This window comes from Burkholderia sp. 22088 (genome assembly GCF_052045915.1).
Classification (GTDB): Bacteria; Pseudomonadota; Gammaproteobacteria; order Burkholderiales; family Burkholderiaceae; genus Burkholderia; species Burkholderia cepacia.
This window is the reverse complement of record NZ_JBQEPY010000008.1, coordinates 171654-363893: the sequence shown is the minus strand read 5'-3', so window position 1 is coordinate 363893 and position 192240 is coordinate 171654. Positions and strand designations below refer to the sequence as shown.

Genomic DNA, 192240 nt, shown 5'->3' with positions numbered 1-192240 from the left:
CGCCACCAGGTGCAAGCACCCGTGCTGCCGTTCGACTTGCATGTGTAAGGCATGCCGCCAGCGTTCAATCTGAGCCAGGATCAAACTCTTCAGTTTAAACCTGTTACTGTTTTCGGTTCGGTTAAGAACCGGTCGCTCACTCAAAGCTGACAGGTAAATGAATTACTTCATAAACCTGACTTACTTTAGTGTGAGACTCTTGATACTTTTGCTATCTGATCCGAGGATCAGCTCGCTTCCATCAAGCGCCCACACTTATCGGCTGTTAATTTTTAAAGAGCAATCTGCGAGGAACTTCGTGTTTCTCAGCAGCGCTGCGTTTTCAGCAGCAGAGAAGCGAGATTATGAACCGTGTTTCGCAGCTCGTCAACAACTTTTTACACTACATCGTTGCGACTGCGGGGTCCAACTTCCAGGCCAGTCGCGCGCCCGACACTGCAGCACACCACCAGCTTCGCTTCCCTCTCCCGCGCTGCGTTTCCGTTAGCGCGAAAGAGGCGTGATTCTAAGCACCCTCTTCGAACTGCGCAAGGGGTTTCTCAAAAAATATAAGACCCCGCACGCTGTCGCGTGCGGGGTCTTATATAGAAGCAACTCAACCGGTCAGCCTGTGCGCACCTGGCGCGCGACGATCGCCATATAGTGATCGAGATCAGGCGTCACCTTGCCCTCTTCCTTTGCCGTATCGTCCCAGCGGCGCAGACGCAGCGCATCCTCCGCGAACGGACGCAGCAGGAACGCCGCCGTCTCCTCTTCGCTGAAGATGCCGCCCTGCAGCGCGAGACTGCGCACCGAGTCCGGCGACAGGCTCTCGAAGTAGCCGGCGTCCGTGCGGCACAGGCAGCGCTTTGCGTCGACGTGCAGCCGGATCGGCTCCAGCACCGCGTCGGAAAACAGCGGACGCAGGAACGGCAGCACGTAATACTGGTGCAGATCGTCGATCCCGCGCGCACTCGGCGTCTCGCCCTGACGATTCAGCAAATGCCCGAGATCGTGCAGGAACGCCGCCGCGACCAGCGCCTCATCAGCCCCCGCCTCTTCCGCCAGCAATCCACTCTGCAATGCATGCTCGAGCTGCGTGACCGGTTCACCGCTATAGGCCACATGGCCATGCTCGCGATACAGCCCGTGGACATCTTCCACCGTCAACGCCATTCATTCACTCCCAAGGCAGCGAAAACGTCTTCAGGTTCGTGAAGCTCTTCATCGCCTCTTGAACGCCTTCCTTGTATCCGAGCCCCGAGTCCTTGATCCCGCCGAACGGCGACAGCTCGATCCTGTATCCGGGCACTTCCCATACATTCACCGTGCCGACGTTCAGCTCGTTCACGAACCGCACCACCGCCGCCGTGCTGTCCGTACAGATACCCGACGACAGCCCGAACGCCGTCCCGTTGCTGATCCGGATCGCGTCGTCGATCGTGTCGAACGCAATCACCGGCGATACCGGGCCGAAGGTCTCCTCGCGCACGATCGTCATCGACGGATCGACATTGTCGAGCACGGTCGGCGCATACAGCGCGCCGCGCCGCACGTTGCCCGTCAACAGCCGCGCGCCCTGCGCGACCGCCTCCCCGACCCGCGCCTCGAACAGCCGGGCCGCCTCCTCGTCGATCACCGTGCCCATTTCGTTCGCGGGATCGAACGGATCGCCGTACTTCCATGCGCGCGTCTTCTCGACGAGCAATTCGGTGAAGGCGGGCGCGATCGAGCGCTGCACCAGCAGCCGCTTGACGGCCGTGCAACGCTGGCCCGAATTCCGGTACGACCCGAGCACCGCCAGCGACGCCGCGCGTTCGAGATCGGCATCGTCGAGGACGATCAGCGGATCGTTGCCGCCCAGCTCCAGCACGATGCGGCGGTAGCCGGCCCGCGCGGCAATCGCCTTGCCGATCGCCACGCCGCCCGTGAAGGTGATCAGCGACGCATGCGGGTGCGTGACGAGCTCGTCCGCGATCTCGCGCGGATCGCCCGTCAGCACCTGCAGCATCGGCTCCGGCAGACCGGCCTCAACCAGCAGGTCGGCCAGATAGAGCGCCGACAGCGGCACCTTCTCCGACGGCTTCACGATCACGCGGTTGTTGGTCGCGATCGCCGGCGCGATCTTGTGCGCCACCTGGTTCATCGGATGATTGAACGGCGTGATCGCGACGATCACGCCGTCGAGCGGCTGCCGCTGCGAAAACACGCGGCGCGCCTTGCCATGGGGCGTCAGGTCGCACGAGAAACTCTGCGCGTCGTCGCGCAGCGCCTCGACCGCCGCGAACTTCAACACGTCGGCCACACGGCCGATCTCGTAGCGGGAGTCCTGTTTCGACAACCCCGACTCGAGCGTGATCAGGTCGGACGCTTCCTCGGTACGCTCGCGCAACAGCGCAGCCGCGCGTTCGAGGATCTCCGAACGCGCGTAACGCGTGAGCGTCGGCCGGTACGCCATCGCGTAATCGAATGCCGCGCGCACGTCGTCGACGCTCGCGAGCGGCACCGTACCGACGCGCGTGCCCGTGTAAGGGTCCATGACGTCGAGCGTGCGTTCGCGCGTCGCGCGCGTGCCGCACCAGCGCAGCGCCTCCGCGCGAAACGCCGGGTGATCGTGTCGGGGATGAGCCATCATGTCGCGACCCGGTTCAGCACGTAATCGAACACGTCGAAATTGCGCGGGCGACGCGCAGGATCGACCGGCTCGATACGGCGATTGAACAGCAGCGGTACTTCCTGCTCCGACACGCCGCCATGCGAACGCAGCGGCACCGTGAGGCCCGACAGATCGTGTTCGCGCTCGCGCGTGCCGAGTGTCATGTCGCGGCGGCCGATCACGACGAGATCGCCGATCCGGTCGGCCGGCAGCTCGAAACGTGCCGCGGCTTCCGCGTTGTCGAGCACGAGCTCGACGCCGTCGAGGCCGCCGACGCGCCACATCGCCTCGGCCCGGTCGACGCCCGGCGCCAGATAGACCGTGGCAAACGAGCCGAGCGCGCCGTGGTGCACGACATAAGGATCCGTGATCGGCAGGATCACGCGCGCAGCCTGCGCGCCATACCACCCGTCGAAGGCATCCTGCAGATAGATGACGTTCGGCCGGCCCGTCGCAGGATCGTGCTTCGCGTTCATCCCGTGGTCGGCCGTCAGCCCGATCGCCCAGCCGAGCGCGTCGAGCTGCGCGAGATAACCGTCCATCATCGCGTAGAACGCGTTCGCGCCGGCACTGCCCGGCGCGCACTTGTGCTGCACGTAATCGGTGGTCGACAGGTACATCAGGTCGACCTGGCGCGTCTGCGCAAGCCGCACGCCGGCCGCGAACACGAATTCGGACAGCGCCGCGCTGTAGACGTCCGGCGACGGCAGGCCCACCCAGTCGAGCACGTCGACGATCCCGTTTTCGGCGAGATTCGCCTGCGCGGCCTTCTCGGCCGAAAAGCAGATGCCGTTCATCTGCCAGCCGAGCAGCCGGCGCAGCTTGTCCTTCGCCGTCACGACGGCCACCCGCGCACCGGCGTCGGACGCCGCCGCGAGCAGCGTGCCGGCCCGCAGGTAGGCCGGGTCGTTCATCATGACTTCGGCGCCACGCCCGCCGTCGGCGGCCGGGTCCCAGAAATAGTTGCCGCAGATTCCGTGGACCGACGGCGGCACGCCGCAGACGATCGACAGGTTGTTCGGGTTGGTGAAGGTCGGCACGACGCAATCGGCGCGCCAGGCCGTGCCTTCCGCGATCATCCGGCCGATGAACGGCGCGACACCCGCTTCCACCGCCCGTTCGAGATAGTCGTACTCGCAGCCGTCGACGCAAACGACGACGGTCGGCTCGACCGGCAGCCGGTAGTGCCGGCCGTTGACGTCGACCGAGCGACCCGCAAGCTCCGTCAAGATGCCGGCCGCCGACGCGTCGCCAGGTTGGCGCAATGCAAACGCGGCGTTCATGATGCCGCCCGCTTGCCGCGCGGCACGCGCGCGGCGATCAGCAGCAGCGCCGCGAGCGACGCGCCCAGCATCAGCAGCGACAGCGCCGACGCCGGAAGGTAATACCCCCGCTCCACCTGGCCGATCACGACGATCGGCACGGTCGCGAAGCCGGGCGGATAAACCGTCAGCGTCGCACCGAGTTCGCCGAGCGACAGCGCGAAGCCGAGTGCGAGGCTCGCGCGCAGCGCCGGCACCAGCTGCGGCAGCAGCACGCGGCGCAGCACCATCGCGGGCGGCGCGCCGAGGCTCGCCGCCGCTTCGCGCAGCACGGTCAGCTCCGGACGCAGCGCCGCGGCCGCGCAGCGATAGCAGAACGGCAAGATCAGCGCGAGCTGCACGAGCACGACGATCGCCGCCGAGCTCGACAGGTCGACCGGCTTCTGGTGATACGCGATCAGCACCGCGAGCCCGAGCACGACGCTCGGCACGCCGTTCGGCACCATCACGAGGGCATCGACCACCGCGCCGAGGCCGCGCCGGTCGCGCCCTTCGAGCGCGAGCGCGAGCCACAGCCCGAGGACCGTGCCGACCGCCGACACGCCGAAGCCGATTTCGAGGCTCGTCAGCAGCGCGTCGTATTCCGGCGACCCGAGCCGCTCGAACCAGCGCAGGCTGTAACCGGCCGGCAAGATCGTGCCCGACCACTGCGTCGACACGCTCGACAGCGCGACGACGATGACCGGCAACACGAACAACCAGAAGCACGCGAACGCGGCCAGCGCGAGCGCCGCGCGCGATGCATGCTTGAGCACCGTGTCGCCCCAGCCGATCTGGCGGCGCGGCACGGCTTGCCCGATACGGAATTCAGCGGACATCGTTCCCTCCCGTCGCGCGCCGGTTCACCCGGCGATAACCCGCATACAGCGCCAGCGACAACGCGAGCATCACCACCGCGCCGGCCGACGCGGTCGGCAGGTCGAGGTCGACGGTCGCGCTGCTGTAGATCGCGACCGGCAGCGTGACGAGCCGCGCGCTGCCGAGCACGAGCAGAATCCCGAATTCGTTCAGCGTCAGCAGGAAGCACAGCACGGTGCCGGCGGCGATGCCCGGCCACGCGATCGGCAGCACGACGCGGCGGGCGAGCATCCAGCCGGAAGCGCCGAGGCTGCGTGCGGCTTCGATCAGCCGCAAATCGAGCGTCGCGAACGATGCGAGCGTCGGCCGCACGACGAACGGCGTATAGAACACGGTCTGCGCGAGGATCACGCCGCCGATGCCGAACAGGAAATCGAGCGGCGCATTTTCGAGATGAAACAGGTGCTGCAGCGCGATGCTGATCGAGCCTTGCGAGCCGTACAGGAAGATCAGCGTGAACGCGACGAGGAACGACGGAAACGCGACGTACAGCTCCAGGAAGCGCGTGACGAGCGACGCGCCCGGAAACGGCTTGAAGAACAGCAGTGCGGCCAGCAGCACACCGAGCACCGACGCGGTGCCGGCGCTCGCGAACAGCACGCCTAGCGTGGTCAGCAGCACGTTGCGGGTGTCGGGGTTGCCGAAGAACGTCCGGTACGCGGCGAAACCCAGCCCGTGGTCGCCCGACACGCTCAGCAGCACGAGCCGCACCAGCGGGTAGACGACGAGCGGGCCCAGCACGACGATCGCGAGCGCGGCCAGGTGCAGGTCGCCCATGCGCTTGCGGCGCCGCGCGGCGGCGGCGTGCGCGGCGGCCGACGCGAGCACGTGCGGCGGCAGGCCGGCTTCAGGGCTCGATAAGGACGACATCGTCTGCCTCGCAATGCAGGGAAACGCGCGCACCGCGCTCGGGAGCCGCACCGCGGCCGCGTTGCATCGTGACGCGCACGGGCTCGTCGGGCGCCGCATCGATCGTGACCGCGATCGACAGGTCCGCGCCCTGCCATTCGACGGACGACACCGTGCCGTGCAGCCCGCCCGCGGCGGGCGGCATCACGGTCAGGCGCTCGGGGCGCACGCACGCCACCTTGCCACGCACTTCATGGCGCGGATCGCCGAGCGGGAAGATCACGTGCGGCGGCAGCAGGTTCGCCGGGCCGAGATAACGCGCGACGTAGCCGTCCTGCGGCGCGTCGTACAGCTGCTGCGGCGTGCCGAGCTGCGCGATGTGGCCGTCGCGCATCAGCAGCGCGCGGTCGGACAGCACGAGCGCGTCGTCGCGGTCGTGGGTCACGCAGACGACGGTCAGGTTCGGCAGGCGCTCGTGCAGCGCCTTCAGTTCGCTGCGCACCGATGCGCGCAGGTTGGCGTCGAGCGCCGACAGCGGCTCGTCGAGCAGCAGCACGTCGGGCTCGATCACGAGCGCGCGCGCCAGCGCGACGCGCTGCTGCATTCCGCCCGACAACTGCGCGGGCAGGTGATGGCCCGCATCGCCGAGCTGCACGAGCTTCAGCGCATCGGCGACACGGCGCGTCACTTCCGACGACGCCATGCCGCGCGCGCGCAGCCCGAAGGCGACGTTCTCGAACACCGACAGGTGCGGGAACAGCGCGTAATTCTGGAACAGCAGACCGAGATTGCGCTTGTGCGGCGGCGCGTAGGTCAGATCGCGTCCGGCAACGGTCAGCGTGCCGGTCAGGCCGTCGGCCTTCACGAACCCGGCGATGAAGCGCAGCAGCGTGGTCTTGCCGCAGCCGCTCTTGCCGAGCACGGTCAGAAATTCACCGGCACCGATCGACAGCGACAGATCTTCCAGCACCGTGCGTGCGCCGTAGCGCACGCTCAGGTGTTCGATCTGCACGCCGCCCGGCGCGCCGGACCGCAGCGTTGCTCGCGGTTCGGCGGCGCCGAATGCGCCGGGATGGGTCAGGGTGGTTTCCACCGGGTTCATCCTCTTGCTCACGAATACAGGCAGCGGGCGCCGATCACTTCGGCTTGACGACGTCGAGCTGCTTGCCCGAGCTGCCGATCACGTCCTTCTTCCAGCGCTCGATCCACACCGGCTTCTTCGCCATCACCTGGGTCCAGTCGACCGGGATCAGCTTCACGCCCGCGATCGCCTTCTTGACCGCTTCGCCGTTCTTGCCGGCCAGCGGCACGTCCGTGCGGCCCGGGATGCCGTACATGTCCGGCACCTTCGACTGCACTTCCGTCGACATCAGGTAGTCGATCAGCTTCTTGCCGGCGTCCTGGTTCGGGCCGCTCTTGATCAGGCCGATGCCGTACGGGAGCTGGAACGTGGTCGGCTGGTCGCCGTCCTTCGCGGCCAGGAAGATCGGCTTGACGGATAGCGCGCCGTGTTCGGCATCGTCGAGGTCCATCTGCAGGTCGCCGTTCGCGACGCTGATCTCGTTACGCGACAGCAGCACGTTCAGGTAGCCCGTGCCCTTCGTGTGGAACTTCACGCTCTGCGACAGTTTCGCGAGGTAGTCGAACGCCTTGTCCTCGCCCATCAGCGACGTCGTCAGGATCAGCACGGCCATCCCGTCGCCGGCCGTGGCCGGGTTCGAGTACGCGACCTTGCCGGCATAGGCCGGCGACAGCAGGTCGGCGAACGTCTTCGGCTGGCTCTTCACGACGTCCGGGTTGATCGCGAACGAGAAGTAGTTGTTCACGAACGTCGCCCACGTGCCGTCTTCCGCCTTCGCGATCGTCGGCACGTTCTTGTAGTTCACGCTCTGGTACGCCTGCAGCAGGCCCATCTGGCCGGCTTGCTGAATGAAAGGCGGCAGCGTGACGATCACGTCGGCCTTCGGGGAATTCTTCTCGATGTTCGCGCGGTTGACGACTTCGCCGCTGCCCGCCGTCACGATGTTGACCTTGACGCCTTCCTTCTTCTCGAACGCCGGCAGCACATCGCGATAGAGGTTCTCGAGACCGTCTGCCGTGTAAAGCACGACCGCGCTCGCCGCATGCACGGGCAACGCGGCGCCCATCAGACCGGCGACGGTGGCGGCCAGTGCAAGCTTGCGGAACGCGCCGGCAGCGGCGCGCGAGGAATTCTGCAGTGTCATCTCACTTCTCCGTAGGCGGAACACCAAATGGCCGGGGCACGATCCGGCTCTCCTGTTATCTCCGGGCAAGGCCGATCAACGGCCTGCCTCGCCGCCGCGCCGAGGTCAGGTTTCTCGCGGCAAGCGAAGGATCACAGCGTTCGATGACAAACCCGTGACGAATGCCACAATTTCCAAAAAATGACACATTTTGCCAATATCATGCAAGTCATTCAGAAATGCCGCCCGGCGTTTCTTTCCGACCTTTGCAAGGAAAAACCATGTCCGATCCGATTCTTCTTACGCCCGGCCCGCTCACCACGTCCGCCACAACCCGCCACGCAATGCAACATGACTGGGGCTCGTGGGATGCCGCTTTCAATCAACTGACGGCCAGCGTCTGCGCGGACCTCGTCGCCATTGCGCATGGCGGCGACGAGTACGTGTGCGTACCGATGCAGGGCAGCGGCACGTTCTCGGTCGAAGCCGCGCTCGGTACGCTGGTGCCGCGCGACGGCGTCGTGCTGGTGCCCGACAACGGCGCGTATTGCGCGCGCATCCTGAAGATCCTCGGCCGGCTCGGTATCGAAGCGATCGCTTTGCCGTTCGGCGAGGATGCGGCCGTCGATCCGGCCGCGATCGAAGCCGCGTTCGCGCGCGAGCCGCGCATCACGCACGTCGCGCAGGTGCATCTGGAAACGAGCGCCGGCATCCTGAACCCGCTCGACGACATCGCCGCCGTGTGCCGACGCCACGGCAAGCGGCTGATCGTCGACGCGATGAGCTCGTTCGGCGCGCTGCCGATCGCACTGGCGGGCAGCGGCATCGATGCGCTGATCTCGGCAAGCGGCAAATGTCTCGAAGGCGTGCCGGGGATGGGATTCGCGATCGTGCGGCGCGATGCGCTCGTGGCCGGCGAAGGCAATTCGCCGTCGCTCGCGCTCGATCTCCACGATCAGTACGCATACCTGCGCAAGACGGGCCAGTGGCGCTTCACGCCGCCGACGCACGTAATCGCCGCGCTACGCGCCGCGCTCGACCAGTATCTGGCCGAAGGCGGCCAGCCGGCGCGCGGTGCGCGCTACGCGGACAACTGCCGGACGCTGGTCGAATCGATGCGCGCGCTCGGCTTCGCGCCGTTCCTCGATGCGAACGTGCAGGCGCCGGTGATCGTCACGTTCCACGCGCCCGACCACCCGGCCTACGATTTCCGCCGCTTCTACGACGCCGTGCGCGATGCCGGCTTCATCCTGTACCCGGGCAAGCTCACGCAGCTCGAGACATTCCGCGTCGGCTGCATCGGTGCGATCGACGCCAACGATATCCGGCGCGCGGTCGCGGCGATCGCGCAGGCGGTCGAATCGCTCGGTATCACGGTGCAGCACGCATAAGGGTGCACGCAGCGCGTCGCGCCAACAAAAAAGCCCGGCGGCCTACCGGCCGCCGGGCGAACGCACAGGATGCGCGTGGAGGCAATGCTTACAGTTCGATCCGCTTGATGTCGCCGACGACGAAGATGTAAGACAGCGCACCGATCAGCGCGATCACGCCGATGAACACGAGCGCGCCGACGAACGAGCCGGTCGACGCGACGATGAAGCCGACGACGAGCGGCGTGATGATGCCAGCGAGGTTCGCCGCGAAGTTGAAGATGCCGCCGGTCACGCCGAGCAGGCCGTCCGGCGCGATGTCGGACACGAGCGTCCAGCCGAGCGCGGCCATCCCCTGCGCGAAGAACGCGACCGACATGATCGCGATCACGGCTTCGTTGCTCTGCACGTAGTTCGCGAGAATGATCGTCGACGCGAGCAGCAGGCCCGCGATGATCGGCAGCTTGCGCGCGAGGTTCGCGGACTTGCCGCGGCGCAGCAGCCAGTCGGAGAAGATCCCGCCGAACATCACGCCGACCGACGCGGCGATGAACGGCATCACCGCGAAGAAGCCGATCTTCAGCCAGCCCATGTGGCGCTCGGTGGCGAGGTAGGTCGGGAACCAGGTCAGGAAGAACACCAGCGTCGAGTTGCCGGCGAACTGGCCGAGACAGATGCCCGCGAGCTGACGCTTCTTCAGCAGCTTGCCGGCCATCGCCCAGCTGAACTTCTTCTGCGCGCCCTTGCCGCCTTTGTCGCCGTCCTTGCGTGCACTGTGCACGAGACCGCCGCCCGCCTCGATATACGCAAGCTCCTCGGAGTTGGCGCCCGGATGGTTGCGCGGCTCATGATAGAACTTCCACCAGACCAGGCCGAACGCGATGCCGATCGCGCCGACGACCCAGAACAGCGAGCGCCAGCCGAACGCGCCCATCAGCGCGAACAGCACCGGGCTGAAGAACGCGAGGCCGATGTACTCGCCGACCGTATACGTACCGGTCGCCATCGCGCGCTCGTTCTGCGGGAACCACGTCGCCACGACCCGGCTGTTGGTCGGGAAGCACGGCGCCTCCGTCACGCCGAGCCCGAGCCGGCATGCGAGCAGCGTCGCGATGCCCGGCACGAAGCCCTGCAGGAACGTGCACAGCGACCACAGCGTCATCGACCAGTAATAGGTGATCTTGCTGCCGAAGCGGTCGAGGAACAGGCCGCCGGGCACCTGCATCGCGACGTACGTCCACGAAAACGCGGAGAACATGATGCCCATCACGGCCGCATTGATGCCGAGCTCCTTGGTGAGCTGCGGTGCAGCCACCCCCAGCACGGTGCGGTCGAGATAGTTGATCATCGTGCCGATCGCGAGCAGCGCGAGAATCTTGTAGCGCGCCGAGGTGCGCCGGACCGTGCCGGCCGCCGCGGGCGCGGCGTTCGAGTGGGTGGTGTGCTGCATGATTGTCTCCTGATCTCTTTTTTCAGCTAGTCGGTAGAAGGGTCAGCGTGCGACCAGCGACTGAAAGTGTTCGAACATCCGTTCGTCGTCCGGCGTTCGTCCGGTGAAGATCTCGAACGCATCGACGGCCTGGTACACGGCCATCCCGCCTCCCGGCAGCGTCGCGCAGCCGGCCGCGCGCGCGGCGCGGACCAGTTCGGTTTCGAGCGGGAAATACACGATGTCGGCCACCCACATGCCCGCGTGGAGCAGCTCGGCCGGCAGCGGCAGGCCCGGATGCTTGGCCATGCCTGTCGGCGTCGCGTGGATCAGGCCCGTCGCGGTGCGCATCGCGTCCGCGAGATCGCCGCCCTGTACAACCCGTGCCGCGGGGAAGCGTTGCTGCAGTTCAGCCGCGAGGGCGGCGGCGCGCGTGCCGTCGACATCGAAAATCGTCAGTTCGGCCGCGCCCATCTGCAGCGCGGCGTGCGCCACGGCCGCGCCCGCGCCGCCCGCGCCGAGCTGGACGACGCGTTCGAGCGACGCGTCGGGCAACCCGCGGCGGAACGATTTCGCGAAGCCCGACCAGTCGGTGTTGTGGCCGATCCGCTTGCCGTCCTTGAACAACACGGTGTTCACCGCGCCGAGCGCACGCGCATCGTCCGACAGCGCGTCGAGGTGCTCGATCACGCGCTGCTTGCACGGGTGCGTGATGTTCAGGCCGTTGTAGCCCATCCGCTGCGCGGCATCGAGCAGTTGCGGCAGTGCGTCGACGGTCACGCCGAGCACGTCGAGGTCGATCCGCCGGTAGACATAGCCGAACCCCTGGCGGAAACCTTCTTCCTCGTGCATCGCGGGCGACAGCGAACCGCCGATGCCCTGGCCGATCAGGCCGATCAGAAACGACGGGCGGCTCATCGCGCGGCTCCCTGCGCGAACAGCGTCGCCAGACGCTGCAGCGCGAACACGTAGCCTTCGGTGCCGCAGCCGCAGATCACGGCTTCGGCAATCGCCGATACATAGGAATGGTGACGGAACGCCTCGCGACGATGCACGTTCGAGATATGAACTTCGATCACCGGTTTCGCGATCGCGGAAAGCGCGTCGGCCAGCGCCACCGACGTATGCGTATAGGCAGCCGGGTTGATCACGATGCCGTGCGTATCGTGACGCGCGGCGTGCAGCCAGTCGATCAGCTGATGCTCGGCGTTCGACTGGCGGAAGTCGATTTCCAGCCCGAGCGCTTCAGCGGCCGTTCGGCAGCGCTGCTCGACGTCGGCGAGCGTTTCCGCGCCGTAGATATGGGGCTCGCGCGTCCCCAGCAGATTCAGGTTCGGGCCGTTCAGCACCAGCACCTTGGGCTTGCTCATGGTGTTTCTGCTCCTAAAACGGGGGCGCATCGCTAGCCGACGTCGCCCCCTGACGTCAAGATTTGGCGCTAGTGTGCGCTTGCGAAAGCGCAATGTCTTTTCGGGTTTTCGCTAATTTGTACCACCTAGTTAGTTTGTACAATACGCATCACTAACCCAGTAAATTCGGGATATGGCGTTCGTCGTTAATTCAACGACTGGTTCATTCAGGGTCGATTCGATCGGCGCCGTGCCCCGCTCATCCGCAGGATTCGCCCATGCAGCGCTCGATCGCCACCGTGTCACTGTCCGGCACGCTCGCCGGGAAGCTCGCCGCCATCAAGGCCGCCGGCTTCGACGGCGTCGAAATCTTCGAAAACGACCTCGTCTACTTCGACGGATCGCCGGCCGACGTCCGGCGCATGGCCGCCGATCTCGGCCTCGACATCGTGCTGTTCCAGCCGTTTCGTGACTTCGAGGGCGTGAGCGCAGCCCAGCTCGCCCGCAACCTCGATCGCATCAAGCGCAAGTTCGACGTCATGCATGCGCTCGGCACCGACCGCATCCTGGTGTGCAGCAACGTGTCGGCCGACACGATCGCCGACGACGGGCTGCTCGTCGACCAGCTCGGCGCGCTCGCGGAAGCCGCGCGGCAAGCCGGCGTGGTCGCCGCGTACGAAGCGCTCGCGTGGGGCCGAGTCGTGAAGCGGTACGGCCATGCGTGGAAACTCGTGAATGCCGTGAACAGCCCGCACCTCGGCCTCGCGCTCGACAGCTTCCATACGCTGTCGCTCGACGATTCTCCGGACGCGATCGCCGACATCCCCGGCGACCGGATCGCGTTCGTGCAGATCGCCGATGCGCCGAAGCTCGCGATGGACGTACTCGAATGGAGCCGCCATTTCCGCTCGTTCCCGGGCCAGGGCGACTTCGACCTCGCGCGCTTCACCGCGCGCGTGATCGAATCGGGCTACACGGGGCCGCTGTCGCTCGAGATCTTCAACGACGGCTTCCGCGCGGCGCCGACCGCGATCACGGCCGCCGACGGCCATCGCTCGCTGCTCTACCTGGAAGAACTGACACGCGAGCAGCTCGCGCGGGACGGCCGCGCGCCGGCCGCCAGCCAGCCGCTGTTCGCGCCGCCGGCGCCGCCCGCGCACGTCGGGTTCCAGTTCATCGAATTCGCGGTCGACGCACAGGCCGCGGCAACCGTCGGCGAATGGCTCGGCCGGATGCGCTTCCGGCTCGCGGGCCGGCATCGGTCGAAGGACGTGACGCTGTTCCAGCACGGCGCCGCGTCGATCGTGCTGAACGCGGAGCGCGACTCGTTCGCCGATGCGTTCTTCCAGCAGCACGGGCTGTCGCTGTGTGCTTCCGCATTCCGCGTCGACGACGCGAAAGTGGCGTTCGAGCGTGCGGCCGGTTTCGGCTATGCGCCGTTCTCCGGCCGCGTCGGGCCGAACGAACGCGTGCTGCCGAGCGTGCAGGCGCCGGACGGCAGCCTCGAGTATTTCGTCGACGAAGCGCCGAACGCGCCGACGCTGTATGAATCGGACTTCGTGCTGACCGACATCGACGGCCCGAGCGAGGTCGGCCCGCTGACGGGTATCGATCACGTGTGCCTGGCGCTGCCGGCCGACGCGCTCGATACGTGGATCCTGTTCTTCAAGACGGCATTCGGCTTCGAGGCCGAACGCAGCTGGCTCGTGCCCGACCCGTACGGGCTGATGCGCAGCCGCGCGGTGCGCAGCGCCGACGGTTCGGTGCGGATCGCGCTGAACGCGTCGGTCGACCGGCACACGGCGGTCGCCGAATCGCTCGACCGCTACCACGGCACGGGGCTGAACCACGTCGCGTTCCGCACGGACGACATCGTGAAGACGATCGCCGCGTTCGCGGCCGACGGCATTCCGTTCCTGCGCATTCCGCCGAACTACTACGACGATCTCGCCGCACGCTACGCACTGCCGGACGAGTTGATCGACACACTGAGCACGCATCACCTGCTGTACGACCGCGACGAGCACGGCGGCGAATTCCTGCACGCGTATACAGAACTGGTCGACAACCGCTTCTCGCTCGAGATCGTCGAGCGGCGCGGCGGATACGACGGCTACGGGGCGGCAAACGCAGCCGTGCGCCTGGCCGCACAGGCGCAGCACAGGAAATAAGCGAAAGAGACGAATCTGGATTTCGGGGCCGAATCACATTCGCGGCCCCGCGGCCGATTCAAAGGGCCGCATCCCGCGCGCACCATCGCGGTGAATCGCGCGGCAGCGCACCCGCCCGCGCGGCTTGCCGCGATCGGGCCGGAAACCGCGCCCGTCTCACGTTACATCCGGTAACCCGTACCGCAGCGCAGCATACGGTCCGCGGCCGCAGTTTTAAGAATCGCTTAAGTCTTCGACGGCACCATCCGCAACCAGTACCCGATAGTTATCTCGAAAAGGAGGAAAGCGATGAGCGCCGTAGAAGCACCCGCGGGCCGCCCGGCCGCGCCCCCTGCAAAGAAGACGATGCTGCGCCGCCTGCTCAGCCATCATGAAATCGCGACGCTGCTCGTGCTGCTGCACGCACCGATCGGCGCGAACGCCAAACCCGAACTGCCTGCGCTGCAGGAAGCCGGCCTCGTCGAGATGGTCAAGCTCGACGCCGATACGGCCCCCAGCTTCCGGCTGACCGAAAACGGCACCGCCGTCCTGAAAGGGCTCGGCTACCGCTGAGCCGCGGTTTTCACCGCTTCACCGTTTCCCCGTATCGCCCCGATCCCTGCGACTCGCCGGCCCGTTCGACGTGTCGCGTCACCCCGCCCGCTCCTGCAGCATCAACCGGTATTCCGTCGGCGTCACGCCGACCGTCGCCTTGAACTGGCGCGTGAACGCGCTGTGATCCGTATAGCCGCATAGCGCCGCGACGTCGGTCACCTTGTCGTGCGTGACGAGCAGCGCGGTGGCCGCATCCAGCCGCGTCTTCAGCAGCACCTGGCGCGGCGTCAGGTGGAACACCTTGTGGAAGTAGCGTTCGAGCTGCGCGACCGACATCCCGGCCATCTGCGCGAGCTGCTTCAGGTTCAGCGGCTGTACGTAGTGATCCTGGATGTGCTGGACCACGTCGGCGAGCCGGCTGTACGCCGGGTGCGATCCCTCGTGCGCCTTCAGGTCGCGCGAGATGCCCGCGAGGCCGACCACCCTGCCTGCGGCATCGCGCAGCGGCTCCTTGCAGGTCAGGCACCAGCCCGGCTGGCGGCCCGGATACAGGTGCAGCTCGAGCTGGTCCATCAGTTGCTGGCCCGCGTTGATCGTCGCCATGTCCTGCTCGAAATAGCTGCGGCCGAAGCGGCGCGGAAACACTTCGTCGGCCGTCTTGCCGAGCAGGTCACGCTTGTCCTTGTAGCCGCAGCGCATCGCCAGCGTGCGGTTGACGAGCGCGTAGCGGCCGTTCGCGTCCTTCACGAAGAATGCGACGTCCGGCAGCGCATCGAACACCGGTTCGAGCAGGCGGAAGTGCGCGAGCATCGCGCCGAGATCGGCGTTGTCGGGCTGGTGGCGCAACGTATCGGACAGGCTCATGGGCGGTACGGCTGGCAAGGTCGTCATCCCGGCAACCGCAATGCGAGTGGCAGATGGCGTCGATTATAGAAGCGCCCCTCCGATCGCGTCGCGCCGATCGCAAGGGCGGGCAAGCTGGCGGCAGCCATCACGTCGCGCCGTCGCGCCGACCGGCTTCGACACGCAACATACGTTGCGTGCACAACCACTGCGCCGCGCATGCAGCGGCCGGCCGCAAATCCGCATGCGCCGATGCCGGCCTGCCGTGAGCGCACTGGCTCACCGGCACCGCGTGCTCGAACTCGCCAGCATAAAAATGCAACCGTACAGCGTCTTGGCGCGTTTGCGCATTCGGCATGACGATTTCGGCATATATCAGGGTTATCGACGATATGCCGATATCGTCGCCGGCCGCGCACCGAACGCGCAAGACGCACGCATTTTCGCTGTCTAGACTTCGCTTCACGGTCACGAGACGACCTTCCGCCGCGGCAGCGACCGGCGTGCAGGGCCTGCGGCATCGGCCACCACACGCGCCGATTCCGGCACAGCCCGGGCAGCACGCGGCAAGCACGCACGGCCCTCGCATCGGCCTGCCGACCGAACCGTCTCGCCCGGTTTACCGGTGCCGGCCCGCCAGCCGGCGGCGGCCCAACCACGCCATCAAGGGGAAGTGAAAGTGAAGCTGAAGGTATCGCACGTCGCGCTGGCCGCTGCCTGCGCACTGTCGGGCGCGCACGCCATTGCCGCCGACGTCGTCAAGATCGGTTTCGCCGCACCGCTGACCGGCCCGCAGTCGAACTACGGCACGGACATGCAGAAGGGCGTGCAGCTCGCGATCGCCGATTTCAACGCGACGCGTCCGACGATCGGCGGCAAGCCCGTCACGTTCCAGCTCGATTCGCAGGACGACCAGGCCGACCCGCGCACGGGCACGACCGTCGCTCAGCGGCTGATCGACGACAACGTCCGCGGGATCATCGGGCACTTCAACTCGGGCACGAGCATTCCCGCGTCCGACCTGTACGATCGCGCGGGGCTGCCGCAGATCTCGATGGCCACGTCGCCGCAATACACCGCGCGCGGCTACAAGACGACCTACCGGCTGCTGACGAGCGACGCGCAAGCAGGCCGCATCGTCGGCACGTACGCGGTGAAGACGCTGCGCTTCAAGCGCATCGCGATCATCGACGACCGCACGGCCTACGGCCAGGGCATCGCCGACGAATTCGCGAAGGCCGTCGAGGCGGCGGGCGGCACGATCATCAAGCGCGACTTCACGAACGACAAGGCGCTCGATTTCTCCGCGATCCTGACCAACCTCAAGGGGATGAACCCGGACGCGATCTTCTACGGCGGCGGCGACGCGCAATCGTCGCCGATGATCCGCAAGATGCGCCAGCTCGGGATGAAGTCGGCGTTCGTGACGGGCGAGATGTCGCGCTCGCCGACGTTCCTGAAGGTCGGCGGCGACGCGGCCGAAGGCGCGATCGTCTACATGGGCGGGCTGCCGAAGGAGAAGATGCCGGGCTTCGCCGGCTACGCGGCACGCTACAAGGCGCGCTTCAACGAAGACGTGATCACCTACTCGCCGTACTCGTACGACGGCACGATCGCGCTGCTCACCGCGATGAAGGACGCGAACTCGACCGACCCGAAGGTGTACACGCCGTATCTCGGCAAGGTGTCGGTCAAGGGCGTGTCGGCCCCGAGCATCGCGTACGACGCGAAGGGCGACCTGAAGGATGCGCCGGTGACGATCTACAAGGTCGAGCGCGGCACGTTCAAGCCGGTCGATACGATCGCCGGCAACTGATACGCAACCCGGCCCCGCGCGGCGCGTCGGCGGCTCACCGGCCGCCCGCGCCGCGCGCGCTTTTGCCCCGGCCCCGGCCGCACGCTCCGAAGCCTTCCCCGTCGCCCACCCGCGCACGCATTTCGCGCTCCTGTAGAATCCTCCCACCCGCTTTGACGCTTCGTCCCTGCCGTGCCCCATCCCGGTGCGGCGGCGCGTGTTGCGCGCCTCACCCGGCACACGACACGCTTCGACGATGCAAGCCGCGCCTTGTCAGTCCATGCCGATAGCGGGCCCTGGAGACGCAGCACCGACAACAACATTCGAAAACCGATCGTCCTGACCATGCAAGCTTCCGAATTGAGCGGCGTGCCTCGCGCCGCCGAACGCGCGCTCACGCGCAGCGACTACAAGACCCTTGGCCTTGCCGCACTCGGCGGCGCCCTCGAGTTCTACGACTTCATCATCTTCGTGTTCTTCGCGCCGGCGATTGGGCAACTGTTCTTCCCGCACGACATTCCCGACTGGCTGCGCCAGTTGCAGACGTTCGGCATCTTCGCGGCCGGCTATCTCGCGCGTCCGCTCGGCGGCGTGATCATGGCGCACTTCGGCGACCTGTTCGGCCGCAAGCGGATGTTCACGCTGAGCGTGCTGATGATGTCCGTGCCGACGCTGCTGATGGGCCTGCTGCCGACCTACGACACGATCGGCATCCTCGCGCCGGTGTTGCTGCTGCTGTTCCGCGTGCTGCAGGGCGCGGCAGTCGGCGGCGAGGTGCCGGGCGCGTGGGTGTTCGTGTCCGAGCACGTGCCGTCGCGTCATATCGGCTATGCATGCGGCACGCTGACCGCGGGCCTGACGGCCGGCATCCTGCTCGGCTCGCTCGTCGCCGCCGGCATCAACAGCCGTTACTCGACCGCCGAAGTCGCCGCGTTCGCATGGCGCATCCCGTTCCTGCTCGGCGGCGTGTTCGGCCTGTTCTCCGTGTACCTGCGTCGCTGGCTGCATGAAACGCCGGTGTTCGCCGAAATGAAGGCGAAGAAGGCGCTCGCGGCCGAGATTCCGCTGAAGGCCGTGCTGCGCGACCACGGCCGCGCGGTGATCGTGTCGATGCTGCTCACGTGGATGCTGTCGGCCGCGATCGTCGTCGTGATCCTGATGACGCCCGCGCTGCTGCAGAAGCAGTTCCACCTGACGCCCGCGACGACGCTGTTCGCGAACAGCGTCGCAACGCTGTGCCTGACCGCCGGCTGCATCACCGCGGGTTCGCTCGCGGGCTGGATCGGCGCGAAGCGCGTGCTCGGCATCGGCGGCATCGGGCTGGCCGCGTGCTACTACCTGCTGTTCGTGCAGGTCGCGGCCGATGCGTCGACGCTGCCGCTCTACTACGGAATCGCGGGCTTCATGGTCGGCACGATCGGCGCGGTGCCGTTCGTGATGGTCAAGAGCTTCCCGGCCGTCGTGCGCTTCTCGGGCATCTCGTTCTCGTACAACGTCGCGTATGCGATCTTCGGCGGCCTCACGCCGGTGATCGTGTCGCTGATGATGAAATCGAATCCGCTCGCGCCGGTCGTGTACGTCGCGGCGATCTGCGTGCTCGGCGCGATCGCCGTGCAGTTCTCGAAGGATGCGAAGGACGTGAAGGACGTGAAAGGCACGCACTGAACGCCGGCGCCCGCTTGATGAACGAAGGGCCGAATCCCGCGGCGTGCGGGATTCGGCCCTTTTGCCTTGCCTCGGCCTGGCGGCGCGAGTCGGCCCGGTTCAACGCAGCACGCCGTACGACGAACTCGGCCGGCGCAGCGCGTCGATACTCGCGCCGCCGGCGCCGGTGACGAACAGCAGCAGGAACCCGCCGGCGATCGCGACGTTCTTCCAGAAGTGAATCACCATGTCGTGCTGAACGGCGGCGCTCGTCGCGTCCCAGAAATTGTGCCCGACCATCGCGGTCGCGATCGTGTAGACCGCCATCAGCAACGCGAGCGGCCGTACCTTGTAGCCGACGATCAGCAGCAGGCCGCCGAGCCCCTCGATCGCGACGACGATCGGCGCGACGACCTGTTGATAGGGCACGTTCATTCCGTGCAGATACGCGATGAAATCGCTGTAGCCGAGCAGCTTCATGATGCCGCCCCACAAGAACAACGCCGCCAGCGCCAGGCGTGCGAAAAAAATGACGCCGGAATCGACGGTACGCGTCATGCCTCTCTCCTCGTATGCAATTCGGCCGCTTGCCCCGGGCGCGCCCGGGCGGTTCGACGCCGCGCGGCCCGGGAGGGGGCGCGGCAAATGGGCCAGCATAGAGGGTCTTTTCGCCGTGTCCAAGAAAAAGGTTGTAGCAAATCTTTACACTGCGGCGGCCGCGCCGGCGGCTCGACGCACTGAAAAACGCGTTTAGCCCGCGTCGCTCAACAACACGCCTTTCTTGAAGATGAAGCAGCCATAGCCGCGCAGCTCGCCGGTGACGATCACCGCGTAGGCCTGCTGCGCGCGCTCGTAGAACGCGAAACGGTCGATGCCCGCGAGCGGCACCGCGCGCCCTTCCGCGCGGTCGATCTCGGCCTGCACCTCGCGCTGCACGGGCGGCACCGCGGCTGCGTCGCCGACGACTTCCATCCGCCATGCGGGTGTGTCAACGAACGTGTCGAGCGGCAGCACGGACAGCACCGCGCGCACGACGCGCGCGGAATCGGCGCCGTCGATGCGCAACGCGCGGCCGACCACCGTGTGCTCCGCGACGGATTCCGCCGGGAAATTCGCATCGCAGATCGCGATTTCGTCACCGTGCCCCATCGCACGCAGCGTGTGCAGGATGTCGGCGTGCAGCAGCGGGTCGAGATTCTTCAGCATGTCGGCTAGTCTCCGGGATCAGGAACGAATCGCATAACGTTACCCGATCCCGGTGGCCGTTGCGCATGCATCGCTCGCGTCACGGCGCCGCGGCCGGCATCTCGTCGATGAAACCGGTGACCGTCGCGAGGCGGCCGGACGCGTCGACCGTGCCGAAGTCCGAACCCTTCACGATCGCCGCGCCGTCGGGCGACACGAGCGCCCACGAGAACCGCAGGTGCTGGCCGAACGCGTCGACGTCGGTCGTGCGGCGAAAACGGAACGCGGGGAAGCGCGCCTGCACGGCCGCGATCATTGCGTCGATGCCCGCGTGGCCGTCGCCGGCCATCAACGGATCGCGATAGGCCGCGTCGCTCGCGTAGGTCGCGTCGATCAGCGCGCGGCGGCGCGCGACGTCGGGTTCGTTCCATGCGTCGAAGTAGCGGTCGATCAGGTCGGCGTGAATGGACGAGGCGGACAAAGCGGATTGAGCGGTGTTCATGGCGAGGCTCCTTGTGTCGATGAGGGGACGAGGTCGCGAACGTTGCGTGTTTCGTATTCGCGTGCCGTCATCGTCGCCGGCCTCGCGCGGGCGGTCGATTACGTACGAGGTAAGGAAATCGCGCCCGCGCCGCCGCGATCAGCCGGCCGCGTAGTTGGCCGCGTAGTCGACCGCCAGGCTCCACGCCGGATCCTCGTGCTTCGCCCAGTACGCGTCGAACAGCCGGCGCGTCATCGGGCCCGGCCGGCCGTCGCCGATCGGTGCGCCGTTCAGCCGCGTGACGGGCATGATCCCGCCGGCCGTCGACGTGATGAACACCTCGTCGGCTTCGCGCAGTTGCGCATCGTCGACGCGGCCGGCCTGCGCGTCGATGCCCATCGACGCCGCCAGCTCGAACACGGTCTGCCGCGTGATGCCGTGCAGCACGCCGCGCTCGGGCGTCCGAAGCCGGCCGTCGCGCACGATGAAGACGTTGAACCCGGGCCCTTCGGCGATGCTGCCGTCCGTGCACTTCAGCACGACCGACTCCGCACCCGCGTCATACCCCTTCAGCAGCCCGGCGACGAGGTCGAGCCAGTGGTAGTTCTTGATCTGCGGATCGACCGATTCGGGCGGAATCCGCCGCACGTCGTCGACCAGATGCAGGTGCAGGCCCTCGCGCAACTGCCGCTCGTTCGCGACCGAGCCGTACGGCACCGCGAACGCGATGAACTGGTTCACCGCGTCGCGCGGGTCGCGGCTGAAGGTGGGCGATACGCCGCGCGTGCACAGCATTTCGACGTACGCGTTGCGCAGGCCCGAGCGGCGCACGCATTCGACGAGGATGTCGCGCAGCGCGTCGTCGCCCAACGGCACGTCCAGCCGCAGCCTCGCCAGCGAGCGCCTGAACCGCGCGATGTGCCGGTCGAGGCGGAAGAAGCGGCCGTTCCACACGTGCACGGTGTCGTACGTGACGTCCGAATGCAGGAAACCCCAGTCGAGCACCGACACGCGCGCGTCGGCGATCGGAACGAAGCGGCCATTCATGTACGCGGCGCCCGGCGGATACGCGGATGCTTCGGCGGACTGAATGCTCTCCGGCGCCGTACGTTTCACGTCGGGCGCGTGCGGCGCGTAGTCGACCTGCGCGACAAACGACGCGCGATCGGCGTCGAACACGCTGCGATGCACGACCGCATTCGGCCCCGCCGCGCGATCGAACGACAGCTTGCCGTCGAGATGGTCGATCTCGTGCTGCATCAGCTCCGACACATCGGGCGACAGCGCGTCGCGCCGATGCAGCTCGCCATCGAGCGTCGTGTACTGCACGCTCACCGATGCGTGGCGCTCGACACGCACGAACAGGTCGGGAAAGCACATGCAGTCGTCCCACAGCGTCATCCGCGCGTCGCTGCGCCACACGATTTCGGGGTTCACGATCACGTCGGGCCAGCCGTCCAGCGCGAGCGCGATCATCCGTTGCCCGACGCCGATCTGCGGCGCGGCGACCGCGCGGCCGAAACCGTGTTCGTCGCGAAACGCGCGCAGCGCGGCGCGCAGTGCGCCGGCGGCTTCGCGTACGGCGGGATCGGTAACGTCGCCGACCGGCCGCGCGACGTCGCGCAGCGATGCGGTGCCCACCGGAAGAATCCGCGTATTCATTTCACTACCTCCGACAAAGTCACCTTGTTGCCTCCCTTGAACGTCGAAATCGTTGCCGCCGGATTACGCAGCTCGCCGTTCGCGTCGAACGCGATCCGGCCGGTCACGCCCTGGAAGTCGACGCGATGCAGCGCGTCGACGATCTTCGCCGGATCGGTGGACTGCGCGAGCATCACCGCGTGGTAGACGGCCATCATCGCGTCGTAGGCGTACGGTGCGTAGAGCTGCACGGGGGCGCCGTACTTCCGCGTGAAGCGCGCCGCGAACGCGGGGCCGCCCGGCATCTTCGCGAGGCTTCGGCCGCCGTCCGCGCACACGAGGTTGCCGTCGAGTGCATCGCCGGCCAGTTTCAGGATCTCGTGCGTGCACAGACCGTCGCCGCCCAGCAGCGGCACGGCGATCCGCAGCTTCTTCATCTGCTTGAGCATCGGCCCGCCCTGCGTGTCCATGCCGCCGAAGAAGATCGCGTCGGGCGCACGGCCCTTGAGCAGCGTCAGCGGCGCGCCGAAGTCGAACGCCTTGTCGGTCGTGTATTCGCGTGCGACCACGGCGGCGCCCGTGTTCCCGAGCCCGCCGGCGAACACGTCCGCGATGCCCTGCCCGTAGGCCGTGCGATCGTCGACGACACCGATGCGGCGCGCGTGCAACTGCTCGACCGCATAGCGCGCGACTGCCTGCCCGAGAAAGTCGTCGTTCGCGAGCATCCGGAACGTGGTGCGATAGCCGAGACGCGTGAACGCCGGATTGGTGGCCGACGGCGTGAGCTCCGCGATGTTCGCCGTCGCGTAGAGCCGCGCGACGGCGATCGACGTCCCCGAATTCTGGTGGCCGATCACGGCGCTGACGTGCGTATCGACGAAGCGCTGCGCGACCGTCGTCGCGACCTTCGGGTCGGCCTGGTCGTCCTGCGCGTCGAGCACGAACGTGACCGGATGCCCGGCGACGCCTGGATGCGCCGCGTTGATTTCGTCGATCGCGAGCCGAATGCCGCGCGCGCTGTCCTCGCCGAAATGCGCCTGCGCACCCGTGAGCGCGCCGGCAAAACCCACGACGACCGTATCCGCGCCGAACGCGGGAACGGCCGGTACAAGCGACACAAGTGGCACCAGCAGCACGAGCGGCGCCAGCAGCAGATGTCGGAAACGCATGATGTTTTCCTCGCAGCTTCATCGTTGACGGGTGCTACGATTATCGGCAGCCGTCGCGAAATCCGATAAACATCGGGCGGCATCATTCGCGAGTTTGTTTCGTTTTTTCTCTCCGAAGGAAATCCGATGAATCCCGCCGCCACACCGCTCGACGACTTCGACCTGCGGATCCTCGCCCGCCTCCAGCACGACAACCAGATCACCAACCAGGCGCTCGCCGCCGAGATCGGCCTGAGCCCGCCCGCATGCCTGCGCCGCGTGAAGCGGCTGCGCGACGAGCGCTATATCCAGCAGGACGTTTCCGTCGTCGATCCGACCAAGGTCGGCCTCCCGTTGACGATGCTCGTCCTCGTGCAGGTCGAGCGCGAACGGGTCGACCTGCTCGACGAATTCAAGCGGTTCCTGAAGTCGCTGCCGGAAGTCATGCAGTGTTATGTGGTGACGGGGCGCGCCGATTTCGTGCTGATGATCGCGATGCGCGACATCGACCACTACGAGGAGTTTTCCACGCGCGTATTCCGGCAGCACCACAACATTCGTCACTTCGAAACGATGGTCGTGATGTCGCGCGTCAAGGTCGGGCTGTCGCTGCCGATCGACATCGCATAACGATCGCCGCAATGAAAACGGGCGCCGTCGGGCGCCCGCATCGTCCGGCGGCATCGGCCGCGCGCGTCAGGTCACCGGCGCCGGATTGAACAGCGTCAGCGCATTCGCGAGCTTCCACTGCTCGGCCCACGTGCGGCGCTTGCCGCTCGCGACGTCGAGCATCAGCCGGAACAGTTCCCAGCCGGTGTCCTCGATCGTCGCCGCGCCGGTCGCGATCCGCCCCGCGTCGAGATCCATCAGGTCGTGCCAGCGGCGCGCGAGATCGCTGCGCGTCGCGACCTTGATCACCGGCACCTGTGCGAGGCCGTACGGCGTGCCGCGGCCGGTCGTGAAAACGTGCAGGTTCATCCCGGCCGCGAGCTGCAGCGTGCCGCAGATGAAGTCGCTCGCGGGCGTCGCCGCATAAAGCAGCCCCTTCTGCTTCGCGCGATCGCCGGGACGCACGACACCAGCGATCGGCGCGCTGCCCGACTTCACGATCGAGCCCATCGCCTTCTCGACGATGTTCGACAGGCCGCCCTTCTTGTTGCCGGGCGTCGTGTTCGCGCTGCGGTCGACGCGGCCGCGCTGCAGGTAACGGTCGTACCAGTCCATCTCGCGAATGATCTCGCGCGCAACGTCCTCGTTCGCCGCACGCGACGTGAGCTGCGCGACACCGTCACGCACTTCCGTCACCTCGGAGAACATGATCGTCGCGCCCGCGCGCACCAGCAGGTCGGCCGCGAAGCCGACGGCCGGATTCGCGGTGAGCCCCGAGAACGCGTCGCTGCCGCCGCACTGCACGCCGACGACGAGATCCGACGCAGGGCACGTCTCGCGGCGGCGGCGGTTCAGCCGCTCGAGATGCGATTCGGCCATCTTCATGATCGAGTCGATCATCGAGTTGAAGCCGACGTGCGCGGCGTCCTGCAGGCACACGACACCGCCGTTGTCGCCGGCGCCGTCGGCCGCCACCGGAATCGCGCCGGGCGGCAGCAGGCGCTCGGGCTGAAGCTTCTCGCAGCCGAGGCTCACGGTCATCACCTCGCCGCCGAAGTTCGGATTCAGGCTGATGTTGCGCAGCGTACGGATCGGGATGTCGGCGTCGGGCGCGTCGATCGCGACGCCGCAGCCGTACGTGTGCTCGAGCCCGACCACGTCGTCGACGTTCGGGTAGCGCGGCAGCAGCTCGGCCTTGATCCGCCGCACCGCATGCTCGACGACGCCCGACACGCACTGCACGGTCGTCGTGATCGCGAGGATGTTGCGCGTGCCGACCGAGCCGTCGGCATTGCGGAAGCCCTCGAACGTATAGCCTTCGAGCGGCGGCAGAGGCGGCGCGGCACGCGTCGCGAGCGGCAGGTTGTCGAGCCCCGGCGGCTCGGGCATGCGCATCGTGCGCTCGTTGACCCAGCTGCCGCGTCGCAGCTCGGCCAGCGCATAACCGATCACCACGTTGTAGCGGACGATCGGGTCGCCGGCCGCGAGATCGACCAGCGCGACCTTGTGCCCCTGCGGCACGCCTTCGCGCAGCGTCAGCCCGTCGGCGAACGTCGCGCCCTCGGGCAGGCCGCCGTCGTTGACGACGATCGCGACGTTGTCGTCCGGATGCACACGGATGTAGAGCGGGGAAGCAGTCATCGGAAATCCTGGAGGCTGTCGGCCATATTGTTAGTCATCATACGACATTCAACTCTGGCCGGCGATGCTGCGTAAACCCTTATCCGGAAAGACCCTATCATTTACCCGCCAGCAAACCGCTTGCGTGGTCCTTTCCCTCGTTGTACGATGACATACAACGACATCGCCAATTTGGCTCGTATGCCGTTCCCGACGAACCAGCACTCGCGCTAGACGGACGACCCGACCATGACTTCACCGCAAGAACTCAAACAGATCATCTCCCACGGCCTGCTGTCCTTTCCGCTGACGGACTTCGACGCCGACGGCAGCTTCCGCCCGTCCACCTATGCCGAGCGCCTGGAATGGCTCGCGCCGTACGGTGCGAGCGCGCTGTTCGCGGCCGGCGGCACCGGTGAATTCTTCTCGCTCACGCAGCGCGAGTATTCGGACGTGATCCGCGTCGCGACGGAAACCTGCAAGGGCAAGGTGCCGATCCTCGCCGGCGCGGGCGGCGCGACGCGCGTCGCGATCGAATATGCGCAGGAGGCCGAGCGCCTCGGCGCGAGCGGCGTGCTGCTGATGCCGCACTACCTGACCGAAGCCAGCCAGGAAGGGATCGCCGAGCATGTCGAGCAGGTGTGCCGCGCACTGAAGATCGGCGTCGTGGTGTACAACCGGGCGAATTCGAAGCTGAACGCCGACATGCTCGAGCGCCTCGCCGATCGTTGCCCGAACCTGATCGGCTTCAAGGACGGCGTCGGCGAAATCGAAAGCATGGTGACGATCCGCCGCCGCCTCGGCGACCGCTTCGCGTATCTCGGCGGCCTGCCGACGGCCGAAGTCTATGCCGCCGCGTACAAGGCGCTCGGCGTGCCGGTGTATTCGTCGGCCGTGTTCAACTTCATCCCGAAGACGGCGATGGAGTTCTACGAAGCGATCGCGAAGGACGACCACGCGACGGTCGGTCGCCTGCTCGACACGTTCTTCCTGCCGTACCTGAAGATCCGCAACCGCCGCGCGGGTTATGCGGTCAGCATCGTGAAGGCGGGCGCGAAGCTCGTCGGCCACGACGCGGGCCCCGTGCGGGCGCCGCTCGTCGACCTCACCGAGGCCGAAGCGGCCGAACTCGACGTGCTGATCAAGAAGATGGGCCCGCAGTAAGCGGGTACGGCCTGCGCGGCGCCTTGATCGGCCCCCCCCAGGCCGGTTGTCGCGTCGCGTGCCGGTTCGACGGTATCTCGACCGTTCGCAGTAGTATCCGCGCACCCATCCGCCGCAACGGGTGCCGGCTCCGGCGCAGCGCTTCGCATGACGCCACCCCGCCTCGCAGGCCGTCCGGCCGCGTCACATCTGCGCGATGATTCCGACGATCCGGTGGCGCACGTTCGCGAGCCTGACCCGCGTCGCCTCGATCTGCCCCTGTGTGCCCGCCCGCGCGCGTGCATTCGATTCGCCGTCGAGAATCTGCCCGAGCACGTCGCGGTCGACGACCGCATCGAAGAACCGGCCGACCGTGATCGTCGCCGACTGCTTCGCGGTCGCGAGCTGGCTGTTCGCCTGCAGCAGTGCTTCGGTGCGCAGGCCCGGGTCGCGTTCGTCGATGCCGCGCCGGTACTGGAGCGCGAACACCAGCGCTTCCATGTCCTGCCGGAAACGGCGCACGGCTTGCCCGAACACGAGCGAATGCGCGTCGGCGCCCGTGACGACGCGCCCCTGGTTGATCGTCACGTCGAATTCGCTGCCGCCCAGGTCGCGCTGGAATTCCAGCAGCGCGTTCGCGAGCACGCGCCCTTCGCTGTACTGGCCGACCTGGGTGCGCACGGATTTCGCGACGTCGCCGATCGCTTTCCACAATCCGGCCGCGAACAGGTGATCGCCACGCTTGTTGATGTTCATCGGGGGTTCCCTCGTTGTCTTTTGTCGGTCTCTCAGGCTCGCCTGCGGGCCGGCTGGCCCGAGGCTTCGCTACTGTAGGAGAAAACCGGGTGACGGGGAAGACGGCAAGATCCACGGCAGTCACGTACCCCGAGGCCGCTGCTCCGACCGCCGACTTCCATGCTGCCCCGACATGATTCTTGTCGACACTTCGAACAAACCCGTCAGCACCGAAACCCGCCATGCAAAAAAGGCGGAAGCGGCCCACCGGCCACATCCGCCTTTTGGTTTCCGCGTGCCGGCACCGCCCCCGACGCACCGGCCGCCGGAAATCACACGCTCAATCGTCGCCGCCCGTCACTCCGCCTTCCCGTCCCGCAGCCGCGGAATCGCGAGCGGATTCTTCTCCTGCAGCCCTTCCGGCAGCAGATCGTCCGGGAAATCCTGGTAGCACACCGGGCGCAGGAAACGCTCGATCGCCGTCGCGCCGACCGACGTGACGGACGGGTTCGACGTCGCGGGGAACGGCCCGCCGTGCACCATCGCGTCACACACCTCGACGCCGGTCGGGTAACCGTTCACGAGCAGGCGCCCGGCCTTGCGTTCGAGGATCGGCAGCAGCCGGCGGGCCAGCGGCTTGTCGTCGGCGTCCATCTGCAGCGTCGCCGTGAGCTGGCCCTCGAGCGCGTCGAGCACGCGCGCGACTTCGTCGAGATCGCGGCAGCGCACGATCAGCGACGCCGGCCCGAACACTTCGTGGCTGAACGCCGGCTCGGCCAGGAACGCCTGCGCGCCGACTTCGTACAACGCGCCGCCGGCCTGGCAGTCGGTCTGCGCGGCCTCGCCCGCGCCGATTTCGCGCACGCCCGGCAATTCGGCCAGCTTGCCGCGGCCATGGCGATACGCATCGGCGATCCCGGGCGTGAGCATCACGCCGGCCGGCTTCTTCGCGAGCGCCTGCGCGGCAACGGATTCGAAGCGGTCGAGATCGGGGCCGTCGATCGCGAGCACGAGGCCCGGATTGGTACAGAACTGGCCGACGCCGAGCGTCAGCGAATCGACGAAACCCGTCGCGATCGCGTCGCCGCGCGCGGCGAGCGCCGCCGGGAACAGCACGACGGGGTTGATGCTGCTCATTTCCGCGTAGACGGGAATCGGCTGCGGGCGGGCATTCGCGATCTGCACGAGCGCCATGCCGCCCTGCCGCGACCCCGTGAAGCCGACGGCCTGGACCGCCGGATGGCCGACGAGCGCCGCGCCGATCACGCGGCCTGGGCCGATCAGCAGCGAGAACACGCCGGCCGGCATCCCGGTTTTCGCGACGGCGGCGCGAATCGCGCGGCCGACCAGTTCGGACGTGCCGAGGTGCGCCTCGTGCGCCTTCACGATCACCGGGCAGCCGGCCGCGAGCGCCGACGCCGTATCGCCGCCGGCCACCGAGAACGCGAGCGGGAAATTGCTCGCACCGAACACGACGACGGGCCCGAGCCCGACTTTCTGCAGCCGCAGGTCCGAGCGCGGCAGCGGCGTGCGGGCAGGCTGCGCGGGATCGATCGACGCGGCGAGGAAGCGGCCGTCACGCACGACACGCGCGAACAGCCGGAGCTGGCCGACGGTGCGGCCGCGCTCACCCTGCAGCCGCGCGACGGGCAGGCCTGTTTCAGCGTGCGCGCGCTCGATCAGCGCGTCGCCGAGCGCGACGATTTCATCCGCGATCGCGTCGAGAAACGCCGCGCGGGCCGCGAGCGGCTGCGCGCGGTACGCGTCGAACGCGTCGCGCGCGAGTTCGCATGCACGCTCGATGTCGGCCTGCGCCGCGACGCCGAATGCCGGCGCGTCGATCGGTGCGCCCTTCGACGGGTCGAACGCGCGCAAGGTACCGGCCGAGCCGGCGACCGCTTCGGCGCCGATCAGCATCTCTCCTGTCAGTTGCATGGGTGTGCTCCGTGGTTCGGGAATGATGGGCTCATTGTAGCCCAGCAGATACGATGTCTGCCGACATGATTTTGCGATTCACGCGGGTCATCGATCTTGCCACACAATGCGCGAATCCCTTATTTATTCGGCCCATGCCCAAATGGTGGACGTTTTGTGTCGTGCCCAACGGGAAAACCCGAGGTTTCCGGGGTCGACCAACCCACATAAACTCCGCACCATGTCATACGACGACGTACATTAAAGTGCCGAATCAGACCACCCCTCGCGATCTTCCGCTCGACCTCGCGCACACCGCGCGCCGGACCGCCGTGCGCTACTGGATCCTGGCGATGCTGTTCGTCGTCACGACGCTCAACTATGCGGATCGCGCGACGCTGTCGATCACCGGCACGCCGATCCGCAAGGCGTTCGGCATCGACCCGGTGACGATGGGCTACATCTTCTCGGCGTTCAGCTGGGCGTACGTGCTCGCGCAACTGCCGAGCGGCTGGCTGCTCGACCGCTTCGGCGCGCGCCGCGTGTACGCGGCCAGCATCTTCCTGTGGTCGGCGTTCACGCTGCTGCAGGGCACGATCGGGCTCGGCGGCAGCGCCGCGTTCGCGGTGGCCGCGCTGTTCGCGATGCGCTTCGCGGTCGGCATCGCCGAGGCCCCCGCCTTTCCCGCGAACGCGAAAGTCGTCGCGAGCTGGTTCCCGACCGCCGAGCGCGGCACGGCGTCCGCGATCTTCAACGCCGCGCAATACTTCGCGGCCGTGGTGTTCTCGCCGCTGATGGCGTGGCTCACGCATGCGTACGGCTGGCACCAGGTGTATCTGTGGCTCGGCCTCGCGGGCATCGCGCTCGCGTTCCTGTGGCTGCGGGTCGTGAAGGATCCGGCCGACCATCCGGCCGTGAACCGCGCGGAGCTCGAGCACATCGAGCAGGGCGGCGGCCTCGTGCGCACGACCGTGCGCGGCACCGACGGCCTGCGCTCGGAAGGCCGCCGCGTGGCGGGCTGGTACTACGTGCGCCAGCTGCTGTCGAACCGGATGCTGATCGGCGTGTATCTCGGCCAGTACTGCGTGAACGTGCTCACCTATTTCTTTCTCACGTGGTTCCCGATCTACCTCGTGCAGGCGCGCGGGATGTCGCTGCTGAAGGCCGGCTTCATGACGTCGCTGCCCGCGATCTGCGGGTTCCTCGGCGGGGTGCTCGGCGGAATGCTGTCGGACGGGCTGATCCGTCGCGGCGTGTTGCTCACGCTCGCGCGCAAGATTCCGATCGTCGGCGGGATGGCGCTGTCGATGGTCATCATCGGCTGCAACTACGTCGACAGCGAAGCGCTCGTGATCGTGCTGATGGCCGTGTCGTTCTTCGGCAAGGGCATCGGCTCGCTCGGCTGGGCCGTCGTCGCCGATACCGCGCCGAAGGAAGCGATCGGCCTGTCGGGCAGCCTGTTCAACATGTTCGGCAACACGGCCGGCATCGTCGCGCCGATCGCGATCGGCTATCTCGTCGGCGCGAGCGGCTCGTTCAACGGCGCACTCGTGTTCGTCGGGCTGAACGCGCTCGTCACCGTGTTCAGCTATCTCGTGATCGTGAAGGACATCAGGCGCGTCGAGCTACGGCATCGCGACGCGTGAGATTCGGCAAAAAGAAGGAAAAGGGAAACGACGGCGGCCGCGTAACAGCGGCCGCCGTTTTGGCGTCAGGCCGCGGAATGCGCGACGCGCAGCATGTCGTGCACGCCGGACGTCATCAGCGCGAGGAACGCGAGCAGGCCGACGTAGCAGAGCGCGTACGTCGTCTTCGTCTCGATCGACGTCGCGTAGTACACGCGATTCTCCGGCGCATCGGGATCGTAGCGCCACGCGCGCTTGAGCTGCGGCAGCGCGAGGATCGCCATCACGATCAGCAGCGGGCTCGGCCGATACACGAACAGCGCGATCAGCACGGGCACGCCCGCGAACCAGATGCGCGGCGACAGCACCGCGGTGATCCGCCCGCCGTCGAACGGCGACAGCGGAATCATGTTGAACAGGTTCAGGAAGAAGCCCGTGTACGACAGCGCGAGCAGCAGGTTGCTGTCGTAGTGGCGCGCGGCCGCGTAGCAGGCCAGTGCACCGAGCGTGCCGACGAACGGCCCGGCGAGCCCGACGTACGCCTCGGTTTCCGCGTCGTGCGGCATCTCCTTCAGCTGGATCCACGCGCCGACGAACGGGATGAAGGTCGGCAGCCCGACGTCGAGCCCGCGCCGCTGCGCGGCCACGTAGTGGCCGGCCTCGTGCACCAGCAGCAGTGCCACGAAACCGGCCGCGAACCGCCAGCCGTAGAACAGCGCGTAGACCGCGATCGACGCGAGCATGGTGCCCGCCGACACGAGCACCTTGCCGAGCTTGAGGCCGCCGAAGATCAGCAGCAACAGCTTCGTCATTCCTTGCGCTCCGTGGCGGATGCATCGGACATGCCGGATGCATCGGCGACGGCCGGCACCGCGGCCGGCTTCGGCTTGCGCCCGAAGAAGCGTTTCAGCGCGGCGCCGCCGGCCAGCAGCGCAACCGCGCCCACCTTGAAGAACTTCACCGCGAACGCGCCGATCAACGCGAGCAGGCCGAGCTTCTTCGCGCCGACGCCGACGATCAGCGCCGCGAGGCCATACTCGGCGACGTGGTCGGTCGACTTGTTGAAATCGGCGTAGCGCTTGCCGTCGTTGAAGCTGATGTTCGACAGCAGTTCGTCGGCCGACGCCTTGTATTTCGGCAGATCGGCGAGCGTCGACGCCATCGTCAGCGACAGGTAGCCGTCGCGGCCGAGCACGAGCGTCCGGTAGTTCACGCCGTCGTTCTCGGCGTTCGGGGCCGCGCCCTTGTCGCGGATGATCGCGGACCACACGAGCCGGTGCGTGGCCGCGTCGTACGCAGGCGCCTTCGCCCAGCCGACCACCTCGGTTTCGGGCAGGCCGCGCTCCTTGCGCCCGGGGTTGTCTTCCTCGGTGCCGGCCTGCAGGCTCTTCAGCAGCTCGTCGGGTTTCCAGTCCTTCGCGTCGTCGTCGCGGATATAGCCGCTCGGCTCGAACGACACGACCGAGATCCAGTCGGCGTCGGGATCGTCGGGCAGCACGAGGCCGACCAGCCTAGTTTCGTCGATCGAGTTGCCCATCGAGCGCAGGTAGCGGCCGGCTTCGGCGGCCGGCACGAACGATTCGCCGGCTTTCAGCTTCAGCACGGCTTCGTGTTTCACATCGATATCGGTCGGGCCCTTCACGACCGCGTCGTTGGCGGCGGCGGCCGCGGCCCTCATTTCCACCTGCGCGGCTTCGGTCTGCGCGTGGCCGCTGATCGCGGTGAATGCAAGCGTCGCCATGCAGGCGAGCCGGACGGCAAGTTTTTTCATTGTTGGATTCCCCTGGAATGCCTTGTCGTAAATATGCACGGCGTCGGCCCTTGCGTTTTCAATCGCGGGTCCGGCGTCGTCTCTCAGTTGGCACGGGGGCTATGGTAACGCAGCGCCGCGACACGCCCGGGGGAGGCGCGATGCTTACGTCGCAGGTAATGCCCAAGGCACTCGGGATTGCCTATCATCTGCTGCATGAACCCGACCGCCGCCCTCCACTCGCCCTCCCCGTCCGCCGGCCGCGCGTCCGGCATCGGCCCGCTGCTGCGCACGTGGCGGCAACGCCGGCGCCTGAGCCAGATGGCGCTCGCGCTCGACGCGGACGTTTCCGCGCGCCACCTGAGCTTCGTCGAATCGGGCCGCGCGCAGCCGAGCCGCGAGATGGTGCTGCATCTCGCGGAGCGTCTCGACGTGCCGCTGCGCGAACGCAATGCGCTGCTCGTCGCGGCCGGCTTCGCGCCGCTGTTCCGCGAACGGCCGTTTTCGGATCCGCAGCTCGATGCCGCGCGCCATGCGGTGGAAGCCGTGCTGCGCGGCCACGAGCCCTACCCGGCGCTCGCCGTGGATCGTCACTGGACGCTGCTCGCCGCGAACCGGATGCTCGGCGCGCTGGTCGCGCAGGCCGATCCGTCGCTGCTGCAACCGCCCGTCAACGTGCTGCGGCTGAGCCTGCATCCGGACGGCCTCGCGTCGCAGATCGTCAACTGGCACGAGTGGCGCGCGCACATCCTGCATCGGCTGCAGCGGCAGATCGATGCGAGCGGCGACCGCGCGCTGCACACGCTACGCGACGAACTCGCCGCGTATCCGGCACCGGCCGGCCAGCCCGACGACACGCATGCGCGCACCGACTTCGCGGATATCGCCGTGCCGTTGCGGCTGCGCACGGCGGCCGGCGAACTGACGTTCTTCAGCACGACGACGGTGTTCGGCACGCCGGTCGACGTGACGCTGTCGGAACTCGCGATCGAGGCGTTTTTCCCCGCGAATCCGGAGACGGTGGAAGCAATGCGGGCGCTCGCGGACGCTTTGCCGGCGCAATAACGCGTGCGCAACGGAGCGTGAAGGAAAGCGGCACACGAACGCCGGCTTCCAGGCCAACGCCGGTGCTGCCGATGCAGTTGCGCTCGGCATCGACAGCTCGGCATCCGCGACCGGCAGCGTCGCGATCGCCCGCGCGACGGCCTCCGCGGTGAATGCGGTCGCCATCGGCGAAGGCGCGAATGCGGCCGACGCGAATTCCGTGGTGCTCGGTTCGAATGCGGCCACGCGCGCGACGACACGCGCACGAGCGCCCCGCCATCAGCGGCGCTCGAGCGCCAGCTTCACCCCGAGCCCCAGCAGCACCACCCCGCTGACGCGGTGCATGCGCGTCAATATCCGCGGGTTGCGGCGGATCGATGCGGACAGCAGGCCGGCGAACACCGCAACCGGCCCCTTGACGAGAAACGTCAGGCCCGCGAAGGTCGCGCCCAGCACGAACAGCGACAGCATCGGATGCGCGGCGCCCGCCGGCACGAACTGCGGCAGGAACGCCAGATAGAACAGCGCGACCTTCGGATTCGACACGTTGGACAGCGCGCCTTGCGCGAACGTACGCAGCCGCGATGCCTGCGCGCCGTCGCCGCTCGCGAGCGTCAGTTCGCCCGACGAGCGCAACAGCGTGATGCCGAGGTACAGCAGGTACAACGCGCCGACCACCTTCAGCGCCGTGAACAGCCATTCGGATGCCTGCAGCAGCGCGCCCAGCCCGAGCGTCGCGAGCATCGTGTGCACGAGCAGCCCGACGCTGACGCCCGCGGCGGTCACGAGGCCCGCGCGCGTGCCGTCGGACAGCGTACGTGACATCACGAGCACCATGTCCTGGCCCGGCGTGACGATGATCAGCAGCGACGTTGCGATGAACGGCAGCCAGGATAGATGCGACATGGGATAGCTCCTGAACGGGATTGCCGGCGGACGGGAATCGCCCGGCCTGTCGTCGGATTATCGGCGCCTTCCCATGGAGATTGGATGCGTATTCGGCTACTTTGACTATCAGTTTTGGCGCTATTCTCTAGCATTCACCGCTCGAGTAGTAAAAAATGCCAATCAAACTGGATGCAATCGACCGGCGCATTCTGCGTGCGTTGCAACGGAATTCGAACCAGACGAATGCCGAACTCGCGCAACAGGCCGGGCTGTCCGCCACGCCCTGCCTGCGCCGCGTTCACCTGCTCGAGGAACAGGGCGTGATCGACGCGTATGTCGCGCTGCTGAACCCGGCCGCCGTCGACCTGCGATTCACGGCGTTCGTGCGCGTCACGCTGGAGCGCCAGGACAAGACGACGGTCGAACGCTTCGCGCGCGAGATGGAGCAGGCGCCCGAAGTGCTCGAATGCCACCTGATGGCCGGCAGCTACGACTATCTGCTGCGCGTGATCGCCCGCGATCTCGACGACTACCAGCGCTTCCAGATGGACACGCTCACGCAGATCGAAGGCGTGCGCAACGTCGAAACCGAGATTCCGCTGAAGCGCATCAAGCAGACGGTTCGCCTGCCGATCTAGGCGTCCAGGAACGTGACGGCCTGCCCCTGCGGCTCCCCGTTCAGCGCGCCGTCTCGCACCACGACCTGCCCGCGCACGACCGTGTGCACGGGCCAGCCCGTGACCGCGCACCCGTCGTACGGCGTCCAGCCGCTGACGCTGGCGATCCATTCGTCGCGGATGATCCGCCGCGCGCGCAGGTCGACGATGCTGAAATCGGCGTCGTAGCCCACCGCGATGCGTCCTTTGCCCGCGATGCCGAAGACGCGCGCCGGCCCGGCGCTGGTCAGGTCGACCAGTCGTTCGAGGCTCACGCGGCCCGCGTGCACGTGATCGAGCATCAGCGGCAGCAGCGTCTGCACGCCGGTCATCCCGCTCGGCGACTGCGGATAGGGCCGGCGTTTTTCGTCGCGCGTATGCGGCGCGTGATCGCTGCCGATCACGTCGACCACGCCGTCGCGAACGGCCTGCCACAGCGCGTCCCGATGATGCCGTTCACGCACCGGCGGATTCATCTGCGCGAACGTGCCGAGCCGTTCGTAGCAATCGGGGGCATGCAGGCTCAGGTGATGCGGCGTGACCTCGACGGTCACGCGCTGCCGGTGCCGCGCGAGCAACGCCATTTCCTCGGCGGTGGACACGTGCAACACATGCAGCCGGCGGCCCGTCTCGGCGGCCAGCGCGACGATGCGCCGCGTCGCCTCCAGCGCGCTTTGCACGTCGCGCCAGCGCGGATGGTCGCGCACGTCGCCGCTTGCTTCGACGAGCGCCCGGCGTGCGCGCAGCCGCGCTTCGTCCTCCGCGTGCACGGCCATGCGCCGCCGCCCGTTGCGCACGATCCGGCGCAACACGGCTTCGTCGTCGGCCAGCAGGTCGCCGAACGAACTGCCCATGAAGACCTTCACGCCCGCGCAGCCCGGCAGCGCTTCAAGCGCCGGCAACCGTTCGGCGTTCGCGGCCGAGCCGCCGATGTAGAACGCGTGGTCGCACCACGCGCGGCCGCGCGCGCGTTCCAGCTTGGCCTGCAGATCCTGCGCGGTCAGCGTCAGCGGATGCGTGTTGGGCATCTCGAAGATCGTCGTGACGCCGCCGAGCACCGCGCCGCGCGTGCCGGCCTCGATGGTCTCCTTGTGCGTCAGGCCCGGTTCGCGGAAATGCACCTGGCTGTCGACGACGCCCGGCAGCACATGCAGGCCGCCGGCATCCAGGAGAACGTCGGCGCTCCACGTGCCATGCAACGCACCCAGCGCGACGACACGGCCATCCACGCACGCGACGTCGACCTGCTCGGCACAGTTGGGTGTCATCGCCGTGCCGCCGTGCACGAGCAGGTCGACATGGCGTCGCTTCAGCGCGTCGGTCGCGCCCTCTTCACGTCGAACGGGTTCGTCCATGGCTCAGAACTCGTTCTGGATGTGCTTGTAGCCCAGCACCAGCGCATTGTTCGTGCGCGCGACGTCCTCGGAGAAGTCGCTCGCGTCGGCCGTCACCTGCGGCAAGACGGCGAGATCGGTTTCCGGCCCGATGCGCTCGGTCGAACGCACGTAGAAGCCCGGCGGCAGGTGGCAGCCGTCGACGACCGCGTTGTAGCGCACCACACAGCCGTCGTCGATGGTGCAGTTGAACAGCACGCTGTTGAAGCCGACGAATACGCCGTTGCCGACCTTGCACGGCCCGTGGACGATCGCGCGATGCGCGATCGACGTGTGCTGGCCGATGGTGACGCTCGCGCCCGACTTCGAATGGATCACCACGCCGTCCTGGATGTTCGAATGCGCACCGATCACGATCGGCGCGATCCGGCCGTCGCCATCCGTTTCGTCGGCGCGGATCACCGCGTACGGGCCGATGAACACGTTCTCCTCGACGATCACGAGCCCGCACAGAATGGCGGTCGGATCGACGAATGCACTCGGGTGTATCTGCGGCAGGTCGCCGCGCGGGTTCTTTCTGATCATCGGGATTCCTGCCTTGACATCGAACGGCCGCGCTTGATCCGCTCGAACAGGCCCGGGTCGCGCCACTGTCCGGCGATGGCCGGCGCGAACACGATGTCGTCCAGATCGATGCGGCCCATGCGCGGGTTGAACGCATCGTCGCGAAAACACTGCGCGTAACCGGTCTCGGTCTCGTGAACGATGATCGAATGCAGCCGCACGCCGGCTTCGCCGTTCGACATGCGCGTGCAGGACAGCGCCGCATCGACGAGGCGAAAGAACACGCGCGAGAACTGCTCGGCGCTCGGCGACACCGGCAGCAGCACCCAGCGCTCGGAATGCCGGCGCATGCTCTCGACATAGCAGGGATCGTCATCCGACCACAGCGTCACCGCGTGGTCGAACGCGTCGATCAGGTCGCGCACGTCGCCCTTGAGCAGCCCGAAGTCGTAGATCATCTGCCCGTGGTCCAGCGCATGCGCCTCGAGCAGCAGCTCGACGCGATACGAATGGCCGTGGATCGAATGCGAACAGCGCCGCGTGCTGCAGCCGCGCACCACGTGTGCGTTCTCGAACCGGAACAGCTTGCGGATCAGCATGCGTCGGCGCCTTCGCGAACCGGCGCGGCCCAGGCCACCGCGTCGTGCGGGTGCAGGCTTTCCAGATGGCGCACGTGCACGCGCGGGTGCGCATGGCGGCCGTCCAGCGCGGCCTGGACCCGGCGCGCGGCATCCTCGACGAACATCAGGTTGCCGCCGTTCAGCACCGCGAACGCCTGCTCGTCCGCGCGCTTGACGGCCGTCTGCACCGGCGTGCCGAGCGCGTGCTCGATGCGATCGATCAGGTCGATCAGCCCGAGCGTCGCGCCATCGGCCGGCAGCCCCACGCTGACGACGGCTTCGCTACGCTGGCTGTGCGGCGTGGCCGCCGTCGCATGCCGTTTCAGCCACGCGGCGACCGCTGCCGGTTCCACGCGATCGTCGCGGCCGAACGCCGCCAGGAACGCCTGTTCGACCCAGTGCCGCGACAGCGCGGCCGAGCACGGGCACGTCGACGAATAGACGACCGTCACCTGCGCGCGCAGCTCGAACCCGACGTCGGTCAGCGTCGCGTCGATCCGGACCGGATAGGCCTTCCACCCGGCAAGCCCGTCGGTCACCAGCGCGACGCGGCGCGCCAGCAGGTTGAAGTGCAGCCGTAGCCGCGCACGGCGCGTGTCGCAGTCGCGATGGCTGTCGACCATCGCCTGCAGCACCGGCCGAAGGCCGGCCGGCGACAGCGCGGCGCCATCGCCGAGCCCGTCGAGCAGCCTGTACAGCCGCGACATGTGGATGCCCTTCACGTGCGGTGCGGGAAGGTCGACCTGCACGTCGGCGCGCGCATGCACGTCGCGCCGGCAGCCGGGCTCGGCCACTGCAACGGGCAGGTCGATGCCCTGCATGCCGACCCATTCGAGCGGGCGGCGGCCCGGCGCGGCATCGGTCAGGGAGATATCGGGAAGGGGGGCATTCATGCTCGGGATCCGGTGGAGCGCCTTCTCCATCCGGATCGATGCAGGAAGCGCGTTCAGGTCAGGGCCAGTCGCGAAACGGGTTGTCCCACGTGGTCCAGTGTTCGGGGCCGGTGGCCATCTCGGCGTCGGTCAGCAGACACGCGTCGAAGCGCGCGCGCAGCGCGGGCTCGTCCATGTCCATGCCGATCAGCACGAGTTCCTGCCGCGCGTCGCCGACGCGCTCGTCCCAGCGGGCGCGGATCTGCGCGACGGCTTCCGCGTCCTGCGGCCAGCGCTCGGGCGGCACGGCCGCCCACCAGTGGCCGGCCGGCCCGTGCCGCGCGACCGCGCCGGCCTGCGACCACGAACCGGCGACGGTCGGATGGGTGGCCAGCCAGTAGAACCCCTTCGAGCGGACGACGCCCGGCCATTCGCTTTCGACGAGCGCGAAGAAACGCTGCGGATGGAACGGCCGCCGCGCGCGGTAGACGAAACTGCGGATGCCGTATGCGTCGGTTTCCGGCGTGTGCGTGCCGCGCAGCTCCTGCAGCCAGCCCGGCGCGCGCGATGCTGCGTCGAAATCGAACAGGCCCGTGTCGAGCACACGCTCGAGCGGCACCTTGCCGAATTCGGCGATCTCGATCCTTGCCCGCGGATTCAGCCCGCGCAGCAGCGCGACCAGCTGCTCGCGTGCGCTGTCGTCGATCAGGTCGATCTTGTTGATCACGATCACGTCGCAGAACTCGATCTGGTCGATCAGCAGATCGACCACCGTGCGCGCATCCTCGTCGCCCATCGATTCGCCGCGCGACTGCAGGCTGTCGCGCGACGCGTAGTCGCGCAGGAAATTGAACGCATCGACCACGGTCACCATCGTGTCGAGCCGCGCGACTTCACCGAGGCTGCGGCCGTCCTCGCCTTCGAACGTGAACGTCTCGGCCACCGGCAGCGGCTCCGAGATGCCGGTCGATTCGATCACGAGCTGGTCGAAGCGCCCTTCGCGCGCGAGCCGGTCGACCTCGATCAGCAGATCCTCGCGCAGCGTGCAGCAGATGCAGCCGTTGCTCATCTCGACCAGCTTCTCGTCGGTGCGCGACAGCCCTGCGCCGCCGTCGCGGACGAGCGCGGCGTCGATGTTGACCTCGGACATGTCGTTGACGATCACCGCGACGCGCCGGCCCTCGCGATTGTTCAGGATGTGGTTGAGCAGCGTCGTCTTGCCGGCGCCGAGAAAGCCGGACAGGACGGTCACGGGAAGCCGCGTGGACGGAGGGAGGGCGGTGCTCATCGGGCGATTCCGGAAGAGGACGTTGAGGAACGAATGATATATTGTATCGCAACGATATAACATATCATTTTGAACGTCCAGCGCGCCGGTCGGGTGTTGTCCGGAGCAGGCCGCGCCCGCTCCGGCGTCAATCCGTCACGTATAGAGCGACGCCGGCGGCAATTCCCCGGTCAACGCGAACCGGCCGACATCACGCAGCCGATAGTCGAGCGGATCGTGCAGCGTATGCGTGCGCGCGTTGCGCCAGAAGCGGTCGAGGCCGAGCGACGCGGCCGTGGCGCGCGCGCCGCATGCGTCGAACAGCGCCTCGCCGTTGTCGAGCGCCGCGCGCTGCGCGACGATCTTCGCCTCCGATACCGCGAGCGCCACCTCGGCGCGCTCGTCCGCCGTCAGCGCATCCTGCCGCGCCCACGCGCGCTGCAACGCGGCCGCCGCGCGATCGGCCAGCGCCGCCGCGGCGATCGCCCGCACGCGCATGTCGCCGAAGCGCTGCAGCGTGTACGGATCGTCGCTCGCCTGCGCGACCTCCGACTGTATCCATGGGCGGCCATGCTTCAGCACGTAGTCGCGCGCTTCCGCCAGCGCACCTTCCGCGAGCCCGACGAACAGGTTCGTCAGCACGAGCTGCGACACGAGCGTGCGCAGCGTCGCGCGCGGTGTCGGCGGCGCCTCGGAGCGGTGCAGCACCTCGTCCGGCGCGAGCGTCACGCCGTCGAAGCTCACGCTGCCGCTGTCGGTCTGGCGCTGGCCGATCGGGTCCCAGTCTTCGTTGACCGTGATCCCCGCGCGATCGGTCGGCACCACGCCGAACACGGTGCGGCCCGCTTGCGGATCGTGCGCGGACACCGTCATGCGCTGCGAGCCGCGCGTGCCCGAACAGAAGCCCTTCACGCCGTCGAGCCGGTAGCCGCCGTCCGGCGTCGCGGTCGCCGCCAGCCGCGTGTCGAGCGGGTTGACCGCATTGCCCCACCACCAGCGATGCTCGACCGTGCCGCGCAGATAGCGTTCGCGCTGTGCCGCGCTGCCCCACACGTCGACGCTCACCACCTGCAGGATCTGGAACCCGACCAGATGCGCGAGCGCGCTGTCGACGCGCGCGATCCGCCGGATCGTGTCGTAGATCGCCGGCCACCCGGCTTCCTGCCCGCCGAATTCGCGCGGCACCGCGAGCGTCAGCAGGCCCGCGTCGGCGAGCCACTGCTTTTCCTGCGCGGCGTGGCCGCCCGCGCGATCGCGCGCGGCGGCGGTTTCGCGCAGCGTTTCGATGACGCGCGCCAGTGCGTCCGGATCGACGGCTGACACATCCGTTGCAGCGGCGAGCGTCGCCGGGCCGCGGGGATCGTTCATGCGACGGCTTCCTGTTCCTGGGTCGAGACAGCTTCCGACAACGGCACGAGTTTCCCGAGTTCGCGCCTGCCGGTCAACCGCGCGAGGATCTCGCGCCGCCAGTCGTCGTAGATCGCGCGGTATTCGGCGATATCCGCGCCGAACACGTGCGCGGTGTGCGCGTATTCGTCGTGCAGGTAACCGTCGAGCCGCGCCTGCGTTTCCTCGTCGGCCGCGATCACGCGCTCGATCAGCGCGTCGCGTTCGGCCGCCGGCAGCGCCTTCAACGTGTCGAACCACCACTGGACGATCTGCACGCGATGCCACTCCTCGTCCGGCCGGATCCGGTTCTCGCCATGCTCGCGCATCGCGCTGTCGCCGATACGGCCGGTCTTGCGCTGGATCCACAGCTTCGCGAGGATGTGCAGCTCGTAATGCCACTCGAACGCGAGAAAGCCCGCGACGTCGCGCACCGCGATGTCGCCGATGCGCGCCCAGTGCGCGGCGACGAGCCGGTCGATTTCCGGCAGCGGATCGCGCCCCGTCAGTTCGGTCACGCGCTCACGGCCGATCACCGCGTGCGCGCCGTCGTCGCCAAGCTGGCGCGACAGGATCAGCTGGAAATGCGGGTCGTCGCGGAACAGCGTGTCGATCGCCTTCGCGACGACCTGCACGATGAACAGGTCGTGCGACGCCATCTTCGTGTAGTAGTCGGCGACGGCGGCCAGTTCGTCTTCGCCGCGCGGCTCGCGCGGCGGTGTCGCCAGTTTGTCCGGGAAGCCGGGACGATGGCGTCGCGCGACGTCCAGGAACAGCGCTTCCTCGAATTGTCCGTTCCATTCGCGCGGCGCGCCGATGGGTAAGGTCATGGGTATCGTTCTCTCAGGGTCTTCAATGAAAAGAGCCGGCGCTTGTGGCGCCGCTCAGGTACGCCGGGTCACGCGTCGGACCAGGCGGTCGCCCGTGATTTGCACGGCCGAAACGAGTGCGATCAGGATCACGATCACGGTCGCCATGACGGTCGTGTCGAAACGCTGATAGCCGTAGCGGATCGCGAGATCGCCGAGCCCGCCCGCGCCGACGGCACCCGCCATCGCGGTCGAGCCGATCAGCGCGACGACGGTGATCGTGAAGCCGCCGAGCATGCCGGGCAGCGCCTCGGGCAGCAGCACGTGCCAGACGATGTGACGGCGCTTCGCGCCCATCGCGAGCGCGGCCTCGATCAGCCCGCGATCGACTTCGCGCAGGCTCACCTCGGCGATCCGCGCGAAAAACGGGATCGCGGCGATCGACAGCGGCACGACGGCCGCCCACACGCCGATCGTCGTGCCGATCAGCACGCGCGTGAACGGCAGCAGCGCGACGAGCAGGATGATGAACGGCGTCGAGCGGAACACGTTGACGAGCGCGCCGAGCACCGCGTTCACGCCGCGCCGCTCGTAGATGCCGCCGGGCGCCGTCGTCACGAGGATCACTGCGAGCGGGACGCCGAGCAGCGCCGCGACCGCGGCCGACGCGGCGACCATCGACAGCGTGTCGCGGATCGCGTCGAGCAGTTCGGGCCACCAGAGGTCAAACATAGCCGAGCACCTCCGCGTGATTCGCGTGGCGGCGCGCGCGTTCGAGCAGCGCCGCCACCGCACCACCGCGGGCCGCCGGCTGGCCGGCGTCGTCCGCGCGCGGCGCCGCCGCGATCACGAGCCGCCCTTGCGCATGCCCCTGGATGCGCTCGATCCCGCCATGCAGGAAACGCACCGAGCCGCCGAGCGCCGCCGCGAGTGCGCCGACATCCGGCTCGCCGCCGCTCTCGCCCGTATAACGGACGTCGAGCACGACCTGCGCACCGTCGGGCAGCGCGGCCTGCTCGGGCAGCGGCTGCACGCGCGCGGCCAGTTCGGCCGGCAGGTCGTGCACGAGCGTGCTGAGCAGCGCGCGCGTCGCGCCGTGGCGCGGATCGCCGAACACGCGCCACACGGGGCCCGTTTCGACGACTTCGCCTTGTTCGATCACCGCGACCGTGTCGCACACCGCGCGGATCACTTCCATCTCGTGCGTGATCAGCACGATCGTCAGCCCGAGGCGACGGTTGATGTCGGCGAGCAGCGCGAGGATCGACTGCGTCGTCTCGGGATCGAGCGCCGAGGTCGCCTCGTCGCACAGCAGGACCTCGGGATCGTGCACGAGCGCGCGGGCAATGCCGACGCGCTGCTTCTGCCCGCCCGACAGGCTGGCCGGATACGCGTCGCGTTTCGCGGCGAGCCCGACGAGTTCGAGCAGCGCCTCGACCTTGCGCACGCGCTCGGCCTTCGGCACGCCGGCGATCTTCAGCGGCAGCGCGACGTTCTCGAACACCGTCTTCGCGGACAGCAGGTTGAAATGCTGGAACACCATGCCGGTGCGACGCCGCAGCGCGACGAGCCCGTCCTCGTCGAGCGCGCCGACGTCGACGCCCTGCACGCGCACGCGGCCCGAACTCGGCCGCTCGAGCCCGTTCACGAGCCGCAGCAGCGTCGACTTCCCCGCGCCGCTGCGGCCGATGATCCCGAACACCTCACCGCGCCGCACGTCGAGCGTCACGTCGCGCAGCGCGGCGGCCTGGCCGCGCGGCGTCGCGAACACCTTGCCGACCTGCTCCAGCGACACGGCTGCGCCACCGGCGGCCGCCGCGGCCGCCGCGTCATGCGGGGCAACGGTGCCGGCACGCGCGGCCGATGCATCGACGAAACCCAGCGTATCGAACAATTGCGTCATCGCTTCGCTCCGTCACGTTCAGGCATGCGCGGGATGCGCGGGTTCGGATGCCGGCACGGCAGCCGGCCGGTGCTGCGCGCCCGTGTGCCACGCGGGCAGGCGCGGGCCCGCGCCGAACAGCTTCTCGCGCAGCGTCGGCGCGGGATCGTAGTCTTCCTTGTAGACGCCGCGGTTCTGCAGCTCGGGCACGACCCAGTCGACGAAATCCTCGAACGACTCGGGCATCACGGTGCGCGTGAGGTTGAAACCGTCGATGCCCGTCTCGTCGATCCACGACTGCAGTTCGTCCGCGACCTGCGACGGCGAGCCGACGATCGGCGCATACCGGCCGCCGAGCGACATCTGTTCGAGCATCCGCCGCACGGTCCACGTGCCGGTCGTGCTCTTGCGCGAGATCGCGTCGACGGCCGACTGGATCGAGTCGGTCTTCACGTACGAGATCGGTTCGTCGAGGCCGTACTTCGCGAAGTCGATGCCGGTCGAGCTCGCGAAATGCGCGAGGCCGGCTTCCGGGCTCGCGTAGCGCCGGTATTCGTCGAACTTCTCGCGCGCGAGAAGTTCGGTCTCGGCCGTCACGACGCTCACGCCGGCAAAGATCCTGATCGACGCCGGATCGCGCCCCTGCCGCGCGGCAGCCGCACGGATGTCGAGCGCCGCCGCACGCGCTGCGGCCTTGCTCTGCCCGTTCACGAACACGCATTCGGCGTGACGGCCCGCGAACTCGACGCCGCGCGCGGACGAACCGGCCTGGTACAGCACCGGCGTGCGCTGCAGCGACGGCTCGCTCAGGTGGATCGCATCGATCGAATAGAACGGCCCGTCGTGCTTCACGCGCCGCACCTTGCCCGGCTGCGCGAACACGCGCGCCTGCGCATCGCGGATCACCGCGTCGTCGTCCCAGCTCTGCTCCCACAGCTTGTAGACGACGTCCATGTAGTCGTCCGCGCGCTCGTAGCGGTCGTCGTGGCCGATCTGCTGCGCGAGGCCCATCCCGCGTGCGGCACTGTCGAGATAACCGGTGACGATGTTCCAGCCCACGCGCCCTTTGGTCAGGTGATCGAGCGTCGACATGCGGCGCGCGAACAGGTAAGGCGGCTCGTAGGTCAGGTTCGCGGTCACGCCGAAGCCGAGATGCCACGTGACCTGCGCCATCGCGGGCACCAGCAGCAGCGGATCGTTGACGGGCACCTGCACCGATTCGCGCAGCGCGGCATCGGGGCCGCCGCCGAACACGTCGTACACGCCGACGATGTCCGCGAGGAAGATCCCGTCGAACTTGCCGCGTTCGAGCGTTTTCGCGAGGTCGGCCCAGTAGTCGAGATCGGTGTAGTGCGCGGAGCGGTCGCGCGGATGCGTCCACAGCCCATGGTTGATGTGCCCGACGCAGTTCATGTTGAACGCGTTGAGCAGGATCTTCTTGCGGTTCGCCGTCGTCATGTGCGTGCCTCCGTCACCACGCGATCGCGTACAGCGAGCCGAACGCGTTGTCGAGCGCACGGCGCACGGCCGGCGACTGCTGGTAGATCGCGATGAACTTGCGGATGCGCGGATCGTTCACGCTGTCCGGCCGCACGACCCACTGGATCGCGAAGATCTTGTTCTCGGTGCCGTCGAACAGCAGCGCGCTGTTCGGGTCGGTCGTGCCGGCGAGCTTGATGAAGCTCGGGTAGCCCTGCGCGAGATCGACGTCGTCGAGCGAACGCGCGAGTTGCGACGCCTCGAGCGGGATGATCTTCAGGTGCTTCGGGTTCGACACGATGTCGTGCGTCGTCGCGCGGTAGTCGGCGCCCGGCTTCAGCTTGATGAGCCCCGCGCGCTGCAGCAGCAGCAACCCGCGCCCGCCGTTCACCGGATCGTTCGCGATCGCGACCTTCGCGCCGTCCTTCAGCTCGCTGAAGCTTTTCACCTTCTTCGAATAGAGGCCGATCTTCATGATCGTGCCGGGCGCGATCGACACGAAGTTGTAGCCGCCCTGCTTGTTCGCGTTCTCGAGGAACGGGATGTGCTGGAAGTAGTTGACGTCGATGTCCTTGTTCGCGAGCGCCGCGTTCGGCGTATTCCAGTCGGTGAATTCGACGATCCGCACGTCGAGCCCCTGCGCCTTCGCCTCCTTGGCGGCAACCTTCAGCGCCTCGATCTGCGGGCTCGTCGAAATGCCGACCTTCAGCGGCGCGGTGTCGGCCCGCGCACCATTGAGCAGCGCGACGCCGAGCAGGGCGGCGGCCAGCAGGCGCGCGACGCGGCCGGCGGAAAGACGGGCGGAAAAAACGGCATGCAGCATGGGAACCACTCTCCTGTCCAAAGACGGTATCGACGGATGAGCGACGCCGCGGCGAACGCGCGGGCGTTCTCCGGACAAGGGTCAAGCACGTCGGAAAAGGATCAGCCGATGATAGAGAGCGGAGCCGGGACGGTCTACGAAGCGATTGTGCGAAGAAAATCGCGCGCGGCGATATGGGCGGCGGCCACGCAGGATCGGCGGCCCGACCGGGCGCCCGGCCGAAATCTCGGCCTGGACGCCGGGCGAATTCCGAAATCTCGGCCAGCCGGCCGGGCCGTCATTTCCGCAGACGAAACAAATCCCTTATGAATCAATGGATTAAAAATATTCCGGCAGGCTGCATTTCTGGCATGGGGGTTGCGTAATAGACGGCACACGATGCCGCGAAGCGATGCAGGCATTCCAACATCAGGAGACACGTCTTGCAGACCTCTATCCATACCCCGTCCCATCCGGAGCCGGTTTCCAACGCCGTCGCCGCCCCGCGCGAGCGCTTCTGGCCGGAAGGCTGGTGGAAGCTGATGGAAATCCGCATCGGCATCATCCCGCTGCCCGTCTATTTCATCCTGCTTGCGCTGATCGTCGGCTTCTCGGTCACCGGCAAGGTGCCCGGCGAGATCTCGATGGCGATCGCGGTGCTCGCGTTCTTCGGCTTCACCTGCGCGGAACTGGGCAAGCGCCTGCCGCTCCTGCGCAACATCGGCGCCGCCGCGATCTTCGCGACCTTCGTACCGTCGGCGCTCACGTACTACCACGTGCTGCCGAAGCCGGTGCTGAACCTGACGGTCGAGTTCACGAAGTCGACCAACTTCCTGTACCTGTTCATCGCGTCGATCATCGTCGGCAGCATCCTGAGCATGGACCGGCGCGTGCTGATCCAGGGCTTCGTGAAGATCTTCATTCCGCTCGCGGCCGGCTCGGTCGCGGCCGCGATCGTCGGCACGGCGGTGGGTACCGCGCTCGGCCTCGGCGCGCGCCACACGCTGCTGTACATCGTCGTGCCGATCATGGCGGGCGGCGTCGGCGAAGGCGCGATTCCGCTGTCGATCGGCTATTCGGAACTGATGCACCTGCCGCAAGGCGAGATGTTCGCGATGGTGCTGCCGCCGGTGATGCTCGGCAGCCTGACCGCGATCATCCTGTCGGGCGCGCTCGACATGCTCGGCAAGCGCTTCCCGCACCTGACCGGCAACGGCCGCCTGCAGGTTGGCGAATCGGGCGACATGACGCCCGAGAACGAGGAAATCCGCGGCCACGTCGACGTCTCGCACATCGCGGGCGCCGGCATCACGGCGATCACGCTGTACCTGGTCGGCCTGATGGCGCACAAGCTGTTCGGCCTGCCCGCGCCGGTCGCGATGCTGTTCCTCGCGGTGCTCGTGAAGCTCGCGCGCGCGGTGTCGCCGCCGCTGCAGGAAGGCGCGTTCGTCGTCTACAAGTTCTTCTCGACTGCCGTCACGTACCCGCTGCTGTTCGCGATCGGCGTCGCGATGACGCCGTGGGACAAGCTGACCGCCGCGTTCACGATCGTCAACGTGGTCACGATCGTGTCGACCGTCGCGACGCTGATGGGCACCGGTTTCGTGGTCGGCCGCCTGATGAAGATGTACCCTATCGACACCGCAATCGTGAACGCCTGCCACAGCGGGCAAGGCGGCACCGGCGACGTCGCGATCCTCACGGCCGCGAACCGGATGCAGCTGATGCCGTTCGCGCAGATCGCGACCCGCATCGGCGGCGCGATCGTCGTCACGGTCACGCTGATCCTGATCGCACACTTCGGATGACGCGCCGCCGCGCGCTCCGTCGCGCAGGCCGCTTCGCACGCGCCGCCGCCGGCCTTGCCGGCGCGCGGCGCGCGTCGTTCGGGGCGTCGCTCCGGGCGGCCGGTTGCGGGCTTCGATGAGGGCGAACGTGCAGAAGAGCTTCAAGGGAATCCCGTGGTGGGGCTGGGCATCGGCCGGCGTGCTGTACGTGTGCGTGGCGGCCGCGGCCGTCGATTTCGCGTGGGAACGCGCGATCGACGCGCTCGAGGAAACCGGCGCGCACCGGCTCGACCTGTATGCATCGAGCCTGAAGAGCGAGCTCGGCCGCTTCGAGATCCTGCCCGGCCTGGTCGCGCGGCAGGACCGCGTGCGCGCGATGCTGAAAGCCGCGCCGCACGATGCCCCCGAGCTCGTGCACACGGTCGACACGTACCTCGAAGCCGTGAACCGCGACGCGGGCAGCGGCGCGGTCGACGTGATCGACCTGCAGGGCGACGTGATCGCCGCCAGCAACTGGAACGAAACGCTCAGCTTCGTCGGCACCAACGTGTCGTACCGGCCGTATTTCAAGGACGCGCTCGCGCGCGGCAGCGGCCGCTTCTTCGGCATCGGCACCAATACCGGCGTGCCGGGCGTCTACTTCGCGAGCGCGGTGCGCGACGACGGCGTGCCGATCGGCGTCGCCGCCGTGAAGATCAGCGTCGACCCGCTCGAATCGGCGTGGCGCGCGCCGGGCGTCGCCGCGATGGTCGTCGACGGCAACGGCGTGGTCGTGATCTCGACCGAACCCGCGTGGAAATTCACCGCGCTGCGCCCGATCACCGCGCAGCAGCAGCGCGACATCCAGGCGTCGCGACAGTACGCGGGCCGCACGGTCGACGCGCTGCCGTACCGCCGCATCGGCGACCGCAGCGCGGCCGCATGGTTCGGCACCTTTCCCGATCCGCGCCACGCCGGCCGCACCACACGCTATCTCGTGATGTCGCGCCCCGCGCCGCAGGCCGGCGATTCGCTGATGGTGCTGCTCGACATCGCGGGGGCGCGGCGCCAGCAGCAGACGGCCTTCGTGTTCGTCACCGGCGCGTTCCTGATCGCCGCGCTGCTGGCCGGTTACGCGATCCAGCGCCGCCGCGCGATCGTCGCGCGGCTGAACGCGCAGGACGCGCTGCGACGCGCGAACGACCGGCTCGAGCTGACCGTCGCGCAGCGCACGGCCGCGCTGACGGCCGCGAACGAACGGATGCAGCGCGAGATCGTCGAGCGCGAGCGCACCGAGCAGCGGCTGCGCGCGTCGCAGCAGGAAGTCGTGCATGCGGGCAAGCTCGCGGTGCTCGGGCAGATGGCCGCCGGTCTCACGCACGAGCTGAACCAGCCGCTCGTCGCGATCCGCACGCTGTGCGACAACGCACGCACGTTCTTCGAGCGCGGCCAGCCGGCGCCGGCGCTCGCCAATCTCGAACGGATCGGCAAGCTCGTCGACAGCATGGCCGTGCTCACCGGCGAGCTGAAGACCTTCGCGCGCAAGCCCGACGTCGAGCGCGTCGCGGTCTCGCTGAACGAGGCCGTCGCACATGCGCGGCTCATCTACGATGCGCGGATCCGCGACGAAGGCGTGCAACTCGACGTGCACATCGCGCCCGGCACCGCCGTGTCGGCCGAATCGAGCCAGTTGCAGCAGGTGATCGTGAACCTGCTCGGCAACGCGCTCGACGCGGTGCGCGACGCGCCCGTGCGCCGCATCGTCATCGAGGCCACCGGGCCGGACGAAGCCGGCCGTGTGCGCGTCACGGTCGCCGACAGCGGCGCGGGCATCGCGCCCGAGGTGCTGCCGCACCTGTTCGAGCCGTTCGTCACGACCAAGCCGCGCGGCCAGGGCCTCGGGCTCGGCCTCGCGATCACGTCGCGCATCGTCGAGGCGTTCGGCGCGAAGATCGCCGCGACGAACCGCGACGAAGGCGGCGCGCAGTTCAGTATCGAATTCGCGGCGGCAACGCTGCAAAGGACAGAGCATGGAAGATGAGATTCGGGTGCTGGTCATCGAGGACGATGAAAACGTCCGGATCGGCGTCGAGCAGGCGGTGGCGCTCGCCGGCTTCGCGGTCGATGCCTTCGCGTCGGCCGCCGACGCGCTTCATCACGTCGCGCCCGGCGCGCCGGTCGTGATCGTGTCGGACGTGCGGATGCCGGGCATCGACGGGCTGCAGCTGCTCGATCGCGTGATGGCCATCGACGCGCAGATCCCGGTCGTGCTGATCAGCGGCCACGCCGATATCTCGACGGCCGTCGGCGCGATGCAGGTCGGCGCGTACGACTTCATCGAGAAGCCGTTCTCGTCGGACGTGATCGCGGGGCGCGTCGCGCGCGCGGTCGAGAAGCGCCGCCTGACGCTCGAGGTGCAGGGCCTGCGTGCGGCGCTGAACAACTGGCAGGGCATCGAGGCGTTCGTGCTCGGCAAGTCGCCTGCGATGGCCGACGTGCGCAAGAAGATCCTGCGCCTCGCCGATACGTCGGTGTCGGTGCTGATCACCGGCGAAACGGGCACCGGCAAGGAACTGATCGCGCGCAGCCTGCACGACTTCGGCGGCCGGCGCGACGCGCATTTCGTCGCGCTGAACTGCGGCGGCCTGCCCGAGCAGGTCTTCGAAAGCGAACTGTTCGGCCACGAGGCCGGCGCGTTCACGGGTGCGATCAAGAAGCGCATCGGCAAGATCGAATGGGCGGACGGCGGCACGCTGTTCCTCGACGAGATCGAGACGATGCCGGTTCCGCTGCAGGTCAAGATGCTGCGCGTGCTTCAGGAGCGCGTGGTCGAGCGGCTCGGCGCGAACGAGCTGATTCCGGTGGACTGCCGCGTGGTCGCCGCGTCGAAGGCCGATCTTGCCGAATTGGCGGCCGACGGCCGCTTCCGCGCCGACCTTTTGTATCGCCTCAACGTCGCGCAGATCGAGCTGCCGCCGCTGCGCGAGCGGCGCGAAGACGTGCCGCTGCTGTTCGAGCATTTCGTGCTCGCGGCCGCACGGCGCTTCGGGCAGCCGGCGCCGGTCGTCACGGCCGCGCAGGTATCCGAACTGATGACGCACGCATGGCCCGGCAACGTGCGCGAGCTGCAGAACGTGGCCGACCGCTTCGTGCTCGGGCTGACCGGCGACAGCCTGCTGTCGTCCGGCGGCACGCCGGCCGCGGGCGGCACGCTCGCGGAGCAGCTCGCGTATTTCGAGCGGATGCTGATCGAGGACATGCTGCAGCGTCACAACGGCAACGTCGCGGAGGCCAGCGAAGCGCTCGGCATGCCGAAGAAGACGCTCTATCACAAGCTGCGCAACCTGCGGATTCCCGCGCGCGGCGACGCGGCGGCCGATGGCGGCGAATGACGCGAACGAGGACACGCACGACAGCATGGATCGCATCGACATCACCGAACACGGCCGCGTCGCCGGCCACCTGATCCGCGGCGTCACGCGCGCGCAGAAAACCTTCCGCCCGAGCGACTGGCCCGAGCGCCTCGCGGGCGTCATCACGCTGTTCGTCGGCGAGCGGCGGCCCGGCTATCCGTGCGCGCTGTCGCGGCTCGCGATGCCGGTGGTCGACGGCGGCGTCAAATGCCTGTTCGTGTCTGACGAATTGCGCACCGTATGCGCGGACGCCTTCGACTTCGCGATGCAGTTCGCGGCCGACAACGACCTCCCCGTCGAGCTTCAGACCGCGCCCGCGCTGGCGGTGCGCTGAAACGCGGGCCGCGTTCGCGGCGCGCGTCCTTCCCGATTCCCCGTTTTCCTGGTTGCGGTGCACGGGTGCGCAGGCCGTCGCACGCGCCTTTCCGGGCCTGTCCGGCTTCACGGACAATCGTTAGACGATTGAAAGCATCGGCACCCATCCCCTTCCGACAAGGGTTTGCGGCCGAGCCATCAAAAAAATTGATCGTCACGATGAAAATTATGCGTTTTCCTTGCAGGTTGCCGTGATGCATAGTTGCGTCGTGTTGACGCACCTTTGAGTCTTTCAGTCATGAACATGCGAATCGAGCCGTCCGTGCTCGCGAACCCCGACCTGCAATTTGCGACGCTTTCGTCAGGCATCAGCCTGCCGTATGTCGAGCGGGGCAGCGGCGCGCCGATGGTGTTCGTGCACGGCTCGCTGTGCGACTACCGCTACTGGGATCCGCAGCTCGCGTCGCTGTCGGCCCACTACCGCTGCATCGCGCCGAGCCTCAGCCATTACTGGCCGGCCGTCGAAGCGGGCATCCAGGACGAGTTCAGCTGGCAGAACCACGTCGACGAGCTCGCCGAGTTCATCGACGCGCTCGATCTCGGCCCCGTGCATCTGGTCGGCCACTCGCGCGGCGGCAGCATCGCGTTCAACGTCGCGCGCCAGCATCCGCAACTCGTCGAATCGCTGACGCTCGCCGATCCGGGCGGCCCGCTGCAACAGCCGGGCGTGCGCGAAGCCGCGCTGCCGGCCGCCGCGATCGCGCTGCGCACGAAGGCCGTGAGCCTGATCGGGCAAGGCGACGTCGAAGCGGGCCTCGAGATGTTCGTCGATTCCGTGAGCCTGCCCGGCGCGTGGAAGAAAAGCACGTCGCGTTTCCGCACGATGGCGATCGACAACGCAAGCACGCTGCCGAAGCAGTTGCGCGACCCGCTGCCCGCGTACTCGCAGCACGCGGCCGGCGACATCGCATGCCGCACGCTGCTGATCGACGGCCAGCGCAGCCCGAAGATGTTCCGCAACAACGTCGATACGCTGACGCAGTGGATCGGCAATGCGCAACGGCAGACCGTCGCCGGCGCATCGCACGGGATGAACGCGGCAAGCCCCGCCGTGTTCAACCGTTACGTGCACGAGTTCGTCGCCGCGTAACGCGAGCGGGCGGCATGCGCGCCGCCCGGCCTTCCCCTCTCTTGCGGAAGCGAAACGGCGCGGGCAATCCGCATCGTTTCGCATCCCCCTGCATCACGCAGCCGATGCCGCCTTGCGCGTCACCGCATCCGGCAACCCGAACACGCTGTCGAACGCCCAGTTGTACGTGAACGTGAAGATCGGGAAGAACACGATCAGCACCGCGTCGTACAGGAACGCCTGCCATAACGACACGTCGAGCCACCACGCGATCAACGGAATCAGGAACGTCACGAGCGCGACCTGAAACCCGATCGCATGCACGACACGTCGCCCGACGGTGCGCGTCGTTTCGGTGCGCCGCCGCTCCCACGCCTCGAACCCAAGGTTGTACAGAAAATTGACGGCGACGCCCGTCGTCGAGATCATCACGCCGAGCAGGCCGCTCGTCGCCGCGCTCGCGCCGCTCAGCATGCCGAGCACCGACGACGCGACGAGGATGCCGAGCACCTCGAACATCACGACGTAGACTATGCGTCTCTTCCATCCTTGCATGACCGACCACCTTCGTTTCGAACAAGGTGGCGAGACTACAGCGGACACTTCGTCCGCAAAAGTCAGGTCCTTTCAATTTTTCTGACAGGAGGCGGCCGACCATGCTGACCAGCGATCACATCGACATGCTGCTGACCGTCATCGACGAAGGCTCGTTCTCGGCGGCCGCGCGTGCGCTCGGCCGCACGCCGTCGGCGATCAGCATGGCGATCGCGAACCTCGAGGCCGAACTCGACCTCGTGCTGTTCGACCGCGGCACACGCGAGCCGACACCGACCGCCGCGATGGCCGCGCTGCTGCCCGACGCGCGCGCGATCGCCGAACGGCTGCATGCGCTGCGTGCGCATGCGCAGCACTTGTCGGAGGGTGTCGAGGACACGCTGCGACTCGGGCTCGCGGCCGAAATCGACGGTGCGCCGATTGCGCGCGCGCTGGCCGCCGTCGCCGCGAAATATCCGGCGCTCGCGGTCAGCGTCGTCACCGCACCGCAGGATGCGATCGTCGACGCGCTGCATCGCGGGGCCGTCGATCTTTGCGTCGCGTACGGCGGGCTCGATCTTCATCCGCAGGAACAGATTCACGCGCTGTGGACCGAGACGCTGATCGCGGTCGCCGCGCCCGGCCATCCGGCGATTGCCGAAGCCGCGCATCCGGAGGCGATCGAGCGCTTGTCGGGGTTTCGGCAGATCGTGATCGCCGATCCGGAGCGGCCGCTCACCGACGTGCGGCCGCTTATCGGCAACCGCACGTGGAAGGTGACCGACATGGCGACCGCGATCGCGCTCGTGAAGGCCGGTCATGGCTGGGCGAACTTGCCGGAATCGATCATCGACCGGTATGTGGCGAACGGCGAACTCGCACCGCTCGTGTTCGCGAACATTCGCAACGGGCTGCCGCTGCCTGTGTATTTGCGGCGGCCGAAACATACGGGGCTCGGCAAGGCCGCCGGGGAACTCTTGCGGGCACTGCGGGCTGAAGACAGTCCGCATTGAGCGGTGCGGCGATGGCGTCGCCACACCGTCCGTCAACGCCGGACGACTTGACCGTTAGTTGCAGTCAATGGACCACCGCCGAGCGCTCGGCGCCGGAAACGCGTTCCCGGTCGGTCATCGCTCGACCTGCCCGACCATGCCGGCCGTGAGGCGGGTCATACGACCGTGATGGCGAGTTCCTCCGCATACGCCTCCAACCGGTCGCCTACCCGCAACTTAAGGACATCGATGAACCGTTTGATCTTCGCGTCGACGAACTGACGGGACGAATACACCGCATAGACGTTGCGCTGGGCGGTGTGGAATTCAGGCAGCACGCGAACGAGCGATCCTTTACGCAAATCGTCGATTGCCGAGAAGGCGGCGATCAGCCCGATCCCCGCGCCCTCGCGCAGTACCGTGGACATCGCATCCATGTCGTTGACGCTGAAGTGCGATCCCGCCGGACGATACACCGCCTCGCCGGCCCTGCTTTGCAGACGCCATTCGTCGGGCGCGTAATCGACCGTGCTCAGGAGCACACATGTGTGGTCGACGAGGTCTTCCACGCACGCGGGAGCCGGACGATGCGCCAGATAATCGGGCGACGCCGCCAGAATGCAATGGCTGACGCCGATCTTCTGGCTCACATACGCCGAGTCCGGCAGCGTGCGCGCAATCACGATCGCCACGTCGAGTTGCTCTTCGAGCAGGTTCGGCATCCGCTGCGACAGCATGAGATCGACCGATACCTCCGGGTATGCGTTCCGATAGGCAAGCACGGCTTGCGAAACGAGTTGACGGCCTAATCCCGGCACCGCATGCACGCGCAACACGCCGCGCGGCTCCAGCAGCGCATCGCGCGCTTCCGCTTCTGCCCGTTCGATGTCCGAGAGGATCGCAACGCTGCGCTCGTAAAAACGTCGCCCCGCATCGGTGACGACGAGCCGTCGCGTCGAGCGCTGCAGCAACCGCGTGTTGAGATTGTCCTCGAGTACCGAGACCGCTCGGGAAATGTTGCCGACCGTCGTATCGAGGTGGTTTGCGACAGCCGTGAAACTGCCCATCTCGACCACCTTCGCAAACACCGACATGGTGTGAACCTTGTCCATTACGCACCCTGGTTTTGAATTGATCGCCGAATCGCTGCGTTTCGGCCCGCGCGAGCCTGTTGATCATAGGGCCCGCGCCTGCTTCGTGCAGTCAGCGCGCAATCCCCTGTCGTTTTCGCGCATCCTTTCAATGCGCTTTCATACTGGTGCGGGATTTTCCCTCCCGAGACAAGATTCATTCTTTCCGGCCCCTCTAAGTTGCCGCCCGCTTCACGCCTAGACTGGGTCCCGAAGTCAGGCAATCAGAACGCGGAAGTATCGAACCCGAGCTCGGCCCGCTACGGCGAATCGTCCAGACACGGCGTGGCGCAGGTTCCCCTGTCCGGCTCGTGGCGAACACACATCGAATCGCAATCCTAACCATAGAGGCTAATACCATGGACATCAGTTACGACGCGCTTCATCTTTTCATCAACGGCGAATGGATCGGTGCGAGCGAACGCGAAACGGCGCCGGTGATCAACCCCGCCACGCAAATCGAGATCGGGCGCGTCCCGCTGGCGACGGCAGCCGATCTGGATCGCGCCCTGCAGGCCACCGCACCGGCTTTTGACGTCTGGCGCAACACCGTGCCTGCCGAACGCGCGCGCATTCTGAAGCGTGCGGCGGAACTGATGCGCGAGCGCGCCGAGCACATCGCTACCGTCATGACGCTCGAGGAAGGCAAACCACTGGCAGAAAGCCGCGACGAAGTCCTGCGTGCCGCCGACTATTTCGAATGGTTCGCCGAAGAGGCTCGCCGTATCGACGGCCGCGTGGTGCCATCCAACCGCCCGGGCGTGCAACAGCTCGTGAAAAAACAGGCGATCGGGCCCGTCGCTGCATTCACGCCATGGAATTTTCCCGCGATCACCCCGGCGCGCAAGCTCTCCGCCGCACTCGCCGCCGGATGCAGCGTCATCATCAAACCCGGCGAGGAAAGCCCCGCAACGGCGCTCGCGCTGGCACGTGCACTGGACGACGCCGGTTTGCCGAAGGGCGTGCTTCAAGTCGTATTCGGCGTGCCCGACCAGGTGTCGAAGCATCTGATCGCTTCCCCGGTCATCCGGAAGGTGACGTTCACGGGCTCGGTACCGATCGGCCGCCTGCTGTCGGCGCGTGCCGCCGAAGGCGTCAAACCCATCACGCTGGAGCTGGGCGGCCACGGGCCCGTCCTCGTATTCAACGACGCGGATGTCGAGAAGGCCGCGGTCGACGGTGCGGCGAACCGCTTTCGCGGTACGGGCCAGGTCTGCATCTCGTCGACGCGCTTCCTGATCCAGCGCGAAGTCTACGACGCGTTCGTCGGGCACTTCGTGCGCGCCACCCAGGCCCTCAAGGTCGGGAATGGCATGGATGCCGGCACGCAGGTCGGGCCGCTGGCCAATCCGCGCCAGCTTGCCAAGATGGAAGAACTCATCGCCGATGCGGTGGAACGTGGCGCAAGGGTCCTCGCCGGCGGAAAGCGCATCGAGGGCGAAGGATATTTCTTCGAACCCACGGTCCTCGCCGACGTACCGAAGGACGCGCGCGTGATGCATGAAGAACCGTTCGGCCCGATCGCGGTGCTGATGCGCTTCGATGCTCTCGCCGACGGGCTCGCCGAAGCGAACCGGTTGCCGTACGGGCTCTCCGCCTATGCGTTCACGCGCAGCGCGCGCACGGCCATTGATGTCGCGGACGGTCTCGAAGCCGGGATGATCGGCATCAACCAGTACCGCATCGTGTCGACCGAACTGCCGTTCGGCGGCATGAAGGAAAGCGGCCACGGCTCGGAAGGCGGCACCGAGGGCATCGAGTACTACCTCACGCACAAGTTCATCAGCCAGGCTTAAGGAGTATCGCCATGTCTCATACGCATTTCGACAGTCCGCGCGAGGCCGCGCGGGCCTTCACGCCGACGATCTCGGCATTCGTCGACGACACGCTCTATCCGCGCATCTGGAGCGATCCGTCGCTCGCGCCGCGCGACCGCAGCCTCGTGACCGTCGCCGCCCTGATCGCGGGGGGCCATCTCGACGAGTTGCCGGCGCACCTGCGGCGCGCGTTGACGAACGGCGTCACCCGCGAAGAGCTCTCCGCGGCAATCACACACCTCGCGTTCTACGCCGGGTTTCCCGCAGCGATTTCCGCTTCCGCCGTGGCGCAGGCAACGCTGGGCGCACAACCTCGGCCCGACGATCTCGCCGGTCATTCAGCTCCCGCACAGGAAGGTGTGAAATGAAAGCCATCACATTCAAGGAGTTCGGCGAGGCCGAGGTTCTCCAATTGGCCGAAGTCCCGGCACCCGAGGTTCGCCCCGACGATCTACTGGTACGCGTTCATGCCGCGGGCGTGAATCGCGCGGATCTGACACATCGGCGAGGCGGATACGGCCGGCCCAATTTCGGCGACTCCACCCTCATGGGGCTCGAAATCGCCGGCGAGGTGATCGAGACGGGAAGCGCCGTGCAGGGCTACAAGGTGGGTGATCGTGTAATGGGCGTCGTGGGCGGCGGGGCCTATGCGGAACTGGCGCGCATCGACTGGAGAATGGCGATGCCCATTCCGGCAACGATCGACTACGTGCACGCGGCTGCCATACCGGAAGTTTTCGTCACTGCGCACGAAGCGTTGTTGCATCTGGGCCGCTTGCAACGCGGCGATTCGGTGCTGATTCACGCAGCGGCGGGCGGGGTGGGTTCCGCGGCGGTCCAGCTCGCCTACGCAACCGGCGCGACGATATTCGCGACCGCCGAAGCGTCGAAACTGGAACGGATCGTTCAACTCGGCGTGGACCATGCGATCGACTACAAGGCGCAGGATTTTTCGGAAGTCGTCGCAAACAGGACAGGCAAACGCGGTGTCGACGTCGTCATCGACTTCGTGGGCGCGCCGTATTTTTCGCGGAATGTCGCGTCATTGGCAAACGGCGGCCGGCTGGTGCAGGTCGGCATACTCGGCGGCGGCGGTGACGTGAGCGTTGCGCTCGATCAGATCCTGTACCGTCATCTGCAAATCATCGGCACGGTGATGAAGTCGCGCGACCCGCGCGAGAAACACGCGATGGTTCGGCGATTTCGCGAACATTGGCTGGACCGCTTTGCGGGAGGCGCGGGTCTCGAACCGGTCGTCGACAGCGTGTTTCCTCTCGCCGATGCCGCGGCGGCTCATCGACGGATGGAGTCGGCCGTGAACGTAGGCAAGATCATCCTGACGATGAGCGAAAACGCGTGACGCCATAAAAAACCCCGGCATGCAGACCTGAGCCTGCATGCCGGGGTTCTTCGCTTCACTGCCGGCGAGCGACGAATCGCCCGCCGTTCGCGCTCAACGCGCGGCGACTTCCGCCTTGACGGACGCCGCATCGCCGACCGCCGTCGGCGCGGGCCCCCATCCGCCGCCGAGCGCGCGGATCAGGTTGACGGTCGACACGGCCTGCGCACCGGTGAGCTGGTTCGCCTGCAGTTGCGACTGCAGCACCGAGCGCTCGCTGTCGATGACGTCGAGATAGGCGACTTCACCTTCCTGATACTGCGTGCGCGACAACGTCGCCGCGCGCCGCGACGCATTGACGGCTGCATCCTGCGCGCGGATCTGGTCGTCGAGCAGGCGCAGGTCGGCGAGATTGTCCTCGACCTCGCGGAACGCGACGAGCACCTGCTGCCGGTAGTTCGCGACCTGCTCGTCGTACTGCGCGCGCGCCTGCTGCACGCCGGCCGCACGGCGCCCGCCGTCGAACAGCGGCAGCGTCAGCGCGGTGCCCGCGAACGGCCCGAGCAGGAACGTGCGGCTCGACCACAGGAACAGGTTGCCGAGCGTCGATGCCTCATAGCCGAACGCCCCCGTGATGTCGAGCTTCGGGAAATATGCCGACTTCGCGAGGCCGATCCGCGCATTCGCGGCCGCCATCGCGCGCTCGGCCGCCGACACGTCCGGACGGCGTTCGAGCAGCGCGGACGGCAGGCCCGGCGGCACCTTCACCGCGACCGGCACGATCGGCGTTTCCTTGAACGCGAAGTCCGCGGGCGCCTTGCCGAGCAGGATCGCGAGCGCATGCTCGGATGCCGCGCGCCGGCGCGCGACACCGACCGCATCGGCCTGCGCGCTGGCCAGCTCGTTCTTCGCGCGCGACACGTCGAGCTCGCTGATGTCGCCTTCGTTGAAGCGGCGCTGCACGAGTTGCAGTGCCTGCTCGCGCAACTCCACCGTGCGGCGGTACAGGTCCTGGTCGGAATCGAGCTGGCGCAGTTCGAAATAGTTCTGCGCGACGTCCGCCTGCAGCGCGAGCTGCACCGAACGGAACAGCGCTTCGCTCTGCGCCTGGTCGGCACGCGACGCCTCGACGTTCCGGCCGACACGGCCGAACAGGTCGGCTTCGTAGGACACCGTCCCCTGCGCGCGCCACAGCGTCGCATTGGTCGGGCCCGTGCCCTGCGGCTGGAACTGCGACGCCGACGACAGCCCTTCGCGCGTCGGCCCGAACCCGGCGCCGACCTGCGGGAACCATTGCGAGCGCGCCGAACGCGTCGCCGCGCGCGCTTCCTCGACCCGCGCCGCCGCGGCTTTCAGGTTCTGGTTCGCGGCGAGCGCCTGGGTCTCGAGCGAGTCGAGCACCGGATCGCCGAACACCTTCCACCATTCGCCGCGATGTTCGCCGTCCGCCGGCTCGGCCGTCTTCCAGGTGCCGGCCTGCTCGCCGGCGGCGAGCGCCGGCGCTTCCTTGAACGCGGCGGGCACCGCCGCATCCGGGCGCTTGTAGTCGGGGCCCACCGCGCACGCGGCGAGCAGCGTCGCGAGCAGGGTGCTCGCGGCCGCCACCTTCGCGAAGCGCATCAGGCCGTTCGTGTTGTGCATGTTGTCCATCTTTTATCCTCAAGCATCCGAAGCCGGTACGCCCTGGGCCGGCACGCCGTAGCCGGACGAGTCCTTGCCGGCGACGTGGATCTTGCCGCCCGCCAGCGTACGCAACACGACGTAGAACACCGGTGTCAGCATCAGCCCGAACAGCGTCACGCCCAGCATCCCGAAGAACACCGCGACACCCATCGCATGGCGCATTTCCGAACCGGCCCCCGTCGACGTGACGAGCGGCACGACGCCCATGATGAACGCGATCGACGTCATCAGAATCGGGCGCAGCCGCAGCCGGCTCGCCTCGATCGCGGCCTCGAGCGGCGTCCTGCCGTCGTGTTCGAGCTCGCGTGCGAATTCGACGATCAGGATCGCGTTCTTCGCCGACAGCCCCACCAGCACCATCAAGCCGATCTGCGTGAAGATGTTGTTGTCGCCCTGCGTGAGCCACACGCCCGTCAGCGCCGACAGAATGCTCATCGGCACGATCAGGATCACCGCGAGCGGCAGCGTCAGGCTTTCATACAGCGCGGCGAGCACGAGGAACACGAGCAGCACGCTGATCGGGAACACATACATCGCCGAATCGCCGGCAAGGATCTGCTGGTACGTGAGGTCGGTCCACTCGAACCGCACGCCGCGCGGCAGCGTTTCATGCGCGATGCGCTCGATCGCGGCCTGCGCCTGACCCGACGAGAAGCCCGGCGCCGGGCCGCCGTTGATGTCGGCCGCCGTGTAGCCGTTGTAGCGCACGACCATTTCGGGGCCGAACGTCGGCGTCACCGTGACGAGCGACGACAGCGGCACCATCTCGCCCTTGTCGTTGCGCGTCTTCAACTGCAGGATGTCGTCCGCACGCTGGCGGAACGGCGCATCGGCCTGCACGCGCACCTGGTACACGCGCCCGAAGCGGTTGAAGTCGTTCACGTACAGCGAGCCGAGATACACCTGCATCGTGTTGAACACGTCGGTCACCGGCACGCCGAGCTGCTTCGCCTTCACGCGGTCGAGATCGACGTTGAGCTGCGGCACGTTGATCTGGTAGCTCGTGAACAACGGGCCGAGTTCCGGCGCCTGCTGCGCGCGCTTGATGAAGTCGTTGGTCGCATCCGCGAGCCGCGCATAGCCGACTGCGCCGCGATCCTCGATCTGCATCTTGAACCCGCCGAGCGTGCCGAGGCCGAGCACCGGCGGCGGCGGGAACACCGCGACGAACGAATCCTTCATCGCGCTGTACTGCTGGTTCAGCGCACCCGCGATCGCGCCGGCCGACAGCGCCTTGCCGTGCCGTTCCGAGAACGGCTTCAGCGTGACGAACACGATGCCCGCGCTCGAGCTGTTCGTGAAGCCGTTCACCGACAGACCCGGGAACGCGACCGCGCTCTCGACGCCCGGCTGCTTCAGCGCGATCGAGCCCATGTCGCGGATCACCTTCTCGGTACGGTCGAGCGACGCACCGTTCGGCAGCTGCGCGAACGCGATCAGGTATTCCTTGTCCTGCGCGGGCACGAAGCCGCCCGGCACGACCTTCGACACCAGCACGGTCGCGCCCACGAGCACGAGGTACACGCCGAGCATCAGGGTCTTGCGCGACAGCACGCCGCGCACGCCGCGGCCGTAGTTCTCCGCGCCGCGATGGAACACCTTGTTGAAGCCGCGGAAGAAGCCGCCGAGCACGCGATTCATCACGCGCGTGAGCCAGTCTTCCTTGTCGCCATGCCCCTTCAGCAGGATCGCGGACAGCGCCGGCGACAGCGTCAGCGAGTTGAACGCCGAGATCACCGTCGAGATCGCGATGGTCATCGCGAACTGCTTGTAGAACTGGCCGGTCAGGCCCGACATGAACGCGAGCGGCACGAACACGGCGACGAGCGTCAGCGCGATCGCGATGATCGGCCCGCTCACTTCCTGCATCGCCTTGTAGGTCGCCTGCCGCGCGTTCATCCCGCTTTCGATATTGCGTTCGACGTTCTCGACCACCACGATCGCATCGTCGACCACGATCCCGATCGCGAGCACCATCCCGAACAATGACAGCGCATTGATCGAATACCCGAATGCGAGCAGCAGCGAGAACGTGCCGATGATCGACACCGGCACTGCGATCAACGGAATCAGCGACGCGCGCCAGGTCTGCAGGAACACGATCACGACGATCACGACCAGCGCGATTGCTTCGAGCAGCGTATGCACGACGGCCTTGATCGACGAACGCACGAACTGCGTCGGGTCATAGACGATCTTGTAGTCGACGCCCGCCGGCATGTCCTGCTTCAGCTCGGCCATCGTCTTGCGCACTTCGTCCGAGATCTGCAGCGAATTCGCGCCCGGAGACTGGTTGATCGCCATCGCGACGGCCGGCTTGTTGTCGAGCAGCGAGCGCAGCCCGTATTCGGATGCGTCGAGCTCGATCCGCGCGATGTCGCGCAGATGCGTGACGCCGCCGTCCGGCGTGGTCTTCACGACGATGTCGCCGAACTCGTCTTCCGTCTGCAGACGGCCGCGCGCGTTCACCGACAGCTGCAGCGGCGTGCCGGGCAGCGACGGCGACGCGCCGATCACGCCGGCCGCGACCTGCACGTTCTGCTCGCGGATCGCCTGCACGACGTCCTCGGCCGACAGCCCGCGCTGCGCGACCTTCTGCGGATCGAGCCACACGCGCATCGCGTAGTCGCCCGAACCCCACAGCTGCACCTGGCCGACGCCCTGGATCCGCGACAGGCGATCCTTCACGTTGATCAGCGCGTAGTTGCGCAGGTAGGTCATGTCGTAGCGGTTGTCCGGCGAGATCAGGTGGACCACCATCGTCAGCGTCGGCGAGCTCTTCACCGTCGTGATGCCGAGCCGCTGCACGTCTTCCGGCAGGCGCGGCAGCGCCTGGTTCACGCGGTTCTGCACGAGCTGCGTGGCCTTGTCCGGATCGGTGCCCAGCTTGAACGTGACGGTGATCGTCATGTTGCCGTCGCTGTTCGCCTGCGACTGCATGTAGAGCATGTCCTCGACGCCGTTGATCTGTTCTTCAAGCGGCGACGCGACCGTCTCGGCGATCACTTTCGGGTTCGCGCCCGGATACTGCGCCTTCACGATCACGGAAGGCGGCACGACTTCCGGATATTCCGAGATCGGCAGCAGGAACATCGCGATCACCCCGCCGAGCAGGATGATCACCGATAGGACTCCTGCGAAGATCGGCCGGTCGATAAAGAATTTTGAAATGTTCATGTGTGGCTCTGTCTGGTTGAACGCGGATGCGAAGCGGCGGGCCGCTTACGAATCCGCCTTCGCCGGGGCGGCCGGCTTCGCGTTGTCCGCCAGCGGCGCGGACGGCGCGTCACCGCCCGTCATCGGGACCATGTGCGGCTTCACCTGTTCGCCGGGGCGCACGCGCTGCGTGCCGTTCACGACCACGCGATCGCCTGCCGCGAGGCCACTCACGATCACGCGCCGGTTGCCGTGCTGCAGCCCCTGCTGCACCTCGCGGTACGACACGCGGCCCTGCTGGTCGACGACGAACACGAACTTCTTGTCCTGGTCGGTGTTGATCGCCGCGTCGTCGACGAGCAATGCCTCGTGCGGCGCGCTGCCGCCCACCTTCACGCGTGCGTACAGGCCCGGGACGAGCGCACCGTCCGCATTGTCGAAGCGTGCGCGCACGCGGATCGTGCCCGACGACGTGTCGAGCCGGTTGTCGACCGAGTCGATCTCGCCGCTGCGCGAGTAGCCGGTTTCGTTCGCGAGGCCGAGCTCGACCGGCACCTTGCGGCCGTTACGCGCGCCGTTGATGTATTGCAGGTAGGTCTGTTCGTCTGCGTCGAACGATGCGTAGATCGGCGACACCGACACCAGCGTGGTGAGCGGCGCGGCCGACGCACCGGCCGACACGACGTTGCCGAGAGTGATTTCCGCACGCGACACGCGGCCCGAGACCGGCGCGGTGATCCGCGTATAGCCGAGGTTGATGCGCGCCGTTTCGAGCGCGGCTTCGGCGGCCTTCAGGTTCGCGGCCGCTTCGCGCGCCGCGTTCTGCTTCTCGTCGTAATCGCGCTTCGCGATCGCGTTGTCGCCGATCAGCCGCTGTGCGCGCTGCCAGTCGGTCTGCGCGTAACCGTTGCGCGCTTGCGCGGCCGCGAGCTGCGCGGCCGCGCGATCGGTTTCGGCCTGGTACGGGCGCGGGTCGATCACGAACAGCACGTCGCCCTTCTTCACGAGCGCGCCGTCCTTGAAGTTCACCGCGACGATCGTGCCCGACACCTGCGGGCGCACGTCGACTTTCTCGACCGCCTCGAGGCGGCCCGAATAACTCTGCCAGTCGGTAACGGTCTGCGGCACGACGGTCGCGACGTCGACTTCGGGCAGCGGTGCAGCCGCTTTCTCGGGTGCGTTCGCGTTCACGCGCATCGCGCCGAACGTTCCGAGGCCGACGACGGCAAGCGTCACGATCGCCGCTGTCGCGATTCGGGAACGGGAGGTGCGTAGGATGGCCATGTGGATCTCCAGGTAAACGTGGATTGGTTCTGGTTATTCGGAACGGTTGGGCTGGCGCGCCTGGAAGCGGCACTGGAAGAAGCGCACGGCTTCCTCGAAGGCGGCTTCGTGCGTCGCGAGCGCGGCGTGCGTGATGTCCGGATAGCGGATCACCTGCGTGAGCACGCCCGACGAGATCAGGCAGCCCGCATATTTCTCCGCCTCGACGTGCAGCACGTCGTTCTGCGCGGTGACGACGAGCGTCGGCGGCAGGCCCGCGAGGCGCACCGATTCGAGCGGCGCCGCATACGGGTGCATGCGTTGCGCGGCCTGCGGCAGATACGCGCGATAACAGGCCGCGCATTCGCGCGCGGTGATGTCGGACGCGAGGCGCTCGGCGTCGCCGATGCGCGTCATGCTCGGGTCGAGCATCGGCCCGAACAGCGCCTGCGCGACGATCGACACTTCGCCGCGATCGCGCGCGATGAACGCGAGGCAGTTCGCGAGCTGACCGCCCGCGTCGTGACCCGCGACACCGATCTTCTTCGGGTTGCCGCCGAACGCGCGGGCGCGCGTCGCGGCCCACACGGCGGCGCGATACGCATCCTCCGGCGCGGCCGGAAAGGGAAAGGCCGGCGCGAGCGAATAGTCGACCGACACTACGAGAGCTGGTAAGCGTTCTGCTAAAAAGCGCGCGGCGAAATCGGCGTCTTCGAGCGAACCGCGGACAAAGCCGCCGCCGTGGAAGTAAAGCACTACTGGCAACCCGGTCTTGTCCGGGCGCCGGTACAGGCGCAGCACGATGTCCTGCGCGTAGCCGGGAATTTCCACTTCGGCGACCGTCAACGCCGCGCCCGCCGTGGCTTGCGCGGGCAACGCGGCCTTCAGGAATTTGCTGAATTCAGAAGCGTCCATGACGATGCAGCATCCATTTCGAGATGGAACGAATTCTGGGTCCGGCAGACATTGGGATAAATGCCTATAATCCGGCAACACAATTCAACGCCCCCGAACAATCCGAGGCTGCGTTTACCCACGAGGTAGCGCAGCCTTCTTGTTCCGGCGGCAAATTAGATTGCGGAGGTTGTGATGGACCGGCTTCAGGCCATGCAGGTGTTTACTCGCGTCGTCGATACAAGCAGCTTCACCAAGGCAGCAGAAACGCTCAGCTTGCCGCGGGCGTCCGTCACGACGATCATCCAGAATCTCGAAGCATTCCTCGGTGTGCGGCTGATGCACCGGACCACGCGTCGGCTGTCGCTCACGCCGGACGGCGCCGCCTACTACGAACGATGCGTGCGGATCCTCGCGGACGTCGAGGAAACCGAGGCGAGCTTCCAGGCGAACAACCGGAAGCCGCACGGAAAGTTGCGTATCGACATGCCGGGCTCGATCGGGCGGCTGCTCGTGATTCCGTCGCTGTGCGAATTTCATACGCGCTACCCGGACATCGACCTGCAGCTCGGCCTGTCCGACCGGCCGGTCGACCTGCTGCAGGAAGGGGTCGATTGCGTGATCCGCGTTGGTGCATTGCAGGACTCGTCGCTCGTCGCGCGCCGGGTCGGCCTGTTCGAATGCGTGACGGTCGCGTCGCCCGACTATCTCGAACGTCACGGCGAGCCGAAGACGATCGACGACCTGAGCCAGCACAAGGCCGTCAACTACTTCTCGAGCCGCACCGGCCGCACGATCGACTGGACGTTCCTGACCGACGGCCAGGAAGTCGAGATGAAGATGGAGGGCATCGTGTCGGTGAACGATGCCGATGCGTACGTGACCTGCGGGATCGAAGGCTTCGGGCTGATCCAGCCGCCGCTCTTCATGGTGTTGCCGCATCTGCGCGAAGGCCGGCTCAAGGAAGTGCTGCCCGGCGTCAAGCCGCTGCCGATGCCGATCTCCGTCGTGTATCCGCACAGCCGCCATCTGTCGCCGAAAGTGCGCGTATTCGTCGACTGGATCGCCGAGGTGTTCGACCGTTGCCCGCTGCTGAGCGGCAAGGGCAGCCTCGACGCGACGTGCAGCAAGCGCACGTTCGAGGAAGCCGAACGCGCGCCGGTGCTCGACACGCCGGTCATCAACGAATGGGTCGCGTAGGCGCGACGCTCCCGCGCACGCCTGTCACTTCGTTCGCCACGTGCGCATGAACTCCGCGGCCCCCGTGCCTGGCGCGCAACTGCCCGGCCGCCTTGCGCGCGCCATCGCCCGCGCGAGTTCCGCACGCTGCGCGCTTACGTGCCGAGCGCAATAGCGGTCGATCACGCCGAGTTGGCCTTTCAGGAACGCGATGGTCTGCTCGATGCCGCCGCGCACGCTCGCGTGCGATCGCGCGAGCACTTGATATTCGGCCATCATCGTGCGCGCGAGTTGCCGGCGGCGCTGCACCAACGCCTGAACATACTGCAGCGGCGGGTCCGACAACGGTTCGGCGAGCCGCGCGCACATCGGATACCGGTCGAACTCGCGGGCCAATGACGAGAGCAGACGGGCACGCGCGCCCTTGCCTTCGGGCGGCATCCCGGCCGCCCCCGCGATGAAATCGCGAGCCTGATGCGCGTGGGCGACGGCCACCGGCAGTCGCGCCGCCTGCAACGCGCATGCCGCGTGGGACTCGGCACCGCCGGACGACTCCAGCACGATGCGCGCCGGCGCCCATTCGGCAATCGCATCGGTCAGCGACTCGATACCGTACGTCTCGTTCCGGTAACCGAGAATCACTCGCAACGACGAGACGTCGACCTCGAGGATCTCGCGCGTCACGCTAATGCCGACGAATACGCGCTCCGGCGTCAGTTCGTCGCCGTGCTGTCGCGCTGCCGCCTCATTGTTCATACGAATCTGCCCGTCGGGCTCGTCTTGCGATCCGGTCGAAGACAAGAAAAATGGGGCGTTATTGTTCGCCACTAGAACTGTCATAATCTAAATGTAATATTCACGGACAGAACCGGTTCCATTCGCGGCGCGGCTCAACCCGAGCCATCGCGGTCGGCCCTCGGCGTGTTCCATGCCGACGGTACCCGGCCCTCGCATCGACACCCCCGATACCCGCATGACAAGACAACGCCCTTTCATTCGCTCACTAATCAGGAATCCTGACCCTGCGACTGCTCGAACGACGACCTGTCGATCAGAAACCGGTCGCGATCCTGACCACGCAGCCATGCCGGCTCGCGGCCCACGCCGCACCACGTCTGCCCCGTCCGCGGGTCGAAATACTTTGCCCTGCGCTTCCGGGCGCCGGCCGCACCTGCCGGGAATACATCCTTGTACGTGAACCCGAATTCCTCGATGCAGCGCCGGACTTCGAGCAGCACCGTCTCCGATATGGCGAGACGCTCGCGTTCGAGCTGCTCTTCGAGCAGCGCCTTTTTCTCCATGAACGACTTGTATATCAGCATGCGATTTTCCCCTCAATTCGGCTCTTTACAGGACTTCACCGAGACGTTGCCGGCACATCCAAGCGTAATCACGCTGCCGCTTCGTATTGACAACGTTTGTCAACAACAATCGTTGAAAACAGATGATTCATACGTCGTTAAAGGCTGTTTTTGCCTATGATTAGCATGTTTTATGCGTTCAAAATTGTTGACAATTACGAACATGAAACGATGCGAACATGCGCGGCAAACCACCGGCCGCCCACCCTCGCACCGTTCGTCAGAATCCTCCGACCCACGCTCGATGCAGCACGATCGACCTGCTCGCTAACAAAGGAGTGCGAATCATGAACGTTTTATATCTCGAGGACGACAACGCATATGTCGAAATGATCACTTCAATACTCGAGAAATCCGGACACCGCGTGCATGCGGTCGGCAACGGCTGTCACGCGATCCGTCACCTGGAGAACGCGGTCGTCGACTTGCTGATTCTCGACTGGCAAGTGCCGGGGCTGTCGGGGTTCGAGGTACTGAAATGGACGCGCGAGCGCATCGGCGGACGCTTGCCGATCCTGTTCCTGACGAGTCGCGTTCGGGACGACGAGATTTTCTCCGCGATCAACGCCGGCGCCGACGATTACATGGTCAAGCCGATCAACCAATTCGAACTGCTGGCCCGCGCCAACGCGCTGCTGCGGCGCGCGTATCACAGCGGCGGCGCGCCGCAGGACGCCCTCGATATCGGCGGCTACCGGATCGACACGAAGGCGCGAACCGTGCTGCTCCATGGCGAGCATGTCCGGCTGACGCCGCGCGAATTCGATCTCGCCGTGCTGCTGTTTCGCAACCTCGGCCGCATCATGCCGCGCGACGCGCTGATCCTTTCATTGTGGGGTCGCGACATGACCGGCGTATCGCGTAGCCTCGACACGCACATCTATCGGCTCCGGATGAAGATGGCGCTCCAGCCGTCGAACGGCGTGCGGCTCAGCGCGGTCTATACGCTCGGCTATCGGCTCGAAGCGATCTGACGCTCGACGGCGGCCACGCCCGTTCCGCCCTCGAACGGCATCGCCGGGCTGCCGCGTTCGTCGGCCGCCGCATGCAACGGCGCGTCGCGGCGTGCGGCATTGCACCACCGCGTGCAGAAGACTATTGCGTCATTCGGATTGATCGCCGCGCGACGCCCCGCCCGATCGGTCGAATTCCGCTGCCGCCCCCGGCCAGCAAGGCGTCCCGTATCCCCCAGTACCTGTGCGGCTTTCGATTGTTCCGCCATCGCGACAATTCAATTCGCGTCTGCCGCATTTATCGCGACGGAACAGATACCTAGAGTAAACCCTGTCGCGCACCTCGTTGCGCATCGAACAGATCCCGCTTGATGGGACCGGGGCAAGCGCTCAAGCGCCAGCTCCGACAGTGCAAAGCATGGGATCTGGGTAAGCGCTGAAACGCTACTCATATCGACCGCAAAGCATGGGATCTGAGTAAGCGCTGAAGCGCTAACTCATATCGACACAGGAGCTACACCATGAACCGCCGCCACCTTCTCTCCGCCCTGGCCCTCACGCTCGCCGTGTCCGCCCCGGCCTTCGCCGACTCGGGCACGCCGCATGCCGGCGACTACGGCAATACGTCGTGGTACTCGCAGCACTACGGCCCGCGCACACGCGCCGAAGTCAGCGCGGAAGTCGAGCAGGCCCGCAAGGACGGCACGCTCGCGTACCTGCGCAAGGCAAATTCGTACCCGCAAGGGCTCGAGCTCGCGCAAGGCCCGTATCGCTCGATGCCGGAAAGCAACCAGCTCGCCGGCGGGGGCCGGTAAACGTGCAACGCCGCGCAGCGGGGTGCCCCGTGCGCGGCGTCGCGACACACCGATCGACGACTCACCGAGTCAGTCAGTTGCAGGAGCACATGATGAACGACCAACTTCCTTCGCCGCTCGATCACTGGGACGACACCACGCCGGTCTGGACGCCTTTCCGTTCGGCCCCGCACTCGCATTGACCGCCGGCTGAGCCGTCGCCTGGCCCTCAACGGCGCGGCACCCCGTCGCGCCACTCGCCCCAGTGCGTCACGATGTCCTGCACGAGCGGGTTGCCCGCGCGATACAGGTTTTCGGTCGCCGGAGCGAAGCCGCCCTGGTCCGCGTAGTTCAGCAGGTTGTCGGCACTCGTCTGCCCCGCATACGGCCGGTCGAAATCGGACCCGGTACGCAGCACCGCGACGCGCGACAGGTCGACCCGCTTCACGCTCGCCGCACGCTTGAGCGCTTCATACGTCGCGTTGTCTTCCTGGGCGGTCATGCAATAGGTGCCCTTGCCGTCGGTCAGGATCTTCGTCCACTGGCGCGCGCGCTCGCCGATCAGCGTGCCCGAGAACCACGTGTTGCCCGATGACGTATCGCACTGGATCACCGTCGGCGGCCGGTTCGCCGGCGCATACGTGAACTTCGCGCGCGCGGCCTGCGCCTGCGCGCTGTCGGCGAGCACGACGTTGCGCGACAGCGCTACCGCGGCGTCGGTCAGCTGCGGATTGAGCTGGAACACCTCGGTGCGATAGTCGAGCGGCGGCTTGTCGTTCGGGCTCTTCGTGTTGATGCCGAGAAAGCCGGTATTCCAGCCGGCCGGAATCTCGCGTGCATCGAGCTCCCACTGCAGGCTGAAATCGACGAGGTACTTCGACCACGCGGCCGAGCCGACCGTGCCTTGCGCGGGGTCGACGCCCGCGATGCCGGAGATCAGGAAATACGTGCGGCGCAGGTCGAAGCGCTGCGAGAACGTGAGCGCCATGATCGTCGCCGACGCGTTCGCATAGCCCATGCCGGTCGTGACCACGCACACGTCCTGCTTGTTGCAATGAACGTTCGGGTAGTCGGGCGACAGGCCCGGCACGGCGATGTCGCGCCACGGGCCGAGCCGGTCGAGCCATGCCTGGCCCTCCGGACCGAACATCGTGATGATCATGACCTTGACCGGGCGGCCCTGTGCACCGGTCTCGGCGAATGCATTGTTGCCCGCGTTGTTGCCCTGGTTGTCCTGCGCGATCGACGGCGCGGTTGCACAGGCTGCGAGCGAGAATGCAGCGGCGGAAAGAATGGAGCGAGTCAGCATCGGCGTTCCTTGTTTCGATGATGTTGGGTGAGAACGGCTCTCGTAGACTGCGCGACGGAGTATAGAACGGGCGTGCGCGTTGCGGAACCCGACTACGAAACGACGGCCGGTGCGTCGGTTCGGGTGCGGCGCACGCGGGAAGCACAACGGAAATTCGCTCCGCACGTCGACATACCGTCAGGAATACTATCCGGTTGATCGCCGCCGACACGTCGGTCGCACTTGCATGCCCGTCACCCGGCAAACCGCTACAGCCGTGCCAGTCCTGCCACCCCATACCCCAGCACGACAAGCGCCGCGACCACGTGGCTCGCCGCGAGCAGCCCCGGCGACTTCACGATCCGGCCGATCACGCTGCCGCCGAATGCGAACACCAGCTGCCCCGCGAGGCTGCCGGCAAACACGCACGCGGCACCGAGCAGCCAGTGCCGCTGCGCGCCGGCGGCGGCCGTTGCATAGCCGTAGAACAACAGGATCGTCAGCGGATTCGCCAGCGTGACGAAGAACATCGATGCAAACGGGCGGCTGCCCGGCGGCCGCGCATCGCCGTCGAGCGTGCGGCGGCGATCCCGCAACGCCTGCCACAGCATCCGCGCGCCCATCGCGAGCAGCACGAGCGCCCCCACCAGACGAAACAGCGACAGATGCGCCGCGAGCGTGCTCGCCAGCATCGCGCCGAGCGTGAACGCGACGACCGCGTAGCAGCCGTCGGCCGTCGCGACACCTACCGCCGCGCGCACGCCGCTTGCGGTGCCGGCGCGCATCCCGTAGTTCGCGATCATCAGCGCAACGGGCCCGACCGACAGCGCGATCATCAGCCCGAACAGGAAATCGTTCATCGGTCGTCGATGCCTTCGATCGAAGGCACCGATTCTAGCGAACGCAAAAATCTCCGGTGCGGCGATTCGGCGTCACGCGACATCGACGCGCGCCGGCCCTTCCACCATCTCGCCGATCACGCCCGCGCGGTCGAAGCCGTCGGCACGGAAGCACGCGAGCACGTCGTCGACGGCCTCGGGCGCGCACGCGACCAGCAGGCCGCCCGACGTCTGCGGATCGGTCAGCAGCGCCTGCGCGACGGGCGGCAGCGTGTCGGCCAGTTGAACGTCCGCGCCGTACGCGGCCCAGTTGCGGCCCGATGCGCCGGTGAACACGCCGTCGGCCACGAACGCCTCGACGCCCGCGAGCCACGGCAGCGACGCGTAGTGCACGCGCGCGGTGAGGTGCGCGCCACGTGCGAGTTCGAGCGTATGACCGAGCAGCCCGAAGCCCGTGACGTCGGTCAGCGCGTGCACGCCCGGCAGCGCAGCGAGGTCGGCGCCCGGACGGTTCAGCTTGGTGGTCGTCGCGACCATCTGCGCGTAACCCGCGGCATCGAGCTGGTTCTTTTTCAGCGCGGCCGACAGGACGCCAACGCCGAGCGGTTTGCCGAGCACGAGCACGTCGCCCGCACGCGCGGCCGCGTTGCGCTTCACGCGCGACGGATGCACGACGCCGATCGCCGCGAGCCCGTAGATCGGCTCGACCGAATCGATCGAATGGCCGCCCGCCACCGGAATGCCGGCGTCCGCGCACACCGATTCGCCGCCGCGCAGCACGGCCGCGATCGTCTCGTGCGGCAGCACGTTGATCGGCATCCCGACCAGCGCGAGCGCGAGGATCGGCTTGCCGCCCATCGCATACACGTCGGACAGCGCGTTGGTCGCTGCGATGCGGCCGAAGTCGAACGGATCGTCGACGATCGGCATGAAGAAGTCGGTGGTCGCGACGATCGCCTGCTCGTCGTTGAGACGGTAGACGGCCGCGTCGTCGGACGTCTCGGTACCGACCAGCAGATCCGGGAACAGCGCGGGCGGCGTCGCGCGCTTCAGCAGCTCGGACAGCACGCCCGGCGCAATCTTGCAGCCGCAGCCGCCGCCGTGCGACAGGCTCGTGAGGCGCGGAACGGCAGGCTGGGCTTGGGTGGCTTCGGTCATCGTCGGCATCCGGTGAATAACAACACGACATTATCGACAATTCCGTGCGAGTGCGCCCGATACCCACATAATGGCGGCGCACTCCCCGCCCCCGCTGCCGCCCGCACCTTCCGTCCATGGATCACCTCTTCATCGGCCTCGTGCTGTGCTCCGCGTTGCTGCACGCCATCTGGAATGCCTTCCTCCACGTCAGCGAAGACCGGCTCGTACAGCTCGGCACGATGTCACTGCCCTATTTCGGGTTCGGCGTCGCGGGCGCCGCGCTACTGCCCGCGCCGGCACCCGCCGCGTGGCCGTATATCGCCGCGTCGGCCGCGCTCGAGGTCGCGTACTGCTTCACGCTGGCGCGCGCCTACCGCAGCGGCGAGTTCGGGCAGATCTATCCGATCGCGCGCGGGATCTCGCCGCTGCTCGTGTCGGTGCTCGCGCTCGCTTTCCTCCACGAACAGCCGACCCCGTTCGGCTTCGCGGGCATCGCGCTCGTGTCGTTCGGCATCATGTCGCTCGCCCTGCGGCGCGGCTTCCGGTTCTCTGGTGAAGGCGTGCCGTTTGCGCTGCTCACGGGCGTGTTCATCGCCGCGTATTCGATCTGCGACGGCATCGGCTCGCGCGTATCCGGCAGTGCGCTCGGCTACATCGCGTGGGTGTACGTGCTGTGGAGCGTGCCGCAGTTCGTGCTGGTCTGCGCGGTACGTGGCGGCCCGCGCGCGGTGCTCGCCTCGCGCACGGCGCTCACGCAGGGCGCGATCGCCGGCACGATCTCCCTCGCCGCTTATGGAATCGTGATCCTCGCGTACCGGTACCTGCCGGTCGGGACGGTGTCGGCGCTGCGTGAAACGAGTTCGATCTTCGCGGTCGCGATCGGCTGGCTCGTGATGCGCGAGCGGCCCGGCGCGCAGCGGCTTGCCGCGTGCGCGCTGGTGGTCGTGGGCGCGGCGCTGATCCGCCTGTAGGCGGCGCGCGCGACACGCGTTCGTCTGCAGGTCGTGCCGACCTGCCAGGCGTCAGACCGTGACCGCCGCCCCGCCGAATGCCCGCTCGTCGATCGCCTCGGCGAGCGTCGCGAACGCCGTCGCGATCTCGTCCTCCGGCACGCACGCATAACCGAGCAGCAACCCCGGCGCCGCGCGTTCGCGATCCGCGTAATAACCCGACAACGGTCGCACGACGATATTGCGTTCGAGCGCGGCCTGCGCGACCGCACGATCGTCGACGCCTTCCGGCAACTGCGTGACCAGATGCAGCCCGGCATCGCTGCCGAGCGCGTGCAGCGTGTCGCCATAGCGTTGCGCGACCGCGTCGAGCAGCACCTCGCGGCGCTGCCCGTACAGCGTGCGCATCTTGCGGATATGCGACACGAAGTGCCCTTCCGCGATGAATTCGGCAAGCACCGCCTGCTGCAGCAACTGCCCTTCGCGGTACAACTCGGCGCTCGCGGTCGCGAAACTTTCCGCGAGCGGCTCGGGCGCGACCAGGTAGCCGACCCGCAGCCCCGGGAACAGCGTCTTCCCGAAACTGCCGACGTAGATCACCTGCCCGGCCGTGTCGAGCCCCTGCAGCGACGCAAGCGGGCGGCTGCCGTAGCGGAATTCGCTGTCGTAGTCGTCCTCGATGATCCAGCAACCGTGCTGGCGTGCGTATTCGAGCAGCATCCGCCGCCGCGCGAGGCTCATCACCATCCCGAGCGGATACTGGTGCGACGGCGTGACGAGCATCAGCTTCGGCGGTTCGGCGAGATCGGCCGCCGACGGGGCGATGCCTTCCTCGTCGACCGGGATCGGCCGCGTCGTCAGCCCCGACACGTTCAGCACGCTGCGCACGCCCCAGTAGCACGGATCCTCGGTCCAGATCGCGTCGCCCGGGTCGGTCAGCAGCCGTACCGCGAGGTCGATCGACTGGTGGATGCCGGTCGTAATCACGATCTGCTCGGGCGTGCAGCGCACCGAGCGCGACGTGCGCAGGTAATCGGCCAGCGCCTCGCGCAGCAGCGCGAGCCCGCCGCCCGGCGCGTAGGTCAGCAGGTCGGGGCGCAGCCGCCGCCAGTATTTGTTGTGCAGCCGCGTCCACACGCGCGCGGGAAAGCGCGACACATCGGGCACGCCCGGCATGAACGCGCCGCCCTGCCGTTTCGACACGCCGGCCCCTTCGACGAGCCGCGTACCGCGCGCCGACAGCCGCCGCGCGGACGGCTGCACGAGCGCCGGGTGGGTGGCGGTCGCGTCGGGTGGCGCGCCGACGATCTCGTCGGGTGCGCTGTCGGCCACGAACGTACCGCGGCCGGTCGCCGAGTTCACGTAGCCTTCAAGTGAAAGCTGTTCGTAAACCTGCGTGACCGTGTTGCGCGCGATTCCGAGTTCGGCCGCGAGGAGCCGCGACGACGGCACGCGCGTGCCGGCCGGCAGTTCACGCGACAGGATCGCCTGTTGCAGCAGCCGGTGAAGCTGCCGGTAGATCGGCTGTTCGCCGCCTCGCACGAGGCGCTGCGCCAGCCAGTCCGACAACACGCTCGCGCGCATGATTGGCTCCTGAATATTTATTGAAATGGCTCTGATTGTCAGAGCCAAATGTGATTATAGTCGCCTCCATGGGCTGTCGAAGCGCCCGATTTTCACCTCACCGGAAAGAACATCAAGGAGATGACCGTGAAGAATGCCGACCTGCAGGCCCGCAAGAACGCCGCCACCCCGCGCGGCGTCGGCGTGATGTGCGATTTCTACGCAGCCCGCGCCGAGAACGCGGAACTGTGGGATGTCGAAGGCCGCCGCTTCATCGATTTCGCCGCCGGCATCGCGGTGCTGAACACCGGCCACCGCCACCCGAAGATCGTCAAGGCGATCGCGGATCAACTGAACAACTTCACGCACACCGCTTACCAGATCGTCCCGTACGCGTCGTACGTCGAGCTGGCCGAGAAGATCAACGCACGCGCGCCGGGCGATTTCCCGAAGAAGACCGCGTTCTTCACGACCGGCGCGGAAGCCGTCGAGAACGCGATCAAGATCGCACGCGCGGCCACCGGCCGTCCGGGCGTCATCGCCTTCTCGGGCGGTTTCCACGGCCGCACGATGATGGGCATGGCGCTGACCGGCAAGGTCGCCCCGTACAAGCTGAACTTCGGCCCGTTCCCGGGCGACGTGTTCCACGCGCCGTACCCGAACGCCGTGCACGGCGTGACGACGGCCGACTCGATCAAGGCGATCGAGATGCTGTTCAAGGCCGACATCGATCCGAAGCGCGTTGCCGCGATCATCTTCGAACCGGTCCAGGGCGAAGGCGGCTTCAACCCGGCGCCTGCCGAATTCGTGCGCGCGCTGCGCAAGATCTGTAACGAACACGGCATCCTGCTGATCGCCGACGAAGTGCAGACGGGCTTCGCGCGTACCGGCAAGCTGTTCGCGATGCAGCACTACGACGTGCTGGCCGACCTGATCACGATGGCGAAGAGCCTCGCGGGCGGCATGCCGCTGTCGGGCGTCGTCGGCCGTGCCGACCTGATGGACGCGGCAGCGCCCGGCGGCCTCGGCGGCACGTATGCGGGCAACCCGCTGGCCGTGGCATCGGCGCACGCCGTGCTCGAGATCATCGACGAAGAGAAGCTGTGCGAGCGCGCGACGCAACTCGGCGACGTGCTGAAGGCGAAGCTGAACGCGCTGCAGGCCGACGTGCCGCAGATCGCCGACGTGCGCGGCCCGGGCGCGATGATCGCGGTCGAGTTCCTGAAGCCGGGTTCGGGCGAGCCGGATGCCGAGTTCACGAAGCGCGTGCAGACGCGTGCGCTCGAGCGCGGCCTGCTGCTGCTCGTGTGCGGCGTGTACTCGAACGTCGTGCGCTTCCTGTTCCCGCTGACGATCACGCAAGCCGTGTTCGATGAAGCGCTCGTGATCCTCGAGGAAGTGCTGAAGGAAACGGTCGGCGTGCCCGCCTGAGTTCCTGCCTTCCGAATGCGCCGCCGCCGTCGTCACGACGGCGGCGGCCTTTTTATCCGTCATCTTCAAAGCAGGCGATTCATATGAGCACTGTTCAGGAAACCCTGGCACTGAAAGATTCGTCGCTGTTCCGCCAGCAGGCGTACGTCAACGGCGAATGGCAAGGCGCGACGAACGGCGAGACGTTCGAAGTCCGCAACCCGGCGACGGGCGGCCTGCTCGGCACCGTGCCGGCGATGGGCACGGCCGAGACGCGTCACGCAATCGAAGCCGCGAACGCCGCATGGCCGGCGTGGCGCAAGAAGACCGCGAAGGAACGCGCGGTCGTCCTGCGCAAGTGGCACGACCTGATGATGGAAAACGCCGACGACCTCGCGCTGATCCTAACGACCGAGCAGGGCAAGTCGCTGGCTGAAGCGAAGGGCGAGATCGGCTATGCCGCATCGTTCCTCGAATGGTTCGCGGAAGAAGGCAAGCGCGTATACGGCGACACAATCCCGACGCCGGCGAGCGACAAGCGCATCGTCGTGACGAAGGAAGCGATCGGCGTGTGCGCGGCGATCACGCCGTGGAACTTCCCGGCGGCGATGATCACGCGCAAGGTCGGCCCGGCGCTCGCCGCGGGCTGCCCGATCGTCGTGAAGCCGGCCGAGGCGACGCCGTTCTCCGCGCTCGCGATGGCCGTGCTGGCCGAGCGTGCGGGCGTGCCGGCCGGCGTGTTCAGCGTCGTCACGGGCGACCCGAAGGCGATCGGCGGCGAGCTGACGTCGAACCCGATCGTGCGCAAGCTGTCGTTCACCGGCTCGACGCCGGTCGGCCGCCTGCTGATGTCGCAATGCGCGGCGACGGTCAAGAAGGTGTCGCTAGAGCTCGGCGGCAACGCGCCGTTCATCGTGTTCGACGACGCCGATCTCGACGCGGCCGTGCAGGGCGCGATCGCATCGAAGTACCGCAACAGCGGCCAGACCTGCGTGTGCACGAACCGCTTCTACGTGCATGAAGCCGTGTACGACCAGTTCGCGCAGAAGCTCGCGGCTGCCGTCGGCCAGTTGAAGGTGGGCCGCGGCACCGAGCCGGGCGTCACGCAAGGCCCGCTGATCAACGAAGCAGCGGTGCTGAAGGTCGAGGCGCACATCGAGGACGCGCTCGCGAAGGGCGCGACCGTCGTGACGGGCGGCAAGCGCCACGCGCTCGGCCACGGCTTCTTCGAGCCGACCGTGCTGACGGGCGTCACGCCGGCGATGAAGGTCGCGAAGGAAGAGACGTTCGGGCCGCTCGCGCCGCTGTTCAAGTTCGGCAGCGACGATGAAGTGATCCGCCTCGCGAACGACACCGAATTCGGCCTCGCCGCTTACTTCTACAGCCGCGACATCGGCCGCGTGTGGAAGGTCGCCGAAGCGCTCGAATACGGGATGGTCGGCGTGAACACGGGCCTGATCTCGAACGAAGTCGCGCCGTTCGGTGGTGTGAAGCAATCGGGCCTCGGCCGCGAAGGCTCGCACTACGGCATCGACGACTACGTCGTGATCAAGTACCTCTGCCTCGCCGTCTGACGGTTCAGGGCCTGGCACCGCTTCGGTGACAGGCCCTGACCGCCCGGCCGGAACCGGGCGGTCCGACGCGGGCCGACGTCCCTCTCCGTCGTGCCCGCGTCGTCTTGATACGCATGAGATCGCCACGCTCTGCGTACCCTGTTTCGATCGCTGTATCCGCCGATACGTCGTATCGCGCGCGAATCTCGTTCCAGTCTCATTTCTCACTTCGCTGCACGACGCCAGATTGAGTTCTCCGTCTCGATCCGGTTGGCACGCGCATGAACACGACATCCTACGGCCCCCCAGTGTGCAGCGTCAGTGCACGCAGGAACCGCTGCAGCGGGTGGTGCCGTGACATACGGCAATAGTCTCCGACTTGACGGACGGGCGATTATAACGCTCGGCCGCGTTCTGCTCGATACCCATTCGCGTCGGCCTCGATGATCGCTTTTTGTCATCAATCTCCGTCGGACTCCAAAATAAGAATCGTACTCGTTCTATAGACAGAGAAAGTCTTACCGGCCACTGTCTATGGCTCGTCCATACACAAGGTATCCGAGTCCATGGAAGAAGAACATGCCGCCTACCCGTACTTTATTCGCTCATCGATCCGGCTTTACGCGATGGTGCAGCAGCGACACACCTCGCAGGCCGATGCGGAAACAGAAGCACTCGCGCGCACGCCTACGACCATTGCCTTCGCAAAATTTCACGATCGACCAATACGCGATTTATGACCCGGAGTCAGCCGATTGGGTCTTTACCAACTTCGATTGAGGACATAGCCATGAGCCGACGAGCGATCAGGAACGGCGACGCAACGACGACAGGTGGAATCGTTATCGCAGGCACTGCAAGCATATTCGTGGACGACAAGCACATTGCCTTGGATGGCGACAAAGCGACGTGTGGAAATTGCGAGGGAAGGTTCCCGATAGCGGGAAGCGCGGTATCCGTCGTCGGTGACGGACGTGCCGTAGCCGTCGAGGGCGACGCGGTACTTTGTCCATGCGGTCAAAACTTTTTAGTCGCGAGCAACGACTGCATGTTTTTCATTGAAGACAGCGGCGGCCATGGCTCGGCTACCCCCTTCATCGGATATTCGGCATTCCCACCCACGCGGTACGCGCCGGCATCGGACATTTACAGCGGTCAATTTGTGATCCGCGACGTGAGGACGAAGCAACCGTTAAGCAACGTGCGCTACTGGATCAAGGATCGATCCGGAAACGTGCATGCATCCGGCGTGAGTGATCGGCACGGCTGTACCGTGCGCGTACGAACCGAACATGCGGAAGCATTGAAGCTTGTAATCGAGGACTGAAACGATGGGAAACCAAACTACCGTCGCCGAGACAACAACAAACACCACCGCAGGATCGCAGACATTTGCCGATGTTGACTTGCGACCCATCTGCGAAAACATGACCAACTCGGAATTCCGTGCCGTGTTCGCGAAGGCACAAGCTAAAGCAGTCGAGAAGCTGGGCGTACGCATCGCCGCTTTACACAGGTGGTCGCAGTCGGAAAAAGATCGCGTGTTCAAGTGGTTCGGTCGTAACGACGAGCGAATACGTATGCATCTGCTCACCGGCTTGACGAAAGTGCTTGGCGTCGTTCGAGCATTCAACGAAAACAATGTCGTGCGAAGCGGCAGCGCAGGCGATCGGGCAACGGGTTGCACGCCCCATCCGCGTGGAACGGATAACGAAGCCGCGCATGTATGCGCACCAGACACGGCAACACATACCATCGCCATCAGCGCGCGATTCTGCACGATGCGCCCATGGACCGATGGTGCTGATTCTCATGTATCTACTATCATCCATGAAGCGACCCACTTCCACGACACCATGTCTTCGACAGACGATCAATACACAATCACGCCATTTCTCGCGCCTTGGGGCCGGTCAAATCCTGACTTGGCAATCCACAACGCCGACAGTATTGCGGGGTATGTTGTCGACGGCGACTAAACTCCTGACCGCCGCCGCGCTCGCGTTGAGCTGCGCACAGGCAGCGTTCGCCTGTGACGGTGCGTCGAACATGCCCGCCCATTACATCGATATTGTTTTCGATGCGGATTCGAGTGCGATTTCTCCGACCGAACTCTCGAGGTTGTCGGCATGGTCGAGCGACATGCACAAGCGCTTTCCGATCATTGATACGGTATGGCTGATCGGACTGGCCGAACGAACCGAGAACAACGCGCAACAGCTCGCAACGCAACGAGCGGAAAACGTGATGGCTGTTCTGGATCGGCATTCGATCCGTGGCGAGAAAAGCGCCCTGGCGGCGAAGATTTTCAAGCCGGACGAATTCGGTCAATCCGGGCGACGCGTTGAAGTGAACGTCAGTCCGGGGTGCCCCAACCACTGTTGCCCGAACCTGAATCCCATACCCAGGGCGCAATGACGTAGCAGGACACGCCCAAACCGGCCCGCACAACGCGGGCCGCCTTCCTCCTGCTTCACGCGTTCCCGCCATCACCGAAACACGTTCACCGCCTCCACCAGCCGCGTCGCCTGCTGCTTCAGGCTCTCTGATGCCGCCGTGCTCTGCTCGACCAGTGCCGCGTTCTGCTGCGTGATGTTGTCCAGGTGCACCACCGCCTGGTCGACCTGCGCGACGCCCGTGCTCTGCTCGGCCGTCGACGAGCTGATCTCCGCGATCAGATCCGACACGCGCTTCACCTGCGTGACGATGTCCTCCATCGTCTTGCCCGCGCCGTCGACGATCCGCGCACCCGATTCGACGCGTTCGACGCTCGCGCCGATCAGCGTCTTGATCTCCTTCGCCGCGTTCGCGCTGCGCTGCGCGAGTGCCCGCACCTCACCGGCAACCACCGCGAAACCGCGCCCCTGATCTCCGGCCCGCGCCGCTTCAACGGCCGCATTCAGCGCAAGGATGTTGGTCTGGAACGCGATGCCGTCGATCACGCCGATGATGTCCGAGATCTTTCGCGAGCTGGCGGTGATGTCGTTCATCGTCGCCACCACCTCGCTCACCGCCTGCCCGCCGCGCCCGGCGGCTTCGCTCGCCGACACCGACAACTGGTTCGCCTGCAGCGCCGTCTCCGCATTGCTCGACACGGTCGCCGTCATCTCGGCCATCGATGCGGCCGTCTGCTGCACGCTCGTCGAAGCCTGCTCGGTGCGCGCGCTCAGGTCGTTGTTGCCCTGCGCGATCTCGTTGCTCGCGCGCTGCACGTTCAGCACCTGTTCGCTGACATCGTCAACCAGCCAGCGGAACATCAGCCCGAGCTGGTTGATCGTGCGCAGCGTCATGCCGATCTCGTCGACACGGTTCATCCGCACGCCGCTGCGGCTCTCGCCGGTCGCGACGCGCAACGCCTCGTCGCGCAACTGCACGAGCGGGCGCGCAATCTGCGCATCGAGCCACAGCCCCGCGGCCACCGCTGCGCCGGCCGTCACCGCCGCGAACGCGGCGAGCCCGCCACCGGCCAGCCCGCACGCCCAGCCGCCGGCCACCACGACCGGCGCAAACACGCACAGCGCCGCATGGAGCCGCGCCCGCACCGACATCGTCTGGAACAGCGACGTGAAACCGGCCACACCCTTGCGGACGATCAACCCCTTGTGAAAATGCCGGTTGCCGGCCCGCCCTTCGCGGAAGTCCTTGTAGAGCGCCTCCGCGGCCGCGATCTCGTCGCGCGTCGCCTTCGTGCGCACCGACATGTAGCCCTTCGGCTCGCCGTTGCGCATCACGGGTATCGCGTTCGCGCGCACCCAGTAGTGATCGCCGTTCTTGCGGCGATTCTTCACGAGCGCGGTCCACGGCTCGCCGCCCTTGAGCGTCGCCCACATGTCGGCGAACGCCTCCTTCGGCATGTCCGGATGCCGCACGACGTTGTGCGGCTGGCCCTCGATCTCTTCGGGAGAAAATCCGCTGACCTGGATGAATGCCGCGTTCGCGTAGGTAATGTAGCTGTTCGCGTCGGTGGTCGACATCAGCGTCGCGTCGTCGGGAAAATCGAATTCGCGTTGCGTGACGGGCTGGTTGTTGCGCATGGTGTGGAGCTCCGGGTAACGGATCTTGCGTCCGCTTGTCGATTGATTCGCGACCCTGCACATTGCGGTCAATCCGCATGCGCATTGGTCATGCTCCTGCACTTTCGGCAACTTTTACGAAAACATTATGCCTTGCCCGGGTAAATATGCATTAAAAATGCATCACCTTGCCTTTACCGAACAATCCGTTTACTGATGAAACTAAACACCAGGCCAGGCAACGGTTTGACGGATATTCGTCTGATTAATCAGCGTAATTCGTCCAGATCGATTCAATGCATGAATGCAAAATCCTGAATACGAATATTTCTCGTTTCGCGTATTTTGATTGAATCGAAAAACCTGAACGCGCATTACGCGCGTCAATCACGATGTCACGATGCATCGATCGGGCGCGCACATGGCGTGCGCGCCCCGACGATCACCGGAACACGTTCACCGCATCCACGAGACGCGTTGCCTGTTGCTTCAGGCTCTCCGACGCCGCCGTGCTCTGCTCGACCAGTGCCGCGTTCTGTTGCGTGATGTTGTCCAGGTGCACCACCGCCTGGTCGACCTGCGACACCCCGGTGCTCTGCTCGGCCGTCGACGAGCTGATCTCCGCGATCAGATCCGACACGCGCTTCACCTGCGCGACGATGTCCTCCATCGTCTTGCCGGCCTCGTCCACGCGCCGCGCGCCCGACTCGACGCGCTCGACGCTCGCGCCGATCAGCGTCTTGATCTCCTTCGCCGCGTTCGCGCTGCGCTGCGCGAGCGCCCGCACCTCGCCGGCCACCACCGCGAAGCCGCGCCCCTGTTCGCCGGCGCGGGCCGCTTCCACGGCCGCGTTCAGCGCAAGGATGTTGGTCTGGAACGCGATGCCGTCGATCACGCCGATGATGTCCGAGATCTTTCGCGAGCTGGCGGTGATGTCGCTCATCGTCGCGACGACCTCGCCCACCGCCTGCCCGCCGCGTCCGGCCACTTCGCTCGCCGACATCGCGAGCCGGTTCGCCTGCAGTGCGGTCTCCGCGTTGCTGTCGACGGTCGCCGTCATCTCGGCCATCGACGCAGCCGTCTCCTGCACGCTCGACGCCGCCTGCTCGGTGCGCGCGCTCAGGTCGTTGTTGCCCTGCGCGATCTCGTTGCTCGCGCGCTGCACGTTGTGCACCTGCTCGCTGACGTCGTCGACGAGCCAGCGGAACATCAGCCCGAGCTGGTTGATCGTGCGCAGCGTCATGCCGATCTCGTCGACGCGGTTCATCCGCACGCCGCGCCGGCTTTCGCCGGTCGCGACGTTCAGCGCCTGGTCGTGCAGCCGCTTCAGCGGACGCACGATCTGAGCATCGAGCCACAGGCCGGCGGCCGCCGCCACGCCGACCGTCACGCCGGCAAATGCCGCGAGGCCGCCACCGGCGAGCCCGCACGCCCAGCCCGCGCCGACGACCGCCGGCGCAAGCACGCACAGCGCCGAATGCACGCGCGCGCGTACCGACATCGTCTGCGACAGCGACGCGATACGCAGCAGCCCCGTGCGGATCACCAGCCCCTTGTGGAACCGGCGCTGGCCGGCCTTGCCGTCGCGGAACGCGCGATACAGCGCGTCGGCGGCCGCGCTCTCGTCGTGCGGCGCCCTCGTGCGCACCGACATGTAGCCCTGCGGCTCGCCGTTGCGCATCACGGGTATCGCGTTCGCGCGCACCCAGTAGTGATCGCCGTTCTTGCGGCGGTTCTTCACGAGCGCGGTCCACGGCTCGCCGCGCTGGAGCGTCGCCCACATGTCGGCAAACGCCTCGCGCGGCATGTCCGGGTGGCGCACCACGTTGTGCGGCTGGCCGACGAGTTCCTCGTTCGTGAAGCCGCTCACCTGCGCGAACGTCGTGTTGGCGTAGGTGATGATGCTGTCTGCATCGGTCGTCGACATCAGCGTGACGTCGTCGGGAAAATCGAATTCCTGTTGGGTAACGGGCTGGTTATTGCGCATGCAAGGCTCCGAAAGGCGGATCTGTCGTCCGCGCCGCGCTGAAATCACGCTCAGTAGCCGAAAAACGGTTTATCGCTTAACGACGGTCTTCATCTTACTGTCGGCATATTGGGGAAAAACCTTACCCTTTCATCGAATAAAATATCCAATTCGTCCGCCGCCATGATTTCGATCAAATAATCCGGCAATAATCGCCGCGAGCGTTCATCCCAATGTCACGCCACGCTGCGCAACGACGTCGCGCGGCAGACCCACGCCATCGACCGTTGCGCGCGGCGAAACGATTCCGTTTATCCTGCTCCATTCAACCGGCATTCGAATTCGATGAAAAAGGCATTACACGAACTGAATCGGCTGTCCTGGAATACCGCGACAGTCGCGCATAACAGCCACAAAGGCGATCAGGCCGCGTTTTTCCGCGCGGGCGGCTCGACGCTCTATCCGGAAGAACGCGAACTGCTCGGCGACGTCGGCGGGCTGCGGCTCCTTCACCTGCAGTGCAACGCGGGGCAGGACACGCTGAGCCTCGTGCGCGAGGGCGCGGATGCGACGGGCGTCGACATCTCCGACGAAGCGATCGCCTTCGCACGGCAACTGTCGACCGACGCGGGCCTGCCCGCGCGTTTCGAGCGCGCCGACGTGCTCGACTGGATGCCCGAGGCCGCCGCGCGCGGCGAGCGCTTCGATCGCGTGTTCACGTCGTATGGCGCGATCTGCTGGTTGTCCGACCTGAACGCGTGGGCGCGCGGGATCGCCGCGCTGCTCGCGCCGGGCGGCCGTTTCGCGATGGTCGAGTTCCATCCGTTCGCGCTGTATTTCGACGAACAGTGGAAGCCGCACTACGACTATTTCAAAAGCGACGCGACCGAGGAGCCGGCAGGCGTCGGCGATTACGTCGCCGTATCCGGCACGGGGCTCGGCGCGCAGCACGACCATCCTGGCGTCGTCGATTTCGCGAACCCGCATCCGAGCTACGAGTTCATGTGGGGCATCGGCGAGGTCGTGAACGCACTCGTGTCGGCGGGGCTCGCGATCGACCGCCTGACCGAATATCCGTATTCGAACGGCTGGAAGGGCTTCGACGGCATGCGCGAACTGGACGGCCGCCGGATGGTGCCGCCCGGTCACATGCCGAGCCTGCCGCTGATGTATGCGATCGCCGCGCATCGGGAGGCCGCATGACGCGCCGCACCGCCGCCGAACGCGACGCGCTTTGCGCACGCCCGCTCACGCGCGACGAAGTGCCGCTCGTGTGGACCATCGACCGGCGCGAGATCATCGAGCACCTGTACGTGCTGCGCGACGGCGCGCTGCATCTCGTTCCGGAGTTCTACGACGTCGGCGGCTGGCCGGAAGGTGAAGCCGACCACTACACGCCGATCCTGCTCGACTGCCACGATCGCGGCGGCTGGTGCCTCGGCATGTTCGACGGCGAACGGCTCGTCGCGGCGGTCGTCGTCGACAGCCGGCCGCTCGGCCCGCACGGCGACATGCTGCAATTGAAGTTCCTGCACGTGAGCCGCGACTGGCGCGGCTGCGGGCTCGGCGAGCAGCTCTACCGCGCAGCCCGCGAGCAGGCGCACGCGATGGGCGCCGCACGCCTGTACGTGTCCGCGACGCCGTCGCGGCGCACGATCGACTTCTACCTGCGGCTCGGCTTCACGGTCAGCGCAGCGCCCGACCCGGCGCTTTACGCGCTCGAGCCGGAAGACATTCATCTGGAAGGGCCGGCGGCCTGACGCGCCGGCACGCGTATGAAGCGCGGGATGTCCCGCGTTGCCTCGGCTGCCATCGGCCATCGCGCAATCACGGAGAGCAAAATTGCAGGACAAAGCACAGCCGCCAACCATGCCGAAGATCCTCGTCAGCATGTGCGTGGTCGGCCATCCGGTGCGTTACAACGGCTCGGCCAAGACCGCCGCGCACGCGGCACTCGAACGGTGGCAGCGCGAAGGGCGTCTCGTGCCCGTCTGCCCCGAACTGGCCGGCGGCTTCAGCGTGCCGCGCCCGCCCGCCGAAATCGCCGGCGGCGCATCGGGTCAGCAGGTGCTGTCGGGCGCCGCGCGCATCGTCGACGTGAACGGCACCGACGTGACAGCGCCGTTCGTCTCCGGCGCGCAAACCGCGCTGGCCCTCGCGCGCACGCACGGTTGCCGCTTCGCTATCCTGGCCGACGGCAGTCCGTCGTGCGGCAGCACGTTCATCCATGACGGGAGTTTCGGGAACCGGCGGCACGCGGGCGCCGGCGTCACGGCGGCGTTGCTGCGCGAGCACGGGATCGAGGTGTTCGCGGACACCGAGATCGACGCGCTCGAGGCGCGCCTCAGGGAGCTGTCGCAGGCCGGTTAACGACGATGCGCGGCACGAGCATCCTCGTGCCGCGCATCGTTTCCAAAGCGGCGAATCGGTCGAGAGGCAAAGCGGCCGAGCAGCGAAGCGGCTCGTGGCCGCCGCTTCGCCGCGAGACATGAGACGCGGGTCAGACGCGTTCGATCGCGATCGCGATACCCTGACCGACGCCGATGCACATCGTGCACAGCGCGAAGCGGCCGTTCGTGCGATGCAGCTGGTACATCGCGGTCGTCACGAGACGCGCGCCCGATGCGCCGAGCGGATGACCCAGTGCGATCGCGCCGCCGTTCGGGTTCACGCGCGGATCGTCGTCGGCGACGCCAAGCATGCGCAGCACCGCGAGACCTTGCGATGCGAACGCCTCGTTCAGCTCGATCACGTCGAACTGGTCGATCGTCATCCCGAGCCGGGCGAGCAGCTTCTGCGTGGCAGGCGCGGGGCCGATGCCCATCACGCGCGGCGCGACGCCGGCCGTCGCGATGCCCAGCACGCGGGCGCGCGGCGTCAGGCCGAAGCGCTTTGCGGTTTCCTCGTTCGCAAGCAGCAGCGCGGCGGCACCGTCGTTGACGCCCGACGCGTTACCGGCCGTCACCGAGCCGTCCGGACGCACAACGCCCTTCAGCTTCGCAAGCGTTTCAAGCGACGTTTCGCGCGGATGCTCGTCGCGCGACACGACCACCGGATCGCCCTTCTTCTGCGGAATCGTGACCGACACGATTTCCTCGGCGAGCGTGCCGTCCTGCTGCGCACGCGCGGCCTTCTGCTGGCTGCGCAGCGCGAACAGGTCCTGGTCGGCGCGGCTGATGTTGTAGTCGACCGCGACGTTCTCGGCCGTCTCCGGCATCGAATCGACGCCGTACAGCTGTTTCATCAACGGATTGACGAAGCGCCAGCCGATCGTCGTGTCGTAGATGTCGGCCTGGCGCGCGAATGCGCTCGCGGCCTTGCCCATTACGAACGGCGCGCGCGTCATGCTCTCGACGCCGCCCGCGACCATCAGCGCGGCCTCGCCCGACTTGATCGCACGGGCGGCCACGCCGACCGCGTCCATCCCGGAGCCGCACAGGCGGTTGATCGTCGAACCCGGCACGCCCTGCGGCAGCCCCGCGAGCAGCGCGGACATGCGGGCGACGTTGCGGTTGTCCTCGCCGGCCTGGTTCGCGCAGCCGTAGATCACGTCGTCGATCGCCGTCCAGTCGACGTCGCGGTTGCGCTCCACGAGCGCCTTGAGCGGCACGGCGCCCAGATCGTCGGCGCGCACGCCGGACAGTGCACCGCCGTAACGCCCGATCGGCGTACGGATCGCATCACACAGAAAAGCTTCGGTCATCAGTGTCTCCGCTCCCAGGACAGGCTGGGGAATGAACAGGGCGCGCCCCTTGCATTGCCCGCCGGGATGCGCTTAAATGTTCTATATACGAACATAAGATCGTGTATCGAACGTTCAACGCATCATAGGGAGTGCGGGGACGACCTGTCAAGCGCCCGGTCCGCCGTGCGGTTGGCGTGTCGGGCCCCGTGCGCTATCTTCTCGGCTGCACGATATTCCAGGCGCTCATGACAACCGAAGACACTCAGACGAAACCCGGCGACTCCTACGTACAGTCGTTCGCACGCGGCCTCGCGGTGATCCGCGCGTTCGACGCGGCCCGTCCGGAGCAGACGCTCACCGAGGTCGCCTCGGCCACCGGGCTCACGCGCGCGGGCGCGCGCCGGATCCTGCTCACGCTGCAGACGCTCGGCTACGTCGAGGCCGACGGCCGGCTGTTCCGGCTCACGCCGAAGATCCTCGAGCTCGGCTTCGCGTACCTCACATCGATGCCGTTCTGGAATCTCGCCGATCCCGTGATGGAGCAACTGTCCGAGCAGATCCACGAAAGCTGCTCGGCGGCCGTGCTCGACCGCACCGAGATCGTCTACGTGCTGCGCGTGCCGACCCGCAAGATCATGACGATCAACCTGTCGATCGGCAGTCGGCTGCCAGCGTACTGCACGTCGATGGGCCGCGTGCTGCTGTCCGCGCTCGACGACGCCGCGCTCGACGAAACGCTCGCGCAAAGCGGCATCCGCGCGCATACGCCGCGCACGATCACCGACCTCGGCGAACTGAAGGCGGCGATCGCACAGGTGCGCCAGCAGGGCTGGGCCGTGGTCGACCAGGAGCTCGAAGTGGGCCTGATGTCGCTGTCCGCGCCGATTCGCAACCGGCGCGGGCAGATCATCGCGGCGATGAACATCAGCGGCAACGCGCAGCGGCATACCGCGAAGCAGATGGTGAAGGAGTTTCTCGAGCCGTTGCAGCAGGCCGCGCAGACGGTGTCGGAGCTGGTGGCGCGGCGCGGGTGAGCGCCGATCCGCGCGCGGGTACGCGCACGCCGCGCGGCGTGAAACGACGCGCAGCGCCCTGTGTCGGCCGGCGCGACGGCGTTGTCCAGGACAGCCGCCCGCTCGCCGGCGCACCGGCGCGCCGGCGGCGTGCCGTGCTTCAGCCGTTGCCGGCGAATGCGTCGCCCATCGGCTTCGTCCGGATGCCCGGGGCCAGCCGGGTCCAGGGCAACTCGGCCGGATCGGCCGTCATCGGGCCGGGCGCCGTGGCAACGAGCACCGCCTCGGCGATCCCCTGGAAGTCGGCGCGAAAATGCACCGAGCTTTTGTTGACGAGGATGCGCATCGCTTCCGGCTCGACGCCGCCCACGCGATAGAGATTGCGGTCGAGCATCTGCGCCTTGCCGCTGCTCACCACGATCAGCACACCATCGATCCGCAGGCAGGCGACTGGGCCGATATCCGCGCGCATGCCGTTCATCATCGGGCCGTCGTACCGGCATACGCCGTCCGACAACTTCACGACCTCGAAACGCGCGTGGACCGGCTCGTCGCCGGGCACGCCGGAAACGCCGCCGAGCGCCAGCTCGACGAACGCCCCGACCCCGGCGCGATGAGCCGCCGCGGCGGCGGCCGGGTCCCAGATCAGGCCGATCGCCGCCTCTCTCGCGCCATTGCGCAGCAACGCCCGCAGCATGCCCGTCGTGTTCGAGTCGCCGCCCGCGCCGGGGTTGTCCTGCGTATCGGCGATGACGACCGGCTTGCCGGCCCCGTCGGCAAGCCGCATCGCTTCGCGCACGGCGGCATCGGGCGACAGGAACGGCACCTGCCACGCGGCCTCGTCCGCCAGCATCCTGTCGTAGAGCGCCTGCACCGCGGCCTCGGCCGACGCGGCGTCATCGCCGTAACCCCAGATGACCGGGCCGCATTCGGGAAAATCGGCCGCCGGAAAACCCGGCGCGAACGACAGCGATACCACGGCCCCGGTTTCCAGCGCCGCGAGTTGCGCATACATGCCGCGCGAAGGCTCGAGCAGCGTGCACATGCCGTTGATCGGGATCAGGAACGGCAGCCGCCGCGCCGCGCGATGCAGCGGGCGGCCACCCGCCGCCCGCGAGACGAGCAGGCGCTCGAGCAGCACGGCCGCGCGTTCGCCGGTCTCGGCCATGTCGACATGCGGATAGGTGCGGAAGGCGACCAGCGCGTCGGCCTCGTGCAGCATCTTCGCGGTGACGTTGGCATGCAGGTCGAGCGACGCGACCACCGGCACGGCCGGGCCGACCGCGGCGCGCACGCGCTCCAGCAACGTGCCTTCGCCGTCGTCGGTATGCTCGGCGACCATCGCGCCGTGCAGGTCGAGGTACACCGCGTCGTAGCCTCCGCTGCGAACCGCCGCGAGGATTTCACCGGCAATGCGCTCGAACGCATCCTCGGTCACGTGGGCCGACGGGCTCGCGCCCGCCCAGATGACCGGCAGCAGGGTCCAGCCGCGTCGTTCCGCCGCGACGATGAATCCGCCCGCGGGAATGTTGACGTCGCGCAGCGCAAGCACGTCGTCGCCCCGCACCATGGCCGGGAAGCCCTCGCCGCGCTCGAAGTTCGCGTAAGCGGCTTTCGACGGCGCAAACGTATTGGTTTCATGCTGAAAGCCGGCAATCAAGATCCGCGTGTTCAAAAACGTGTCTCCGGAAATAGATAGTCAAGGCACGGGCCGTGCTGCGCCGCGACGGAGGTCGCGAGCGCTTGCGGGCCCGCGATATCACGCTGTCGCCAACGCGTCCTGCGGCGCGGGCAGCCGGTTCGCCACGAGCACCGCGGCGCCCGCGACCAGCAGCGCGACCATGACCAGCAGGCCGGCTGCCATGCTGCCTGTCGCCGAGTGGATCGCACCGATGATGGTCGGGCTCAGGAAGCCGCCGATCAGGCCGATCGTATTGATCAGCGCGATGCCGCCCGCGGCCGCGTCGCCCTTCAGGTATTGCGACGGAATCGCCCAGAACACCGTGTACGCGGCCCAGATCATCGACGTGGCGATCGTCATGCCGACCAGTGAAATGACGAGATTGCCGTTGGCCGTCGTCGCCACGGCCAGCGCGATCGCGCCGATCAGGGCCGGCACGGCGCTGTGGAAACGGCGTTCGCCGCGGCGGTCCGACCGGCGGCCGATGACGATCATCGCGATCGCGGCGCAGACGTACGGGATCATCGAGTACAGCCCGATCTGCATCGTGTCGGTCACGCCGTCGGCCTTGAGGATCGACGGCAGCCAGAAACTCACCGCGTAGATCCCGCAGATGATCGTGAAGTACGCGAACGCCAGCAGGTACACGCGCGGGTCGCGCAACACCTGTCCGAACGAGTGATGACCGGCTCCGGGTGCGTGCAGCTCGGCGGCGAGCAACCGCTTCTCGTCGTCGGTCAGCCAGGCTGCGTCGGCCGGCCGGTCGGACAGGACCTTGAGTGCGAGCGCGCCGAGCAGCACGCACGGCAGGCCTTCGACGATGAACATCCACTGCCAGCCGGCCAGGCCGTGGGCACCGGACAGCCCAGTCATCAGCCACGCCGACAGCGGCGAGCCGAAGGCGCCGCCGATCGGGCCCGCGAGCATCACGACCGCCATCACGCCGGCCATGCGGCGCTGGCCATACCAGTAGGTCAGGTAAAAGATCATCCCCGGCGCGAAGCCGGCCTCGAACACGCCGAGCAGGAAACGCATCCCGTAGAAGGTGGTCTCGTTGTGGACGAACATCATGCCCGCCGAGGTCAGGCCCCACAGCACCATGATCCGGCTGATGGTCTTGCGTGCGCCGATCCGCGGCAGCAGCAGGTTGCTCGGGATCTCGAACAGCACGTAGCCGAGAAAGAAGATGCCCGCGCCCAGCCCGTACACCGCATCGGAGATGCCCAGGTCGCTCTGCATCGAGAGCTTGGCGAACCCGATATTCACGCGATCGAGATAGGCGAACGTGTAGCAGAGCAGCAGAAAAGGCAGCAGACGCCAGTTCAGCTTGCGATACAGGGCCTGATGCGCCGGGCTGTCGGGCGCGACCGGGTCTTGAGGGGATGGAATGGCGGACATGCGCTCTCCTTTAGGGCGTATTGCTTCGAATCCCGCATCGATGATCGACTCCGTTCGAATCGTCGAGGAGCCGAAAAAGCAGCGCAATAGCAACCTAAGCGAGTTATCGTTGCTCAACGAGCAACACTTCAACGGCAAACGGACCGACACCATGCGCGAACTGAACCAGCGCCGCCTGCGCTATTTCCATGAAGTCCTGACGCACGGCTCGATCCGCGGCGCGGCCGACAGCATCAACACGTCGCCGTCCGTCATCACGCGGCAGATCCGGCTGCTCGAGGAAGAAATCGGGGCGCCGCTGTTCGAGCGCCAGCCGCGCGGCGTCCGGCCGACCGAAGCCGCGGCGCACCTGCTCGAATACTGGCGCGGCTGCCGCTCCCAGCAGGAACTGTTCGAAGACCGCCTGCAGGCGCTGCACGGCCTGCAACACGGCCAGATCCGCCTCGCCACCAGCGAAGGCTATATCGACTGCCTGATGGACGAGGTGCTCACCGATTTTTGCGCGCGCTATCCGAAGCTCGACGTCACCGTCGATATCCTTCCGGTCAGCACATTGCTGCAGGAAGTCGCCGAGAGCCGCGCGCATATCGGCCTCGCCTACAATCCCCCGGCGCATCCGGATATCGAGTACGTCGCCACCGCGCCGCAGCCGGTGGTGGCGCTCGTGCATCCCGGGCACCCGCTGGCCGCGCGGGGCCGGCCCGTCGCGGTACACGAACTCGCCGGGTATCCGCTCGCGCTGATGCCGCCGGCGTTCGGTCTCGGGCAGGCCGTGCAGATGCTCGCCTATGCGGAGAACATCCAGCTCCACCCGACGCTGACCACCAACTCGCTGGCCGTGCTGCGCCACTTCGTCAGGCGCAACGACGGCGTCACGCTGCTCGCCGCGTTCGCGGCGTATCAGGAACTGGAGGCGGGAGAACTCGTCGCCGTTCCCGTCGCCCATCCGCTGCTCGAGGCAGCCAACGCGCGGCTGCTGGTCAAGGCCGGACGCACGCTCGGGGTGGCAGCCGATACGCTGCTGCGCGGCATCCTTCGGGACATGAAGATGTTTTCGGACGCGGACGGCCGCAACGGCGGGACGACGGCGCGCGGCAAGCCAGGCAAGCGTGCTGCCGTGCGTCGCGGCGGGCCATGAACGTCCCTGCTGACGATGCAGCCTGCGTCCGCCGGCCGTCTCCAGGCGGCCGCCCCGGTGCAGGCCGGGGTCGAGCGGCGAGCGATTATCCGAGGAAACCGAAATTTCTCGACGATTTCGTAAAGGTCGGGTTCGTTGGACGCGACGCGCGCCGCTCGTCACGCGCCGAGCAACATCCCCTTGCGCACCGGCACTGCGCCCGTCACGCGGCCGAGCGGCGCGCCGGCCATGACGAAACGGATCGCGCGGCGCATGTAGAACACGCCGTCGGTCCCGCTCGAGATCGTCGTGATCGCATCGGTCAGCGGATCGACGATGTCGAACAGCGGATCGCCGGCGCGGATCGTCGCGCCGATCGCCGCGCGGTGCACGAGGATCCCGCTCACCGGTGCGTAGAACTGCTCGCTGCCCGCGAGCGGCGTGGCCGGCGCGGCGAGCGGCGGCAGCGGCACGCGTTCGCCGCGTATCGCGCCGCGCCACACGAGATAGGCGACGAGCGCATCGGCATCGCGCTCCGCATGGTCGTACGTGACGTCGCGCTGCCCCCGGCACTCGACCGTCACGGCCACGGCGCCGCCCGCCATCGGCGTGCCGGCCGGCAAGTGCTGCCGCAACTGCGACCACAGCAGATGATGCGCATCGTCGAACGCGTGCCCGCCCGAATCCTCGGCGAGCAGCGACACCTGCGCGCCGAGATAGCGCGCAAGCGGCTCGACTTGCGGCCACGCGGTATCGCTCGTGTACACGTGCATCACCGCTTCGAGCGAGCAATGCAGGTCGATCACGACCTCGGCGTCGAACGACAGCTTCAGCAGCGCCAGTTGAAGCGCATCGAATTCCGTACGCGGTGCGATATCGTCGAGCGCCGCGCCGACACATTCGCGCACGATCGCGCGATTGCGTTCGCCGTCGTCGCCGAGCCGGTCGCGCGCACGCGCGGCGATGTCCGCGAGCGGCAGGAAGCCGCGATTGAAGTTGCGGCCGCTCGCAAGGTCGAAACGGCCGATGAACTGCCCGAGCAGATGATGATTGAGGCCGACCGGGTTCGCGACCGGCACGAGCACGATCTCGGCCGCGAGCCGGCCTTCGGCCTCGAGCTGCGCGAGACGCTGCTTCAGCACGAACGCCGCGAGCATCGCGGGCGTCTCGTCCGCGTGCAGCGCGGCCTGCAGGTAGATCTTGCGGCCGGTGCCGGCCTGCCCGAAATGAAAGCTCGTCAGCGTGCGCTGCGTGCCGATCGACGGCGACAGGAGTGGCGTGGTGCGAATCTGCATCGAGGGTCTCGAACGGATGAAAACGGGGCCGCGGGTACAACGGCGCGGTGGCTCGGCGCTCAGTCGCCGTACGGGTTGAAGTCGAAATACTTCTTCGCGATCCGGTCGTACGTGCCGTCCTTCAGCATCGACGCGATCGCGCCGTCGATCGACGCCTTGAGCGCCGTATCCGACTGCCGCATGCCGATGCCGACGCCGCGATCGCCCATGTCGAGCGGCGCGCCGACGAACGCGAAGCCGTTGCCCTTCGGCGTGCGCAGGAAGCCGTAGTCGGCTTCCACGGTGCCGAGCAGCGCCGCGTCGAGGCGGCCGTTGACGAGATCGGCGAACACGTCGTCCTGGCTCTTGTACGGCACCACGCTCACGCCGGCCGTCGCCCAGTGCGCGAGCGCCCACGATTCGAACTGCGTGCCCGACTGCACGCCGACACGCTTGCCGGCCAGCGACGCGGTCGTGCTGCCGAGGCCGCTCCCGGGCCGCGCGACGAGCCGCGACTTGAAGCGGAACAGCTTCGACGAGAACAGGATCTGCTTCTCGCGCTTGTCGGTGATCGCCATCGACGACAGGATCGCGTCGATCTTGCGCGCCTGCAGCGCGGGAATCATCCCGGAGAATTCGAGCTCGACCCACTGGCAGCGCAACTGCGCGCGGCGGCAGATCTCGTTGCCGAGATCGACGTCGAAGCCCTTCAGGCTGCCGTCGGGCGCCTTCGAATCCATCGGCGGATAGGTCGGATCGATGCCGAGGCGCACGACGTGCGCGTCGAGTGCAAACGCGGACGTGGCAGCCCAGCCAAGGCACAGGGAAACGAGCGGGACGAGGATACGTTTCATGGTCGACGGAGGACAGGAAGGAAGGCAAACGGCATCAGCCGGACTGCCTGCGATCGTAGGCGGCACGGGCCGCCGCCGGAACCATCGACTGCCTTATCATGATCGGTATTTCCGATCACCGGCCCCGCGCGTGCCCATGGCGTTCACGCTCTCCCAGCTCCGCATCTTCCAGGCCGTCGTCGAGCACGGCAGCCTGCGCGCCGCCGCACGCGCGCTCGATCTCGCGCAGAGCGGCGTCACGCAGCAGTTGCAGAGCCTCGAGGCGACGCTCGGCGCGACGCTGTTCACGCGCACCAATCGCGGGATCGTGCCGACGGCCGTCGGCCAGCGGCTGCTCGCGCGCTCCGGTTCGATCCTCGGCGAATGCGAGCAGGTCGAGCGGGAGATCCGGCAGTTGAGCGGCGCGTACGAAGGCACCGTCACGCTCGGCCTCGTGGCCGAACCGCTGATCGACGCGTTCGCGCCCGTGCTGAGCGCGTTCCGCGCGCGCTTCGACAAGGTCGATGTGCACCTGCGCACCGGCACGTCGCGGATGATGATCGGCTGGCTGCGCGAAAGCGCGGTGGATTTCGCGATCGCACTCGTCGCGAAGCAGACCGACACGACCGATCTCGCGGTCACGCCGTTGCGTGCGTCAGCGCCGGTGGTCGTGTGCCGCAACGGGCATCCGGCGATGCACGCAAAATCGCTCGCCGAACTGGCCGGCTACGCGTGGGTGTCGACGCGCTCGCCGAACCTGAGCGCCGACCCGGTCGTGAACCGGCTGCTCGCGTACTTCGACGCGCATGGCCAGCCGCCGCCGAGGATTCTCGCGACCGTCGAAGGGATGTTCGAGACGCTGCAGATCGTCACGCAGACCGATTCCCTCGCGCTCGAAACCGAAGCCATCACGCGGCATGGGCCGTTCGCCGGCGCGCTCGCGAAGGTGCCCGTGCGCGAACAGGCGGAATCGCAGGACATCTGCCTGCTGCAGCGCGCGGCCGTGCCGCTGACGCCTGCCGCGCAGGAACTCGCGACAATGCTCGCGTCGTACCTGCGGATGGTCCGCGGGCGGTAAGCGCGTACTGCAGCCCGCCGCCCGCCGTGCTGTGCCGCGCGTCAGTCGATCGAATCCCGCGCCGTCTCGCGCAGCATCGCGACCGCGATCAGCGACAGCACCACGCACGCGGCCACGTAGCCGGCCGGCGCGAGCTTGCTGCCGGTCGTCTTCACGAGCCAGGTCGCGATCAGCTGCGCGGTGCCGCCGAAGATCGTCACCGCGAGCGCATACGCGATCGAGATGCCGGTCGCGCGCACGTGGCGCGGCAGCGACTCGCACATCAGCGCCATTTCCGACGCCGAGCCGAGCGAATAGAACAGCAGCATCAGCGCGGTCAGCGGCAGGATCACCGACAGCGTCGGGTGATGGTTCATCAGCCAGAATGCCGGGAACAGCAACAGGACCAGCACGCCGCGGCCGACGAAGATCGGCAGGCGGCGGCTGCCGAGCCGGTCCGACAGCCACCCGAACAGCGGGCACGTGACCAGCATCACGCAGCCCGACGCGACGCCGACGAACATCGACAGCTTCATCGGCAGGCCGAGCGTGTGGATCGCGTAGGTCGGCATGTAGAACGTCAGGATGTAGGTCGACACCGTGCCGCCCATCACCGTGAGCATCAGCAGCAGCACCGTGCGCGTGTGCTTCGAGAACAGCTCGTGCAGCACGCCTCGTTCGATCCCGTGATGGCTGTCGCCCGGCGCATCGTCCGCGAGCCGGCGGCGCAGGTACATGCCGACCGGCGCGATCAGCACGCCGACGAGGAACGGCAGCCGCCAGCCCCAGCTTTCGAGCGCGTCCTTCGTCATCGTGTTCGACAGCAGCGCCGCGAAACCCGAGCCCATCAGCGCGGCGCCGCCCTGCGTCGCGAGCTGCCAGCTCGCGCGGAACGCGCGGCGCGACGTGCCGCCCTGCTCGAGCAGCGTCGACGTCGCCGCGCCGAATTCGCCGCCCTGCGAGAAGCCCTGCATCAGCCGCGCGAACACGACGAGCAGCGGCGCGGCCACGCCGACCTGCGCATACGTCGGCGCGATCGCGATCAGGCCCGTGCCGAGCGCCATCAGCATGATCGTCAGGTTCAGCGCGGCCTTGCGCCCCTTGCGGTCCGCGTAGACGCCGAGCACGACGCTGCCGAGCGGCCGCGTGAAGAAGCCGGCGGCGAACGTCGCGACCGACAGCAGCAGCGACGTGGTCGGGTCGCTCGACGGGAAGAACAGCTTGCCGATCAGCACCGCGAAGAAGCCGTACACGGTGAAATCGAAAAATTCCAGCCAGTTGCCGATCACGGCCGCCGCGATCGCACCGCGCCGCGTGACGGCCGGTGCGCGCGGCGTGCCGACTTCGGCGCTCCCCGTCGACACGGGGTGCAGCGCGAGATGGTCTTTCTGCATCGTTGTCCTCTCCTCTCAATGCGGCCGGAAGCGCCGGCCGCGCGCCACCGCCGCCGGAATCACCGCCCGAGGTAACGCTCCACGAGACGCGTCCAGAACGCCGCACCGATCGGCAGGTTGCGATCGTTGAAGTCGTATTTCGGGTTGTGCACCATGCAGCCGTCCTCGCCTTCGCCGTTGCCGAGCCGCACGAACGAGCCCGGCCGCTGCTGCAGCATGAACGCGAAATCCTCGCTGCCCATCAGCAGGTCGGTCTGCTCGACCACGTGCGCGTCGCCAACAAGTTCGCGCGCGACCTGCGCGGCGAAATCCGTTTCGGCATCCGTATTGACGACGACCGGATAACCTTCGATGTACTCGACGCTGGCCGTCGCGCCGTAGCTCGCGGCCTGCGATTCGGCCAGCTCGGTGATGCGGCGCTTGAGCAGCGCGCGCACGTCGGGGCTGAACGAGCGCACGCTGAGTTCGAGGCGCGCGCCGTTCGGGATCACGTTGTTCGCGGTGCCCGCGTGCATCGAGCCGACCGTGACGACCGCCGGCTGCGCGGGGTCGACGTTGCGCGCGACGATCGTCTGCAGCGCCATCACGATGCTGGCCGCGACGACGACCGGGTCGACCGTCAGGTGCGGCCGTGCCGCGTGGCCGCCGACGCCTTCGATCGTGATGATCGCCTTGTCGCCGGCCGACATGAACGGGCCGCGCCGCGTGAGGAACACGCCCGGCGCCGCGCCCGGATGGTTGTGCATGCCGAACACGGCGTCGCACGGGAAGCGTTCGAACAGGCCGTCGTCGATCATCTTCTTCGCGCCGCTGTCGACGCCGTGCTCTTCCGCCGGCTGGAAATACAGGTGCACGGTGCCGGAGAAGTTGCGTGTCTTCGCGAGCTGCTGCGCGGCGCCGAGCAGCATCGTCGTGTGGCCGTCGTGGCCGCAGGCGTGCATCTTGCCGTGCGTGCCGCTCGCATAGGGCAGCCCCGTCGCCTCGACGATCGGCAACGCGTCCATGTCGGCGCGAATGCCGATGCTGCGCGTGCCGTCGCCCACCCGCAGCGTGCCGACCACGCCCGTCCTGCCGACCCCGCGCGTCACCTGCCAGCCCCACTGTTCGAGCTTCTCGGCGACGAGCGCGGCCGTGTCGTGCTCTTCGTATGCAAGCTCGGGATGGTGGTGGATGTGGTGACGGATCTCGCGCAACCCGCCGGCGGCGGGCATCAGATCCTCGATTACGGTGAATCGGGTATCGGTGGTCATCAAGGGGCTCCTGCTGTTTGTCTGCACACGCAACCGGTGCGTGCGGGAAAGCGAGCCACTATATCGAGCCGATATCGGTTCAATAAGATGCGGAATTTTTCACCGCGATAAGGTTTTTTAATCAGGGTTAATACGGGCGTCGCTCGCCGTCCGTGCTCGATCGGATGGGCTCGACACGCGCCCGTTGATTTTTGAGACAAACGGTCTATTATTCGCGCATGGACGTTCGAACTGATCCGCCTCGCCGTCGCGGCAGGCCACCGAAGCAGCATGAAGACCTCGTCGCCACGCGGGACATGCTGTTGCGCACCGGGCTGGAAGTGCTCACCGAGAAGGGGTTTTCGGCCACCGGGCTCGACGAGATCCTCGGGCGCGCCGGGGTGCCCAAGGGCTCCTTCTATCACTACTTCGACAGCAAGGAAGCGTTCGGCCTCGAACTGATCGACCGTTATGCCGACTTCTTCGCGCGCAAGCTGGATCGCCATTTCAGCGACGCGGCGCGCTCGCCGTTGCAGCGCGTGCGCGCGTTCGTCGACGATGCCCGGGACGGCATGGCCCGCTACGAATACAGCCGGGGCTGCCTGATCGGCAACCTCGGGCAGGAAATGGGCGCGCTGCCCGAAAGCTTTCGCGCACGCCTGCGCACCACCTTCGAGGACTGGCAACGCCGCCTCGCCGATTGCCTGGCCGCCGCGCAGCAAGCCGGCGAACTGGCCGGCTCGGCCGACCCTGCCGAACTCGCCGCATTCTTCTGGATCGGCTGGGAAGGCGCCGTGCTGCGCGCGAAGCTGGAGCGCAGCGATACGCCGCTGGCCCTGTTCGCGCAGTTCTTCTTCAACGGGCTGCCCCGCCGCTGAATTTTTTTGCCGTTAACTAGACGATCGGTCTAGAAAGGAGGACGCATGTTTCAAGGCATCGTGATCGACAGGCATGAAACCGGCCAGCAAGCGCGGCTCGAGACGCTGGACGACGCGCAGTTGCCGGCCGGCAACGTGACGGTACGCGTGGGCTATTCGACGCTGAACTACAAGGACGGGCTGGCGATCACCGGCAAGAGCCCGGTGGTCCGCAAGTTCCCGATGGTGCCCGGCATCGATCTGGTCGGGGAAGTCGAGGACAGCACGCACCCCGACTATCGCCCCGGCGACCAGGTCGTGCTCAACGGCTGGGGCGTCGGCGAAACGCACTGGGGCGGCCTGGCGCAGAAGGCCCGCGTCGATGGCGACTGGCTGGTGCCGCTGCCGTCCGCCTTTTCGCCGCAACAGGCGATGGCCATCGGCACGGCGGGCTACACCGCGATGCTGTGCGTGATGGCACTGGAGCGGCATGGCGTGCGCCCGGACGACGGCGAGATCGTGGTGACCGGCGCGGCAGGCGGGGTAGGCAGCGTCGCCACGGCCCTCCTCGCGCGGCTGGGATACCGCGTCGTCGCCGTCACCGGCCGCCCCGCCGATGCCGACTACCTGCGGCAGCTCGGCGCGGCGGAGATCCTGGAGCGGGCGCAATTCAGCGAGCCCGGCAAGCCGCTGGGCAAGGAACGATGGGCCGGCGCGGTCGACGTGGCGGGCAGCCATGTGCTCGCCAACGTGTGCGCGACCACGCGGTACCGCGGCGTCGTGACGGCCTGCGGCCTGGCCGCCGGCATGGATTTCCCCGCGACCGTCATGCCGTTCATCCTGCGCGGCGTCACGCTTGTCGGGATCGACAGCGTCATGTGCCCGCGCGCCGACCGCCTGGAGGCGTGGCGCCGGCTCGCGTCCGATCTCGACGTCGGGAAGCTGGGCGCGATCAGCCACCAGGTCGGCCTGGGCGACGTCATCCCGCTTGCTGGGGAGTTGATCGCCGGCAAGGTTCGCGGCCGTATCGTCGTCGACGTCAACGCGTAACGTCGCCGCCGACCACCGGCGCTTCGTTTTTCGGACGGCCGCCCGCGCATCGAGCGCGGCCGCGCCGTCTTATCCAGGAGACCTCATGACCGCCGCAAGCACCGCCCCCATCAGCCGCTTTCCCGTGCCCGCGCTCGAAGACCTGCCCGAGGACATTCGCGAACGCATCGCGGCCGTCCAGGAAAAGTCGGGCTTCATCCCGAACGTCTTCCTGACCCTCGCGCATCGCCCGGACGAGTTTCGCGCGTTCATGGCTTACCACGACGCGCTGATGGACAAGCCGGGCAACCTGAGCAAGGCCGAACGGGAAATGATTGTCGTGGCCACCAGCAGCGTGAACCAGTGCCAGTACTGCGTGATCGCGCACGGTGCGATCCTGCGCATTCGCGCGAAGGATCCGCTGATTGCCGACCAGGTCGCCACCAACTATCGCAAGGCCGACATCACCGCCCGGCAGAAGGCGATGCTCGACTTCGCGATGAAGGTGTCGCAGGCCGCGCACCAGGTCGGCGAAGCGGATTTCGACACGCTCAAGTCGCAGGGCTTCGTCGAAGAAGACATCTGGGACATCGCGGCGATCTCGGCTTTCTTCGGCATGTCCAATCGCATCGCGAACGTGACGAACATGCGGCCGAACGCGGAGTTTTACGCGCTGGGGCGCTGAGCGCTCGGCGGGCAGTCGTGCGCTCACGCGGGCGGGACGGCCACCGGGCTGCCGAGCTTCGCAGCGTTCTTTCATGTGCCGAGCCTGACGCTCACGCGGCTCGGCCCGATTCCGGCCGACGGTTTCGCGATCGTCTGTACGCTCGCGATCCAGGCCGTGTCGCTGTACCGGATGCGTATGCCGGGTACCGTACCGATCGAGTGAGGCGACGCGGCTCGCAGGCCGGCGGCGCCACACCCTGCCGGCGAGCCGCCGCCCGACGACCGCCCATGCCGCTCACCCGCTCCGGCAGCGGCCCGGCTCCTTCAACGCCCGCACCGCCTGCAACCCGCCTGCGACCCATCCACCAGCTGCGCGACAGGAAACGGACACACACGCGATCCATCAAATGCGTGCACTATTAGGGTTTTGCCGTACCGGCGCCCGGCGCCTTCGACGTTCGTTCCACGCTCACCGTTTCAGACGCGAACCTCCCATGACGAATCAGCCTACCCAGACCGCGGCCGACCGGCCCGTTGACATGATCATCTTCGGCGGCGGCGGCGACCTGGCCGCCCGCAAGCTGTTGCCCGCGCTGTACATGGCGCACCTGCACTGCAACCTGCCGCCCGAGACGCGCATCATCGCGGTCGGCCGCCGCGACTGGGGCATCGACGGCTATCGCAAGTTCATGGACGAGCAGTCGCGCCCGTTCATCGACGAAAAGGCGTTCGATCCCGCCGCCTGGAGCCGTTTCCTCGACCTGTTCAAGTACGTGCTGATCGACGTGAACGCGCCGGACGACTACCTGCGGCTCGCGGAAGCGGCGCGCGGCGACGCGATCCGCGTGTTCTACCTGTCGACGTCGCCGGAGCTGTTTACGACGATCTGCGACAACCTGTCGGCCGCGCATCTCGTCGACAGGCACTCGCGCGTCGTCCTCGAAAAGCCGCTCGGTCACGATCTCGCGTCCGCGAAGGCGATCAACAACGCGGTCGGCAAGCACTTCGAGGAATCGCAGATCTACCGGATCGACCACTATCTCGGCAAGGAAACCGTGCAGAACCTGATGGTGCTGCGCTTCGGCAATCCGATCTTCGGGCCGCTGTGGCAGGCGCCGAGCATCCGCAGCGTGCAGATCACGGTGGCGGAGACGGTGGGTGTCGGCAGCCGCGCGGGCTTCTACGACCATACCGGCGCGCTGCGCGACATGGTGCAGAACCACCTGCTGCAGCTGCTGTGCATCGTCGCGATGGAGCCGCCCGTGTCGCTCGACCCGGACGCGGTGCGCGACGAGAAGCTGAAGGTGCTGCGCTCGCTGCGGCCGATGGCGGTCGCCGACGTCGCCCGCGACACGGTGCGCGGCCAGTACACGGCCGGTGCGGTCGACGGCCAGCCGGTAAAGGGCTACCTCGAGGAAGACAACGTGCCGGCCGACAGCCGCGCCGAAACCTTCGTCGCGCTGCGCGCGCACATCAACAACTGGCGCTGGGCGAACGTGCCGTTCTTCCTGCGCACCGGCAAGCGGCTGCAGCGCCGCCAGTCGGAAATCGTGATCGAGTTCGCGGACATGCCGTTCTCGATCATCCCGACCGGCCCGCGCCACTACAGCAACCGCCTCGTGATCCAGCTTCAGCCGGAAGAGTCGATCCAGCTGCAGATGCTCGCGAAAGAACCGGGCAGCGGGATGAACATGGTGCCCGTGAGCCTGAACCTCGACCTGCAGCAGGCGATTCCGGAGCGGCGCGCAGAAGCATACGAACGGCTGCTGATCGATGTGATCCGCGGCCGCCTCACGCACTTCATGCGGCGCGACGAGCTTGAAGCCGCCTGGTCGTGGGTCGAGCCGATCCTCGACGGCTGGAAGCAGCTCGGCGATCGGCCGCGCCTGTACACGGCCGGCACGTTCGGGCCCGCGGCTTCGTCGGCGCTGCTCGCGCGCGACGGGATGTCGTGGTCCGAGGAAGCGTAGGACGCGCAGCACGCGACGGCATGTCGGCGGCGCACGCGCCGTCGGCATGCCGGATCACATCGGCGCGCCCGCCGCGCACCGCCCGCCTCCGCGCCGTTCGCTTCGGCCGGAGGAAGTCCGCCGAGCCGTCCCGCGCGGGAACGGCGCCCGGCGGCAACGATGCAGCCGCCCCCGGCTACACCGTCCCCATCCACGCCGCCTTGCGCCGCGCCGGCGCATCGCTGCCGCCGCTCCCGCCGCCCAGCACCTCGATCATGTAATCGACGAACGACGCGATCCGCGACGAAATCGCGGTATTCCGGTAATACACCGCGTTGATCGGCTGTTCGACCTCGAGCGTCTGGCGCGCGAGCACCTGCACGAGCCGCCCGGCCTCGCGATCCTGCGCGGTCATGAAATCCGACAGGCAGACGACACCCGCGCCCTCCAGCGCGAGCTGCCGCAACGTCTCGCCGCTCGACGAACAGATGTCCGGCTCGATGCGGCACGCTTCGCCGTCCGCGCCGAGGATCGGCCACACGTTCAGCGATTCGGGCTGCGTGAAGCCGAGCAGCGTGTGCTTGCCGAGATCCTCGACCTTGCGCGGCTGGCCGTGCGCTTCGAGATACGCGGGGCTCGCGAAGATGCGCAGCCGGCTGTTGCCGATGCGCCGGCTGTGCAGCGTCGAATCCTTCAGCCGCCCGATCCGGATCGCGACGTCGGTGCGCCGCTCCAGCAGGTCGATGATGCCCTCGTTGCTGTTCAGTTCCAGCTCGACTTTCGGGAAGCGTTCGCGATAGCCGCGCACGAGCGGCACGATCACGTGCAGCATGAACGGCGTCGCCGCGTCGACGCGCAGCCGCCCCGACGGCATCTCGCGCCGCGCGAGCATCTGCTCTTCCGCCGTCTCGACCGATTCGATGATCGCGCGCGCGTCCTGCAGGAACGCGCGCCCTTCCTCGGTCAGTTCGAGCCGGCGCGTGGTCCGGCGCAGCAGCGTGGTCTTCAGCTTCTCCTCGAGCCGCGCGAGCGTGCGGCTCGTGGCCGACACAGTGAGGTCGAGCTGCTGGGCCGCCGCGGTGATCGAACCGGTGTCGACCACGGCGGCAAAGGCCTGGAGTTCGTCGAGCGTGATCTTCATTGTTGATCTGAAATCAAAACAATTTGGTTTATAGACCAGTTTTTCCGCAAAAGTAAAGTCGGCACACTGCGATCCATCCTTACTGGAACCTGGATCCCATCATGCCACTCGCCCTGCTTGCGCTGACCATCAGCGCCTTTGCCATCGGCACGACCGAATTCGTGATCGTCGGGCTGATCCCGACGATCGGCGCCGATCTCGGCGTCAGCCTGCCGTCGGCCGGCCTGCTCGTCAGCCTCTATGCGCTGAGCGTCGCCATCGGCGCGCCGCTGCTCACCGCGCTCACCGGCCGCGTGCCGCGCAAGACGCTGCTCGCCGGGCTGATGGCGCTCTTCACCGTCGGCAACCTCGTCGCCTGGCAGGCGCCGAGCTACGAATCGCTGATCGTCGCGCGCGTGCTCACCGGCCTCGCGCACGGCGTGTTCTTCTCGGTCGGCTCGATCATCGCGACCACGCTCGTGCCGAAAGACAAGGCCGCCAGCGCGATCGCGACGATGTTCAGCGGAATGACCGTCGCATTCGTCGCCGGGATTCCGCTCGGCACCTTCATCGGCCAGCACTTCGGCTGGCGCGCTACGTTCCTGATCGTCGCGCTGTTCGGCCTCGTCGCGTTCCTCGGCGCGGTGGCGTTCGTGCCGCGCGGCCTGCCGCAGACGCCGCAGACGCCGCCGGCGCCGCTCGCCCGCCAGCTGCGCGTGCTGGCCCAGCCGCGCCTGCTGCTCGTCTATGCGATGACGGCCGTCGGCTACGGCGGCTCGCTGATCGCGTTCACGTACATGGCGCCGCTGCTCGAACAGATCGCCGGTTTCACGCCGTCGCAGGTCAGCCTCGTGCTCGTCGGCTACGGCGTGTCGGTCGCGTTCGGCAACGTGTGGGGCGGCAAGCTCGCGGATGCCGTCGGCCCCGTGAAGGCGCTCAAGCGGATCTTCCTGCTGCTCGCGATCGTGCTGCTCGCGCTGACCTTCACGATCCACGTGAAATGGCTCGCGGTGCTGACGATGCTCGCATGGGGCGCGGTCGCGTTCGGCAACGTGCCGGGGCTGCAGGTGTACGTCGTCAAGCAGGCGCGCCACTTCGCGCCGGACGCCACCGACGTCGCATCGGGCTTCAACATCGCCGCCTTCAACCTCGGCGTGGCCGGCGGCTCGTCGCTCGGCGGCCTGATCGTCGCGAACGTCGGCCTCGGCCACACGCCGTGGATCGCCGCCGCCGTCACGCTCGGCGCGTTCGCGCTCACCGCGCTGAGCGGCCGTCTCGACCGCCGCCACGGGCTGCCGGAACGCACGGCCGAACCCGTCGAACTCGCTCATTGAACGTCACTTTTTGCAGGAGCCAACCAGCATGAACGCATCGACCCAACGTCCGCCGTTCGCCGGCAAGACTTTCGAAGTCCGTTACGACGGTCTCACCGCGCTCAACGCGTACGACGAGGACGGCCTCCACATGCGCTACGAGATCACCGAAGGCCCGTACGCGGGCGCGAAGGGTGAAGTCGAATACACGTGGCAGCACGTCGCCGGCGACACCTACGCGATCTCGTGGCAGGAAGCCGACCGCGCGACGGTCGTGCATGTCGACGATTTCGCCGCCGGCACGTCGCGCTCGTTCTTCACCGCGGCGTCGCTCGATTTCTACCGCCTCGAAGGCAGCCTGCGCGCGGTCTGAACGGAGCCCGACCATGTCCACTTCACTCGAGAAACTCGCCGACGGCGGCTTCAGCGTCGGCATCGAACTGCCGCTCGACAACGACTGGTCGCCGGCCGGCGACGCGAAGCGCCAGCAACAGGGCCGCCGCCCCGGCGTGCCCGACCTGGCGATCCACGCGGAGCTTGCGCAGCTGGCCGACACGCTCGGCTTCCGCGCGCTCTGGGTGCGCGACGTGCCGGTGTACGACCCGTCGTTCGGCGACGCCGCGCAGGTGTTCGAAACGTTCTCGTATCTCGGCTACCTCGCCGGCATCACGAACGACATCCTGCTCGGCACGGCGGCCGTCGTGCTGCCGCTGCGCGAGCCGCTGCTGACGCTGAAATCGGCCGCGACGATCCAGGAACTGAGCGGCGGCCGCCTGATGCTCGGCGTCGCGAGCGGCGACCGGCCGGTCGAATATCCGCTGTTCGGCCGCGACTTCGCGTCGCGCGGCGCGAATTTCCGCGACCAGGTCGCGCTGCTGCGCAACGGCGCGCGCGGGCACCTGCCGCCGGGCCTCGAGGTGCTGCCGGCCGCGCGCTCGCCGGTGCCGCTGCTCGTCGCGGGTCTCGCGCAGCAGACGCCCGCGTGGATCGGCGAACACATGGACGGCTGCCTCGCTTATCCGGGCACGCCGGCCGACCATGCGCAGCGCGCCGCGAACTGGCGCGCGGTGGCCGGCGACAAGCCGTACGTGAGCTTCATCCACCTCGACCTCGCGGAAGATCCGCACGAGCCGCTGCAGCGGCACCGCTTCGGCGCCCGCGCCGGACGCATCGCGCTGACGGAAGAACTCGCGGCGATGCGCGACGCGGGCGTACGGCACATCGGCCTGCATTTCCGCCGCAACCGCCGCCCGCTCGACGAGACGATGGCCGAGATCGCGTCGGACGTGCTGCCGGCATTCCACGCGAAGACGAAGGCAAACGCGCAGACGCGCGCCGCATAAGGCCGGCAACGGCCTCGAGCGAGCCCGCCGCACGACCGATATTTGAATTCAAATCAAATATTTTTGACCTCTAAAGGCGTTTATCTCATCAGTATCAAGCGCCAGAATGACTTCCATACCGCAACCGTTCCACCCCTTTCAGGAGCACTTGATGAGCAACATTCCCGCATTCGGCCTCGGTACGTTCCGCCTGCAAGGCCAGGTGGTCATCGACTCGGTGCGCAACGGCCTCGAAGTCGGGTACCGCGCGATCGACACCGCGCAGATCTACGGCAACGAAGCCGAAGTCGGCGAAGCGATCGCCGCATCGGGCGTGCGCCGCGAAGACCTGTTCCTCACGACGAAGATCTGGGTCGACAACTACGCACCGGAAAAGCTGGTCGCGAGCCTCGAGGAAAGCCTGCGCAAGCTGCGCACCGACTATGTCGACCTGACGCTGATCCACTGGCCGGCCCCGGGCAACGGCGTGTCGATCGAGGCGTTCATGACCGCGCTGGCCGACGCGAAGGCGAAGGGCCTCACGCGCCAGATCGGCATCTCGAACTTCAACATCGAACTGACGAAGGAAGCGATCGCGGCCGTCGGCAAGGATGCGATCGCGACGAACCAGATCGAACTGAGCCCGTACCTGCAGAACCGCAAGCTCGTCAAGTTCCTGAACGCCGAAGGCATCCACGTGACGTCGTACATGACGCTCGCGTACGGCAAGGTGCTCGGCGACCCGGTGATCGGCGCGATCGCACAGCGTCACGACGCGACGCCGGCACAGGTCGCACTCGCGTGGGCGCTGCAGCTCGGCTACTCGGTGATTCCGTCGTCGACGAAACGCGAGAACCTCGCGAGCAACCTGCTCGCGCAGACGCTGCGCCTGACCGACGAAGACATGGCGCAGATCGCCGCGCTGGAGCGCAACGGCCGCGAAGTCGACCCGGCCGGCCTCGCGCCGAAGTGGGACTAAGCGCACCGCTCTCTCAATCGAATCGTCCGCGGCCAGCCGGCCGCGGCACCGACAGGACTCCATCATGACCCAGGACCCGCTTTTCCAACCGCTGCAATTCGGCGCGCTGACGCTGCCGAACCGCATCGTGATGCCGCCGATGACGCGTTCGCGCGCCAGCCAGCCCGGCGACGAAGCCAACGAACTGATGGCCGCGTATTACGCGCAGCGCGCGAGTGCGGGCCTGATCGTCAGCGAAGGCACCTACATCGCGCCGCTCGGCAAGGGCTACGCATGGACGCCCGGCATTCACACGCCGTCGCAGGTCGCCGGCTGGCGCAAGGTGACGGACGCCGTGCATGCCGCGCACGGCCGCATCTTCGCGCAGCTGTGGCACGTCGGCCGCCTGAGCCACACGAGCCTGCTCGGCGGCGCGCAGCCGGTATCGTCGTCGCCGCTCCAGGCGAAGGGCGTGAACGTGTTCATCGCCGGTGAAGACGGCAGCACGCCGGGCTTCGTGCAGGCATCCGAGCCGCGCGCGCTGTCCGTCGACGAAATCCGCGAGATCGTCGACCAGTACCGCGCCGCCGCGCGCCACGCGATCGAAGCCGGCTTCGACGGCGTCGAGCTGCACGGCGCGAATGGCTACCTCGTCAACCAGTTCATCGATTCGAACGCGAACACGCGTACCGACCAATACGGCGGCTCGCTGGAGAACCGGCTGCGCTTCCTGCGTGAAGTCACGCAGGCGCTGATCGAAGGCACCGGCGACGCATCGCGCGTCGGCATCCGCCTCGCGCCGCTGACCACGCTGAACGGCTGCGTCGACGACGATCCGGAAACGACCTATCTCGCCGCCGCGAAGCTGCTCGGCGAGCTCGGCGTCGGCTACCTGCACATTGCGGAAGCCGACTGGGACGACGCACCGCTGATGCCGCTCGAATTCAAGCAGCAGCTGCGCGCCGCGTACCCGGGCGTGCTGATCTACGCCGGCGCGTACACCGCCGAGCGCGCACGCGAAGCGATCGCCGCCGGCTGGGCCGACCTCGTCGCATTCGGCCGCCCGTTCGTCGCGAACCCCGACCTGCCCGAACGCCTGCGCACCGGCGCCGCGCTCGCGCCGCACGACCGCAACACGCTGTTCGGCGGCGGTGCCCGGGGCCTGACCGATTACCCGACGCTCGCGCAAGCCGCGGCGTGACGATCGACAGGAATCCGCACACGCAGGATGAATTCCCGATCAACCAGTACATGCTCGCGAAGCGCGGCATCTACAACCTGGAGCTGATCGACAGCCGCGCGCTGGTGCGCGACAAGGCGTGGGAATTCCTGTTCGTGCTCGGCCAGCCGCTGTACGTCGGCTCCACGCAGGTCAACATCAACCCGGTTGCGATCCGCTGATCGCGCATCCGCCTCCCCCGGACAATCGCGGCCGCTAGCGCCGCGATTGTCATTTCCGGGTTGCGGCCCGCGCCATCGGCGTCTAGTGTTGACGAGATCGACTTCACACGACCGTCACCCGACCTGAGAGGACGCTCCGCCATGCCCAGCCGTTCCCCGACACGCGACATGCTGCTGGCCCTTGCGGCCGGTCTTTCCTGCGCGGCGTTCACCGCGCCCGCGCATGCCGACGAGGCCGCCGGCCTCGCGCCGCCCGAGCCGGCCACGCCGGTGCTGTCGACCACCGCGAGCGGCATGCAGGTCTATGCCTGCGAATACGATGCCGGGCACCGGCTCGCGTGGGCCTTCCAGTACCCCGAAGCGCTGCTGTTCGATGCCGGCGGCACCCTCGTCGTCCGGCACGGCGCGGGCCCGTCGTGGGAAGCACTCGACGGCAGCCGCATCACCGGCAAGAAGCTCGAGGAAGCGCCGAGCGCACGCCCGGGCAGCGTTCCTCAACTGCTGCTCGCGGCCACGCCGGCCGCCACCGGCACGCTTGCCGGCGTGCGCTTCGTGCAGCGGCTCGACACGGCGGGCGGCACGCCGCCGGCCGCGACGTGCACGACCGAGCATGCGGTCGGACGCTTTCCTTACTTCGCGCGCTATGTGTTCCTGAAGTGAAGTGAGGTAACGCCCGGCGCCGCCGGCACCGGGCCTCTTCCCGCTTCCTTCCGCCGCGCTGCCACGCCGCCATTCATTCAGTTTTCCTGTCTTTCATGCGCGGAAGCGTGAAAGCGTCGACACCCGCGTTACGCCCGCTCAGCGTATCCGCATCGACAACTCGACATCGCCGCCGAACGGCACCGACAGATAGCCGTTTTCCGGCGCGCGCACGTACGCGAGGTAGTCGGGGCTGTATTCCGCGTTGTCGGCCACGACGAAAGCCCCCGCCCCGAGGCGAGGTTCGACCAGCGCCAGGATCTCCGGATACAGCCCCTTCGCGCCGTCGAGCAGCAACAGGTCGACCGAATCCGGAAGATCGGCGGCCAGCGTGCGCAGCGCATCGCCCTCGCGAATCTCCACGAGATCGGCGAGCCCGGCCGCCGTCAGGTTCGCCCTCGCGCGCGCGACCTTCGACGGTTCGAACTCGCTCGTGATCAGCCGGCCACCGCCGTTGTCACGCAGCGCGGCCGCGAGATGCAGCGTCGAAATGCCGAACGACGTGCCGAATTCGACGATCGCCCGCGCGCCGCCGCTGCGCGCGAGCATGTACAGCAGCGTGCCCGTCTCGCGCGACACGGAAAGCGGATAGTCCTTCAGGCGCGCATACAGATCGGTGTAGTCCGTCTTGCTGCGCATCAGCCGCGCCTGCTCGTCGCGCGACAGGTCGGCGAAGGCCGGGCTCGTCGCGGGCGACGCCGCCTCGGCTTCGTCGAACAGGCGCGCGAGCAGCGACGCCAGCGGGTCGTGAATCAGGGTGGTCATGCGGATCTCCGGTGTCAGGTTGAGTGCGTCAGTGCGCCCGACTAGAATATGACGAACTATTCAGGTTTTACTATTCGCATTGGCCAACCGCCCATGACCGACCGCCGAAACGCCCCGATTGCCACGCGCAAGCTGCCTCGGCAGGCGCGCTCGACCCGTCTCGTCGAAGACGTCCTCCAGGCTGCTGTTCAGGTTTTGGCGACCGAAGGCGCGCAGCGCTTCACGATGGCGCGCGTCGCCGAGCGCGCCGGCGTGAGCGTCGGCTCGCTGTATCAGTACTTCCCGAACAAGGCGTCGGTGCTGTTTCGGCTGCAGCACGACGAATGGCGGCAGACGTCCGACATGCTGTGCCAGATACTGCAGGACACGCAGAAGACGCCGCCCGAGCGACTGCGCACGGCCGTCCATGCGTTCGTCCAGTCGGAATGCGACGAGGCGAGCATGCGCATCGCGCTCGACGACGCCGCACCGCTCTATCGCGACGCGCCCGAAGCGCAGGAAGTGAAAGCCGAAGGCAACCGGGTCTTCAACGCGTTCATGCGCGAAGCGTTGCCCGGCGTGCCCGACACCACGCATGCGCTCGCCTGCGAGCTGATCATGACGACGCTCACGTCGGGCGGCAAGGCGTTCTCCGAAACCGCGCGCACGCCGGCGGAAATCGACGCCTATTCGACCGCGATGGCCGACATGTTCTGCGCGTACCTCTCGCATCTCGCAAGCGACTGACGCGATCGGCGCGACCGAAGCGACGAGGGCCGGAACGCGCGAGCGCAAGCCGCGTGCGGCATCGGTATCATCCGGGTGCCGCTTGTACACGGCCGCGCACCGCATCGCGTCGCGCGCCGCCGTTTTCATGCGCGTGCACCGCCTCAATGAAAGATATTCGTAAGATTCAATGCCTCACCCGCTCCCGCCCTGCCCGTCGACCCTGCATTCAAATAGTCGCCTTAACGGATTCGAACTAGGCGTATACACGCGTGTCGTCGCGACGGAGCCCGGTTGCACGCCGATATAAGCGCTGCGACATGCGCTGCATGCACTTCCCCCGATGGGACGTGATGGGCCGCTCGCCTAACCTTCGCTACGGCAAAGCACACGTGACGGGGTCGACCACACCACGCGTCGTCCGACGCGACACCCTCGCGATCGTTTCGATTCGCACGTAACGACACGCATCACGCGTCATTCGTCCCCACGACGTTGCCGACAAATCCCAACCAGATACGAGACACCCTGACGACGGTTCGCTACGGGCCGTTTCAGCATGCTGATAAAGGAGCAAGCTCATGAGTGATACCCCGGTGCAGCCGACGGTCGACGTCGGCGCGGCAGAATCTGACTTTGGCACCCAGGGAGTCATCGACCGGTACTTCGGCATTTCGTCGCGCGGCAGCACGCAACGCACCGAGATCGTCGCCGGCGTCACCACCTTCCTCGCGATGGTCTATTCCGTGTTCGTCGTGCCCGGCATGTTCGGCAAGGCCGGCTTCGACACGAGCGCGGTGTTCGTCGCGGTCTGCCTCACGACCGCGTTCGGCTCGCTGCTGATGGGCCTGTGGGCGAAGCTGCCGATCGCGATCGGCTGCGCGATCTCGCTGACCGCGTTCACCGCGTTCGGCCTCGTGCTCGGCAAGGGGCTGCATCCGACGGTCGCGCTCGGCGCCGTGTTCCTGATGGGCCTCGTGTTCACCGGCATCTCGGTGACCGGCGTGCGCTCGTGGATCCTGCGCAACCTGCCCGCGGGCGTCGCGCACGGCACCGGGATCGGCATCGGCCTGTTCCTGCTGCTGATCGCGTCGAACGACGTCGGCCTCGTGATCAAGAACCCGGGCGCCGGCCTGCCGGTCTCGCTCGGCCAGATCACCGCCCTCCCGGTGATCATGTCCGTCGTCGGCCTCGCCGCGATCTTCGGCCTCGAGAAACGTCGCGTGCCGGGCGGCATCCTGCTCGTCGTGATCGCGATCTCGATCTTCGGGCTGATCTTCGATCCCGCCGTGAAGTACCACGGTGTCTTCGCACTGCCGTCGCTGAGCGCACCGGGCCATGCATCGCTGATCGGCGCGATGGACATCAAGGGCGCGCTGTCGATGGCCGTGCTGCCGAGCGTGCTGGCGCTGGTGATGACCGCCGTGTTCGACGCGACCGGCACGATCCGCGCGGTCGCGGGCCAGGCCGGCCAGCTCGACGAGAACGGCCGCATCATCAACGGCGGCCGCGCGCTGACCGCCGATTCGATCAGCTCGATCTTCTCCGGTTTCCTCGGCGGCGCGCCGGCGGCGGCCTACATCGAGTCGAGCGTCGGCGTGGCCGCCGGCGCGAAGACGGGCCTCGCGGCCGCCGTGGTCGGCCTGCTGTTCCTCGTCGTGATGTTCTTCTCGCCGCTCGCGGGCCTCGTGCCGTCGTACGCCACCGCACCCGCGCTGATGTACGTCGGCCTGCTGATGCTCGGCAGCGTGAGCAAGCTGCACATGGACGACATGGTCGACGCGATGTCGGGCCTCGTGTGCGCGGTGTTCATCGTGCTGACCGCGAACATCGTGACGGGCATCATGCTCGGCTTCTCGACGCTCGTGATCGGCCGCATCGCCAGCGGCGAATTCCGCAAGCTGAACGTCGGCACCGTGCTCATCGCGGCCGTGCTCGTCACGTTCTATCTCGGCGGCTGGGCGATCTGACCGCGAAACCTGCGCGACGTCGCCTGCAGAAGGGCGGCGCGCATCGGGACGACATCGTCTCCTCCACCATCGTCGTTGATGGTCTCCAGGCCTGGGAACGCAAGTTTCCAGGCTTTTTTTGTGCGTGCAGTGCAGCACGATGCGCGTCGCGGAAACGGCGCGACGCAAATTCGCGCCCGGTGCTACGATCGCGCTTTGCCCCCCTTCAGGAGCCGCGATGAACGCGCTCGGCATCGTCTCCGAATCGAGCACCCGGACCTCGGCGCGCAAGCCGCCGTTCATCCCGTCGTTCGGGTTCCACGAAATGCATGAATCGCAGCCGATCGACGCGCCGCCCGCGCGCATCATCGACGCCGTCGCGTCGCTCGACATGCGTGCCGATCCCGTCATCGACGCACTGCTCATGGTGCGCGAATTCCCGGCCGCCGTCGCCGGCGCGCTCCGCAACGGGCCGGCCCGCCCCGAACACGCGCGCTTCGGCTTCAACTCGTTCACGCTGCTCCACCGCGACGACACATCGCTGTCGCTCGGCCTCGTCGGCCGCTTCTGGCGTCCCACGCCCGACGTTCGAACGATCGCCGACGCAACGGCCTTCGTGCGGCACGACGACCCGCGCGATGCGAAGCTGGTGCTCCGCTTCGAGGTCGTCGGGCTCGCATCGGGCGCGCACATGCTGCGCACGGAAACGTTCATCCACTGCCCGAGCGAGCGCACGCGCTGGCTGCTCACGCCGTACTGGCTCGCGATCCGGCTGGGAAGCGGCTGGATCCGGCGCCGTACGCTGGCGGCGGTCGAAACGGCACTCGTCAGAACGGCTTGATCACGACCAGCCCGACGACGATCGCCGTCGCGGCCACGACCGCGCCCGCCGCCTGCCCGAGCCACGGTGTCGGCACGACGACGAGATCGTCGCGCGCCATGCGCCGCAGCGTGCCGGCCAGCATGCCGTGCAGCGCCGACAGCGCGACGACGATCGCAAGCTTCACCGACAGCCACGCCGCGCCGAACCAGTGACCGCTCAGCGCGATCGCGAGCCCCGTGATCCAGACGATCGCGAGTGCAGGCGCCGTCACCGTGCGATCCCAGCGCCGCACCGCGCGATGCACGGCGAGGTTCGCGATCCGGACACCGACGGACAGCATCAGCAGCCCGCCGACGAACGTGACGACGGCCGCCACGTGCACGGTCTTCATCATCAGGTAGATCATCGCGCGTGCCTCCGGCGCGCGATCCATCCCGCACTCGCCAGCCCCGCGAACGGCACGACGGCCGACAGCACGAGCCGCGCGACGTCGCCCCTGCTCCACAGCCCGCTCGATGCGGTGCCGACGACCGCCCACACGTACATCGCGAACGCGATGCCGTGGACCGGCCCCATGATCGATACCGCGACCGGATAGCCGGCCAGATGCTTGAGCGGCACGGCGACGCACACCAGCACGACGAGCGTGGTCGCCTCCAGCAACGACAGGTACTGCAGGTTCCGCAACGCGTTGCGATCGTCTTGTTTCATCGGTGGGGCTCCAGGTTGATCCGCCGCGATTGTCGCGCGTGGTGCGGGTTCGAGCCATTGGCTAGAATGACATCTTTCAACGGATTCCGGCCACGGCCGCGAACGCCATGCACACGGTCGCCGTTCTCGCCTTGCCCGATGTCGTCCCGTTCGACCTGGGCGTCGCCTGCGACACGTTCGCGCGCGTGCGGTCGCCCGACGTCGCGCCGGCCTACCACGTGCGGGTGTGCAGCGAGCAGCCGCGCGTCACCGGCGACCTGTTCGAGCTGCGCCCGCCGTTTCGGCTCGACGCGCTGGCCGGCGCCGATACGATCATGGTCCCCGGCACGTCCGAGCCGCTCGCGCCCACGTCGCCCCGCGTGCTCGCCGCGTTGCGCGCGGCTGCCGCGCGCGGTTGCCGGATCGCGTCGATCTGCAGCGGCGCGTTCGTGCTCGCGGAAGCCGGGTTGCTCGACGGCCTGCGCGCGACGACGCACTGGCTCGCGGCCGCCGAACTCGCACGCCGCTATCCGGACGTCGACGTCGATCCGAACGTGCTGTTCGTCGACAACGGGCGCATCCTGACGTCGGCCGGCGCGGCGGCCGGTCTCGACCTGTGCCTGCACATGATCCAGGCCGACTACGGTGCGGCGGTTGCCGTCGACGCCGCACGCAGCGCGGTGGCGCCGCGCGTGCGCGAAGGCGGGCAGGCGCAGTTCATCGCGCCGGAATGGCCGGCCGGCGGCGACGGGCTGCACGACCTGATGGACTGGCTCCAGGCGAACCTGCGCAAGCCGCTCACGCTCGACGAGATGGCCCGCAAGGCATCGACGAGCGTGCGCACGCTGACGCGGCGCTTCCAGGAACAGACCGGCACGTCGCCGCGGCAATGGCTGCAGACCGCACGCGTCAGGCACGCGCAGCAGTTGCTGGAGGTGACGGCGCTGTCGATCGAGCATGTCGCGACGGAAGCCGGATTCGGTTCGGTCACCGCGTTTCGCGAGCGGTTCGCGCGCATCGTCGGCACGTCGCCGCAGCGTTATCGCCAGACGTTCCGCGCACGCACCGGCGCGTGACGTTCGTCAGGATCACTACCTGAAGCATCCAGCCGCCGCCCCCTTTCGCGCCAACCGGACCCGATCGATGACCCGCATCCGCAATCCCCTGAACATCGCGCAGCTCCAGGCGTTCGTCTCCGCCGCGCATCACAAGAGCCTGCGCGCCGCGGCGCGCGAACTCGGCGTCACGCAGCCCGCGATCACGCATACGATCCGCGAGCTCGAAACGGCGCTCAACGCGGAGTTGCTCGCGCGCAGCGTCCGCGGCGTCGAGCTGACCGCGTGCGGCCATGCGCTGCTGCCGCGCGCCGAGCAACTGCTCGGCGATATCCGCCGCACGGTCGAGGCCGTCGAACAGGTGAAGGGCGAGATGTCCGGTCGCGTCGCGGTCGGCACGATGCCGTCGATCGCACTGACGGCGCTGCCGCGCGCGGTGACGGCATTCCGCCGGTCGATGCCGGACGTGAGCCTGCATCTCGAGGAAGTGACGGTGCCCGACGCGCTCGCGCAGTTGCGCAACGGCACGCTCGACATCGCTGCGATGCACCACGTGCCCGCGCTCGACCGCGATTTCACGCAGTTGCCGCTGCTGTCCACCGAATTCACCGTCGTGATGCGCGAAGGCCACCCGCTCGCGCACGCGCGCCGGTTAGAGGAATTGCTCGATGCCGAGTGGATCGTCACCGTCGGCGCCGAGCAGTTTCCGCACAGCGTGATGGTCGGGATGTTCCAGGCGCACGGGCTGCCGCTGCCGAAGCGGCTCTTGCGCTCGCCGATGTCGTTCGCGGTGACGCTCGGGCTCGTCGCGCGCTCGGACGTGATCGGCTGCTTCACGCGCCCGCTCGCCGCGACGGTCGCGCCGCTCGGCATCCGCACGGCCGAACTCGACGAGCGCATGCCGCGCTTCGACCTGTCGATCATCGCGCGGCGCGACCTGCTGCCCACGCCCGCCGTCACGCAATTCGTCACGTGCCTGCAGCGTGCGGTCAACGAAACGCTCGGCTGAATCGTTCCTGTGTCTGAAACGGCGGCGCACGCAACGCGCCGCCGCCGGGCCCGGTATCGGGGCTTGTCCTAGGCGCCCTGCCGGTATTTTGTCTTGATAATCTTGCGCACGTCGCGCGCCCGCATCGGGTGGGCGAAACGGACAGCCTGACGCGAAGCCGCGGCGGGCCGAAGGCTTACGGCGCGGCACAACCGCGCACCCATCGAACAAAACGAGGAGTCACCTGGTGAAAAAGATTCTTGCGGCTGTGACCGTTGCCCTGCTCGCCGTATCGGCCGGCAGCGCGTATGCGAAGGACTGGTCGACCGTGCGGTTCGGCGTCGACGCAAGCTACCCGCCTTTCGAATCGAAAGGCGCTGACGGCAAGGTTGTGGGTTTCGACGTCGATCTCGGCAACGAAATCTGCCGCCGCATGAACGCGAAGTGCGTGTGGATCGAAAACGACTTCGACGGGATGATCCCGGCACTGAAGGCCCGCAAGTTCGACGGCGTGCTGTCGTCGATGTCGATGACGCCGGCGCGTCAGGAACAGATCGCCTTCTCGGCGAAGCTGTTCAACACGCCGACGCGCCTCGTCACGAAGAAGGGTGCCGGCCTGATGCCGACGGCCGAATCGCTGAAGGGCAAGTCGGTCGGCGTCGAGCAGGGCACGATCCAGGAAACCTACGCGAAGACGTACTGGGCCCCGAAGGGCGTGAACGTCGTGCCTTACCAGAACCAGGACCAGGTCTACGCCGACCTGATCTCCGGCCGTCTGGACGGCGCGCTGCAGGACGCGGTGCAGGCCGAAATCGGCTTCCTGAAGACCCCGCGCGGCGCGAACTACGACTTCGCCGGCAAGGATCTCGACGATCCGAAGACGCTCGGCGAAGGCGCCGGCATCGGCCTGCGCAAGGAAGACACCGACCTGAAGGCGAAGATCGACAGCGCGATCGCCGGCATGCGCAAGGACGGCACGTACGCGAAGATCGCGAAGAAGTACTTCGATTTCGACGTCTACGGCAAGTAATCCGCCACGCAAGCGCACGCTTCGCTTCGGCACGAACGGGCTCCGCAAGGAGCCCGTTTTTTTCGTGCACGGCGGACGCGGCGTTATTTTTTCCGCACCAACCTGATGATTCGCAACGAAAATCGGCGCGTTCTGGCGCCGGTTTGATGGGGGCGAGGAAGGCAACGTACAATCGATCTTCCACGCACACCGGATCATTCGCGGCTGCGCCGCACTCCCCCATCATGCAAACGCAGACCCATCCGCTGATTTCCCCCGCCGTCGGTACCGAACGCCAGATCACGAGCTTTCACTACGGCCCGCGCGGCGGCAAGAAGGTCTACATCCAGTCGTCGCTGCACGCGGACGAACTGCCCGGCATGCTGGTCGCCACGCTGCTGCGCCGCAAGATCGCCGCGCTCGAAACGGCCGGCAAGCTGCGCGGCGAAGTCGTCATCGTGCCCGTACCGAACCCGATCGGCCTGTCGCAGCACGTGTTCGGCGATCACCTCGGCCGCTTCGAGCTCGGCTCGATGCAGAACTTCAACCGCAATTTCTACGATCTCGCGGCGCTCGTGCTGCCGCGCGTCGAACACCGCCTCACGCACGATGCGCAGCACAACCTCGTTGCCGTGCGCGCCGCGATGCGCGAAGCGCTCGACGAGCAGAAGCCGCGCACCGAGCTCGATTCGCAGCGCCTCGCGCTGCAGAAGCTGTCGTTCGACGCCGATATCGTGCTCGACCTGCACTGCGACAGCGATGCGGTGATGCACCTCTACACGAATCCCGATCTGTGGACCGACGTCGAGCCGCTGGCGCGCTATCTCGACGCGCAGGCGTCGCTGCTCGCGCTGAATTCGGTCGGCAATCCGTTCGATGAAATCCACAGCTTCTGCTGGTCGGATCTGCGCAGCCGTTTCGGCGACCGCTTCCCGATCCCGAACGGCGCGATTTCCGTCACGGTCGAACTGCGCAGCGAACGCGACGTGTCGTACGAGTTCGCCGAAAAGGACGCGCAGGCGATCGTCGAATACCTGACCGAGCGCGGTGTCGTCGAAGGCACGCCGGCGCCGCTGCCGCCGCTCGCGCATCCGGCCACGCCGCTCGCGGGCACCGATCCGCTCGTCGCGCCCGTGTCGGGCGTGATCGTGTTCCGCACGCCGGTCGGCGTGATGATCGAGGCCGGCCAGGCCGTGGCCGACATCGTCGATCCGCTGACCGATCGCGTCGTCACGCTGAAGAGCAGCGTGTCGGGCGTGCTGTACGCGCGCCAGATCGTGCGCTTCGCGACGGCCGGCATGGAAGTCGCGCGCATCGCGGGCGCGACCGCGATCCGCACGGGTTCGCTGCTGTCGGCCTGAGCGGCCGGCCCGCGCGCCGGGTCACGGCGCGTATCGGGCATCCCCCGGCGCTCACCCGCGCGCACCAATGAAATCGCCCGCTTGCGCGGGCGATTTGCTTTCCGGAATGCCCGGCGATCCATCCGGCCGGGCGAAGGCACGCGTGGGCGTTCAGAACGCCGGCACGATCGCGCCGCCGAACTTCTGGTCGATGAACTTGCGCACGTCGGCCGATTCATAGGCCGCGACGAGTTTCTTCACCCACGGCTTGTCCTTGTCCTGCGCGCGCACGGCGATCAGGTTCGCGTACGGCCCGCGCAGGTCCTCGATCGCGATCGCATCCTTCACCGGCGTGAGCCCGGCCTTCACCGCGTAGTCGGTGTTGATCGACGCGGCGTCGAGATCGGGCAGCGCGCGCGGCAGTTGGGCGGAGTCGAGTTCGACGATCTTGATCTTCTTCGGGTTCTCGGCAACGTCGAGCGGCGTCGCGTTCACGCCGTTGGTGCCGACGCCCGGCTTCAGCTTGATCACGCCGTATTTCTGCAGCAGCAGCAGCGCGCGGTTGCCGTTCGACGGATCGTTCTGGATCCCGACCTTCGCGCCCACCGGCAAATCCTTCAGCGACTTGATCTTCTTCGAATAGAAACCCATCGGCGCCGTGTAGGTGAGCCCGACGTTGACGATCTTGTAGCCGCGCTGCTTGATCTGGCTGTCGAGGAACGGCTGGTGCTGGAAGCCGTTCGCGTCCAGGTCGCCGGCATCGAGCGCCGCGTTCGGCTGCACGTAGTCGTTGAATTCGATGACCTTGATCGCGAGGCCTTCGCGTGCGGCGACCTTCGTCACCTCGGTCCAGATCTGCGCGTCGGGGCCGCTCATCGTGCCGATCTTCAGCGTTTGCGAGTCGGCGTGCGCGCCGGGCGCCGCGAATGCCAGTGCGGCTGCGAGCGCGCCGAGGCCGGTCAGGAATGAACGTCGCATGGTGTCCTCTTGTCCCGTGTCGTTTGTTGGAAGACGGATCGTGGCACGGGGCCGGAACGCCACCAACCAAGCTTATTTCATGTGCATATTCCGGGGCCGGATCGATTCTCAGCCGAATTCGGTATAACCCGCGACGGTACAACCGGGCAGAATTCAGTGTCGCATCGGCGCCACACATTCTTCATATGACAGTCGCTGTCATATTCATTACGTGGCCCCTCGATAAAGTTGCCGCCGGTCCGTGAAAGCGCCCACAGAGAGCGCCGGAACCGCAACTGGACACGCCATTTATTCGCTCGGAGAATCCTTTGAACAAGAAACTGTTGACCATCGCCGTCCTGGCAGCAACGGCCGGCACGGCGCACGCACAAAGCAGCGTGACGCTGTACGGCGTCATCGATGCCGGTATCAGCTACGTGAACCACAGCAAGACCGCCAACGGCGGCTCGGGCAAGCTGTTCAAGTATGACGACGGCGTTGCCCAGGGCAGCCGTTGGGGCCTGCGCGGCACCGAAGACCTCGGTGGCGGCCTGAAGGCGATCTTCGTGCTCGAAAACGGCTTCAACAGCGGTAACGGCACGATCGGCCAGGGCGGCGCGATCTTCGGCCGCCAGGCTTACGTCGGCCTGAGCCAGTCGCAATACGGCACGGTCACGTTCGGCCGCCAGTACTCGTTCTCGACCGACATCCTCGGCTCGAACTACTCGACGGGCGGCAACACGGTCGCGGGCAACTACGCGTACCACGTGAACGACATCGACCAGCTCACGTCGAGCCGCATCAACAACGCCGTGAAGTTCCAGAGCGCGAACTACTCGGGCTTCACGTTCGGCGCGTTGTACGGCTTCTCGAACTCGACGGACTTCGCCGGCGCACCGGCAACGACGTCGGGCACGACGACGACGGCAGGCTCGTCGCGCGCATACAGCTTCGGCCTGAACTACGCGAACGGCCCGCTGTCGGTCGGCGCAGCCTACACGGACATCCGCTTCCCGAGCCAGTCGACGCCGGCCTTCTCGACGTCGATCGCGAACCTGAGCACGGGCAACGTCCGCGACCTGCGCACCTACGGTGTGGGCGGCCGCTACGTCTGGGGCCCGGCAACGGCATGGCTGCTGTGGACGCGTACGCAGTTCTCGACCGTCTCGGGCGCGGGCGGCACGTTCTACAACGCGTATGAAGCAGGCGCGAAGTACGCGTTCACGCCGGCCCTGTCGGGCGGCCTGGGCTACACGTACACGAACGCGACGCAGAACGGCAACTCGTGGCACTGGAACCAGGTCAACGGTATCGCCGACTACGCACTCAGCAAGCGTACGGACGTGTACGGCCTGGTCGTGTACCAGCAGGCATCGGGCAAGGGCGTGCAAGCGCAGATCGGCTCGAGCACGAGCTACTTCAACACGTCGGGCACGGGTTCGAAGAACCAGATCGCCGCACGTATCGGTATCCGTCACAAGTTCTAAAGCATCCGCTTAACTCGCGGATCACGACGGCAAGAAGCGCCCCGCTCCACGCGGGGCGCTTTTTTATGGGCTTTTAAGTTTCGCTTAATTCTGGGCTGAGAGGATGCTCTCACCCCCCCTGTTGGCCGCCTGAACATCGGCGGCTTTTTTTTTGAACCGCCGACGGCGCCGCCATCGATTGCCCACAAGACAGGATCGGAGGCCATGATGATCGAAGATACCGTTTTCAGCCATCTGCACGCGATTCTGACGTGCCAACACTCGATGCCGGTCCAGAGCTGCCGCGTATCGGTCGAAATGCAGCGCCCGTGGGGACGGCCGTATCGTCTCGTCGAATGGACGATGCACCTCGACGCACCCGCGCGGCGCCAGATCGTGCCGGCCGAATCGACCGACGAAGAAATCGCCGAGGTTGTCGCTTCGCACGTGCCGGGCCGGCTTTACGGCGACGGCCGGCTGCAGTTCTGAACGCCGTCCCGTTCCACCCGCTGCCTGTCTTTCGAGCGCGCCGCACGCATCGTGCGGCAGTCGGTCTCGTTTGATGCAGCAACGAAACCTGCTACGCTGCGCGTTTTCGTCCACGCAACACACGATGGAAAACGCATTCAACGAACGCGGCGTGATGATCACGCGCAACGGCCTGTCGGCCGCCGGGCAGGTATTCGCGCTGCGTGACATCCGCCACGTCGATGTCGTCAAGATTCCGAAAAACCGCCTCGTGCCGTCGCTGATCTCGCTGATCGGCGCGGCCGCCGCCGTCGCGGGCGGCATCGCCGGATCGAGCGCCGCGCTCGTCGTCGGCGTGATGCTCGCCGTCGTCGGTTATCTCGCGTGGACCACGCAAGACGTCACGTATCGCCTGATGGTCGAGATGCCCGACGGCAAGCGCGAAGCGCTGTCGAGCGTCGACGTCGAGTTCGTCGAACGCGTCGCGCAGGTCGTGCGCGATGCGCAGGCCGCAACGACGGCCGGCTGATTCCGTTCGCATCCCTGCACGCTTCAATCCGTGGTGCCCGGCCGCGCGCGGCGCGTTTCGCGTCGCGCAACGGCGCCCTCGATTGCCCCGTCGAATCGCATTCCGCCGACGCCTCGCCTGCGCTGCGTACGCCGACCGCCTAGTATGGAAAGAGCGGCTCGTCGCCGCATCGTCCGAGGAGGCCAGCATGAACGTCCAGACGCTGTCCGGCACGCTTCGCGCGCAGGAACTGCTGATCGTGTCGATGGTCCGCGCGCTTCCCCCTGATGCACGCCGTGCGCTCGTCGACCTCTACACCGAACAGATCGCGTTCGCCGAACAGGCCGGCCTCGAAGGCCACGGCGATCGCGCGACCCACGATGCGTTCATCACGCATGCACGCAACCTGCTGATCCGCATCGAAGCACTCGCCTAGAGCCTGTTCACGCTCGTGACGGGCTTGCTCCACGGCCCGCGTTTCTTCCGTATTTTCCGGCGCGGCTCGCCCGCGCCGCGCAGGTGAGCGCTCACCCACGCGCGCCGCTTTTCGTTCTTGTATTGATAATAATTCTCATTTACACTGGCAAAATTGTCAGTTGCCTTTCAATTCGCCGCTCGCCGCATTCCGTGCGCGGGCGGGCCAGCCAGGTGAACGCGTCACCCAGCCAGCCTTCGGGCTTGTTTTCGTCAATGGGAGACCACCTGTGCATTGCTATACGCTGGCGCGGCGGCCGATCTGTGCCGCGCTGTTCGGCGCGTTCGGCCTGTCCGCCGCCCCGGCTCACGCCGATTCGTCGCCGCAAGGCGCCACCCCGCCTTCCACCCTGCTCGTTGCCGCGTCCACGCGCGGCGATGCGGCGCTGCTCGACCCCGTCACCGTCACGGCCAACCGCACCGCAACGGCCACGAGCCGCACGGCTGCGTCCGTCTCGGTGATCACCGACGAGGATCTGGAGGAACAGCAGGCCACCAACATCAAGGATGCACTGCGCTACGAGCCGGGCATCACGGTGCGCCGCACCGCGTACCGGCCCGGCAGCGCCGCGCTCGGCGGCGGCCGCGACGGCGATTCGAGCATCAACATCCGTGGCCTCGAAGGCAATCGCGTGCTGCTGATGGAAGACGGCATCCGCCTGCCGAACGCGTTTTCATTCGGCCCGCTCGAAGCGGGGCGCGGCGACTACGCCGATCTCGACACGCTCAAGCGCATCGAGATCCTTCGCGGGCCGGCGTCGGCGCTCTACGGCAGCGACGGCCTGACCGGCGCGGTGAACTTCATCACGAAGGATCCGCGCGACCTGCTGTCGATCTACAACAAGCCCTACTACTTCTCGTTCCGGCCGAGCTACGACTCGGCCGACCGCAGCATCGGCGCGACCGTGTCGGCCGCGGGCGGCAACGATCGCGTCCAGGGGATGATCATCGCCGACGGCCGGCGCGGCCACGAGGTCGACACGCGCGGCAGCAACAACTCGGCGAGCACGCTGCGCACCACGTCGAACCCGCAGGATGTCTATTCGGAATCGCTGCTCGGCAAGCTCGTGCTGACGCCCACCGCGCGCGACACGTTCAAGCTCACCGCCGAAACGGTGCAGCGGCGCGTGAGCACCGACGTGCTGTCCGCGATCAATCCGCCGAACACGCTCGGCCTCACGACGAACGACCGGCTCGAGCGCAACCGCTTCAGCGTCGACTACGATTTCCGCGACGATGCGTTCCGCTGGTTCCAGACCGCGCACGTGCAGTTCTACTACCAGGACGCGAAGCAGGACCAGTACGCGTTCGAGACGCGCGGCGCGCCGCTGAAATCGCGCTCGCGCGACAACCAGTACAAGGAACGCACGTTCGGCGGCTCGGCGTTCGCCGAAAGCGGCTTCGCGACCGGGCCGTTCGCGCACAAGCTGCTGTATGGCGTCGACGGCAGCGTGTCGCGCGTGACGAACCTGCGCGACGGCACGGTGCCGGGCGTCGGCGAAGCGTTCCCGAACAAGGCGTTCCCCGACACCGACTACACGCTGTTCGGCGCGTTCCTGCAGGACCAGATCGGCTACGGCCGCCTGCTCGTCACGCCGGGCCTGCGCTTCGACACGTACCGGCTGAGCCCGACCGAAAACGATCCGCTGTTCACCGGCAAGGCCGTGTCGACCAGCGCGAACGAACTGTCGCCGCGCGTCGCCGTGCTCTACGAGATCACACCCGCGGTCATTCCGTACGTGCAGTACGCGCACGGCTTCCGCGCACCGACACCCGACCAGGTGAACAGCAGTTTCTCGAACCCGGTGTACGGCTACACGTCGATCGGCAATCCGAACCTGAAGCCCGAGACGAGCGATACCTTCGAAGCCGGGCTGCGCGGCAAGGCCGGCACCGGCTACGGCGTCGTGCGCTACAGCGCGGCCGCGTTCACGGGCCGCTACCGCAACTTCATCTCGCGCACGACGATCGCGGGCAGCGGCCGGCCGGCCGACCCGTTCGTGTTCCAGTACGTGAACTTCGCCGACGCGCGCATCCACGGCCTCGAAGGCCGCGCCGAATGGGTGATGCCGAACGGCATCACGCTGAAGACGGCGATGGCGTTCACGAAGGGCTCGACGCAGAACGACGGCGCGGCGAGCCAGCCGCTCAACACCGTCAACCCGTTCTCCGCCGTGTTCGGCGTGCGCTACGAGCCGACCGAACGCTGGTTCGTGCAGACGGACCTGCTGTTCCAGGCCGCGAAACGCGACAAGGACATCGACAAGTCCGACTGTTCGAACAAGACGTGCTTCTCGCCGCCGTCGTCGTTCGTCGTCGACCTGCGCGGCGGCTACCGCTTCAACAAGCACGTGAGCGCGACGATCGGCATCCGCAACCTGTTCGACCGCAAATACTGGAACTGGTCGGACGTGCGCGGCATCGCAGCCGATTCGCGGGTGCTCGATGCGTATACGTCGTCCGGACGCACGGTCGCCGTCAGCATGAAAGTGGATTTCTGATGCGCGCCGCCCGCGCTGCCACCCCAACCGTTACTTGAAGGAGTCCGACATGATGCAATCCGCCCTTCCCGGTCAACCGGCCACGCCGGCCCGCGCGGCCGCCGCGCTGCGCGACGCGTTCATCAAGCTCAAGACCGAGCGCCAGCTGCGCAACCGCGACGTCGCGCAGGCGCTCGGCGTCAGCGAAGGCGAGGCGCTCGCCGCGTTCGTCGGCGAGCACGTCGTGCGGCTCGACGCGCGCTTTCCGGCGATGTTCGAGGAAATGCCGCGCCTCGGCCGCGTGATGGCGCTCACGCGCAACGACACGGCCGTCCACGAGAAGGACGGCGAATATGCGCAGATGAGCCATGACGGGCCCGTCGGCCTCGCGCTCGGCGATATCGACCTGCGCATCTTCTATCGTCACTGGGTGTCGGCGTTCGCGGTGCGCGACGAGACCGCGCACGGCCCGCTGAAGAGCCTGCAGTTCTTCGACGCGCAGGGGCATGCGATTCACAAGGTCTACCTGCGCGCGCACAGCGACCACGCCGCGTACGACGCGTTCGTCGAGCGCTGGCGCGCGCCGTCGCAGGAGCCGGGACTCGAGGTCGCGGCCGCCGCGCCGAAAACGCCCGAGCGCGCCGACACCGAGATCGACGTCGCGGGTTTTCGCGCCGCGTGGGACGCGATGACCGACACGCACCAGTTCTTCGGCATCACGCAGCGCTTCGGCGTAAGCCGCATGCAGGCGCTGCGCCTCGCCGATCCGCAATACGCGTATCCGGTCGAAACCGCGCATGCGCTGCGCCACGTGCTCGAACAGGCCGCCCAAAGCGGCCAGCCGATCATGGTGTTCGTCGGCAACGCGGGGATGATCCAGATTCATACGGGCCCGGTCGCGAACGTGCGCGAGGTCGGCGCGTGGATCAACGTGCTCGACCCGGGCTTCAACCTGCACGTGCGCGAGGACCTGATCGCCGCCGCGTGGGTCGTGAAGAAGCCGACGAGCGACGGCATCGTCACGTCGCTCGAGCTGTTCGACCGGCAGGGCGACCACGTCGCGCTGCTGTTCGGCGAGCGCAAGCCCGGCAAGGTCGAACGCGACGACTGGCGCGCGCTCGTCGCGACGCTGCCGGCCGCGGCACGCGGAGGCGCGCGGTGAGCGCGCGACCGTTCGATCCGCGCCGCCGCGCCATGCTGGCGGGCGCGACAGCCGGCGCACTCGCCGGCGCGCTGCCCGGCAGCGTGCTCGCCCAGGCCGCACCGGCTGCGCCGAAGCGCGTGGTCGTGATCGGCGGCGCACTCGCGGAAACCGCGTTCGCGCTCGGCGGCGCCGAGACGCCGCGCTACCGGCTCGTCGGCGCCGACACGACCTGCACGTATCCCGATGCCGCGAAGCGTTTGCCGAAAGTCGGCTACCAGCGCGCGCTGTCGGCCGAGGGGCTGCTGTCGCTGCGGCCCGATCTCGTGCTCGCGTCGGCGGAAGCCGGCCCGCCCACCGCGATCGCACAGGTGAAAGGCGCCGGCGTCGCGGTGACGACGTTCGACGAACGGCACGACGTCGAATCGGTCCGCGCGAAGATCACGGGCGTCGCGCAGGCGCTCGACGTGCGCGACGCGGGCACCGCGCTGCTGCAACGTTTCGACCGCGACTGGCAGGCCGCGCGTGACGCGGTCGCTGCCCGTGCGCCCGGCGGCGCGCAGCCGCCGCGCGTGCTGTTCGTGCTGAACCATACCGGCAACCAGGCGCTCGTCGCCGGCCAGCGCACGGCCGCCGACGCGATGATCCGCTACGCGGGCGCACGCAACGCGATGCAGGGTTTCGATCACTACAAGCCGCTGACGACTGAAGCGCTCGCGGCCGCTGCGCCCGACGTCGTACTGATTTCCGACGAAGGGCTCGCGGCAGTCGGCGGGCGCACGGCGCTGCTCGCCACGCCCGGCTTCGGCGCGACGCCGGCCGGCCGCGCGCAACGCGTCGTGTCGCTGGATGCCCTGTTCCTGCTCGGCTTCGGCCCACGCCTGCCGCTCGCCGTCACGACCCTGCACCGACGGCTGTCGGATGCGCTCGCCTGATCCCGGATCGCCCCGATGCCCGCTCACGCTTCGCCCTTCCCCGCACCGTCGCCCGCGTCGCGCTCCGGCGCCGCGCGCATGGGCACGTCGCGCCGCTTCGCGCCGTTCGCGCTGGCCGCGCTCGCCGTTCTCGTGTGCGCGATGTCCGTCGTCGCGCTGTGCGTCGGCGCGTACCGCATTCCGCTCACGGAAGCCTGGGCCGCGCTGACCGGCGATGCCGCCGCGCAGCAGGCGCGCGCGGTACTGCTCGACATCCGCGCGCCGCGCGTCGCGCTCGCGCTGCTGGTCGGCGGCGGCTTCGGCGCGGCCGGCGCCGCGATGCAGGCGCTGTTCCGCAACCCGCTCGCCGATCCGGGGCTCGTCGGCGTGTCGAGCGGCGCGGCACTCGGCGCGACCACGATGATCGTGCTCGGCCCCGCGCTGTTCGCCGCACACGTGAGTGCCGCCGCGTTGCCCGTCGCCGCGTTCGCGGGCGCGCTCGCGGTCGCCGCGCTCGTCTACCGGCTCGCCGCGTCGCGCGGCCGGCTCGCGTTGCCGCTGCTGCTGCTCGCCGGCATCGCGATCAATGCGCTGGCCGGCGCGGCGATCGGGCTGCTCACGTTCGTCGCCGACGATGCGCAGCTGCGCTCGCTGACCTTCTGGAGCCTCGGCAGCCTCGGCGGCGCGCAATGGTCCGCGCTGGCGGCCGTCGCGCCGTGCGTCGCGATCGGCTGCGTGCTGCTCGCACGCGAACGCGACGCGCTGAACGCGTTGCAGCTCGGCGAAACCGAGGCACTGCACCTCGGCGTGCCGGTGCAACGGCTGAAGCGGCGCGTGCTCGTCGCGGTCGCGCTCGCGGTCGGCGCGCTGGTATCGTGCGCCGGCATCATCGGCTTCATCGGGCTCGTCGCGCCGCATTGCGTGCGTCTCGCGTGCGGCCCCGACCAGCGCGTCGTGCTGCCCGGCGCCGCGCTGCTCGGCGCGTTGCTGACGCTCGCCGCCGATCTCGCCGCGCGCACGGTCGCGGCGCCGGCCGAAATTCCGCTCGGCGTGCTGACCGCGCTGCTCGGCGCACCGTTCTTTCTCGCGCTGCTGTGGAAAAGCCGCGGCGCGCTCGGCGGGTAACCCTTTCTTCACGACGACCATGCTGACCGCTCACCATCTCGACGTCGCGCGCCGCCACAACGCCATCCTCCGCGACCTGTCGCTGTCGATCGAACCGGGCCGCGTGACCGCGCTGCTCGGCCGCAACGGCGCGGGCAAGAGCACGCTGCTGAAGACCTTCGCCGGCGAGCTGACCGGTAGCGTCGCGCCGAGCGGCGTACGCGTGACCGGCGACATCACGCTGAACGGCGAACCGCTCGCGCGCATCGACGCGCCACGCCTCGCGTGCCTGCGCGCGGTGCTGCCGCAGGCCGCGCAACCGGCCTTCCCGTTCAGCGTCGACGAAATCGTGCTGCTCGGCCGTTATCCGCATGCGCGGCGCAGCGGCGCGACGTCGCATCACGATCGCGACATCGCGTGGCGCGCGCTCGAACGCGCGGGCGCCGACGCACTCGTCGGCCGCGACGTCACGACGCTGTCGGGCGGCGAACTCGCGCGCGTGCAGTTCGCGCGCGTGCTCGCGCAGCTATGGCCGGACGACGACGCAACGGAGAGCGGCCCGCGCTACCTGCTGCTCGACGAACCGACCGCCGCGCTCGACCTCGCGCACCAGCACCGGCTGCTCGACACCGTGCGCTCGGTCGCGCGCGAATGGCGGCTCGGCGTGCTCGCGATCGTCCACGATCCGAACCTCGCCGCGCGGCACGCGGATACGATCGCGATGCTCGCCGACGGCACGATCGTCGCGCACGGCACGCCGCGCGACGTGATGACGCCCACGCATATCGCGCAGTGCTACGGGTTTTCCGTGAAGATGGTGGAAACCGGCGACGGTGCGCCGCCGGTCATGGTCCCGGCATGACGCCGCGGGCGCATGCGGGGCGGCCGCGTCCCGACTGTCGATCGGTCGTCGATCGGCGCGCCCGACTTTCAGGCAGCCTCATTCGCGCTTCCCCTTCGAGGAGACTCCCATGCCGCTTCCGATGACCCGCATCATCCTGTACGTCCAGGACGTCACGCTGCTGAAGGCGTTCTATCAACGCCATTTCGATCTGCCTGTCATCGAGGAAATCGACGGTGAATGGGCGGTGCTCGACGCGGGCGCGATCGAACTCGCCCTGCATCTGGCCGGCCCGGCGTTTCGCCACGCGGCCGCGCCGTCGAATGCGAACCCGGCGACGAACAACGTGAAGCTCGTCTTCCGGATCGACGCCGACATCGACGCGCATCGCGACCGTCTCTCGCGCGACGGCGTCACCGTGCGCGACGTCAAGCGCTTCGACGGATTCCCGTACCGGCTGCTCGACGGCATCGATCCGGAAGGCAATGTCTTCCAGGTGATGCAGCCGGACTGAATGCCGCCGCGCCACCTCGCGGCCGCGCGTCAATGCCCGACGTCGGCTGCGCCGAAGGTCCGCATCTTCCACCCGAGCCGCACGGCCAGCATCCGCATCGAGAAGCCGGCCGCCAGCGCGACCACGGTCGCCGCGTCCGCATCGATGCCGAGATGCTGCATCCCGACGTACAACGCACCCGTCACGAACGCGACGCTCGCGTACAGTTCCTCGCGCAGGATCAGCGGCATCTCGTTGCACAGCAGGTCGCGCAGCATCCCGCCGCACACGCCGGTGATCGCGCCGGCCAGCACGACGATGATCGGCGCGGCGCCGGTCGACGCGCCGATGTCGCAGCCGATGATCGTGAACGCGGCGAGGCCGATCGCGTCGACGGTGACGAACAGCGTCTTCATTCGCGCGACATGCCGGGCGACCCACGATGCGACGGTTGCCGCGGCGAGCGTGATCACCAGGTATTCGGGATGCGCGATCCAGCCAAGCGGATAGTGGCCGAGCAGCACGTCGCGCACGGTGCCGCCGCCGAGCGCCGTCACCGCGCCGACGAGCGCGAGCCCGAAGCGGTCCATCCCGCGCCGCATGCCCATCAGCGCACCCGACATCGCTTCCGCGACGATCGCAATCAGATAAAGCGTATGCATGGTGCGCGTCAGTCGTCGGTACGGAACAGGTCGAGCACGCGTTCGCGCTCGGCCGCGTCGACGGCCGCGGGCATCGGCTCGTCAGGTTTGCCGCTGCTGGCCGGCGCATCGGAGGCGTCCTGCGCCGCCGCGCCGCCGCAGGCGAAGCGGCTGCGGATGTACGACGGCACGTCGGCCGTGCACGTGCCGCGCGTGTATTCGGCGTAGACGAAATCACCGTCGACGAGCGCGACGTCCTGCGGCGGCGTCGCATCGACCGGCGTGCGTCCGTCGACGGCCGTCTTCATGTAGTCGAGCCAGACCGGCAGCGCCAGCGTCGCGCCGGTCGCGCGCCCCATCGGGCGCGGCGTGTCGTAGCCGAGCCACGCGACCGCGACGACCCCCGACGAGTAGCCGGCGAACCACACATCCTTCGACCCGTTCGACGTGCCCGTCTTGCCGGCCGCGTCGTCGCGGCGCAGCGCGAGCGCGCCGCGCGCGGTGCCGGCCTTCACGACGTCGCGCAGCATGCTGTCCATCAAGAATGCGTTACGCGCCGACACGACGCGCGCGCCTTCCGGCGTCGTGGCCTCGTACATCGCGCCGCCGTGGCGCTGCTTCACCGACAGGATCAGGCGCGGCTCCATCCTCGTCCCGCCGTTCGCGAACACGCTGTACGCGCTCGCGAGTTCGAGCGGCGTCACCGAGCCCGCGCCGAGCGCGAGCGGCAGCGACGCCGGATTACGCTGCGCGTCGAAGCCGAAATGCACCGCGTGCTGCTGCACGTAGCGCGCGTCGGTGGCCTGCATCAGGCTGACCGCGACCAGGTTCTTCGAGCGCACGAGCCCGCGCCGCACCGGGATGAAACCCTCGTAGCGGTTGCCGAAATTGCGCGGACGCCACGGCCGCGCGCCGGTTTCCTCATGGGTGAGCGTGCGCTGCGTATCGTCGACGAGCACACCCGGGAAGTAGCCCTTCTCCAGCGCGGCCGAATAGACGAACGGCTTGAAGCTCGAACCCGGCTGGCGATACGCCTGCAGCGCATGGTCGAACACGTTGCGATTGAAATCCGCGCCGCCGACGAGCGCGAGCATGTCGCCGGTGGCCGCATCGAGCGACACGAGCGCGCCTTCGAGCCCGTTGCGCGCATCGCGCTGCGCGCCCGGCTGCCGGCTCAGCTGACGCTGGAGCGCGGCTTCGGCCGCGCGCTGGTCGCGCATCGAGATCGTCGTCGTCACGTCGAGGCCGAGCGTATAGGCGTCGTCGTGAAAGCGCTCGACCATCATCCGGCGCGCGCGTTCGGCGACGTACGGCGCGGCGACGATCCCGGGCGGCGGCGTGGTCGCCAGCGCGATCGGCGCGTCGACGGCTGCGCGGTACGTCGCGTCGTCGAGTTGGCCGAGTACGTGCATCCGCCCGAGCACGTAGTTGCGCCGCGCGGTCGCGCGCGCCGGATTGACGACCGGGTTGAACGCGGACGGCGCCTTCGGCAGCCCCGCGAGCACGGCCGCCTCGCCCGCGTTCAGCGCGTCGAGCGGCTTGCCGAAATACACGTTCGCCGCCGCCGCGAAACCGTATGCGCGCTCACCCAGGTAGATCTCGTTCATGTACAGCTCGAGCAGCTTGTCCTTGCTGTATTCGCGTTCGAGCTTGGCCGCCATCAGGATCTCGGCGAGCTTGCGGCTCAGCACCTTGTCGCGCGTCAGGTAGAAGTTGCGCGCGACCTGCATCGTGATCGTGCTGCCGCCCTGACCCGGCTGCCCCGTCACGACGTTCGCGAACGTCGCGCGCGCGAGTCCGCCGACATCCACCGCGCCGTGCTGATAGAACTTCGCGTCCTCGGCCGCGAGCAGCGCGTGCCGCATCAGCGGCGGGATGCGTTCGAGCGGCACGAACTCGCGCCGCTCGACGCCGTATTCGGCGAGCAGATCGCCGTCGCGCGAGAAGATCCGCAGCGGCAGCGCGGGACGATAGATGGCGAGGTGCTCGACGGACGGCAGCTGCGTCCAGATGCGATTGATCGTCCATGCGCCGATGCCCGCGCACGCGAGCGTCAGGCCCAGCAGCGCGCCCGCGAGCGTGCGCCATGCGCGACGGCGGCGCGGCGGCGGCACGGGCGGCGGCGGAGGGGATGCGGTGTGGTCGGTCATGTCGGGCTCCTTCTTCGATGCTGCGACGGCCGGCGCGCGATATGCACCGACCGGTCACGAAAGGCGCGCATTGTCGAAGGGATCGCGCGAAACCGGAACATTCTTTAGCCAAAGTTTGGCTGGCTAAATTTTATTTAGGAAAGGGTGTCGGGCCGTTCACGTCGAACGTGCGGGCACGTCAAGCGCGGCCGGGAGAACCGCGCTGCGCGCGATCCGTTTCGCCTGTAGCATCGTGTGATGTTCGATCGATACCTCGGCCTGTGGGGCCTCGTACCCGACGGCGGCCCGATCCTGACCGCGAGCGGCGGCCTGTTGCCCGTTCTCTGGCAGGCGCGGCCCGCGATGCTGAAGGTCGCCACCTGCGACGAAGAGCGGCGCGGCAACGCGCTGATGACGTGGTGGAACGGGCACGGCGCGGCACAGGTGTGGCAGCACGACAGCGACGCGATCCTGCTCGAGCGCGCGCAGCCCGCGCCGTCGCTGGCCAAATTGTCCGCATCGGGTCACGACGACGACACGATGCGCATCGCATGCGGCGTCGTCGCCCGGCTGCACGCGCATCGCGCGCCGGAGCCGGCTTCGGTCGTGCCGCTGCGCGACTGGTTCCGTTCGCTGCTGTCGGACAACGCCGGCAACGACGTGCTGCATTGCTCGGCAACGATCGCGCGAGAGCTGCTGGCCGGACCACCCGTCGACGAAGTCGTCCTGCACGGCGACATCCATCACGACAACATTCTTCATTTCGGCGATCGCGGCTGGCTCGCGATCGACCCGAAAGGGCTGCGCGGCGATCGTGCGTTCGACTACGCGAACCTGTTCTGCAATCCGGCGCACGAGATCGCGGTCGATCCGGCGCGCTTCACGCAACGCGTCGTGTGCGTGGCTGATGCCGCGCGACTCGATCGCCGTCGGCTGCTGAAGTGGATTCTGGCGTGGGCAGGCCTGTCGGCGGTGTGGCTGATGGAGGATGACCTGCTGCCCGACACGCGGTTGGCGGTCGCGCAGCTCGCCGCGCACGCGCTCGGCTTGTAGCCGCGCAACGCAACGGCATCCGCGAGCAGCCACGCATCGTCAGGATGCGCCGCATGCGTCCGTTCCACCTCCGAGGCTTGGAATCACCGGCCGCGCCTTTTCACCTGCGATGCGTGTGCGACGTGCAGCCGCATGGGATACGCAAACGCGGCCGCACGGCGGACAAGGGCATTGAGGGCAAGTGCCTGCTCACGCGACCCGGCTTGCGCGCCCGATCACCGGTGATGCATGCGTGATGCATCAGCATGAGAGACGCAAACGCCCCCGCACGGCGTACAGGTGCATCGAATGCGAGCGCCCGCTCACGCGACCCGGCTTGCGCTCCCGATCAGGGTCTTGGGCTCCAGATACGCGCCGATGCCCCACCGGCCCATTTCCCGCCCCAACCCCGAATGCTTGAAGCCGCCGAACGGCGCAAGCGGCTCGTGGGCCAGCGTATTGACGAGCACGCGGCCGGAATCGATCTGCAGCGCCACGCGCTCGCAGCGTTCGGAGTCCTTGCCCAGCACCATCGCGCTCAGGCCGTAGCGCGTATCGTTGGCGATGGCGATCGCATCGGCGTCGTCTTCGTAAGGGATGAGGGTCAGCACCGGCCCGAAGATTTCTTCCTGCGCGATCCGCATCCGGTTGTTCGCCCGGGAAAAGACCGTCGGTTTCACGAACCACCCGGCCTGCAAACCGTCCGGCCGACCTTCACCGCCCGCCAGCAGCACCGCGCCTTCTTCCTGCCCGATGCGGATGTAGTGCTGCACCCGCTCCCATTGCTTCGCGCTGACCATCGGTCCGATGTCGGTGCCGGCATCGCGCGGATCGCCTGAGCGCACACGCGCCACCGCCTGGCTGATCGCGTCTTCGAATTCCGCGAGCCGATGGCGCGGCACCAGCACGCGCGTCCCCGCGATGCAGGCCTGACCGCTGTTCATGAATCCCGCCTGCAGCACGAGCGGCATGATGCTCGCGAAATCCGCATCGTCGAGCACCACCGTCGGCGATTTGCCGCCGAGCTCCAGCGTCACGCGCTTCATCGTCGCCGCGCCGACGCTCACCAGATGCTGGCCCACCGCGGACGAGCCGGTGAACGAAATCTTCGCGACGTCGGGGCTGCGCGAGATCGCGTCGCCGACCACGTCGCCGCGACCGTTGACGATATTGAACACCCCCTTGGGCAAGCCCGCCGCATGCAGCGCCTCGGTGATGACCTGCGTCTGCATCGCGCTCATCTCGCTGGGCTTGATGACCGCGGTGCAGCCTGCCGCCAGCGCGGTGGCCAGCTTGTTGCAGATGAACCCCGCATCGCTGTTCCACGGCGTGATCAGGCCGGCCACGCCGACGGGCGTCATGATCACGCGGGCCGAGCCGGCCTGCTCCTCGAACGCGAACGTCTCCAGCGCGGCGATGGCCTGCCGGATCGCGTCCGCCGGATAGGTCGCCATCCAGCGGCCGCGCTCGACCGGCGCGCCGTATTCGGTCACGACGGCCTCCATCAGGTCGTCTTCCCGCGCGACGACGGCGTCGCGCATCCGCTCGAGCGCAGCGATCCGTTCTTCCCGCGTGGTGCGCGACCAGCCGGGAAACGCGGCCTTGGCCGCGGCGATCGCCCGTTCGGCATCCTGCTCGTCGCCGAGGCGGACCTGCCCGATCACCCGCTCGGTGCTCGGGTCGTGCAGGTCAAACCATTCGTCGCCGTGCGGCGTCACGAATTCGCCGTCGATGTAGATCCGTTCGATGCGTTGCATGGTGCGTACTCCTTGTGTGCGTATCCGACAAGCCGTCATGACACGCAGTCTAGGAATACATTACTGTTCCGATAAGCCGTCTTATCTCTGATGACTCATCCCGAAAATCAGGACAATCGATGCACCGCACCGGAATGACCGAGCTGGAAGTGGTCCTGGCCGTCGCGCGCCGCAGCAGCTTTCGCGGCGCGGCGCTGGAGCTGGGCATGTCGACGACGGCGGTGAGCAGCGCCGTGGCCGGACTGGAAGCGCGCCTGAAGGTGCGCCTGTTCAACCGCTCGACACGCAGCGTGTCGCTGACCGATGCGGGCCAGCGTTACGTGGAGCGCATCGCGCCCGCGCTCGCCGAGATCAGGAGCGCCGGCGAGGATGCCGCCGCCGGTCCCGACACACCGAGCGGCACGCTGCGCATCAACGCGCCGCAGGGGGCCGCGCATCTGTTGCTGGGGCCGCTGTTCCATCCGTACGCGCAGCGTTACCCCGACGTCCGCATCGACATCGTGAGCGAGTCGCGCCTGATCGACATCGTCGCCGAGGGGTTCGACGCCGGCATCCGTCTGGCCGAAGCCGTGCCGCAGGACATGATCGCCGTCGCGCTGTCGCGCGATATCCGCATGCTGGTGGTCGCAACGCCCGAGTACCTGAAACGCCACGGCACGCCGCGCCATCCGCGCGACCTGCTCAAGCACCAGAGCATCGGCATGCGCATGGCCCACGGCGGCATCTATCACTGGGAGCTCGAACGCAACGGGCAAAAGCTGCAGTTGGACCTGCCCGTGCGGTTCGCGCTCAACGAACTGGCCGCGATCAAGCAGGCGATCCTGTTCGGGCTGGGCATCGGTTTCATTTCCGAATGGTTCATCGGCGAAGAACTGAAGAGCGGCGCGCTGGTGCCGGTGCTGGCGCCGTGGTGCCCGTCGTTCGGCGGGCTGCGGCTCTACTATTCGGGCCATCGCTTCGTGCCCGCGCGGTTGCGCGCGCTGATCGACCTCGCGCATGAGCTGCGCCTGACCGATGCGCCGTTGAGCGTCGGACGCAAGGGATGACGCACGGGATGGCCCGCGCCGCCGCCGTTCGGGCGACGGCAAGGTTACCGGCCCTGGACTCGACATGCGCATCCCGGACAACCGCCGCGCAAAGAAAAAACCCGCCGGCATACGCCGGCGGGTTTTTACATTCGACTGCTGACGCGGCGCTCAGCGCGCCGGATTCAGCGTCAGGTTCATGTGACGGTTCACGTCTTTGTACAGCAGGTAGCGGAAGCGGCCGGGGCCACCCGAATAGCATGCCTGCGGGCAGAACGCGCGCAGCCACATGAAATCGCCCGCTTCGACCTCGACCCAGTCCTGGTTCAGGCGATAGACGGCCTTGCCTTCGAGCACGTACAGCCCGTGCTCCATCACGTGCGTTTCAGCGAACGGAATCACGCCGCCCGGTTCGAACGTCACGATGTTCACGTGCATGTCGTGGCGCATGTCGCTCATGTCGACGAAGCGCGTCGTCACCCATGCGCCGTTGGTACCCGGCATCGGGATCGGCTCGACGTCCTGCTCGTTGGTCACGAATGCGTCCGGCAGCGGAATGCCGTCGACGGCCTGGTAATGCTTGCGCACCCAGTGGAAACGCACCGCGGCATCGCTGACGTTGTGCAGCGTCCAGTCCGCGCCCGGCGGAATGAACGCGTAGCCGCCCGGCTTCAGCACGTGCTTCGTGCCCTGCAGCGTCAGCTCGGCTTCGCCTTCGACGACGAACAGCACGGCTTCGGCGTTCTTGTCCTGCTCGGGCTTGTCGCTACCGCCGCCCGGGTTCACTTCGACGATGTACTGCGAGAAGGTTTCCGCGAAACCCGACAGCGGGCGGGCGATCACCCACAGGCGCGTGTTCGTCCAGAACGGCAGCCAGCTCGTGACGATGTCGCGCATCACACCCTTCGGGATCACCGCGTACGCCTCGGTGAACATCGCGCGATCGGTCAGCAGATCGGTCTGCGGCGGGTGGCCGCCGTGCGGCGCGTAATACGTTGTCTTAGACATAGTGCATCCAGGCAATGGGTTGGTCCGGCCCCGGGCGCCAACGGCATCGGGCGGCACGCATGCGCGTGGGGCACGCATGCGGCGGCGGGACATCGTTGCCGGGGTGGCTTGAAGGCGCACGCGCCTTCGTTCGGTCGGCCAGGCTTCGCGACGGGTTCGTCCGGTTCATCGGACGCAGCGGCCCATGCTTGCGGGGCCGGCGGCCGGGCCGTGGCGCTTCCGTTCATGCGGCGACGCGCGGCCGGCGGCACGGTTCGACGCCGTACGCGAGCATCGCCGACGATAGCGAAGTCGTTCGCAATCGACCAATTAAATGTTGCGATGGATTCCATTCGATTTCCCACTACCTGCCGGCACCCGCGATACGCGGTGAGGGAGCGTGGCGCCACGGTCTGGCTATCCGGGAAATCCTGACGGGCGGGGCCGTGCAAACGCACGTCGGAGGCACTGGAGGCGCGGGTATGCAACTGCGGTCACGCGGGTCGCGATACATCCGGTTACGCAGATTGGCGTGCGCCGAAGCGTGCACGGCTGCGAGCCGCTCCGCACCGATCATGGGCCGTCGTCGGACCGGAACGGGCCAACGGAGCAGAACGAGAATCGAACGGGGATCGAACGGAACGCCAAGGATGTCGACGCTGCGCGAACGCACTCCGTCGCGAGAGGCGGTGTAGCCGGAAAACGGGGAAATGCTGCGAGGAGGGGAAACTGGCCGGCCCGTCGATCGGGCATCCGGCCGCGGCTGGCGAAGCCGGAAAATGTTCGCCGGTCTGGCCGGCGATGGCGGCCCGGCAGGCTGCCGGGCCGAATCTCGCGTCGGAAGCCGACGCCGTCTACGCGCCGGTGCGCGGTTCGCGCACCGCGCCGCGCGAGCGGCGATCAGTCCCAGTCGCGGTGGTGACGATGCTTGCGGTGGCGATAGCCACGATCGCCATGATCGCGCTCGTACGAGCTGCGCGACATGTTGCCGCCGAGCGCCGCGCCGGCGCCGCCGCCGACCGCCGCACCCAGCAGGCCGCCCGTACGGCCGCCCATCGCGTTGCCTGCCGCGGTGCCTGCGCCGCCGCCGAGGGCGCCGCCGATGATCGCGCCGGTGCGCTCGCGACGGTTCGACGTCACCGCGCCACCCGCGCCGCCGCCGATGGCGCCGCCGATCACCGAGCCCGTGCTGCCGCCGAGCGCACCGCCGACCGCTGCGCCGGCTACCCCGCCGAGCGCGCCGCCAAGCGCGTTGTTCATGTCACCTGCCAGAGCCGGCAGCGCAGTCGCGCCGGTCAGCGCGGCGACGACGAGAGCGGGGGCGATTTTCTTCCACATTCCCGTATTCTTCCTTGTTCGCAATCTGGTTATCGAAGGTCCGCTCGGTACGACGATCTGAATCGATCGACGTCGGGTCTGGCATTGTGCCGAACCGCGGACCAATTCATTTCAATGAGCTTGCGGCGAAGAATAGCACCGGTCCCGCGTCCTTGCCGTCGACATTCTGGTAACAAGTTGTTTACGAACAGGCGCCCCCGAACGCCCGCACCAGAATGCCCGCAAACCCGCGCCGGCATTGGCTCTGCCGAGGTTCCGGCCCTGCGCGACGACGGGGTCGTCCATGCGGGGCGTCGCACGTTTGCGACACACGTGGCAACACATCGGGCACGTGTCGTGAGCGGGCCCGGAAACGACGGTCGGGGAAAAATGAGGGGGGTCAGTACACGCCGGGCAGCAGCCGCCAGGTTCGCGCGCAATACGCGTCGTACTCGGCGCCGAATTGCGCACGCAGCAGCGCCTCTTCGGAGCGGATACGCGCGACGAGCGGGATCATCGTCAACACGACCAGCAGCACGCCGACACCCGAGCGGAACGCGAGCGCCCAGCCGACCGAATTGACGAGCAGCCCGAGATAGCTCGGATTGCGGATGCGGCGGTAGATGCCGTCGGTCACGAGCGTATGGCCCGGCTGGATCGCGACGAGCCCGCTGAAGCGCTTGCCGAGCACGAACACGGGCCAGATGCGCAGCACGCCGCCCGCGATGTAGAGCGCAACACCGGCCCAGCGCACCGCGTCGCCGCCGAAAGTCCAGAAGTCGAGCCGGTCGGTCAGCGCGGGCAGGTAGGCCAGCAGGAACCCGCTCACCCCGAACGCCGCGAGCACCCAGCGGTTGTCGCGGTTCTCGCGCTCGCCGCTGCTCAGGTTGCCTTCGGTGAACATCGCCGCGACGGCCATCGCGAGTGTCGCGACGACGACGACGATCAGCGGCGGATGCGAGAAGAAGGCCGCGAACCCGCCGCTGCCGAGCACCGCGAGCCCGAGATAGACGAGCGTGGAGATGCCCGACAGGGCGGCGACCTTGCGGGTGACTGTCATGACTGCCTCGCCGGAGTGCGCTTTCCTGTGAAGTATAGGAACCGCGCACACGCCGCGCGGCGCGCCGCCGTCACGCGGCGCGCGAATCCGCGCGCATCGTCCGGCACGACGCCACGACCCTGGCCGGGGCGTCCAGGGCCCGCGCCCGGTGCCGGATCAGCGGATGCGGAAGTTGCCGCCGATCCCGATGCTGACAGGCGGCGCGTAATACGCCGGCGCATAGCCGTAGTAGGCCGGCGCGGGCGCGTAGCCGTACGGCGGCGCGACGTAGCAGCCGGACAGGCCGCCGATCAGGGCAAGCGTAATGAGAAGTCTGGACATGGCTCGATTCCCGGCGCGAAAGACGAATGGCACCTCGCGAACGCCGCGCCGCCGCGAGGTGCGGCGGCCGGCACGAAGAGGCGATCCGCCCTTCCTGTCGCTCGATGAAGCAATGCGCCGAGTCTAGCGCCGGGTCGGCCGGGCCGAGTTTCGCCGGCGGTTACACGTGTTACCTCGCATGACCGCCGAAACAGGTAATGGCGCGACGGCCGGCCGGTGTGCCGCGGCGCGCCGTGCCGCGTGCGATCGACGCATTACACGAAACGCGCGCGAATGCGCTGCGCGAGCGCTTCGAGCGTCGCCGCGTCGGCGATCTCGCGCGCGTGCATCCGCAGCTCGGCGCCTTCCCAGCGCGGGATCACGTGGAAGTGCACGTGCGGAACCGTCTGGCCGGCTGCCGCGCCGTTGAACTGGCCGATGAACACGCCGTCCGGCTCGAGCGCCGCGCGCACCGCCGCCGCGACGCGCTGCGTCATGCGGATGCCGGCCGCGGCTGCGTCGCCGGACAAGTCGAAGATCTGCGCGGCCGGCTCCTTCGGGATCACGAGCACGTGGCCGTCGGCCTGCGGCATCAGATCCATGATCGCGAGCGTCGTGTCGTCTTCCGCGACCTTCACGCACGGCAGTTCGCCACGCAGGATTCTGGCGAACGGGTTGTTGTTGTCGTAGGACATGTCGGGTTCCGATATCGGTTGGACTGGGAAAGCGGGAGTGCAATGCCGGACGATTATCGGCCGACGACGGGTCGGATTTCAACTTGCCGGGCCGGGTCGCGCTGGCGCTCGCGCCGAACGGCCATCATCTCGTGACCGCGAACGGCGACGCGTCAACGCCGACCCGCTGCAGCCGAGCGAGATCGTCGAATTCACGGTGGACGGGCGCTTCGGCGCGCAAATGCAGGTCGACACCGTTCCCGGGCCGCGTTCGGCCAGGCGTTCGGGCGCGGCCGCAAAGGCCAGCCGCAATTCGCGGCCGTCGACGACAACACGAATACCGCGACGGTCTGGACCCTGCGCTCCGACCACGACAACGCGCAGTGATACACCGCTTGAAGGGGCCGCACGCGGCCCGTTCGACCTCGGCGATCGACACACACGATTCGCACGGGCCGGGCAATCCGCGCCGTGTCGACGCTGCCCGGCATCGCCGCCCTCGCGATTGCCACCGCCGGCCCGAACCTGCGACACTGCCGGTTCGTGTTCCGCCTTCAGACAACCGAGGACACCCGCGCATGACGATCCCCTTCAAGAAGCCGATCCTGCGCGGCGTCGCGCTCGCGGCCGTCGCCGCGATCGGCTACACGGGCTACATGCTGTCCCGGCTCGCGCCGGTCGCGACCGGTTATGCGGCGAAGGCGCTGTGTTCCGGCGTGTACGTATCGGGCCGCCCTGCCGCGTCCGTGATCGACGTCGACATCATGGCCGGCGTGCATCCGCTGCTGAAGCTGGTTCGCCCGTCGATCGATCCCGACCATCATCGCGCCGTGGCGACTTTCGCCGGCTTCGCCGGACGCGAAGCCGACTTCCGGCCCGGGCTCGGCTGCACGCTCGCGATCGGGCCGTCGCCCGGCGCGTTGCCGGCCGCGCTGCCGCGCCTCCCCGATCCGCCGCCCGCGCAGCCCGCCCCAGCCGCGCCGGCCACGCCGCCGGCCGGCATCGACGCACGGAAACTGCAGACCGCGCTCGACCGCGCGTTCGACGAGCCCGATCCGGCACGACCGCGGCGCACGCGCGCGGTCGTCGTGATGTGGCGCGGCCAGGTGATCGCCGAACGCTATGCGCCCGGCTTCACGGCCGACACGCCGCTGCCCGGCTGGTCGATGACGAAGACCGTGACGGCCGCGCTGGTCGGCGCGCTCGTCGCGCAGCACAAGCTGTCGCCCGATACGTCGGCGCTGCTGCCCGAATGGCGCGGCAGCGGCGACCCGCGCGCGGCCATCACGCTCGACGAGCTGCTGCGGATGACGAGCGGCCTGCAATTCAACGAGGACTACGACGACCCGCTGTCCGACGTCGCGTTGATGCTGTTCACGCAGCCCGATACCGCGCGGTTCGCATCGGCGAAGCCGCTCGCGGCGACACCCGGCACGCAGTGGTCCTACTCGAGCGGCACGAGCGCGATCGTCGCACGCGTGATGCGCGAGGCGCTGGGCGGCAGCGGGGACGACTATCTCGCGTTTCCGCGTCGCGCGCTGTTCGCGCCGCTCGGCATGCGCAGCGCGGTGTTCGAGCCCGATGTGTCCGGCACACTCGTCAGTCCGTCGTACATGTATGCGAGCGCACGCGACTGGGCGCGCTTCGGGCAGCTTCTGCTGCAGGACGGCGTGTGGGACGGGCAGCGGCTGCTGCCGGACGGCTGGGTACGCTACCTGACGCGCGCGACGCCGCAGTCGTCGCGCCAGGAATACGGCGCGCAGCTGTGGGTCAAGGTGCCGGAGCCGTTCAACGATCGCGATCCGCACGCGGTCGCGATGCCGGCCGACGCGTTTCACGCGGTCGGCCATGAAGGCCAGTTCGTGAGCGTGGTGCCGAGCCGTCAACTGGTGGTCGTGCGGCTCGGGCTGTCGCGGCCGGAATCCGCGTGGAACCACGAGGCGTTTCTTGCGCGCGTGCTCGACGCGCTGCCGGCGCCCGGCGCGTGACGACGGGTACGCGGATCGATGAATCAGGCGTGAAGCGGCAGCGATTGCAACACGGCCGCTTCACGCGCTACCGGCCGGCTTACGGATTCGCGCTGCCCGCGTATTGCTTGAAGCCTTCGCGCGTCGCGAGACGTTCGATATAGCGCGACACCGCCGGCAATTCCGGATGCTCGAACGGCGTGCCGAACCAGCGGTTCACCGACAGGCCGATCGGAATGTCCGCGAGCGTGAACGTATTGCCGGCCACGTACGCGCCCGTCTTTTCGAGCTGCGCGTTCAGCACCTGCATGTGCTTCGTCCAGCCTGCGATCGACTGCGCGATGCCGGCCGGATCCTGGTGATCGGGCGATTTCCGCACGAGGCCGAGGAACGCGCCGACCCACGAGCGGTTCAGGTCCGCGCCCTGCCAGTCGATCCATTGGTCGACTCGCGCACGCGCCTGCGGCTCGGCCGGATACAGCGCGTCGCCGCCGTAACGGTTCGCGAGGTAGCGGATGATCGTGTTCGATTCCCAGAGCACGAAATCGTCGTCCTTGATGACGGGCACGAGCGCGTTCGGGTTCAGCGCGAGATAGGCCGGATCGTTGGTCGTGCGAAAGCCCGCGCCCCAGTCTTCCTGTTCGAACGGCAGGTTCAGTTCGGTGCACAGCCACAGCACCTTGCGGACGTTGATGGACGGAATCTTGCCGAGGATGTGCAGCATGCAGTCTCCTTGTGAGGTCGGATGCGGAGCGTTCGGGGCGCACGACGCGCCACGAACGCATTCACGCCGAATTTATACACGACGGCGCGGCAAACGACATGCCGTACGCGGAAAATCCGCGTGCGGCCGGTTCGTCAGGTCGCGCAGCGCGTGCTCGGCCGTCGGGAACCGGAACATGAATCCGTCCTGATGCAGCCGCGCCGGCATCACCCGCTGCCCGTCCAGCAGCAGCGCGGCCATCTCGCCCATCGCGATGCGCAGCGGCGCGGCCGGCACGTGCAGAAACGCGGGGCGACGCAACACCTTCGACACGACCTGCACGAACTCGCGCTGGGTCAACGGCGCGGGTGCAACCGCGTTGTAGACACCGTGCATGCCCGCGTTCGACATCGCGCGTGCAATGATCCGCAGCACGTCGTCCCGGTGAATCCAGCTCATCACCTGCGTGCCGTCGCCGAATCGCCCGCCCATCCCGAAGTAGTGCGGCAGCAGCATCGGGCGCAACGCGCCGCCGGGGCCGAACACGAGGCCCAGCCGCAGCACCACCGAGCGCACGCCATGACGCTCGAGCGCCTGCGCGGACTGCTCCCACTGCCGGCACAGCCCGGACATGAAGCCGGCGCCGGCGCTGCTGCGCTCGTCGAGCCGCTCGTCGGAAGGACGCACGCCGTAGTAGCCGATCGCCGACGCCTGGATCCACGTGCGGGGCTTGACCTCGGCGGTCTCGACCCAGCGCATCAGCGATTCCGTGACGCCGACGCGGCTGGCGAGCAGCACCGCCTGCCGGCGCTTGCTCCAGCGCGCGCCCAGCACCGGCGCACCCGCGAGGTTGATGACCGTGTCGAAACGCTCGTGCGGCCGCAGTTGCCCGGCGGACGTCACGCTGCGCACACGGCCCTGAAACTGGTAGGCCGCGCGCAGCGGGTCGCGCGCCAGCAACGTGACCGTATGGCCTGCATCGAGCAGATGGTTCACGAGGGTTTCGCCGATGAAGCCGGTTCCGCCTGTGACGAGCACGTTCCCCGGCGGCTGCCCCGCAAACGGATTGGCGGCCGGCGCGCGTTGCGCGATCCGGCAGGCCGCGATTCCGTCGCGGAGGCCCGATACCGTCACGCCGACGGCAAACACGCTCAGCAATCCGCCGCGCCAGCCGAGGTCGAGTACCTGAAGCGCGGTCGGCTCGTGCGCCCAGACGGCCAGCTGCATCGCGATCATCCCGAACAGCGCGCCGCCGTTGACGGCCAGCAGCGTGTGCAGCACGCGCTCGGTCGCCGGCAGCTTGCGGCTCTGGTCCTCGACGACGAAATCCCACAACGTCAGCACCACCTCGACGACCACCACCGCCGCGAGGGCCGCGACCCACGCGCCATGAAAAGCGACGTTCGCGATCGACGCGAACACGAGACCGTAGAGCACGGAGCGCACCGCGTGAATCCCCAGCTCGAGCCGCGCGCGCGGGCTGTGCGGCAGATCCTGCGTGAGCTCGTGGTGATAGAGCGTATCGAATGCGCCCATCGCGCCCTGCACGATCAGCAGGTTGAGCGCCCAGTCGTAAGCAGGCAAGGTGTTCATGGGGTATCCCTCCTCCACAGCCACACAAGTGGCGGCACCATCGCGACGAGTGCCGCCGCATCGATCGCCACGTGGCCCGATACTCGGGCCTGCAATGAAAACAGCATGTCCTGCGGCGCCCAGATCGCCAGGCCGGCCAGCAGCCATCCCCACACTTCCCGCCGGCGCAGCCGGTTGCCGAGGTGGACGAGCGCCAGCATCCAGACCGACGCGCATTGCACCGTCGCGCCGATCAGCGACATCCACCAGACCTGCTGCGCGCGTGCCGGGCCGGGCGCCGTGCCCGCCCAGAAATGCAGCTCGATGACGCGGTGATACGCGTCGAGCCACGGCGTGCCGGCCACCCACGGAACGGCGATGCCGACGAGCAGATGCGCGAGCGCCGCGCCGTACATCCAGGTCACCACGATGCGGCGCATGTCATCGCATGCGGGACGATCGGCCGCGGGTTCGGCGGGTTCGGCGGCGGCACGGTCGCTACCGCACGCCGGCCCGTCGCACGCCGCTTCGGCGCGATAGCCGAACCAACGAGAAACGGCGTGCCGGTTGCGCGCGAAGTGGCGATACAGCGGTGCCAGCACACCGCGCACGACCGGCACGCGAAGCAGCCGGACGAGCCAGCCGCGCCCGGTCAGCGCATGGGCGGCGAGGATGCCGTCCACACCGGTCAGCATGCGTCCGTCCGGCAGACGCGCATGAAGCTCGCGATTCAGCGCGGGCAGGCCGACGCCCAGCGGCGCCGGGTCGAAGCCCGGCCCGGCGATATCGACGAAAGCCAGCCGCTGCTGCGCGTCGCGGGCGCCGAGACGCCGTATCTGCGCGACACATAACGGACATCGTCCGTCGAAGTACAACACCAGTTCACTTGATTCCATGATTCGCATTCCTTCTTGTCTTTGCGTGCATCGTGAATCGATCGACTGCTTTCCCGCACGCCGTACCGCCGCTCCCGTGCGGCGGCCACGCGCTTACATCGGCTTGAGCACCATCAGGAAGTAGACGGACAGCATCGCGAAGAACGCCGGGTAGCCGAGCAGTTCCCAGCGCTTCGCATAGCGCCAGTAGCGCTCCGGCAATGCGGCGTCGCCGTTCGCATGGGCGAGCTTCGCCATCGATGCAAGTTCGAGCTGCAGCCACACGACCGGCAGCCAGCATGCACCGGCGATCGCATACAGCACGATCGATGCGAGCAGCCACGGCGTATGCCACGGCCAGCCGGCGGTGTGCGCGAGCCAGAGCCCCGATGCCGGCTGGAAGATCACGGCCGGCGTCGTGAACCACCAGTCCGCGCGCACCACGAGGCGCGACACGGCCGCGATCGCCGGCACCGACTGCGTGCGGTTCGCGAAGAACAGGTAGAACGCGGTGCCGAAGCCGGTGCCGACCAGCAGCACCGAGGACAGGATGTGAAGCGCCTTGATGACGAGATAGGTATTCATGCTTGTTCTTCTTCTGAAAAAAGGATCAACAGGATCGCGAGAATCGGCACGTTCTTGAGCACGGGGCCGAACGGCTCGGCGAGCAGCGCCGGCATCGTGACCGCGATGACGGCCGAGTACGCGACGATCAGCGCCGCTTGCGCCGCCCACAGGCGCCGTGAAGGCGCGGCGACGGTCGCGATGCCGAACGCGAAGTCCAGCGCGCTGGCCGCGTACAGCGCGATCAGCGCGGGCAGCCCCGTGAGGTGCGCAGGCGCGAGCAGCGCGAGGCTCGCGGGCAGCGGATGGATGAACGCGCTGGCGATGGCCGTCCAGATCCACACGATCGCGAGCGCGCCGCGCAGCAACGGCCGACGCCACATCGCCAGCGCGTCGCGACGCAGCGCGGCGGCTTCCGTGCCGATGAAGCCGTCGATCCCGCGCGGCGGCCGGCCGAGCATGGTCGTGACGGCGGCCGGATCGCCGGTGTTCCCGCCACGCAGCATCGTCCACGTGTCGCGCGTGAACATCGCGCCCGGCAGCGTGCCGAGCAACGCGGCCGCCGCGCCGGCCAGCGGGCCCGGCAGCGTCACGCGGGCGGCCGGCGGAAATCCCAGCGCGGCACGGTAGCAGGCCAGCATCTCGCGGTATTCGACTTCGTCGTTGCCGACCACGTCGATCACCGCGCGGCCGGCGGCCGACGCATCGCCCGGTTGCACGACGAGCCGCGCGACGACTTCGGCGAGATCGTCGACGTGCACGGGGCGCAGCCGCTGACGGCCGCCCGCCGGCAGCACCTGCACGGGCAGGCTCGCGAGCATCCGGAAAAACCGCGCGGACGCGCCGTCCGTGCCGTAGACGAGCGCGGGCCGCACGATCCGGAAGTCGATCGGCAGCGTCTGCAGGAAACGGTCGGCGGCCAGCTTGCTGGCGAAGTAGCGCGTGCCGCCGCGCTCGACGCCGAGCGCCGAGATCTGGATCACGCGCCGCACGCCGGCGCGGCAGCACGCGGTAAAGAGTGCGCACGGCGCGGCATGGTGCACGGCGTCGAGCGTCGCGCCGCGCCGATCGGCGAGGATGCCGACCGCATTGATCACCACGTCGACGCCCTTCAGCCGCGCGAGCCACGCGTCGGGATCGATGTCGGCGGCGAAGTCGATCGCGACGTCGCACGGGCCGGCCGCATGCCGCACGCCGCGCAGCACGCGATGGCCGCCGGCTTCGAGCTGCGCGCACAGTGCCCGCCCGATGAAGCCGTTCGCGCCGCACACGAGGACCGTCATGCGGCGCGCCCCGGTGCGGCCCTGCGGGCAGGTCGACGGCAAGACAGCGTTCATTTTCATCCTCTATTTACAGTTATTTCTGTACAGACAGAAATAAAAACCCCAAAAAAAGCGGGCTGCCTGCCCGCACTGCGCGTAACGCTTACTTCGACGGCTTGCGCCTGACCGTCTGGCTGATCTTCGCGCCGATGCCGAGCGCCTTCATCAGCGTATCGGGCTTGAGCCGCAGCATCTCGTCCGACCAGGTCGTGAGCGTCTCGACGAACTGCAGCGTGTCGCGGATGCGCTGCTCGGTCTCGCGGCTCTCATTCGCGATCTCCGGATTCGTCAGGCAATCGCGCAGCACCGTGAGCGTCGGCTCGATCTCGCGCTGCCGCCGCCCTTCGACGATCAGCTTGAACAGTTCCCAGATGTCGGTCGACGTCTCGAAGTGGTCGCGGCGGTCGCCCAGCACATGCACGACCTTCGCGAGCCGCCATGCCTGCAGCTCCTTCAGGCTCGTGCTGACGTTGGAGCGCGCGACGTTGAGCGTCTCGGCGATCTCGTCGGCCGCGACCGGCCGGCCGGCCAGATACAGCAGCGCGTGGATCTGCGAGACGGTGCGGTTGACGCCCCACCGCGAGCCCATTTCGCCCCAGTGGAGAATGAATCGTTCGGCAATCGGTGTGAGTTCCATGGCGTGAAATTTAGGCATTTCAGTTATTTCTGTCAAGAGAGAAATAACCGGACGATCCGCCAGGTTCCGGCCGCGCCCGCCCGCGATCGGCCGCTTCCATTACAATGCGCGGGATTTTTCCGATTTCAGGCCGTTTCTGCCTTTCTGACTAGAGGGTTTCCATGATCATCAAACCGCGCGTGCGTGGCTTCATCTGCGTGACGACTCATCCGGTCGGCTGTGAAGCCAACGTCAAGGAACAGATCGACTACGTGACTTCGCACGGCCCGATCGCCAACGGCCCGAAAAAGGTGCTCGTGATCGGCGCGTCGACCGGCTACGGCCTCGCCGCCCGGATCTCGGCCGCATTCGGCTCGGGCGCGGACACGCTCGGCGTGTTCTTCGAGCGCGCCGGCAGCGAAACGAAGCCAGGCACGGCCGGCTGGTACAACAGCGCCGCGTTCGAGAAATTCGCCGCCGAAAAAGGGGTCTATGCGCGCAGCATCAACGGCGACGCATTCTCCGACAAGGTCAAGCAGGTCACGATCGACACCATCAAGCAGGATCTCGGCAAGGTCGATCTCGTCGTCTACAGCCTCGCGGCGCCGCGCCGCACGCATCCGAAGACGGGCGAAACCATCAGCTCGACGCTCAAGCCGATCGGCAAGACGGTCACGTTCCGCGGCCTCGACACCGACAAGGAAGTGATCCGCGACGTCGCGCTGGAACCGGCGACGCAGGAAGAGATCGACGGCACCGTCGCCGTGATGGGCGGCGAGGACTGGCAGATGTGGATCGACGCGCTCGATGAAGCCGGCGTGCTGGCCGACGGCGCGAAGACGACCGCGTTCACGTATCTCGGCGAGCAGATCACGCACGACATCTACTGGAACGGCTCGATCGGCGAAGCGAAGAAGGATCTCGACAAGAAGGTGCTGTCGATCCGCGACAAGCTGGCCGCGCACGGCGGCGATGCGCGCGTGTCGGTGCTGAAGGCCGTCGTCACGCAGGCGAGCTCGGCGATCCCGATGATGCCGCTGTACCTGTCGCTGCTGTTCAAGACGATGAAGGAAACCGGCACGCACGAAGGCTGCATCGAGCAGGTGTACGGGCTGTTCAAGGACAGCCTGTACGGTGCGACGCCGCACGTCGACGAAGAAGGCCGCCTGCGCGCGGATTACAAGGAGCTCGATCCGCAGGTGCAGGCGAAGGTCGTCGCGCAGTGGAACCACGTGACGAACGACAACCTGTACGAGCTGACCGACTTCGCCGGCTACAAGACCGAGTTCCTGCGGCTGTTCGGCTTCGAGATCGCCGGCGTCGACTACGACGCGGACGTGAACCCGGACGTGAAGATCCCGGGCATCATCGACACCACGGCCTGACGGCCCGACCCGCCGCCCGTACCGCATACGCGGCGCGGGAGGCGGGTTCGAGGTTCCGGCGGCGTCAACGCGGCGCCGGTTCTTCCAGATAGACGCCCGACGACAGCGTGGCCTTCACCTGCCGCGTGAACTCGTCGGTCGACACTTCTTCTTCCCCTGCTTCGATCGCTTCGTACGCCTGGCGCACGACGTCGGCCGGCGTCGCCTTCGGCACGTCGAGGCCGGCCGTCAGATCGGTATCGATGAAGCCGGCATGCAGCCCGACGACCTGCGTGCGCTGCTCGCGCAGCGAATGGCGCAGCCCGTTGGTCAGCGCCCACGCGGCCGATTTCGACACGCCGTAGCCCGACAGGATCGGCCGGTTCACCCAGCTCGCGACGGACAGGATGTTCAGGATCGCGCCGCCGCCATGGCCGGCGAGGATGCCCGCGAACGCGCGCGACATCGCCAGCATCCCGAACACGTTGGTTTCGAAATGGTCGCGCAATGCGTCGGTCGCACCGTCGTCCGTCAGGCTGCCGAGTCGCGCGATGCCCGCGTTGTTGATCAGCAGCGTGACGTCGCGCGCCGCGTCGGCGGCCGCCGCGACGGCCGCCGGATCGGTCACGTCGAGTTTCACCGGCACGACGCCCGGCAGCGTCACGGTGGCCGGATCGCGCGCCGCCGCATAGACCTTGCGCGCCCCTCTCGCAAGCGCCTGCTTCGCGAACTCGAGCCCGAGCCCGCGATTCGCACCCGTGACGAACACCACTGCACCTTCGATCTTCATGACGCTTCCTTTCGCATGATGAATCGCATGCGCGCCGGCTCGCCGCGCGCGTGAGATCCGGTGAAAAACCAGGCTGCCATTGCGTTCCGAACCGGTACGCCGCCGGCAGACGGCGAGCCGCCCGTTGCCCGATACACGTGCCCCGGCGGCGCCCAAGACGCCGATCGATTGCCATCGGCCGTTCCGGCAGCGGCTTTGCACCCTCCGCCAAGTCGGCTACACTCGATGTCAATGTCGATCACCATTGTCTTTGTCGTGCATTGTGTTCACGCAATCCGCTCATGTCAATGGTGGTCGCCATTGTGATTTTCAATCGACGCGATCGGCAAAAAAATCAGGGAGGGATCGATGGGCGTTTCAAGACAGCAGGCTGCCGAGAACCGGAGCGCGATTGTCGCGGCCGCCGAGCGGCTGTTCCGCGTGCGCGGCGTCGACGCGGTCGGACTCACGGAGCTGATGAAGGAAGCCGGCTTCACGCAGGGCGGCTTCTACAACCACTTCAAGTCGAAAGACGCGCTGGTTGCCGAGGTGATGGAAAAGGCCATGCAGGACCGCGCGGATTCGCCGAACGCCGGCAGTCTCGACGCGCAGGTGGCGTCGTATCTGTCGGCCGCGCATCGCGACAACGTCGAGGCCGGGTGCCCGCTGTCCGGTTTCGCGGGCGATGCGCCGCGACTGACCGATGCGGCGCGCGCGTGCTACGCGCACGGCCTCGCCACGTATCTCGACCGGCTGGAACGGATGGTGGCCGTCGAAGGCGGGACACCGGCGCAGACGCGTCGCGACGCGATCGCCGTCTTCAGCCAGATGGTCGGCGCGCTCGTGCTGTCGCGCGCGATCGCCGGCACCGAGCCCGCGCTGGCCGACGAAATCCTCGCGGCGGGGCGGGACGCGCTCACCGCCGGGCGCGACGATCCGGTCGCGCCGGCATGACGGGCAGACGGCGGGGCAAGACGGCGCGCTCGGCGCCCTTGCCCCGCTATTCGACCGCCCGCGCGGCCTCCCACAGCGGCTGCCCGCCCAGCGCCGCATGCCATGCGCCGAAACGCGTGCGCCACGCTTCGAACGGCTCCGCCAGCGGATGGCGCGGATCGTCGCTGAGCGAATACGCCATCCCTTCGATCAGCCAGCGCGGCTTGGTCACGACGGCCAGGTTGCCGAGCACTTCCGCCTGGCGGTGATGGATCAGCTCGTGCGCGAGAAAGTAGGTCTGCCAGCCGCGCGGTGCGACAACCACGCCGAAATTCCCGAGTGTCAGCGCCGCGCGCTGGCCGAGGCCGAATGCATCGGCGCACGCGCGGGTCGAACAGAACACGACGCGCGGCGCCTCCCGGAACGCACCGACGGCTGCCGCCGCGCGTGCATAACCGTCGCGATAGAGCTGCCGTGCGTCGCCGAGCCTCGCGGCATCGTCCGTGCAGATATCGGCGCTCGGGCACGACACGCCGGGAACCAGCGCGGGCGCGACGACGCGCAGCGGCTTGACCAGCGCATACGCGGCAATCGGCAGCGCGACGAGCAGGCCCGTGAGGGCGTAGACGATATGGGAGCGTTTCATCGAGGCGGGGGTTCCGGGGCGTGCTGCTGAAATCTTCCTGCGTGACTATATCGGACTGGCGACGTCTCCGGCCCTGCCTGATTCCCGGATGGAGCCCGGTCGCCCCGGGCCCCTGCGCTCGCCGCGACCGGGGAGACATTCCGGCGCTTGCCATTGCGATCTGCCGTTTCGTCGAACCCGGGACCTTTTACCCGCTGATGCCGCCTGGATAATCAGATGCGCCGGCCATCCAGCGGCCGAACCCGCTGCAAACGGCTGACACGCTCCCTGCCCGTCACGCGACGTGCCCCGTGCTCGCGCCTCCGGCACCCGCCGCCCGGCGGCTCCAGCGAATGCCCAGCAACAGGAGCACGGCACTGCACACGAACAGGGTCGCCTCGACCAGCACCGTATCGACATGCCAGTACCGCGTCAGCAGCACGACAACGAGGTCGAACACGAAATGAAGCGCAATCGCATACACCAGCCAACGCTTCGTTCCGCGCACGAACGTCTGCAGCACGATCAGCGACAGCCCCACATGCGCGGCCAGCGCGCTCGTGCGCTCGAGCAACGCGAGAACGGGCGACGCGAGCGTCATGCCCGCGAACTGCGACCCGACCAGCGACTGCACGCCCTCAGGCACCACGACACCCGCGTGCGCGAGCAGATAAGCCGTGCCGAGCGCGAGAAACCCGACGCCGACCAGCAGCATCGCCTCCAGTCCGCCGTGCCCGAGCCCGAGCATCACGGCCGTCGGCGCATCATGCCGCTTCGGCAGCAGATATCGGAAGGCGACCCAGCGCCCGCATTCCTCGAAGAGCCCGGCCGTCAATGCCGCGAACACGAGCATCGGCAGGTGCCAGCGCGGGTCGTGAGCAAGCCAGCGGTACAGCGGAATCTGCCACGACATGCGCAGTACCGGCTGGAACACGAAGAAGGTCAGCATCCCGTAGAAAAACACGCGAAGCGGCACCTGCGTGCGGCGTCGCCACGCGGCCGCGAGCCACGCAGGCGCGAGCAGCGCGACGAGACCGGCCGCGAGCGTAAGGAACAGGAGCGCGGGAGCGACGGGCTGCATCGCGCGCCCCGTTACGCGAGTTGCTTGTGGAAAACCGTCGTCGCGCAGGGCGTGCCGTCGGGCATCAACGCATAGTTCGGCACGACGCCGACGCGCTGCCAGCCGGCCCGCTCGTACAGCCGCTCGGCGTCGCCGCCCGTCACGGTATCGAGCACGAGCACGGTCTTGCCGGCGTCGCGCGCGGCCGCGTCGGCCGCCGCCATCAGCCGCCCGGCGATGCCCTGCCGGCGCGCGTGCCGCGACACGAGCATCTTCGCGATATCCGCGCGATGCGGCTGGTTCTCCGGCTGCGCGGTCACGACCTGCACGGTGCCGACGATCCGGCCGGCCGCGTCCTCGGCAACGAGCAGGATGCGCTCGCCGTTCGCGACGCCGTGGGCGACGTGGGTCCAGAACGCGACGGCGGTCGGCCGCCCGATCGGCAACATGAAGCTGACGGACGCGCCGCCCTCGACGCAATCGATCAGCACGTCGGCCAGCGCATCGACGCAGGTCATCGCTTCGCCCGCGTCGACGCGGCGGACGGTAACGGATTCGGTCATGCCATCCCCGTAATCAGGTGGGCCGCCCGCACGGGTTCGGCGGGCGGCCGGATCGGAAAGAACACCGGCCGATCGTCGCGGCTCGCGCAACGGCAGCAGGCATGCGGCGATACCGCGCCCGGTCGGCGCGTGTTACCGCCCCATCATCCTACGCGACGAAAATTTCCGTTGCATCGCCGTTCGCATTGCCTACACTTAGCCACATGGCTAACTTTCAACCCGGCATCAGCGACGTCTTCCACGCCCTCGCCGATCCGACGCGCTGCGCGATCGTCGGCGCGCTCGGCCAGGGCGAGCGGACCGTCTCCGCACTGGCCGAGCCGTTCGACATGGCGCTGCCGTCGTTCATGAAGCACGTGGCCGTGCTCGAGCGCAGCGGCCTCGTGCAGACCCGGAAATCCGGCCGCTCGCGCACCTGCACACTGGTCGGCAGCCGGCTCGCCGAGGCCGAGGCATGGCTCGCCGCGCAACGCGCGCTGTGGGAAGCACGATCCGATCGTCTCGTCGAATTCGTCGAACGCCGTCACCAGGAGGAGCACGATGTCAGCCAGCCCCGTCGACCCCGCTGAAGCCCACGATCTCGTCATCACGCGCACGTTGCACGCGCCGCGCCACGCGCTGTGGCGTGCGTGGACCGACCCCGAACTGCTGAAGGAATGGTGGTGCCCGAAACCGTGGACCACCGAAGTGCGCGCATTCGACCTGCGTCCGGGCGGCGCTTTCCACACGTTCATGCGCGGCCCCGACGGCGGCACGAGCGACAACCCCGGCTGCTTCCTCGAAATCGTGCCCGAATCGCGCATCGCGTTCACGTCGATGCTCGCGGGCGGCTGGCGGCCGCAAGTGCCGTGGATGGGGTTCACGGCAGTCATCACGATGGCCGACGACGATGCGGGCAGCCGCTACGAGGCGCGCGTGATGCATCCGGACGCCGCCACGCGCGAGCGCCATGAAGCGCTCGGCTTCTTCGAGGGCTGGAACACCTGCATCACGCAGCTCGACGCCTTCGCGGCCGCGCTGCGCTGAGCGCGGCCGGGTGCGCGATCATTGCATGCCGCCTCGTGCGCGCCTAGGATTCCTGAAGGAAGCGCGACGACACGCCGGCCGCCGGCGTGCACCGTCGCGCGCGCTCCGCGGGAGGCGACATGTTGCACACGCACACGCATTCGACCCGGGTCAGCCGGCACCTGAACGCCCCGCGCGGGCGCGTCTACCGCGCGCTGCTCGATCCGCACGCAGTCGAACAATGGAAGGTGCCCGACGGCATGACGTGCCGCGTGCATGCGTACGACGCGCGCGAAGGCGGCGCGCTGCGCGTGTCGCTGAGCTATGACGCACCGTCGGCCGGCACCGGCAAGACCACCGCGCGCACCGATACCTATCACGGCCGCTTCGTCACGCTCGTGCCGGACGAGCAGATCGTCGAGATCGACGTGTTCGAAACCGACGATCCGATGCTGCGCGGCGCCATGACGATCACGATCACGCTGTCCGACGAAGCGGGCGGCACGCGCGTGGACGCCGTGCACGACGGGGTGCCGCCCGGCGTGCCGGTCGCCGACAACGAAACCGGCTGGCAAATGGCGCTGGCGAGGCTGGCGGCGCTGGTGGAAGCGGAGTGAGCAAGCGCCGGGCCTGTCGTCGCGACGCGCGTCAGCCGAGCCGGTAAGCCCGCGTGACCGTGCCGCGGAACAGCGCGTCGCGCTCGTCCGGGCTTGCCTGCGCCGTCAGGCGCTTGAACGCATTCCAGCCGTTCACGAACGAATACGAGCCCTTGTCGACCGGAAAATTGCTCTCGAACATGCAGCGCTCGGGGCCGAACGCGTCGATGCAGGTCATCATCCACGGCTTCCACGCGTCGGCGAGTTGCACGGAAGACGGCGGCCGCGCACCTTTCTCGAAATCGAAACCGTTGATGCGCATCCCGAGCCCGCCGACCTTCACGTACACGTTCGGCAACTGCGCGAGCGCGCGCATCGACGCCGACCAGCGCTCGAACACCTCCGGCCGCTTGTCGGCATAACTCGCGATCCGTACGACGCCGCCGCAGTGATTGACGATGATGCGCGTATCGGGATTCGCCTTCGCGAGCTCGAACAGTTCAGGTAGCTGGGGAAAGAACAGCCACGCGTCGTACGACAGCCCGAGCGGCGCGAGCTGCGCGACGCCCGCCCGGTACGCGGAATCGAGCAGCATGCCGCGCGGCACCGCCGATAGCGGATTGGCGAGCGTCGGATCGGCATCCCACGTCGTCAGGTGACGAACGCCGCGAAACCGCCCGCGCCCGGCTTCGAGATGTGCTTCGAGCACCTCGCGCACGCGCTCGCCGAGACGCAGGTCCGCATGGCCAACGATGCCTTTGGCGACAGCCGGGCGGCCGTGCTGCTGCAACGGCTCGGTCACGCCGGCAACGTAGGCCGTCTCGCCCGCCGGCTTCAGTTCGACCGGGCCCGCATCGCGATAGCGCGTCTGCGCCTGCATGTAGACGGACGCCTGGAGGTTGTGGCCCGAGCGCGCGTCCTCCAGATAGTCGTCGAGCATGTAGATCCAGCCCGGCCGCTCATAGAAATGATGATGCGCGTCGACGATCGGCAGGTCGGGCTCGAGCACGGGTTCGAGCGCCGACGCGAGCCAGTCGGGGCGGACCGCCAGATAGTTGCTTTGCGTCGTCATGCGGGAAACTCCCTCCTGGGTCGCCGCGCGCGTCTCGACGAACGCGGGCAGCGCGAGCGATGCGGCGGCCGCGCCGAGCAGCCGGCGCCGCTTGATCGAAAGCGTCGTGTCCATGTCATTCGCTCCGGTCGAACGCATACAGCGACAGCGTCAGCAGCGTCGTGATCGCGAGCACGATCGCGAGGCCGAGCATGCCGGCGGTAAAGGTGCCGAAGCCGTCCTTCAGGTAGCCGACGAGATAAGGGCCGGCGAAGCCGCCGAGCGCGCCGATCGAGTTGATCAGCGCAAGCCCGCCGGCCGCCGCCTGGCCGGACAGGAAGCGCGAGGGCAGCGTGTAGAAGATCGTGCGGCCGGCGATCGTGCCGACCAGCGCCAGCGTGATGCCGGCGAGTGCGGGGCCGAGCGTCAGGAAGTGCGTCGAGACGCCGAGCGCCACCGCGCCGATGAACAGCCCGATCGCCAGGTTCGCGACCGGGCCGCCGCGACGGTCCACGCGCTTCGCCCACCACAGCAGCGCGACGGTCGCGAAGAAGTACGGCACCGCGGACAGCCAGCCCGTCTGCATCGTCGACATGCCGTGCGCCTTGAGCATCTGCGGCAGCCAGATGCCGATCCCGTAAGAACCCATCGTGAAACCGAACGAGATCAGCGCGAGCACGTACACGCGCACGTCGCGCAGCGCGACGCCGAAGCGCTTCTTGCGGCCGGCGGCCGCGCCTTCGCGCTCGAACGCGCGCTGCAGCGCGGCACGCTCGTCGCTCGACAGCCACGCGGCATCCGCGGGCGAATCGGACAGCAGCTTCAGCACGAGAAAACCGAGCGCGCACGCCGGCAGCCCTTCGACGATGAACATCCATTTCCAGCCGGCCAGCCCGAGCGCGCCGTCGAGTTGCAGCAGCCACGTCGACAGCGGCCCGCCGATCAGCGACGACAGCGGCGTCGACACGGTGAACCACGCCAGCACCCGCGTGCGGTAGCTCGCCGGAAACCACACGGCGAGGAAGAAGATCACGCCCGGAAAGAACCCGGCTTCCCCGATACCGAGCAGCAACCGGATCGCGTAGAAACTCGTCGGCCCGGTCGCAAGCGCGGTCGCGGCCGCCATCACGCCCCACGTGATCATGATGCGGGCGAGCCAGCGGCGCGCGCCGAAGCGGTACAGCGCGAGATTGCTCGGCACCTCGAACACGCAGTAGCCGGCGAACATGATCCCCGCGCCCCAGCCGAACTGCGTCGCCGTCAGCCCGAGATCGCGGTTCATCGTGAGCGCCGCGAACCCGACGCTCGTGCGGTCCAGGTAATTGAAGAAATACGCGAGCGCGAGCAGCGGGATGAAGCGCCATGCGGCCTTGCGCACGGCCCGCTGCTCGATCGATGCATCGGTCTCGCGATCGGCGGCCAGCGCCGGGAATGCGGATGTCATGGTTGTCTCCGTGGATAGGGCGATCCTCGCCCGCGCGTGGCGCGGTCGGGACGCCTTTGTTCGATCAGGGGATCGCGGCCGCGCTACGCGCTCGCCAGTTCGTTCGGCGACGGCGCGCCGCCCGCCGCCGCGCCGTCCGCGTCGTGCCGCCCGGCCACGACGCCGGCTTCGATCAGCGCGCGCGCCTCGTCCGGCGTGTAGCCGAGTTCGCCAAGCAGCGCGCGCGTGTCTTGCCCGAGCGCCGGCGGCGCCGAGCGCAGCCGCAGGCGCTCGCCCGCGAGCGTGAGCGGCAGCAGCGCGGTGCGCGTGTCGACCGGCCGCCCGGCGCTGCTCGCATCGGCCGGCAAAGTCACGTCCGCGAGGCCGCCCGTCGCCAGCAGGTGCGGATCGTCGAACAGATCCTGCGGCCTGGTGATCGGTGCATACGGCAGGCCGATCGACTCGAAGATCGCGCCGATCTCCGCGGCCGAATGCGGCGCGAGCCGCGCGCGCAGTTCGGGCAGCAGCCACTCGCGCGCCTGCACGCGCAGGTTGTTGGTCGCGAGGCGCGCATCGTCCTTCAGCGCAGCCAGCCCGAACGCATCGCAGAACAGCGCCCACTGCGTATCCGACACGACCGCGAGAAAGATCTGCTCGCCGTCCTTCACGGAGAACACGTCGTAGACGGCCCACGCGGAAATCCGGCTCGGCATCGGCGATGCGGCCTGCCCCGTCACCGCGAACTGCATCATGTGCTGCGCCACGAGGAACACGTTGTTTTCGAACAGCGAACTCTGCACCTGCTGGCCGCGGCCGGTGCGCTCGCGCTGCGCGAGCGCGGCCATCGCGCCGATCGCGCCGAACATGCCGCCCATGATGTCGTTCACGCTCGCGCCCGCGCGCAGCGGCCGCCCCTCCGGGCCGGTCATGTATGCGAGGCCGCCCATCATCTGCACCACCTCGTCGAGCGCGGTGCGATGCTCGTACGGCCCCGGCAGGAAACCCTTGTGCGACACGTACACGATGCGCGGATTCAGCGAGTGCAGCGCCGGATAACCGAGGCCGAGCCGGTCCATCGTGCCGCTCTTGAAGTTCTCGCTGAACACGTCCGCCGTCGCGACGAGCCGCAGCACGATCTCGAGCCCGCGCGGATCCTTCACGTCGACCGCGAGGCTCTTCTTGTTGCGGTTGAACATCCCGAAGAATCCCGCGCCCGAACCGCGCAGCGCGCGCGTGCTGTCGCCGGCGATCGGTTCGATCTTGATGACTTCCGCGCCGAGATCCGCGAGCAGCATCCCGCAGGTCGGGCCCATCACCATGTGCGTCATCTCGATCACGCGGACGCCGGCGTACGGCAGCATCGAAGCGGGTTGGCGGCCGTTCATTGCGCGACTCCCGCCAGGCATCCTTCCGGTTGCGGCGCGGCTGGAGAACGGCCGTCCGCGTAACGGAAGCCCTTCGGCAAACCGGCGTCCGGCACATGGCCGTACAACGCCTCGGCCGGCAGCGCCGCGTGCAGGATCGCGCGCGCAGCGAGCAGGGCGTCGACGTCGATACCCGTGTCGAATCCCGACGATTCGAGCAGGAACACGAGATCCTCGGTGACGATGTTGCCGGTCGCACCCGGCGCATACGGACAACCGCCGAGGCCGCCCTGGCTCGCGTCGATCGTCGTCACGCCCGCGTCGAGCGCCGCGACGACGTTGGCGAGCCCCTGCCCGCGCGTATTGTGGAAATGCGCGCCGCCCGCCTTGTCGCCGACTTCCCGGCGCAGCCGGGCAAACAGCCGGCGCACCTGCGCCGGGTTCGCATAGCCGCTCGTGTCGGACAGGCCGATTTCGTCGACACCGCATTCGGCCATCGCGGCGGCCATCGCGATCGTCTCGTCGTCGCTGACGGCGCCCGCGATCGTGCAGCCGAACGCGACAGACACGCCCGCCTCGATCTGCACCGACGGGAACCGCGCATCGCGCAGCGCGACGATCGCGCGCACCTCGTCGATCATCTGCGCGGGCGTCTTGCGGATATTCGCCAGCGAATGCGCCTCCGTCACCGATACCGGCAGCGTCAGCTTGTGCACGCCTGCTTCGAATGCGCCCTCGGCGCCGCGCAGGTTCGGCGCGAGCGCGGCGACATGCAGCCCGGGAATCGCCAGCGCATGCGCGACGACCTCACGCACGTCGGCCATCTGCGGCAACAGCCTCGCCGGCACGAACGACCCGACCTCGATCTCGCGCAAGCCGGCCGCGGCCAGCGCCGTGATCCAGCGCAACTTGCCGGCCGTCGGCATCACGGCCCGGATGCTCTGCAGGCCGTCGCGCGGCCCGACCTCGCTGACCAGCACCTTCGGATATTCGGAAACGCTCATTTGATACTCCATAGTTCTATCTGAAAGAACATCGTTCTGCTTGATAGAACTCTAAGCGTGCGTCGAATGCGCTGTAAGCGGGGTATACCCGTGAAATTGCGATTTTCTGGAACTTGAGTTCTGTCAGGCAGAACGATATAGTCGACCGATCATCCTCTGAAGGAAGCAGGCAGTGCCTACGACTCACACCGATCACGCCGGCAGCGAGCCCGATTCGCCGGCCGAAGAAGCGTCCAGCGGCGTCGCCGTCCTCGATCGCGCGTTCGCGATCCTCCGCGCCTTCGGGCAGACCGACGACCGGCTGTCGCTCGCGGAGCTGTCGCGCCGCACCGGGCTGTACAAGAGCACGATCCTGCGCCTGCTCGCCGCGCTCGAGCATGGTGGCTTCATGCGCAAGCTCGACGACGGCCAGTACGCGATCGGGCACGAGCCGCTGCGGCTCGCCGCGCTGTACCAGCGTTCGTTCCGGGTCGGCCCGGTGGTCGAGCCGCTGCTCGAAACGCTCAGCCGCGAACTCGGCGAAACGGCGTCGTTCTACGTGCGCCAGGGCGACATGCGCTCGGTGCTGTACCGGGTCGAGCCCGCCCGCGCGGTGCGCGTGTCGATTCGTGTCGGCGAGGAATTTCCGGTTCGTCAGGGCGCGTCCGGGAAAGTGCTGCTGGCGTTCACCGACACGCAGGATGCGCAATGGCACGACGTGCGCGAACGACTCTGGGCCGCGTCGTACGGCGAGCGCGACCCCGAGACGGCTTCGGCGTCCGTACCCGTGTTCGGTGCGGCCGGCGAGTGTGTCGGCGCGCTGACCGTGTCGGGCCCGAAATCGCGGCTCGCCGCCGCACCGGCCATGGCGGCAGCGCTCGCGATGCTGCTGCCGCTCGCGCAGAAGGCGACCGTGGCGCTCGGCGGCGCAGGCGCGCGCTACGATGCGGCGGCCGTACGTGACAGCCTCGCGCAGTTCGCGCCGGCAGCAGGCCACGGCGACACAACGTCATGACCGGCGGCGCGCGCCCCGCCACGCAACAGCGCTACAGCAACAACGCAAAGGGCAGCCGCGTGCGACACTGGCCGCCGATGCATGCATCGCGCGCCGCCTGCGGGCGTGCCGCGCATGCCACCGCCAACCGGACACCCATGAGGGCAGCCACCATGAACGCCGCGCGCACCGCCATCTGGTATTTCGATTTCGTGTCGCCATTCGCCTACCTGCAGCAGGAACAGTTCGACCGGTTGCCGGCCGCCGCCGCGTTCGAGCCGCGGCCCATCGTGCTCGGCGCACTGCTTTCACACTGGGGCCAGAAAGCGCCGGCCGAGATCGCGGCGAAACGCGTCTTCACCTATCGCCACGCGCAATATCGCGCGGACAAGCTCGGCATTGCGTTCCGGATGCCGCCCGCGCACCCGTTCAATCCGATCAGGCCGCTGCGTCTCGCGATCGCGATGGGCAGTTCGCCCGACGCGATCCGCCGGATCTTCCGGCATATCTGGCGCGACGGCCACGACGTGTCGACGCCGGAAGGCTTCGCCGCACTGTGCGAAGCCGTCGGTTTCCCCGAGGGCGTGACGGCCGTCGAAGCCCAGCCGGTCAAGGACGCGCTGCGCGCGAACACCGACGATGCGATCGCGCACGGCGTATTCGGCGTGCCGACCTTCGAACTCGACGGCGACCTGTTCTGGGGCGAGGATGCGACCGACATGTTCGCCGACTGCGCGACGTCGCGCGCGTGGCTCGATTCGCCCGAAGTGCGCCGCATCAGCGCACTGCCCGAAGGCATCCGGCGCGGCTGACGGCGCCGCGGCCGCCCGGCGCTCACGGCACGAATCCGGCGCCGCCGAATTTCCGCACCGCACGCACATGGCGGGCAGCCCCACAGGGCTTGCCCGCCTTTTCTTTTATTTTCGATCGGCGCACGCATGACGCCGCGCCACCCGGCAGATTCGCGCGCATCCGGCGCGGGAACCGCTCATCCGGTGCAAGATCCAGACCGGCCCGCGCGACTGTCCAGTTCTACCGATTATTTTTCCGATGGCCGCGCGCATCGACGCGGAAATATCGGACGATTCCGATCCCCCCGCCACACGGCGCCCGCCCATCCGGCCCCATCGCACAGCCCCGTTTCATCAGGGGATTCCCGGTATTTTTTCGCATTTTCTTCGAAATAACGGGTGACATACTTGCCCCCCGTTGCGCTCCGGTGCGAGCGCGCTTCCAGATCCGGCCGGCCGCGCGCGATGCATCGGGCGTCCGCCGGGATCGCACGACATGAACAATTTCGATACCACGATCCAGACCTTCCTCACCCACATCACGTTCGGACCGCTGATGAATCACGCGATCCGCGTGATCGCGGGCTTGTACACGTTCAAGGGCTTCGTGCTCATTCCCGTGCTGTGCTGGCTGTGGTTCCAGCCGGGCCCGAACCGCGAGCGGCAGCGCGAGCTGGTCGTCGCGACGATCGCGAGCGGGCTCATTGCGCTCGCGTTCGGCCGGCTGCTCGCCCAGGTGCTGCCGTTCCGCGTGCGGCCGATCTACAACCCCGAACTGCACCTGCACTTCCCGTCGGCAGCCCTGCGCGCGGCCACGCTACAGGCATGGAGTTCGTTTCCCAGCGATCACGCGATGCTGTGGATGGCGATCGCCACCGGCATCTTCATCATCGCGCGCCGCGTCGGCGTGCTCGCGCTGCTGTATGCGGTCGTGTTCATCTGCGTACCGCGCGCCTATCTCGGCTTTCACTACCCGACCGACCTGATCGCCGGCGCCGCGATCGGCATCGCGATCGCATGGCTGCTGACGCGCGACGCGATCCGCTCGCGCTTCGCGCCGCAGGTGCTGGCGACAATCCGGCGCTTCCCCGCGCCGGCCTATACGCTCGCGTTCCTGCTGTGCTTCGAGCTGATCACGCAGTTCGACGAACTGCTGACGCTCGCGCAGTCGGCCACCCGCACGATGTAACGGGAGACGCCGCGATGCTGCCGCTGCTTTCGTTCCGTCGCCCCGGCACGCGCTGCCGGCCATGCGCGGCGTCGGCGCGCCGCGCAACGCCCGCGCCGCTCAGTCGCGATCGGGCGCGCCCAGCGGAAAGAACGGGCGATACGGCCGCGCCTCGTCGACCGCGCGCGCAAATGACGGCCGCGCCAGCAGACGCTTGCGATACGCGATCACGTTCGCGAACGACGGATCGATCCGGTGCGTCCAGTCCGCATAGAACAGGAACGGCGCCGCGCCGCAGTCGGCGAGGCTGAAGCGGTCGCCGGCCGCCCATTCGCGATCGGCCATCTTCCTGTCCAGCCACGCATACGACGTGTCGAGCATCGCGCGCGCATCGGCGACACCGCGCGCATCGCGCTCGGCTTCCGGCCGCAGCGCATCGAACACGACCTTCTGCTGCGGCGTCGACACGTAGTTGTCGAAGAAACGATCCATCGTGCGCACCTCGAGCGCCGCGTGCGGATCGTCGGGCAGCAGCCGCACGGGGCCCGGATGGTTCAGGCCGAGGTACTCGATGATGATGGACGCCTCGATCACGGTGCGGCCGGCATCGACCAGCACCGGAAAGCGCTTCAGCGGCCACAGCGCGGCCAGTTCCTGCATCGGCTTCGGATCGTCGTGCGCGAGCACGCGATACGCGAACGGCGTGCCGTTCTCGTACAGCGCGGTCAGCACCTTCTGGCAGTAGGACGAAAAGGGATGGGCGTAAAGCGTCGGTATCATCGTGCGGTCTCTCCGGGTTTCGGCGCCGCGTCGTGCGGCGCCACGTGATCGGATACCTTGACGACGAACGGCACCCGGCCGTTTCGACAGCGGTCCGGAATTTTTTGTCGTGCGACTTGTGCCGTTACGACCGGCCGTCCATCACGACGCGCCCCTCGGCACGCCAGCGCAGCATCCCGCCGCCGAGATTGGCGACCGTGTCGAAGCCGGCTTTCAGCAGGATCACGGTCGCCTGCGCGGATCGCCCGCCGGCCCGGCACACAGTCACGACCGGCCGGTCGCGCGCGATCTCGCCGGCACGCGCGGCCAGTTCGCCGAGCGGAATCGGCATCGCGCCGGGCAGGTGACCGAGCGGGCCCGTGAATTCGTCCGGCTCGCGCACGTCGACCACCTGCACCGCCTGCAAATGATCCTCGAGCCATTGCGGATCGATTTCCCAGAACCCGGCGAACGTATAGACGAGCGGCGCCCAGTCGGGTGCCGCCTGCGCATCGGGCGCGTTCGCGGCGACGCCGCATTGCAGGTTCGCCGGCACCGCGACATCGATCTGGCGCGGATGCGCGAGCCCGAGGTTGCGCATGTAGCCCGCGAAATCGTCTTCGCTCAGATCACCGCCGAGGCGCGGATTGAAGCGCCGCTCCTCGCCGACGCTCGTCACCGTGAGCCCGCGATAGTCGTGCGCCGGATACAGCAGGCACGCGGCCGGCAGCGTGAAAAGCCGGCCGTGCACCGCGCGATACAGCGCGCGCGGGTCGCCCTGCTGGAAGTCGGTGCGGCCGGTGCCGCGGATCAGCAGGCAATCGCCGGTGAACGCCATCGATTCGTCGTCGAGCACGAGGCTGATGCAGCCGCTCGTGTGGCCGGGCGTCGCGCGCACGGTCAGGTAGCGCGCGCCGAACGCACAGCGGTCGCCGTCGTTCAGGTAACGATCGGCGCCCTGCGCGCCGCTCGCGGCCGAGATCGCGATCGTGCTGCCCGTGCGCTGCTTCAGCAGCCACGCGCCCGTCACGTGATCGGCATGCACGTGCGTGTCGACGGTCGCGACGAGCCGCAGCCCGAGCTCGTCGAGCAGCGCCGCGTCGCGGCGCACCTGCTCGAACACCGGATCGATCAGCAGCGCTTCGCGCGACGCGCGGTCGGCGAGCAGGTACGTATACGTCGACGACTGCGGGTCGAAGAGTTGCCGGAAGATCATCGCGAAGTCGCTCCGTCGCTGGTTGATGCGCATTGTCCGGCCCGCGCCGCCGCTGCCGCCGCTGCCGCCGCGGCCGCCGCGCGGGCCGCCCCGTCGCGGTCCTGCACTGCCGGCATCCGGCCGGCACGGCGCGTCAGCCCGGCTGCGTCACGTAACGCAGGTACGGCTTCAGCGTCCGGAAGCCCTGCGGATACTTCTGCTTGGCCGCATCGTCCGACACCGACGTCGGAATGATGACATCGTCGCCGGGCCGCCAGTTGACCGGCGTCGCCACCGTATGCTGCGCGTTGAGCTGCAACGCGTCGAGCAGGCGCAGCACCTCGTCGAAATTGCGTCCCGCGCTCATCGGATAAACGAGCATCGCCTTGACCTTCTTGTCCGGCCCGATGACGAACACCGAGCGCACGGTCGCGTTGTCGACCGCCGTGCGCGGGCCGCCGCTCGCATTCGGATGAATCATGTCGTACAGCTTCGCGACCTTCAGCTCGTCGTCGCCGATCAGCGGATAGTTGACCGCGTGACCCTGCGTCTCGGCGATATCCGCCACCCACTTCCGGTGATCGCTGACCGGATCGATCGACAGCCCGATGATCTTCGTGTTGCGCTTGTCGAATTCCGGCTTGAGCCCGGCCATGTAGCCGAGTTCGGTCGTGCATACCGGCGTGAAATCCTTCGGATGGGAAAACAGGATCGCCCAATGGTCGCCGATCCATTCATGAAAGCGGATCGTTCCCTCGGTGGTCTCCGCGGTGAAATCGGGCGCGTCCTCGCCTAGTCGAATCGACATGTTCGTCTCCGTCAAATGGGAATCGTCACGACGCCCGCGCCGCGGCTTGCGCGCGACGCGCGATCGTCCGCGCGCGGAGTGCAGGCATGGCACATGCCCGGGTTCCGCGCGTTCATATAGCCTAGTTCAAAATGCGCGCACCACCGGGATGCGGTGTGCGCGATGTCTCGGCCGACTCCGACGACCAAGGCGGCACGGCAGCACGATGCGCCGCAACCGGGTGCGCGGGCGGGCTGCCTTACACTAGCGGCTCCTCTCGTCTTACGTTCACAGGAATGCCGCCGACATGTCGATGACGATCGATCCGAAGCAGGCCGCCGCACTGCTGGCCGTCGCCGACACGGGCAGCTTCGAGCAGGCGGCCGTGCGCTTGCACGTGACCGCATCGGCCGTCACACAGCGGGTCCGCGCACTGGAAGCAAGCCTCGGCACGCCGCTCGTGCTGCGCACGCGGCCGTGCCGCCCGACGGTGGCCGGGCAGCGCGTGCTGCAGCACCTGCGCCGCGTCGCGCTGCTGCAGGCCGACCTGCAAAGCACGCTCGCGACCGAGCGCGAATCGCCGATCTCGGTCACGATCGCGCTCAATTCCGACAGCCTCGGCACGTGGTTTCTCCCGGCACTGACGTCCGTACTCGCCGGCGAGCGCATCCTGTTCGAGCTGATCGTCGAAGACCAGGACCACACGTTCGCGCTGCTCGAAAGCGGGATGGCGGTGGGCTGCGTGACGACCGAGCCGAAGCCGATGCGCGGCTGTCTCGCGACGCCGCTCGGCACGATGCGCTACCGGCTGCTCGCGGCCGCCGCGTTCGCGGTGCGCTGGTTCCCGCGCGGGCTGAACCGCACGAGCGCGCGCAAGGCGCCCGTCGTCGCGTACTCGCGGCGCGATACGCTGCAGTCGTCGTTCCTGAAGGAGAAGTTCGGGCTGCCCGAGGGCGCCTACCCGTGCCACTACGTGCCGGGCACCCATTCGCACTTCGCGGCGGTGCGGCACGGGCTCGGCTACGCGATGGTGCCGGAGCCGCTGATCGGCGCCGCGCCGCTCGACGCACAGGGGCTCGTCGATCTCGCGCCCGCGCATCCGACCGACGTCACGCTGTACTGGCACGCGTGGACCGTGCAGTCGCCGACGATGGCGTCGTTGTCGGAACGCGTCGTCGAGGCGGCGCGCCGGCTGCTCGCGCCGCTGCCGTGACGCGCGGGTGATCGACACCGCCAGGGCGGTGCGTGGCGTGCGGCGCGGTACGCATCGCAGCGAGAAACCCTGCCGCGCCGCCTATACTTTTTCCATCGGCCTCGCGAACGCATCGCGCGGCCGATCACGCACATCCGGCCGTTCCCTTTCCCGCAAGGAGAACATCATGTCCCGCCGCTATATCGATTGCCGCGAGTTTCCCAGCGCGACGCATTGCTCGGTCGCGATTTCCGCCGACTCCGACAACGAACTGCTGGAGGCCGCCGTGCAACATGCGGTGCTGGTGCACCAGCACACCGACAGCGCCGAACTGCGCACGCAACTGAAAACGCTGTTCCGCGACGGCACGCCACCCGCCGACGCACCCCGGCAAGCGTAGTCCGCCGGCTCGCCCGATATCGACAGACGGGTTGCCTCGTCGCCCCCGTCGCCTCTTCGCTCCCCGCTTCGCGCCACCTCGTGCCGGCTCTCCCGCCGGCCGGCGCATTCCTCGTTACGCGCGGCGCTGCGCGAAATACGCGCCGACCGCACCGATGAAGGTATCGATGTCCGCGCGCGACACGTCGCAGTGCGTGACGAAGCGCGACGCGTAGAGCATCTGCGTGAGGATCCCGCGTTCCTTGAGCCACGCTTCGAGCGGCGCGCAATCGGCTTCGGGGAATTGCGCGAACACCATGTTCGTCGCGTGCGACAGCACCTTCACCGCGTCGATGCGCGCGAGGCCCGCCGCGAGATGCGCGGCGTTCGCGTGATCGTCCGCGAGCCGCTCGACGTTGTGGTCGAGCGCATACAGGCACGCGGCCGCGAGAATGCCCGACTGCCGCATCGCGCCGCCGAGCACCTTGCGCCAGCGCTGCGCGCGCTCGATCAGCACGCGGTTGCCGACCAGCACCGAGCCGACCGGTGCGCCAAGCCCTTTCGAAAAGCAGATCGACACGGTGTCGAACGGCGCGCACAGCTCGGCGATCGAACGGCCCGACGCGACGGCGGCGTTGCACACGCGCGCGCCGTCGAGATGCAGCGCCAACCCGCGGCTGCGCGCGAACGCGGTGGCTTCCTGGACATAGCCTTCCGGCAAGACCTGGCCGCCGATCGTGTTTTCGAGCGCGAGCAGGCGCGTGCGGGCAAAGTGATTGTCGATCGGCTTGATCGCCGCGGCGATCTTCGCGAGCGGCAGCGTGCCGTCCGGCGCGTTCTCGATCGGCTGCGGCTGGATGCTGCCCAGCACGGCCGCACCGCCGCCTTCGTACTTGTAGGTGTGCGCGAGCTGGCCGACGATGTACTCGTCGCCGCGTTCGCAATGGGCCATCAGCGCGGCGAGGTTGCTCTGCGTGCCGCTCGGGAAGAACAGGCCGGCTTCCTTGCCGGCCCGCTCGGCCATCACCGCCTGCAGGCGCAGCACGGTCGGGTCGTCACCCCATACGTCGTCGCCGACTTCGGCGGCAGTCATCGCGGCCAGCATTGCCTGGCTCGGACGTGTCACGGTATCGCTGCGTAAATCGATCATCGCTGAGTCCTGGGTAAACGCGGACCGGAACCGATGCGCCCGGCCCTGCCGAAACGAGACTCAGAGTGTACGCAATTCACGCAGCGTGTGTGCGCCGACGGGCGACGGTCGACGCGAGCACGGCGCACCGGCTCGCGATGCGGCACGCCGCCGCCCGGGCCGCCGTCAGTAGCGCGGCGGCGGCGGCTGGACACCCGCCGGCGGCATCGGCGGTGCCGCGCGCGGTGCGCCGCCGTATCCGCCACCGCCGTATCCACCGCCCCCACCGCCGCCGCTCATCCCGCCCGGCACCGGCACGCGGTTGCCGGTCGCGTACATGCATTGCAGGTAGCCGTAGTCGTAGCGGCGCTGGATGTCGTAGGCCGAGCCTTGCGCCGCTCCGGCGCCGACCACGCTGCCCGCGAGCAGCCCCGCGCCTGCGCCGACGGCCGCACCCGTGCCGCCGTTGAACGCCGCGCCGGCCGCCGCCCCGAGCGCGGTGCCGACGGCCGCGCTGCCGACCGCGCTCGCGGTCGACGCCTGCCCGGCACTCACGCCGCCCGATTGCTCGAACGCGTATTGGCGGCAGTTCGCATCATCGGCACGGAACTGGTCGAACGACTTGCCGGTGCCGGGCAGCGCCATCACGCTCGGCCCGGTCGGCATGTACGCGCACGCGCCGAGCAGGCCGGCCAGCGCCAGCGCGGCCGGCACGCGCAGTGGTCGAAACAGGGATTTCATCGTCGCGCCTCCGTCACTGCGGCCGTGCCGGCACCGATCGCCAGCCCGACTTGCAGGTCTTCACATGCGGGTAGTAATGCTTCGACGCGTCGCAGTAGTACCAGACGTTCGCGTCGCCGTCGTCCTGCGGCTGACCTTTCTCGACGTACTCGGGCGGCGGCCCCGGGTCGACGGGTACTGCGACGACGGGCGGCGGGTAGTAATAAGGCGCAGGGACGACGGGGTAGTAATACGGGTAGCCGGGGCCGACATAGACCCCGACCCGGGCGGCATGCGCCACGCCGCCCGTCGCGATCGCCACTGCGGCCACCGCGCCCAGTGCGAGCTTCAATCCATTCACGTCACGTTCTCCGGCTGGCGGTTCGTCGATGCGAACCCGACATACCGAACGCTACGCCGCGCGCGATCCGTCATCCATTACGGGCGCACGCGCCAATGTTGCGCGGCGTTACCGATGTGACAGACCCCATCACCCGCGGCCCGCCGGCGCGAGCGGGGGCGTTACGCGATAACGCACCGCAACGGTTCGGCCGCGCTCGGGCGCCGAGGGGTGCGGTGTCGCGCAGCGTTCGCGCCCGGATCGAACCGTTCCGATGACGCGACGCGCCATATTGACGCACGTGCGTCAGACCGCCACGCCGCAGCCGCGCGCGCCGCAAGCAGCCTTCTTGATACGAATCAACGATTTACCCCGGAATCGCGCGCGCCGGGCTGGACATCTGCGACGAGTTGGCGCATTTCGCGGTGCAACATCGCGGCCCATACTCCAGCCAACCCCGACGCCCGTCCGCCGGGGTCCGCCGGCACCCGCCGGCGGGTATCGTCAGCCTCGGTCAACTGGTATGGACACCGCTCTTTCGGCCCTCGATCTGGCCCGCCTGCAATTCGCGTTCACCGTCTCCTTTCACATCGTCTTTCCGGCGCTGAGCATCGGCCTCGCCAGCTTCATCGCCGTCCTCGAATATCGCTGGCTGAAAACCGGCAAGCAGTACTACAAAACCCTCTGCCTGTTCTGGTCGAAGATCTTCGCGGTCGCGTTCGGGATGGGCGTCGTTTCCGGCGTCGTGATGAGCTACCAGTTCGGCACGAACTGGTCGGGCTTCTCGAGCTTCGCCGGCGCCGTCACCGGGCCGCTGCTGATGTACGAGGTCATGACCGCGTTCTTCCTCGAGGCCGGTTTCCTCGGCATCATGCTGTTCGGCTGGAACCGCGTGAGCCCGCGCGCGCACTTCGGCGCGACGCTGATGGTCGCGATCGGCACGCTGATCTCGACGTTCTGGATTCTCGCGTCGAACAGCTGGATGCAGACGCCGCAGGGCTTCGAGATCGTCGACGGCCGCGTCGTGCCGACCGACTGGTTCGCGATCATCTTCAACCCGTCGTTCCCGTACCGCCTGTTCCACATGGCGATCGCCGCGTTCATCGTCGCTGCGCTGGTGGTGGCCGCGACGGGCGCATGGCACCTGCTGAAGGGCCGCCGCGACAAGGGCGTGAAGAAGATGTTCTCGATGGCGCTGTGGCTGCTGCTCGTGCTCGCGCCGCTGCAGGCCGTGATCGGCGACCAGCACGGCATCAACACGCTGAAGCACCAGCCCGCGAAGATCGCCGCGATCGAAGGGCTGTGGGAAACCGAGAAGGGCGGCACCGCGCTCAACCTGTTCGGCATCCCGGACATGAAGGCGGAAACGACCCGCTACGCGGTGAAAGTGCCGCACCTCGGCAGCCTGATCCTCACGCACAGCTGGGACGGCGAGATCCGCGGGCTGAAGGAATTCCCGCCGGAAGACCGCCCGAACTCGACGGTCGTGTTCTGGAGCTTCCGGATCATGGTCGGCCTCGGCATCGCGATGATCGGCCTCGCCGCGCTCGCGTGGCTCCTGCGCCGCCGCGGCAGCCTGTATGAATCGAAGTGGTTCCAGCGCTTCGCGCTCGTGATGGGCCCGACCGGCTTCGTGTCGCTGCTCGCGGGCTGGGTCACGACCGAAGCGGGCCGCCAGCCGTGGGTCGTGTATGGCGTGATGCGCACCGCGCATGCGGTGTCGCCGCTGTCGGTGCAGCAGGTCAGCCTGTCGATGATGACGTTCGTGATCGTGTACTTCCTCGTGTTCGGCACCGGCGTGTACTACATGCTGAAGCTGATGAAGGCCGGCCCCGCGCTGCCCGACGTGAAGCACGACGACACACCCGACACGCGCCCCGATCACACCGCGCGCCGCCCGATGTCGGCCGTCGACGAGCTGATCGAGACCGTCTGACCCACCCCGGGTCCACCCCATTCCGCACACGAGAAAACCTATGGACGTCACCGTAATCTGGGCCGCGATCATCGCATTGGGGCTCTTCATGTACGTCGTGCTCGACGGCTTCGACCTCGGCATCGGCATCGTCTTCCCGTTCTTCCCGGACGAGAAGGAACGCGACCTGATGATGAACACGGTCGCGCCCGTGTGGGACGGCAACGAGACGTGGCTCGTGCTCGGCGGTGCCGGGCTGTTCGCGGTGTTCCCGGTCGTCTATTCGACCGTGCTGTCGGCGCTGTACCTGCCGCTGATCTTCATGCTGGTGTGCCTGATCTTCCGCGGCGTGTCGTTCGAGATCCGCGCGAAGGCGCGGCGCACGAAGCAGCTGTGGGATCTGGCGTTCATCGGCGGCTCGGCCGGCGCGACGCTGTTCCAGGGGATCGCGCTCGGCGCGTTCCTGCAGGGCATCAACGTGAAGGACGGCGTGTTCGCGGGCGATGCCTTCGACTGGCTCACGCCGTTCAGCCTGCTGACCGGCCTCGGCCTGATCGTGACCTATGCGCTGCTCGGCTGCTGCTGGCTCGTCGCGAAGACGGAAGGCGACCTGCAGCGGCGCCTCCATCGCGTCGTGTGGCCGCTGACGCTCGTGCTGCTCGGTTTCATCGCGGTCGTCAGCCTGTGGACGCCGCTGCAGGATCCGGCCATCGCGCAGCGCTGGTTCGATTCGGGGCTGTTCTGGCGCCTGCTGCCGGTGCCGTTCCTGGTCGCGGCGTGCGCGGTATGGATGCGCCGCGCGGTGCGTGACCGGCATGACATGACGCCGTTCGTGCTCGCGCTGGCGCTCGTGCTGCTCGGCTACGTCGGCCTGCTCGTCACGCTGTTCCCGTATGCGATTCCTCAGACGATGACGATCTGGGAAGCCGCGGCGCCGCGCTCCAGCCAGACCTTCACACTGGTCGGCGCAGCGGTTATCCTCCCGATCATCATCGCCTACACGACGATGGGTTACTGGGTATTCCGAGGCAAGGTGCGCCATGAAGACCAGCATTACTACCACCACTGATTCCGCCGAACACTCCGCCGCGGCGGCCCCCCGGCCGCGGATGCGCGGCTGGATGTGGTTCGTCGTCCTGTGGGCCGGCGGCGTGATCGGCGCCGTCACGCTCGGTTACGCGTTCAAGATCTTCATGAACCTGACGCTGTTCGCGGTGAAGTAGGCCCCTTCCGCGTTGCACGCCGGAGCGCATGCCGGGCCCGTTCCGCGCAATCCGCCTCCGGCGCGCCACCGTCGCCGCCGGCACGCCGCCGTGGCGATCCTCCTCCCCGGCATTCACGCTTTCACGCGCCGGCGCGTGCCCCGCTCACCGCTCGCACTTCGTCGCGCACATCGCCTTGTCCACTTCCGCGAAGAACGCCTGGTAGTACTCGGGCTCCATGACGGTCTTGGTACGCGAATCGCCGGCACTGTCCCACACCGTACGATCGAATCGCGCCCGCACGATCGCGACGTGCGCGTCCCGCCCCGCCCGAACCGTCACGATCGCGGCCACGCGTTCATGATCGGGCTTCGTCGGCAGCATCCCGATGCGCGCCTTCAGCGCGCCGCGCAGCAGCTGACGCCACTTCGGGATCAGCGTGTCGCTGCGCCCCGCTTCCACCAGCCCCGAATCGCGATCGACCGTCACCGGCGCGTAACCCTGTGCGCGCAGCGCGCCGGCCACCGCGTCGAGCGCGCGCGCCTGCGTCGCGTCCGCATAGCGGCGGTCGCTGAGCATGCGCAGCGTCTGCTGCTCGGCATCGGTCAGGTCGACTTCGGTCTGGCTCGAGCTGTAGCGCACCAGCGATCCGCCGTTGCCGATCTGCCGCTCGTTATCGGCTTTCGTCGCGCATCCGGTCAGCGCCGCGAACAGTCCGGCACAGGCGAGCGCCAGCGCGCCGCGGCCGCGCACGGGCGGCACCGCGGCCGGGCGGTTCGTCTCACGACGTGCCGCGCGCCGGACGCGTAGACGGTGGCGAAATCCGGTTGCCCGGGCGTCGGGTGGCGATATGATCGTCATCGGGGCGTTCTCTCCTGTCGGCGCCATGATAGGGAGGCGCCCCGGCCGCCACAAACGACATTTTTTGACCCACTGTGTAGCTTTTCTTCGCGATCTCACGATGCGCCGATTGCCGCCCCTGAATGCGCTGCGCAGCTTCGAAGCTGCCGGCCGCCTGCAGAGCCTCACCCTCGCCGCCGACGAACTGAACGTGACCCAGAGCGCGGTCGCGCAGCAGATCCGCGTGCTCGAATCGTTCTTCGGGCAGAAGCTGTTCGAACGCGACGGGCGCTCGTTGCGGCTCACGCCGCGCGCGCGGCATTACCTCGTCGACGTCGCGAGCTGCCTCGGCCGGCTCGCGCAGGCCACGAGCCAGATGCTCGAACCGGTCGGCGGCCATCCGGTGCGGATCAACACGTCGGTGTCGTTCGCGCATGGATGGTTGCTCACGCAACTGGCCGCGTTCCAGGCCGGGCATCCGGATATCGACGTGCAACTCGTCACGACGCCCGACACCGAACGCGACCAGTTCGACGAAACCTGCGACATCGTCATCCGCCGCTATACGCCGGAGCTGCGCCGCAAGGGGTTCGTGTCGCGGCCGCTGCTCGCGACCGTGGCGGTGCCGGTGTGCGCGCCCGGCCACCCGGTGCTCGATGACGCGCGCACGCCGGCCGACCTGCGCAACGCGCCGCTGCTGCATTACGCGGGCTTGCCGCAGGCATGGCAATACTGGTTCCACCAGGCGGGCTCGGTCGTCACCGAGACGCTGCGCGGGCCGTTCTATCGCGAGTTCTTCCTGATGACCAAGGCTGCCGCGAGCGGGCTCGGCGTGTGCCTCGCGCCGCGTGCGGTCGTGCGCGACGATCTCGAGCACGGGCGGCTCGTCGCGCTGTTTCCGGAAGTCCACCTGGAAGGGCCGCCGTTTCACTGCCTGTATCGCGACGACGGCGATGCGTCGCTGCGCACGTTCGTCGACTGGCTGTTCGCGCGGGCGGAGGCGCTGGAAGGGGCGCCGCCGGGATAGCCGACGACGCGCACGGAACTCGCCGCTTCCGCTGCCGGATCGACGAAGCCCGGTATACGGGGAATCGCCCGGGCGCTTACTTTTGCCCGCGCAGCGCCGCTTCGATCTTGCGATCGGTCTTGTACTGGCTCAGCGCATACACCGACCAGATCGCGGCCGGCAGCCAGCCGATGATCGTGATTTGCAGGATCAGGCAGATGATCCCGGCGATCGGGCGGCCGATCGTGAAGAACTGGAACCACGGCAGCAGCAGGGCAAGCAGAAGGCGCATGAACAAACCTCTCGGTGCGTCGTTGAACGGGTGATGCGTGGCGAATATGCCGGTACGGGCGACAGAATTCAAGCCGTTCGTCGCGATACCCGCCTGCTACACTCGCGCGTCGTCGAACGAAGCACGACGAGAACAACAACGGAGAAAGAGGGCAATGAACACCCCGTCGTCACACCACGGCCACGAGCCGCCCGCCGTCACGCACCCGAAGAAGGCCCGGCGCCGCTGCGCGGCCGTCGCGCTCGCCGCGCTCGCCGCCGTCGGCGTCGCGCACGCCGAAACGAAGCCGACGACGCGCTACGCGATCAACCTGACCGGCGACAGCGGCAGCGAAATACCGCTGAGCAGCGAGCCCTACAGCTGGACCACGCACGACGGCAAGGTGCTGTCCCAAGGCGTGACCGATGACAAGGGGCATGCCGCCGTCACACGGCAGGCGGGCGAGACGCACTATGTGCTGGAGACCGTCAACACCCGCTGGATCTACACGGTCGACAACGCGTGCTGGGCGCGCCGCGACGCCGCCTTCGCCCGCTGCGCGAAACTGACCGACGCCGTCAACCTGGTCGCGCAGCGCATGGCCGACGACACGCGCGACGAGCAGGCCGCGGCCGCCCGGCGCCGCGATGCCGCGCTCGCCCGTTACCGCGCGGCCGCGGCGGCCAACGACGACGAACTCGTGTGGCTGGGCCCGCTGCCGGCCGAATGGTCGAGGGACGACGTCCAGAAACAGCTCGACGACGTGTACGGCAAGATCAAGCACGAGCTCGACAATCTCGGCGATGCCGACATCGACGTGTCCCGCTTCGTGTGCAGGTCGCCCGACCAGATCGGCCCGGCTCCGGACCAGCAGGCCGTGATCGACTACATGAGCAGCCTGCGCGAACCCGGCTCGACGACGCCCGCGCAGTGGACGGCGCTCGTCGAGGCCGCGCGCAAGGGCAACTGGCTCGCGCGGCTGCAGATCTTCGTCGCACTCGGCTCGCGCCCGAAGGACGACCTCGTGTCGGTCTACCGGCGTATCCAGCTGATGGGGTGGCTGCAGGCGAACCACGTCGGTGCGCTGTACACCTACTACCTGGGCGAACTCGCCGCAACCGGCTATTTCGAAGGGCCCGGCCCCGGCGCCACGTCGCCGATTCCGTTGTATGCGGCCATGCACGGCAGTTATGCGGCGATGAAACGCGCGGGCGATTCGCTCATGGCGCGGGACGAGCCGGACGTGCAGGCGATCGGCAAGCGCATGCACGATTGCGCGGTGCAGATGATGCCGGTGCTGTTCGCGAAGTAGACGCGGGCAGCACCTCACGCGACACACCGGCAGCCCGCCGCGCGGCCGGCGGCGGGCAGTCCTGCGGCGTCGCGTCGCTCAGCGACCGATACCGAGCCCCGGCAGCACGCCGGTATTCTCGGCCACCACCGCATGCAGCAGGCGCGGGTCGGCACCGAGCAGCCCGAGGATCGTCGGCGCGACCTGCTTCGTGCCGACCGTGTCGGTCACCGTGCGCGCGCGATGCAGGCCCGGATACGACACGAGCAGGCCGAGGTGGCTGTCGTCCGGTGCGTTGCCGCCGTGCTCCTCGTCCTTCTTCGTGCTCGACGTGTAGATCACGCCCGGATTCGGCTGGACGACGATGTCCGGCGTGCGGCCGTTGGCCGGGTCGCCGAACCGCTCGGCGAGCGCCGCGCCGTACAGGATGTACGCCTGCGGGCCGTCCGCGCAGATCCCCGGCGCATTGCAGCCCAGGTTCGCCTTCAGCGTCTGCACCACGGCCGTGCGCTGGTTGCGGTCGCGCAGCCAGATCAGGCCGACGTCGTCGGTCTGCACGAAGCCCGTGCCGACCAGGCCCGAACCGTCGTTCAGGTTGCCCGTCTTCGTGTTGTTCTGGCCGAAGTTGCCGTTCGGGTCGAGATAGTTGTTCGCTTCGAGCAGCTTCGTCAGCGTGTCGCCGTTCTTCACGAGCTTCGTGTGATCGGTCGGCGACTGGCCATGCTTCGACGTGACGATCACGGCCGTCGACGAATACAGGTTCGCCTGCTTCAGCGCCTCGACGACATGGCCGATCGCGTTGTCGACGTACGTGATCGCGTTCGCGACCTGCCCGTTCGGCGTGAAGTTCGCATCCAGGTAGCCGCCGCCCTTCGTCACCCCCGCCTTCTGCGCGACGCTCAGCGTCTGGAAATCGGCGCCGAACAGCGTCGGCACCGGCGCGCGCTTCGTGCCCGTCGAGTCGCGGCCGTTGATCTGGTTGATCAGCGCCTGCACATGCAGGTTGTCGAATTGCGCGGTATGCGAATAGACGTCCGTGTAGTCCGTCTGCGTCGCCGGGTCGATCGAGTTGATCTCGGTGCGCGCGAGATCGTCGACGCCGGTGCCCGACGGGCCGTTCAGCCAGTCGTAGCCCCATGCGTGCTTGTCGGCCCACGCGGTGGTCGCGTTCGGGATGCCCGCCTTCACGGCCTCGAACACCGTGTTGGTCTTCACGTAGTTGTGCGGATAGACCGGCACGCACTTGCCGTCGACCTTCGCGTTCGGGATCGCCTGCGGATTGAATGCGCCGCCGCCGTTCAGGTGAACCAGCGCGCCGCCGTTCTCGGCGTCGATGCCGGTCGTCTCGTCGAACACGACGTTCCAGCCCTGCTTGCCCGTGCAGCTCGTGTCGCCCGGCGCGTACAGGTTGCGATCGTACGACACGTCGTAGAACAGGCCGGCCGTCTTCGGCGAGCCGCCGGTCACGAGCGCGGCGAGGCCCGGAAACGAATCCGACAGGCCGGGCGTATAGGCATTCGTGTAGGTCACGCCGCTCTTCGCGAGCACCGCGATATTCGGGCACGTGTTCGCGCCGATGCAGCGCGCGAGATCCTGCTCGTGCAGGCCGTCGACACTGATCAGCAGCACGTGCTTCACGACGCGGCTCGCGTGGCCGCGGTCCTCGCCCTGACGGTTGCCGTCCTGCTGCGCCGCATGCGCGCCCGCGCCTGCGAGCGCCAGCGCACCCGCCACCATCCCCACCCACTTCCGCTGCTTCCCAAGGAAAGACATGATCACCCCACCTCATCGATTGACGTTGAACTGCGTGACTTGCCATCAGGCGCGCAAGAATATGGCTGTGCCGTGGGTCGCTCGCATGAAGCGGGGCTTTCTGTTTTCTATCAAACGTAACCAATCGCAAGTGACACGATGCGGTCGCAAACCAGCGTGGCCGGGCGCACGTTGCGGACTCGCGCGCTCACCGGCAAGCACCGCCCCGGTGCATCGGCCACCGTCCGCGGCGTCACCCGCCGCACGATTTTTTTTCCGGCTTGGCGCGCGACTATTGGCGTGTGATAAAGGGTTTTCCCTGACCCGGAGCAAGAGTATGTCGACCCTGGAAGCCCTCCGGTTCGTGCTGGACGATGCACGCACCCCCGAAATCATTCGCCACCACGTCGTCGACGCGTTGCAGTACGCGTTGCGCAACTACGGACAGGTGTTCACCGCGAAGGAAGTCGAATGGCTGGCGCAGTGGGACGACGCGCGTCTGCCGCTGGCCGCGAAGAAGGAATTGGGCAAGCGCGAGGAACCGGCGATCGCCGCGCGCTGAAGGCAGCGCGCCGCCGCGCCCGAACGGAGGAACGGACGCGGCGGCGGCGGACGGCCTGCTTACTGCAGGCCGAAATCGACGCGGGTGGTCGCGCCCTTGTCGTCGATGCCCTTCGCATCGAGCTTCGGCGCAACGACGAACACGCGGCTCGAATCGATCTTCCCCTCGAGGTACTGGCGCACGGCCTGCGCGCGCTGCTGCGCGAGCGCACGCAGCGCGTTGTCGTCGGCCGGCGCGTGTTCGGCGAGCGCCTTCTTCATGTCGGCATCGGGCAGCGTCTTCTGCAGGCCGATCAGGTTGCGCGGCTTCTTGAAGTCGGCGGCCTTGTATGCGCGCGTCAGGTACTTGCTGTACTCGGCCGGCTCGACCTTCACCGACATCGGGTCGATGCTCTCGCCCTGCCCGATCACGTCCTTCAGCTTCTGCTGGCGCACCAGCCGCTCGACGTACGCGTCGCCGAGCCCCGACGTGTCCTTCGCCGGGTCGACGCGGCCGATCAGGTCGAGGCGGATCGACGGCTTCTCGGTCAGCATCTTCACGACGGTGTCGAGCTTCTTCTGCTGCGCGTCGTCGAGCTGGTACGAGCCCGGCGCGAATTCGACGTAGCCGAGATCCTCGCCGCCGCTGCCGAACGCATGCGCGAGCAGCGAGAACGGCGACGTGACGGCCTTCGCGATCAGGTTCAGCACCGCGCGCCAGATCAGCCCGCCGACACTGAACTCGGGGTTCGACAGCGAGCCCGACACCGGCAGGTTCACGTCGATCTGGCCGCGCGTGTTCTTCAGCAGCGAAATCGCGAGCTTCACCGGCAGCCTGGTCGCCGTGTCGTTCTCCACATGGTCGCCGAACGTGAGCTGGTCGATGAAGATGTGGTTGTTCGCCTTCAGCTGGTCGTTCGCGAGCTCGTAATGCAGGTCGACGTTGAGCTTGCCCTTCGTGATCGGGTAGCCCGCGTACTTCGCCGAATACGGCGTCAGGTTGGTCAGCTCGATGTCGTGCGCGGTCGCGGTGAGGTCGAGCGCCGGTTTCTCGATCAGCGGGTTCACCGAACCCTTGATCGAGATCGGTCCGTTGCCCGCGAGGTTCGCGGCGACGTCGACCGGCGCGGACGTCGTCGAATCCGTGCCGAACGCGCCGACCGTGCCCTTGATCGCAACCAGGTTCGCCGTGTAGTTCGGCTTGATGAAGTTGTCGGTGTAGGTGACGCGGCCGTTCTGCAGCAGCAACTCGCCGAAATGCATCCGCACCGGGTTCTGCGGCGGCTGCGCGGCCTTCACGACCACCGTCGCCGACGCGGCGGCCGGCGCGGACGCCTGCTGCGCGGCGGCAGCCGGCGGCGTCACGCCCGGCGACAGCGGCACCGGTTCGCCCTTGCTCGCGTCGCGCGTGAGCGACTGCGCCGGGCCCGTCTCCTTCGCGACCACGTCCTTCAGGTTCAGCCGCCCCTGCGCATCGAGCAGCACGCGGCCGTAGAAGTTCGAGAACGTCACGCGCGCCGCGTCGACGTCGGTGCCCTTCTCGTCGTAGTTCGCCTTCAGGTTCGTCAGCGCGAGCGAGCGCCAGCCCGCGAACGGGTCGGAGGTCGCCTTGTCGAGCATCCGCACGTCGACGAGCGCGACGTCGCCGCGATAGGTCGCGCGCGGTGCGTCCTTCACCTGCGCGAACGTCAGGTTGCCCTGCGCGTTGAGCAGCGCGCTGGCGATCGTCGCGTTCAGCGCGCTGCCGAAGTACGGCTCGAACGCGGCCGCGTCGAGGCGGTTGCCGTTGATCTTCAGGCCGAGCTTCAGCGGCTGCGCGGTCACGTCGCCCGTCACGTTCAGCGAGCCCTTGCGGTTCAGCGTCGCCTTCAACTGCACGGGCAGCGGCTTGCTCATGTCGTCGCTGATCTTCTGCACCGACAGGTCCAGCGGCTTGATCGCCAGCTTCACCGGGCGCGGCGTCGACAGGTCGGTGAAGTTCGCGGACGAATCCTTCACGTTCAGCGCATCGATCCGGTAATGCCACGACGGCGCGGCGGCCTCGGCCTTGCGCGCGACCGTGCGCTTCGGCACCGACGCCTGCGCGGGTTCGGCCAGTGCCGCGAGGTCGATCCTGCCGTCCTTCAGGCGCTGCACGTCGAGCGCGAGCCCGCTGGCGTCGACGCTCGCGATCTCCGCGGTGCGCGCGGCAACGTCGACCTTCGCGATTTTCGCGCTCGCGTCGGGCAGCACGATCGCGGGCGCCTTCGCGTCGGGCGTCGCGATCTTCAGCGACTTCAGGCTGACCGTGCTGTCGGCGACCTGCGCGGCGAGCGGCGTCTTGCCCCAGTCGGCCTTCGCGTTGACGGTGGCGCCGAGCGTGCCGTCGAGCACGCGCGCACGCGTGGCCTCGCCGAGGTACGGTTGCAGCGCCGGCAGCGCGAGGGCGGCGACCGTCAGCTTGCTGTCGGCCTGCTTCTCCGCGAGATTGAACGTGCCTTCGGCCGTCACGTCGCCGCCGCGCGACAGCGACGTCGACAGCGTGTATTTCGCGGGGGTCTTGCCCTGCATCGAGAAGCCGTCGAGCGTCGCGGCGAGCTTCGTGAGCGACAGCGCGGTCGGCGTTGCCGGCACGCGGTCGTCGACGTTGACGGTGCCGCCGTCGATCGCGAAATGGCGGATCGTCAGGTCGAGCGGCGGCGCCGCCTTCGCGGCGGCTTCGACCTTTGCGCCGCTGGCGGCGGCTACCGCAGCCGCGGAAGCGGCCGCGGCGCCCGGCGCCGCCGGCTTGCCCTCGGCGGCGTTCGATGCGGCTGCCGGCTGCGCGGCGAGCTTCTCGACGTTCAGCACGCCCTGCTTGTCGCGCGACAGGTCGACCACCGGCTGGTCGATCCGGATCTCGTCGAAGTGCAACGCGTTGCGCAGCGGCTCGAGGCTGGCCGCCGCGACATGCACGCCGCGCGCGGCGAACAGCGGCGCGGACGCGCGGTCCGTCACCTTCGCGTCGTTCAGGTCGACGGTGCCCGATACGCGCAGCGCGGGCGTCTCGCCGCTCATCACGAAATTGACCTTGAGGTCGCTGCTCAGCAGGCCGCTCGTCACGGCCACCGGCAGCTTCGCGGGCACGTACGAGATCAGCTTCGGCACGTCGAGGCCGTCGAATTTCAGCGCGATCTCCGATTCGCGCGACTGCGCGAACGGCTTGGTCTTGCCGTCGATCGCAATCGGGCTGCCGTCGAAGCGCGCGCGCAGCTTCGGCTCGACGAAGATGTCGGTCTTCGATGCCAGCGTCGCGATATACGGAATGCCGAGCGTCCAGTTGTCGACGACGTGCTTTTCGTTCAGCAGGCGATCGTCGAAATCGATCCGGCCGTTGTTGACCTGGATGTTCGACACCGAGAACTGCGTCGGCTTGCTTTCCGGTTTGGGCGACGGCGTCGAGAATTTCTCGATCAGGTCGGTGAAATTGAAGCGCTGCGCATCGTAGCGGACGATATGGAAGCGCGGCGAGTCGAGGCGGACTTCATTGACGATCGGCGCACCGCGGAACAGCGACGACCACGACGGCCGCACGACGAGCTTCGCGATGTCGATGAAGTCGCCCTGCCCGCCCTTGTCGCCGAGATGGATGCCGTCGGCTTCGAGGTTCAGCGTGTACGGGTTCAGCGCGATGCGCCGGATCGTGGCGGGGCGGTCGAGCTGCTGGCTCAGTTGCTGTTCGGCGATATGGCGGATCAGCGGCGGCGCCGCGAAGAACCCGAGCAGTCCGAATAAAACGAGGAAGATCAGCAGGCCGAGGCCGATGCGCCGGGTGCGGCGCGAGCGTGCAACGCCACCGAGGGCATGGAGGGTCGAGGATACGGTTTCTTTGTCTGCGCTTGCCATGCTTGAATGCCTCGGGATGGGATGCCGGCCGTACCGGAGAACCGGTCGGCCGCGCACGCTATCCCGAAAGTATAGGCTCAGGAGGTGACGGTACGGGGTTCGGGCGCCGTCGCGCCCGCCGGTCGGACAACGCCGCCGGTCATCCGTTCATTTCCGGACGACGACGGGCGGCATCCACGACCCGTCGCTCGCCTGCGGCTTCGGTGCGTACAGGCGCAACGCGAGTGCGAAATCGGCGCGCGGCGCCGGCAGCCAGTTGCCCGCATGCGTGCCGCCCGGCGACGCCGACACGACGATGTCGATCGACCCGTCGTGGTTGCGGCGCAGGCGGTCGCGATCGCCGAGCGAGCGGCGCGCCGACCCGACGTCGGGCAGCGCGCCGTTCGTCGCATACGGCGTGAGCGTCCAGAACGCGCGAACCGGCGGCAGCGCGCCCGGCGCGAAATGCAGCACGTAGCGGTTCGCTCCGTTCAACTGATGGCCGTCGCTGTCGACACGCACGATCGCGAGCGTTTCGTCGTCGCGCGTCGCGGTGCCGAACTGCGTGTAGGCCGCGTACGCGCGCAGCGTGTAGTCCTGGCCGTACTTGCCGGCCGTATCGCCGATCCAGCTCCAGCCGTTCGCGTTCAGCAGGTTCGACGGCGGGGTCGCGAGCCGCGCGCGCGCCTCGGCGACGCCGGCCGTCGCGGCCGCGAGGCGGTCGCCCGTCCACAGCACCGGGTAGCCGGCCGACACGCCGATGTCGCCGAGCAACGCCTGCGCGTGTGCGTCGTCGGCGGGCGCCGGGTTGTCCTGCAGCGCCTGCGCGAAGCGCGCGAAGAACGCCTTCGGGTCGAGCGCGGCCACCTGCTCGGCCGGCGTGCCGCCGCCCACCGCCTCGGACGGCGCGCTGCCCGCATGGACCGCCACCGACGCGCCGCGCGCCGCGCCCGTGTAGACGGACAGCGGCACCACGCGGATCGCGCGCTGCAATTTCTTCACGTTCGTCAGGTCGCGCCCGCCGCTCGTCTGCAGACGGACTTCGAGCCACGCGTTGGCCGACGGGACGTCGATACGGACCGCCCCCTTCGGCAGCGTGCCCTGCCAATCCTTCGCGGCGAAGGCAATCGTTTGCGATCGCACACCGCCGCGTGTGCCGCGTGCAGCCACGCTCGACGACGACCACAGCACGTTCGTCCACATGTCGAGCGCACGCGCGTCCCAGTAACGGCCGCGCGTGTCGGGCAACGTGACGATCACGGGTTCGGCGGCGACGTCGAGCCAGCCGGTCGAGTCGAGCGTGTCGACGCCCGGCAGCGGCGGATTGACCGCGCCGACGGGCGGCAGCGCCTGCGCGTGGCGCAGCGTGTTGAGCGGCGCCTGCCCCGGCTGCGCGCCGTCGCCGCCGGTCGCCGCTTCCTTCGCGACGTCCATCAGCACGAGCGGATACGCGTATACATAGGAGTCGGCGACTTCCGCGCGCATCCAGCCGGTTTTCCGCTGAATGGCATCCGGTTGCGACGCGCACCCCGCAAGCAACGCCGCCAAGGCCAGCGACGCGCACACGCGCCGCAGAGAAACTGATTCCTGCTGGTTTTCAATCATCGAGTACTGGCCGAATATCGTTCTTTTCAGTCAACGCCTTGTGCGACGCGCGAATGGCGAAAGCAAGGCACCCCAGCGTGCCCGGATAACCGTTTCGTGACGTTGCGTAACGGTGGGCGCTGATGTCAGGCCGGTATCATAGCGCCTACGGGCATCCCCTAATATGCCGAATAGCTGGCCGAACGCTAGCCGTATTGTCGACAGATGCGAAATAGTTCTGGCGATTTGCAACAAAACAGGGGATATCGGAGCGACACACGCTCAACGCGAAACAATCTCGAGTGCGGGGGCCGGCTGGTCGATTGACGAATGGTGTCACTAATGACACCATTCGATGCGGCTAGCGTATGGAAGATCCTCGAACTCATGAGGCGCGAGCCCGCGAACGTGCGATTCAACGATCAGGTGCGACAGGTTCTCGACGCGATCGATCGACTGAAGGAACAGAAATCATGACTCAAGACCACTTTACGTACCGCGTAACGTGGTCCCCGGAGGACGGGGAGCACGTTGGCCTGTGCGCGGAATTCCCGTCTCTTTTGTGGCTCGACGCAACGCCGGAAGGTGCGCTGGCCGGTATTCGCCGGCTGGTCGCCGATGTCATTCGCGACATGACCGCAAACGGAGAAAAGGTGCCCGAGCCGATCGCCGACCGCACCTACAGCGGTGAATTCAAGGTTCGCATCCCGCCGCAGGCACACCGAGCGCTGGTGATCCAGGCCGCCGAGCAGGGCGTCAGCCTGAATCGTCTCGCGAGCGCCAAGCTCTGCGCCTGATCGCGCAGTCGAGCGCAAAGGCCCGCCCCTCCCGGATGTCGGTCAGGAATCCGGGAGATTGCTTTTTCCGCGTTGTGACACCCTGTGTGCATCGGCACGCGCTGCCACCGCTTGACCTTACCATCATGGGAATGTTGATACTGGTTCCATTCGCGGCACGAGCCGTGCATTCAGGGAATCCGACATGACAGAATCACTTGCCTCCACAGCGCTGCACACGATCGAGCTGAGCGTCGACGGCATGCATTGCGGCGGCTGCACGGGCCGCGTGCAACGGGCGCTGGCCGCGGTGCCGGGCGTCGTCGAGGCGGCGGTCGACCTCGACGCGCACGCGGCGACGGTGACTGCGCAGGAAACCATCGACGCCGCGCGACTGATCGAGGCGATCGGCGCAGCCGGCTACGGCGCCTCCGTACGCGCACCAGTGCTCGAAGTCGCCGCCGCCATGCAGGCGCATCCTGTCGAAGCATCACCCACGCCGATGGCCGCAGCCGCTTCGACTGCCGGCCGCCCGCTCCCGGCCACCAGCACCGTCGAACTCGATATCGACGGGATGACCTGCGCGTCCTGCGTGTCGCGCGTCGAGAAGGCGCTGGCGAAGGTGCCGGGCGTCACGCGCGCGTCGGTCAACCTCGCGACCGAACGGGCGACCGTCGATGTCACGGCCGACGTTTCCGCCGCACAACTGGTGGAAACCGTGAAACAGGCAGGCTACGGCGCGACACCGACCGTAACGGATGCAGGCTTTACCGCGCTCGCCCCCTCCTCGCCTGCCGCGCCCGCCAGCATCGAACTCGACATCGACGGGATGACCTGCGCGTCCTGCGTGTCGCGCGTCGAGAAGGCGCTGGCGAAGGTGCCGGGCGTCACGCGCGCGTCGGTCAACCTCGCGACCGAACGGGCGACCGTGGACGCCGCGCCCGACGTTACCGCCGCCCGGCTCGCCGAAGCCGTCAAACAGGCCGGATACAGCGCGACGCCGGTTGCCGGCGCGGCCATCCCGCCGGCTGCTTCCACCGCCCCCGCCGACCTCGAACTCGACATCGACGGCATGACCTGCGCGTCCTGCGTCGGCCGCGTCGAAAAGGCGCTGGCCGCCGTGCCGGGCGTCGCCCGCGTTGCGGTCAACCTCGCGACCGAGCGCGCATCGGTGCACGGCGCCGGCGCCCTCGACGCCGCCACGCTGATCGCGGCCGTCACCACCGCCGGCTATCGCGCGTCGCTCGCCGACGCGTCGTCAGCCGGCGCCGGCGCGCAACCGGCCGGTGCCGCGCAGGACCCCGAAACACGCAAGCGCCTCGAAGCGATCCGCGAACGCGATCTCGTGATCTGGTCTGCGGTGCTGAGCGCGCCCCTGATCGCGCCGATGCTCGTCGCGCCGTTCGGCATCCACCTGATGCCGAACGGCTGGGTCCAGCTCGTGCTCGCCTCGATCGTCCAGTTCGGCTTCGGCGCGCGCTTCTATCGCGCGGCCTGGCACGCGGTGAAGGCGCGCACCGGCAACATGGACCTGCTCGTCGCGCTCGGCACGTCGGCCGCATACGGGCTGAGCCTGTGGATGCTGCTGCGCGGCACCGGCCATTCCGGCCATCTGTATTTCGAAGCGTCGGCCGTCATCGTCACGCTGGTGCGCTTCGGCAAATGGCTCGAATCGCGCGCGAAGCGCCAGACCACCGACGCGATCCGCGCGCTGAACGCGTTGCGTCCCGACCGGGCCCGCGTCGTCGAGCACGGCATCGAACGCGACGTGCCGCTGACGCAGGTGCGTGTCGGCACCCGCGTCAGCATCCGGCCCGGCGAGCGCGTGCCCGTCGACGGCCGGATCGTGTCGGGTCGCTCGCACATCGACGAATCGCTGATCACCGGCGAAAGCCTGCCGGTGCCGAAGGACGATGGCGACCCCGTCACGGCCGGCTCGATCAACGGCGAAGGCGCGCTCGTCGTCGAAACCACCGCGATCGGCGCGGAGACGACGCTCGCGCGCATCATCCGCCTCGTCGAATCCGCGCAGGCCGAGAAGGCGCCGATCCAGCGGCTTGTCGATCGCGTGAGCGAGGTGTTCGTGCCCGCCATCCTCGGCATCGCCGTGCTGACGCTGGCCGGCTGGCTGATCGCCGGCGCCGGCACGGAAACCGCGATCCTCAACGCGGTCGCGGTGCTCGTCATCGCGTGCCCGTGCGCGCTCGGCCTCGCGACGCCCGCCGCGATCATGGCCGGCACAGGCGTCGCGGCGCGGCGCGGCGTGCTGATCAAGGATGCGCAGGCGCTCGAACTCGCGCAGCGCACCACCGTGATCGCGTTCGACAAGACCGGCACGCTGACCGAAGGCAAGCCGTCCGTGACGGCGTTCGAAGCCGTCGGCGTGCCGCATGACGAAGCGCTCGCGCTCGCGGCGGCGGTGCAGCGTCAGAGCGACCATCCGCTCGCGCGCGCCGTGGTCGCCGCGCACGACGCCGACGTTGCCGCACGCGGCAGTGCGGTGCCGCCGGCAAGCGCGGCCGATGCGCGCGCGGTGGCGGGACGCGGCGTGGAAGCCCGCGTCGGCGGGCAGTTGCTCGCGCTGGGCAGCACACGCTGGCGCGACGAGCTCGGCATCGCCGTGCCGCCCGCGCTCGACGCCCGCGCGGCGGAGCTCGAACGCGCGGGCAACACGATCTCGTGGCTGATGCGCGCCGATGCGCCGCGCGCGTTGCTCGCGCTGATCGCTTTCGGGGACACCGTGAAGCCGGGCGCCCGCGACGCGATCGCGGCACTGTCGGCGCGCGGCGTCGCGAGCGTGCTCGTGACGGGCGACAACCGTGGCAGCGCGGCGGCCGTCGCGGCGGCGCTCGGCATCGGCGAGGTGCATGCGCAGGTGCTGCCCGACGACAAGGCGCGCGTCGTCGCCGAGCTGAAGCGCACGCACGGCGGAATCGTCGCGATGGTCGGCGACGGGATCAACGATGCGCCCGCGCTTGCCGCGGCCGACGTCGGCATCGCGATGGCCACCGGCACCGACGTCGCGATGCACACGGCCGGCATCACGCTGATGCGCGGCGACCCGGCGCTCGTCGCCGATGCGATCGACATCTCCAGACGCACGTACCGGAAGATCCAGCAGAACCTGTTCTGGGCGTTCGTCTACAACCTGGTCGGCGTGCCGCTCGCGGCGCTCGGCTGGCTGAACCCGGTGATCGCGGGCGCGGCGATGGCGTTTTCCAGCGTCAGCGTCGTGACCAATGCGCTGCTGCTGCGGAGATGGAAAGGGCGCGCGCACTGAGCGGGTGTGGGCGGCGCGTGCAGGACGGTCGAAGGGTCGGAGGGCCGTTCGGCTGTTGGTGTTTGATGGTCGGGGTCGGTTGCTTGGGGCTTGGGGCTTGGGGCTTGGGGCTTGGGGCTCGGCGCTCGGCGCTCGGCGCTCGGCGCTCGGCGCTCGGGGCTCGGCGCTCGGCGCTCGGCGCTCGGGGCTCGGGGCTCGGCGCTCGGGGCTCGGCGCTCGGGGCTCGGCGCTCGGGGCTCGGGGCTCGGGGCTCGGGGCTCGGGGCTCGGGGCTCGGGGCTCGGCGCTCGGCGCTCGGCGCTCGGGGCTCGGGGCTCGGGGCTCGGGGCTCGGGGCTCGGCGCTCGGCGCTCGGGGCTCGGCGCTCGGCGAGCAGGAAGGATCGGGAGTGTGGATGGTGCAGGCCGCCCGCGACGTACCCGGTTGGCCGCAAGTCCCAGCTGAGCGCCTGCCAGCCGATTCAGCCCGGAATGACCGGCTTGATCAATGTCGTCGTGATCGGCGCGAAGCCGCACGCACGATACAGCGCGCGGGCCGCCGTGTTGTGATTGAACACCGACAGCCCGATCTCGGTGATGCCGTAGCGGCGCGCCTCGGCGTCGAGCGCATCGAGCGTGCGTGTGGCCCAGCCCTGGCGACGCCGGGACGGGACGATGTCGAGGTCGTAGATGAACAGCGTGCGGTTCGGCCCTTCGGGCACGATCGCGTACCAGAGGTCGCCCACCGCGTCGCCGCTGGCGGTGTCGACGAGCACGACGAGGGTCTGGCCGGAGGTCCGCAAGCCATCCGGCAGCAGCGTGTCGAAACAGGCGCGCGCCCGGCTGGTCGCGTCTTCGACAGCATTTTGTCCGGATGAAACGAGATCGCGCGCGTAGCCGTCGATGGCTCGCGTACGGTACGCGTGGAATTCTCTGGCCGTCATCGGCCGCATCTGCAGCATGGCCCGGTCACCGTGAACGGATTCGGACTTCCAGTGTAGCGGGACGGTCGCGCCGGCGCGCGATGCGGCGGCGGAAAGCGGGCAGGCAGGTGCGGCGGGGGCCGCGAATCAGCGAATCAGCGAATCAGCGAATCAGCGAATCAGCGAATCAGCGAATCAGCGAATCAGCGAATCAGCGAATCAGCGAATCAGCGAATCAGCGAATCAGCGACGATACAGGACGATCGGCACGAGGTGCGCACGGCGCACGCGCTCGGCTTCGGCACGACGCGCAGCGTACGAGTATTCGGCGTCGAGCGGCAGGTGGGGCGACACGAAGAGGTCGTCGATCTTTTGCAGCAGGGCGAGGATGAAGCTCATGTGAGACTCCTGACAGACGTGGCTAGGGTTTTCCCTTAGATGGACGCTATTCTAAGGGTTTTCCCTGAACTCTGCCAGCGCACCGCATCCATTTGCCGCATGCGCGCGGCGCCTGATCGCCGACGCGGAACCGCGATCCTTGCTCCGTCGGGCTCCCAGGATAGGGTCGAAACGATTAGCGCGTGCGGTGCGCACGTTTCGCGACAGCCGCCTCGCGATTTGCGTTGCGCTGGAGCCGGTCGACTTGCGACAGAAGCGCCTCGTGATGCTCCTCGAGCGTCATCAGCGTTGCCTGCTGCGTCGACAGATCGGCCGCGAGGCGATCGATCCGCTGCTGCTTCGTGGCGACGTCCTGCTTCAGGTGCGCGATCTGCCGCGTCTGAAGCACCAGCGCAACGAGCCCGGCCAGCACGACGACGGCCAACGCCAGCAGCAGGCGGTTGACGCGGCGCATCTCGCGATCGGCGGTGCGCGTCAAACCGTCGACGTCGGCCTGCAGCGCGGCGAGGCGGTCGGTCAGCGGGCGCAGGTGCGTATCCGGATCGAAGACCGGCGCGGCCGGTTGCGCGCGCTCCACCGACGGCTTCGTGACAAAGGACGCAGCGGAAGCCACCGGCTGGGTGGCAGGGGATACGGTGGTGTCGGGGTGCGGCGCGGCGTCCACGGCCTTCGCCGTGTTCGCCGTGTTCGCCGTGTTCGCCGTGTTCGCCGTGTTCGCCGTGTTCGCCGTGTTCGCCGTGTTCGCCGTGTTCGCCGTGTTCGCCGTGTTCGCCGGGTTCGCCGGGTTCGCCGGGTTCGCGGCGATTGCCGGCTTGGTCGGCTCCGCCGACGCCTGAGGCTCGACGATCGACACCGCGTCCGGTGCCGGGCTCGCCCCGGCCGCCGCTCGCGCCGTGTCGACGCTCGTCACGACTGGCGCAGATTGCTCTGCTGTCGCGTCGCTTGCACCGGCAGCCGCCCGACGTTTGCCGCCCGACGACGCGCGACGCTCCTTCACGGCGTCGCCGGAAGATCTCCCTTCGCGGGATTTGACGGCGGCGGCAGCGGCGACAACAGCCTGCTCAACTTCACCGCCAGCTGCTTGCGCTTCGGCCACCTTCGGCGCCGTATCATCGGCCGCCTGCAGCCTGGTCGCCGCCATCGTGACGGCGTCGGCCGCGGGCACATCGGCGGCCTTCGTTGCAACACCACCCGCCACGGGAATATCGACCGCCTTCATCGCAACAGCCCCGGAGGCCGGCACGATGTCGGCATCTGCAACCTCCTCACCTTGCGGCACCGAAACGCCATGGGCCACCGTCGCGACTTCCGGCGTCACCGCGCCCTCTACCGCTTCCGCATGTGCCGCCGCGCCCGCCCCTTCCCGCGCACCGAACCCGTCCAGCGCCGGCTGCCGCCCGGAGGCGACATCGTCCGCGATATCGACCGCTGCATCGGCCTGCGCCCCCGCTTCGTCGCGAACCGCAACCGGCGCGCGTTCGCCCGGCTCCAACACCGGATCGCCGAACAGGTCGAGCGTTCGCTCGTCCCGCGACGCGTCGGCGGCCGGCGCACTGCCGGACCGCGCCGTCGCCCTCGCGGACGTACTCCCCGCGGCAGCAGCCGAGCGCTGGCGGGAACGGGCCGACGAACGATTGGAACGGGAACGGGAGCGAGGCGAGGAAACGGATTCGGTCATGGAAATCGGATAGCGGGGCCCGCGAACACGGAACCGGATGTCGAACGGAATCGGTGGTCGGCCATTGTCGCATGCCCCGTTGCCGATTCAGCCTATTCGTCGCCCGACAGCCCGTTGCCCTCTTCAAAACGCGTCACGCCCTTCAGCGCGCGCAGCTTGTCGCAGATCGCCT

At 67.8% G+C, this 192240-nt stretch carries 181 protein-coding genes, 1 rRNA gene and 3 pseudogenes (1 of these 185 cut by a window edge); 88 read left to right on the top strand and 97 right to left on the bottom strand.

The features are described 5' to 3' along the window. The 8 genes from ACTJLD_RS18120 to phnS form a co-directional block, all read right to left on the bottom strand. Window positions 1-96 (bottom strand): 16S ribosomal RNA (locus ACTJLD_RS18120); the annotation flags it as partial. A 507-nt stretch (window positions 97-603) separates the two neighbouring features. Next, window positions 604-1155: a phosphonate degradation HD-domain oxygenase gene (locus tag ACTJLD_RS18115; RefSeq protein WP_321879594.1), complete on the bottom strand. Its 552-nt coding sequence runs from the start codon at window positions 1153-1155 to the stop codon at window positions 604-606. A gap of 4 nt (window positions 1156-1159) precedes the next feature. Beyond that, window positions 1160-2614, bottom strand: a complete 1455-nt coding sequence (gene phnY, locus ACTJLD_RS18110) for a phosphonoacetaldehyde dehydrogenase (RefSeq protein ID WP_440659387.1) — start codon at window positions 2612-2614, stop codon at window positions 1160-1162. Then, window positions 2611-3918, bottom strand: a complete 1308-nt coding sequence (gene phnA, locus ACTJLD_RS18105) for a phosphonoacetate hydrolase (RefSeq protein WP_440659386.1) — start codon at window positions 3916-3918, stop codon at window positions 2611-2613. Before phnA ends, phnY begins: the two co-directional genes overlap by 4 nt. Beyond that, window positions 3915-4775 (bottom strand): 2-aminoethylphosphonate ABC transport system, membrane component PhnV, encoded by an 861-nt coding sequence (gene phnV, locus ACTJLD_RS18100; protein ID WP_060173941.1) that lies wholly within the window; start codon window positions 4773-4775, stop codon window positions 3915-3917. The genes phnA and phnV overlap by 4 nt, the downstream gene beginning before the upstream one ends. Further along, on the bottom strand, window positions 4765-5685 hold the full coding sequence (locus tag ACTJLD_RS18095) for a 2-aminoethylphosphonate ABC transporter permease subunit (protein WP_334007097.1): 921 nt from the start codon (window positions 5683-5685) through the stop codon (window positions 4765-4767). The genes phnV and ACTJLD_RS18095 overlap by 11 nt, the downstream gene beginning before the upstream one ends. Then, a complete protein-coding gene (phnT, locus tag ACTJLD_RS18090) occupies window positions 5663-6766 on the bottom strand; it encodes a 2-aminoethylphosphonate ABC transport system ATP-binding subunit PhnT (protein WP_059695339.1) in 1104 nt (367 codons plus the stop codon). Before phnT ends, ACTJLD_RS18095 begins: the two co-directional genes overlap by 23 nt. Window positions 6767-6800: 34 nt before the next feature. Further along, entirely contained in the window at window positions 6801-7889 is a 1089-nt protein-coding gene (gene phnS / locus ACTJLD_RS18085) for a 2-aminoethylphosphonate ABC transporter substrate-binding protein (protein WP_060083743.1), read from the bottom strand. Window positions 7890-8149: 260 nt separating this feature from the next. Here phnS and ACTJLD_RS18080 point away from each other — a divergent pair, with 260 nt between their 5' ends. Beyond that, window positions 8150-9259, top strand: coding sequence for a 2-aminoethylphosphonate--pyruvate transaminase (locus ACTJLD_RS18080; RefSeq protein WP_440659385.1), 1110 nt, complete (start codon window positions 8150-8152; stop codon window positions 9257-9259). 88 nt (window positions 9260-9347) lie between these two features. Here the strand turns inward: ACTJLD_RS18080 and ACTJLD_RS18075 are convergent, their stop codons facing one another. From ACTJLD_RS18075 to aroQ, 3 genes are read right to left on the bottom strand one after another with little or no spacing between them, the layout of a single operon-like run. Next, window positions 9348-10688, bottom strand: a complete 1341-nt coding sequence (locus ACTJLD_RS18075) for an MFS transporter (protein ID WP_027790512.1) — start codon at window positions 10686-10688, stop codon at window positions 9348-9350. Between the two features lie 42 nt (window positions 10689-10730). Beyond that, a complete protein-coding gene (locus ACTJLD_RS18070) occupies window positions 10731-11585 on the bottom strand; it encodes a shikimate dehydrogenase (protein WP_060173945.1) in 855 nt (284 codons plus the stop codon). Next, window positions 11582-12037 carry a type II 3-dehydroquinate dehydratase gene (gene aroQ / locus ACTJLD_RS18065; protein WP_059695347.1) on the bottom strand — a complete coding sequence of 152 codons (456 nt, stop codon included), beginning with the start codon at window positions 12035-12037 and terminating at the stop codon, window positions 11582-11584. Before aroQ ends, ACTJLD_RS18070 begins: the two co-directional genes overlap by 4 nt. A 257-nt stretch (window positions 12038-12294) precedes the next feature. Between aroQ and ACTJLD_RS18060 the strand changes: the two genes are divergently transcribed. Then, window positions 12295-14187 (top strand): bifunctional sugar phosphate isomerase/epimerase/4-hydroxyphenylpyruvate dioxygenase family protein, encoded by a 1893-nt coding sequence (locus ACTJLD_RS18060; protein ID WP_027790509.1) that lies wholly within the window; start codon window positions 12295-12297, stop codon window positions 14185-14187. A gap of 288 nt (window positions 14188-14475) precedes the next feature. Then, on the top strand, window positions 14476-14739 hold the full coding sequence (locus ACTJLD_RS18055; RefSeq protein ID WP_021159311.1) for a hypothetical protein: 264 nt from the start codon (window positions 14476-14478) through the stop codon (window positions 14737-14739). 78 nt (window positions 14740-14817) lie between these two features. On the opposite strand, the gene ACTJLD_RS18050 is transcribed toward ACTJLD_RS18055, so the two are convergent. Next, window positions 14818-15612, bottom strand: coding sequence for an AraC family transcriptional regulator (locus ACTJLD_RS18050; RefSeq protein ID WP_021159310.1), 795 nt, complete (start codon window positions 15610-15612; stop codon window positions 14818-14820). On the opposite strand from ACTJLD_RS18050, the gene ACTJLD_RS18045 reads away from it, so the two are divergent. The 3 genes from ACTJLD_RS18045 to ACTJLD_RS18035 all read left to right on the top strand — a co-directional run bounded on the left by ACTJLD_RS18045 (window position 15584) and on the right by ACTJLD_RS18035 (window position 19024). Then, window positions 15584-16018 (top strand): hypothetical protein, encoded by a 435-nt coding sequence (locus ACTJLD_RS18045; protein WP_440659391.1) that lies wholly within the window; start codon window positions 15584-15586, stop codon window positions 16016-16018. The genes ACTJLD_RS18050 and ACTJLD_RS18045 overlap by 29 nt on opposite strands. A 225-nt stretch (window positions 16019-16243) precedes the next feature. Beyond that, a complete protein-coding gene (locus ACTJLD_RS18040; RefSeq protein ID WP_021159308.1) occupies window positions 16244-17380 on the top strand; it encodes a branched-chain amino acid ABC transporter substrate-binding protein in 1137 nt (378 codons plus the stop codon). A 324-nt stretch (window positions 17381-17704) separates the two neighbouring features. Beyond that, window positions 17705-19024: an MFS transporter gene (locus ACTJLD_RS18035; RefSeq protein WP_027790506.1), complete on the top strand. Its 1320-nt coding sequence runs from the start codon at window positions 17705-17707 to the stop codon at window positions 19022-19024. 99 nt (window positions 19025-19123) lie between these two features. Here the strand turns inward: ACTJLD_RS18035 and ACTJLD_RS18030 are convergent, their stop codons facing one another. The 5 genes from ACTJLD_RS18030 to ACTJLD_RS18010 form a co-directional block, all read right to left on the bottom strand. After that, entirely contained in the window at window positions 19124-19561 is a 438-nt protein-coding gene (locus tag ACTJLD_RS18030; protein WP_021159306.1) for a DoxX family protein, read from the bottom strand. Window positions 19562-19753: 192 nt separating this feature from the next. Further along, the gene (locus ACTJLD_RS18025) at window positions 19754-20209 is read right to left on the bottom strand and encodes an RbsD/FucU family protein (protein WP_021159305.1); all 456 of its coding nucleotides are present in this window, start codon (window positions 20207-20209) and stop codon (window positions 19754-19756) included. A 79-nt stretch (window positions 20210-20288) separates the two neighbouring features. Next, window positions 20289-20690, bottom strand: coding sequence for a nuclear transport factor 2 family protein (locus tag ACTJLD_RS18020; RefSeq protein ID WP_124532404.1), 402 nt, complete (start codon window positions 20688-20690; stop codon window positions 20289-20291). 138 nt (window positions 20691-20828) lie between these two features. Next, a complete protein-coding gene (locus ACTJLD_RS18015) occupies window positions 20829-22331 on the bottom strand; it encodes an aminotransferase class IV (protein WP_081073595.1) in 1503 nt (500 codons plus the stop codon). After that, entirely contained in the window at window positions 22328-23479 is a 1152-nt protein-coding gene (locus ACTJLD_RS18010; RefSeq protein WP_119338098.1) for a branched-chain amino acid ABC transporter substrate-binding protein, read from the bottom strand. The genes ACTJLD_RS18015 and ACTJLD_RS18010 overlap by 4 nt, the downstream gene beginning before the upstream one ends. A 126-nt stretch (window positions 23480-23605) precedes the next feature. On the opposite strand from ACTJLD_RS18010, the gene ACTJLD_RS18005 reads away from it, so the two are divergent. Next, window positions 23606-24088, top strand: coding sequence for an Lrp/AsnC family transcriptional regulator (locus tag ACTJLD_RS18005; RefSeq protein ID WP_027790502.1), 483 nt, complete (start codon window positions 23606-23608; stop codon window positions 24086-24088). A 66-nt stretch (window positions 24089-24154) separates the two neighbouring features. Here the strand turns inward: ACTJLD_RS18005 and garD are convergent, their stop codons facing one another. Further along, window positions 24155-25708, bottom strand: coding sequence for a galactarate dehydratase (gene garD / locus ACTJLD_RS18000; protein WP_059695353.1), 1554 nt, complete (start codon window positions 25706-25708; stop codon window positions 24155-24157). Window positions 25709-25936: 228 nt separating this feature from the next. On the opposite strand from garD, the gene kdgD reads away from it, so the two are divergent. Further along, window positions 25937-26851, top strand: coding sequence for a 5-dehydro-4-deoxyglucarate dehydratase (gene kdgD, locus ACTJLD_RS17995; RefSeq protein ID WP_027790500.1), 915 nt, complete (start codon window positions 25937-25939; stop codon window positions 26849-26851). Window positions 26852-27034: 183 nt separating this feature from the next. On the opposite strand, the gene ACTJLD_RS17990 is transcribed toward kdgD, so the two are convergent. Then, window positions 27035-27586: a hypothetical protein gene (locus ACTJLD_RS17990; RefSeq protein WP_021159300.1), complete on the bottom strand. Its 552-nt coding sequence runs from the start codon at window positions 27584-27586 to the stop codon at window positions 27035-27037. A 336-nt stretch (window positions 27587-27922) separates the two neighbouring features. Then, a complete protein-coding gene (locus tag ACTJLD_RS17985) occupies window positions 27923-29500 on the bottom strand; it encodes an aldehyde dehydrogenase (NADP(+)) (RefSeq protein WP_226153468.1) in 1578 nt (525 codons plus the stop codon). Between the two features lie 245 nt (window positions 29501-29745). Here ACTJLD_RS17985 and ACTJLD_RS17980 point away from each other — a divergent pair, with 245 nt between their 5' ends. Then, window positions 29746-31125: an MFS transporter gene (locus ACTJLD_RS17980; protein WP_440659384.1), complete on the top strand. Its 1380-nt coding sequence runs from the start codon at window positions 29746-29748 to the stop codon at window positions 31123-31125. Window positions 31126-31190: 65 nt separating this feature from the next. On the opposite strand, the gene ACTJLD_RS17975 is transcribed toward ACTJLD_RS17980, so the two are convergent. Beyond that, entirely contained in the window at window positions 31191-31916 is a 726-nt protein-coding gene (locus ACTJLD_RS17975; RefSeq protein WP_021159298.1) for a site-2 protease family protein, read from the bottom strand. Continuing rightward, window positions 31913-32875: a DUF2167 domain-containing protein gene (locus ACTJLD_RS17970; RefSeq protein WP_124918063.1), complete on the bottom strand. Its 963-nt coding sequence runs from the start codon at window positions 32873-32875 to the stop codon at window positions 31913-31915. The genes ACTJLD_RS17975 and ACTJLD_RS17970 overlap by 4 nt, the downstream gene beginning before the upstream one ends. A gap of 195 nt (window positions 32876-33070) precedes the next feature. Here ACTJLD_RS17970 and ACTJLD_RS17965 point away from each other — a divergent pair, with 195 nt between their 5' ends. After that, entirely contained in the window at window positions 33071-33919 is an 849-nt protein-coding gene (locus ACTJLD_RS17965) for a helix-turn-helix domain-containing protein (protein ID WP_059695363.1), read from the top strand. Further along, window positions 33864-34127: pseudogene (locus tag ACTJLD_RS17960) on the top strand (hypothetical protein); the annotation flags it as partial. The gene ACTJLD_RS17965 and the pseudogene ACTJLD_RS17960, both read left to right, overlap by 56 nt. A gap of 50 nt (window positions 34128-34177) precedes the next feature. On the opposite strand, the gene ACTJLD_RS17955 reads toward ACTJLD_RS17960, so the two are convergent. After that, window positions 34178-34804 (bottom strand): LysE family translocator, encoded by a 627-nt coding sequence (locus tag ACTJLD_RS17955; protein WP_059684161.1) that lies wholly within the window; start codon window positions 34802-34804, stop codon window positions 34178-34180. 155 nt (window positions 34805-34959) lie between these two features. Between ACTJLD_RS17955 and ACTJLD_RS17950 the strand changes: the two genes are divergently transcribed. Beyond that, window positions 34960-35424, top strand: a complete 465-nt coding sequence (locus tag ACTJLD_RS17950) for an Lrp/AsnC family transcriptional regulator (protein WP_059695367.1) — start codon at window positions 34960-34962, stop codon at window positions 35422-35424. Here the strand turns inward: ACTJLD_RS17950 and ACTJLD_RS17945 are convergent. The 11 genes from ACTJLD_RS17945 to ACTJLD_RS17895 form a co-directional block, all read right to left on the bottom strand. Next, window positions 35421-36797, bottom strand: a complete 1377-nt coding sequence (locus ACTJLD_RS17945) for a dihydroorotase (protein ID WP_440659383.1) — start codon at window positions 36795-36797, stop codon at window positions 35421-35423. The genes ACTJLD_RS17950 and ACTJLD_RS17945 overlap by 4 nt on opposite strands. Before the next feature lie 3 nt (window positions 36798-36800). Beyond that, a complete protein-coding gene (locus tag ACTJLD_RS17940; RefSeq protein WP_124673069.1) occupies window positions 36801-37361 on the bottom strand; it encodes a gamma carbonic anhydrase family protein in 561 nt (186 codons plus the stop codon). After that, entirely contained in the window at window positions 37358-37939 is a 582-nt protein-coding gene (locus ACTJLD_RS17935) for a 6-pyruvoyl trahydropterin synthase family protein (protein ID WP_027790491.1), read from the bottom strand. The genes ACTJLD_RS17940 and ACTJLD_RS17935 overlap by 4 nt, the downstream gene beginning before the upstream one ends. Beyond that, window positions 37933-38853, bottom strand: coding sequence for a GTP cyclohydrolase FolE2 (folE2, locus tag ACTJLD_RS17930; RefSeq protein WP_440659382.1), 921 nt, complete (start codon window positions 38851-38853; stop codon window positions 37933-37935). The genes ACTJLD_RS17935 and folE2 overlap by 7 nt, the downstream gene beginning before the upstream one ends. 58 nt (window positions 38854-38911) lie before the next feature. After that, window positions 38912-40120, bottom strand: coding sequence for a zinc metallochaperone GTPase ZigA (gene zigA / locus ACTJLD_RS17925; protein WP_333995096.1), 1209 nt, complete (start codon window positions 40118-40120; stop codon window positions 38912-38914). A 135-nt stretch (window positions 40121-40255) separates the two neighbouring features. After that, window positions 40256-41467 (bottom strand): acyl-CoA dehydrogenase family protein, encoded by a 1212-nt coding sequence (locus tag ACTJLD_RS17920; protein ID WP_060083758.1) that lies wholly within the window; start codon window positions 41465-41467, stop codon window positions 40256-40258. Beyond that, on the bottom strand, window positions 41464-42315 hold the full coding sequence (locus ACTJLD_RS17915) for a hypothetical protein (protein WP_124838824.1): 852 nt from the start codon (window positions 42313-42315) through the stop codon (window positions 41464-41466). The genes ACTJLD_RS17920 and ACTJLD_RS17915 overlap by 4 nt, the downstream gene beginning before the upstream one ends. Window positions 42316-42369: 54 nt before the next feature. Next, window positions 42370-43026 carry a methionine ABC transporter permease gene (locus ACTJLD_RS17910; protein ID WP_060083759.1) on the bottom strand — a complete coding sequence of 219 codons (657 nt, stop codon included), beginning with the start codon at window positions 43024-43026 and terminating at the stop codon, window positions 42370-42372. Further along, entirely contained in the window at window positions 43019-44197 is a 1179-nt protein-coding gene (locus ACTJLD_RS17905) for a methionine ABC transporter ATP-binding protein (protein WP_060083760.1), read from the bottom strand. The genes ACTJLD_RS17910 and ACTJLD_RS17905 overlap by 8 nt, the downstream gene beginning before the upstream one ends. 18 nt (window positions 44198-44215) lie before the next feature. Beyond that, window positions 44216-45634 carry an LLM class flavin-dependent oxidoreductase gene (locus ACTJLD_RS17900; RefSeq protein ID WP_440659381.1) on the bottom strand — a complete coding sequence of 473 codons (1419 nt, stop codon included), beginning with the start codon at window positions 45632-45634 and terminating at the stop codon, window positions 44216-44218. A gap of 13 nt (window positions 45635-45647) precedes the next feature. Further along, window positions 45648-46478, bottom strand: coding sequence for a MetQ/NlpA family ABC transporter substrate-binding protein (locus ACTJLD_RS17895; protein ID WP_021156388.1), 831 nt, complete (start codon window positions 46476-46478; stop codon window positions 45648-45650). 422 nt (window positions 46479-46900) lie between these two features. Here ACTJLD_RS17895 and ACTJLD_RS17890 point away from each other — a divergent pair, with 422 nt between their 5' ends. From ACTJLD_RS17890 to ACTJLD_RS17870, 5 genes are all read left to right on the top strand, one after another. Next, window positions 46901-48265 (top strand): 2-hydroxycarboxylate transporter family protein, encoded by a 1365-nt coding sequence (locus tag ACTJLD_RS17890; RefSeq protein ID WP_021156390.1) that lies wholly within the window; start codon window positions 46901-46903, stop codon window positions 48263-48265. Window positions 48266-48380: 115 nt separating this feature from the next. Further along, the gene (locus ACTJLD_RS17885; protein ID WP_027790481.1) at window positions 48381-50264 is read left to right on the top strand and encodes a sensor histidine kinase; all 1884 of its coding nucleotides are present in this window, start codon (window positions 48381-48383) and stop codon (window positions 50262-50264) included. Continuing rightward, window positions 50254-51615, top strand: coding sequence for a sigma-54-dependent transcriptional regulator (locus tag ACTJLD_RS17880; RefSeq protein WP_321843368.1), 1362 nt, complete (start codon window positions 50254-50256; stop codon window positions 51613-51615). Before ACTJLD_RS17885 ends, ACTJLD_RS17880 begins: the two co-directional genes overlap by 11 nt. Window positions 51616-51640: 25 nt before the next feature. Then, complete coding sequence (locus ACTJLD_RS17875; protein WP_060194183.1) at window positions 51641-51970, top strand: DUF3579 domain-containing protein; 330 nt, start codon at window positions 51641-51643, stop codon at window positions 51968-51970. A gap of 279 nt (window positions 51971-52249) precedes the next feature. Beyond that, window positions 52250-53101: an alpha/beta fold hydrolase gene (locus ACTJLD_RS17870; protein ID WP_059695382.1), complete on the top strand. Its 852-nt coding sequence runs from the start codon at window positions 52250-52252 to the stop codon at window positions 53099-53101. Between the two features lie 93 nt (window positions 53102-53194). Here ACTJLD_RS17870 and ACTJLD_RS17865 read toward each other — a convergent pair whose 3' ends face one another. Then, a complete protein-coding gene (locus ACTJLD_RS17865) occupies window positions 53195-53635 on the bottom strand; it encodes a PACE efflux transporter (RefSeq protein WP_322037455.1) in 441 nt (146 codons plus the stop codon). A gap of 101 nt (window positions 53636-53736) precedes the next feature. Here ACTJLD_RS17865 and ACTJLD_RS17860 point away from each other — a divergent pair, with 101 nt between their 5' ends. Next, on the top strand, window positions 53737-54627 hold the full coding sequence (locus tag ACTJLD_RS17860; protein ID WP_272544911.1) for a LysR family transcriptional regulator: 891 nt from the start codon (window positions 53737-53739) through the stop codon (window positions 54625-54627). Between the two features lie 155 nt (window positions 54628-54782). Here the strand turns inward: ACTJLD_RS17860 and ACTJLD_RS17855 are convergent, their stop codons facing one another. After that, the gene (locus tag ACTJLD_RS17855) at window positions 54783-55718 is read right to left on the bottom strand and encodes a LysR family transcriptional regulator (RefSeq protein WP_226181856.1); all 936 of its coding nucleotides are present in this window, start codon (window positions 55716-55718) and stop codon (window positions 54783-54785) included. 377 nt (window positions 55719-56095) lie between these two features. Here ACTJLD_RS17855 and ACTJLD_RS17850 point away from each other — a divergent pair, with 377 nt between their 5' ends. The 3 genes from ACTJLD_RS17850 to ACTJLD_RS17840 are packed head-to-tail and all read left to right on the top strand — an operon-like array spanning window position 56096 to window position 58913. Next, a complete protein-coding gene (locus ACTJLD_RS17850; RefSeq protein WP_059695390.1) occupies window positions 56096-57532 on the top strand; it encodes an NAD-dependent succinate-semialdehyde dehydrogenase in 1437 nt (478 codons plus the stop codon). Between the two features lie 11 nt (window positions 57533-57543). Beyond that, the gene (locus ACTJLD_RS17845; RefSeq protein ID WP_440659380.1) at window positions 57544-57921 is read left to right on the top strand and encodes a carboxymuconolactone decarboxylase family protein; all 378 of its coding nucleotides are present in this window, start codon (window positions 57544-57546) and stop codon (window positions 57919-57921) included. Beyond that, complete coding sequence (locus ACTJLD_RS17840) at window positions 57918-58913, top strand: NAD(P)H-quinone oxidoreductase (protein WP_440659379.1); 996 nt, start codon at window positions 57918-57920, stop codon at window positions 58911-58913. Before ACTJLD_RS17845 ends, ACTJLD_RS17840 begins: the two co-directional genes overlap by 4 nt. 93 nt (window positions 58914-59006) lie before the next feature. Here the strand turns inward: ACTJLD_RS17840 and opcM are convergent, their stop codons facing one another. The 4 genes from opcM to ACTJLD_RS17820 are packed head-to-tail and all read right to left on the bottom strand — an operon-like array spanning window position 59007 to window position 65909. After that, on the bottom strand, window positions 59007-60542 hold the full coding sequence (opcM, locus tag ACTJLD_RS17835; protein ID WP_060083767.1) for a multidrug efflux transporter outer membrane subunit OpcM: 1536 nt from the start codon (window positions 60540-60542) through the stop codon (window positions 59007-59009). 9 nt (window positions 60543-60551) lie between these two features. Further along, a complete protein-coding gene (gene ceoB / locus ACTJLD_RS17830; protein WP_027790470.1) occupies window positions 60552-63752 on the bottom strand; it encodes a multidrug efflux RND transporter permease subunit CeoB in 3201 nt (1066 codons plus the stop codon). A gap of 45 nt (window positions 63753-63797) precedes the next feature. Then, complete coding sequence (gene ceoA / locus ACTJLD_RS17825) at window positions 63798-65015, bottom strand: multidrug efflux RND transporter periplasmic adaptor subunit CeoA (RefSeq protein ID WP_027790469.1); 1218 nt, start codon at window positions 65013-65015, stop codon at window positions 63798-63800. A gap of 33 nt (window positions 65016-65048) precedes the next feature. After that, window positions 65049-65909: an alpha/beta hydrolase gene (locus ACTJLD_RS17820; protein WP_027790468.1), complete on the bottom strand. Its 861-nt coding sequence runs from the start codon at window positions 65907-65909 to the stop codon at window positions 65049-65051. A gap of 174 nt (window positions 65910-66083) precedes the next feature. On the opposite strand from ACTJLD_RS17820, the gene ceoR reads away from it, so the two are divergent. Beyond that, window positions 66084-67088 (top strand): putative multidrug efflux transcriptional regulator CeoR, encoded by a 1005-nt coding sequence (ceoR, locus tag ACTJLD_RS17815; protein WP_021156406.1) that lies wholly within the window; start codon window positions 66084-66086, stop codon window positions 67086-67088. 24 nt (window positions 67089-67112) lie between these two features. On the opposite strand, the gene ACTJLD_RS17810 is transcribed toward ceoR, so the two are convergent. Together ACTJLD_RS17810 and ACTJLD_RS17805 are read right to left on the bottom strand one after the other, a co-directional pair. Next, window positions 67113-67823 (bottom strand): hypothetical protein, encoded by a 711-nt coding sequence (locus ACTJLD_RS17810; protein WP_049097873.1) that lies wholly within the window; start codon window positions 67821-67823, stop codon window positions 67113-67115. Window positions 67824-68074: 251 nt separating this feature from the next. After that, entirely contained in the window at window positions 68075-68389 is a 315-nt protein-coding gene (locus ACTJLD_RS17805) for an H-NS histone family protein (RefSeq protein WP_027790467.1), read from the bottom strand. Between the two features lie 218 nt (window positions 68390-68607). On the opposite strand from ACTJLD_RS17805, the gene ACTJLD_RS17800 reads away from it, so the two are divergent. Further along, window positions 68608-69402, top strand: coding sequence for a response regulator transcription factor (locus tag ACTJLD_RS17800; protein WP_226113700.1), 795 nt, complete (start codon window positions 68608-68610; stop codon window positions 69400-69402). Window positions 69403-69902: 500 nt separating this feature from the next. Beyond that, entirely contained in the window at window positions 69903-70196 is a 294-nt protein-coding gene (locus ACTJLD_RS17795; RefSeq protein WP_027790465.1) for a DUF4148 domain-containing protein, read from the top strand. 208 nt (window positions 70197-70404) lie between these two features. Here the strand turns inward: ACTJLD_RS17795 and ACTJLD_RS17790 are convergent, their stop codons facing one another. The 3 genes from ACTJLD_RS17790 to selD all read right to left on the bottom strand — a co-directional run bounded on the left by ACTJLD_RS17790 (window position 70405) and on the right by selD (window position 73460). Beyond that, entirely contained in the window at window positions 70405-71484 is a 1080-nt protein-coding gene (locus tag ACTJLD_RS17790; RefSeq protein ID WP_021156407.1) for a purine-nucleoside phosphorylase, read from the bottom strand. 248 nt (window positions 71485-71732) lie between these two features. After that, complete coding sequence (locus ACTJLD_RS17785; protein ID WP_027790464.1) at window positions 71733-72323, bottom strand: LysE family translocator; 591 nt, start codon at window positions 72321-72323, stop codon at window positions 71733-71735. A gap of 72 nt (window positions 72324-72395) precedes the next feature. Beyond that, entirely contained in the window at window positions 72396-73460 is a 1065-nt protein-coding gene (gene selD / locus ACTJLD_RS17780) for a selenide, water dikinase SelD (RefSeq protein WP_124544773.1), read from the bottom strand. A 116-nt stretch (window positions 73461-73576) separates the two neighbouring features. Here selD and ACTJLD_RS17775 point away from each other — a divergent pair, with 116 nt between their 5' ends. Next, on the top strand, window positions 73577-74413 hold the full coding sequence (locus tag ACTJLD_RS17775) for a DMT family transporter (protein ID WP_059695397.1): 837 nt from the start codon (window positions 73577-73579) through the stop codon (window positions 74411-74413). Window positions 74414-74464: 51 nt separating this feature from the next. Here the strand turns inward: ACTJLD_RS17775 and pdxR are convergent, their stop codons facing one another. Further along, the gene (pdxR, locus tag ACTJLD_RS17770; protein WP_440659378.1) at window positions 74465-75976 is read right to left on the bottom strand and encodes a MocR-like pyridoxine biosynthesis transcription factor PdxR; all 1512 of its coding nucleotides are present in this window, start codon (window positions 75974-75976) and stop codon (window positions 74465-74467) included. A 126-nt stretch (window positions 75977-76102) separates the two neighbouring features. Between pdxR and ACTJLD_RS17765 the strand changes: the two genes are divergently transcribed. The 6 genes from ACTJLD_RS17765 to ACTJLD_RS17740 all read left to right on the top strand — a co-directional run bounded on the left by ACTJLD_RS17765 (window position 76103) and on the right by ACTJLD_RS17740 (window position 81336). Beyond that, window positions 76103-77386 carry a 4-aminobutyrate--2-oxoglutarate transaminase gene (locus ACTJLD_RS17765; RefSeq protein ID WP_059684213.1) on the top strand — a complete coding sequence of 428 codons (1284 nt, stop codon included), beginning with the start codon at window positions 76103-76105 and terminating at the stop codon, window positions 77384-77386. 83 nt (window positions 77387-77469) lie between these two features. Further along, window positions 77470-78939: an NADP-dependent succinate-semialdehyde dehydrogenase gene (gene gabD / locus ACTJLD_RS17760; RefSeq protein WP_440659377.1), complete on the top strand. Its 1470-nt coding sequence runs from the start codon at window positions 77470-77472 to the stop codon at window positions 78937-78939. Between the two features lie 545 nt (window positions 78940-79484). Beyond that, a complete protein-coding gene (locus tag ACTJLD_RS17755) occupies window positions 79485-79658 on the top strand; it encodes a hypothetical protein (protein ID WP_155635659.1) in 174 nt (57 codons plus the stop codon). Between the two features lie 50 nt (window positions 79659-79708). Next, window positions 79709-80245, top strand: a complete 537-nt coding sequence (locus ACTJLD_RS17750) for a PAAR domain-containing protein (RefSeq protein ID WP_091920582.1) — start codon at window positions 79709-79711, stop codon at window positions 80243-80245. A gap of 4 nt (window positions 80246-80249) precedes the next feature. After that, on the top strand, window positions 80250-80897 hold the full coding sequence (locus ACTJLD_RS17745) for a M35 family metallo-endopeptidase (protein ID WP_081064660.1): 648 nt from the start codon (window positions 80250-80252) through the stop codon (window positions 80895-80897). After that, window positions 80878-81336, top strand: coding sequence for a hypothetical protein (locus tag ACTJLD_RS17740; RefSeq protein ID WP_440659376.1), 459 nt, complete (start codon window positions 80878-80880; stop codon window positions 81334-81336). The genes ACTJLD_RS17745 and ACTJLD_RS17740 overlap by 20 nt, the downstream gene beginning before the upstream one ends. A gap of 71 nt (window positions 81337-81407) precedes the next feature. On the opposite strand, the gene ACTJLD_RS17735 is transcribed toward ACTJLD_RS17740, so the two are convergent. Together ACTJLD_RS17735 and ACTJLD_RS17730 are read right to left on the bottom strand one after the other, a co-directional pair. Beyond that, window positions 81408-82952 carry a methyl-accepting chemotaxis protein gene (locus ACTJLD_RS17735; RefSeq protein ID WP_027790459.1) on the bottom strand — a complete coding sequence of 515 codons (1545 nt, stop codon included), beginning with the start codon at window positions 82950-82952 and terminating at the stop codon, window positions 81408-81410. A 421-nt stretch (window positions 82953-83373) separates the two neighbouring features. Next, window positions 83374-84918: a methyl-accepting chemotaxis protein gene (locus tag ACTJLD_RS17730; RefSeq protein ID WP_027790458.1), complete on the bottom strand. Its 1545-nt coding sequence runs from the start codon at window positions 84916-84918 to the stop codon at window positions 83374-83376. Window positions 84919-85242: 324 nt separating this feature from the next. Between ACTJLD_RS17730 and ACTJLD_RS17725 the strand changes: the two genes are divergently transcribed. The 3 genes from ACTJLD_RS17725 to ACTJLD_RS17715 all read left to right on the top strand — a co-directional run bounded on the left by ACTJLD_RS17725 (window position 85243) and on the right by ACTJLD_RS17715 (window position 87267). Continuing rightward, on the top strand, window positions 85243-86100 hold the full coding sequence (locus ACTJLD_RS17725; RefSeq protein WP_322076107.1) for a class I SAM-dependent methyltransferase: 858 nt from the start codon (window positions 85243-85245) through the stop codon (window positions 86098-86100). Continuing rightward, on the top strand, window positions 86097-86657 hold the full coding sequence (locus tag ACTJLD_RS17720) for a GNAT family N-acetyltransferase (protein WP_440659375.1): 561 nt from the start codon (window positions 86097-86099) through the stop codon (window positions 86655-86657). Before ACTJLD_RS17725 ends, ACTJLD_RS17720 begins: the two co-directional genes overlap by 4 nt. Before the next feature lie 109 nt (window positions 86658-86766). Beyond that, window positions 86767-87267: a DUF523 domain-containing protein gene (locus tag ACTJLD_RS17715; protein ID WP_081076356.1), complete on the top strand. Its 501-nt coding sequence runs from the start codon at window positions 86767-86769 to the stop codon at window positions 87265-87267. Window positions 87268-87397: 130 nt separating this feature from the next. Here the strand turns inward: ACTJLD_RS17715 and pcaF are convergent, their stop codons facing one another. Further along, the gene (gene pcaF, locus ACTJLD_RS17710) at window positions 87398-88600 is read right to left on the bottom strand and encodes a 3-oxoadipyl-CoA thiolase (RefSeq protein ID WP_060205777.1); all 1203 of its coding nucleotides are present in this window, start codon (window positions 88598-88600) and stop codon (window positions 87398-87400) included. A 227-nt stretch (window positions 88601-88827) separates the two neighbouring features. Between pcaF and ACTJLD_RS17705 the strand changes: the two genes are divergently transcribed. Then, window positions 88828-89616, top strand: coding sequence for an IclR family transcriptional regulator (locus ACTJLD_RS17705; RefSeq protein ID WP_021156426.1), 789 nt, complete (start codon window positions 88828-88830; stop codon window positions 89614-89616). Window positions 89617-89755: 139 nt separating this feature from the next. Here ACTJLD_RS17705 and ACTJLD_RS17700 read toward each other — a convergent pair whose 3' ends face one another. Together ACTJLD_RS17700 and ACTJLD_RS17695 are read right to left on the bottom strand one after the other, a co-directional pair. Further along, entirely contained in the window at window positions 89756-91270 is a 1515-nt protein-coding gene (locus ACTJLD_RS17700; RefSeq protein WP_060173970.1) for a M81 family metallopeptidase, read from the bottom strand. Window positions 91271-91354: 84 nt separating this feature from the next. Next, window positions 91355-92674 carry an MFS transporter gene (locus tag ACTJLD_RS17695; RefSeq protein WP_060372849.1) on the bottom strand — a complete coding sequence of 440 codons (1320 nt, stop codon included), beginning with the start codon at window positions 92672-92674 and terminating at the stop codon, window positions 91355-91357. Window positions 92675-92825: 151 nt separating this feature from the next. On the opposite strand from ACTJLD_RS17695, the gene ACTJLD_RS17690 reads away from it, so the two are divergent. Continuing rightward, complete coding sequence (locus ACTJLD_RS17690) at window positions 92826-93812, top strand: LysR family transcriptional regulator (protein WP_321966788.1); 987 nt, start codon at window positions 92826-92828, stop codon at window positions 93810-93812. Between the two features lie 158 nt (window positions 93813-93970). On the opposite strand, the gene ACTJLD_RS17685 is transcribed toward ACTJLD_RS17690, so the two are convergent. Then, complete coding sequence (locus ACTJLD_RS17685) at window positions 93971-95086, bottom strand: succinylglutamate desuccinylase/aspartoacylase family protein (RefSeq protein ID WP_440659374.1); 1116 nt, start codon at window positions 95084-95086, stop codon at window positions 93971-93973. A gap of 59 nt (window positions 95087-95145) precedes the next feature. Further along, on the bottom strand, window positions 95146-95919 hold the full coding sequence (locus tag ACTJLD_RS17680; RefSeq protein ID WP_059684118.1) for a transporter substrate-binding domain-containing protein: 774 nt from the start codon (window positions 95917-95919) through the stop codon (window positions 95146-95148). Between the two features lie 136 nt (window positions 95920-96055). Between ACTJLD_RS17680 and ACTJLD_RS17675 the strand changes: the two genes are divergently transcribed. Continuing rightward, window positions 96056-96976, top strand: coding sequence for a LysR family transcriptional regulator (locus ACTJLD_RS17675; protein WP_059496357.1), 921 nt, complete (start codon window positions 96056-96058; stop codon window positions 96974-96976). A 41-nt stretch (window positions 96977-97017) separates the two neighbouring features. Here the strand turns inward: ACTJLD_RS17675 and ACTJLD_RS17670 are convergent, their stop codons facing one another. Both ACTJLD_RS17670 and ACTJLD_RS17665 read right to left on the bottom strand, forming a co-directional pair. Next, window positions 97018-98349, bottom strand: coding sequence for an MFS transporter (locus ACTJLD_RS17670; protein WP_060083778.1), 1332 nt, complete (start codon window positions 98347-98349; stop codon window positions 97018-97020). 59 nt (window positions 98350-98408) lie between these two features. Beyond that, window positions 98409-99599 carry a M20 aminoacylase family protein gene (locus ACTJLD_RS17665; protein ID WP_060205774.1) on the bottom strand — a complete coding sequence of 397 codons (1191 nt, stop codon included), beginning with the start codon at window positions 99597-99599 and terminating at the stop codon, window positions 98409-98411. 218 nt (window positions 99600-99817) lie between these two features. Here ACTJLD_RS17665 and acuR point away from each other — a divergent pair, with 218 nt between their 5' ends. From acuR to zwf, 5 genes are all read left to right on the top strand, one after another. After that, complete coding sequence (gene acuR / locus ACTJLD_RS17660; RefSeq protein WP_059684112.1) at window positions 99818-100456, top strand: acrylate utilization transcriptional regulator AcuR; 639 nt, start codon at window positions 99818-99820, stop codon at window positions 100454-100456. A 45-nt stretch (window positions 100457-100501) separates the two neighbouring features. After that, complete coding sequence (gene acuI / locus ACTJLD_RS17655; protein WP_048023465.1) at window positions 100502-101485, top strand: acrylyl-CoA reductase (NADPH); 984 nt, start codon at window positions 100502-100504, stop codon at window positions 101483-101485. Window positions 101486-101570: 85 nt separating this feature from the next. Then, the gene (locus ACTJLD_RS17650; protein WP_048023467.1) at window positions 101571-102149 is read left to right on the top strand and encodes a peroxidase-related enzyme; all 579 of its coding nucleotides are present in this window, start codon (window positions 101571-101573) and stop codon (window positions 102147-102149) included. Window positions 102150-102224: 75 nt separating this feature from the next. Continuing rightward, entirely contained in the window at window positions 102225-102353 is a 129-nt protein-coding gene (locus ACTJLD_RS17645; RefSeq protein WP_440659373.1) for a hypothetical protein, read from the top strand. A gap of 271 nt (window positions 102354-102624) precedes the next feature. Continuing rightward, the gene (zwf, locus tag ACTJLD_RS17640; protein ID WP_059684106.1) at window positions 102625-104100 is read left to right on the top strand and encodes a glucose-6-phosphate dehydrogenase; all 1476 of its coding nucleotides are present in this window, start codon (window positions 102625-102627) and stop codon (window positions 104098-104100) included. Between the two features lie 175 nt (window positions 104101-104275). Here zwf and ACTJLD_RS17635 read toward each other — a convergent pair whose 3' ends face one another. Beyond that, window positions 104276-105220 (bottom strand): LysR family transcriptional regulator, encoded by a 945-nt coding sequence (locus tag ACTJLD_RS17635; RefSeq protein WP_059684104.1) that lies wholly within the window; start codon window positions 105218-105220, stop codon window positions 104276-104278. Between the two features lie 101 nt (window positions 105221-105321). On the opposite strand from ACTJLD_RS17635, the gene ACTJLD_RS17630 reads away from it, so the two are divergent. The 7 genes and pseudogenes from ACTJLD_RS17630 to ACTJLD_RS17600 all read left to right on the top strand — a co-directional run bounded on the left by ACTJLD_RS17630 (window position 105322) and on the right by ACTJLD_RS17600 (window position 110853). Then, on the top strand, window positions 105322-106533 hold the full coding sequence (locus tag ACTJLD_RS17630) for an MFS transporter (RefSeq protein ID WP_440659372.1): 1212 nt from the start codon (window positions 105322-105324) through the stop codon (window positions 106531-106533). Between the two features lie 28 nt (window positions 106534-106561). Then, the gene (locus ACTJLD_RS17625; protein ID WP_060173973.1) at window positions 106562-106885 is read left to right on the top strand and encodes a MoaF-related domain-containing protein; all 324 of its coding nucleotides are present in this window, start codon (window positions 106562-106564) and stop codon (window positions 106883-106885) included. 13 nt (window positions 106886-106898) lie between these two features. Further along, the gene (locus tag ACTJLD_RS17620; RefSeq protein ID WP_334068597.1) at window positions 106899-107855 is read left to right on the top strand and encodes an LLM class oxidoreductase; all 957 of its coding nucleotides are present in this window, start codon (window positions 106899-106901) and stop codon (window positions 107853-107855) included. A 151-nt stretch (window positions 107856-108006) separates the two neighbouring features. Continuing rightward, complete coding sequence (gene dkgB, locus ACTJLD_RS17615) at window positions 108007-108813, top strand: 2,5-didehydrogluconate reductase DkgB (RefSeq protein ID WP_440659371.1); 807 nt, start codon at window positions 108007-108009, stop codon at window positions 108811-108813. A gap of 64 nt (window positions 108814-108877) precedes the next feature. After that, the gene (locus tag ACTJLD_RS17610; protein WP_060315633.1) at window positions 108878-109993 is read left to right on the top strand and encodes an alkene reductase; all 1116 of its coding nucleotides are present in this window, start codon (window positions 108878-108880) and stop codon (window positions 109991-109993) included. An 11-nt stretch (window positions 109994-110004) separates the two neighbouring features. Then, window positions 110005-110193 (top strand): annotated as a pseudogene (locus tag ACTJLD_RS17605) (cyclase family protein); the annotation flags it as partial. Window positions 110194-110334: 141 nt separating this feature from the next. Next, entirely contained in the window at window positions 110335-110853 is a 519-nt protein-coding gene (locus ACTJLD_RS17600) for a DUF3455 domain-containing protein (RefSeq protein ID WP_059699776.1), read from the top strand. Window positions 110854-110991: 138 nt separating this feature from the next. Here ACTJLD_RS17600 and ACTJLD_RS17595 read toward each other — a convergent pair whose 3' ends face one another. Then, complete coding sequence (locus tag ACTJLD_RS17595) at window positions 110992-111657, bottom strand: O-methyltransferase (RefSeq protein ID WP_440659370.1); 666 nt, start codon at window positions 111655-111657, stop codon at window positions 110992-110994. Window positions 111658-111705: 48 nt separating this feature from the next. On the opposite strand from ACTJLD_RS17595, the gene ACTJLD_RS17590 reads away from it, so the two are divergent. From ACTJLD_RS17590 to ACTJLD_RS17580, 3 genes are all read left to right on the top strand, one after another. After that, the gene (locus tag ACTJLD_RS17590) at window positions 111706-112383 is read left to right on the top strand and encodes a TetR family transcriptional regulator (RefSeq protein WP_226188752.1); all 678 of its coding nucleotides are present in this window, start codon (window positions 111706-111708) and stop codon (window positions 112381-112383) included. Between the two features lie 560 nt (window positions 112384-112943). After that, the gene (locus tag ACTJLD_RS17585; RefSeq protein ID WP_021156467.1) at window positions 112944-114332 is read left to right on the top strand and encodes an NCS2 family permease; all 1389 of its coding nucleotides are present in this window, start codon (window positions 112944-112946) and stop codon (window positions 114330-114332) included. A gap of 217 nt (window positions 114333-114549) precedes the next feature. After that, the gene (locus tag ACTJLD_RS17580) at window positions 114550-115152 is read left to right on the top strand and encodes a hypothetical protein (protein WP_440659369.1); all 603 of its coding nucleotides are present in this window, start codon (window positions 114550-114552) and stop codon (window positions 115150-115152) included. On the opposite strand, the gene ACTJLD_RS17575 is transcribed toward ACTJLD_RS17580, so the two are convergent. Together ACTJLD_RS17575 and ACTJLD_RS17570 are read right to left on the bottom strand one after the other, a co-directional pair. After that, window positions 115139-115540, bottom strand: a complete 402-nt coding sequence (locus ACTJLD_RS17575) for a CopD family protein (RefSeq protein WP_440659368.1) — start codon at window positions 115538-115540, stop codon at window positions 115139-115141. The genes ACTJLD_RS17580 and ACTJLD_RS17575 overlap by 14 nt on opposite strands. Then, entirely contained in the window at window positions 115537-115845 is a 309-nt protein-coding gene (locus ACTJLD_RS17570) for a DUF3817 domain-containing protein (protein WP_027790418.1), read from the bottom strand. The genes ACTJLD_RS17575 and ACTJLD_RS17570 overlap by 4 nt, the downstream gene beginning before the upstream one ends. Window positions 115846-115952: 107 nt before the next feature. Here ACTJLD_RS17570 and ACTJLD_RS17565 point away from each other — a divergent pair, with 107 nt between their 5' ends. The 4 genes from ACTJLD_RS17565 (at window position 115953) to ACTJLD_RS17550 (ending at window position 120237) form a co-directional block, all read left to right on the top strand. Next, window positions 115953-116900, top strand: a complete 948-nt coding sequence (locus ACTJLD_RS17565) for a GlxA family transcriptional regulator (RefSeq protein WP_226152610.1) — start codon at window positions 115953-115955, stop codon at window positions 116898-116900. Between the two features lie 67 nt (window positions 116901-116967). Beyond that, window positions 116968-117888, top strand: a complete 921-nt coding sequence (locus ACTJLD_RS17560; RefSeq protein ID WP_021156472.1) for a LysR family transcriptional regulator — start codon at window positions 116968-116970, stop codon at window positions 117886-117888. A 226-nt stretch (window positions 117889-118114) separates the two neighbouring features. Continuing rightward, window positions 118115-118897 (top strand): ABC transporter substrate-binding protein, encoded by a 783-nt coding sequence (locus tag ACTJLD_RS17555; RefSeq protein WP_027790415.1) that lies wholly within the window; start codon window positions 118115-118117, stop codon window positions 118895-118897. Between the two features lie 224 nt (window positions 118898-119121). Continuing rightward, a complete protein-coding gene (locus ACTJLD_RS17550; RefSeq protein ID WP_027790414.1) occupies window positions 119122-120237 on the top strand; it encodes a succinylglutamate desuccinylase/aspartoacylase family protein in 1116 nt (371 codons plus the stop codon). A 150-nt stretch (window positions 120238-120387) separates the two neighbouring features. On the opposite strand, the gene ACTJLD_RS17545 is transcribed toward ACTJLD_RS17550, so the two are convergent. Next, entirely contained in the window at window positions 120388-121194 is an 807-nt protein-coding gene (locus tag ACTJLD_RS17545) for a MetQ/NlpA family ABC transporter substrate-binding protein (protein WP_027790413.1), read from the bottom strand. Window positions 121195-121502: 308 nt separating this feature from the next. Between ACTJLD_RS17545 and ACTJLD_RS17540 the strand changes: the two genes are divergently transcribed. The 10 genes from ACTJLD_RS17540 to ACTJLD_RS17495 all read left to right on the top strand — a co-directional run bounded on the left by ACTJLD_RS17540 (window position 121503) and on the right by ACTJLD_RS17495 (window position 131083). Further along, window positions 121503-122660, top strand: coding sequence for a porin (locus tag ACTJLD_RS17540; RefSeq protein ID WP_027790412.1), 1158 nt, complete (start codon window positions 121503-121505; stop codon window positions 122658-122660). Between the two features lie 207 nt (window positions 122661-122867). After that, the gene (locus ACTJLD_RS17535) at window positions 122868-123128 is read left to right on the top strand and encodes a DUF2866 domain-containing protein (protein WP_011353838.1); all 261 of its coding nucleotides are present in this window, start codon (window positions 122868-122870) and stop codon (window positions 123126-123128) included. Between the two features lie 124 nt (window positions 123129-123252). After that, on the top strand, window positions 123253-123636 hold the full coding sequence (locus ACTJLD_RS17530; RefSeq protein WP_042972737.1) for a DUF6232 family protein: 384 nt from the start codon (window positions 123253-123255) through the stop codon (window positions 123634-123636). A gap of 187 nt (window positions 123637-123823) precedes the next feature. Next, window positions 123824-124051: a hypothetical protein gene (locus ACTJLD_RS17525; protein ID WP_027790410.1), complete on the top strand. Its 228-nt coding sequence runs from the start codon at window positions 123824-123826 to the stop codon at window positions 124049-124051. Window positions 124052-124319: 268 nt separating this feature from the next. Further along, window positions 124320-126590, top strand: a complete 2271-nt coding sequence (locus ACTJLD_RS17520) for a TonB-dependent hemoglobin/transferrin/lactoferrin family receptor (RefSeq protein ID WP_440659367.1) — start codon at window positions 124320-124322, stop codon at window positions 126588-126590. A gap of 49 nt (window positions 126591-126639) precedes the next feature. Further along, window positions 126640-127731, top strand: a complete 1092-nt coding sequence (locus ACTJLD_RS17515) for a hemin-degrading factor (protein WP_027790408.1) — start codon at window positions 126640-126642, stop codon at window positions 127729-127731. Further along, on the top strand, window positions 127728-128645 hold the full coding sequence (locus ACTJLD_RS17510) for a heme/hemin ABC transporter substrate-binding protein (protein WP_440659366.1): 918 nt from the start codon (window positions 127728-127730) through the stop codon (window positions 128643-128645). Before ACTJLD_RS17515 ends, ACTJLD_RS17510 begins: the two co-directional genes overlap by 4 nt. 15 nt (window positions 128646-128660) lie before the next feature. Further along, entirely contained in the window at window positions 128661-129749 is a 1089-nt protein-coding gene (locus ACTJLD_RS17505) for a FecCD family ABC transporter permease (protein ID WP_059699792.1), read from the top strand. A gap of 19 nt (window positions 129750-129768) precedes the next feature. After that, window positions 129769-130590, top strand: a complete 822-nt coding sequence (locus tag ACTJLD_RS17500; RefSeq protein WP_440659365.1) for a heme ABC transporter ATP-binding protein — start codon at window positions 129769-129771, stop codon at window positions 130588-130590. Window positions 130591-130699: 109 nt separating this feature from the next. Further along, on the top strand, window positions 130700-131083 hold the full coding sequence (locus ACTJLD_RS17495) for a VOC family protein (RefSeq protein WP_060194070.1): 384 nt from the start codon (window positions 130700-130702) through the stop codon (window positions 131081-131083). A 29-nt stretch (window positions 131084-131112) separates the two neighbouring features. Here the strand turns inward: ACTJLD_RS17495 and ACTJLD_RS17490 are convergent, their stop codons facing one another. Next, the gene (locus tag ACTJLD_RS17490) at window positions 131113-131724 is read right to left on the bottom strand and encodes a trimeric intracellular cation channel family protein (protein ID WP_440659364.1); all 612 of its coding nucleotides are present in this window, start codon (window positions 131722-131724) and stop codon (window positions 131113-131115) included. A gap of 8 nt (window positions 131725-131732) precedes the next feature. After that, window positions 131733-133853 carry a penicillin-binding protein 1A gene (locus ACTJLD_RS17485; RefSeq protein WP_440659363.1) on the bottom strand — a complete coding sequence of 707 codons (2121 nt, stop codon included), beginning with the start codon at window positions 133851-133853 and terminating at the stop codon, window positions 131733-131735. 237 nt (window positions 133854-134090) lie between these two features. Between ACTJLD_RS17485 and ACTJLD_RS17480 the strand changes: the two genes are divergently transcribed. Beyond that, the gene (locus tag ACTJLD_RS17480) at window positions 134091-134885 is read left to right on the top strand and encodes an aminoglycoside phosphotransferase family protein (protein WP_146253748.1); all 795 of its coding nucleotides are present in this window, start codon (window positions 134091-134093) and stop codon (window positions 134883-134885) included. Between the two features lie 302 nt (window positions 134886-135187). On the opposite strand, the gene ACTJLD_RS17475 is transcribed toward ACTJLD_RS17480, so the two are convergent. Beyond that, window positions 135188-136621, bottom strand: a complete 1434-nt coding sequence (locus ACTJLD_RS17475) for an aldehyde dehydrogenase family protein (protein WP_440659362.1) — start codon at window positions 136619-136621, stop codon at window positions 135188-135190. A gap of 119 nt (window positions 136622-136740) precedes the next feature. On the opposite strand from ACTJLD_RS17475, the gene ACTJLD_RS17470 reads away from it, so the two are divergent. Next, a complete protein-coding gene (locus tag ACTJLD_RS17470) occupies window positions 136741-137667 on the top strand; it encodes a LysR family transcriptional regulator (protein ID WP_440659361.1) in 927 nt (308 codons plus the stop codon). A 150-nt stretch (window positions 137668-137817) separates the two neighbouring features. Here the strand turns inward: ACTJLD_RS17470 and ACTJLD_RS17465 are convergent, their stop codons facing one another. From ACTJLD_RS17465 to ACTJLD_RS17445, 5 genes are all read right to left on the bottom strand, one after another. Further along, on the bottom strand, window positions 137818-138654 hold the full coding sequence (locus ACTJLD_RS17465) for a bifunctional allantoicase/(S)-ureidoglycine aminohydrolase (protein WP_027790398.1): 837 nt from the start codon (window positions 138652-138654) through the stop codon (window positions 137818-137820). Between the two features lie 879 nt (window positions 138655-139533). Further along, complete coding sequence (locus tag ACTJLD_RS17460) at window positions 139534-139971, bottom strand: hypothetical protein (protein WP_027790397.1); 438 nt, start codon at window positions 139969-139971, stop codon at window positions 139534-139536. Between the two features lie 379 nt (window positions 139972-140350). Next, entirely contained in the window at window positions 140351-141010 is a 660-nt protein-coding gene (locus ACTJLD_RS17455) for a methyltransferase family protein (protein WP_027790396.1), read from the bottom strand. A 156-nt stretch (window positions 141011-141166) separates the two neighbouring features. Continuing rightward, on the bottom strand, window positions 141167-141331 hold the full coding sequence (locus tag ACTJLD_RS17450) for a hypothetical protein (RefSeq protein WP_167347856.1): 165 nt from the start codon (window positions 141329-141331) through the stop codon (window positions 141167-141169). Between the two features lie 254 nt (window positions 141332-141585). Continuing rightward, the gene (locus ACTJLD_RS17445) at window positions 141586-142005 is read right to left on the bottom strand and encodes an HIT family protein (protein WP_021159927.1); all 420 of its coding nucleotides are present in this window, start codon (window positions 142003-142005) and stop codon (window positions 141586-141588) included. An 80-nt stretch (window positions 142006-142085) separates the two neighbouring features. On the opposite strand from ACTJLD_RS17445, the pseudogene ACTJLD_RS17440 reads away from it, so the two are divergent. Together ACTJLD_RS17440 and ACTJLD_RS17435 are read left to right on the top strand one after the other, a co-directional pair. Then, window positions 142086-142371, top strand: a pseudogene (locus ACTJLD_RS17440) (hypothetical protein); the annotation flags it as partial. 191 nt (window positions 142372-142562) lie between these two features. After that, window positions 142563-143972 (top strand): serine hydrolase domain-containing protein, encoded by a 1410-nt coding sequence (locus tag ACTJLD_RS17435; RefSeq protein ID WP_226153492.1) that lies wholly within the window; start codon window positions 142563-142565, stop codon window positions 143970-143972. 79 nt (window positions 143973-144051) lie between these two features. On the opposite strand, the gene ACTJLD_RS17430 is transcribed toward ACTJLD_RS17435, so the two are convergent. The 6 genes from ACTJLD_RS17430 to ACTJLD_RS17405 form a co-directional block, all read right to left on the bottom strand. Beyond that, entirely contained in the window at window positions 144052-144675 is a 624-nt protein-coding gene (locus tag ACTJLD_RS17430) for a glutathione S-transferase family protein (protein WP_027790394.1), read from the bottom strand. 72 nt (window positions 144676-144747) lie between these two features. Further along, the gene (locus ACTJLD_RS17425; protein ID WP_440659360.1) at window positions 144748-146247 is read right to left on the bottom strand and encodes a TIGR01777 family oxidoreductase; all 1500 of its coding nucleotides are present in this window, start codon (window positions 146245-146247) and stop codon (window positions 144748-144750) included. Then, window positions 146244-147122, bottom strand: coding sequence for a thiol-disulfide oxidoreductase DCC family protein (locus tag ACTJLD_RS17420; protein WP_440659359.1), 879 nt, complete (start codon window positions 147120-147122; stop codon window positions 146244-146246). The genes ACTJLD_RS17425 and ACTJLD_RS17420 overlap by 4 nt, the downstream gene beginning before the upstream one ends. Window positions 147123-147215: 93 nt before the next feature. Further along, on the bottom strand, window positions 147216-147686 hold the full coding sequence (locus tag ACTJLD_RS17415; protein WP_021159932.1) for a DUF2269 family protein: 471 nt from the start codon (window positions 147684-147686) through the stop codon (window positions 147216-147218). After that, complete coding sequence (locus ACTJLD_RS17410) at window positions 147683-149002, bottom strand: SDR family oxidoreductase (RefSeq protein WP_440659358.1); 1320 nt, start codon at window positions 149000-149002, stop codon at window positions 147683-147685. The genes ACTJLD_RS17415 and ACTJLD_RS17410 overlap by 4 nt, the downstream gene beginning before the upstream one ends. A gap of 88 nt (window positions 149003-149090) precedes the next feature. Next, window positions 149091-149624 carry a GbsR/MarR family transcriptional regulator gene (locus ACTJLD_RS17405; RefSeq protein ID WP_006480371.1) on the bottom strand — a complete coding sequence of 178 codons (534 nt, stop codon included), beginning with the start codon at window positions 149622-149624 and terminating at the stop codon, window positions 149091-149093. 161 nt (window positions 149625-149785) lie between these two features. Between ACTJLD_RS17405 and fabV the strand changes: the two genes are divergently transcribed. Beyond that, a complete protein-coding gene (gene fabV, locus ACTJLD_RS17400; protein ID WP_440659357.1) occupies window positions 149786-150988 on the top strand; it encodes an enoyl-ACP reductase FabV in 1203 nt (400 codons plus the stop codon). A 64-nt stretch (window positions 150989-151052) separates the two neighbouring features. Here the strand turns inward: fabV and ACTJLD_RS17395 are convergent, their stop codons facing one another. Continuing rightward, on the bottom strand, window positions 151053-151757 hold the full coding sequence (locus ACTJLD_RS17395) for an SDR family oxidoreductase (RefSeq protein ID WP_048023522.1): 705 nt from the start codon (window positions 151755-151757) through the stop codon (window positions 151053-151055). A 348-nt stretch (window positions 151758-152105) separates the two neighbouring features. On the opposite strand from ACTJLD_RS17395, the gene ACTJLD_RS17390 reads away from it, so the two are divergent. Continuing rightward, on the top strand, window positions 152106-152690 hold the full coding sequence (locus tag ACTJLD_RS17390) for a TetR/AcrR family transcriptional regulator (protein ID WP_059621826.1): 585 nt from the start codon (window positions 152106-152108) through the stop codon (window positions 152688-152690). 46 nt (window positions 152691-152736) lie between these two features. Here the strand turns inward: ACTJLD_RS17390 and ACTJLD_RS17385 are convergent, their stop codons facing one another. From ACTJLD_RS17385 to ACTJLD_RS17375, 3 genes are all read right to left on the bottom strand, one after another. Beyond that, on the bottom strand, window positions 152737-153315 hold the full coding sequence (locus tag ACTJLD_RS17385) for a membrane protein (protein ID WP_027790388.1): 579 nt from the start codon (window positions 153313-153315) through the stop codon (window positions 152737-152739). A 274-nt stretch (window positions 153316-153589) separates the two neighbouring features. Then, window positions 153590-154375, bottom strand: coding sequence for a YhfC family intramembrane metalloprotease (locus ACTJLD_RS17380; protein WP_060315686.1), 786 nt, complete (start codon window positions 154373-154375; stop codon window positions 153590-153592). Between the two features lie 11 nt (window positions 154376-154386). After that, the gene (locus tag ACTJLD_RS17375) at window positions 154387-154917 is read right to left on the bottom strand and encodes a GNAT family N-acetyltransferase (protein WP_059699822.1); all 531 of its coding nucleotides are present in this window, start codon (window positions 154915-154917) and stop codon (window positions 154387-154389) included. Window positions 154918-155120: 203 nt separating this feature from the next. Between ACTJLD_RS17375 and ACTJLD_RS17370 the strand changes: the two genes are divergently transcribed. From ACTJLD_RS17370 to ACTJLD_RS17360, 3 genes are all read left to right on the top strand, one after another. Next, window positions 155121-155486, top strand: coding sequence for an ArsR/SmtB family transcription factor (locus tag ACTJLD_RS17370; protein WP_048023525.1), 366 nt, complete (start codon window positions 155121-155123; stop codon window positions 155484-155486). Next, window positions 155458-155943, top strand: a complete 486-nt coding sequence (locus tag ACTJLD_RS17365) for an SRPBCC family protein (RefSeq protein WP_060173999.1) — start codon at window positions 155458-155460, stop codon at window positions 155941-155943. The genes ACTJLD_RS17370 and ACTJLD_RS17365 overlap by 29 nt, the downstream gene beginning before the upstream one ends. A gap of 119 nt (window positions 155944-156062) precedes the next feature. Beyond that, the gene (locus tag ACTJLD_RS17360) at window positions 156063-156539 is read left to right on the top strand and encodes an SRPBCC family protein (protein WP_027790383.1); all 477 of its coding nucleotides are present in this window, start codon (window positions 156063-156065) and stop codon (window positions 156537-156539) included. 31 nt (window positions 156540-156570) lie between these two features. Here ACTJLD_RS17360 and ACTJLD_RS17355 read toward each other — a convergent pair whose 3' ends face one another. The 4 genes from ACTJLD_RS17355 to ACTJLD_RS17340 all read right to left on the bottom strand — a co-directional run bounded on the left by ACTJLD_RS17355 (window position 156571) and on the right by ACTJLD_RS17340 (window position 161360). Continuing rightward, the gene (locus ACTJLD_RS17355; RefSeq protein WP_440659356.1) at window positions 156571-157704 is read right to left on the bottom strand and encodes an amidohydrolase family protein; all 1134 of its coding nucleotides are present in this window, start codon (window positions 157702-157704) and stop codon (window positions 156571-156573) included. A 1-nt stretch (window position 157705) separates the two neighbouring features. Further along, window positions 157706-159013, bottom strand: coding sequence for an MFS transporter (locus tag ACTJLD_RS17350; RefSeq protein ID WP_059699828.1), 1308 nt, complete (start codon window positions 159011-159013; stop codon window positions 157706-157708). An 83-nt stretch (window positions 159014-159096) separates the two neighbouring features. After that, on the bottom strand, window positions 159097-160377 hold the full coding sequence (locus tag ACTJLD_RS17345) for a CaiB/BaiF CoA transferase family protein (RefSeq protein WP_048023531.1): 1281 nt from the start codon (window positions 160375-160377) through the stop codon (window positions 159097-159099). Continuing rightward, entirely contained in the window at window positions 160374-161360 is a 987-nt protein-coding gene (locus ACTJLD_RS17340) for a hydroxymethylglutaryl-CoA lyase (protein ID WP_060372876.1), read from the bottom strand. The genes ACTJLD_RS17345 and ACTJLD_RS17340 overlap by 4 nt, the downstream gene beginning before the upstream one ends. Before the next feature lie 172 nt (window positions 161361-161532). On the opposite strand from ACTJLD_RS17340, the gene ACTJLD_RS17335 reads away from it, so the two are divergent. From ACTJLD_RS17335 to ACTJLD_RS17325, 3 genes are all read left to right on the top strand, one after another. Then, window positions 161533-162354, top strand: coding sequence for an IclR family transcriptional regulator (locus tag ACTJLD_RS17335; RefSeq protein WP_440659355.1), 822 nt, complete (start codon window positions 161533-161535; stop codon window positions 162352-162354). Window positions 162355-162506: 152 nt separating this feature from the next. Then, on the top strand, window positions 162507-163145 hold the full coding sequence (locus ACTJLD_RS17330) for a 2-hydroxychromene-2-carboxylate isomerase (RefSeq protein ID WP_440659390.1): 639 nt from the start codon (window positions 162507-162509) through the stop codon (window positions 163143-163145). 475 nt (window positions 163146-163620) lie between these two features. Further along, window positions 163621-164313, top strand: a complete 693-nt coding sequence (locus tag ACTJLD_RS17325; protein ID WP_226150614.1) for a phosphatase PAP2 family protein — start codon at window positions 163621-163623, stop codon at window positions 164311-164313. A 99-nt stretch (window positions 164314-164412) separates the two neighbouring features. Here the strand turns inward: ACTJLD_RS17325 and ACTJLD_RS17320 are convergent, their stop codons facing one another. The 3 genes from ACTJLD_RS17320 to ACTJLD_RS17310 all read right to left on the bottom strand — a co-directional run bounded on the left by ACTJLD_RS17320 (window position 164413) and on the right by ACTJLD_RS17310 (window position 167054). Then, window positions 164413-165072, bottom strand: coding sequence for a glutathione S-transferase family protein (locus tag ACTJLD_RS17320; RefSeq protein WP_021164299.1), 660 nt, complete (start codon window positions 165070-165072; stop codon window positions 164413-164415). Between the two features lie 124 nt (window positions 165073-165196). Then, window positions 165197-166267: a rhodanese-like domain-containing protein gene (locus ACTJLD_RS17315; protein ID WP_027790374.1), complete on the bottom strand. Its 1071-nt coding sequence runs from the start codon at window positions 166265-166267 to the stop codon at window positions 165197-165199. A gap of 133 nt (window positions 166268-166400) precedes the next feature. Continuing rightward, on the bottom strand, window positions 166401-167054 hold the full coding sequence (locus ACTJLD_RS17310) for a peroxiredoxin (RefSeq protein ID WP_027790373.1): 654 nt from the start codon (window positions 167052-167054) through the stop codon (window positions 166401-166403). Between the two features lie 286 nt (window positions 167055-167340). Between ACTJLD_RS17310 and ACTJLD_RS17305 the strand changes: the two genes are divergently transcribed. Both ACTJLD_RS17305 and ACTJLD_RS17300 read left to right on the top strand, forming a co-directional pair. Then, window positions 167341-168246, top strand: a complete 906-nt coding sequence (locus ACTJLD_RS17305; RefSeq protein ID WP_021164296.1) for an HTH-type transcriptional regulator ArgP — start codon at window positions 167341-167343, stop codon at window positions 168244-168246. A 166-nt stretch (window positions 168247-168412) separates the two neighbouring features. Continuing rightward, window positions 168413-168625 carry a DUF1059 domain-containing protein gene (locus ACTJLD_RS17300; RefSeq protein WP_059684048.1) on the top strand — a complete coding sequence of 71 codons (213 nt, stop codon included), beginning with the start codon at window positions 168413-168415 and terminating at the stop codon, window positions 168623-168625. 114 nt (window positions 168626-168739) lie between these two features. Here the strand turns inward: ACTJLD_RS17300 and ltaE are convergent, their stop codons facing one another. The 3 genes from ltaE to ACTJLD_RS17285 all read right to left on the bottom strand — a co-directional run bounded on the left by ltaE (window position 168740) and on the right by ACTJLD_RS17285 (window position 170813). Then, window positions 168740-169753 carry a low-specificity L-threonine aldolase gene (ltaE, locus tag ACTJLD_RS17295; protein WP_060372877.1) on the bottom strand — a complete coding sequence of 338 codons (1014 nt, stop codon included), beginning with the start codon at window positions 169751-169753 and terminating at the stop codon, window positions 168740-168742. Between the two features lie 165 nt (window positions 169754-169918). Then, window positions 169919-170473 carry a YMGG-like glycine zipper-containing protein gene (locus ACTJLD_RS17290; RefSeq protein WP_060083809.1) on the bottom strand — a complete coding sequence of 185 codons (555 nt, stop codon included), beginning with the start codon at window positions 170471-170473 and terminating at the stop codon, window positions 169919-169921. Between the two features lie 13 nt (window positions 170474-170486). After that, entirely contained in the window at window positions 170487-170813 is a 327-nt protein-coding gene (locus tag ACTJLD_RS17285; RefSeq protein ID WP_027790369.1) for a hypothetical protein, read from the bottom strand. A gap of 502 nt (window positions 170814-171315) precedes the next feature. On the opposite strand from ACTJLD_RS17285, the gene ACTJLD_RS17280 reads away from it, so the two are divergent. The 3 genes from ACTJLD_RS17280 to ACTJLD_RS17270 are packed head-to-tail and all read left to right on the top strand — an operon-like array spanning window position 171316 to window position 173930. Beyond that, window positions 171316-172728 carry a cytochrome ubiquinol oxidase subunit I gene (locus ACTJLD_RS17280; RefSeq protein ID WP_027790368.1) on the top strand — a complete coding sequence of 471 codons (1413 nt, stop codon included), beginning with the start codon at window positions 171316-171318 and terminating at the stop codon, window positions 172726-172728. A 40-nt stretch (window positions 172729-172768) separates the two neighbouring features. Further along, the gene (gene cydB / locus ACTJLD_RS17275) at window positions 172769-173776 is read left to right on the top strand and encodes a cytochrome d ubiquinol oxidase subunit II (protein ID WP_027790367.1); all 1008 of its coding nucleotides are present in this window, start codon (window positions 172769-172771) and stop codon (window positions 173774-173776) included. Beyond that, window positions 173748-173930 (top strand): hypothetical protein, encoded by a 183-nt coding sequence (locus ACTJLD_RS17270; protein WP_027790366.1) that lies wholly within the window; start codon window positions 173748-173750, stop codon window positions 173928-173930. Before cydB ends, ACTJLD_RS17270 begins: the two co-directional genes overlap by 29 nt. 144 nt (window positions 173931-174074) lie before the next feature. Here the strand turns inward: ACTJLD_RS17270 and ACTJLD_RS17265 are convergent, their stop codons facing one another. Continuing rightward, the gene (locus ACTJLD_RS17265; RefSeq protein WP_091920665.1) at window positions 174075-174770 is read right to left on the bottom strand and encodes a hypothetical protein; all 696 of its coding nucleotides are present in this window, start codon (window positions 174768-174770) and stop codon (window positions 174075-174077) included. Window positions 174771-174870: 100 nt separating this feature from the next. Between ACTJLD_RS17265 and ACTJLD_RS17260 the strand changes: the two genes are divergently transcribed. Then, complete coding sequence (locus ACTJLD_RS17260) at window positions 174871-175776, top strand: LysR substrate-binding domain-containing protein (protein ID WP_060083813.1); 906 nt, start codon at window positions 174871-174873, stop codon at window positions 175774-175776. Window positions 175777-175852: 76 nt separating this feature from the next. Here the strand turns inward: ACTJLD_RS17260 and ACTJLD_RS17255 are convergent, their stop codons facing one another. Then, a complete protein-coding gene (locus ACTJLD_RS17255; protein WP_059684201.1) occupies window positions 175853-176047 on the bottom strand; it encodes a YqaE/Pmp3 family membrane protein in 195 nt (64 codons plus the stop codon). A 154-nt stretch (window positions 176048-176201) separates the two neighbouring features. Between ACTJLD_RS17255 and ACTJLD_RS17250 the strand changes: the two genes are divergently transcribed. Continuing rightward, window positions 176202-177338: a hypothetical protein gene (locus tag ACTJLD_RS17250; RefSeq protein WP_440659354.1), complete on the top strand. Its 1137-nt coding sequence runs from the start codon at window positions 176202-176204 to the stop codon at window positions 177336-177338. Window positions 177339-177416: 78 nt separating this feature from the next. Here the strand turns inward: ACTJLD_RS17250 and ACTJLD_RS17245 are convergent, their stop codons facing one another. Continuing rightward, window positions 177417-179090, bottom strand: a complete 1674-nt coding sequence (locus ACTJLD_RS17245; RefSeq protein ID WP_264169214.1) for an alkaline phosphatase family protein — start codon at window positions 179088-179090, stop codon at window positions 177417-177419. A gap of 316 nt (window positions 179091-179406) precedes the next feature. On the opposite strand from ACTJLD_RS17245, the gene ACTJLD_RS17240 reads away from it, so the two are divergent. Continuing rightward, a complete protein-coding gene (locus tag ACTJLD_RS17240) occupies window positions 179407-179631 on the top strand; it encodes a hypothetical protein (protein WP_027790361.1) in 225 nt (74 codons plus the stop codon). A gap of 59 nt (window positions 179632-179690) precedes the next feature. On the opposite strand, the gene ACTJLD_RS17235 is transcribed toward ACTJLD_RS17240, so the two are convergent. Both ACTJLD_RS17235 and ACTJLD_RS17230 read right to left on the bottom strand, forming a co-directional pair. Then, window positions 179691-183473, bottom strand: a complete 3783-nt coding sequence (locus tag ACTJLD_RS17235) for a DUF748 domain-containing protein (RefSeq protein WP_334047397.1) — start codon at window positions 183471-183473, stop codon at window positions 179691-179693. Between the two features lie 147 nt (window positions 183474-183620). Continuing rightward, window positions 183621-185057, bottom strand: a complete 1437-nt coding sequence (locus ACTJLD_RS17230; RefSeq protein WP_440659353.1) for a DUF1254 domain-containing protein — start codon at window positions 185055-185057, stop codon at window positions 183621-183623. Window positions 185058-185509: 452 nt separating this feature from the next. On the opposite strand from ACTJLD_RS17230, the gene ACTJLD_RS17225 reads away from it, so the two are divergent. Both ACTJLD_RS17225 and ACTJLD_RS17220 read left to right on the top strand, forming a co-directional pair. Further along, a complete protein-coding gene (locus ACTJLD_RS17225) occupies window positions 185510-185833 on the top strand; it encodes a type II toxin-antitoxin system HicB family antitoxin (RefSeq protein WP_440659352.1) in 324 nt (107 codons plus the stop codon). A gap of 184 nt (window positions 185834-186017) precedes the next feature. Beyond that, window positions 186018-189092, top strand: coding sequence for a heavy metal translocating P-type ATPase (locus ACTJLD_RS17220; RefSeq protein WP_440659351.1), 3075 nt, complete (start codon window positions 186018-186020; stop codon window positions 189090-189092). Window positions 189093-189550: 458 nt separating this feature from the next. Here the strand turns inward: ACTJLD_RS17220 and ACTJLD_RS17215 are convergent, their stop codons facing one another. From ACTJLD_RS17215 to ACTJLD_RS17200, 4 genes are all read right to left on the bottom strand, one after another. Then, the gene (locus ACTJLD_RS17215; RefSeq protein ID WP_060083820.1) at window positions 189551-190030 is read right to left on the bottom strand and encodes a GNAT family N-acetyltransferase; all 480 of its coding nucleotides are present in this window, start codon (window positions 190028-190030) and stop codon (window positions 189551-189553) included. 204 nt (window positions 190031-190234) lie between these two features. Beyond that, entirely contained in the window at window positions 190235-190390 is a 156-nt protein-coding gene (locus ACTJLD_RS17210; RefSeq protein WP_006481665.1) for a hypothetical protein, read from the bottom strand. Window positions 190391-190565: 175 nt separating this feature from the next. Then, complete coding sequence (locus ACTJLD_RS17205; protein ID WP_440659350.1) at window positions 190566-192068, bottom strand: flagellar hook-length control protein FliK; 1503 nt, start codon at window positions 192066-192068, stop codon at window positions 190566-190568. Window positions 192069-192160: 92 nt separating this feature from the next. Continuing rightward, window positions 192161-192240, bottom strand: the 3' end of a protein-coding gene (locus tag ACTJLD_RS17200) for an MgtC/SapB family protein (protein WP_059693051.1). It continues 619 nt past the right edge of the window; 80 of the gene's 699 nt are visible here — the last part of the coding sequence; its start codon lies off the right edge, out of view; its stop codon occupies window positions 192161-192163.

Coding starts and splice junctions, on each gene's coding strand:
- ACTJLD_RS18115 (WP_321879594.1), bottom strand. CDS start 1,155: ATGGCGTTGACGGTGGAAGATGTCCACGGGCTGTATCGCGAGCATGGC.
- phnY (WP_440659387.1), bottom strand. CDS start 2,614: ATGATGGCTCATCCCCGACACGATCACCCGGCGTTTCGCGCGGAGGCG.
- phnA (WP_440659386.1), bottom strand. CDS start 3,918: ATGAACGCCGCGTTTGCATTGCGCCAACCTGGCGACGCGTCGGCGGCC.
- phnV (WP_060173941.1), bottom strand. CDS start 4,775: ATGTCCGCTGAATTCCGTATCGGGCAAGCCGTGCCGCGCCGCCAGATC.
- ACTJLD_RS18095 (WP_334007097.1), bottom strand. CDS start 5,685: ATGTCGTCCTTATCGAGCCCTGAAGCCGGCCTGCCGCCGCACGTGCTC.
- phnT (WP_059695339.1), bottom strand. CDS start 6,766: ATGAACCCGGTGGAAACCACCCTGACCCATCCCGGCGCATTCGGCGCC.
- phnS (WP_060083743.1), bottom strand. CDS start 7,889: ATGACACTGCAGAATTCCTCGCGCGCCGCTGCCGGCGCGTTCCGCAAG.
- ACTJLD_RS18080 (WP_440659385.1), top strand. CDS start 8,150: ATGTCCGATCCGATTCTTCTTACGCCCGGCCCGCTCACCACGTCCGCC.
- ACTJLD_RS18075 (WP_027790512.1), bottom strand. CDS start 10,688: ATGCAGCACACCACCCACTCGAACGCCGCGCCCGCGGCGGCCGGCACG.
- ACTJLD_RS18070 (WP_060173945.1), bottom strand. CDS start 11,585: ATGAGCCGCCCGTCGTTTCTGATCGGCCTGATCGGCCAGGGCATCGGC.
- aroQ (WP_059695347.1), bottom strand. CDS start 12,037: ATGAGCAAGCCCAAGGTGCTGGTGCTGAACGGCCCGAACCTGAATCTG.
- ACTJLD_RS18060 (WP_027790509.1), top strand. CDS start 12,295: ATGCAGCGCTCGATCGCCACCGTGTCACTGTCCGGCACGCTCGCCGGG.
- ACTJLD_RS18055 (WP_021159311.1), top strand. CDS start 14,476: ATGAGCGCCGTAGAAGCACCCGCGGGCCGCCCGGCCGCGCCCCCTGCA.
- ACTJLD_RS18045 (WP_440659391.1), top strand. CDS start 15,584: ATGGGCGGTACGGCTGGCAAGGTCGTCATCCCGGCAACCGCAATGCGA.
- ACTJLD_RS18050 (WP_021159310.1), bottom strand. CDS start 15,612: ATGACGACCTTGCCAGCCGTACCGCCCATGAGCCTGTCCGATACGTTG.
- ACTJLD_RS18035 (WP_027790506.1), top strand. CDS start 17,705: ATGCAAGCTTCCGAATTGAGCGGCGTGCCTCGCGCCGCCGAACGCGCG.
- ACTJLD_RS18030 (WP_021159306.1), bottom strand. CDS start 19,561: ATGACGCGTACCGTCGATTCCGGCGTCATTTTTTTCGCACGCCTGGCG.
- ACTJLD_RS18025 (WP_021159305.1), bottom strand. CDS start 20,209: ATGCTGAAGAATCTCGACCCGCTGCTGCACGCCGACATCCTGCACACG.
- ACTJLD_RS18020 (WP_124532404.1), bottom strand. CDS start 20,690: ATGAACACCGCTCAATCCGCTTTGTCCGCCTCGTCCATTCACGCCGAC.
- ACTJLD_RS18015 (WP_081073595.1), bottom strand. CDS start 22,331: ATGAATACGCGGATTCTTCCGGTGGGCACCGCATCGCTGCGCGACGTC.
- ACTJLD_RS18010 (WP_119338098.1), bottom strand. CDS start 23,479: ATGCGTTTCCGACATCTGCTGCTGGCGCCGCTCGTGCTGCTGGTGCCA.
- ACTJLD_RS18005 (WP_027790502.1), top strand. CDS start 23,606: ATGAATCCCGCCGCCACACCGCTCGACGACTTCGACCTGCGGATCCTC.
- garD (WP_059695353.1), bottom strand. CDS start 25,708: ATGACTGCTTCCCCGCTCTACATCCGTGTGCATCCGGACGACAACGTC.
- kdgD (WP_027790500.1), top strand. CDS start 25,937: ATGACTTCACCGCAAGAACTCAAACAGATCATCTCCCACGGCCTGCTG.
- ACTJLD_RS17990 (WP_021159300.1), bottom strand. CDS start 27,586: ATGAACATCAACAAGCGTGGCGATCACCTGTTCGCGGCCGGATTGTGG.
- ACTJLD_RS17985 (WP_226153468.1), bottom strand. CDS start 29,500: ATGCAACTGACAGGAGAGATGCTGATCGGCGCCGAAGCGGTCGCCGGC.
- ACTJLD_RS17975 (WP_021159298.1), bottom strand. CDS start 31,916: ATGACGAAGCTGTTGCTGCTGATCTTCGGCGGCCTCAAGCTCGGCAAG.
- ACTJLD_RS17970 (WP_124918063.1), bottom strand. CDS start 32,875: ATGAAAAAACTTGCCGTCCGGCTCGCCTGCATGGCGACGCTTGCATTC.
- ACTJLD_RS17965 (WP_059695363.1), top strand. CDS start 33,071: ATGAACCCGACCGCCGCCCTCCACTCGCCCTCCCCGTCCGCCGGCCGC.
- ACTJLD_RS17955 (WP_059684161.1), bottom strand. CDS start 34,804: ATGTCGCATCTATCCTGGCTGCCGTTCATCGCAACGTCGCTGCTGATC.
- ACTJLD_RS17950 (WP_059695367.1), top strand. CDS start 34,960: ATGCCAATCAAACTGGATGCAATCGACCGGCGCATTCTGCGTGCGTTG.
- ACTJLD_RS17945 (WP_440659383.1), bottom strand. CDS start 36,797: ATGGACGAACCCGTTCGACGTGAAGAGGGCGCGACCGACGCGCTGAAG.
- ACTJLD_RS17940 (WP_124673069.1), bottom strand. CDS start 37,361: ATGATCAGAAAGAACCCGCGCGGCGACCTGCCGCAGATACACCCGAGT.
- ACTJLD_RS17935 (WP_027790491.1), bottom strand. CDS start 37,939: ATGCTGATCCGCAAGCTGTTCCGGTTCGAGAACGCACACGTGGTGCGC.
- folE2 (WP_440659382.1), bottom strand. CDS start 38,853: ATGAATGCCCCCCTTCCCGATATCTCCCTGACCGATGCCGCGCCGGGC.
- zigA (WP_333995096.1), bottom strand. CDS start 40,120: ATGAGCACCGCCCTCCCTCCGTCCACGCGGCTTCCCGTGACCGTCCTG.
- ACTJLD_RS17920 (WP_060083758.1), bottom strand. CDS start 41,467: ATGAACGATCCCCGCGGCCCGGCGACGCTCGCCGCTGCAACGGATGTG.
- ACTJLD_RS17915 (WP_124838824.1), bottom strand. CDS start 42,315: ATGACCTTACCCATCGGCGCGCCGCGCGAATGGAACGGACAATTCGAG.
- ACTJLD_RS17910 (WP_060083759.1), bottom strand. CDS start 43,026: ATGTTTGACCTCTGGTGGCCCGAACTGCTCGACGCGATCCGCGACACG.
- ACTJLD_RS17905 (WP_060083760.1), bottom strand. CDS start 44,197: ATGACGCAATTGTTCGATACGCTGGGTTTCGTCGATGCATCGGCCGCG.
- ACTJLD_RS17900 (WP_440659381.1), bottom strand. CDS start 45,634: ATGACGACGGCGAACCGCAAGAAGATCCTGCTCAACGCGTTCAACATG.
- ACTJLD_RS17895 (WP_021156388.1), bottom strand. CDS start 46,478: ATGCTGCATGCCGTTTTTTCCGCCCGTCTTTCCGCCGGCCGCGTCGCG.
- ACTJLD_RS17885 (WP_027790481.1), top strand. CDS start 48,381: ATGAGGGCGAACGTGCAGAAGAGCTTCAAGGGAATCCCGTGGTGGGGC.
- ACTJLD_RS17880 (WP_321843368.1), top strand. CDS start 50,254: ATGGAAGATGAGATTCGGGTGCTGGTCATCGAGGACGATGAAAACGTC.
- ACTJLD_RS17875 (WP_060194183.1), top strand. CDS start 51,641: ATGGATCGCATCGACATCACCGAACACGGCCGCGTCGCCGGCCACCTG.
- ACTJLD_RS17870 (WP_059695382.1), top strand. CDS start 52,250: ATGAACATGCGAATCGAGCCGTCCGTGCTCGCGAACCCCGACCTGCAA.
- ACTJLD_RS17865 (WP_322037455.1), bottom strand. CDS start 53,635: ATGCAAGGATGGAAGAGACGCATAGTCTACGTCGTGATGTTCGAGGTG.
- ACTJLD_RS17860 (WP_272544911.1), top strand. CDS start 53,737: ATGCTGACCAGCGATCACATCGACATGCTGCTGACCGTCATCGACGAA.
- ACTJLD_RS17855 (WP_226181856.1), bottom strand. CDS start 55,718: ATGGACAAGGTTCACACCATGTCGGTGTTTGCGAAGGTGGTCGAGATG.
- ACTJLD_RS17850 (WP_059695390.1), top strand. CDS start 56,096: ATGGACATCAGTTACGACGCGCTTCATCTTTTCATCAACGGCGAATGG.
- ACTJLD_RS17845 (WP_440659380.1), top strand. CDS start 57,544: ATGTCTCATACGCATTTCGACAGTCCGCGCGAGGCCGCGCGGGCCTTC.
- ACTJLD_RS17840 (WP_440659379.1), top strand. CDS start 57,918: ATGAAAGCCATCACATTCAAGGAGTTCGGCGAGGCCGAGGTTCTCCAA.
- opcM (WP_060083767.1), bottom strand. CDS start 60,542: ATGGACAACATGCACAACACGAACGGCCTGATGCGCTTCGCGAAGGTG.
- ceoB (WP_027790470.1), bottom strand. CDS start 63,752: ATGAACATTTCAAAATTCTTTATCGACCGGCCGATCTTCGCAGGAGTC.
- ceoA (WP_027790469.1), bottom strand. CDS start 65,015: ATGGCCATCCTACGCACCTCCCGTTCCCGAATCGCGACAGCGGCGATC.
- ACTJLD_RS17820 (WP_027790468.1), bottom strand. CDS start 65,909: ATGGACGCTTCTGAATTCAGCAAATTCCTGAAGGCCGCGTTGCCCGCG.
- ceoR (WP_021156406.1), top strand. CDS start 66,084: ATGGACCGGCTTCAGGCCATGCAGGTGTTTACTCGCGTCGTCGATACA.
- ACTJLD_RS17810 (WP_049097873.1), bottom strand. CDS start 67,823: ATGAACAATGAGGCGGCAGCGCGACAGCACGGCGACGAACTGACGCCG.
- ACTJLD_RS17805 (WP_027790467.1), bottom strand. CDS start 68,389: ATGCTGATATACAAGTCGTTCATGGAGAAAAAGGCGCTGCTCGAAGAG.
- ACTJLD_RS17800 (WP_226113700.1), top strand. CDS start 68,608: ATGCGCGGCAAACCACCGGCCGCCCACCCTCGCACCGTTCGTCAGAAT.
- ACTJLD_RS17795 (WP_027790465.1), top strand. CDS start 69,903: ATGAACCGCCGCCACCTTCTCTCCGCCCTGGCCCTCACGCTCGCCGTG.
- ACTJLD_RS17790 (WP_021156407.1), bottom strand. CDS start 71,484: ATGCTGACTCGCTCCATTCTTTCCGCCGCTGCATTCTCGCTCGCAGCC.
- ACTJLD_RS17785 (WP_027790464.1), bottom strand. CDS start 72,323: ATGAACGATTTCCTGTTCGGGCTGATGATCGCGCTGTCGGTCGGGCCC.
- selD (WP_124544773.1), bottom strand. CDS start 73,460: ATGACCGAAGCCACCCAAGCCCAGCCTGCCGTTCCGCGCCTCACGAGC.
- ACTJLD_RS17775 (WP_059695397.1), top strand. CDS start 73,577: ATGGATCACCTCTTCATCGGCCTCGTGCTGTGCTCCGCGTTGCTGCAC.
- pdxR (WP_440659378.1), bottom strand. CDS start 75,976: ATGCGCGCGAGCGTGTTGTCGGACTGGCTGGCGCAGCGCCTCGTGCGA.
- gabD (WP_440659377.1), top strand. CDS start 77,470: ATGAGCACTGTTCAGGAAACCCTGGCACTGAAAGATTCGTCGCTGTTC.
- ACTJLD_RS17755 (WP_155635659.1), top strand. CDS start 79,485: ATGGAAGAAGAACATGCCGCCTACCCGTACTTTATTCGCTCATCGATC.
- ACTJLD_RS17750 (WP_091920582.1), top strand. CDS start 79,709: ATGAGCCGACGAGCGATCAGGAACGGCGACGCAACGACGACAGGTGGA.
- ACTJLD_RS17745 (WP_081064660.1), top strand. CDS start 80,250: ATGGGAAACCAAACTACCGTCGCCGAGACAACAACAAACACCACCGCA.
- ACTJLD_RS17740 (WP_440659376.1), top strand. CDS start 80,878: ATGTTGTCGACGGCGACTAAACTCCTGACCGCCGCCGCGCTCGCGTTG.
- ACTJLD_RS17735 (WP_027790459.1), bottom strand. CDS start 82,952: ATGCGCAACAACCAGCCCGTCACGCAACGCGAATTCGATTTTCCCGAC.
- ACTJLD_RS17730 (WP_027790458.1), bottom strand. CDS start 84,918: ATGCGCAATAACCAGCCCGTTACCCAACAGGAATTCGATTTTCCCGAC.
- ACTJLD_RS17725 (WP_322076107.1), top strand. CDS start 85,243: ATGAAAAAGGCATTACACGAACTGAATCGGCTGTCCTGGAATACCGCG.
- ACTJLD_RS17720 (WP_440659375.1), top strand. CDS start 86,097: ATGACGCGCCGCACCGCCGCCGAACGCGACGCGCTTTGCGCACGCCCG.
- ACTJLD_RS17715 (WP_081076356.1), top strand. CDS start 86,767: ATGCCGAAGATCCTCGTCAGCATGTGCGTGGTCGGCCATCCGGTGCGT.
- pcaF (WP_060205777.1), bottom strand. CDS start 88,600: ATGACCGAAGCTTTTCTGTGTGATGCGATCCGTACGCCGATCGGGCGT.
- ACTJLD_RS17705 (WP_021156426.1), top strand. CDS start 88,828: ATGACAACCGAAGACACTCAGACGAAACCCGGCGACTCCTACGTACAG.
- ACTJLD_RS17695 (WP_060372849.1), bottom strand. CDS start 92,674: ATGTCCGCCATTCCATCCCCTCAAGACCCGGTCGCGCCCGACAGCCCG.
- ACTJLD_RS17690 (WP_321966788.1), top strand. CDS start 92,826: ATGCGCGAACTGAACCAGCGCCGCCTGCGCTATTTCCATGAAGTCCTG.
- ACTJLD_RS17685 (WP_440659374.1), bottom strand. CDS start 95,086: ATGCAGATTCGCACCACGCCACTCCTGTCGCCGTCGATCGGCACGCAG.
- ACTJLD_RS17680 (WP_059684118.1), bottom strand. CDS start 95,919: ATGAAACGTATCCTCGTCCCGCTCGTTTCCCTGTGCCTTGGCTGGGCT.
- ACTJLD_RS17675 (WP_059496357.1), top strand. CDS start 96,056: ATGGCGTTCACGCTCTCCCAGCTCCGCATCTTCCAGGCCGTCGTCGAG.
- ACTJLD_RS17670 (WP_060083778.1), bottom strand. CDS start 98,349: ATGCAGAAAGACCATCTCGCGCTGCACCCCGTGTCGACGGGGAGCGCC.
- ACTJLD_RS17665 (WP_060205774.1), bottom strand. CDS start 99,599: ATGACCACCGATACCCGATTCACCGTAATCGAGGATCTGATGCCCGCC.
- acuR (WP_059684112.1), top strand. CDS start 99,818: ATGGACGTTCGAACTGATCCGCCTCGCCGTCGCGGCAGGCCACCGAAG.
- acuI (WP_048023465.1), top strand. CDS start 100,502: ATGTTTCAAGGCATCGTGATCGACAGGCATGAAACCGGCCAGCAAGCG.
- ACTJLD_RS17650 (WP_048023467.1), top strand. CDS start 101,571: ATGACCGCCGCAAGCACCGCCCCCATCAGCCGCTTTCCCGTGCCCGCG.
- zwf (WP_059684106.1), top strand. CDS start 102,625: ATGACGAATCAGCCTACCCAGACCGCGGCCGACCGGCCCGTTGACATG.
- ACTJLD_RS17635 (WP_059684104.1), bottom strand. CDS start 105,220: ATGAAGATCACGCTCGACGAACTCCAGGCCTTTGCCGCCGTGGTCGAC.
- ACTJLD_RS17630 (WP_440659372.1), top strand. CDS start 105,322: ATGCCACTCGCCCTGCTTGCGCTGACCATCAGCGCCTTTGCCATCGGC.
- ACTJLD_RS17625 (WP_060173973.1), top strand. CDS start 106,562: ATGAACGCATCGACCCAACGTCCGCCGTTCGCCGGCAAGACTTTCGAA.
- ACTJLD_RS17620 (WP_334068597.1), top strand. CDS start 106,899: ATGTCCACTTCACTCGAGAAACTCGCCGACGGCGGCTTCAGCGTCGGC.
- dkgB (WP_440659371.1), top strand. CDS start 108,007: ATGAGCAACATTCCCGCATTCGGCCTCGGTACGTTCCGCCTGCAAGGC.
- ACTJLD_RS17610 (WP_060315633.1), top strand. CDS start 108,878: ATGACCCAGGACCCGCTTTTCCAACCGCTGCAATTCGGCGCGCTGACG.
- ACTJLD_RS17600 (WP_059699776.1), top strand. CDS start 110,335: ATGCCCAGCCGTTCCCCGACACGCGACATGCTGCTGGCCCTTGCGGCC.
- ACTJLD_RS17595 (WP_440659370.1), bottom strand. CDS start 111,657: ATGACCACCCTGATTCACGACCCGCTGGCGTCGCTGCTCGCGCGCCTG.
- ACTJLD_RS17590 (WP_226188752.1), top strand. CDS start 111,706: ATGACGAACTATTCAGGTTTTACTATTCGCATTGGCCAACCGCCCATG.
- ACTJLD_RS17585 (WP_021156467.1), top strand. CDS start 112,944: ATGAGTGATACCCCGGTGCAGCCGACGGTCGACGTCGGCGCGGCAGAA.
- ACTJLD_RS17580 (WP_440659369.1), top strand. CDS start 114,550: ATGAACGCGCTCGGCATCGTCTCCGAATCGAGCACCCGGACCTCGGCG.
- ACTJLD_RS17575 (WP_440659368.1), bottom strand. CDS start 115,540: ATGATCTACCTGATGATGAAGACCGTGCACGTGGCGGCCGTCGTCACG.
- ACTJLD_RS17570 (WP_027790418.1), bottom strand. CDS start 115,845: ATGAAACAAGACGATCGCAACGCGTTGCGGAACCTGCAGTACCTGTCG.
- ACTJLD_RS17565 (WP_226152610.1), top strand. CDS start 115,953: ATGCACACGGTCGCCGTTCTCGCCTTGCCCGATGTCGTCCCGTTCGAC.
- ACTJLD_RS17560 (WP_021156472.1), top strand. CDS start 116,968: ATGACCCGCATCCGCAATCCCCTGAACATCGCGCAGCTCCAGGCGTTC.
- ACTJLD_RS17550 (WP_027790414.1), top strand. CDS start 119,122: ATGCAAACGCAGACCCATCCGCTGATTTCCCCCGCCGTCGGTACCGAA.
- ACTJLD_RS17545 (WP_027790413.1), bottom strand. CDS start 121,194: ATGCGACGTTCATTCCTGACCGGCCTCGGCGCGCTCGCAGCCGCACTG.
- ACTJLD_RS17535 (WP_011353838.1), top strand. CDS start 122,868: ATGATCGAAGATACCGTTTTCAGCCATCTGCACGCGATTCTGACGTGC.
- ACTJLD_RS17530 (WP_042972737.1), top strand. CDS start 123,253: ATGGAAAACGCATTCAACGAACGCGGCGTGATGATCACGCGCAACGGC.
- ACTJLD_RS17525 (WP_027790410.1), top strand. CDS start 123,824: ATGAACGTCCAGACGCTGTCCGGCACGCTTCGCGCGCAGGAACTGCTG.
- ACTJLD_RS17515 (WP_027790408.1), top strand. CDS start 126,640: ATGATGCAATCCGCCCTTCCCGGTCAACCGGCCACGCCGGCCCGCGCG.
- ACTJLD_RS17505 (WP_059699792.1), top strand. CDS start 128,661: ATGCCCGCTCACGCTTCGCCCTTCCCCGCACCGTCGCCCGCGTCGCGC.
- ACTJLD_RS17500 (WP_440659365.1), top strand. CDS start 129,769: ATGCTGACCGCTCACCATCTCGACGTCGCGCGCCGCCACAACGCCATC.
- ACTJLD_RS17495 (WP_060194070.1), top strand. CDS start 130,700: ATGCCGCTTCCGATGACCCGCATCATCCTGTACGTCCAGGACGTCACG.
- ACTJLD_RS17490 (WP_440659364.1), bottom strand. CDS start 131,724: ATGCATACGCTTTATCTGATTGCGATCGTCGCGGAAGCGATGTCGGGT.
- ACTJLD_RS17485 (WP_440659363.1), bottom strand. CDS start 133,853: ATGACCGACCACACCGCATCCCCTCCGCCGCCGCCCGTGCCGCCGCCG.
- ACTJLD_RS17480 (WP_146253748.1), top strand. CDS start 134,091: ATGTTCGATCGATACCTCGGCCTGTGGGGCCTCGTACCCGACGGCGGC.
- ACTJLD_RS17475 (WP_440659362.1), bottom strand. CDS start 136,621: ATGCAACGCATCGAACGGATCTACATCGACGGCGAATTCGTGACGCCG.
- ACTJLD_RS17470 (WP_440659361.1), top strand. CDS start 136,741: ATGCACCGCACCGGAATGACCGAGCTGGAAGTGGTCCTGGCCGTCGCG.
- ACTJLD_RS17465 (WP_027790398.1), bottom strand. CDS start 138,654: ATGTCTAAGACAACGTATTACGCGCCGCACGGCGGCCACCCGCCGCAG.
- ACTJLD_RS17460 (WP_027790397.1), bottom strand. CDS start 139,971: ATGTGGAAGAAAATCGCCCCCGCTCTCGTCGTCGCCGCGCTGACCGGC.
- ACTJLD_RS17455 (WP_027790396.1), bottom strand. CDS start 141,010: ATGACAGTCACCCGCAAGGTCGCCGCCCTGTCGGGCATCTCCACGCTC.
- ACTJLD_RS17450 (WP_167347856.1), bottom strand. CDS start 141,331: ATGTCCAGACTTCTCATTACGCTTGCCCTGATCGGCGGCCTGTCCGGC.
- ACTJLD_RS17445 (WP_021159927.1), bottom strand. CDS start 142,005: ATGTCCTACGACAACAACAACCCGTTCGCCAGAATCCTGCGTGGCGAA.
- ACTJLD_RS17435 (WP_226153492.1), top strand. CDS start 142,563: ATGACGATCCCCTTCAAGAAGCCGATCCTGCGCGGCGTCGCGCTCGCG.
- ACTJLD_RS17430 (WP_027790394.1), bottom strand. CDS start 144,675: ATGCTGCACATCCTCGGCAAGATTCCGTCCATCAACGTCCGCAAGGTG.
- ACTJLD_RS17425 (WP_440659360.1), bottom strand. CDS start 146,247: ATGAACACCTTGCCTGCTTACGACTGGGCGCTCAACCTGCTGATCGTG.
- ACTJLD_RS17420 (WP_440659359.1), bottom strand. CDS start 147,122: ATGGAATCAAGTGAACTGGTGTTGTACTTCGACGGACGATGTCCGTTA.
- ACTJLD_RS17415 (WP_021159932.1), bottom strand. CDS start 147,686: ATGAATACCTATCTCGTCATCAAGGCGCTTCACATCCTGTCCTCGGTG.
- ACTJLD_RS17410 (WP_440659358.1), bottom strand. CDS start 149,002: ATGAACGCTGTCTTGCCGTCGACCTGCCCGCAGGGCCGCACCGGGGCG.
- ACTJLD_RS17405 (WP_006480371.1), bottom strand. CDS start 149,624: ATGGAACTCACACCGATTGCCGAACGATTCATTCTCCACTGGGGCGAA.
- fabV (WP_440659357.1), top strand. CDS start 149,786: ATGATCATCAAACCGCGCGTGCGTGGCTTCATCTGCGTGACGACTCAT.
- ACTJLD_RS17395 (WP_048023522.1), bottom strand. CDS start 151,757: ATGAAGATCGAAGGTGCAGTGGTGTTCGTCACGGGTGCGAATCGCGGG.
- ACTJLD_RS17390 (WP_059621826.1), top strand. CDS start 152,106: ATGGGCGTTTCAAGACAGCAGGCTGCCGAGAACCGGAGCGCGATTGTC.
- ACTJLD_RS17385 (WP_027790388.1), bottom strand. CDS start 153,315: ATGAAACGCTCCCATATCGTCTACGCCCTCACGGGCCTGCTCGTCGCG.
- ACTJLD_RS17380 (WP_060315686.1), bottom strand. CDS start 154,375: ATGCAGCCCGTCGCTCCCGCGCTCCTGTTCCTTACGCTCGCGGCCGGT.
- ACTJLD_RS17375 (WP_059699822.1), bottom strand. CDS start 154,917: ATGACCGAATCCGTTACCGTCCGCCGCGTCGACGCGGGCGAAGCGATG.
- ACTJLD_RS17370 (WP_048023525.1), top strand. CDS start 155,121: ATGGCTAACTTTCAACCCGGCATCAGCGACGTCTTCCACGCCCTCGCC.
- ACTJLD_RS17365 (WP_060173999.1), top strand. CDS start 155,458: ATGTCAGCCAGCCCCGTCGACCCCGCTGAAGCCCACGATCTCGTCATC.
- ACTJLD_RS17360 (WP_027790383.1), top strand. CDS start 156,063: ATGTTGCACACGCACACGCATTCGACCCGGGTCAGCCGGCACCTGAAC.
- ACTJLD_RS17355 (WP_440659356.1), bottom strand. CDS start 157,704: ATGGACACGACGCTTTCGATCAAGCGGCGCCGGCTGCTCGGCGCGGCC.
- ACTJLD_RS17350 (WP_059699828.1), bottom strand. CDS start 159,013: ATGACATCCGCATTCCCGGCGCTGGCCGCCGATCGCGAGACCGATGCA.
- ACTJLD_RS17345 (WP_048023531.1), bottom strand. CDS start 160,377: ATGAACGGCCGCCAACCCGCTTCGATGCTGCCGTACGCCGGCGTCCGC.
- ACTJLD_RS17340 (WP_060372876.1), bottom strand. CDS start 161,360: ATGAGCGTTTCCGAATATCCGAAGGTGCTGGTCAGCGAGGTCGGGCCG.
- ACTJLD_RS17330 (WP_440659390.1), top strand. CDS start 162,507: ATGAACGCCGCGCGCACCGCCATCTGGTATTTCGATTTCGTGTCGCCA.
- ACTJLD_RS17325 (WP_226150614.1), top strand. CDS start 163,621: ATGAACAATTTCGATACCACGATCCAGACCTTCCTCACCCACATCACG.
- ACTJLD_RS17320 (WP_021164299.1), bottom strand. CDS start 165,072: ATGATACCGACGCTTTACGCCCATCCCTTTTCGTCCTACTGCCAGAAG.
- ACTJLD_RS17315 (WP_027790374.1), bottom strand. CDS start 166,267: ATGATCTTCCGGCAACTCTTCGACCCGCAGTCGTCGACGTATACGTAC.
- ACTJLD_RS17310 (WP_027790373.1), bottom strand. CDS start 167,054: ATGTCGATTCGACTAGGCGAGGACGCGCCCGATTTCACCGCGGAGACC.
- ACTJLD_RS17305 (WP_021164296.1), top strand. CDS start 167,341: ATGTCGATGACGATCGATCCGAAGCAGGCCGCCGCACTGCTGGCCGTC.
- ACTJLD_RS17300 (WP_059684048.1), top strand. CDS start 168,413: ATGTCCCGCCGCTATATCGATTGCCGCGAGTTTCCCAGCGCGACGCAT.
- ltaE (WP_060372877.1), bottom strand. CDS start 169,753: ATGATCGATTTACGCAGCGATACCGTGACACGTCCGAGCCAGGCAATG.
- ACTJLD_RS17290 (WP_060083809.1), bottom strand. CDS start 170,473: ATGAAATCCCTGTTTCGACCACTGCGCGTGCCGGCCGCGCTGGCGCTG.
- ACTJLD_RS17280 (WP_027790368.1), top strand. CDS start 171,316: ATGGACACCGCTCTTTCGGCCCTCGATCTGGCCCGCCTGCAATTCGCG.
- cydB (WP_027790367.1), top strand. CDS start 172,769: ATGGACGTCACCGTAATCTGGGCCGCGATCATCGCATTGGGGCTCTTC.
- ACTJLD_RS17270 (WP_027790366.1), top strand. CDS start 173,748: ATGAAGACCAGCATTACTACCACCACTGATTCCGCCGAACACTCCGCC.
- ACTJLD_RS17265 (WP_091920665.1), bottom strand. CDS start 174,770: ATGACGATCATATCGCCACCCGACGCCCGGGCAACCGGATTTCGCCAC.
- ACTJLD_RS17260 (WP_060083813.1), top strand. CDS start 174,871: ATGCGCCGATTGCCGCCCCTGAATGCGCTGCGCAGCTTCGAAGCTGCC.
- ACTJLD_RS17255 (WP_059684201.1), bottom strand. CDS start 176,047: ATGCGCCTTCTGCTTGCCCTGCTGCTGCCGTGGTTCCAGTTCTTCACG.
- ACTJLD_RS17250 (WP_440659354.1), top strand. CDS start 176,202: ATGAACACCCCGTCGTCACACCACGGCCACGAGCCGCCCGCCGTCACG.
- ACTJLD_RS17245 (WP_264169214.1), bottom strand. CDS start 179,090: ATGTCTTTCCTTGGGAAGCAGCGGAAGTGGGTGGGGATGGTGGCGGGT.
- ACTJLD_RS17240 (WP_027790361.1), top strand. CDS start 179,407: ATGTCGACCCTGGAAGCCCTCCGGTTCGTGCTGGACGATGCACGCACC.
- ACTJLD_RS17235 (WP_334047397.1), bottom strand. CDS start 183,473: ATGGCAAGCGCAGACAAAGAAACCGTATCCTCGACCCTCCATGCCCTC.
- ACTJLD_RS17230 (WP_440659353.1), bottom strand. CDS start 185,057: ATGATTGAAAACCAGCAGGAATCAGTTTCTCTGCGGCGCGTGTGCGCG.
- ACTJLD_RS17225 (WP_440659352.1), top strand. CDS start 185,510: ATGACTCAAGACCACTTTACGTACCGCGTAACGTGGTCCCCGGAGGAC.
- ACTJLD_RS17220 (WP_440659351.1), top strand. CDS start 186,018: ATGACAGAATCACTTGCCTCCACAGCGCTGCACACGATCGAGCTGAGC.
- ACTJLD_RS17215 (WP_060083820.1), bottom strand. CDS start 190,030: ATGCTGCAGATGCGGCCGATGACGGCCAGAGAATTCCACGCGTACCGT.
- ACTJLD_RS17210 (WP_006481665.1), bottom strand. CDS start 190,390: ATGAGCTTCATCCTCGCCCTGCTGCAAAAGATCGACGACCTCTTCGTG.
- ACTJLD_RS17205 (WP_440659350.1), bottom strand. CDS start 192,068: ATGACCGAATCCGTTTCCTCGCCTCGCTCCCGTTCCCGTTCCAATCGT.